The sequence below is a fragment of the Chryseobacterium echinoideorum genome (assembly GCF_007474535.1).
GTDB lineage: Bacteria > Bacteroidota > Bacteroidia > Flavobacteriales > Weeksellaceae > Chryseobacterium > Chryseobacterium echinoideorum.
Genome location: NZ_VKNW01000009.1, coordinates 56,850 through 222,852, shown reverse-complemented (window position 1 = coordinate 222,852; position 166,003 = coordinate 56,850). Strand labels below are relative to the sequence as shown.

Genomic DNA, 166,003 nt, shown 5'->3' with positions numbered 1-166,003 from the left:
CTTTCCAAAGAAACCGTCACTCAACTTGAAAAAGGTAAATGACGGTCAACTATTTTTAAACTTTGCTTAAACCGAACTCAGGTTAAATTAATAATTCCATTTGTTTGACTTTGAGTAAAAATAGTACACATAGGATTATCAACAGGATCGTGCCATTTTCCATCATTATTTTGAGGTTGTGAAATAGTACTTTCACCGCAACAACCATAACCAAAATCTTTTAAAAACCCTTTTTTAAGATGTAAATCACTTTTTCCTGCGAGTTCTTCTTTTAAAAATTTTTCGTAGTTTGCTTAACATTCTGCTTTTGTTCCTGTGGGCTGTCCATAAGGTGCATCAGGTAAACTAGCCCAACATAAACTTGATGTTAAAATTACTTTGTCAAAATCATCATCAATAATCATTTGTACAATGTCTCCGTAAGCATTGTTAAATTTTGCTCGTCCTGCTCTTGGTGTGCCATCTTCTTTGTAAAAAAAACTATGTGCTCTTTTGCCTACGTAATTATGTTTTAAAATAACTATACATAACTTATCTTGTGATTCTTGATCAAAACTATTAATTTTATATTGTTTTATATAATTCAGTTTTTCTGAGTACTGCCAATTTTTATTTTTATCTAAATAATATCCTTGAAAACCTTTAAAAGTGTCTTGCATAATTTGATATGCTCCAGTAGCACTCGATGAATATCCACCGGCTGTAATTACTATTTTAGGATGGGTACTCATATCTCTATTATACGGAGGTTTAGTAAAATCTTTATTAGTAAATAGTGTAGTATATCCTTTTTGGCCTTCAGAACCTTCTTTTACCCTCAACATTCTCATAAAAGCTCTCACTTTTGCTTCACATTCACAAACTCCGTTTTCATTAGAAAGTTGCGGTATTGTTTGTCTTCCATTCGTCACAGCCCCAACATAACTTGCTTCTTTCAACAAATCACTTTGAGGCGTAAGAACTGTAGAACACAATATATCACTGTTCTTTCCATCTAATAATTCATCATCGTCTTCATTATAGATTTTGGCATAGTAATTTTTGGTTTTCTTATTTTGCTTGGCATCTTTTAATTTACCCCAATTGATCTCAGTGATCAAAGTTCCATCTTCTTTTACAGTTTCAATTACTTCGAGTTCTTGGCATTCATTGTCTATTTCCCAATTGATGTCTTCAAAAATTTTTACTTTTAGCTTTGTACCTTTTGGATAGGTTGTGTTAGCATATACCCAACTTATAACGTCGTAATCTACAGGATTATGCTTTTTCCTTCCGTTTCATCTTTTAGGAATTTATTATAAAGCATTACTCTTCACATTTTTTTAAGATAACTGAATTGTCTTTATTTTGTTTTCCCTCTTGTTGAAATTGACATTCGGTAAATTCTCTCTTTTTTGTCTTATTGTTATAGAAACCATACCAATAAAAATAAAGTGTATTATCATCTATTACTTTTATATAAGCAATTGGTTTGTCATTTAGATATTCTTTCCAATTTAACATCATTCCCCCACGTCCCATATCTTCTGGTTTTTCTTTCAGTTTAAAGGCTATGCCTTTTTCAAAATCATATCTCTTTACTTCAACCATATCAATATAAATTTGATTGCTTTGTACTTCAAAAAATATTTCTTTGTCTTTTATTTTTATATATGAGCCTTCATTACATTTAATGCCCCAAGTTCCATTGGTATTATAATTTTTGGAATCTGACCTTTCAATATCTTCACAATCATCATAACATTCTTTACATGGCTGCTTCGAGTGAGGAATTGTATTAATGTATAAACTGTCTATAAAAATTTCACCATTAATTTTCCAAAATTTTTTATTTTTATCTAATTGTTGAAATGTAATAAGACTATCATTAGTTTCAGGAGTTTCGTTATTATACTTATATTTTGTTCTGAAGATAGTCTGATTTTTTGTATTTAATATTTTTGATATAATAAGTATATAATTTTCTTGTCCCCAATCACGAAAAATACTATCCTTATATATAATATACTTAGGAGTTTTGGCATCACAAGGTTGATATAAAACTTTACCTTCTTTTGTATCCTCAACTCTAAAAAAGGTATGCCCTGTAATATCTAAATTTTGACTATTTTTCTTATCCTGACACGATACTAGTGCGAATATGAATATAAAATAAATTTTAAAAAAATATCTCATAATTGTATTAATTATTTCTTCTAACTTCTGTAACTGTATAAGTATGTGAGCCTCCATAGCTTTTTCCTTGTAATAAATTATCACCTTGTAAATATAATTTTAAGGTTTCACTTGTTCCTTGGTCTTTAGTTGGAGAACCAACATCAAAAAAGCGATAGTATATTTTACCCTCTTCACAACCTTTACCTACTATTACAAAGAAATGTTCTGTTGCTTTATGTGAATTATATGTTGCTTTTCTCAAATTATCATCAAGACCTACAACTATTGGATTACCTAATTTCAATTGTGAATCAAGATAATCTAATGCTTTTTGAGTATCTTTTGGTATCAATGTAGTTCCTGTTTGATCTGCCATGATAATACGATTTTGAGGATAACCACTATTATTTTTTAATCCATAGTTTGCCAATATATCAATACTAGCTTGCCAACATTCGCTTGGTTTTTGATGGATCCAGTGTTCTGGTTTTGATACATCATAATGATTTTGATGACATTTATCACATGATCCTGTTCCTACTGATGGTGTTGATTGCCCATCACAACAACTATACCCAAACTCTTTTAAAAATCCTTTTTTTAAATGTAAAGGACTTTTACCAGTCAGTTCTTCTTTATAAAATTTATCATATAATTCCAATGCTTTTTCCATCGTTTCAATTGGTTGCCCATATCTACCAGGAGGTAAACTAGCCCATTCATAGCTTCCATATTTTTCTGTTGCACCTTTTATTTCTCCTTTTATTATTAAATCTAACATACCCTCTCTTTTATGTTTAAATAAAACTATACAAAATTTGTCTTGCCCCTCAGGTGAAAAATCTTTTACACTATACGTTTTTCTCTTATTTATCATATCATTATCGCTCCATGTATATCCCATTACTTGGTAGGCACCTGCAGCAGAACTATACACTTTTTCTCCATTTTTCTTTGTGTACCACAGAACTTTTATTTGAGGATGACTACTCATGTCTTTATTGTGGGGTGATTTTGTAAAATTGTCTCCACCAAATAATTTAGTATAACCACTTTCAAAATCATGAGCAATGTATACAATTTCTGTTTTTTTAGTCTTTTTATTATATTCTGATGATTTTATTAGTTCTCCTGTTCCTTCTCCTACTCTCAACATCCTCATATAAGCCCTCACTCTTGCTTCTTGTTCGCAAACTCCGTTTTGATTATCCGGTTGTTGTATTGTGTCACTTCCAACAGTAACCGCTCCTACATAACTTGCTTCTTTATTCAGCTCACTTTGTGGCATTAAAACCGTAGAACATATTGTATCGCTGTCACTACCATCCAATAATTTATTGTCGTCTTTATCATAAATGACAGCATAATATTTCTTCGTCTTTTTATTTTGCTTGGCATCTTTTAATTTCCCCCAATTGATTTCTGCTACCAAAGTTCCGTCTTCTTTTACGGCTTCGGTTACTTCCAGTTCTTTACAGTCCGGATCTATTGCCCAATCTTTATCTTCAAATATCTTTACTTTCAGTTTTGTATCTTTCGGATAAGTAGTGTTTGCATAAACCCAACTTATGATGTCATAATCTACAGGATTGTGCCTTGCTCTTCCATCTTTATCTCCTATTATTGCTCTGTAAACTTCTTCTTCATTATTGACTGTAAGATGCTTTTGAGTGTCTTTCTTTTCGGTAACATCTGTTAAAGAGGTATTAAAACCAATTAGTTTGGCTTTGGCATATAATTTCACTTCGTCGGAAGCAATATTGGTGGTTCTCTCTTTTATTTTATCGCTGAGTTCTATTCTGTGATATGCATAACTATCATTAGCTTTTCCAGTAATTTGAAGATTATTTTCTATATTAGAATAAGCAAAATCATCGTCATTAGGTGGATTATCATCATCGTAAATATGAAGTTCAATTTTCTCTCCTTCTATATTTTCTCCTTTTATGCAATAATCTACGGTTTGTCCCCATCTCGCACGGCTTACCTCACTTCCTCCGAAATCGTTCCAGAAACCTTCTGTTATTTTGGCTTCTACTATGGGTTCTGATTTTATAATCCCTTTTTGAGAATTAATATAGCATCTTACGCTTAAAACCCCAGAAATTGTAGGGGTATAATCTACATAATGCCCCTGAAATGTTTTTCCTCCCAAGTTCCAGTAAATTTGTTCGTTGCTAGCTAAATTTTTAAAAATTAAATCATTATTTCCAATACTAAAACGGATACTTTTACCTACTTTCAACGGACCGTTTTTCTGATAGCTTATAATATCATTATGCTTCACTTCAAAATGCCAGTCATCTTCCTCATGTTTCGCTTTTGAGCCAAAAGCATTTGCCATTTTACAAAAAGCTTCTACGACATATTTTTGAGGTGTAAGAAGCATATTGCCCGGTATGGTAATGCTTCGCCCAGTTCCTATCTGTATACCGTTGAGATTCCATTTTATTTCGTTTATTTCATTGGGAGAAATATCCAATTCAGGAATAGCTGTATTGAAATCGTATCTCATTTTTTCAACATGAAATTGAAGAGACGTTCCTGGGCGTACTACTTCAGCAGAATGACTTATACCTACCACCGTATTACTTTCTGTTTCTCCGATGAGTTGTTTGGTAATTATTTCTCCCGATTCGGTGGTATATTCTGCGACAATGGTATAAATGGCTTTGCTATTTTGGGGTATTAGAGTAAGGCTTACTCCTTGTGCTACCGCATCTGTAAGCACATTACCTGCTGCGTCTAAGGCATACATCCTAAGGCGAGACTTTTCCTCTAAATTTCTTGGCATACGGAATTTTGCATTAAAACTTACAGGAAAATTCTGTCTGAATTTTAGTTTTTTATTTGCATCTAACCGATTGGAAAAACTATCCGTTACACATTCCAAATCGTAAAGAACATTTTCTATTACTTCAATGTCTATAGAACACGAGGGATCACATTTGTCATATTTCCCATTCTCGAAATCCGGACTTTTTGGTTTTCCATATCCTTCTACACGATATTTACCATATTGCTCGAAGCTTTGGGAAAATTCTGTCCCAATTTGCGCTCTCACTAGTATTCTGTTTTCTTTTGATCCTTCATGATCGTTATAGACTACCCAGGAAGTGAGTTGTTTATTTCCCTTGCTTAATTGAGCTTCAAACATAGCTTCTTCTCCTTTCCGTAAATAGATTACAGAAAATTCTGCTTTATCAATTTTTGAATTCTTTGGTTTAAAATTTTGTCTGTTTCCTATCTGATTAATTGATATGGAAGATACAGAAGGATAATCTGTTTTTTTCTTAGGCTGTTCTACTGCAGGATTTACCATTGCCAATTCGAGCGGGTTTGTATTGTCGGCGTGTGCTGTAGTTACAGAATCGGTTTGTCCGTGTTTTTCTATGGTAATTTTTCCACCTACCATACATTTCAGTTCAGAGATTTCTGTGAGAGATTTCTTGCCCTGTACCTGTGTACTTTCATAGGCTTTGTCCCACTTAGGAGCAGGTGCAAGGGCACATGGAAGATAACCTCCGGAAGAAGGTTTTAGTGTGCACTTCCCAAAAGTAGCAACGGGAGGCATAAAGGTTTTATCATCTTCTGTAGCTAAATATTTTTTGGATTGGTCATTAAGCACAATAATTTTATGTGAAGTGACCTGAAAATCTGCTGTTTGCTTTGGGTTTTCTGCCTTGTCACAAACGCATTTTGCACCATGTACTACGAAATATTTCCCATCGTGCTCACCTTTAGCTATCTGTTCTTGTTTTTTTTTCTCTTCCTGTTTCTTGTTTTCTTCCTGTTGTTTTTGCTCTTCCTGCTGTTGCTCTTCTTTTACCTCATCTTTTGGAGGTTGGGCATCGCCATTCATTATAGCAACATCTTCCGGAGAGGGTGTTAGTAATTCGGTATTGGCATACAATGTATTGCCTACCTGATGATTGAAACCAGCGCACTCGTTATGATAACTCTTGAGCTTAATCCAATCTTTTAGCCCTAATTTTTTTGCAATTGAAGAATAGGTATCTCCAGATTTTATGATATAAGGAATTGGTTCTGCCATCTCTTTGTATTTGTTAACTGTTTATATCGTTTTTCTTATCATTTTATCGGCTTCAGTTTTATATAAAGCTCTATTTTTCAACAATAATTACAATATTCTACCGTTCTCCGTTATAAGAAGTAAGCCATATCTTTCCACCTGTATGGAAATTCTCTTCCTTGGGAATTTCATAATATTCTACTTCACCAGTATTTGCATTTACCCATATACCAGAGCAATTAAATACTCCTATCTTATGAATGTATGTTACAGTAGAAAAAATATAAAAATCATCAAGAACATAGAATAAAGGATAACCATGATTTGATTTAAGTTTTATTTTATCCTGATTTTTTGAAGAGTAGTCTAAATGTATTTGATAGGCTTCTTCCAATTTTATTTTCTTTGAAGATTCCCATTCTTGAAATAATTGCGAATTTCTATCATAGGCTATCGCTTTATTTTTGTCTATTTTCATTTTTAAATTATTATGATTGTTACAGCTAAATAAAAATACTGTTAATATAAAATATTGGAAAAAAAATCTCATTTTAAGTTTTTGTTTAAGATAAATCTTTTAGTATCGTCTCTTTTGCCATTTCTCCTTTTTTAGATCCTGCCGTATTCGTTAACATCAATGTTTTTAAGTGATTAAAAAAGAACTAGGGGTACAAATTGTCCCATATGGCAATCTTCTAATAATTTTTGCTTCTACCAAAGAATCATGAACTGTCGAAGTACAATGCTCTCCATTTTCCATTATATTCACAGAATATAATCCCAAGTTTTTATTATATTTATTTTCCCACCATTCTTTAACGATTTTTGCTTGGGACTCTTTTACTTCTATTTCAAATATATGTACTTCTCCCAAAACTCCATATTGTTTTCTCAAGCTATCACTGTTTAGAATAGTCATTATATCATTTAAATTTGCATCTCCATTTGAAGAATAGGAATAATCCCACCAAGGTCTGCCCAATGTTCCCAATGGATCTCCATATGAACCTTGATTTAAACCAGAATCTTTCAAAGTGGGATCGTCAATACCATTATAGATATCTGTAGTGTCTCCATCATTGTTTAAATCTCCATATTTTGTTTCAGAAATATTTCCTTGTAAAATAGATTTATCTTGCTCTGGTCCATAATCATAGTATTCTTTATCTATACCTATGGCTGTATGACCTAATAATCCCGCTTTTGCAACAATTCTTTGTCCAGTACTCATACCGGAATAATCATAATTTTCCATAGGCAGCTCTACAATAACCGTTATCAATACTTCTTTTTCGTACAGTATAAGATAATCATCACTTTCTTTGGGAAGGTTGGCTTTATCTCCATTATAGACACATTCTACATACAGCTCCAACTCGTCTCCTTCAAAGTTTTCATCCAGCAATGCTCTGCTTCCTTCACCAGTTGTCCACTCCACGAAACCTTTGCCACCTGTAATTACAATTTCTTTGGATTCGGTATTGGTACCTGCTTCTGTTAAGGTAAGTTTGTCTTCCAAATACGGAAAAAAATCCCAATCGTAAATCGTAAAATTTATCTTTTCTCCATCATCAATATTGTCCGTTTCTACATTAAAACGAATGGTTTCTCCAATAGTGGTTTCTTTAATTGGATTATCATTTCCATCTGTCCATTTCCCGTTAAGAAAATATTTGGTAATCACATTTCGTTTGATCGGCACTTTTATATCGTATTCTACTCCCGGATTAGCCATCTTATGTGTTTTTGAGTGTTATTTTTTGTTCATAAAGAAAAATATTTTCTATCTCAATTGATATATTCGTTTCCGAATTTTTCATCCTTCCGGTTTCTCCGGTGTATTCCGATTTATGGTAAAAATCCGCAAACAACGGTACATTTTCATCTTTAAAATCTACAGAATAGTCATTATTATGAATGTAATGGATAATGCCATCCATCACTTCTTGTGCATCTCTTACCTTGGGTTCATAGATTAATCGATTGAGGTTTTTATCATATTTTATTTCTCCTCTCCATGTGGAAAGCCTTATTGGTAAAATATTCCATTGGAGTTGATAAATTTTTCTCTGTTCAAATTTTTGCATACCTAAGTTCAATACTTTCATAAAATGCAATTGCTTAATGAATTCCCTTAAATTTTCTTCATTTTTTACGGCACTCATAAAATTATTGCGAATGTGTTTTGCTCCGTCTCCATGATAAGTGTCTTGTATCTCCTTATCAACTTTCCTGATTCGCTCCTGAATGTCCACAATATTGGTTACATATAGCCTATATTCTTTTACTTTACACCTCAAAGGAAATATGGCTTCTGCATAACGATGGGCAATTCCCAGAAATTTAGTGTCTATTTTTTGCCCATTTACTTTGTAATTAGATCGTACAATCTCTATATCATACATAGAACTCTTGCTTTTTTCAAGAAAAAGTGTGTATGTCAGAGTAGTTTTATACTCTTGTTCTCCTATCTTCAAAGTACATTTATCTTCGATGGAGTATGTGGAAATGGGTAATGTTAAAGTAGGGGATAACTGCATATAACTTAATTTTTCACCAATAATTCTTGTTATAACATATTGTTATTTATAAACCAGGTTTTCCACTCATTAGGACAATCATACTTAAAAAGATATTTTTCCTTTTCTATCTTATTGAGCTTCTTCCAGTAAGGGAGCCAGTTATTGATACAATAGTGTTCCTGATATCCTTGATTCCATCTTGGTGACCCTTGAAATACTTCTGGAAATACAAACCATGGAGGAAGTAATTCTTTGAATTGTGAAACATAATTTTTGAATAATATTAGTTCATTTTCTGTTCTAAAACTTATACCAACATAATCTAAATTATTTGTAATTTTTTGAATATTGATTTTTACAAAATTAATATTTTCAATTAGCAAAAATCTCTCTAATTCGCTGGTAGATATTTCAGGTAATCTATTTATTAGCTCTACAGGTAAGTAAAAATGATACCAATGTTTTTTTGAAAATAAACTTAACATACTCAAACAATTTTAGTTTTCATCTATATAATCAGCCACCCAATCCGCACCAAAATATCCCGCAGTTCCAAATATGATTGCACCAACCGCACCTGTAATAATAGCTCCAGGTCCTGTCTCTATACCTACAGCCGCCCCTCCTATAGCTCCTATTTTAGCTCCCGCAATTGCACCTCCCCATCCTCCAACTTGTCGAATTGTTTCTGCCGCTATTGGTTTAATTGAATTTTGACTTATTGATTTTTCTGTTGCTTGTTCAAGTTCATAAGCTGTTATAACAATACCAATGACATTAAATACTCTTAAGCCCTTTGTTATTTTTATTGATGTAGAAGATTTAATTGCATTGGCTGGTATTTCTCCTTTTATTAATACTTCTTTTTCCGTATTTGAAACAGCATTAATTACTTTTTCCAATCTTACTTTTTCTTTAGGAGAAGGAGCTTGTTCTTGTAACCTTTTTAAATCAGCGACTATTTCTTCAGTAGAATATATTTTACAACCTGCTGCTTCTGCTTTTTTAATATCAATATATTGTGGAGAACCAGTAATATTTGGCGCTCCATGTGGCAATGTACTTCCAGATAAATAAGGACTCTGATTTAAACCATAAGCATGTTGTCCTATTGATATGTCAGCTAGAGGATTAGGAGGAGACATTCCGAACATCTCAAATTTATTACTCTTAAAGTAATCAAAAATTGTTTGAGGAGGTGGAACTACAACTTTTCTAACAATTTTTCCAGATGGTAATAACTCATCTGTAAGAATAAATAAAAAAGCTCCACCATAATTAATTTTTACAGAAACCTTCAAATAATCACTAGAATCAAAAGGCAAGTCAACATTTTCATTACTATAACTACATGCGTAAAATAATTCTAATGTTTTGTCTTCTTCATTATTAATCAATTCTGCTAATTTTCCCTGTTCATTTAATTTAATAGGTACAATAACTTTATCATTATTTTCAATTTTATAGTAATTGATAATATGATATCCTTTTTCATCATTTCCTATTTCTATTGATTCATTTCCTCCACCTTCTTTTGTATCCGAATCAAGCAATCTGAATGCTATATTTTTTTCATCTTCATTTCTATTTTTCATCTTAACATGAAACCTTACGGTATCACCCAAAAAAGCTTCTTTGATTGGTTTGTCATTTTCATCTGTCCAATATCCTTCATCAAAATATTTGGTGAGAGCTTTCCTTTTTATTTCTTTTTTCTTATCATATACTAATCCTGGTGGCATACTAATTCTTTTTTTAGGGTTATATAACAAGATTACTTATTATCAAAATAGAGTTTAAAATATTTCCCTTTTTGTTCAAACAAAAAAGTCATTAAAAGACTGTCATTATTATTTATTATTTCATATACATAGTTTTCCAAATTTTTATGATATCCCAATTTATCTATCTCTTCCTTTAACAACCTCATTTCCTGCATTGTAAAATCTATTTTGTCAATTTTCAAAATACTTTTTCCTGAATTTTGTTCTTTTATATTTACTATTAATGGGAAATTTGTAGATTTTATTTTGGGAATACTAATATCTTTTATACGGAAATTATCTTCATCTAATACGTATTCTATAAGCAAATCTTCTTGCTCTGGCTCTCCTTCAAAGCTTCCTACAGTTTTATAAAATAAAATATTTCCCGCAGAAATAGGAAGGCTTTGAGAAGATATGTATATATCGGCTTCTTCTTTAGTAAGAGTTTGTATATGATGCATTATTGAATCTCTTACTTTTTTTGATTCTTGAATATCCTTTTCTGCAAAATCATTAATTTGTTGTATACCCTCTACGTTATCCTTATAATTAAAAACATAATTTGCATATATGTCATTCATAGAAGTATATTTAATTTCCATACTTTTTTTATATACATGAAATATTCGATAATAGAATTACTATCCATACAATTTGCCTCATAGGTCAATATCAATAAATATCAAAAAGTAATTTTTTTGCCTTTTCTTTATCTTCATTTTTTATGATACCTTCTTGCTTGTAAAAATCTTCTACTGGTATTAAAATTTTGTAAAAACCTTTTTTGCTCCTAATTTCCGATTCTCTTCCAACATATATTATATTTATTATATCTTTTTCTTTTTCTAAATACAAATGATTTATATGATCATTTGCATTTCTCATTACATTATCAAATTTCAACACATTTACCACTGAATCTTTATAGGATATATAGATTTTATATACTACTCCTACTTCGGTTTCTGGCTTCAATTTCATTCTCCTCCCAAAAAATAATAAGGTTCTTATTTTTTCAGAATCAAAATCTCCTACTTCAACAATAGTTATCTTTGTGTTGTTTAATAATTCTGCATCTCCGAATACTTTAAATTCCTGATTGTCCATTTTTTTACATGATTGATTTATAACTAATAACATTAATAAAATTAGAGATTTAACGATGGTCATTAAATACTCCTTGATGTGATGATTTGATAAGTACACCATTTTTTTTCATTTTTGAAATGGAGAAAAATTTTATTACCTTATATATCTTACTCTATTTTTAAATAGAGCTAATAACGACTGTAAAAACGATTGTTATATTTTTTCAAATCTTCTTTAGTAATTATGAGATTTTTTTTCATATAAATATCTTTAGGAATTAGTATCTTCTTGTATACATCATTACTACCTACATCTGCTTTTCTTCCTACAAACCAAAAGAGTATTTCATCATTTTTATTTCTTTCTAAATAAAGATGATTGATTTGATCATATGCATTTCTGAATATATTTTCCATCCTAAAACTTTCAACAAAATTATCTTTATATGATATATGAAATTCATAAAAGCTATATGACTCATCATAAGGAATAACAATAGATTCACCATTATATAGCAAAGTTTTTGTTTCATATGTAATATTTTCGTTTTTATAAATGGTAAAAGTGCAATTGACTTTTACATCTTTTAATAACTCATTGTTTCCAATAACTTCAAAATTATTTTCATTCATACTGTTACAATTTATATTTAATAATAAAAAAAACATTTAACGATGGTCATTAAATACTCCTTGATGTGATGATTTGATAAGTGTTCCATTTTTATAGCAATTCATTACATTAGCTTTTGGATATCCTCCCTTTTTTAATTCTTCTTCTGTTAGTGATGATTTGTCGGGTCTATAGCTAATAGATTTTTTACCCTCTCCTTTATTGCCTGCTACTTGATATGTATTTCCTCTTATATCCCATCCCAAGCCATTCTCAATAATTCCTCCACTATAATCTCCATCTATACTTCTTGCTGCACTTGTAACACGATAATCAGGGTAAAATGACGGAAAAGATGATGTAGATTGTCCCCAAACTTCAACATCTTTAAAATTGGATAAATTGGAAATATTTTGTGCAAAATTCTTTGATGCACTTGGATTTCCAGTGTTACAACCATAAAACACACATTTACCACTTGGTGACCATAAAACATCAATTTGTTCCCAACCGCACATATCCATTTGTTGTGGCCATCCACTTATAGGACAATTGATCACTTCTTTATTATAAGAGATTGGACCATCACCTGCCGCATGAGAAAAAACACCAATTTCTGCCATAACAACCCTTTTCGTATCGGATTCCGAATGTTTTTTTACAATTATAGGTATTTGCTCTAGAATTTCATCAACAGATTGAATTGGAATACTAAATGCCTTATATTTTTTTCCATCATACCAAGATATTTTTTTTAAATTTTTTAAACGAGTTTGACAGGATTCTGAAATCATATGTTTTCCTTTATGATCCTCATCTATATAGAAAAATAAAAATAAAAAAACATCTTCTTTTTCTCCTAAGACATTACTACTTATCTCTTCTTGATTTTTATCAACTTCACTTTCCTTTCCAAATCCCTGTTTTACTACTTTTTTCTGGCTGATAAGTCCTAAGTCGTCTTGTAGAGCTTCAATAATCACTTCTTCAGACTCTTCATAAGAAACCTTACTTATGGAAGTATAGGTATCTTTAACTACAATGTTTATATTTTTAGCATTTTTTATAATAGCCATACCAGAAATATTTAATGCGAGTTTCCTTCTTCTCCACTTTGGGATTTTACCGTTTTTTCACTTTGCAGAATCATATTTTCTTTTGTACTTACTACCGTAACTTTTTCAGCATAAGAATCACTTTTTTTAGATTGCACATTTCTTTCGTTTTCAGAGATCTCCGTTCTTTTATCTGATGATTCGTGAATATTCCCCGTTGCTAACTGCATAATATCTTTTCCTGCTGTATCTATCATATTAATCCCTGCATTGGAGACAATATTAATCTTTGCTGTAGATAATATGTTTTGCCCTGCTGTCATAGTAATGTTTTCTCCTGCATTTAATGTAAAGTTTTTAGGCGCATTCACATTAATATTCCCCTGTCCATCCATCAAATAAGTATTTCCACTCGGGTCTTCTATGAAAACTGAACCTTCGGCATCGTTGAGAATAATTTTTGTTCCACTTCGGGTATGAATTACTTTCTTGTCGTTTCCACTTGTGTGATAAGAACTCGTTTCAGATCCATTATACTGCGTTCCCATCACAAAAGGCTTCTCTGCATTTTGTGATTCGTGGCTTACCAAAACTTCTTCCCCAATCTCAGGGATAAAATGAAAACCTTTGCCCGCTCCGGAATGTGGCTGAATCAATCTAATCCACGGCGTTTTCTGTCCTTTTTCTTCCTGCCAAGGAAACTGTACTCGCACTCTTCCCGCTCCAGTTGGGTCGTTGTTATCCATAACTCTTGCAGGCTGTTCTTCTCCTTTCGGTACAGCTTCGGTGTCGATGTATGGTGCTGCATTGAACAAATCCGGGATGCCGACAAACTCGTTATAATAATCGCCCGGTTCGTAAACGTGCTTGATTTCTATAATCCTGTAAGTTTCCATCGCTTTGCCGTTGATGTCGGAAAGTTGCGCTCTTCCGCCAATCTTAAGTTCCGGAGTTTTGCTTCTGCCTTTTACCTGCATCAGGTTTTCACGCTTTTCTTTCTCCAATCTTACAGCTTCTTCCAGCTGAGCTTCCGAACCGTCGTGGATTCCCGTATGATTGAAGTGCATTTTAGGTTTCTTCTTGAACACGTTTTTAGAAGCATTGGTGGCGATCACCTGAAACGGACTTTCCTTAAATTCGCTTCTTGCACCATTACTGTCTTTTTCTATTTTAGATCCGCTTTGGGTGTCGTAACTTGTGAAACTAAATTCCTGAGCCTGCATCCGCATTTCAAATTCAACATCAATCAAATCTACATTTTCGCCCAATTTCAAAATAGGTTGTACCGTGTTTCCGAAGATGAGTTTTTCACCATTGTAATAGAAATATTCTCCGTGACGGATGGCGAGTCTTTTGATAAACTCGTAATCGGATTCTTTGTACTGAACTGTGTAAGGAAAGGCTTTTTTATTATATTCATTAAGATGATCGGAGGAAACTTCTACTTTGGCTTCCTGTGGATATTCTTCGGTAACCTGTTTGATGATCTGCTCCAGCGTTTTGTCTTCAAAACTCTGGCAGTCTTTTCCGCTTTCCAGCAAAATACTTGGTGCATAACCTGTAATATGAAGATCCCCATAACCTCCGCCTTCGTCTTTTTTGTTTCTGATCTTGCCGATAATGCCTCTAAAATAATGCTGAGTTGTACCAAAACGCCAATAGGTAATTCCTATTTCTTTTCCAAGCAAATTTTTGGAATTCTCCATCACATAGCCTTTAAAAGTGTCTAAGGCATCATCCGGAACGACGATCGTAAAGCTGTCGTGGTCATTGGTTTTCTGGCTCAATTCTACCGTGTAACTGTTTTTACGGATAAACTCTTTGCCGTCTAAAGTCAACAAACAATAAACGAGAGGATTTGTTTTGTCGTGAAGCCAGTCTTCAAATCTGCGCGAAGTGCCGAATATGGTCGAAAAATCTTGGTTTTCCATACTATTTTATTATTGATGGTAAGTAGTTGATAGTTTTTGGTTGTCAGTTGATGGACTGAAATTCAATACCTTAAAAGTTTATAATTTATGATTTAATTATTCACAAGAATTCAGATAAATCATTAATTATCAATCAATGATCATTATTCCAGCCACTGTTTTTCGTGCATCGCTCCGTTGATGTTGAATTTTTTGGCAATCAGACGCATTTCTATTTGCAGAGGCTGGCTGTCAAGTCCGTTGAAGCATTCCGTAAATTCTATGCAGTATGCTTTTTCAAAATTCAGCTCCTGAAGTTTGCTCATCGCATCTCTTCGGTAGAAAATAATTTTGCCGTTTTTCATCTGATTATGATCCAGCATCCAGCCCAAAAGCTCAGGGTTTCCCGTGCTTTCGATTTTGATGATGATGTCTCCACCTTTAGGCATCCCTTTCGGCTTTCCGGTGCCGTCAACAGGCTGGATGAAGTTATATTTACACTCCAAAATATTGTAGGTGTTGCCGTCTAATTCTAGTTTTGATAAAAAGGACATATTTTTTTATTAATGGATTAATTTGAGAATGAGATAATTTGAAAATTAGATAACTTGTTTTCATCTATCACATTACACTTCTTATGAAAAGAAAAAAATGGGCAATATAATCGTATTACCCATTTTCTTAGCTCAATGGCTTACACCCACTCATTGATGTACTTGCCTGTTCCCATCTCAAGCTCTCTTGCAGAAATAGTGAAGGTTTCCGTAAGAGGATTATCTCCGGATGCATCAAATTTCTCTTTGTGCTTTACCAGATAAGCTTCTGAAAATTTAAGCTCTTTCAACGTAGCCTCGGTGTCTCTTTTGTAGAACACAACGCTTCCGTCTTTTCTCTCGAACGAATTGGTCATCCATTCAAACAAATCGGTCTCACCGGTACTTTCAACGGTGATATCTATTTTTCCGCCTCTTGTAATGGTAGAAGGCCTTCCCGTAGCATCTGTTTCCTGGAATAAACCATAGTTTATGCTTAATACGTTATAGCTTTTTCCGGATACTTTTAATATGGATTTAAATGACATAATTGTAAAATTTTAATTGTTATGAATAGAATTTGTGTTTTTAAAATCTTTGAACCAAAATGAAATTATACGTGATAAGAACACAATTGAAATCAATACAATCTAATCCCTATCTATACAATAAGATTAATTTGAATCAAAGAATTTTAATGGATTTGTTTCTGAATAAGGATTATACCCACTCATTGGTATGCTTAGCATTCCCCAACTCGATTTCTTTTGCCGAAAGCACGAAAGTCTCTGTTAATGGATTATCTCCCGATGCATCAAAGTTTTCGTTGTATTTTACGATGTAAGCTTCTTTGAATTTAAGCTCCTTTAATGTAGCATCGCTGTCTCTTTTAGTGAACTTAACACTTCCGTCTTTTCTCTCGAAAGAATTGGTCATCCATTCAAAAAGATCGGTCTCGCCGGTGCCTTCTACTGTAATAAAGATTTTGCCTCCACGGGTTACGGAAGAGGGTCTTCCTGTTTTGTCGGTTTCCTGTAGCATTGCGTATTCTACAGACAGTACGTTACGCTTTTTTCCTGCGTATTCCAAAATGGTTTTAAATGACATAATAAAATATATTTAAGGTTTAAATTTTAATACTACCAAACATGGAATATACTCTGATCTGTGCTTCTTCATCATTTGTAATTTTGACATCAAACCAATATGGAATATATTCTGACGTTATATAAATATTTTCTTAAAATTTCACAATCATGCTGAAATATTTATAAATCAAATGTAGAAATATTTTTTTATCCTGCAAATACTTTGGAATGCTCTTTTTAAAAGCAAACCTTAGGAAATCAATTTGTTACGAACAAAAAATAACAAAAATAACAGACAGAATTTTATGCAAATTTTCACATAATTGAGAAACATGGCATTTATTCTTATTAATAAATTATTACAACTAAATTATTCGCAAAATGAAAATTTCGCAATTTATTTACCTTTGTAGATAAAAATCTACAAAATTTCTCTAAAAATGATGATTTTTCGTCCTATTTGTTTCTGATTTGAACTGAATTATCTAAATTTTTTGAAAAAAAATCCGACCGGAATACCAATCGAAGTTAAATTTTTAATCCTTTTCACAAAAAATAGTAAGATAATGCTCAACTTGAAGCAAAAGACACACTAGTCACTTGGAGGTTTTGAAACTGATCCAAAATGTTGTACAAAAGTTGCAGCCAAAAATAAAAAAGCACCTACATTTTTGTAAGTGCCCGATCTTAATTAGCTCCTCCTGCTGGGCTCGAACCAGCGACCCTCTGATTAACAGTCAGATGCTCTAACCAACTGAGCTAAGGAGGAATGTCATTGTTTTTAAGTGGTGCAAATATAGGACGGATATTTAAAACACGCAAATTTTTTTAATTAGATTTTTAAAAAAAATTAAAATTTATTCGTGATAATTTTAAAAATATCTGCTCCAAAAATCAGTAACATTAAGCCTAACAGGAAGATAACCCCAACCATTTGAGCATTTTCCAGAACTTTTTGCGGAACAGGCTTTCCTACGATCATTTCATATAAGGTGAAAATAACATGCCCCCCATCTAATCCGGGGATTGGAATTAGATTCAAAAATGCTAACCAAACGGAGAACATCGCAGTAAAACTCCAGAACATTGTCCAGTCTATTGATACACTTCCATCTTGAGCTTTGTCAACAGGCATATTTTTGATAATTGCCAACGGACCACCTACTTTTTTATATCCTTGTACTTTCGAATTGAAAACCAGTTTAAACTGCTTTACCTGATAAGTCAAACTTTCAATGCTTCTCGTAAAACCTCTTCCAATTGATTGTGCAAAAGTAAAATGTTTGGTTTCAGCATATTTTGTCAATTGTTTATAAGAAGCCAGACCTAAAGTTCCCTCTTTTGAAACCTGTAAAACCAATGGCTGAACTGTTCCAGCTCTTGAAACTTCAATATTAAGGTCTTTTCCTGCATTATTTCTTACTACTTCCTGAAATTCGTCGTAATAAGCAATTTTCTTTCCGTTTGCTGAAATTACCTGATCACCAACTTTTAAACCTGCAGCTGCCGTTTGGGGATTATATATAGAATCAATTACCGCAGGATATCTTGGTGTAAGAAATGCTTTCGGGTTTGCATCTTTAAAGGCTAAAGCTTTACCGTCGTCATTTGTTTGGAAGGTAACCTCTTTACCATTTCTCAGAACAGTAATGTCGTCACTCAATAATATATCTAATGAAAGTTTATCAAGATTATTCTGAACTTTTCCATCAACTTTTAAGATTTTATCACCATCCTGAAAACCCATCGCTTTTGCAACATGAGTATAATTCATTGGGGCATCTATTTTTGTGCTGTCGAAAACAGTTTCTCCGTTAAAAAACGAAAGACATCCGTAAATAATCCAAGCCAGAAAAAAGTTTACCGTTACTCCACCAAGCATGATAATCAATCTTTGCCAAGCCGGTTTTGCTCTGAATTCCCAGGGTTGTGCAGGCTGTTTTAGTTGTTCGGTATCCATGCTTTCATCCACCATTCCGGCAATTTTCACATAACCTCCGAACGGAAGCCATCCAATCCCGTATTCGGTTTCTCCTATTTTCTTTTTCACAACAGAAAACCAAGGATCAAAGAAAAGGTAAAATTTCTCCACTTTGGTTTTGAACCATTTTGCTGGTAAAAAATGTCCAAGCTCGTGAAGAATTACTAAAATAGAAATACTCAATATAAATTGAAAGATCTTAATCGCTAATTCCATTAATTGTTTTTAGATTTTAATTTGCAAAGGTAACAATTATCAATAGGATGCCAAATAAAAAAGCTCCTCGTAATGAGAAGCTTTGTCATATAATGATATTGTTTTTAAAAATTAAAGGAAACTCCTAAGCTTCCGTTATTTCCAACCTCAGCAAAAACACCAACTTTGTCGGTAAAGAAATACCTTGCACCAATATGAGCCCCAATCCCGAAATCTCTGCCAAGAACTCCAAGATCAACACCCGGATAAAGATCCAATTGCTCAGGAAGATCCAACGCTTCTTTTAAATGAAAATTCAGACGACCAAAAATAAAAACTCTGTTGTCTTTATTATTGTCTCTGTAATTGTCAAAATAAGCATTCCCTCCTGCCCCAATTGAGATAACATCACTGAGACCGTAGTCATAGGTTGCCGTTACTCCTGTTCCGTATCCCCATGCATTGAGTCCTAAATTGACTTTCTGATCACCTTTTCCTGTGTAAGCCTGAGCATTGGTAATAATACCCGCGAAAAGCATCAGTAATAAAATCATTTTTTTCATAAATAGATTTTTTAGTTTAAAAGATCATATAAAAAATATCTTCATCAAAAATAAAACCGAAATCAGTTTAAAGCTGTATTTTTATGGAAGATTAAACAAGTATTATGAAAATTACAGGAATTAACTTAGACATTGTCTGGAAAAACAAATTAAAAAACTTTGAAAATATAATAAATGAACTCAAAGATGAAAAAGCAGACCTTTACATTCTTCCTGAAATGTTTTCTACCGGCTTTTGTATGGATGCTGCTAATGTTTCGGATCGTAACGGAGAGTCTTTGGAGTTCTTAAAGGAAATGGCTAAAGAAAAAAATGCCGCTTTTTGCGGAAGTGCTCCTGTGGAATCAGAAGGTAATTTTTACAACAGAATGTATTTTGTAAAACCTGACTCAGAAGTTGTTTTCTATGATAAAAGACACTTGTTTTCTTTTTCAGGAGAAGATAAGGTCTATACACCAGGGAAAGAACGGGTTATTGTTGAATATTTAGGAATCCGCTTTCTGTTACAGGTTTGCTATGATCTTCGTTTTCCTGTTTTCTCAAGAAATAATGATGATTACGATGCTATAATATATGTTGCCAACTGGCCTGAAAAAAGAGTCGAAGCCTGGAAACATCTCCTAAAAGCAAGAGCTATAGAAAATATGTCTTTTGTTTTTGGGGTAAACAGAATTGGTACGGATGGTAATAATCTTTTTTATCAGGAAAGTTCTCATAGTTTTTTTGCAGACGGAAAAGAAATCTCAACAAAAAAAGGAAATCTGATCTCATCAGAACTAAATTTATCCGAACTAAACAAGTTTAGAAACCATTTTCAGTTTTTGAATGACAGAGACGATTTCTTGATTAAGATGTAGTACTCTATTCTCATAAGTTTATCTAAAAATATCTTTAAGATTTTGTATTAAAGATGGTTTTTCGTATCCTAGATATTTAAAATCGTTCTGAATTTTATTCTTGACTTTAGAATAATTCCGATGATAATATTGTGAAATTTTAGCAATCTTATTTCCTTCTTTATACAAATAAAGATATTCGTAAATATTACCTCTATATACTACCCTGCTATATTTCCAGCCGTTTATTTCATTTTTCATATATATTTTAGAAAATATGCCGAAAAAAGACTTTACCACAATATCTCTTCTATTTATCTGAAAAATTATTGTTTTTGTTCTTATTTCGCTAAAAAAAGATACAAACATAAAAATAGTTATTAAGAGAATAAATATTTTATGAAATAAATCAATATTATTAGAAGACAAAGATGTTGGTAAAATTTTTATTATCAAAAACACAGAAAATAAAAATATTCCCCCTACAAAATAAGCTCTAACTGAAAACTTTGTTTTAATCACCCTTATTGCTTTATCCTTGATTCCCTTAACTTCCTCCAAGCTTTTCTTCCGAAAAAAACAATCAAAACCACACATAAGATCGCTAAAACAACCGCTATAAAAGGAGCAACCATTGCTAAAACAGCCATAATTCCTGCTCCTGCCGTTTCTGTGGTTCCTACAACATTGTTGCCCAATCCTGCGGTTGTGGCTGTAGAAGCAGCTCTAATCCCCGCAAATCCAGAACTGATCGTTGCCGCAGTTCCGCCACCGGCAATAAGCGCCAATCCCCATTGTGGAAGTGTTCCCAAATCCGCAAACTGGCTCGCAAAAAGAATAGAACCTGCTATAGTTGCCATAGGAACCGAAACTGTATCTAAAAAATTATCAACAACAGGAATATAATATGCTAAAATTTCTGCCAAAGTTGCAATCCCGGTGGTGATAAGCGCAGGAAGTGACGAAAGCCACTCAAAAGTCTCAAGCGAAGGAATCCATTGAAAATAAGATGCTAAACTAACAGCAAACATAGGCAAGAAAACACGAAAACCTGTTGCAGCAGCAAGCCCGATTCCAATAAAAGCACTCAAGAAAAAAGATAAATAGGGAATTTGATCTAACATTTTATTCGTCAATTGTTTGACTAAAGCTACAAAAAATATAAATAATACAAATCTTTGGTGAAAATTATTCGGGATTATTAAATACCATTTGTTTTGAACAACACATTCATAAGATTTATTTGAGAAGAATGTTACCCTTCGTCCCGTAAAATCAGTTTTTACTTTTCTTCTGAGATTCGCAAAGACTAATAAACTGAGACTCTACCTCCTGAAACTTCACAGGCATTTCATTTGAAACCCAAAAAAGCATGGCGACTGTTTTGTCTCCGAAACTTTCTGTGAATAAAGCTTTATTCAATCGGTAAGATTCTCTCAAAAGACGTTTTACACGATTTCGATGCACTGCTTTTTTAAAATATCGTTTAGAAACAGAAACCCCAAACTTTATTCCGCCAGACTGCAATTCAGGATGATTTCTAAGAATAATAATCCGCAGATTTCCAAAAGTCTTCCATTTACCTTTAGCAAAAAGCAAATCAATCTCGGCCTTCTTCTTGAGCTTTTCTGTTTTTTGATATGTATAATCAGACATTAATTTTTTTTCACTAAATAATTAATGACTTCTGCTGCTGCATACAATCCGAAAATAGCAGGAAGAAAACTTATTGTCCCATAAAAAGATCTTTTATAATTGCTCCCGTCTGTCATTTTCAGGCTGCTTTCATCCTGAATTTCATCAGAAAAAACACAACGGACACCTTTATCAATTTTTACTTTTTTTAATCTTTTTCTGATTTGTCTTGCCAAATGACAATGCTGTGTTTTGCTGATGTCGCGAACCAAGACTTTTGAAGGGTCAGATTTTCCTCCGGCTCCCATAGAACTTACAATTTTTATCTTGCGACGTCTTGCAGCAATAATAAGTGCAAGTTTTGGCGTTACACTGTCTATACAATCCAAAACAAAATCAAAACCTCCATTATCCAGGATCTCTTCCATTCTGTCCGGATTTAGAAATTCATTTATCTTGGTTAAATTTAATTCGGGGTTAATATCTAAAAGCCTTTCTGCAACCACTTCTACTTTATGCTTTCCGACAGTTGATCGAAGGGCAGGCAATTGTCTGTTGATGTTGGTAATATCAACAGTATCTCCGTCAACAATCGTCATATTTCCAACGCCCGCTCTGGCAAGAAATTCTGCTGCAAACGAGCCGACACCTCCCAATCCTACAACCAGAACAGATGCTTTATCCAGTTTCTCCAAGCCGTCTTCTTTAATGAGAAGTTCAGTTCTTTCCAGCCAGTATTTATCCATTTTGTATTGTTTCTAAATTTTCTAAAATCTGTGATTGAAGCCGTTCCAAAGAAATCCCTTTGAGCTCTGCTACTTTAGCATACAATTCTTCAAGACTAAAGTTATCGTTATCAGTTTCCAAAAACATTCTATCCAAAGGAACTTTTTTCATCGTATTCTGCAAAGATAAATTATAGAGAACCGCTTTTCCAAAACTTAGATAGAAATTATTCTTGAGCAAATCATCGGCAATATTTTGTTTTTTATTAAAACCATGAATAATCATCGGCTGCTGCGAAAATTTCCTGAATGAAAATATTTCATAATATTTTCTTACACAATGAATAATCATAGGTTTTCTCACTTCATTAGCGATCTCAATTTGTTTCAAAAAAACTTCTTCCTGAATTTTCTGATCAACCGAAACCAAAGAGTCTAAACCGCACTCACCTATCGCAAAACAGTTTTGCAAGATCATTGATCTAACCCAGTCTAATTGATTATCAAAATTACCCGTATCAATATCCTTAGGATGAATTCCCACAGAATAAGGAAAATCACAAGGTTTCTCATCCAAGTCCAAATTATAGATCCCGAAGCTCACTTTTTTCTTATGATGATGAAAATCAAAAATTTGCATTGTCAAAAATACATATTTAAGCCAGATTAAAAATAATTAAGCAAATGTTTATAACAGAAGAAAAAATGACTATTTTTACTAAAACTGAATACATGGCAAAAAAATTTTCAGAAAAGCAAATGCACATTCTGGGTGTTGCGGAAGAACTGATTGCCCAAAAAGGATATGAAGGCACCTCTGTAAGAGATATTTCTACAAAAGCCAACATCAATGTGGCAATGATTTCTTACTATTTTGGCTCAAAAGAGAAGATGATGTCTGCGCTCTACCAATATCGGATCCTCAAGACCAGAGAAAATTTTTCTGAATTTGCAGACACCATTAAAAATGGCAAACCTGAAATGCAGATGAAAGAAATGATTAAATATATTATTAATCAACTGTTTAAATACAATTATTTCCATGGTTTTGTCACTCAGGAACTTCGCCACACCGAAAGTCTTAAAGATGAACTGATGGAATTCTACCAACTTTTTGTAAGAAAACTGGATGAGGTAATCAAAAAAGGAGTTACAACAGGCGTTTTCACTTTTACTCCAAAGCCGGAAGACTTACTCACTACAGTGATTGGCTCTACGCTTTTTGTGATACGAAATAAAAATTTTTATGAATTATACGTTCCTCATAAAGATCCAGAATCTTATCAGAAAGAGGCGGAAAAAAAGGTGAAGATGAATTTGCTGATGAGTGTTTTTGCACTTTTGGGATACGCATCAGAATGAAAATTTAACAGAATCTTTTTTAAAAATAATACCTTAAACTAATTAATTTCACCTTTGGAAATACTTTACTAGCTGTTTTAACGTTAAATAATCATAAAAAAAAATCTTTTAGCAAAAAAGTTATATTTTTGCAAATTGATAGTACGGTAAACCCGTGAACTGTTACATTATATATGAAAAAATATTTTTTAGGTATTTTCGCCGTAGCTGTTTTGGCAGCATGTAAAAGTCAGCAGGAAAAAGCATTGAGAAGCGCAGACAAAAACTTCATTCTGAAAACCGCTAACGAAAATTTTGCCAAAAAGAAATGGAAAAATGCTTTGGCATTATATGACAGGCTTCCTAATCTTGTGGCAGGAACAGATGATGCTCCGAATGTAGTATTCAATTCTGCGTATGCCAATTATTATGATAAAAATTACAGACTTGCAGGAAATCAGTTTAAAAATTTCGCAGTAAGTTTTCCTCAGGACAGCCGAAAAGAAGAGGCTGCCTATATGTCGGCTTTGTGCTACTACAATGGTTCTATGGATTATAACTTAGACCAGTCGAGCACAGAATTGGCGATTAATGAGCTTCAGGACTTTATCAACAATTACCCTTCTTCTGAAAGATCAAAAAACATCAATACGATGATTGACGAGCTTTCTTATAAACTAGAATTCAAAGCCTACGAAAATGCTAAGCAATATTTCAAAATGGGAGATTATAAATCTACTGTTGTAGCATTTGAAAATGTATTGAATGACTTTCCGAGCACAAAACTTCGTCCGAAAATCTATGATTATGTCATGAAGGCACGTTACCTTTTAGCTCAAAACTCTGTTTACGACCTCAAAGAAGAACGTATTGAAAGTGCTTTGGCATTCACCAGACAAGTAGAAAAGGAACTTCCCGATACAGAATATTCTAAGACAGCTTTAGATTTAAGGGAAAAACTTGAAAAAGAAAAGAAAGATTTTGCTGTGGTAAAGAAACAAACTGAAGAAAAGATTGCCATTCTTACAGCAAGACAGAAAAAAATGGCTGACAAGCTTGCTGCAGACTCCAAAACAGAGCAGCACATTAAAGATCAAATCTCCAACGAAAAGCAGGCAAAGCAGATCCAGAGAGACAGCGCAGTAATAAATACCCCTCCACCGGCAGCAACTTTCAGAATTCAAAGATAATTCGTAAATTTGCCAACTTATAATTAAATTAATTTTCTCAAAATGAGCGTAAAAGATACAAAAGCAGAAGTAAACACCATTACTTACGATAAAGATAAGATTGAAGACAAAGTAGGCTCAATCTATGAAGCTATTGTCATCATGGGAAAAAGAGCAGAGCAGATCAATGCAGAAATCCGTACTGAATTGCACAACAAACTAGACGAATTTGCAGTACACAACTCTACTTTGGAAGAAGTTTTTGAAAACAGAGAGCAGATTGAAATCTCAAAACATTACGAAAAGCTTCCAAAACCTACCTCTATCGCAATCCAAGAATGGCTGGATGATGATGTATACTTCAGAAAAACTGAAGACAGACAGAAATAATCAAATTTTAATATTATAGGCAAAGGTCATAGAAGAATTCTTTTATGACCTTTGCTGTTTATATTGAGCTTATTGAAAAAAAATAAGTAAATTAGACGTTTAAAAACAATTTCATGAGTATTTCCGGAAAAAAAATTCTCATTGCAGTTTCTGGTGGAATTGCGGCTTATAAAATTCATTTTCTCATCAGAGAGCTTATTAAAAAAGAAGCGGAAGTACAGGTAATCATGTCTCCGGAAACAGAACATTTTGTTACAAAACTAAGCCTTTCTACTCTTTCAAAAAAACCGGTATACTCTGAGTTTTACAGTGAAAACGGAACCTGGAACAGCCATGTAGAAATGGCACTTTGGGCTGATATTATTTTGGTTGCACCGTGCACGGCAAATACTTTGGCAAAAATGATCCACGGAATATGCGACAATCTTTTGATTGCTATTTATATGTCCGCAAAATGTCCTGTTTTTATTGCTCCGGCAATGGATCTGGATATGTATCAGCATCCTTCCACCAAAAATAATCTGGAAATGGCAGAAGATTTCGGACACATCGTTATTCCTGCTGAAAGCGGAGAGCTTGCAAGCGGTCTTTTCGGACAGGGAAGAATGGCAGAACCGGAAACAATTGTAAAAACTATAGAAAGTTTTTTTGATCCTATTGATAAGAAAAGTTTAGCCGGAAAAACTGTACTTGTAACGGCCGGACCTACTTACGAAGCGATTGATCCTGTACGGTTTATCGGGAATCATTCTTCAGGAAAAATGGGATATTCCTTGGCTGAAGAAGCAGCAAAAAGAGGGGCAAAAGTAATTCTTATTTCGGGACCTTCTTCTTTAAAAATCACCAACGAAAATATTGATTTACACAAGATTACTTCAGCAAAGGAAATGTACGAAAAAGTTTTTGAGTTTTATAGTAAATCTGATATTGCCATTGCAAGCGCCGCGGTTGCGGATTATGCTCCAAAAGCAGTTGCCTCAGAAAAAATTAAAAAAAATGATGATACATTAACAATAGAACTAGTCAAAAATCCGGATATCCTTAAAACAATGGGGGAACAGAAAGACCATCAGATTTTGGTAGGATTTGCTTTGGAAACCAACAATGAAGAAGAAAACGCAAAAGCTAAACTGCAAAAGAAAAATTTAGATTTAATTATTCTCAATTCTCTACGTGATGAAGGTGCCGGCTTTAAAAATGACACCAATAAGATAAAAATTTTTACCAAAACAGAAAAACTTGAGTTTGAGCTGAAATCTAAAGAAGATGTTGCAAAAGATATACTTGACTGTGTGGAAACTCAGATTTTAAAATAAATTTTATAAATTTCCGTTTTGAATATTTAATAACAGGAATAAGATTGCCATGATCCATCAATGCAAACTAATGATAATGATGCCATTACATGGCTTTTTAAACAATGAAATCTATTTATGAAAAAAATAATCATCCTTTTTTTTCTGATTCTATTTAATCTCAGCTTTTCGCAAGAGCTTCTTGCTACTGTTCAGGTAAACTCCCAACTTCTTGGCGGGAGTAATACGCAGGCTTACAAATCTTTAGAAAAAAGTCTCCGTGATTTTATCAATAATACAAGCTGGACTGGCAAGAAACTTCAGAATTTCGAGAAAATAAAATCAAATTTTGCCATTGTTCTCAGTGAAAGAGACGGAAACCGATTTAAGGGAACCATTGTTGTACAGGCAGTTCGCCCGGTTTTCAACAGTTCTTACGAATCTCCTCTGCTCAATCTTCAAGATACGAGATTTGGATTTGAATACGCTGAAAACGAAAATTTGATCTTCAACGAAAGACAATTTTCCGGTAAAAACCTGATTGACGTTATCAGCTTCTATGTATACCTGATTTTAGGTTATGATGCAGACAGTTTCCAGTCGATGGGAGGAAGCCAATGGTTTTCAAAAGCGCAGCAGATCGCACAAAACTCACAAAACAGAGGATATGATGGCTGGAATCAGATCAACGAACCAAGAAGCCGTTCCATTTTAATAGGAGAAATCCTGAATCCGAATATGAATCAGTTGCGTTCAACCATTTATACTTATCACAGAGCCGGTTTAGACGGATTATACAATCAGGATCAGACTCAGTCTAAAAAAATTATAGCCGATGCTCTGATGCAATTGAAAACTTACGAAAATACTTTTCAGCAGAATTATTTTTTCAATTTATTCATGGATACCAAAGCTGACGAAATTTTCAATATATTCAATTCAGGGAATAATGGCTCTGTCAATATCAATAATCTGAAACAGCAAATGATTGTTTTTTCACCGAAGAATACAGAATCTAGATGGAATAAATGGAAATAAAAAAGTTTAACTCCCGAATTCTGAATTCCAAATTTTATCTTTGCAGTACTAAATGAAAATCTGCTTCTGATTTATGCTTTCGAGAATTTACATTAAAAACTTTGCCCTGATTGATGTGCTTGATGTTTCCTTAAAAAATGGTTTACAGGTAATTACCGGTGAAACAGGTGCAGGAAAATCTATTATTCTGGGTGCACTTCGATTGATTTTGGGAGAAAGAGCAGATAGTAAATCCATTTCAAAAACTGACGAAAAAAGTATTGTTGAGACCGAATTTAACCTCAACAATCAGTTTAAAAAATTCTTCATCGAAAATGATCTTGATTATGAGCATCATACGATTATCAGAAGAGAAATTCTGCCTTCCGGAAAATCCAGAGCTTTCATCAATGATGTTCCAGTAACTCTTGATGTTCTGAAAGAACTTTCTTCTCAACTGATAGACATTCATTCTCAGTTTGAAACATCCAATCTTTTTTCCGCTGAATATCAGTTCAAAATTATTGACGGATTATCTGAAAACAAAACTTTAATCGAAAATTACCAGCAGGATTTTGTAGAATTTCAAAGTCTCAAAACTCAGCTGAAAAAACTTCAGAACCAACTTTCCGAAAATACCAAAGAAAGTGATTACAAAATGTTTCTGCTGAATGAGCTTGAAGATCTTAAATTGGATGATATTAATTTTGAAGATCTTCAGAACCAGCTTTCCGTGCAGGAGAATGCAGGAATGATCTCAGAAAATCTTGCACAGATCCTGTCAAGATTTCATCAGGAAGAAATGGGAATTTTGACATTTTTTAATGAAGCAAGGTCTAAACTCTCTAAAATTGCAGATGTTTCCAATACCTTTACGGAACTTAGTGAAAGGCTGGAAACCTCTTTTGTGGAAGTAAAAGACATTATTTCTGAACTGGAAGATGAGGCAGAAAAAGTAGAGATTAATCCCGAAAATTTAGCCCTGATTTTAGATCTGAATAACAAAATCAATAGCTTATTCCTGAAGCACAATGTTTCTGATGTAAAAAGTTTAATTGAAATTCGGGATCAGCTTTCAGGCGAACAAAGAGGAACAGCAGAAATAGAAATTCAGATACGGGAAACACTGGAAGATATTTCTCAAAAAGAAAAATCTTTAAAAATTTTATCCCAAAAACTTTCCAAAAACAGGAAAAAAAGCATTCCTGTTTTCATCAAAAAAGCTGAAGATCTTCTTAAAAAACTAGGTTTGGAGAAAGCTAAAGTTGATATTGAACTTACAGATTCTCAAGACTTCAATCCGTTTGGAAAAGAAAATATTCAGCTGTTGTTTCAGGCAAATTCCGGTTTTCCTTTGAAACCCATTCAGACAGCCATTTCGGGGGGTGAAAGATCTCGTGTTATGTTGGCTGTCAAGAAGATTATTGCCGAAAGTGATGAGCTTCCTACTCTTATTTTAGATGAAATTGACACCGGAGTTTCCGGAAAAGTTGCCGAAGAAATCGGAAATCTGATGCGTGAAATGTCTGAAGATATGCAATTGATTGTGATTTCTCACTTAGCGCAGGTTGCTGCCAAAGGAAATAATAATTATAAGGTGGTAAAGCAGGATGTTGCAGGAAAAACTCAGTCTACAATTATTCCGCTGAACGATGAAGAAAAGCTGAACGAAATTGCACAACTCCTTTCCGGAAGTAAAATTACAGAAGCTGCTTTAACGCAGGCGAGAGAACTGATTGGGTGATTTTATTTCAAACGCTTCTAATAGGTGTTTGTTGTTAGTTGAAATCTTTATTGTTAGTTTTTTTAATCCAGACCAAAGACTTAAGTGTTTTTTAAATATATTATAAAATGAAAATAAGATTATTTACATTATGCTTTACTTTGTTGACTTTCAGCCTGATCTTTGCATGCAGTTGTGACCCCAAAGGTGATTTTTCTAAAGTTGCCCCAAAAGCAGATCTGGTTGTTTTAGTAAAAATCAATAAATACCTAACTTTCAAAGAATTTACAGATGGTAAAGTACCTATGTCAATGGAAATAGAAATAATTGAATCATTAAAAGGTAAGAGTCAGAATAAAAAAATTGTGGTTTGGGGAGATAATGGCATTTTATGCAGACCTTACTTGTCAACATTTGATGAGGGAGAATATTATTTTCTAGCTTTGTTTAATGCCAGCGATGGTATATGGCATAAAGAGGAGAAAAAAACTGATTATTTTGTTTCGATTTGTGGAGAATATTGGATGAAAGCTGACATCAATAAAAAAAAGCTATAAGTAGCTATATGGATAGGCAGAAACAAATTTCATTTAAGAAAATATTTACACAGTTTAAGTAAAGTCCGAAAATATTATTCCTTTAGTAAGCTTTTTTTATTCAATTAACTTTCCTTATTTTTGATAAAATCCTTTTAAGATGAATTTTAAACCAATCTTATTAACGGCTGGAGTATTATTTTCAGCCCAATTTTCAGCTCAAAAAATGCAGTATCCTAAAGCTATCAAAGGAAATCAAACCGATCTATATTTTGGAAATTCTGTTGCAGACCCTTATAGAGATTTAGAAAATGATTCTGAAGCTACCAAAAAATGGGTAGATCAGGAAGTCGCTTTCAGTGAAAGATACTTATCGCAAATTCCCTACAGACAGGAAATCGTAAAGCAATTAACAGACATCTGGAACTACGAAAAAATAGGAGCTCCTTTCAAAGAAGGTGATTATAAATACTATTACAAAAACAACGGTTTGCAGGCACAATCTGTACTGTACAGAACTCATAACAAAACAAAAGCAACCGAAGTCTTCTTAGATCCCAACAAATTTTCAGAAAAAGGCACCACTTCTCTTTCCGGACTGTCATTCAACAAAAAAGGAAATCTTGCTGCCTACTCCATTTCAGAAGGCGGAAGCGACTGGAACAAAATCATCATCATAGATGCAGTTACGAAAAAACAGATCGACGAAACCATTGTTGATGTAAAATTTAGCGGAATCTCCTGGTTAGGAGATGAAGGATTCTATTATTCCAGCTATGATAAACCGAAAGAAGGTACTGTACTTTCCGGAATGACCGACAAGCACAAAGTATACTTTCATAAGCTTGGAACTAAGCAATCTGCAGATCAGCTGATTTTCGGGGGAGAAAAAACACCAAGAAGATACATCGGAGCCGGAGTTTCTGAAGATCAGAGATATTTGATTGTTTCGGCAGCCAATGCTACCAACGGAAACGAACTCTATATTAAAGATTTAAAAAAAGGCGGAGACTTCATCCAGATCAATAAAGGGTTTGATATCAATGCCAATATCGTTGATACAGACGGTGAGAACCTTTATATTTTCACAGACAAAGATGCGCCCAATATGCGTCTGGTAAAAACTACCATTCAAAACCCTTCTCCGGAAACTTGGAAAGACGTAATTCCTGAAACAGAAAATGTATTGGGGATTTCCGGTGGTGGCGGTTATTTTTTTGCCACTTATATGATTGATGCGATTGATCAGGTAAAACAATTTGACAAAAACGGAAAACTCATCAGAGAAATTACGCTTCCAGGAAAAGGAAATGTAGGTGGTTTTGGCGGTAAAAAAGAGGAAAAAGAACTTTATTATTCTTTCAGCAATTACATCACTCCCGGAACGACTTATAAATTTAATGCCGATACAGGAAAATCAGAAATTTATCAGAAACCGAAAGTGAAATTTAATCCTGAAGACTATGTTTCTGAGCAGGTATTTTACACCTCAAAAGACGGAACTAAAATTCCGATGATGATTAATTATAAAAAAGGAACAAATCTTAACGGAAAAAACCCGACGATTTTGTATTCATACGGCGGTTTCAATGTCAGTTTACAGCCCTCTTTCTCTGTTGTAAACGCAGTTTGGATGGAAAACGGAGGTATTTATGCCGTTCCTAATATTCGCGGCGGCGGTGAATACGGCAAAAAATGGCATGATGCAGGAACTAAAATGCAAAAGAAAAATGTTTTTGAAGATTTTATTGCAGCAGGAGAATATCTGCAGCAGAAAGGCTACACCTCAAAAGAATATATGGCAATCTCTGGAAGATCAAATGGAGGACTTCTTGTCGGAGCAACGATGACGATGCGACCAGATTTAGCCAAAGTTGCTTTTCCGGGAGTGGGTGTCTTGGATATGCTGAGATACAATAAATTTACCGCAGGAGCAGGCTGGTCTTATGACTACGGAACTGCGGAAGACAATAAAGAAATGTTTGAATATCTGAAATCTTATTCGCCTGTACATAATGTGAAAGCAGGAACCTGCTATCCTTCTACCATGATTATAACCAGCGATCACGATGACAGAGTGGTTCCGGCACATTCTTTCAAATTCGGAGCTGAATTGCAGGAAAAACAAGGCTGTAAAAATCCTGTTTTAGTAAGGATTGAAAAAAATGCAGGACATGGTGCAGGAAGAGCAACCGATCAGGTAATCAGCGAAAATGCAGACTTAATTTCGTTTGCTTTGTACGAAATGGGAATTAAAAAGCTTACTCAATAATTTTAAAATAATAACAAAAAAGGCTGTTTTCAATGAGGAAAACAGCCTTTTCTTTTTTATAAAGCAAAAGCATCTAAATTTCACTGATCAAATTGACCTGATCAGCAAAATACTGCTCAAGATCTTTTAAAGTTTCAGGATTGGTTTGTATATCTTTTACCATAACTCCTTTATTAACCACTACAATTCTATTGCATACTTCTGTGGTATGAGAAAGGTCGTGACTTGAAATCAGGAAAGTAACACCACTTTGCTGAGATAAAACTTTAATTAAATTTTTAAGTTTAATCTGGGTAGAAGGATCAAGATTGGCAAAAGGCTCATCTAGAATAATAATTTCAGGGTTTCCGATGATGGCGCCTACAATTCCCACTTTCTTTTGGTTCCCTTTCGATAAGTCTCTCACATATTTTCCCGAATTTAAAATTTCGCCGCTGAAAAGATCATGAAACTGCTTGAGAAACTCATCCACAGTAGCTTTATTCTGACCTCGCAATTCTCCGATAAAATAAAAATACTCTTCGGGCGTTAAATATCCAATTAAAAAACTGTCGTCTACAAATGCAGAAACCTTGGATTTCCAGGCTTCAGACTCGTTTACTTTAACTCCGTCAATGCTTACAAATCCTGTACTTGGCTGAATCAGATCAAGCATTAGACTGAAAAGTGTTGTTTTCCCGGCTCCGTTGTTTCCTACAAGACCAAAAGTTTCTCCATTGGGAATTTCCAGGTTTTCAATATTCAGAACGGTTGCTTTTCCGTATGTTTTAGATAAATTTTGTATCGTAATCATTGTATTAATCTTTGTTTTTGAATGCTTGTATTGTGGTGTATTTTTCTCTCTTATAGTGTTTCACGATAATATCAAATATTTTTTCTCTTAAAAAGAAACCTATTAACCCTAAAATAGCAATACTGATAACCGCTGCAGTCATTCCTGAAAAGTATTTCATGATTCCAAATACCACCATTGGCAAAATTAGTTTTGGAATTAGCAGCAATAATGCTTTAAGATTAAAACTATTCTTCTGCCCCATTCTTTTTTCTTTAGAATTGAGGTCAACCTGCATTTTGTTGTATGCTCCGGACCAAAGTGTGAATTGGGAGTTCACCCCTATATTATACAGACCTGCCGCAAAAAAGGTTACATAAATTTCCCAGCTTATCAAGGCATAAAAAAGAGCCAGAATCATAGAAAAAGAAGTCACAATAATCATGAGCCACCATTTTGCTTTAAGATATTCTTTATAAGGCACATTGAGCGTCATCATGAGCGGATAATAAGAGCTGTCGAATGCAGGAACCCGCTGCCCGAAGAGAAACTGGAATCCTCCTGTTACAAATAATCCCATAAACATCATCATATACGGCGTTTTATAAACAGGAGAGGTAAACATCAGCAAACCGTAGAAAGTAAACATCAGGCTTCCAAGAAGGACCCCTTTCGTTACTTTGTTTCTTCTGAGCATTTTTATGTCATTGTTGATGAATGTTCCCAGAGAGCCATATTTGTTTAAAAAAGCAATATTTTCCGTTTTCCCTACCTCCTGTTTAATCTCAAGACCCTTATCAAGATAAAATTCCTGGAAGATATAACGATAGCACAACTGCCAAAGCACAACAAAAAGCAATACCGGAATCAGGGCAAAATACGGGCTTTCATACAGACTGTAAAATAATGTTTCTGAATAATTGAGCACCGGAACAATCTGATAGTATTCTAACAATGCAAAAGCAGCAATAACCACTCCTACCCCGATGGCAATATTTTCTTTATTATTAAAAAATATATTGAGAAAGTTGTTCAGATAAAGCAGAGACGAAATCCCGACCAACCAGCAAAAAACTCCCGAAATACTGTAACCGTTATACAGCAGAATAATAGAAAACGTGATGAAGAACCAAGAATTCATCCAGCTGAAAGGCGAGAGAAAGGTTTTAATCAAGGTATAATTGACCAATGTTCTTTTCGGAATATTTAACGTAAGAAACGGTTTGATGTTCTGTGCAGAAATTTGCTGCATCATGTATTTAAACACGAGATCTGCTACCCAAACCAGAATCAGATATTTTGAAACAACTTTTAAAGGATCCTGCTCCAGCTCTTTTTGTACGTAAAAAAACGCTAGAAACGCTCCTCCGATGAAATACAAAATAAAAGACAGAATTCCCAAAAAGCGAAAAATCTTCATCGCCAGATTGATTCCTAATGAAGTTCCCCGGAAAAAACTTTTGATCTCTAATCTCAGAAATTTTAAAAACATGGTAGATTTCTTTTAAACATTAGTAAAGATAATGGTTTTATTGTTACAGAAATTTTCCTGAAATCTAATCTTACTTTTTATAATTTAAAAAAGCTCTATAAGCAAAAATTAAAAGCAGGCGTGCTTTTGTATAAATCGTCGAGAGCTTTTGGTTAAATCCTTTAGAGGTTTTTGGAGAATGGTTTCGATCTTTTCAAAAATTCTTTTTCAACTATTGAAGATTAATACTCTGAAGGATATATTTTGTTTCAAATCCGTGAATGGTATTATCGGTTTCTTTAATTTCTAAAGGATAATATTTTTCTAAAATACTCTTCTCAAATACAACAGGATGATACAAGCACTGTATTTCGTCTGTCACCCACATTTCTCTTTTGTAAATAACATTGCCTGCAAAATCCATAAAATCCTCATCGTTGCTTTTCTCATCTTCTTTGTACTCATAAACAACTTTGTAACATTGATAACCGTTGATTTTTTTTGTTTCTTCTTTGTTTTCGGCGATATTAAGAATCACATGACTTGAGAAAGACTGCAAATTATCTTCAAAACTGTATGAGTGAATTTGTGTTGAATCTTCAACGTAGATTAATTTCATTGCTTCTGCTGATGCGCTACCCCATCCCTCAATTTCTTTTTCTCTGCCTGCATATTCTTCATCTTTCTGAAAAGATTTTTCAATATCTTGTTTAAATTTCTCTCCGTAAAGATATATTGATTCCTCAAAAATTTTTCGGTCGGTAATTTTGGAAATCTCTCTAAACACTATTTCCCCTTTTGCAGGCTTAATAGGTTTATAGGAATAAAAAAGTTAGTATGATTTTTCTTCTCATTTTCTTATGCTTTTCCGTAGATTTTTCTCTTTCACTATGAAGCCAATCATTTAAAGATAAATGGCTTGGCTAAAACTCAGAAACTATTAAAATTGTTTTAATTATTTGTATCAAAGTGACACTTATAAAAGTGCAAAATTTTATCATTTGTGATATGTATTTTGATCGTGTCATGTATTTGAATTTCTTCCTTTGTATAATCTTGTATGATATGATCTTTAAGTTCTTTATTTGAGTATAATTGATAATCATTGTTTGATATCTTGACATCAAATTGAAGTCGATAGAAATACAGATCATTGTCGTATTTATAGTTTAGAATAGAAATACTATCTTTCAAAATAATCTTTTCTGTTTTTAATATTTCTTTTGCTTCATGATGTGTAAGGTTTTGTTTATTTTCCTTTTGTGTTACTAACAAGTACCCAAGCAACAATGTCAAGACCAGAAAGACAATTAGAAAAAAATAACCAACACTTTTATCACCTTTCATAAAACCACGAATGGAAATAACCAAAAGGAATATGAAAAAGATGCCTGTAAGCAATAATAGAATGATGATAAAAATAGCTACAAATAACATCAATTTTTTATTTTAATGTATCGCAAATAGTCTCCTTCTCTATATTTCATATTATTTTCTTTTGTGGCATATATTCATGTTGGAAATCTCTCTGAATACTATTTCTACTTTTACAGGTTTAATAGATTTATAGGATTGAGCGTGTATGCCCAATCCTATAAGGAATAAAAAAGTTAGTATGATTTTTTTATTATAGCTATTTATCATAAATCATCTTATAAAGTTCATCAATAATTTTTTCCTTTTCTTCCTGCCTCCTATCAGTGTTGAGTATGTTGATTGAGAAACTTGCACCAATAGGACTATATCCAATATTTATACAAGCTGTATTAATTAATGATGCCGATAAAATAGAAGCGTAAGGATCAGATAATCTATTGAATTTTACATAACTTTCCGCAAATCTTGTATATTTAGAATTATTAAGTTCATTGTTTATTGCATTTGCATCTTTTTTACTCTTTACTTTTTTTAGTGTAGATAATTGTTTCAGGTATGAAAGGCTAAACAAAGTCATTCCATAGCTGTTTTTTGTCTGAATCGTATCAATATTATATGTTGTCATCTCCTCTTGCTTCAAGTGATTAATATCTCTGATCAGCAAAAGTTCTTTCTCACTGATCTTTTTGTAAAGAAGCAATTTAAAACGATCTTCAGGATAAGGATCTGTGGTTAACGGAATACTGTCCAGACTTTCCAGTTTAACGGCGATTAAGTTTTGGGAGTTTTCTATTATATCCCATATCTTATAATGTGCATTGTATTTTTTAATGTTTACCGGTTGTAAAGAAAATGTGTTAGATTTATACAATGTATCGTTGCTTTGTCTGTAGACATGCATTTCATCTGAACCCACATAATAATATGGTTCTTTAAAGATCTGTGAGTGTAAAAAGGTTGATAAGCTTATTATTAGCAATACGAAAATTTTTCTCATAATGTTGTGTTTTAAAGAATTATCCATTTTTTGAATAAGTACCAATTTAATATTCCTAATAAAATACTGATCATTATAAAAAAGTCATTTATTTCTCCTTTATTAAAAATAAAAATTGCCAGCAGATAAATTATAACAGAATATAATATATGTATCCACATTTTATTTTTATACTCTAAAATAATAAGATATAAAAGCAAAAAAGCCCATATATAAATCATAATTACAAAAGCAAAGAAGTCATAAAAAATAACAATTGCTAATGAAAATGTACTTTGTTTGATATTATATATTGTGTAGACTTCTACGTCTGTAAACGAGGTCAGTAAACCGAATATTATTTGCAATATATTTTTTACAATTAAAAATATATACATATTACCAATGAGTATTACAGTATTTTTTAAATGAAATATTATTCTGTCTACCATGCTACTTTAATTAGAGTTTATAGGATTGAGCGTGTATACTCAATCCTATGAGGAATAAAAAAGTTAGCGTGAATTTCTTCTCATTTTCTTATGCTTTTTAGTAGATTTTTTCTCTTTCGTTATGAAGTCACTTATTTAAAAATAAATGGCTTGGCTACAACCAGATTCTTTTGTTCCCTTCTTGTTTTTTGTCACAAATGATGCATTAGAAGTTATTGCAAAACGCTACAATCAAACCGAAACAAATGAATAAGATGATAATTATTATGAGTAAAGCATCGAAAATCATTATTACTTCACTTTTTCAAAATAAAGAGGGTACTCATACTCATATTTATCATTCGGTTGTCTTAATCGGAGATAAAAATAAATTTTTTTCCCTTTTTTAAAGCCACTTGTTCCTCCTATGTAGGCTGATCCATCAGGATACTTTTTGAAAATTAGCATATCCTTTGAAGTTGGGTACACTGTAAATTTATTTGTGAAATTTTTTGTTTTGATTGCTTTATCATGATAAAAATAATTAAATGTAAATGTTGAATCACTTCTTATTTCTAATTTTAGAGTGTCCCCTTTTTCGAGATTAAGATATTTGAAATCATCTCTTCCATATTCTAAAGCTTGATTAGGAACATAAATGTACTCTCCAACAGCCTCTTGTAAGGGGATATGATAATCAGGAAGACTATCTGGATATTCTTCCTGATCTTTACAATGAATTAAAAATAGAGTTAAAAATGCTATTAAAATATTACAATTTCGTCCCATGTATAAGTATTTAATAAATTACCTACCAAGTGAACCCTTAATTATACTTTTTTATCTGATTAAAATAAAATCTATATTGATTATGATCAGGATCGCCTGTAAAAAAACAAAATATAAAACTACTGTCACTAATTTTCATCTGCATTTCTTGTACTTGTAAAAATTTGTTATTTACATTTAAATATTTGTCTATTTTATTATACTTATCATATTTTCCAGTATATTTCAAGATTATTGATGTTGAGTATTCATTTTCTTTTGAACTAATAGGATTCTTAACTAAATTCCATTTCCCTTCTGCATAAGGAATGAATTCATCCGTTTTCATTTAAAGTTAAAACTATTGAATCATTTGGTAATTTATCTTTTTCATGAAACTCTCTATCTAAAAGGTAAGTCCCTGTAAACTCTTTAGTTTTTGGTACCCAGTATACATTTGTATATTCTTTCTTATTATCACTAAAACAAGAAATGACAATAATTGATAATAAAAATATTAATATGTTATTATTTCTTCCCATGTAAATGTATTAATTAAATTACCTCCTAAGTGAAGCCCTTCTCCTATCTCTTTGTTTGGAACAATTCCTATTGTTTTTGATCCGTTCTGAACAAATCTAGTTGCCGAATCCCACCCTAAAGTATTTTTGATGAAAAATCTGATTACCGCAGCATTTCCAGATTTAGAAACAACAGTTGCTTTAGTATCATAAGACCCAAGCATTTGTATACCAACGTTATTATTGGAAAGTGTTGCATAATATTGTGTAAAGTTATACCAAAATATTTCGACATACTATTTCCAACATTTAATGTTCCGTTGTTTAAGCCACTTTTAATATCATTCATCATATCCGGGTTTCCTTTAGGAAACTTGTATACTGCATTCGTATTTGCATTATATAGCGTATTTCCATTTATCACATTGGAACTCCATGTAAAATTGATGCTACTGTTAGGATTTGGCATCAACTCAAACAGCCAGATATTAAATAGATCTTGCCAATTCATGGTGTCTTTATTCATATTCGTTGTCTGTTTTATTTCATTTCTAAGCTCATCAATAAATATATTTAGCAAAACTCTAGTTCCAGTATTGTTAGTATATGGGTTGCTACTTACTTCGTCGTAAAAGGTTTTTACAACTTTTGCTGTTTGATGTACCCCTTGGGCTATTGAGCTTTTTATTTTTTGTTTAACTTTTTGCCAATTTGGCCAACTTGTCTGCAATTGATTTAATGTGCCGTTTTGATTCGCAATTACCAAATCATAAGATAACAAAGATAAATCTTTTGCAAATTCGACATCAGCAATATTTTGGTAATCTAAATTACCGTCAATAAACCAATTTTGAAACTCTTCCCAAGTCGTTGTAGGATTCTGAATTAAAAAATTAATTCCCCAATATCCAAAATCTTTTCTGTTTGGGTAATCCAGCAGAATATAAGCGAGAATCTTGTCAAACAAAGCCGGGTTTTGTGCCTTCCAGGTGTTTTGTGCAGAAGACAAACCCGAATTGAAATTAAAACCATTGATGTAATTGCTAATAGCAGTCTGCATTTCCTGAGCCGTAGATATGGGCCCGATACTGTTGATGAAAGAAATAGCAGCAGCTTTATGTTGGGGATTCTGATTTAAAAAAGTAACAATCTGGGAAGCAAGATGTGGCGATTCTAAAATTTTAAACTTCTGGATATTGGTTAGAAAATAATCTGGTTTCAGCTTTATTCTTAGGGAATTGTAAACCTGATCTGCAGTGCTGTACACATAAGTTCCTGAAGAGTTGCTCGGGAAATTAGCCGTAGGAGTTCCTGTATAATAGGTAGAGCCGGAAGTGACTGTTCCTGAACCAGAACCTGTACCACACTGGGTAAGCATGATCTGGATAGGGTGGGTGCAACCGCCTGCTGCGTGAGTCTCGTGACAGGAACACGGACCCGTGATTAAATAAGTAGTACATTCTGCATCTTCTCTAGCAGTGACAGATTGAGGATCATAGTTATAGGGTACAGAAGAAACTATTTCAAGACTTTCGTCATCTTTCAGCTGCACTGTAACCATTCGGGATTGCAACCCCTCATCCGAAATTCTTAAAGAAAGAGAATGCAGAATATCTTCTCTCTCATCGGTTTTACTTATCGCAGGAATGGTGTAATACGTTGCATTCTCTGCAGTAATTTTTTGGATGTCGTCGGTGTTGAAATAATAGTTGTTGTCTTCAGTATTTTTTTCTGTATTTTTGTTTTCTAACCTTTTTTCCCACGTGAAAGTACTGAGGTCATGGGTAATTTCTTTGTCGAATTTGGAAGTCTTGGATAGAACTTCTTCCAGGCTCACTTTAAGAATAGAATTAGAATAATCTTGAATTTTAGGGTCTTCCTGATTGAAAGATTCCGTTCTGCAACTGAGAACTAAAAATAATAATGCAAAAAGCATCAGGAAACTGATTTTTCTCATCATGGGTTTTTATTTTAATATTACAGATACAATATTAAAATAAATTTCTCAAAATACTGCGATATTTTTTATTCGGGTATATTCGGTTTTAGTCGAATAATTTTTACATTTGTAAAAAATGCTTTATGGTAAAGGAAAAGTTAATAAAAAAGAGAAACGAAAAAGATTTTACCCAAAAAGATCTGGCAGAATACCTGAACATCAGCCAGACCCAATACAGCCGTAAAGAGAAAGGAGAAGTAGAAATCTCGGAAGAAGAATGGGAAAGAATCTCAAAACTTTTGGAAACTGAGGTGGAAGAAATAAAAGAAACTGATGAAAATAAATACACTAACAACTATTTTGAAAATACTGTAACAAACAGTTCATTTGGAAATGTTGGAGGTACTTTTTATTGTAATATTCCCGAATTTCTTTTAGAAAACCAGAAAGAGCTGATAGAAATGCTCAAAAAAGAAAACCGGCAAAAAGATACAGAAATAGAACTTCTGAAAAAGAGAATAGAAGAGCTCGAAAAACGATAAAAAATAATCCCCAAAGAACATCTTCGGGGATTTTTTAGTAAGTTATTTCACCTCAACAAAATTGTCTTCGGGATTTACATCTGCCATTCGCTGGCTGAAATCTATTCCCAAAACTTTCAGCTGAGATTTAGGGTAAGGAATTGTGAGTGTATATTCTTTCTGTGTCCAGGGCCAGTAATTCAACGTGGTAAAATCACCAAAAGCATCTTTTGTTTTCCAGGTGCGGGTCATATTTAATGGAATCTGGTAAGTCACTATTTTATTATCTGTTGTAATCACAGAGAAATCAATCGGCATCGGAATCTGACTCTTATTCACCAAGGTAATCATTGTAGATTTTGCATCGTATTTTACATCCTTTATTCCGTAGTCGATGGTTTTTATGGTGTTGATCCAGTAGTGATGAAACCATTTCAGATCCATCCCGGAAATTTTCTGCGCAATATGAAGAAAATCTCTGTCAGAAGGGTGCTTCATGCTCCATTCTTTAAAATACTCCGTCATGATTTTGGCTAAATTTTCTTCTCCTACGATATACCCCAACTGTACCAGATACAATTCGCCTTTCACATAACTTGCAAAGCTGTAAGCTGTTCCGTTATCATGATGATCTCCCAGCCAAATTGCAGGTTCTTCAATTCCTCTTTTCACGATATTTCTGTAGGCATTCAGTTTTTCAACAAAAGCATTCGGCCGGTTATCTTTTGGCGGAAACAATTCATTCATTACAATGCTTTCTGCATAACTCGTAAAACCTTCATCCATCCAAGGTCGCATCGGCTCATTGGTAGCCAGCATCTGCTGATACCAAGAGTGTGAACCTTCGTGAATCATTAATCCCATCAAATCTTCCAGACTTTCGGCTTCTCCGAGAATCATGGTACACATTCCGTATTCCATTCCGCCATCGCCCCCCTGAATAAATGCATAGGAAGGATAAGCATATTTCCCGAATCTGCTGTTCATGATCTGGAAATATTTTGAAATATAAGGTTTCGCTTCAGCCCAGTATTTTGTTTTATCATTTTTCTGATATACAAAATAGACTTTCGGACCTTGTGGAACCTCAAAACTTTCTACTGAATAATCTTTATCCGCAGCCCAGGCAAAATCGAGCATATTTTTGGCTGTCCACTTCCAGGTTGCTTTGTTTTTGTCTGCTTTAATTTTTGCAGAAGCTTCATATCCTTTCACTTCAGACGGATTCAAAAGTGTTCCGCCCGCTCCTACTACATAATCTTTATTAATCTTAATCGTTACATCAAAATCTGCAAACGGCGCATGAAATTCTCTTCCGACATAATCGAAAGCTGCCCATCCATCGTAATCGTATTCAGAAATTTTAGGATACCATTGCGTCATCGTCATATCAATACCTTCCTTGTTATTTCTCCCGCTTCTTCTGATCTGCTGAGGAATCACGGCATCCCAATTCATGGTGAAAGTAGTTTTTGAATTAGGTTTAATTGGTTCTGCCAAATATACTTTCATAACGGTTTCCTGAACTTCAAACTTGAGTTCTTTTCCGTTTTGCCTGATCCAGTGAATATTTTGTGAGCCTTCCTGATCTTTAGGAATAGAAGCCAGTCTCGAAATTCCGTCTTTCTGCAATCTCCCGTCACCATTTTTACCTTGTCCGGCAACTCTTTGATCCATCATCGAATTAGGCTTAAAAGCATTCCAATATAAATGAAAATAAACGACTTTTAATTCGTCCGGAGAATTGTTGGTGTATTCTAAAGTCTGATTGCCTGTGTAAGTAAATTTTTCAGCATTTACATCAATATCCATTTTATATTTTGCATATTGCTGATAATATGCTCCCTGCTGAGCCTGAAAGTGCGTAATAATAAATGCAAACAGAATTGCTACTGATTTTTTCATTGAAGAATTTTAATTTGCCTAAAGATAAATAAATTTTGAAAGAGGCTAAAATCGTATTGTAAATATAAAACTGGTAAATGAAATTTTATTTAGAAAATCTTCCTTTGATTCAGAGTAGCTTGTTTCAAATCAATTCAATAACTTTTTTATCAAAGTAATCTGCCCCAAATGATAATAAGCATGCTCAATCATTCCGTCAATATTTCTAAGATACGTTCCGTATTTTTCATCTACGAAACTTTCATTCATTTTAGAATCGGGTATTTTCTCCAGCAAATCGGCAAATTTTTCAGCATCACTCCAAAATTTATTCAAAAGATTGTTCCATTCCAGCTGGGATTCAATTGGAGGAAGATCAAAACTGTATTGATCTCTGATTTCCAAATTGCCACCTTCAAAAAAATTGATTAACCCGGCAATATAATAATCAATATGAAAAGTAAGCATCGCAATCGTATTCAGGTTGGCAATTTTCGTTGTTGCCTGTTCCCAGCTTATGTCAGAAAGCTGATCTCTGAAATTGGTATTGGCAATCCATTTCCCGTCAAGAATTACCTCTCTGAATCTTTTGGCTAATTGTAAAGCTGTGCTCATTTGTTTTATTTATTTAAAGATAATTATTTTAGTTTATTTTTTTAACGCGCCGAATAAAACTTAATTTGGTTGAAAATTTTTAAAAAAAATCCTTCAAGGTTTTAAAATCTTGAAGGATTGCATTATTTATACCACTTGAAAACTATTTCTTAGCCGAAGCCTCTTTTGCTCCACTTTGTAAAATTTTCTCTAAAATTCTCAAAGTAATCAGGTAAGTAGGTTTCACGCCCGTCAATCCCAAACCACCTGAAGAAAGTGTGCTTCCAGTTTCCAAAGGATTATCTGAAGCATAATAGGCATAGCAAACAAATAAATCCGGTGCAATATGATGCCTGATTTTAGAAGCCACCTGAATGGCTTTCTGATAGTGCGCTCCTTCCATTTCCAGACCAATCGCTTTCCATGACGTATTCATAAAGTAGGAAAGAATATCTCTGTTTTGAAGGGAAGTTCCCAAAACGGTAATCATAGGACCTTCAAAAGCCTGAAGTTCGTCATCAATAAAATCTTCCAGCTTCAAAGCATTTTCAAAAGGATAGTTATCTGCTGTTCCTTCAAAAATATGCGAAGTCGGGATCATAATATCTCCTTTCCCACCGGCAAGAATTCCTGCTTTACCCATGATTGATACAGATTTTACTTTCATCATATACACTTCACCTTTCTGCTCGAATGGTCTTAAAAGCTCGTCCATCACTTCAAAAGCCTGTTCTCCAAAAGCATAGTCGAAAACCAAAACTACATCATCCCCGCTAAATTTAGTATTGCTGAATGGTGTATTTTTTAAATCAACAGATTTTAAATCAATAATCTGAACGTCAATATTACTTCCGCTTTTATCATCAATATAAATTAAACCCTGCTCCTGAGAATATTTCAGAACTTTATCCCGAAGATCTTTTTTATTGGAAATTTCTTCGTACAATTTATAATCAACGTCTTTCGTCTGTTTTTTCTTCAGTGCATCGTTGGCAAACAGCATATTTTTTACAGAATGCATATTGGCAGAAATAATGTGAAGCGGTCTCATGTGAAGATCATTTTCAAACAAAACTTCCTTCAGTTTATGCGCCCATTTTTCACCAAAATAATGATGTCCTACCCTTTCTTTTAAAATAGCACTGAAATAAATCTCTCTTTCTCTGGTTTCTTTAGCATCTTCAAGACTTACTTTGCCTAAATGATAGATTATTTTGAATAATCTGTCCGGATTTTCATCATCTCCAAAAGTATTATAAGCATTTAAAGTTTCGTCAAATGTTCTTCCTATTAGAGAAGACAGATGAATCAATGCAACTTCTTTTTCTTTTCGGCTGAATTTCTTTTCTCCTTTTACTACCTCTTCAATAATTTTGAAAGCTCTTGTCGGTTTCCAGTTTTCCTCTTGGATGAAGGCGAGATTTCTAATTTTGTCTGCCTCAATAAACAAAAATGTTAAATGGGTAAGAATATCATAAATTTCTGACCGCCCCAAAAGAACCTCAATATTCATTTGGTGCTCATCAATTCTGTAACAGTTTCTTCGTCTTTTTTTAGGAACAATCGGCTCGAAGCTTCCTTTGTCAAAACCTTCATCTGATGTAAGATGTATAAAAGCACATTCTTCAATACCTTCTGGAAGCCTGTCTAAAACATACATCAAACCATTAAGCTCCAATTTGCTCGGAATACTCATGGTACCGTAAATTTCCGGATTGATCGTCTTCAACAAACTTCTAATGCTTTCTCCGGAAACTCCGCTTGGCTTAAAAAAACCTCTATAAAACAGGTGTCTCATAGATATATATAGTCTTTCAATTGCCTCGGTGGTTTCTCTTGCTCTAGAATTTGTCATATGTTAAAATTTTTATAAAAAGTCTGCTAAGTTACAAAAATATTTTTAAGTGATCTTTTTTGTAATTTTAAGAAGAGTAATTTCAAAGAGTTTTCCGGTATAATTTGTTTCTTAGAATAGCATTTTGTTTTTCTTTTGAATCTTACTCAATAATGTCTAATCCTGGAATTATAACCTTCATTGTAAATGTTTCTTTTTTCGATTCACAATGTTTTTCTATAGTAATCAATACCGAATAGCTTTTCGAATAATTGCTACAAAAACCAATCATCTCCTTATTTTTTATTTATTCCAGAGTTTTTTGAAGATGGATGTATTTCTTTTCCACAAACAAAACCCACAAAGCATTCCCCCAAATCTATCAACAGGGATCCAGCTCCAGCAATAGTTTTTTTTATTTCGAATCGCTATGAATCTCATCTAATCCTATCTCTATTAGTTCCTGCAATTTTGAGAAAGAAACGAACATCCTCACTTTTTTATTAAGCAAGCATTCTTTTAGCCTTTTTTACACCTTCTACAAGCAAATCAATTTCATTAAAAGTATTATAAACCGCGAAACTTGCTCTTACGGTTCCGGCAATATTAAAGAAATCCATAATTGGCTGTGTACAATGATGTCCAGTTCTTACGGCAACACCCATTTTATCAAGAATCATTCCTACATCCGAAGAAATCCCAATTCCTTCTAAGTTAAACGAAACCACTCCCGTTCTGTGAGCTTTTTCACCATACACTTTTAGCCCTTCGATTTCCAAAAGTTGCCTTTGTGCATATTCTAACAAAGCATTTTCGTGATTCTGAATATTCTGATGTCCAACTTTTTCAATGAAATCAACGGCTGCTCCCAAAGCAATATTTCCTCCAACATTTGGAGTTCCTGCTTCATATTTAAAAGGCAAACCGGCGTAAGTGGTTTGATCAAAAGAACAAACAGCAATCATTTCACCTCCACCGTGAAAGGGAGGAAGGTTTTCCAGAATATTTTCTTTTCCGTATAAAATTCCGGTTCCCATCGGAGCATACATTTTATGTCCCGAAAACACAAAGAAATCGCAGTCTAATTTCTGTACATCAATCTGAAAATGCGGCGCAGACTGAGCACCATCAATTACGATGTAAGCATCAGAATTAGCTCTTGTTCTGGCAATAATCTCTTCAACAGGGTTTACAATTCCCAATGCATTAGAAACCTGATTCACTGAAACCACTTTTGTTTTTTCGCTTAAAAACTGATCTAAAAAATCCAGTTGAAGGATTCCGTTTTCATCCATCGGAATCACTCTCAATTTAGCACCTGTTCTTTCACAAAGCAATTGCCAGGGAACAATATTCGAATGATGCTCCAAATAAGAAATGATAATTTCATCATCTTTTTTTAATTTTTGAGTTAAAATATAAGAGATGAGGTTTAAACCTTCGGTGGTTCCTTTGGTGAAAATGACTTCAAAATCATGTTTAGCATTGATAAATTTCTGGATTTTTCTTCTCGAAAGCTCCATTTCTTCGGTTGCCAATTGACTTAAAGTATGAATTCCACGATGTACATTTGCATTAAGCTCTGTGTAATACTGATTCCAAACTTCCAGAACTGAATTAGGTTTTTGAGATGTCGCTGCATTATCTAAGTAAACCAATGGCTTACCATTCACTTCCTGATTTAATATAGAAAACTGACTTCTGATTTCCTGAATGTCAAACATTTAAATAATTTTTATAATAGATTCCTTATTTAGAACCCTTCAAATTTACGGCTTTTTTCCTTAAACATTAGTTTATAGCACCTATTAGCTTCATAAAAAAACCTGAAGAAATTCTTCAGGTTTTAAACTATCTTATCAACTGGCGAAATGTATCACCCTGTCTTATATCTCCGGAATTGTATCCTTTCATAAACCATTCCCTTCTTTGTTCGGAAGAACCGTGGGTAAAACCTTCCTGATTTACATATCCCTGTGATCTTCTCTGAATATTATCATCACCAACCGCCTCTGCGGCATTGACGGCAGATTCCAGATCTCCGGGTTCAATAAAAGAGTTTTCAAGGTCACCTGTAATTCTTGCCCAAAGTCCGGCATAAAAATCTGCCTGAAGTTCTGTTGCTACAGAGATTCTGTTGAGTTGCTCTTCAGAATATCGCCCGCTTCTTCTGGCGTTATTGGTTTGATCCAATGTTCCTAAAAGATTCTGCACGTGGTGTCCCATTTCATGGGCTAAAACGTAAGCTACAGTAAACTCCGTAACTTTTGCTCCGAATCTTTGCTGAAGCTCATTAAAAAAACTCATGTCCATATACACCGATTGATCTGTAGGACAATAAAACGGTCCCATTGCAGACTGTGCTGTCCCGCATCCCGAATCTGTATTTTGCTCAAACAAGACTACTCTTGCCGGTTTGTACTGCATTCCGTTTTCAGAAAAAACTTTTGTCCAGGTTTGTTCGTTTTCTTTGGTAAGCATACTGATAAATGTTCTTATCTTCAGTTCTTCCTGAGTAAGTTCTCTCTGTTCTGTTCTTTGCGGTGAGCTTGTGCCAGAAGAAAGAATTGCAGAAGGATCTCCACCCAAGAAAAAAACAATTGCTGCGATGATAATTGTTCCTAAACCTCCGCCGACAATTGCTCCGCCTCCACCAGAACCACGCCTGTCATCCACATTATCACTTCTGTCGTTTGTCCATTTCATAGTTGTATTTTTTATTTGTTTGTAAATTTAAAAATTAAATACATACAATTTATCAGCCTTGTAATATTTTATAATTATTTAGCGGTTAAGCTGATTTTTTTTAAGCCAGTAAGAGGTAGACTGATAGGCTGAGATGGCAGTATAAACAGCATTTTTATCCTGATCTTTTTCATTTAACTCTTTTTCTTCAAAAATGATATTAAATTCTGGTGCCAAATTATTTTTTTGCTGAATCAGGGCATATTGTTTTACTTTTCTTACAGGAGAAATAACGGTTAAATAATAATCCTTCACAAAACCTAAATCTTCGTAAGTTGCCACATACGCTTTTGGCTGAAATTCATTACTGAAAACATTCTGTCCTAAAAATTTAGATTGATAAGTAAAATTAAGCAGTCCGAAAACAGTAGGCATTATATCAATCTGAGACATGACTTTTGTAAATTTTTGTGGCTGAATAAAGCCTTCCGAAAAAACTATAGCAGGAATCCTGTATTTATCCATCGGAAGCTCTGTGTCTCCTGCGCTTGAAGCACAATGATCAGCAATGATCACAAAAACAGTATTCTTGTACCAATCCTGTTTTTTTGCCATATCGAAAAACTTTTTCAATGCATAATCTGTATATTTGACTCCGCCTTCACGTGATTTTACATTTCCGGGAATATCAATTTTTCCTTCAGGATAGGTAAATGGTCGATGATTGGAAACCGTCATCCAGTGATTAAAAAAGGGTTTTCCTGATTTAGCCTCTGCATTCATCGTTTGAATTGCTTTGTAAGCCATATCTTCATCTGCGACTCCCCAAACATTAGCAAAAGTAATTTCTTCAGGTTTGAAATTATTCCTGTCTACGATGTCATACCCGTTTCCTGCAAAAAAATCCTGCATATTATCAAAATAGCTATATCCTCCGTATAAGAATTTTACATCATAACCTTTCGATCTGAAAACACTTCCGGTGGTAAACTTATTTTTATTGTTTTCTCTTTTGATGATGCTTTCTCCCGCTGTAGGAGGGATACAGAGCGTTAATGCCTCCAAACCTCTAACCGTCCTGTTCCCTGTTGCATAAAGATTAGTAAACATCAAAGACTTGTCCGCAAGACTATCTAAAAAGGGGGTGATTTTCTGAGTGTTTCCATAGTGTTCCAAAAACTTTGCAGATAAACTTTCAACAGAGATTAAAACAACATTTTTCTTCATCTCTGGTTGATCAGAAACAATATTTCTTTCTAAAGCAGAAGGTGAAAACTGAGCTAAAAAGTTTTTTTCAGCCTGATTTTCGTTGATTTCAGGATAAAATTGAAAATAATCCAGCTCGTTATGAGTAAATGCCCAATAGAATTTTGGAAGACCATTGGCTTCGATTTCTTCTTCAAAAACACTATCTCCTTTTATCTTAGTTGTAAAATTTAAGCCAGATAAACTTACTCCAATTAAAATAACAAATACTCCCAACAAAATAAACTTTTCTTTTAAAACCGGAAGCTGTAAAAGCTCATTTTTTGTTCTTTTGTAAATGAAAACTGTCACCATCAGTGCTACAAAAAAAATTGCAGAAAACAAAGGTATAACAGGATAACTTTCCATAATATTTCCGATTACTTCATTGGTGTAAATCAAATAATCTACTGCGATAAAATTATATCTCAACCCGAATTCATTATAGAAAAAATATTCGCTTACCGCATTGAAGACTATGACTAAAACATAAAGAAAAAGAGTAACGAAATACAATATATTTCTGATTTTCATACGCTTTTTCGGTAAGAAAAGCATTAATGCGAAACAGATAATTTTTAATCCGATGAAAGCCAGAGCAACTTCTGCAACTGAGCCTCCATACTGTTTGAAGATGTTATTCGGAATAAGGAGAATGTACAAGAAAAACAGCATTAAAATCCCTAAAATGATTTGTCCGTAAGGCTTTTGGTATTTTAAATCTGATAGAAAAAGTAAATACAACGCAAGAAAAGTGCTTGCTAAAACAAAAACCAAAATATCATTCAGAGATCCTACAAGAATTATTTTAAAAGTTTCTGCTACTCCGAAACTTGCTGTAGTAATCGGATGGAATAAAAAAATAATTCTAATGATTAAAGATATAATCAAATAGAAAGTTGCCAGATAAAGAAATGGTTTTATTTTATTAACAGCCATGGTATTAGTTAAAATAGTATTACAAAAGTAAGTAATTAGCAGAAGTAATAAACTCGTCTATTGTCACTCGTACCAAACATTAGAAAGTTTATAAATATTCTAAATAAAACCTGCTTACAATTAATTATAAATTTGCATGAAATTTATTTTGATTGTCAATCACATAATCGAAAAAAATACCGTGAAATTATGTGCTATAAAATTTTTATTGAATAAAGTTGATTCAGCCTCTAAGAAAAAAAAGCAGCCAAATCTGACTGCTTTTGTTTTTATGATTTCAACCACTCGGAAGAGGCAAGATAATTATCATCAGGATAGTAAATGAAGAGTACATTTTTCCCTTTTATGGTATTAATAATAGGTTCTGCCAAAGCTCTGGGAACAGCGGGGCAACCCCAACTTCTTCCGATTCTTTTGTGAGCGGCGGCAAATTCTTCACTTACGTAATCTGCACCGTGCATTACTACGGCTCTTTGTAAAGCGGCATCATTAAAACCTTTATCCATTCCCAATAATCTTAGTGAGTAACCGTTTCCGCCCTCATAAGTGGTGTCAGTAATGTAAAATCCTAAACTGCTTTGATAAGAGCTTTCGATATTTGAAAATTTTTCGGCAAACTCTTCTCCTGTATTTTTTCCGTGTGCTACCAAAGAGTTAAATACTACTTTTCTTTCATTCATATCAATGACCCAAAGTCTTTTTCTGTTGGATGACATAGAGAAATCACAGACAGTAAGCAAGTGGGCATTTTCATCAAGTTTCCCTGCTTTTTTAAGATTATTAAATCCTAAAATTGCTTTTGAGAAAACATCGAAATTCAGTTTATTGTCATTTTCAAATAAAATGGCATTGTAAAGCTCTTCCGAAGAGCTCAGATTGCCTGTTTTTTCATTTGATGTGTTTTTGGTCGTTATTTTTACTGGTTTTTCGGTAATGGTTTTTCTTGTAATATTTTTCTCTGGAGAAAGATAAAAAGAGGTTGTTATGAGATAAACCATTCCTAATAAGCTATAAAATCCTTTCATTCAAATATTATGTTAAATTCAACTAGGTCATGCAAAATTATAAAAACATAATTGTCAGTGGGTTATTGTAGCAACAGTTTAACTCAATTTAAGAAACTTTAACGCAAATTCTTCCGTTTTATAATGAAATTTATTGTTAAAAATTAAGTTAAAATCCATTTGTGGAATGTTTTTTGAGTTTGTTTAAGATTGATTTTGCAATATCTATATCAACTAAACGAACTCATCACCAATTTATTATATTTAATGATATGAATGATGACATCAAAAGAAAACAACTCAATAAATATAAAGCTTTTGCCACAGGACTTTTTGTTTTGATGGCGGTTATTTTTGTTTTAACTACTATTTTACAGAAAACACATGATTCTCATTGGATAGGATATGTAAGAGCATTTTCCGAAGCTGCAATGGTGGGAGCTTTGGCAGATTGGTTTGCGGTAACCGCATTGTTCCGTCGTCCTCTTAGGCTTCCAATCCCGCATACAAACCTTATTGAGAACAGCAAACAAAAACTTGGGGATAATCTGGGAAACTTTGTGGTTTCTAATTTTTTGTCGCCTCAGACGATTCGCCCATACATTCAGAAGCTGAAAATTTCAGGCTTTGTAGGGGAATGGCTCGGAAAGAAAAATAATCAGGAGGTTTTAATTAAAAATATTTCGGATATTGTTTTGGATATTTTACATAAACTTGATGATTCGCAGGTCAGTTCTTTTATCAGCAAGAAAATGTCTGAAATGACTGATAATATTCAACTGAATACGATTCTCGGAAACGGAATTATTTATCTTTTAGACAAAAACGATCATCAGAAGATCATTACCAACCTTTCCAAGCAAATTAAAAGCTATATTATTGAGAATGATAAAATGATTCAGGAAAGAGTAAAAAAAGGCAGTTATTCTTTTATACCTTCATTTGTTGATCAGAAAATTGCAGATAAAATTACAAGTGGACTTTCAGATTTTTTTAAAGAAATTGAAGAAGATTCTCAACATGAAATCAGAAATCTAATTACGGAGAGAATCTACGAATTTTCTAATGATTTAAAAGAAAATCCTAAATGGAATGATGAATTTAAAACCATTAAAAATGATCTTTTAAAGAACGATAAACTGGCAGAATACTCAACCGACATCTGGATCTCTATTAAAAAGACATTGACAGAAGAGCTCAGAAGTGATGATTCTTCATTAAAAAACTATGTATCTAAAAACCTGAATGAATTTTCCCGGAATTTGAAAACGGATGAAAATCTTCAGAATAAAATTGATCATTGGATAAGAGTTACAGCATACAAATACATTCTAAGAAATACACATCAAGCTTCGACTTTAATAAGCTCAACAGTTGGAAATTGGGAAGGTAAAGAATTGAGCGAAAAGCTTGAATTAGAAGTTGGTAAAGACCTGCAATTCATCCGCGTGAACGGAACTTTGGTCGGCGGATTGGTGGGTTTGATTATTTATACGATTTCGCATTTTTTTTTATAAAGTAACAAAAAGCAAAACCTCATTAGTTTCGCTTTCACTATATTTTACTCTAATATTATCTTGGCAAACGGCTCGCTCTCGTTAAAATCGCCTTATTAATATCATTAATCAATTCCGGACCTTCGTAAATAAAGCCTGTGTACAACTGAACTAAAGTTGCTCCTGCATCCAGCTTCTCCAACGCATCTTTCGCAGAATGAATTCCGCCCACTCCAATGATTGGGAAAGCACGGTTACTTTTATCAGAAAGATATTTAATCATTTTTGTACTTCGCTCACGGATTGGTTTTCCGCTTAAACCACCGTTTCCGATTTGCGCCAAAGTTTCAGGTGAAGTTTTCAGACCTTCTCTGTTCACGGAAGTGTTAGAAACTACAATTCCGTCAATCTTAGTTTCTGCAATCAGTTCGATAATCTCGTCAAGCTGTTGGTTATTCAAATCCGGAGCAATTTTTAAAAGAATAGGTTTTGGATTTACTTTAGTATGATTGATTGCTTTTACTGCGGTAATCAACTCTCGCAAATATTCCACATCTTCCAGTTTTGCGTGACTTCCTACATTCGGACAACTCACATTCAGAACGAAATAATCTACATAAGGATGTAGGCCTTCAAAACACTCGAGATAATCCTGAGTATAATTTTCCGGTGTTGTAGTGGTGTTTTTTCCGATGTTTCCGCCGATGATGATCCTGCCTTTGTTCTCTTTCAGTTTTTGAATCGCAGCTTCAAGACCATCGTTGTTGAAACCCATTCTGTTGATGATTCCACCATCTTCGATGAGACGGAAAAGTCTTTTCTTAGGATTTCCAGCCTGCGCTTTTGGCGTAACCGTGCCAATTTCAACAAATCCGAAGCCTAAATCTCCCAGTTCGTTGAACAAAACTGCATTCTTATCGAAACCTGCTGCTAAGCCAACCGGATTTTTAAATTTCAGCCCGAAAACTTCTCTTTCCAGACGTTTATCTTCAATTGGTTTTGGTAAAAATAATTTAGTAAGAAATCCGAAATTTTTCAACACGGAAAAAGTAAAATGATGAACTTCTTCAGGATCAAATTTGAAAAGAATGGGGCGAATGAGCGATTTGTACATTGAAAAAAAGTTTTACAAAAGTACTCATTTTAAAATTAATGGCTTATTGATATGTGATAGATAAACTCGAATTGCAATAATCTATTTTATCTGTAAACCTTCGGGAGTTTTTTAACGCAAAGATGGATTTTATTGAAAATTAATTTTAAGGAGCAAAGTATTAATCAACAAGTTGATTTGATTAAGCTATGTTTTCAAGCTTTGCGTAGCAAATTTATTTGCCTTTGCTGCTTAAAATAAAAAGTAGGGAAATAGATCTTTGCGTTAAATGCTTACAGAATTGAAAAGATAAAGTAGCAAGTTCTTCAGAATAAAATTTAAAAAAATCGTACGAATGAGTAATTTTTATACTGAAAATATAAAAATTAAACGCAAAGTTTTTCATTTGAATATATTCGGTTTTAAGGAGCAAAGTATTAATCTACAAGTTGATTTGATTAAGCCATGATTTTAAGCTTAGCGTAGCAAATTTATTTGCCTTTGCCGTCTAAAATAATACAAGATAAAATATACTCTTTGCGTTTAAATTAATTTAAATTATTAGGAATAAGAGCTCAAATCAAAATTCAAAATATCCCCTACCTGCTTAAATTCATCATCTATAGTAGCATTTACCGTAATTCTTTCGTTAGAAATAGGATGATTAAAAATCAAACGATGGGCATGAAGCGTCATTTTGTTGATGCTAAATGTCTGAAGCCACAGTTTATTCTGTTTATTGCATCCATGTTTTCGACAGCCTAAAATCGGATGTAAAATATGTTTAAAATGTTTTCTCAGCTGGTGAAACCTTCCAGTATGCGGAATCGCTTCCACCAAAGAATATCTCGAAGTCTGATGTTTTAAAAAAGGTAAATTGATTTCAGAAGTTTGTAATCGGCGATAATAGGTAATTGCATTTTGCTTGATTTCATTCTCATTTACCAGATCATAATCAATGGTTTCCTCTTCTTTTGTCCAGCCGCGGAGAATAGCGATGTATTTTTTCTCAACTTCTCTTGTGGCAAACTGTTCACTCATCATTCGCAGAGTTTCTTTATCTAAAGTAAACAACAAAACACCAGAAGTTTTTCGGTCTAAACGATGTACAGGATAAACTTTTTGTCCGATCTGCTTTCTCAGTTCCTGAATTGCGTATGTATCTGCCTCTCCCGAATAAAAAGATTTATGAACTAATAATCCGCTGGGTTTATTGATCGCAATAAGATGTTTGTCACGATAAAGGATTTCTAACATGGGGCAAAACTAAGATAATTAGTCTTATAACTCTCTTTTAAAAGTATAAATAATACCATAAAAACTCCCTCCATAATCTCTACTTTCTGCCGTCACTAATTCCCATCCCTCACTTCCGTACTGATTTAGCGTTTTATCAATATCTGCAGGCTCATATTTGGTTCCCCAAAATCCTTTAGGCTCAATAATAACTGTTTTATATTCGAATCTTTTTCTCATAATAAATTTCTATTGTAATCTACAATGTAAAATAAATTTTTGAAATTTACACATAAACCTAACGGTTTTTTGTTTTTGTAAATTAAATGTATTTGTAACGATGATTATTACTAAACCTCATAGGTTTTGGAAACCTATGAGGTTTGCTGCCCAAAATTTCTTTTAAAGTGTACTTTTCTCCCTAGTCCTGATTTTAGCGGCATCCTTTTTCTGCGTTACCTGAAAAAGCGCCGGAAAAAAAGATATAGCTCTTCGACAAGCTCAGGATAAACTACAAGCAGATTCTTGACTCCTAATAAATTCAAAATTAAAAACTTGCATCACCCTGCTTCTAACTTCCCGCTTTTTCACTATTTTTGCACACAAGACGAAAAATTTATGGCAAAGCAAGAAGATGTTTTCAAGAAAGTGATTTCTCACGCTAAAGAATACGGTTTCATTTTCCCTTCCAGTGAGATCTACGATGGATTATCCGCTGTTTATGATTATGGACAGAATGGTGCAGAACTGAAAAATAATATCAAACAATATTGGTGGAAGGCAATGGTACAGCTGAACGAAAATATTGTAGGAATTGATTCTGCAATTCTGATGCACCCGACAACCTGGAAAGCTTCTGGTCACGTTGATGCCTTTAATGATCCTTTGATTGATAATAAAGATTCTAAAAAACGTTTCAGAGCAGATGTTTTGGTAGAAGATTATTGTGCTAAAATTGAAGATAAAGAAAACAAAGAAATTGAAAAAGCAGCGAAAAGATTCGGAGAGTCTTTCGATAAAGCTCAATTTGAAGCGACAAACCCAAAAATCTTAGAATATAGAGCCAAAAGAGAACAAATTCTTTCAAGGTTGGCAAAATCTTTAGAAAATGAAGATCTTGCTGATGTAAAAGCATTAATTGAAGAATTGGAAATTGCTGATCCGGATACAGGTTCTAAAAACTGGACGGAAGTAAGACAATTCAACCTGATGTTCGGAACTAAATTGGGTGCTTCTGCAGATTCTGCGATGGATCTTTACTTAAGACCAGAAACAGCGCAGGGTATTTTCGTTAACTTTTTAAACGTACAGAAAACTTCGCGTCACAGACTTCCTTTCGGTATCGCACAAATTGGTAAAGCATTTAGAAATGAAATTGTTGCAAGACAGTTTATTTTCAGAATGCGTGAATTCGAACAGATGGAAATGCAGTTCTTTGTTGCTCCCGGAACTGAACTTGAATTCTACGAACAGTGGAAGCAAAAACGTCTGAACTGGCATTTGGCTCTTGGTTTAGGAAACGAAAATTACAGATTCCACGATCATGAGAAATTGGCACATTATGCGAATGCTGCAGCTGATATTGAATTTAATTTCCCATTCGGATTTAAAGAATTGGAAGGTATTCACTCGAGAACAGATTTCGATTTAAAAGCGCACGAGGAATTCTCAGGAAGAAAATTGCAGTTCTTCGATCCGGAAAGAAATGAAAATTATGTTCCTTATGTTGTAGAAACTTCAGTAGGTCTAGACAGATTATTCCTTTCTATTTTCTCTCATTGCTTAAGAGATGAAACATTAGAAGACGGCTCAGAAAGAACAGTTTTATCTTTACCACCAGCTTTAGCTCCAATTAAAGCAGCGATTTTACCGTTAATGAAGAGAGATGGTTTAGCTGAGTATGCAGAGAATATTTTCAACGATCTGAAATACGATTTCAATTTATTCTACGAAGAGAAAGATGCGATTGGAAAGCGCTACAGAAGACAAGACGCCATCGGTACACCTTATTGTATTACCGTAGATCACGATTCACTTACAGATCATACGGTGACCATAAGAGACAGAGACACGATGCAACAGGAAAGAGTTCCGGTTTCTGAACTGAGAAGAATTATCGACGAAAAAACAAGTTTCAGAAATTTACTTGCCAAAATATAAACAGAAAGCCTTGAGAAATCAGGGCTTTTTTTAGGCATGATTTTAAAATTAGTTTAAATTTGTTCAAGATCAAACATTATGGTAATTCTCATTTCTGTTGTAGTTTTTTTTGTTATTGCAATTCTTGCTCTATACATTTCCGGCTACGAATATCTACTGAACGGTATTTCTAAAACCTATCTGAAAGGAAAAACCAGCGCAAATATTGATGACGGAAATTATTTTACGGGAAATATCATTTCTACTAAAACCCCAAAAGCTTGGAAAAAAACGGAAGATTATAATAAAAAAGAATTACCGAAAAATATCGTTGATGATTTATTACAATCTAACACAGCATCTTTTTTAGTAGTAAAAGACGGAAAACTGATGCATGAGCAGTACTTTAAAAATTACAAAAAAACATCACTCACCAACTCTTTTTCTATGGCTAAAGCTATAACCGTAATGTTGTTAGGGAAAGCTCTGGAAGAAGGAAAAATTAAAAGTCTTGATGATAAATTCTTTGATTATTTTGATGAGTTTAAAACCAAAACATTAGCAGGAAATCTTACTTTAAAGAATCTTGCTCAGATGGAATCTGGGCTGGATTGGATTGAAGATTATAAAAATCCTTTCCTTCCGAATGCAAAAGCTTATTACGGAAAAAGTCTTATCAATGCTACCTTTTCAAGAAAATTCAAAGGAAGACCGGGAGAAACATTTGAATATCAAAGTGGTTCAACTCAGCTTTTAGGCTTTGCGGTGAAAAAAGCCGTGAATCAAACTTTAGCAGATTATTTATCTAAAAAATTCTGGATTCCTTTGGGAATGGAATATGATGCAATCTGGAGCACCGATCAAGCGGGAATGGAAAAGACCTATTGCTGCATTCACGCTACTTCAAGAGATTTTGCCAAACTCGGACAATTATTTCTAAATGATGGTGAATTTGATGGTCAACAGCTTTTAGGTCTAAGTTTCATTAACGAAATGCGGGCTCCAACCAAAAAATCCCAGGAAATTTACGGAATGGGGTTTTGGATCAATCATGATAATCCCATTAAGCATTATTATTTTTTGGGTTTACAGGGGCAGTATATTATCATGATTCCTGAGCATAAAATGGTCATCGTAAGAACCGGAAGCTACAACAACCTCCCCAAAACCGATAGAGGAAGACCGGATCAGGTAAAATTTCTGGTCAATGAAACGGTGAAACTCTTTTCCTGAATCCCAGATTGAAATTAATTTTTCAGACGTGAAAAACCAATTAAATTTTAGTGAAATCTAAAATTAGCTTCTGTAAGCGTATTATTTTTTAAAAAATTTTCATATTCAGGAGATAATTGTTTTCTTCCCCAAGTGTTTTCTCCGCTCATACTTCCGAGACGTACTTTATCTTTGCCATATTTTTTATTCAGGGCATCCATGGCTTTCATTACAGGCAAATGCTGATTTTGGGCATCTTCTTCAAAAAGATTGATCAGTCTTTGATCTTCAGGAACAAAATCGTTGACAATAACTCCGGCTTTTTTATAATGAAATCCTTCTTCATATATAGAATCAAACAGGTCATTCACAACTCTGCTGATCAAAATTGATGAGTTGGTAGGATTCGGAAGAATTTGGGTTTTGGCATTTCTGTATTCGGGTAAATCTTTTCTGAAGCGGTTGGTCTGTAGAAAAACCGTGACCATTTTGCAGCAGGTATTCTGCTTTCTCAAGCGTTCCGAGCAATACATTCCAAAGGTTTCCACACGTTCCCGAACATCTTCCTTTTTGGTAAGCATTTCCATAAAACTTCGGGTTACCGCAATAGATTTTTTAGCAGAAGGAGGGTCTAATTCGAGCTGGCGGATTCCTTTTAGTTCATTCACCATTCTTACCCCGTGGATTCCCATGATCTTACGAACCCACATTTCAGGTTTCTGCAGAAGATCCCAGGCTTTGTGAACGCCGTTATCATGCATTTTTATGGCAAGCCGTCTTCCGATTCCCCATACATCATCGATGTTGATCCATTTTAAAGCTTTTTCAATTTTTTCAGGAGTATCCAGCGTAAAAACTCCATTGAATCTTTCAGGATCTTTTTTTACAATTCTGTTAGCAATTTTACATAAGGTTTTGGTGGGCGCAATGCCTATACTTACAGGAATGTTTGTTTTAAGCTTGATTTCTTCTTTAAGCTGAAGACAGTATTCTGAAATATCAACATACTTAAAACTTCGTAGATCCAGGAAAAGTTCATCAATACTATAAACTTCATAATCTTTTTCGCCTACATACGATCTGGAAATACTGATGACCTCCTGACTTTTAAAATTGTAAAGTTCAAATTTTGCCGAAAAACTTTTTACATCATATTTCTTAAAAAGCTCTTTGTACTTAAATGCGGGTGCAGCCATTGGAACCCCAAGATCTTTTGCTTCTTTGCTTCTCGAGACAACACATCCGTCATTATTGGAAAGTACCACAACAGGTTTATCTTCCAGTGAAGGGTCTAAAGTTCTTTCACAGGACACGAAAAAATTGTTGCAGTCTACCAGAGCGTACATTTAGAAAAAAAGTATTTTGAAAACACAAATCTAAAACTTTTTCGATAGATTATTATGTTTAATTAAAATTTTAACATTGAATATAATTTACTTGTTTTCAGTTGATTAAATAATTTATAACACGACGAGTTTTGTCGCATCACGCCTCTACATTTGCATCAAGAGAAATTGAAAATTTAAAAAATCATGGACAAAGCAACGATGCAAAGAATTGAAAAACTTCATCCTTTAGTAAGAGATGAGGTAAAAGAGATTATAAAAGAATGCAATAAAGCATTAACAGGAAGAGCTAAAATCAGAATTACCCAGGGGTGGAGAAGTTTTGAAGAGCAGGAAAAATTATATGCAATCGGAAGGATTACTTCCGGAAAAAAAGTAACCAATGCAAAGGCAGGACAGAGTATTCATAATTACGGATTGGCAGTAGACATTTGTCTCATTATTGATGGGAAAATGGCAAGCTGGGACACTGCGAAGGACTGGGATAATGACCGAGTTGCAGATTGGTATGAATGTGTGAAAATTTTTGCAAAATACGGATGGGATTGGGGTGGTAACTGGAAAACTTTTAAAGATCTTGCTCACTTTGAAAAAAAGAATATTCAGACTTCAAAAGGTTTGGTAAAAACTACTTGGAGAAATCTGTCTAAAATGGAAAGAAATGAAAATGATTATGTAGTTGTATAATATATTTTGTTGATTATCAAAAGGAAATATTAAAGATATGAGTCTTCGGCTGAAATTCAGCACGGAGACTTCTGTTTTTATAAACTGCTGGAATTTTGTAAATCAGGCGAAAGATTAAAGAATAAATCACAGGCTAAAAAAACAAGATCAGTAAAAATATCATTTTAATAAAAATTTAACCAAATTATATAAAACTTATTATTTTTTACTAGTGTGAAATTTATATCTTTGTAAACTTAAATCAAGGAGAAAATTATGAGTTTATTCGATATGTTTACGCAAGAAATTGCGATAGACCTGGGAACTGCCAACACGCTTATCATCCATAATAATAAAATTGTTATAGACCAGCCATCTATTGTTGCGATAGAGCGTTCTACGGGAAAGCCGATAGCAGTAGGTGAACAGGCAAAACATATGCAGGGTAAAACCCACGAAGATATTAAAACAATCCGTCCGCTAAAGGATGGCGTTATTGCAGATTTTCACGCATCGGAGCACATGATCAAGGAGTTTATCAAGTTAATTCCCGGGATTAAAGGAAAATTTATCCAGCCTGCTCTTAGAATCGTGATCTGTATTCCGTCAGGAATTACAGAAGTAGAAAAAAGAGCGGTAAGAGATTCTGCTCAGAAAGTAAACGCAAAAGAAGTACGATTGATTTATGAACCAATGGCCGCTGCGATAGGAGTCGGGATTGACGTTCAGAAGCCTGAAGGAAATATGATCATTGATATAGGGGGTGGTACCACCGAAATTGCAGTTGTGGCTTTAGGAGGTATTGTTTGCGATAAATCTGTAAAAATTGCAGGAGATGTATTTACCAATGATATTGCTTATTTCTTAAGAACTCACCACAATTTATATATCGGAGAAAGAACTGCGGAAAGAGTAAAAATTGAAGTAGGTTCTGCTGTTGAAGATCTTGATGTGGATATTGATGATATTCCGGTACAGGGAAGAGATCTTATTACCGGTAAACCAAAGGAAATCATGGTAGGTTACAAGGAAATTGCCCGTGCTTTAGATAAATCAATTATCAGAATTGAAGATTCGGTAATGGAAACCCTTTCTCTTACACCACCGGAATTAGCAGCAGATATTTATAAAACCGGAATCTATCTTGCAGGAGGAGGTGCTTTACTAAGAGGTCTTGCAGACAGATTGCACAAAAAAACAGGTCTTCCTGTTTTCGTAGCTGAAGATCCTTTGAGAGCAGTAGTACGCGGTACAGGGATTGCGTTGAAAAACATGGATAAATTCAACTTCCTTATCAAATAATTTTTAATTTTTACGACTTTTTATCGGAATGGGATTTTTGCTGAGATTATTTTCTAAGAATGCGCTTTTTGTATTCTTTATTTTCCTGCAAATTATTGCGATTGTTCTGATATTTTCTAAAAATGCAATGCAGAAATCCTGGCTTGCCGGACAAACTGCGGCGTTCAATTCCAGAGTCTCTGGGTATATTGATGAAGGCGTTTCTTATTTAAAACTGAAAAAAACCAACGAAGATCTTGTTGCTCAGAATAAGGCACTAATGATAGAGCTTTACGGAAAAAGAGGAGCAAATTATCCGCAATTTAGAAAGGTCCACGATACTCTGGGTGGCGGACAGATTTATACTTTTGTTGACGGAGAAATTGTTTTCAACAGCATCAACAGGAGAGACAATTATTTTACCATCAATCGAGGGAGAAGAGACGGCGTTTTTCCGCAGATGGGGGTAATGGCGCCTAAAGGGATTGCCGGAATTGTGATCAACTCTACCGACAGTTATGCATTGGTTCAGTCGGTTCTAAGTGTGAATAAAATCAGGATTAATGCCGCTTTAAAAAATTCAGGATATTTCGGAACACTGACATGGAGAGGAGAAAACTCCCGTCTTATGCACCTATCCGATGTTCCTAAATATGTCTCTCTCAAGATAGGAGACACCATTGAAACCGACGGCAAATCTGCTATTTTCCCTAAAGGGGTGATGATCGGGACAATTGCAGGTTATTCCGTAGATAATAAAACAGGTTTCTGGGATATTTCTGTGGAGCTTAGTGAAAAAATGGGTGCGCTCAATAAAGTGTATGTAGTAAAAAACCTAAAAAAAGCTGAGGTTCAGAAAATACAGGATACCATGCAAGCTGTAATAAAAAAAGAACATGATTAGCAGAACTATATTTACCGATATTTTGATAATGGCTTTTCTGGTTTCATTACAAATTTTTGTTTTGAATAGGATTGTGATATTCGGTCAATATACACCAGTTCTCTATCCTGTATTTGTTATGTTTTATCCCTTTTTCAGAAATAAATTTCAGTTTCTGGCTTTAAGTTTTTTGATAGGACTTGTCATTGATACTTTTCTAAATACGGGAGGTATTAATGCTTTTGCCACAACATTCATTGCTTATTTCAGGACTTTAATTTTTCGTACTTCCACAGATACTTCCACAGATTTTTTCTCTTTTCAGTCCTTACAATGGTCACAGTTTTTGCTTTTTTTGTTGTCAAGTATTTTTCTGCATCAGCTTTTTGTGCAGTATATTGAGTTCTTTAAATTCAGCAGAGTTTTTGAAATCTTGCTTAATGTGTTGGTAACTACAGGTATTTCCTTTATATTTATCATTATTTACGCATTAATCTTTAAAATCAAACAAAAAGTTTGAACCCACGTCATTTAAAAATCTTATCCATTCTTATTATCATTGCTGTAATTTTTATAGCAAGACTTTCTTATTTGCAACTATTTACCGATCGGTATGCACTTAATGCTGCCAATACTTCCATTAAGACTGAATACGTTATTCCGCAGAGAGGTGTTATATTCGACAGAAACGGTAAAATTTTGGTCGGAAATCAGCCTGCTTACGAAATGTCTTTTACTCAGGCATTGATGAAGCCGGATTTTGATACTACAGCTTTTTGTAATTTAATTAAAATTACAGAGAAGGATTTTATCAACAGGATTAATAAAATTAAGACCGAAAAATATTATTCCAAACTCACCCCAATGACTTTTCTGAAAGATTTGAGCAGAGAAGACATTGCAAGAGTACAGGAAATAATTTTCAAATATCCGGCATTCAATATCGTTCAGCGTCCTCAGAGACAATATGAGGTTTCTACTTCAGGGAATTTATTGGGATATACCAGTGAAGTTAACGATCGTGAAATCAAGAAAGATTCCACCTATTATCTCCCGGGAGATCTCATTGGGAAAACAGGCGTGGAAAAATCTTATGAAAAAGAATTGAGAGGAATAAAGGGTATCAAATATATTCAGAAAGATATCAAGCTGAGAAATGTTGGTCCGTACAAAAACGGCACGCTGGATCGTGATGTCGTAACAGGAAAAGATATTACGTTAACTATAGACTATGATCTGCAGAGAATGGCAGAAGAAATGCTGGTGAACAAACACGGGGCAATTGTAGCTCTTGATCCTAACAACGGTGAGGTTTTGGTGGCAGCAACAGGACCTGACATTGACCCCAATCTTTTTACAGGGCCTAACAAGTCTAAAAACCTTTACGCTTTATCAAAAGATACCATTTACGAAAATAAGCCCACTTTTGACCGTTCTTTACAGGCAGCTTATCCTCCCGGATCAACCTTTAAATTATTGACTGCTTTGGCAGCAATGCAAATGGGCGTGATGGATGAAAATACTATTTTTCCGTGCGGAGGTGGATTTTATTATAAAGGAAAAAGAATTAAAGGACATGGCGGCGCAGATCCGCTTATTCCTTCTATTCAGGTTTCCAGTAACTGTTTTTTTACTTATGCTTTCATTAAGATAATTAAAAAATATCCCGGAAATCCTTCACGTGGTGTTGATGAATGGAAGAAAATCATGAGCAGCTTCGGGGTTGGTGAATTTCTGAATAACGATTTTGCTGTTGGAGCAAAAGGAAGAATTCCTTCCGGAGATTTTTACGAAAGAAGATTCAAAGCAATTATGAAAGCCAGCGGCTCCAAAAGAAAGGATTTTAAAGACTGGGACGAAATGTCAACCGGGGCTATCTACAACGGAATGGGACAGGGAGATGTACTGGTTACTCCCATTCAGCTTGCCAATTATGTAGCAGCAATTGCAAATAAAGGCTGGTATTATACCCCCCACATCGTAAAATCTATTGACGGAAAGCCAAATCCGGATCCAAGATTTAAGAAGAGGCATCAGACTTTAGTAGATAAGAAACATTTTGATCCTGTACTGAAAGGAATGGAGGCAGTGGTTCTCGCCGGAACAGCAAGGGGATTGAAGTCAAACGATTTTACACAATTAGCAAAAACCGGAACTGCACAGGTTCCGCAAGGAAAAGATAACTCAATTTTTGTATTGATTGCCCCTGCAGATAAACCAAAGATTGTTGTAGTTGCTGTAATGGAACACGCCGGTTTTGGGGCAACATGGGCAGGTCCTGCGTCTACGGTTATTGCTGAAAAATACATTATGGGGGATCTCAAAAGAGAACATCTGTATAAAAAAATGGTGACATCCAGCTTTATGCCGGAATATAAAAGACAGTGGATTGCCGATCTTAAAAGAAAAGGACTTTATAAAGAGCCAAAGCCGGACTCATTAAAGCTTAAAAGAATACAGGACAGCCTAAATCAGGTGAAGAAAAAGAAAGAAGATTTACAGAAAAAATTAAAGTCTCAATCACCAAAAACCCTAAAACAATGAAATGGACAGAAGGAATAGATAAACTTGGGCTGGGTCTTTATTTCTTGCTCTGTATTTTCGCTATTGCCAACATTTATAGTGTTGATGAAGGGCTGGGTAAAAAGCAGCTTTTGTTTTTCGGGATTTCTATTTTTATAGGAATTGTTATTTTTTTTAGCAGAAGTAAATTTTTTGAGAATATGTCGGGCATCATTTATATTGGCGGTGTGTTGATGCTTGCAGGTCTGCACGTTTTTGGAACAGAAATTTTGGGACAGAAAAACTGGTATAAGTTCGGAAGCTTTACAATGCAGCCTGTAGAATTTTCCAAAATCGGAGTTGCGCTGATGTTAGCAAATTACGTTTCCGGAGCAGAATTTAATCTCAGCAACAGAAAGTCTTTAATGACCGTTTTAGGTATTATTGCTATTCCAGCAGTAGTTGTACTGTCAATTCCGGATGTTGGTTCTTTACTCGTTTTTACGGCATTTTTCATAGCATTATACAGGGAAGGGCTTAGTGGGAAACTTTTTTTAATCGGGACACTTTTCGCATCGGTTTTTCTAATTGCCAATTATCTTAATGATCCTTTAGGATGGAGTCTATGGTATTTTACTGTATTTATCATTATCATAGGTTTGCTTTGGTTTCTTTTTAATGCTGCATTTCTTCGCAAAAATGTTTATAATTTGTTACCTGGCGTTGCGGTAGTTTTGGGATTGGCGGCTTTGTCTTTCATTTCGCCTATCATTTTTGAGAAATTACCAAAACACCAGCAGGAAAGAGTAGAGGTTTTATATAAAGGTGAAAAAGAATTCAGAGACACATCCGGTTATAATTTATTATATTCTAAAACAGCCATCGGATCTGGTGGACTTACAGGAAAAGGTTATAGAGAAGGCTCTGTTACGCAGGGTAAATTTGTCCCGGAGCAGGAAACCGACTATATTTTTTGTACGGTAGGTGAAGAATGGGGCTTTTTGGGCAGTACAATTCTGGTACTTTTTTATCTCATCTACATTGGAAGAATTTATTATCTCTCAGAGCAGCAAAAATCGGTGTTTAACAGAGTTTTTGGATATTGTTTTGCATCTATCCTGTTCATGCACTTTTCCATCAATTTAGGAATGGTAATGGGGCTTTTTCCAACGGTGGGTATTCCTTTGCCTTACTTCAGTTATGGTGGTAGTTCTTTGCTTGCATTTTCAATCATGACATTTATCTTTTTTAAGTTAAATTACGCAGATAAAAACAGCTTGGTGTAAGTATCAAAACAATAAGTGCGTCCATATCTGAAAATTTCTTTGATAAAAATTTCTCAATTTAAAGTTCCATAAAATCACAAACAGTTATGAAACAAACTTATGTTACAGATAAGACCTTTAAAAACATTGATCTCGAACAGAAGCTTTTAGAAGCTGGCGAATATGAAAACTGTATTTTCCGGAACTGTAATTTTGAATATGCAAATCTTTCAGGTTTTAAATTTACTGGCTGCGAATTTATCGAAAGTAATTTAAGCATGACAAAACTTATTGGAACTGCTTTTCGCGATGTTGTTTTTAGAAACTGTAAAATGTTCGGGATGTCTTTCAATGACTGCAATAAATTCGGGATGTCTTTTCAATTTGAAGACTGTATTTTAGATCATTCAATCTTTTATCAGGCTGATATCAGAAAAACAATTTTTAGAAATTCAAAGCTCAATGGAGTAGATTTTTCCGAAGCAAATATTTCGGGTTCTATTATCTTGAATTGTGATTTAAGCGGAGCCGTTTTCGATCAAACCAATCTGGAAAATGCAGATCTCAGAGATTCCTTTAATTATATCATTAATCCTATCGGAAATAAGCTTAAAAATGCTCAGTTTTCACTTTCCGGAATTTCTGGTCTTCTACACTCCTTCGATATTAAAATTGATAAAAACAACTAATTCAAATTGTTATTTCTTCTAAATAAAAAATTAAAGCCATCAAAAACTGATGGCTTTATTTATATAATCAATTATTTAAGACTAAAATCCAGATGCAGATGCAAGGGTATTATAATTTTCTCCGTTCTCATTAATGACTCTTTTGGCAAATCTATATTTAGGTCCCCAATAAGAATCGTTCAGCGAAGAAATCATGACTCCTCTAGAAGTTGCGGCGTGAATAAATTTAATTTCTCCTTCTTCGGTAACTTCTTCTACAATTCCTACGTGAGATATTCTTCTGCCGTGAGAAAAGAAAATCAAATCACCTTTCTGTAGGTTTTCTTTATCTACACTTTCTCCTTCCTGAGCCTGAGATGCAGCCACTCTTGGCAGACTAAGACCTGCAGCGGCTCCGAATACTGAAAGAACAAATGCTGAGCAATCTATACCGTTTCTGGTAGTTCCTCCGTATCTGTAAGGAGTTCCCAAATAAGTAGAAGCTTCAGCTAAAATATTATCAATTGTTTTACTATGCTTGATTGCTTTTGCAATTTCTAAACTCTTCAAAGAATTTTTAGCATTCGATAAAGCGGCTGCTTTTTCAGAAACAAAAGAACTGATTAGCAATTTTTTATCTTTTTCTAATTGAATATCTACTGCAGCAAGTTTGGCATCTGTTTTGTACTCTTTAGCGAAGGTTGCTGGTTTAGATACCACATAGTTGGTAACGCAAGATTGTAATGATAATGTTGAAACAAAAGCAACTAAATAAAACAAAACTCTTTTCTTCATATAAATTTTATTATCCGTGTTAAAAAGGAATATTTATTTCTTTAAAGCAATACAAAAGTAGATATTCCTAGTAAAAGCTCCTGTATATGAGTATTGTCAGGTTCTTGATTTAACACATTTTAACATATTTTTTATGTATGTTAAAAGAAAATAAACCGCAGGCTCCCATTTATGGTAATTCCGCGGTTTTTTTTATTAAGATTTTTTAACAAAATAGATTGTTTCTATTCCGTTTATTACGAATCGTAATATTTTATTCCATCAAATAATAAATTGGTTTTAACAAAAAAGTTCCCCGGAAAACCCGGAGAACTCTCACTAATATGGAACTTTACAGATGTTATCTCGTGAATAACATTTCTCTGTATTTTGTCATTGGCCAAAGTTCATCATCTATCATCATTTCAAGATCATCAGAAGCATCTCTGATGATATCGAATAAAGGTTTCACTTTGTTGCAGTAGTCTTCTGCCTGTTTTTGGCTATCTGTTATTGCTTTCGCAGTTTCTCTTGCTTTGATAAGATCTTCAACACCCAGCTTCATTTTAGAAATGTTTTCAGAAATACTTGTAATCAGACTCATTTGTTCTTTTGCTAAAGGTCTGAATTCTTTATCTCCAAATATTTCTTTTAGTCCTTTTACGTTTTCGATCAGTCTGTTCTGATAATTTAAAGCAGAAGGAATGATGTGGTTTCTTGCGATGTCACTTAGTACTCTTGCCTCAATATCAATAACGGTAGAATATTTTTCTAGTTTTATTTCGTTTCTTGCTTCTACTTCTCTGTGGGTGAAAATTCCCATTTCCTCATATAGAGCAAGGAATTTTTCGTCCATTTCCTGTTTAAGAGCTTCCGGAGTAGTTTTTAAGTTGTTAAGACCTCTTTTTTCAGCTTCCAGAGCCCAGTCATCAGAATATCCGTCACCTTCAAACATGATGTTTTTACACTTTTTGATATATTCTCTCAATACATTGAAGATGGCTTCGTCTTTTTTCAGTCCTTTTTCAATTAAAGCATCTACTTCTTTTTTAAAGTCGTTTAATTGTTTTGCAGCAATCGTATTCATTACGGTCATAGATTCTGCGCAGTTTGCAGAAGATCCTACCGCTCTGATTTCAAATTTATTTCCTGTAAATGCAAATGGTGAAGTTCTGTTTCTATCGGTATTGTCCAGCAAGATTTCAGGTATTTTTCCTACCACATTTAGTTTTAAATCTGTTTTTTCGTCCGGAGAAAGTTTGCCTTCCGTTACTTTTTCAAGCTCTTCCAAGACTCTGAACAGCTGGCTTCCGATAAATACAGAAATAATTGCCGGTGGAGCTTCGTTTGCACCTAATCTGTGATCGTTGCTTGCAGAAGCGATGCTTGCTCTTAAAAGATCTGCATATTCGTGAACTGCTTTGATTGTATTGACGAAGAATGTTAAAAACTGTAAGTTTTTCTTAGGATTTTTTCCAGGGCTCAAAAGGTTCTCTCCTGTGTTGGTTGCCAAAGACCAGTTGTTATGCTTTCCGCTTCCGTTTACTCCTGCGAAAGGTTTTTCGTGAAATAAAATGTGGAAATGGTGTCTGTGAGCAGTTCTCGCCATAACGTCCATCAATAAAGAGTTGTGGTCAACAGCAACATTCACTTCTTCAAACATTGGAGCCAGCTCAAATTGGTTGGGAGCTACCTCATTGTGTCTTGTTGTTACAGGAATACCCAATTTCATGCATTCAACTTCCAATTCTTTCATAAAATTCATTACTCGTGTAGGAATTGATCCGAAATAATGGTCGTCCAATTGCTGCCCTTTTGCAGGAGAATGTCCTAACAAAGTCTTGCCGGTTAAAACTAAATCCGGACGAGACTGGTATAATGCAGAATCTACCAAGAAATATTCCTGTTCCCACCCTAGAGTAGGAGTTACTTTTGATACATTTTTATCGAAATACTGCATTACGTTGGTCGCAGCTTCGTCTACAGCGTTCAAAGCTCTTAAAAGAGGTGCTTTATAGTCTAAAGTTTCTCCTGTATAAGAAATGAAAATGGAAGGGATGCATAATGTGGTTCCCATAATAAAAGCCGGAGATGTAGGATCCCATGCGGTGTAACCTCTTGCTTCAAAAGTGTTTCTAATACCTCCGTTCGGGAAAGAAGATGCATCCGGCTCCTGTTGGATCAATAAATTTCCGCTGAATCTTTCGATGGCTCTTCCGCCTTCAATCGGAGTAAAGAATGAGTCGTGCTTTTCTGCAGTAGATCCTGTTAAAGGCTGAAACCAGTGTGTATAATGAGTTACTCCTTTGCTCATTGCCCAATCTTTCATTGCTACGGCAACCTGATCTGCAATGTGTCTTTGGATTTTGCTTCCTTTTTTCACAGCATCCATAATAGACTGGAACGCTTCTTTCGTTAAATATTCTCTCATTGTTTCTTCTGAGAAAACATTCTGACAAAATAATTCTGATAATTTCACAGGAACTTCAACAGAATTATCTTTTCTAAAGTCCTTGAATGGTAAAGTTTCTAACGCTTTAAATCTTAAGGTTGACATATTAGGTTTGGTTTTATATTGCAAATTTAAACAAAAAATATATTTGAAATTGATCTACCCCTATATTTTAATATTAAATTGTAAAAATATTTGAAAATATTGAGGGTTAATTGGTTTTTTGAAGGGGTTATTCTGGGTTTTATTATTTATTGGTTCAATTGCCTGTCTGGTTGCTTTCTTACATAGACAGGAAGAATTCAATAGGAAGAAAATTTACTACTCAATTATTAGATAATTTTCAAAAGAATTAATTTCTAATGAGAAATAATTATCAACCAATATCCATGTAAAAACTTTTCAGATTAGAGAATTTTCTTTTAAATAATTATTACTGCAAAACCACTCTTGCCAGTCATTGCCCTATTCAATATAGGTTAAAATTAAACTTTTGAACGATTAAAAACAAAATTCCCCGTAAAAATTACAGGGAATTAAAAAACGCAAATGATGAAAAAAAATATTTTTTGCTAAAGTAAAAAAAAACAAATTATCCGGTGAAAATTTTCTTGTGAAAAAAAACATCAAAATTTGCTGAATTTCTTTTGCACTTTTCACAGAATAAATTTTCTAAGTTTGTACCATGACACAGATGAGAAGTTCGCAAACGTTTTACGACAATCTGTTGTAAGTGTATTTCTTTTTTATTGTCAAATGATGCATCATCCTGTCTGTACATTTTATTCTAGGCAAAACTGTACAGGTAGGGAAAAAATTATTTTAACTTTAAAAATTGTATTAATTATGAAAAAAATATTTTTCTGTGCCTTCTTAGGCATATCAGTACTCGGATTTGCAAGGAAGGTGGCAACTTGGACATCTACCTGCGGCGTAGCTCACACTACATCATTCGCAGATCATTACACAACAGCTCAAATAGCTGCAGCTATTGAAAAAATGAATGAATCGGAATGTGGTACAAAGGTAAAAGTAATCCTTAGCACTAATGTGAACGCTTAAAATTACTAATGTGGCGGAGGAAACTCCGCCTTTTATAAAAAAACAATAAAAAAGCTTTGATCAAATAACAATAAAAAAGCGAAAGACATCATCAGAAAAAATAAAATATTCCTATATGAAAAAAACACTTTTAGTATTCATGGTGTTTACGGTTATCCATGTTTTTTCTCAGAAAATAACAATTGAGCCAACCATAAAAGTTACTTACGACTCCAAACTGCAATTGGGAGAAAAATATAGTCACTACCAAAAATTCATACTGATCGGCAATTCTAAAGATTATTATTTTGCGGCAGGTCAGAATTATTTGAATGACACAAAACAATACATCCCTTCGGGGATAGATACGCAGGCGATAAGTGATTATTTTGAAGAAAGACTGATCAGAAAAGACGGTGTTACCAACATCTATGTGACTGCAGTTGAAGCCAAGCTCAGGTATCAGGAAAAAATCGACCTCAAATGGATGCTGTATTCTGAAACGAAAATGATCAACGGAATTAAATGCCAAATGGCAGCAACCAACAAATACGGCAGAAGGTGGATTGCCTATTTCTCACGAGATTACCCGCAGTCTTTGGGACCATACAAATTTACTGGTCTTCCGGGACTTATTCTGGAATTGTATGACACGAGAGATGATTATCATTTTACCGCTTCAAAAATTGAAAAACACACCAAAACTTTTGCTTTTAATCTGGGCGAATACAAAAACTTTCCAAAAGAAAAGTATTTGAAAGCAAAATACAATATGGATTTTACAATGGCTGCTTTTGACGGTATCGAAGGAGAAGATAAAAGAAATCTGGAAAAAGCATTAGAAAAACTGAAGAAAATGTATAACAATCCTTTAGAACTAAAGCCTCTTGAATAATAAATGTTTAAACAATCATCGACTTAATTTTTCAGAATATATTAAAGCGAGTTTTTGTTATTAACTGATCTTTCAAAGAATTAGTTTTTTGTGAAAAAAATTCAAATTAAAACAACAATCCGGGACAAATAATTTATCACTATATTTGTAGTGATATTTTTTTGTTTTGGTGAAAATTTAGAAATAATCTCTCGAATAAGTGTAACAAAAAATGAATACTTCTCACTAATTAATCGAAGCTAAAGATCTGAAACTTTTTAAAAATCACAAAAATGTGATCCTGCAAAGAATTGAAAAAGCCAAGAACGGAAGCTAAACTATAAAAGAATAAAATCTACATATGAAAATAAAAATCTCCCTTTTCCTGATGTTTTTTTTCTCTGTCATCACGTTTGCACAGAAGACTGTTACAGGAAAAATTACCGATGAAGATGGCATAGCCATTCCAAGCGCAAGTGTAACGATTGAAGAACCCGGAAAAGATGCCATTTTGGCCTACGGAATTACCAATTCTAAAGGTGAATATAAGGTAACATTTACTTCATCAGAACCCAATGTAGATCTTAAGGTAAAAGCTTTTAACCAAAAATCTCTTACCAAACAAATCAGCAACACCAGCCAGAATCTTAGCTTTAAGCTTCAGCCGGAAGCTACAGAGATCAAAGAAGTACAGCTGAAAACTAAAATGATTACCGCTCGCGGAGATACGATCTCTTACGATCTTAAAGCATTCGACAGTAAAAATGACCGGACACTTGCTGATGTAATGAAAAAAATTCCGGGAATTGAAGTGAAAACCGACGGTACGGTTCTTTATCAAGGGAATCCCATCAATAAATTTTACGTGGAAGGAAAAGATTTAATGGAAGGAGGTTACGGAACAATTAATAATTCGCTTCCAAAAGATGCAGTAGCAAAAGTTGAAGTTTTGGAAAACCATCAGCCTGTAAAAATGCTGCAGGGAAAAATTCCTTCCGATGCAGCAGCCCTTAATATTAAGCTTAAAAAATCGGTTACGATGACAGGAAGAGGCGAGGTTGGAAGCGGTTTTGGTGATCCCTGGTTATGGAATGTGAAACTCACCCCCATGTTTTTCAGTAAAAAACAGCAGTGGGTTCTCAATTACAAGACCAACAATATGGGAGAACAGGTAGAAAATGAAGGAAACATTATTGGTTTTGGAAGCTCATGGGAAGGAAGAAGAAGCAACATAGGACAGAATAATTGGCTAAGTGTAGAAAATGCAAGTGTTCCTAATCTTCCGGTAAGAAGATATTTATTCAATAATGTTCATTATTTGTCTGCCAATTACCTCACCAATATTGACAAAAAGCAGGAATGGGAACTGAAAACCAGTGCTAATTACACTAATAATGCGGTGGAAAGGGAAGATAATGTTGAAACTATTTTTGCTGGAACAGCTAATCAACCTGGTTCAACCATCACAACATCTACTAGAAATAATTTCTATACTGATAAATTAAAAGGCGAACTTATTTTTACAAAAAATGCAAAAAAAGGATTTTTCAAAAATGTAACAACATTCTCGCAGTTTTGGAATGCTGACAGAGCTTTTGCAAAAAGAGTTGGCAGAATTGGAGATCAGTCACTAGAGTCCCCTACATCATCTTTCCAAAATTCATTGAGTTCAATTATTCCGTGGAAAGAAAAAATGGTAAACTTTAAATCTTATGTAAGTTATCAAAATGATAATCAAACATTATCAATTACACCGGCAAATTATTTACAATTCCCATACTTACTTCCTAAAGCAGATGAAAATGATCCGGACGAATTTGGAATCATCAATTTTGCTCCAGACACAAGAGCTGTTCAGAATTTTAACATTAAGACTTTAGTGACCTCACATTCAGCAAACGTTAGTTTTACAGCAAAAGGCTGGACATTTACACCACAAATTGGAGTAGATTACTCCTCAAATAAATTACTTACAAATTTTGATGGTGTAACAGTTCTTAACCAACCTGATTTCAGTAGTCCTGCTTACGAAAATAATTTGAAATTTACTGAGCTTGCGCCCTCTGCATCTCTTGGGATAAATTATAAAAATGACGCATGGAGTCTATTTGCTAATGTACCCGTAAATTTTAACAGTATTCAGGCAGAAGATGATATGAGGGGCGTTTCAAAATCTTTAGAAAAAACTACTTTTACTCCTAATACTTTTGTCCAGTATAGTTTTGCCTCTTTCTGGAAAGCAAGTTTAAATGGAAATATCAATTACAACTTTGGTGATATTCAGACTGCATATGCAGGATATTTACTAACAAGTCCTGCAGGATTTAATGTGATGGATGCAAATAATCCTATTCCTGAAGTTAACACTAAAAGCGTAGGATCAAGAATAGAATATAGAAATCCTTTAAATAATTTATTCTTTAATGTAAATTATAGAATAAGCGATACCAAAAGAAATCTTTTGTCATCCCCTATCTTAGATAGAAGTACCGGTTTTACATTAATACAGTATAAAAATCAGGATAATAAGTCTGCAACAAATAGTTTTAGTGGAGAAGTAGGAAAATATTTTCCTAAATATAAAACCAATATGTCAGTCAATTACCGAAATTCTTACACTGTTTCAGACGCATTCTTGGATAATGTACAATTTGAGAGTCAAAATACAAACCAATCTTATGGTCTAAAATTTAACAACACTTATTTTAGTTGGTTGAGCGTGGATTACAACGTCAATTTCACTTCCAACAAACAAGAAAACATTGGTCTTCCTAATGGGAGACTTGCAACAAACAAAGGCTTCAATCATAACCTTGCTGCCTTTCTATATCCTTTAGAAAACCACACAATAGGCTTTACATGGGATCAGGTAAATTCTAGTGATGGTGAAAGAAAATTTGATAATGCTTTTTACGATCTATCCTATCAGTTTTCATGGGCAAGCAAAAAAATAGATTTCGAATTAAAATGGATGAATATTGCCAACAGAAAAGTTTTTGAAACCTATGATATTTTAGCCTCACAAAACGCAGTAAGATATACGAGGGTGCAAATACGCCCAAGTCAGGTAATGTTTACCGTTAAATTTAACTTCAAATAAAACAGAAAGCCAATCTTCAGGATTGGCTTTTTTAATATTCATTCAAAAAATAATTCAAAAAAAATGTAACATTTTTTATATAATCCCAACTAATTATTAAAAATTGAAATATTAAAATCTACATAAATTGAATGATTTTAATAAGCACAAATGAATAACTGTAATTCCTTATATTCTTAAATAAATACCTTTTATGAAAAACATACTATCATTCTTATTTATTGCTGTTTTTGCCATCTCAAACGCACAGGAAACTGCAAACAGGTTTTTTTATGAATTGACCTTTAAACCTAAACAAGATTCTACCAAAATAGATAAAGTAATCACCATTTTAGATATTACAGACAAAAACAGGTCTATTTATCAGGATTACACAATCATTGCCCAAGACTCAATCATGAAAGTTGAGATTGAAGCAATGCAAAAAGCAGGAATTATGAAAGATCTCTCTAAATCTTTGAAACAGCCAAAAATTTCTGCAAGGGTTTATAAAACTTACCCGAGTATGAAAGTCCAGTTCGTTGAAAAAATTGCAAGTGGGTTTACTCCGGCGAACATTGGTTATAATGAAGAGCCTAAATTTAAATGGAAAATTTTAAATGAAAAACAGAAAATTGGTGAGTATAACACTCAAAAAGCGACTACAGAATTTGGAGGAAGAAAATGGACAGCCTGGTTCAGCTCGGATATTCCTTTTCAGGATGGTCCTTACAAATTCTCAGGACTTCCTGGTCTTATTGTAAAAATCGAAGATGACGGAAAAAATTACTCATGGGTTTTACAAGGGAACAAAAAAGTAAATGATTATACTGAATATTCTTACATCGAAAATCTAATGCAGGCGAAAGGGGGGAAAGTAAATGAATTGCCGAGAGATAAGTTTGAAAAGAAATTTGCTGAATTTAAAAAAGATCCCTTTGCAACGGTAAGACCAATGATGACTCAGGAAATGCTTTCTAAAACAATTCCGGGGATGGACGGAACTATCGGAGATATGATGAAGAAACAAGAAAAAGATTACAAAGATTTTTATAATTCCAATGATAATCCTATTGAGCCCGCTTATGGAAAAGTTTCTGTAGGAGAAGTTGAGAACTTAGGTCCGGATAAAAGTAAAAAATAACATTCATTTTAACTAAACTATATTTAGATAAGCCCAAATACTTCTCGTATTTGGGTTTATTTATGAATTTCATTATTTAGATTAAATTTAAATAGCGTATATTTGCAGTCAAAATTTTTGGCTTTGCAGGATATTTCATTACACAATCTTAGCAGCTTTCCCAAAAACAAATTGGGGAAAATTACCGGTTATGATAACGACGGAATGGATATGCCTGTGAAGATTATAGAAATGGGGCTACTTCCTCATACTACTTTCAGAATTCTTTATCAGGCTCCTTTCGGCGGACCTCTTTATGTGGAGTTTGGGGAAGAAAAAAGTAGGATTGCTCTTCGCCGTGAAGAAGCAGATTTTATCACTGTAGAAGAATTGACAGATGCGGGAAAATAATCAAAAACAAATTCTATTAGTAGGAAATCCAAACGTCGGAAAGTCTACTCTTTTTAATGCTCTTTCCAATAAAAAACAAAAAACCGGAAATTATGCAGGCGTTACTGTTTCCAGTCATTCCGGAAGATATTCATACCAAAATGAAGAGGTTGAAATAATAGATCTGCCCGGATCTTACAGCATATACCCAAGTTCAGAAGATGAGGCTATTTTTTCTAAATATTTAATTGACAATCAGAATAAATATTCCGGTATCATCTATATCCTCGAAGCTTTAAGCATTAAGAGAGGTCTTTTGCTTTTCCAGCAGATACAGGATTTGGGAATCCCAATGGTTTTAGTTCTCAATCAGATAGATCAGGCGGAAAGAAGAGGAATTTATATTGATGCAGATAAATTATCTGAAAAACTCAATATAAAAATCATTAAAACCAATGCAAAAGAACAGTTAGGCATCGAAGCCATAAAACAAGCTGTTTTTAATAATGATTTTACCAAAACTGAAAATCCTGTTTTCAGCATTCCTGTAGAACATCAGGATAAGATGTCAGAAAATACTTACCAGGACTGGCTCAAAATAACTTTAGCAAAAAGTGGCGAGCAGGATAAAAAACTAAACCCTAAAAGACTACAGGTACAGGAAACAGTGAGACGTTATCAGAATATAGACGAGATCCTTTCTGAAGTTATTTCTAAAAAGGCTCAGTTTAAAGAACTTCTTACCGAAAAGCTGGATAAAATTCTGGTACATCCTGTTTTAGGATATTTTTTCTTTTTACTGGTACTTTTAATTATCTTTCAGAGTGTTTTCTTTATTGCAGAATATCCTATGAATTGGATTGACGCACTTTTTGCCTGGCTTTCAGAAACTTCAGCAACTCATCTTCCCGAAGGCCCTGTCAATTCACTGGTTTCTAAGGGAATTATTCCCGGATTAGGCGGAATTATCATTTTCGCTCCTCAAATCGGGATTTTGCTGTATTTTCTTTATCTTCTGGAAGATTCGGGATATATGGCAAGAGTCGTTTTCCTGATGGATAGAATCCTGCGTCCATTCGGATTAAACGGAAAAAGTATTGTGCCTTTGGTTTCCGGAACCGCATGTGCGATTCCCGCTGTAATCTCAACAAGAAATATCGAGAACTTAAAGGAAAGATTATTGACCATTTTGGTGACACCTTTTATGACCTGCTCTGCAAGACTTCCGGTTTACAGCATTATCATCGGATTGATCATTTCAGACAAAACCGTTTTCGGAATAAATTACAAAGCTTTGGTGCTTTTGGGAATGTATCTGCTAGGATTTTTTGTTGCTTTGTTTTCTGCTTTTTTACTTAAAAACTTCATTAAGGAAGACAAGAAAACATATTTGGTAATGGATCTTCCAACTTACAAAAAGCCATTATTCGGATATGATTTCAAATTGGTTTTAGGCAAAGTATGGGAATTTATTACCGGAGCCGGAAAAATAATTTTTATTGTAAGCATTATCATTTGGTTTCTGAGCTATTTTGGTCCTAAAGAAAAGCCCGGACAATTTGTCGCAGCTGATGTATCACTAGATCATTCTTATTTGGCAAGAATGGGGAAAATATTAGAACCTGCCATAGAACCTCTCGGCTATGACTGGAAAATGGGAGTGGGAATTCTCACAAGTTTTGTGGCACGGGAAGTTTTTGTAGGTACAATGTCTACATTATACAGCTTGGATGATAATGCTCCGGAAGGAAAAGTAATTGATAAAATGAGACATGATGTAAAACCTAATGGCGAAAAAGTCTTTAGTTTTGCAACAGGAATTTCGGTGCTTTTATTTTATGCTTTTGCGATGCAGTGTGTTTCTACGATTGCGGTAGTGTACAGAGAAACAAAAAGTTTGAAGTGGACAGGTTTTCAGGTAATCATGATGACTGGTTTGGCATATTTTGTGTCGATGATTGTATATCAACTTATAAAGTAAATGGATAATTCATTAATCTTTCAATACATTATTGTAGCGTTAATTGTAATTTTCGCATGCTATTCTCTGTATAGAATTATCCGTGAAAATTTTTCACCCAAAAAATTCAATTCCAAAAGAAGCAATTGTGATAAAGATTGCGGTTGTTCTTAAAACCCAGATACTTGTTTAAGTATATTGTACAACCAACCCTAAAAAACTAAAATCCAGCTTATTTTTAAATTAAAATTACTTTTAGGTAAAGAAAAAGTTACGAACTTACAAATTCTAGGTATTTGAGTATCTTTGCAAAAAATTAACTCAAATTCAAATAATAATAAACTATAATGTCATTAATAAAAAGTATTTCAGGAATCCGTGGAACGATTGGTGGTAAAGTTGGTGATAATTTGACACCGCTTGATATTGTAAAATTTGCTTCCGCTTTCGGAACCTGGCTTCAGAATAATAAAAACAAAAAAGATTTAACTCTAATCATCGGTCGTGATGCAAGAATTTCAGGATCAATGGTTAATTCTCTGGTTACCGCAACTTTACAGGGATTGGGAATCAATGTGATTGATTTAGGTCTCTCCACAACCCCAACTGTTGAAGTAATGGTTCCGGAGCTGAATGCAGATGGCGGAATTATCTTAACCGCTTCTCATAATCCGAAACAATGGAATGCTCTTAAACTTTTAAATGAAAAAGGAGAGTTCATCAGCGGAGAAAATGGTGCTGAAGTTTTGGCTTTGGCTGAAAGCGAAGATTTCAATTATGCAGAAGTAGACGATCTCGGAAAATATGAAACCAGAGAAGATGCTTTTGATATTCATATTCAGAAGATTTTAGATTTACCAATGGTAGATGCAGAAGCTATCAAAGCCAAAAAATACAAAATTGTTCTGGATGCCGTAAATTCTACCGGAGGAATTGCCATCCCGATGCTTTTAGATAAGCTGGGTTGTGAAACTATAAAACTGTATTGCGAGCCTAACGGACATTTTCCTCACAATCCTGAGCCTTTAAAGGAGCATTTAGGAGATATTTGTGCGTTAGTGAAAAAAGAAAATGCTGATTTTGGCGTTGTAGTAGACCCGGATGTTGACAGATTGGCTTTGATTGATGAAAAAGGAGAAATGTTTGGTGAAGAATACACCTTGGTTGCCGTTGCTGATTATTTGCTGAAAAATAAAAACGGCGTCGCAATTTCCAACCTTTCCTCAAGCCGTGCTTTAAGAGATGTGGCTCAATCGCATAACTCGGAATACTTTGCCAGTGCGGTAGGGGAAGTAAACGTGGTGAATCTAATGAAAGAAAAAAATGCCGTAATCGGTGGTGAAGGAAATGGCGGAATCATCTATCCTGATTTGCATTACGGAAGAGATTCTTTGGTAGGAGTTGCTTTATTTCTAACACATTTAGCAAAAGAAAACAAAACAGTTTCCGAGCTAAGAGAAGGATATCCAAGCTATTTTATGGGGAAAAAGAAAATTGAACTGACTCCCGAAATAAATGTGGATAACCTTTTAACTAAAGTTGAAAAAGAATATCAAAATGAAGAGGTTTCTACGGTAGATGGTGTAAAAATAGATTTTGAAAACAATTGGGTTCATCTCAGAAAATCGAATACAGAACCAATCATCAGAATTTATACCGAAGCCAAAACTCAGGAAGAAGCCGACAAAATAGGTGATGAAATGATCGCTAAAATCAATAGCTTGATTTAAGAAAAAATACAATCAGTTTTCATCATTTTAAAAATTATTATTAGTAAATTTATAGTCATTAAGATTTTCAGAAGCAGGGATTAGTATATCTCATATCTCATATCTTAAATCTTAAAACTCGTTATATTGGAAGAATATTTTGGAAATGAACTTGTAAAAAAGTTCGAGGAAATGATGGAAAACAATGATGAATTCTACTTTGATACAGAAGAGTTAGAAGACATTATTGTATATTATCTGGAGTTGGGAGATTTTAATTACGCCGATATGGCTGTAAATTACGGTCTCAAACTGCACCCTAATTCTTTAGACATCAAGATAAAAAAGCTTGAAGTTCTTTTGGAATGGGAAGATTATAATATGGCGAAAGAGCTCATCAACGAGCTGAAAGGCTCATCAATGGAAAATACAGATTTTCTGGTGTGCTACGCCAAATATTATTCTAATTTAGGAAATCCGAGGAGATCAATAGAAATTTGCAAAAAAGCATTAGAACTGGAAGAGGAACAAAATTTCCTCAATAATTTTATTGCAGATGAATATGTAAATCTTGGTGATCCTTTCAATGCTTTAAAACATTATCAACAAGCTTTGAAAGAAGATCCAATGGATGAATATTCGTTAGAAAATGCGATGATTTGCTTTAATGATCTTAACAAGAGCGAAGAAGCCATTGCTTTCCTGAATGCTTATCTTGACGATTTCCCTTATTCAGAAATTGCATGGAGTGAATACGGACAATATTATTTTAACCGGAAAAATTATGAAGAAGCCATTAAAGGCTTTGATTATATGCTTGCAATCAATTCCAGCGCAGTTGGAGTTTACGCAAGCAAAGCAGCGTGTTATGAAGCATTAAATCAATATCAGAAAGCGATAGAAGTGTATGAAGAAATGCTTGATCTGGAATATACCAAAGCATTTACATTCTATAAGATCGGATTATGCTACAAGGCACTGAAACAGCCGATTGTTGCTTTAAATTCTTTTCAGAAGTCATTGAGAGAAGACCCTCAGTTTTATCTATCAATGATGGAACAGTCTTATCTGTATGAAGAGATGGGAGGGATGCCGGAAGCTTTACATTTTGCAAAAGAAGCAACATTACTGAACGAAAATAATCTTGACTACCAGAAAAGGCTTGCATTTTTATTTATAGATGCAGGAAAATTTGAAGAAAGTCTCACTTGTCTTAAAAAGCTTGTGGATGCAGAACCTTCCAGATTTTACAACTGGTATGCTTATTCTGAAGTAATGATGCTGGTCGGAGAATATGAAGAATCAGTAACCGTTCTGAAACAGGCGATAAAACATCATTATCGCGCAGAACTATTTTATCAGCTGAGCAATTGCTACCTCAACCTGAAAGATAAAGAAAAAGGGATTGAATCTCTACAGAAAGCTTTAGAGCTTGATCCTACTTTGATTTCTGATATGCAGAAAAAATATCCTTACATCAAAGATGAGGTGAAAGAGGCAAAAGCGAAAGTAAAAAAACGGAATTAAGGCTAAAATCATCTTTTTTAAACATAAAAGTCTGGCACAAACCAGACTTTTCTTTTATGATAAATCAAGAATATTATTGCAAAAAAATTCCCCTGAAAGTTATGCTTTCAGGGGAATTCCATATGAAACGCTGATTTGATTAAGCGTTCGGTTCTACAGATACAAAAGATCTGTTGTTTGCTTTCTTTCTGAAAACTACTTTACCGTCTACCAATGCAAATAAAGTGTGGTCTTTACCCATACCCACGTTTTCACCTGGGTGGTGCTGTGTACCTCTTTGTCTGATGATGATGTTTCCGGCAATAGCTTCTTGTCCTCCGAAAATCTTCACACCTAATCTTTTAGAGTGAGATTCTCTACCGTTTTTGGAACTACCAACTCCTTTCTTGTGTGCCATTTTATTATAAGGTTTTTTGGTTTAAATTACTCTGCGCTTTCAGTTGTTTCAGCGTCAGCTTTTTTGGTTGTTTTTTTAGCAGGTTTTTCTGCTTTTTTAGCTCCGTCAAATCCTGTAATACCAGTGATTTTGATCTGAGTAAGAGATTGTCTGTGACCGTTTTTCACTTCGTAACCTTTTCTTCTTTTCTTTTTGAAAACGATTACTTTATCAGCTTTTACATGGTCAAGGATCTCTGCCTCTACAGTGATTCCGTTTACAGCTGGGGCGCCTACAGTGATTGCTCCGTTTACAGTAAGAAGAATTTTATCAAAAGATACTTTTCCTCCTTTATCTCCTTTCAAACGGTTTACAAACAACTTCTGGTCTTGCTCAACTTTATATTGAAGCCCTGCTATTTCTACAATTGCAAACATTGTCTATAAATTTTTAGTTAATTCGAGGTGCAAATGTAGTGATTTTTTATTTACTAACAATGTGATTTTGAGAATTTTTCTATTTTCTCTACAGATTCATTTTAAGCTGATTATTTATTTTCCTATTTTTTAATAAATTATATTTTTCAAAATACTTTAAACTTTGTGACATTATCACCTAGTTAACACTTAAAATTCTACAGAATAATTCAGAGATTGTCAACGTTGTAGATTAACTTATATAAAACAATCAGGCTACATCACTTATATTCCAAATATAGAAATTAAATTGATTGCAATTAATTTGTACTTTTGAAAAAACTTATTTATGAAAATAATCTTAACTATTTTACTCTCTTTATCACTTACTTCATGTACTGTATATGGCTGGTCAAACGATTATAAAAAACTTTCCGGAGAACAGCAAAATTCTATTGTTACGCTACAAAACTTTGAAAATACAAATTCACAAAATATATATAAAGTAACCGGAAACCAGCTTAAAGAAGAGCTTAAAAAACATCCGAAATCTCTTGTATACATTTTCACCAACGGCTGTGTGTCAGAATATTGTCTTCCTATGTCCAACTACGAGAAGTTTGCGAAAGAAAATAATTACAAACTTTTCTTGGTAATGAACGGGTATGGTCACGTGGAGGAAACCACAAAACAAAGATCAGAAGTTTTTACAGAGCCTTTATATTCTATCAATAACGAAGCCTACAATTCAAATACCCGATGGAAATATTCCAGATATTTTGAAAATGAATTGAGAGGAATTGACAAAAAGTCGAAACCAAAATGGGAAGGAGGTCTTTACTTCTTCAATTATGATAAATTAGAAAAAGTGATGCAAGATTTACCAAAATAAGATGAACAGAGATCTTTATATTGATTTTGCCAAAGGATTGGCAACGCTTTCCATCATATTTATTCATACGGCATTTTGGTCGGGACAGTTTTATATTATTCCGGAAGTGCGGGTTTTTTCTTTGGTTTTTGATGTTGCGCTATTTTATGCCTTGAGCGGAATTACTTCGGGATCAAATATTGAAAAAACCTTCTACCGTTTGCTGAAGCTCCAGATTACTTACATGATTTTTGTAACATTGCTGTTCTTTTTAGATTATTTCTTTAAAATTTTCGGGCTTACATTTTTCTCGCTGGAATGGCTGCAGAACTTCTACTCTACTTTCGGATCTAAATATGCTGCAACAAGCATTTCAACAACTCCGCAATGGCAGAACCTGGGAAACTGGTATTTGCATGAATATTCTAACGCAGATACATTTCCGGTAGTAATGGGCAGTTTCTGGTATTTGAAAGTTTATTTTATTTTGACGGTTTTTGGGGTTTTAATACTGAGATTTTTTCCGAAACATATCAATTGGTTTATAGGAATCTGTATTGCATTGACATTAGTTTTTAATATTTTCCCGCAATTCTATCCTTCCGGTCAGGTAGGTTATATTACATTTTACATGATCATTTTTCTGGTTGCTCATCAGATGAGAGGAAAAAAAATTCCCGCAAAAGCAATTCCTGTGCTTTACGGATTGGTTGCTGCCGCTTTGATCTGGATGTTCTGGTATTTTGGAAATGAAATTTTCTTTAAAATTAATAAACAAAAATTCCCGCCCAAAACCCCTTATATTATCTGGACTTTATTTTCGCTGACAACATTATTTGTATTCTATAGCAGGCTGAAGATAGCGAAAGAAAATCTCATTACCCACATTGGGAAAAATGCTATATTTTTCTATTTCGCACAGGGAATCAGTTCTTCTTTGGTGTATTTCTTGGTTGTTCCGTTAAAAGAAATGATGCCTTGGTGGGTTCTAATGATCATCATTTATATCATTAATGTTGTTTTTGCGTTTATTATTGCTGAAGGTTTGAAGAAGTTTGATGGCTTCGGATGGAAGTTTCTGGAATTTTTACGAAAAATAACCGCCACACTGTGACGGTTATCAGTTTTTTTAATTCAATAGATTAAAAATTAATCTCTGCTGGATGATCTTCCTCCACGCATAAGAACAGCGATTAATACAATAAATAGTATTGCTCCTACAATAATATATACCGGGTTGGTATACCATTCTTCAGTTTTTGTAGTTTTGGTCGTTACTTCAACTTTTGGTACAGCTTCCTGAGCAAAAGCAATAAATCCTGTCAATAAGGTAAGAATGCAAACGGCAAATCTTTCCAGCTTTTTTGTGATCAATGATGTGTTCATAAGTTTATGATTTTAATGTTATTTTTTAACATAATCCAACTTTATGCCAAGATGATAATTAAACTGGCAACGAAAATCAAATTCATATCTAAAGAATATTTATTTTAATTAAATTTACAGAAATTTTTAAAGTCATGTTTAAGCTAAAACTTCCTACCGATCCGAGGTGGGCAAATATTGCAGAAGGAAATCTTGAGGAAATTTTAACGGATCATGCATGGTGCGAGCAAAAAGCCGCCACCAACGCTATAGGATTGATTACGATGCTTCCGGAATATCCCGAAATCGTAACCGAACTTTTGTCAATTGCGCAGGAAGAGCTTGATCATTTTAATCAGGTTCATGAGATTATTAAAAAAAGAGGATATACTTTCGGACGCACAAGAAAAGACGATTATGTAAATGAGTTGGTAAATTTTATCCAGAAAGGAGGCAACAGAGATACTTTAATAATTGATAAAATGCTTTTTGCAGCAATGATTGAAGCAAGAAGCTGCGAAAGATTTAAAGTATTAACAGAAAACATCAAAGACGAAGAGCTGAGAGAGTTTTACAAAGAATTGATGATTTCGGAAGCCAATCATTACACTACATTTATCGGTTTTGCAAGACAGCTGGGTAATCCGGAACAGGTAAACAAAAGGTGGGAAGAATGGCTGGAATATGAAGCAAAAATAATTAGGTCTTACGGGAATAAAGAAACTATACACGGATAAAATATTGAGAAAGCCCACTTTTGAAACCATGACCAGTATTTTCCTGAAAAACTTTTTTCAGGGACTTGTAATTATTGGTCCCATCGGGCTTACCATCTATGTTATTTATTTTGTCATCACTTCTATCGACAATATCATCCCTTCTGTTGCAAGGCAGATTCCCGGTCTGGTTTTTATTTCGGTTTTATTGGTAACAGCTCTTTTGGGCTACTTGGGGAACAAGTTTGTTGTCGGAAGATTTTTTGTAGATGCTGTTGACAGCCTTTTAGAAAAAACGCCGGGTATCAAACATATTTATTCGTCTACAAAAGATGTGATGTCTTCGTTTGTCGGAGACAAAAAAAAATTCAGTCATCCGGTTTGGGTAAAAACCAATGAGAACCCTGAAATCTGGAGAATAGGATTTTTAACACAAAAAGAAATGTCAGATGTAGACAAACACAATTATGTAGCGGTCTATCTTCCGCATTCTTATGCAATTTCGGGCTGGGTAATTGTTACAGAAGAAAAAAATATCAAACCTGTCGTAGGAATGTCTGCCGCTACAGCAATGAAATTTGCAGTAAGTGGTGGTGTTGCAGGTTTTCATTCGGATGAAAATATATTTAAAGCTCCTGAGTAAATTTCGATTTGCTCCTTTAAATACATTTGATGATTTGAAAATATTTTCAAATTAAACTTTTCTTTAATAAAATCTAAAAATTATATCGCATGGAATTACCATATGCAGAACCGTTTCGTATCAAGATGGTGGAAGAAATCCGCCAGTCTACAAGAGAAGAAAGAGAGCAATGGCTGAAAGATGCCAAATTCAATTTATTTAATCTTAAATCTTCCCAAGTTTATATTGATTTACTTACCGATTCAGGAACCGGTGCCATGTCTGACAGCCAGTGGGGGGCTTTGATGACAGGAGACGAAAGTTATGCGGGTTCACGCTCATTTGAACAGTTACACAACACTGTAAAAAGCATCACAGGTTTCAAATATTTATTACCCACTCACCAAGGAAGGGCTGCTGAAAATGTTTTGTTTTCTGTATTGGTAAAAGACGGAGACATTATTCCGGGAAACTCGCATTTTGATACGACTAAAGGACATATCGAAATCAGAAAGGCTCATGCTGTTGACTGTACTATTGATGAAGCTTTTGATATTAACGATCTTCACCCTTTCAAAGGAAATATCAATCTGGAGAAACTGGAAGCCGTTTATCAGTCACATCCGAAGGAGCAGATCCCTTTTTGTCTGATTACAATTACCTGCAACTCTTCAGGAGGACAGCCTGTTTCTCTGGAAAATATGAAAGCTGTAAAAAAACTTTCAGACAAGTACGGAATCCCTGTATTTTTCGATTCTGCAAGATTTGCCGAAAATGCTTATTTCATCAAAAAAAGAGAGCCGGGACAAGAAAACAGAAGCATTAAAGATATCTGCAAAGAAATGTTCTCGTACGGAGAAGGGATGACGATGAGTTCTAAAAAAGACGGATTGGTTAACATTGGCGGATTTATCGCTCTGAATAATGAAGATGTTTTCAGAAAAGCGTCTAATTTCACCATTATTTATGAGGGCTTTATTACTTATGGCGGAATGGCAGGAAGAGATATGGCTGCTTTAGCAGTAGGGTTGAATGAAGCAACAGAATTCCCTTATTTGGAAAGCAGAATTTCTCAGGTAGAATATCTTGGAAATAAGTTAATTGAATACGGAATTCCGGTACAAAAACCAATCGGTGGACATGCCGTTTTTATTGATGCGCTTAATTTCTTGCCTAATGTTCCCCGTGAAGAATATCCTGCGCAGACTTTAGGACTTGAAATTTACAAAGAAGCGGGAGTAAGAACTGTAGAAATCGGAACTTTGCTGGCAGACAGAGACCCTGAAACCAGAGAAAACCGCTATCCAAAGCTTGAATTACTGCGTTTGGCAATTCCAAGAAGAACGTATACCAACAACCACATGGATTATATTGCAGCAGCAGTAAAAAATGTCTACGAAAAAAGAAATGAAATTACAAAAGGCTATAATATTACCTGGGAACCGGAAATTTTAAGACATTTCACCGTTCATTTGGAAGAAGCTTAATTGTTGATCTATAAAAAATAAAAATCCATTCCAGTATTTTTGGAATGGATTTTTTTATATAAAACAGTTGTTAATTTAATTCTGTCACAAAATCTTCCTTTGGTTTTCTAACTTTAGCCAAACCAGCCAGCCAGTCATTTTCGGTGTCTCTATATCCTATGGGTAGCAACAGAACACTTCTTAAGCCTTTTTCTTTCAAATTTAAAATTTCATCTACTGCTTCAGGAGAAAAACCCTCCATCGGTGTTGCATCTACCTCTTCAAAAGCTGCGGCAATAATTGCTGCTCCAAATGCAATATAAGCCTGTTTTGCAGTATGAATAAAGTTTTCTTCTGCAGGTTTTGGCGGATACATCTGCAAAAGCTGCTGTCTGTAGTTTTCCCAGCCTTCGTTTTTAAAGCCTCTTATTTCATTCGTCAGATCAAACATTTTGTTGATTCTTTCTTCTGTATAATTATCCCACGCTGCAAAAACCAAAAGATGCGAACAGTCTGTAATCTGCGGCTGATTCCATGCATTTGGTTTGATTTTTTCCTTAATTTCCTGATTTGTGATGACTATAATTTCAAAAGGCTGCAACCCGCTTGATGTAGGTGCCAATCTGGCTGCCTCCAATATTCTGTCTATTTTTTCCTGCGATACTTTCTGTCCGTTCATTGCTTTTGTTGCAAATCTCCAGTTAAGTCTGTCTAATAATTCCATTATTTTTTTAAATTTTACAGCACAAAATTATATTAAACAACTTGAAAAGAGGGGATAAAAATCTAATTTGAATAATTGTTAAAATCTATAATGTAATAAAAGTAATTACAGAAAGTTTAGGAAGAAAAATCGTTGTTTCTTGAAATTAAATATTGTAAAATATTTTTCTTTTTGAACTTTAACTCTTTTCCAGATTCGTTTTGAAAGATAATTTCACAATTTTTAAGAATAACTTTTGAAAAAATAATATTGTTTAATTTAGTTATAAATATTCATAAAAAAGAGCTATTTTTTCAAATAGCTCTTTAGTATTTTAAAATATGAATTATAAATTTCCGAATCCGATATTTCCTTTTATACCAGAGAGATTCTTTTTAAAATCTATCATCCTCAAAGCAGTCACTGCAGCTTCTACACCTTTGTTTCCTAAATCACCTCCGCTCCTTGCAACCGACTGTTCTTTGGTATCATCGGTCAATACACAGAAGATCGTTGGTGTATCTGTCATGATATTACAGTCTTTAATTCCCTGTGCAACTGCAGAACAGACAAAATCAAAATGTGGGGTTTCTCCACGTATTACGCAGCCAATGGCAATTACTGCATCAAATTTTCGCTCTTTACAAAGCTGCATACTTGCATAGCTGAGCTCAAAAGCTCCGGGAACAGAAAACTGTTGTATATTTTCTGCTTTTACGCCTTCTTTTTCAAGAATTTCCAAGGCTGCATCACGAAGATTGTAAGTTACAAAATCATTCCACTCAGAAAAAACAATGCCGATAGAAAAATCTTCGGCATTGGATATATGAAGTGGCTTGTAATCTGAAAGATTAACTGTTGCCATATTTTAGTTTAAGTATTTAGCCATTTCTATATAAGAATCAGACATTCCGTTGTCGTAATCCTGATATTTTTCATCAATTGTAGTAAAGTATTTTTTAGCTTCGGCATTCTTTTTCATTCCTAAAGCCAAAATTCCTGCTTTTCTTGTGAAATAATACGAGGTATAAGGATCTTCTGCGGCAGAAGCTGCTTTATCCAACAAAGACAATGCTTCATCATTTTTATTAAGACCCGATTTAGCATCTGCCATTGCGCCGTATTTCATGGCCATCAATGTTTTGTTGTCTGAGGAAAATTTATCCATCAAATCATACGCTTCCTGAAACTTTCCTTCTTTAAATTTGATAAGACCTGCATTATAAGCAGCCAATTTACCAATATCAGTTGAAGAGTATTCTTTGTATGTTCCCATAAAACCAGGATTAGCAGCAGATGTGCCTCCCAAAGCGTCTTTATCTTTACCTTCTGTAAGGTTTTTCTGTGCTGCAAGGTAAGTTTTTACTGCTTCTTCATTTTTCGGAGCTACAATAAACTGCTGATATGCGAAAAAGCCTAAAACTCCCAGAACCAAAATTCCAAAAGCTATACTTAATGGTTTTGAATATCTTTCAAGGAATCTTTCTGTATTTAAAGCCTCTCTGTCAAGATCTTTAAAAAACTCCACTGTTTCTTTTCCTTCCAGCTCTTGCTGAGCATTTTTTCCCAATTTTGCCATAAATTCTTAAAAATTGAATTGCAAATTTAATTGTTTCTGAATGATTTACAAAATGTTTATTTGTATTATTAATAAATGTCTTCAAATAATTGAACATCTTTTGAAACAGTTATAAATGATGATATTTTTTATAATATCTTTCTTTTTCCGAATTGACATTAATCTCAGCTGATCAATATTGCAGAATACTGTAAATATCAGCGCCAAACTTTTTGAGTTTTTCTTCACCTTTAAGATCTTTTAAGCCAATTAAAAAACTAAACTGTACTACATCTGCACCTTGTTTTTCAACCAACTTTGCTGCCGCTTCTGTTGTTCCGCCGGTTGCCAAAAGATCATCATGAATTAAAATTTTTTGTCCTTTCTTTATCTGACCTTCTCTGGTTTCTATTTCTGCACTGCCATATTCAAGATCATATTTTTCTGAAATTACCGGAGGTGGAAGCTTCCCTTTTTTTCTGATTAAAATAAAAGGAACATCCAAAGCAACTGCAATTGCAATTCCGAAGAGATAACCACGACTTTCTATTCCGCATACTGCATCTACTTTGCCCTTGCTGAAGCTGACAAGATCATCTATAACCTCTTCGTATAGTTTAGGATCTAAAAATATAGGCGAAATATCTTTGAACTGAATTCCCGCAATGGGAAAATCTGGTATATTTTCTATCGTTGCCTCAAGCTTTTTAATGAGTTGCTCAGATGCCATACTTTTAAGGATTTATTTTATAGCTGGAGATTTTCCATTCTCCGTTTACATTTTTAAGACCAAAAGTAGCTTTTAAAGAAGTTGTTCTCCCGTTTTTATCTGTTACGTCATAAGTGGCACTTACACTTGATGAATTTGCCGTTGATCCGTTAGTTGTAATATTTTTAACATTTACACTTTTTATTGCTCCAAATCCTGAGGTGGGATTAGAAAAAGATTCGTAGCTTCCCCAACTTGGATTGCTTGATGCATCAAATGCAGCCTTTAAATTTTGTGAACTTACGTTATTTAAAAATTTGCTCACCGTATTTTTAGGATCTGCAGGCTGTTTTGGCGGTGCCTGTGTCGTAGGATCTGTACCCGGTGAAGTGGTAACTGCAGGATTATTAGGATCTATCATTGCAGCAGGATCTTGCTCAATCATTGTAGAATCCGTTTTAGGAATTTCCGGAACTTTCAATGCAGAGGGGTTAACATCTAAACCGATCTTAGACATTTTAAATGTCTTTGCCGTTGTTTTAACTGAAACGGTCACATCAATTTTGTTATCCGTAATTTTAGATGCCAGTAAAGAAGAAAACTTGAGATTGAAGCCCTTAAAGTTATTGTCCTGCATCAAATTTTTGGCGGTAGAAATTTTCACTCCGTTGCTGAAAACTTCTAATGTGGCTTCCAAACCTGCTCCAGTGAATGCAATAGGATTTCCTGAATTATCAACCAATCTAGGAATGATCTGAATTGCTGTAGGACCATTTCCATTATCTCCGGAAAACTGAGTAAGAATATTCAGTGAGCTTGCTTTCACATCATTCGGATCACTTTCTTTTGCCAATTCGTCACCAAAGATATTCATTTCACCCAAAGACGGAGGCGCAGTACTTGCCCACTCTATTCCGTTTTCCTGAGCTACTTTGTCGGCCATAAGCAATATTTCCGGTACTTTTTTTCCATTGATCAATTGTCCCAGAGCCTTTAATTCTGCAACATCTCCATCTGCTTCCACGCCGAAAGTTTTGAGGATATATAATGCTTCATTGAATTTGATTTGTTTTATCGTGGTAAGGCTGGATGCCATATCATTAATACTCGACTGGAAAGACTGAGTAGTGGTCGCATCTACGCTGTCTTTTTTACATGACGTAAAAAACAACAGGCTGAAGATGAGCAGCAAAGAAAACTTTTTCATTTTAGTATGGTTTATGGCAAATTTAATAAAACCTTTACTAATAAATATTTTTATTTTTTATTTTGTTGTTCTTTTAACTTATCCTTAAAAAAAGAACTGAACACAGTCTGCATATTGGGGAATGAAGAATCTTTCCAATAGTTTGTATTATAACTGCTATTGCTTTTATTAAATTTTACTTTTTGTTCTACATTATTATCCTCTGCAAACTCAAGTTCAACGGGATAAAAATTCCTGTAAACAATAACTTGGTTATAATTAGTTTCACTTTTATGTTTCAATTTGATAAAACTGATCTCATTAGACTCTAAGAAATCTCTCAAAGTCTTATCAGAATCTTTTTCGTAAGAATGATTAATAATTCCTTTAACATCAAAAAAACGATATCCAAATAATGCTAATTCTTTTTCCTGCAAAGCCTCACCTGTGATTTCAATTTCGTCTTTATTAATACCTTTAAGTTCTTTAATCTTAGCTCTTTTAGATTTAAACTCAGCAATATTACCTACATCTTTCAGTTTTGGCAGATCAAGAAAGCTATTATAATCCCACGAAGCTGTTTCTTTTTTCTCATTCTTTGCATCTTCCAGTCTGAAAATGCGATATTCTTCCACATTTGCACTCTTCAGTTTTTTGGTTTTATTGTCAAAAATATACGTGATCACACCGTCTGCATAACAGTTAAGCTTCGTATTCAAAGTAACGTACGCGTTAAAATTTCCACGCACTTTGATGTATTTTGCCAGTTTGTTGTTTTTGATAATTACAGGTTCAATATCTTTAATTTTATCGTCAAGTTTAATCACTTCTTTATTCAAATCAGAATAAGATAGACTTGTAAGAATAATGTTGTCATAAATGAGTTGGAAATTTTCCTGTTCTTTAACCAGTGCAGACTTTTCAATCTTTCCATCAATATCCGATATTGCTAAAATATTACCCTCTTTTCCAAAAACTGATACTTTAGGAATCGGTAAATTGGTTTTCTCTGAAATGAATGTAATGCTCTGTGCATTAAATAAATTCAAAATTAAAATGAAGATAATTGATAGGATTTTTGAAGTTTTCATAAGGATTTAGTTAAAAGTTTTCAGAGCAAATACTCTATGTGATCAGATTAAGTTATACGACATTAATAAGACGAATAAAAATTGAAAAGGTTGCCTTTAAATGATTTATAAAAAAAAGACCGATTATTAATTAATCAGTCTTTTTATCGTTTATTTTGTTACAATTCCTTAGAAAGGATATTCGTAAATTTCAGATTCGTGTAAATAAGGGTTACCTGTAGGAATTAATTTCAGCTTAGCTAATGCTGAAAGCACTGTAAACATAAACAATCCCGCTACAAATAAAATGGCACCTATAACAAGAAGTAAAACCTCAGGAGTCTTCCAGTAAGGACCAACCGTTCCCGGCATTACCATATTGAAATAATCTAAGATGTGACCACAGATTACAACAACTGCCATAATTGTTACAACTTTGTAATTTCTCTTGATGCTGCTGCTTACTAAAACCAATAATGGTAAAAGGAAGTTTACAATAAGCATCGGAAGGAATGTTGTAGAATAATGTTCGAACCTTCCGAAGAAATAATTTACTTCTTCAGGCACGTTTGCATACCAATATAACATGAATTGTGCGAACCATGTATAAGTCCAGAGCATACTTGTAGCAAAAAGGAAAACTCCTAAATCATGCAAGTGATTATCATTAAACTGTGGTAAGAAACCATTTTTCTTTAGGAAAACACTTAGCAAAATGATCACAGCAATTCCACTTGAAAGGCAGCTCACCATAGAATACCAAATATACATTGTAGAATACCAGTGAGGGTCAATAGACATCAACCAATCCCATGCCCAAGCTGCAGATGCAAATCCGAAGAATGCAATGTATCCTACTGCCCATCTGTAAAGAAACTGATAATCTACTCTTGACTTAGTTTCGTCTACTTTCTTCGACATTGCTTTTAGTTTCCATGCAAAGAATGAAGCTCCAGCTACATAAATAATAGTTCTTATAGCATAAAAAGGTATATTTAAGAATCTTTTCTTTTCAAAAAGGATAACATCAAATTCAGGAGATCCCTCTCTTGTTAATTCAGGATCCATCCAGTGAAAAAGATGCCCATTATGCGTAATATTAAGAATCATAATGATGATCAAAATAGCACCACCCCAAGGAATATAAGACGCAATTGCTTCCATTACCCTTGTAATAATAATAGGCCAACCTGCGTGTGCAGCATGCTGAATGCAGTAGAAAAACAAAACACAACAGCTCACTCCGAAGAAAAATACCGCTACGAAATGAATTGCTGCCAAAGGCTGATTGTGAATCTGCATCTCTGCATGTTTTAGATGAGACTCATGATCCTGAGGACCCACCATTTGGCTTGAGTGTGTAGGAGCATCATGTCCTGAAGCATGTACTGCTTCCATCATGTGCTCAATTTTTTCTGTAGTAATTCCTTTATTCATAAAGAAACCAACAGCAAAAAGAACTAAACCTACAACTAGAAGTATTATAGAAGCTGATTTTAATTTTGGTGAAAAACTATACATTTCTTTTCTTATTTTTTAGTTTCGGTAGTTTCGGTTTTTGCTGCTTCAGCAGTTGCAGGAGCTGCAGCCGGAGTTGCAGATGCACCTTTGAAAGCATTCATTACATACATGGCCACTCTCCATCTGTCTCCAGGACTAAGCTGTCCTGCATAAGATCCCATTGCATTTCTACCATTTGTTAAAACATAGTGTACAGATCCTACAGTAATTTCTCTATCTGCATAATTTGGCACACCTGAATAAGCCCCACTTTGTACGATTGATCCTTGTCCGTCTCCGGCAACACCGTGACAGGCAGAACAAGTACGTTCAAAAAGTACTTTTCCTCTCTCTAAATCTTTTGTAGCATTAGCAGGATTTAAAGGTGAAGAAGTAATTCCCTTTGAAGCATCATAACCAGCATTATATTCATCCGGAGTTCTTGGAAGTTTGTCTTCGGCAAAAACACCATCTTTATTCTGAGCTACTGAACCTTCTACAGGAGAAAGTCCTGTTGCGCCATTATTTTTTACAAATGCAGGAATCTCATTTTCATGATCTGAATACGCATCCTGAGCTTTCATCAAAGGATCATAAGCTACAGGGAAATACATATCCGGAAAGTAAACAAGAGGTGCGTTTTCTTTTGGTCCGCAAGAATTAAGTAAAACTGTAGTTAAACCTAAAACCGCTGTCATTTTTAAAATATTTCTCTTCATTTTAAGCATCTTTAACGGTTATTTCTTCTACTCCTGTTTCAATTAAAAGCTGCTTCACCGAATCTACATCATTGGTAATAAATTCCATCAGGAATTTATCATCGGTAGTTCTCGGATCTGGGTTCTGAGCGGGAGCACCAGGATACATTTTGTTTCTAACTAAGAATGTTAAAGACATCATGTGTGCTGCACAGAATACCATCAATTCGAACATTGGTACTACGAACGCAGGCATGTTGTGTGCCCAGTCGAAAGCAGGTTTACCACCAATATTCTGAGGCCAGTCATGATTCATTACGTACCAAGTAACTGTTGCACCAATACTTACACCATATAATGCGTAGATAAAAGCAGCATCAGAAATTCTGGTTTTCTTTAAACCTAAAGCTTTGTCTAGTCCGTGAACCGGAAACGGAGTATAAACTTCGTTGATTGCGATTCCTTTATCGTTGAATGCTTTAACGCCGTTCATTAAATCATCGTCGTCAGCATAAAGTCCGTATACAATTTTAGTGGTGCTCATCTCCTTCTTTTGCTTTATAAGTTTCACCTGAGATTTTCAAAATTGATTTCAATTCAGCCTGTGCAATTACAGGGAATGTTCTTGCATATAATAAGAATAATACGGAGAAGAATCCTATTGTTCCTAGATACACTCCAACGTCAATGATTGTTGGTTTAAACATCGTCCAAGATCCTGGCAAGTAATCTCTTGAAAGGTTGATTACGATGATATCAAAACGTTCGAACCACATTCCTATATTGATGATTAATGCTACAATAAATGTCCAGATAATATTTGTTCTCAATCTCTTGAACCAGAATGAGGCAGGAACTACAAGGTTACAAATGATCAATGACCAGAAAGCCCACCAGTAAGGTCCAACAGCTGCACCTGGTGAAAGATAAGTGAAATCTTCATATCTTGACCCGGAATACCATCCGATGAAATATTCAGTTGCGTAAGCTACTGTTACCATACCACCAGTTAAGATGATGACGATGTTCATAATTTCGATATGATACATGGTAATGTAATCTTCAAGATGACAAACTTTTCTTGCAACTAATAATAGTGTCTGTACCATTGCAAATCCTGAGAAGATCGCACCGGCAACGAAGTAAGGAGGATAGATTGTAGAGTGCCATCCTTTGATAACCGACGTTGCGAAGTCAAATGATACGGTGGTGTGTACCGAGAATACAAGCGGAGTTGCCAAACCTGCAAGAACCAAAGATAGTTCTTCGAATCTCTGCCAGTGTTTTGCTTTACCACCCCATCCGAATGCAAGAAATGTATAAATTTTCTTAGTCCAAGGAGTTTTTGCTCTGTCTCTGATCATTGCAAAGTCAGGGATCAATCCCATAAACCAGAATACTGTAGATACGGAGAAATAAGTGGAGATTGCAAATACGTCCCAAAGTAGAGGCGAGTTGAAGTTCCCCCAAAGAGAACCAAACTGGTTGGGCAAAGGGAATACCCAATATCCTACCCAAACTCTACCCATGTGAATTACCGGGAAGATTGCTGCCTGTACAACGGCGAAGATGGTCATCGCTTCCGCAGAACGGTTTACAGACATTCTCCATCTTTGTCTAAATAATAATAATACTGCTGAGATCAGCGTACCGGCGTGACCAATACCTACCCACCATACGAAGTTGGTAATATCCCAACCCCAGTTAATAGTTCTGTTAAGCCCCCATGCTCCAATACCTGTTCCGATAGTATAAGCGATACAGCCAAATCCGTAGATGAACAGAACCAAGGCTGCATATAGTGAAATCCACCATAATTTACCTGCTCTTTCTTCGATAGGTCGTGCAATATCTTCTGTGATATCGTGATAAGTTTTGTGACCAATAATCAGAGGTTCCCTTATCGGAGCTTCGTAATGTCCTGACATTTTTTACCTATTTATTATTTAAACTTTATTTTTCTACTCTGTTTCTTACTTTAGTGTGATAGAACACGTTTGGCTTGGTTCCAATCTCTTCAAGTAAATAATATCTTCTGTTGCCAGAATATAATTTTCTAACTTCAGACTCTTTATCATTCATATCTCCAAACTTGATAGAGCCTGTAGAACAAGCTTTTGAACAAGCAGTCTGGAATTCTCCTTCTGCTACTCTTCTACCTTCTTTCTTCGCTTCAAGAATAGTATTCTGAGTCATTTGGATACACATAGAACATTTCTCCATAACCCCTCTTGTTCTTACAACAACATCAGGATTAAGAACCATTCTTCCAAGATCATTATTCATATTGAAATCGAACTTGTCATTCAGGTTATATGTGAACCAATTGAAACGTCTTACTTTATAAGGACAGTTGTTAGCACAATATCTTGTACCGATACATCTGTTGTATGCCATGTGGTTTTGTCCCTGCTTACCGTGAGATGTTGCTGCAACCGGACAAACCGTTTCACAAGGAGCGTGGTTACAATGCTGACACATTACCGGCTGGAAGATCACATCCGGATTTTCTGCTGGATTCTCCAAAGCCCCATCAATGCCCAAAACATCACTTCCGTAAAGCTCAGGAACTGCCATTCCTTCTTTCAGTCCATCATAAACTCCAACTTTCTGCTTAGATGAATAGTAACGGTCAATTCTTAACCAATACATATCTCTAGACATTCTCATCTCTTCTTTACCTACTACCGGAACATTGTTTTCTGCCTGACAAGCAATAATACATGCTCCGCAGCCAGTACAAGAGTTCAGATCAATTGATAAGTTGAAGTGAGGTCCGTCTGTATCATCAAAGGCATCCCAAAGGTCAATTTTACCTGCCGGAAGTGCACCGCTGATGGTGTGATATTCTAATGGTTTGTTCCAACCGTGGTGTTCGTCATCGAAAGGTACGTTAATAAACTCAGCCAAAGGAACTTCTTTAGCAATATCGTAACGTCCCATTAATGTATTTTGAAGCTGAATCCCTGCGAACTCGTGTTCTTCTCCAGTTTTTTCAATAGAAACATTAGAAACTACGAGGTTTGATCCATCAAATAAAGGATAGGCATTTACCCCTGTATCCGCCGTAGCACCAGAATCTTTTTTACCGTAACCCAATGCAAGACCAACGGATCCGTCTGCCTGACCAGGTTGAATAAATACCGGTACATTTTCAATTTTAACTCCGTTTACTGTAAGGTTTACTACAGAACCGTCTAGCTGCATTCTTGCATTAAGATCATTTTCTATACCAAGCTCTTCAGCATCTTTTGGAGAAATTGTCAAATAATTATCCCAAGACATTCTTGTCAATGGATCCGGTAATTCCTGCAACCAAGGGTTGTTTGCCTGAGTTCCGTCTCCCATAGACGTCTTAGTATAAAGCACTAATTCTAATTTAGATGCTTTAAAGTTTCCTAATTCAGCTATAGCCTGACCTGCATTTCCTCCTGCATAAGATAAAGATGTCGCATTAGCAGATGTTACAAAACCGTTATAAAGTGCTTTATTGAAAGAAACTCCACCTAAAACGGAAGCAGAATTGGCTTTTAAGTAATCGTAATAATTATTAGCAGCGTTATTTTTACCATTTTTCCAAACCAATAAAGATTCTTCAATCTGTCTTGATTTGTAAATTTTTTGAATAGTAGGCTGCATTAATGCATAAACACCAGTCTGAGGCTCTACATCTCCCCAAGACTCAAGCCAGTTAGCTACCGGGATTACAGCTTTCGCTGCCTTATACATATTGTTTTTCTTATCTGTAACCGCAATTACGTAAGGTACTTTTTCTAAAGATTTTTTGAAATCCTGACCTTTATGATGAGAATAAACAGGATCTACATTGTTAGAAATCAAAACTCCAACCTGTCCTGCATTCATCCAACCTAAAAACTCCTGGAATCTTGCTTTATCAAATTCTTTAAGGAAATTTGCTTTACCTGTAAAAGCAACTGATCCTAATTTTTGGTTAATTAAGTGAGCTAAAACCTGTGCCGCTTTAGAACCGTCTGCAAAAACAACAGCTTTGCTGCCTTTCGCCTGAAGTTCTTTTGCTATTCCGGCAGCTACTTTGTCTGAAGAACCACCTCCAACAACTGCGTTGTAAACTTCAACTAAAGTTTTGTTTACATCACTCGGCTTTAATCTGATTCTTTCATCTGCATTAGCGCCCGTAAGAGACATATTAGATTCAACCTGAACGTGTCTCAGCATACTTGCTCCCGGCGTTCTAGCGGCTGCATAAGAAGTTTCTAAGCTTGATGCATTATAATCTCCTAAGAAATCTGCCTGAAAAGAAACAACTAATTCAGTTCCTCTAAGATCATAAACCGGCAATGCTCTCGTTCCAAAAACTTCCTGAGCGGCATCTAAACCTGCGGAATAAGGAAGAGCATCATAAGTTACGAGTTCGGCAGTAGGATATTTTGCTTTAAATTCAGCAAATAATTTTTTGAAAGTAGGAGAAGCAAAAGAATGTGATAATAACACAATTTTTTTACCTGCAGCCTGAGCTTCATTTAAACCTTTGATAACGAAATCATCAACTTTATCAAAAGTTTCGTCTTTACCGTCAAGCTTAGGTTGCTTTACTTTGTCATTATCATAAAGAGAAAGTACACTTGCCTGAGCTCTTGCGTTTGTTTTACCTAAATCTCCCGCAACAGGATTCGGTTCAATCTTGATAGGTCTCCCTTCACGCGTTTTTACTAAAACACTCGCAAAATCGAACCCGTCAAAATATGTTGAAGCGTAATAATTAGGAATACCCGGAATGATTTCGTGCGGCTTTACCACATAAGGAATCGTTTTGATTACCGGTGCTTCACAGGCAGCTAAAGTAACTGCTGCTGTAGAGAATCCCAACAGTTTCAAGAAATCTCTTCTTGATGTACCTGAATCGTTTTTCTGAGTACCTTCTAAGAAATCTTCTACCGGAATTTCTTCTTGGAACTCTTTTTGAGCCAGCTTATTGTTTAAAGCCGGATCTTTAAGTTCGTGAATACTTCTAAATTGTATTTTGTTTGAAGCCATTTATACTTCTAATTTTTTAGTTATTAATAATGACATTTACCACATTCAAGACCTCCAATTGCATCTACAGTAATCTTACCACCATCTTTAGGGTATTGCTTTTTAAGCTTTTCATGTAGATTTTTGAAGTATTCTTTATTATAACCGTTGTTCATATCAATCTCCGTTGTTCTGTGACATTCAATACACCATCCCATTGTAAAGTCATTTGCCATCTGTACAACATTCATCGTATCAATCTTACCATGACAAGCTTTACAAACTACGTCGATTTTGTTATCAGGATTTTTCTTGTTGAATGAATTGATGATTGCCTGTTCTCCTGCAACAACGTGCTGTGCGTGATTGAAGTAAACGAAATCCGGCATATTGTGAATTCTCGTCCATTCTATAGGAGATGTTTTTCCTGTATACTGTTGTTTTTCAGGATCCCATCCTGTAGCTTCATAAATCTTTTTGATTTCTCCATCATAGAATGCCTTATCTTTTCCTGGCTCAATATACTTACCGTTGTACTCAGAAATAGTTCTGTGACAGTTCATACAAACATTCATAGAAGGAATTTCTGAAACTTTACCATATTTTGCACTTGAGTGACAAAGCTGACAGTCGATTTTATTTTCACCAACGTGAATTTTATGAGAGAAATAAATTGGCTGTTCAGGCTTGTATCCTTTATAAACACCAATCCACATGATCCAGTTCCAAACTCCGTAAGCAGCCAGTATCGCTAATATCGCTAAAGCTCCTTTACCGATGTAATGGTACTTTTCGTAAATTTCTCTGAATGATTTTACTCTTGTTTCATCAAGACCTGCCAAATCTTCTGACTGTCCCAATTTAACTAACTGTCTTAATTTAATTAAGATCCAAACTAACAAACCTGCAATTGCCAAAAGTGAAATAATCACTATGCTTGAAGTTGTATTGTCTGCAGGAGCCTGACCAGCATTAGTACCAGCTGTAGCGGCCTCGGGCGTTTTTTCAGGTTCCGGAGCAGGAGGATTAGTTGTGTACTCTAAAATATCATCAATATCCTTTTCAGAAAGATTAGGAAACTGCTGCATCTCAGTTTTGTTGTACTTTTCATAAACCTCATTAGCATACTTGTCTCCAGAAGCTCTCAAAGCTTTATTGTCTTTAATCCACTTGTGAAGCCAGTCTTTTCCAAGTCCTTGTTCCGTATCAAGTCTTGCTACCACACCCTTCAGTGCGGGACCTACAACCTGTTTGTCTAATGCGTGACATGCCGTACAATTTGCTTTGAAAAGTTTTTCGCCGTTTTTAGGATCGCCGGCTTGCCCGTAAATTGAAGCACTTGTTGATAGCAATAATCCTATCGCAATCAGCCCTTTTTTATAATGCTTTCTCCAACTAATCATTTAAATTATCTTATGTTAGTAAATATTGAGTATGTAATCAATTCCGCAAAAATAATATTTTTAAGAAGAATTTAACGACCTTAACAAAAGGTAAAATGTCATTTCCGTTTAATTTATAACTATTCTAAATAGTCTTGTTTGCGGGGTTTTTATAATTATCCTAAATTTGCTGAAACAACTTTAAATGAAAAATTTAATCAAAATAATTACTGTCATATCTTTTGTGAGTTTTTATACTGTTGAAGCACAACAGGTTGTAAAGAAAGATACCTTAGCCGGAACAGAGCTTGTAATGACTATGGATGCCAAAGTAAACGATGCTTTGTCTTCTCTGGAAAATAAATGTGCAACTTCTACAGCTGCAAAAGCAAATTCCGAAGATGATGTACCGTCAAAACCTCCTAAAATATATGTGCCAAGCCGAGAACTTACTAATGCTGAAATATGCAGGAGAAATCCAAGAATTTTAGGGTACAAAATTCAAATAGCAACCGTAAAAAGCAATGATGAGGCAAATGAAATCAAAGCTTATTTCAGAAAAAGATTTCCAAGCATAAAGATTGAAACTGATGCATCCCTAAGACCCAATTATAAGATTCTTGCGGGAAGCTATTTTACGAAACAAAGTGCCTCCGGCGATCTTGCAAGAATTAAAGAATACTTTAAGTCTGCCATTGCTGTACAGTACAGAGTTTTCTGTGCAGAAGCAAAATAAATTTTCTTAAAAAACGAATAAGCCGGAAGTAATTTTTCCGGCTTTTTTATTTGTAAAATTGATTAATAAAGTCAAAAAATTCAAGCATTCTTAGGAAATTATTTTGCAGCAGAAAAACAGTAAATACTCCTAAAACTACTGTTAAAAATGAAAGTGTTTTTGGTGATTTTCGATACGCAAAAAAAAGCCAGCCCAACATTAGAGGAAAAATGAAAACGAAATGCCCGCCATAAATGTAAGATGTATGCAATCCGAAACGAAAAACACAATGAATCAGGACATCGACCAGCAAAGAAAGCATGAGAATCTGAACAAGTTTATTCTTGAAATTTTTAAAGTAGCTCCAAATAACAAAACACAACAATAATCCCACAAAAATGTATGGAAAGACAGAAGTATAAACATCCATAAAGAGAGCCTGATAATAAAACCCCTTCATGTTGTGTTTTTCACGAACGAAAAACCCGGGAAACAATATATTTCCGCCAAAAAAATAAGATATAATCATATCCCACAATGGAACCGACTTTACATTGGAAAATTTTTCATATTGCTCGCCGGATTTTGAAAGAATATTCTGGTATTTAAAATCAATTCTGTAAAGATAAAGCACAACAAAAATGATAATTGTACTCAAGACCCTGAATACGGCATTTCCAAATTTCTTCCAGCTTCTAAACACATCTTTTTCAAACACAACGGGAATAAACACTTTCACAATATTGGTGATGGTAAGACCTCCAATACCAACTCCTGCCAAAATCGTCGCAGAACCGGCAATTTTTTTATCTTTTTTTAATTTTATCGCAGTATAATAATTAAATAAAACCAGCAGAAACAACGTATAGGTATAAGTTTCCGGTGTAAATGATAAAAGAATGTTGGTAGAAAAAATACTAAAGAAAATTACGATCAAAATATTCAACCCTAAAGGAAGTCCGATTATATTTTTTAAATATTTGAAAATCTGAATTAAACTTAAACTTATGGTAAAATTACTGAGCCAGACTAAAGTGAGTCTGAAATTGCTGCCTGTTTTACCATCAGAAATGAAAAAAGCCAATTCTCTTATCCAGTTAAAAAAATAATAGGAAAGCGGGTGTCTTTCAAAACTACCACCCGTCATTACAATAGCTTTATTATCAAAACTGAAATAGGCATCCCAAGGAATTCTTGCATCAAAAACAATTCTGTAATGCTGTGCAAGATAAGTTCCTAAAATGCCATAAATACTTACAAAAAAAAGAAACAAAAACAATTCTGCCCATGCAGAAGGAAAAACAATTTTGAAAAAAGAAGCCAGTTTAGATTTGAAAGACACTTGTAAAATTTTTGCAAAAGTAAAATAAAAAACCCACCTATGAGGCGGGAACTGTAATTTTCGATCATGAACTGCATGACAGCATTGAGCATCCGGAAACATCATCATATCCGGAAGGTCTTTTTACTGAAAATTCAGGAAAGATTTCTTCATAAGGATTTTCTAAAGCTTGGGTTAATTTTTTCAGCATATCATTATTTCCGTTGTTGATTTCTTCAATACATTCATACAAAAGATAATTTCTAAGAATAAATTTGGGATTGCTTTTCTTCATTAATTCCAGAGATTCACTCCTTGATATATTATTTTCAGACAGTCTTTTTTGGTAAGCACTCATAAAATGATTGAGTTTGCTCATTGCACTTTCATCTAAAATACTGTAGGAAACGGCCGAAAAATTAACATCTTCTTCGTTATGGCTTTTTTCCAGTTCATTAAAAAAAAGAGTATAATCTAGCTGCAGTTCATGCATTAATCCCTGCCAATTGGTAAAGAATTCTTCGTCTTCTTTCCTTAGGTCGTCAAAACCAAATTTCCTGCAAAGCATTTCATCATGTTTTTTCCAAAAGTAAGTTCCGTAATTATTAAGAGCTTCCTCTAAAAATCTTTCATCCTTAATTAAAGGAAATAAAGCATTGGCAAGCTGCCATAAATTCCATTGTGATATTTGTCCTTGCTTTCCAAAAGCGTATCTTCTGCCGGGAAGATCGGTCGTGTTAGGCGTAAAATTCAGATCATATTCATCCATCATAGAAAAAGGTCCGTAATCAATGGTTAAACCCAGAACCGACATGTTATCAGTATTCATAACCCCATGCACAAATCCAACCCGAAACCATTCCACCATCAGATCTGCCGTTCTTTTGCTCACTTCATTGAAAAACTCTTTATATTTATCTTCATTGGATAATTTAATATCAGTAAAATAATTTTCAATAGTGTAATCCGCTAAATTTTTCAGCGTATCATATTCTTTTTGTGCAGAAATCAATTCAAAATGACCAAATCGAAGAAAACTTTCAGCAGTTCTTATAACAACTGCCCCTTTTTCTTCCTGAGGATTGCCGCTATACATGATATCACGCACAACACTTTCACCGGTAAGACACAAGCTTAAAGCTCTGGTTGTAGGAATCTGTAAATGAAACATCGCTTCACTCATAAGATATTCTCTCACCGAGGAACGAAGCACAGCTCTGCCGTCGGCATGACGAGAATATGGTGTTGCGCCTGCCCCTTTCCATTGTATTTCTGTTGTTTTTCCAAAATCATTGGTTATTTCACCGGCAAAAATTGCCCGCCCATCTCCCAACTGACCTGCCCAGTTTCCGAACTGATGTCCGGCATACGCTGTAGAATAAGTTTTAATATAATCCGGAAGATGGGTTGCGGCTAAAAAATAAAGATCATTTTCGTTAAATTTACCCAATCCTATTTCTTCAGAAAGCTTTTCATTAAAAACAATAAGTTCAGGATGATCAAAACCAACTGTTGCAACGGTAGCAAACAAAATTTTGGGAGTATTTCTCTGCATGGTATTTCCTGAAAAGTCTCCGGGAAATTTTTCTATAAATGGCTGTCTGATATTTTCAATATTCATAACTCAAAGGTATTAATTAAAAAAAGATAAGACCTTTCAATTTCATTGAAAGGTCTTATAATGATAAAAGAATATTTTATTTATTAAAATCAATATTTTCTCCCGTTTTGAGATTTTCATTGACATTTTCTTCCTTTTTCGTGGTGCTTTTAGGAATATTATCAGCAGGTTTAGGATTTTTGAGATCATCAATAGTCTGCAAGCCTCCTTCATCACCATATCCTCCACTTAATCCCTGAAGATTACTACAGCCATCCTTCCAGTCACTTGGTTTCACAAACTTATCATCTGGGGAGATCTTAAGGCTTTTGTCTGCCCAAACTTTTTTCATGAAAATTGCCCAAATCGGCAAAGCCATTTTCGCTCCTTGCCCTTCTCCTGTTCCGTAGAAGTGAGTCGCTCTGTCTTCCCAGCCAACCCAGGCTCCTGTAGCGAGTTTTGGTACGATTCCCATAAACCAACCATCTGAATTATTCTGGGTAGTTCCTGTTTTTCCTGCAATTTCAACGGCTTTAGAAACCCCCCTTCTTCCCAATTCTCCTGATGCAGTACCAAATTCTGCAACACCCTTCATTAATTCAATCATCGTATAGGCATAATTAGGATTCATGACTTCTTTAGGCTCCTGGTTTACTTCCTTGATCACTCTCCCGTTTACATCTTCAATTCTCCAGATCATTTCGGGTTTGTTGTAATTACCATAATTGGCAAAAGTACTGTAAGCTCCCAACATTTCATAAATTGTAATATCTGAAGATCCTAACGCCATTGGTAGACTTGTGGAAATTTCTTCGGTTACTCCTAAATCTCTTGCCGTCTGTATTACACTCTGGGTTCCTGCCATTTCAGCTAACCTCACTGCAACAGGGTTTTTTGAGTGTGCTAATGCATTTTTAAGTGTTAACATCCCTCCAGAACCTTCAACATTCCAACTTCCTTTTCTATAGCTAGCATTCGAGATTGTTGAACAAGGAGTTAATCCTAGTTTCATGATCGCAGTTGCATACACAAAAGGTTTGAAGGTAGAACCTACCTGTCTTTTTCCCTGTTTGATATGATCATATTGAAAATGCTGCCAGTTGATTCCTCCAACCCAAGCTTTAATTTCGCCTGTTCCAGGTGTCATAGACATTAATCCCGCCTGAGCAATCTGTTTATGATAGCGGATAGAATCCCATGGACTCATCTCAACTTCTTCTTCGCCCGACCAAGTGAATCTTGTCATTTTTACAGGCTTATGAAACTCCATTAAAATGGAATCTTCAGGAATTCCTGCTCTGCTTAGCTGCTTGTAACGACCCGTTCTTTTTACCGCCTGCATCATCACTTTATTTACCTGCTGATCGTTCAAATAATAAAAAGGTCTGTTTTTTCTCCCTCTTTGTTCGGCATCAAATCTTTTCTGAAGATCCGTTAAATGTTCTTTAATAGATTCTTCGGCATATTTCTGCATTTTTGAATCCAAAGTGACAAAAATCTTAAGACCATCTTTATAAAGATTCAGTTTTTTACCTGTTTCCTTTTCGTAATCTTTCAGATAATTATCAATTTCTTTTCTAAGATAAAACTTATAATAGGCAGAATAGTCGTCAGTTATATCTTTAATTGGTTGATAATCTGTTGTAATAGGAGTAGAAACTGCCTTATCGTAAGTGGGCTGATCTATGTAGCCGGTTTCTAACATTTGAGACAAAACAACATCTCTTCTTCTTTTTGCTCTTTCAGGATTTCTTAACGGATTATTAGCAATAGGAGCTTCCAGCATAGAAACAAAGACTGCAGCTTCAGGTAAAGTAAGCTCAGTAGTTGATTTGTTAAAATAAATTTTGGATGCCATCTCAATGCCGTTGGCATTATACGTAAAATCAAATTTATTAAAGTAAAGAGTGATAATTTCTTCTTTTGTATATCTTTTCTCTAAGCTTACGGCTACCACCCATTCTTTAAGCTTCTGAATAGCCCTTTTAACAGGGTTTCTAGAGGGCTCTTTAGTAAATAAAAGTTTTGCCAGCTGCTGAGTAATGGTAGATCCACCACCACGTTCTCCTCCATATCTTATTGCTCTTAAAATTGATTTTAAATCAATTCCTGAATGTTCCTTAAATCGTTCATCTTCTTTTGCCTGAAGAGCATAAATAAGATAAGGAGGCAAATTTTTGTATTCAATCGGCTGCGTTTTTTCTTTCTCGAATTTACCTAGAAGAACGCCATCTGCAGAATAAATTTCAGATGCAACATAAATATCAGGATTTTCAAGTTCTTTTACATCGGGCATTTCGCCAAGAAATCCTTGAGAAACGGCAAAGAAAAGTCCTGAAATTCCTAAAATCACTGCAATAAGACCAATCCAGATGAATTTTACCCATCTTTTCCAGACTGTATTCTTTTGATTTTTTTTAGGAGGAAGCGGAAATTTTTTCCCTTTACTTCCCTTATTTTGATTGTTGTGTTCCATTTGTACTTACGGTTTTTGCCGTTTCTACTTTTATTCCTAAATCTTCAATTCCCGGAAGGTTATCGTTTCTCATCGCCTGAGAAACAGCAATTTCATAATTGCCTTTTTCCTGAAATTTATAGTTCAGTTTATACTGAAATAATGCTTCTTTTGTTTCGCCAAATCCTGTGCCCAACCATTCGCCATTTGGTTTTGCCAAAATATAATTCAGCGTATCAGTTTCTGTTTTTTTGGTTTTAGTATGGGTAAGGTTTACAATAAATCTTATATTGCTGTAAGGATAATCATTATTGTTTCTTACAACAAATATAATATTTTTAGGATTTTGAGGATCCGAAATTTCAAAATTAAACTTTTGCCAGGTCTTTTTATCCCATTTATTATCAACGTGATTCATAACCACATTTTCGTCAGAAGCATTGCATCCGGTTAGAAATATAAGAAAAACAAAATATGAAATCTTATGCATTATTGTCTTTTTTGGGAGGAAATTTCTTTTTAAACTTCTTTTTAGGGGGTTGATTTTGCGGCCTCTTATCAGTATCATTTACAGCGCTCTCCACCTTTTGAATTGAAGGTTTTGGCTGCTGTTTTGTGGATCTCTGATTATTGTTTGAATTTGGATTTGGTTTAGACGGACGAGTTGTTCTTACAGAATTTTCATCTTTATCAAGCTTCTCAGAACGCAGATTTTTGTCTGCCGTTTCGTTTCTGTTTCTTCTAGAATTGTTATTGCTGTTTGGCTTATTCTGATTTCTGTTTCTATTAGAGCCTCTGTTTTTCTTCTCAAATCGGTCTACACTGTTTTCCTGAATCAAATCAACAGTCTGAACGGCAAAGTCTGGCTGTTTCAATTCTTCAAGAGGTAACGTTTTTTCGCCTTTTTTATTTTTTGCGATCATTTTTTTTACCAAATCAACATCGAAGTCATACCATGCCATTGAGCTGTCTACGTAGGCAAACCACATTTTCTTTTTGAAAACATCAATTTTAATACAAAAAGCCCTTCCTTTCTCCGTATCTAATGTAGTTGAAGACGGCGGAAAATCACTTAATGCATCAAGGTAACTGTCTAATTCATAATTTAAACAACATTTAAGTTTACCACATTGTCCTGCTAATTTCTGAGGATTGATGCTTAACTGCTGATAACGGGCAACATTTGTATTTACAGATCTGAAATCGGTAAGCCATGTAGAACAGCAAAGCTCTCTTCCGCAAGATCCTATCCCACCTACTTTAGCCGCTTCCTGCCGGAAACCTATTTGTTTCATATCAATCTTGGTACGGAAAGTTCCGGCAAATTCTTTAATCAGCATTCTGAAATCTACACGATTATCAGCTGTATAATAGAATGTAACCTTAGAAGCATCACCCTGATATTCCACATCTGTAATCTTCATTTCAAGACCAAGTCTGTGCGAAATCTTTCTGGATTCTATTTTCACACTTTCCTCTTTTTTTCTTGCCTCCTGCCATACTTCTATATCTTTTTGGTTGGCAAGCCTGTATATTTTGGGAGCTCCTTCTTCAGAAAATCTTTTTTTCTTCATTTGGATTTTCACCAATTCGCCTGTGAGACTTACTACGCCCACATCATGTCCGGGACTCGATTCTACTGTGACTACACTACCTATATGTAAAGGAATATTGTTTACGATTTTATAAAACAATTTTCTGTCATTTTTAAACCTAACTTCCACAAAATCAAACCTGTTCGATGCAGGATTTTGTACATTGGAAAGCCAGTCGAAAACACTTAATTTATAACTATTACCGCAGGTATTTACACTTTCACAGCCATTCGCGGATTTTGTTCCGCAAGAATGTGCAGAATCGCCGGATGTTTTACATCCACAACTCATATTATAATTTATTTAATCTTGCAAATTTATTGATTTTTATCTTTATAGCATTTCCAAATGTACTAAATATTAATTTCTTACTTTGTTTAAGATTAAACAAATCTATTTTTATTGTAATAAAAACATTAATAACAATCATTAATACAGACAATTGCATGATTTTTGATTGAAAATACTATTTTAAACATAGCTTTCTTTTAATCCGATGTTTAAAATATTAAGAAATATTAACAGACGTATTCAAAATAACTTTATATTTGACTTATATAATAATAGTCTATGAAAAAAATATTAATATCAACCGCTTTATTAGCTGGTGTTTTATCTTATGCAGGGGGCTTCAGAGTTTCTTTGCAAGGTGTAAAGCAATTGGCAATGGCACACACAAGTGCCCATGCTGAAGATGCAAGTGTAGCGTTCTTCAACCCTGCAGGGATGTCATTCATTCCGTCAAAACTAAGTATTGTTGCAGGAGGTTTCGGAGCAAGCAATAAAGTAACTTTTCAAAACCTGAATACTTTAACAAGCACAGAAACAGACAATCCTCTTGGAACGCCTATTTATGCAGCTATTGCTTACAGACCTATTAAAAATTTATCAGTTGGTTTCAGTTTTACCACTCCTTTCGGAAGTACAATTCAGTATCCAAATGATTGGGAAGGTAAAGAGCTTGTGCAAAAACTTGAGTTGAAAAGTTTTTATTTCCAGCCGATGGTTTCCGTAAAGATGGCAGACTGGCTTTCGTTCGGGGCAAGTTATATTTACGCCAAAGGAAAAGTAGACTGGGATAAAGCAGTCACTCAATTCAGCGGAACAGTTAACATTAATGATGATAAAGCAAGCGGACATGGATATGGTTTCGGATTCTATTTCAGACCCGACCCTAAGCTTGATGTAAGTATTGCTTATCGTTCTCCTGTTGATATGAAAGCTAAAAATGGTACAGCAACTTTCAGAGTCCCTGCTCAAAATACTGTAAACGGACTTTTGGGTCTTAATGCTGAAGGAAAAGACAGTTTTACTGCAACCTTACCACTTGTAGAAGAATACACCATCGGTATGACTTATAAGGTTACTCCTAAATGGCTTATTTCTGCAGATTTTAACTACCACGGATGGCAAAGATACAGCAAGCTTACTTTAGACTTTGCTAATGCACCTATCGGAAATCAGGCAGATCCTACAGTTTTGGTTTCCCCTAAAAACTTCAGAAATGCAAAAACTTTCAGACTGGGAACACAATATGCATTTACCAATATGATCTACGGTCGCCTTGGAGCATATTATGACGAATCACCTTATTCTGATGAAAATTTCATTCCGGAAACTCCTTCATTCAACACTTATGTTGTAACAGGAGGGCTTGGATTTAAACTAAAACAATTCGGAGTTGATGTTGCAGGAGGTTATGCAATGCCGCAGGCGAGAGATGTAAAAAATTCTAACCTTGGTTTCTATGGACAGGCTAAAGCAAAAGCATTCTATTTTGGTCTTGGATTATCTTATAACGCTTTTTAATTAATAAATATGAAAAAAATAATAATATCTACACTTGCTGTTTCTGCCTTGTTTTTCACAACGAGCTGCGAAACAGATTTTGATACCGATGTGCAAGACGTAGTTGTGACCAAAGGTGAGGCAGATTTTACAACATATGTCGCTTTAGGAAACTCATTGACTTCCGGTTACAGAGATGGCGCCCTTTATAGTGATGGACAAAAGGAATCTTACCCAAGTATGCTTTCGATGCAAATGAAACTTGCAGGAGGCGGTGAGTTCAAACAGCCAATGATGCCTAATAACGTTGGAGGATTTATCGGAATTCCTGGTTTTCCTGGCAAATTAGAATTAAAAATGGTTAATGGAGCACTTAGCCCTGTTCCCAATTCACCTGCTGCAGCACTAGATAATATTTCTTCAGGAGGTCCATACCAAAATATGGGAGTTCCGGGAGCAAAAGTATCACATTTATTAGCTCCTGGTTATGGAAATCCCGCAGGACTTTCATTAGGTCTCGCTAATCCATATTTTGTAAGGTTTGCATCTAATCCTTCAACATCTTCTGTAGTAGGAGACGCATTAGCTCAAAACCCAACCTTTATATCTTTATGGATAGGCGCAAATGATGTTTTAGGATACGCAACTTCAGGAGGTGACGGCTCAAACCCGATTACACCAGTTGACGGAACTGCGGGAGTTGGCTTTACAAGCACTTACACTGCTTTAATCAATACATTATTTCCTGCAGGAACTACAAGAAAAGGAGTAATTGCAAACATCCCAAGTGTAACCAATGTGCCTTTCTTCACAAGAGTTCCGGCAATGCCTCTCACCAACCTTACAGAAGCACAGGTTTCTCAATTAAATGGAGGATATGCTACGTATAATGCAGGATTAGCACAGGCAAAAGCTTTAGGCGCCATCAACGATGCTGAATATCAAAAAAGATTAATAAAATTCACTGCAGGAGCTGTTGCTAACGGAGCCGTTATCGTAGATAAAGATTTATCACCTGTTCCCGGATTACCGAAATATAGACAAACCACTGCAAAGGATTATATTTTATTAACTGCAAGCGCTGTTCTTAACCCTCAAGCCGGAGGAGGAACCTCTGTTCCTTTGGAAGATAAACTTGTACTTACAGAAATGGAAGCAGCGAAAGTTTTAGCCGCAACAGCATCTTATAACACAACGATTAAGTCTCTAGCCGATTCTAAAGATCTTGCGTTTGTAGACATGAATGCAAAAATGATAGAGCTAAATTCCAAATCAGGAATTGTATGGAACGGAGTAAAATACACTGCAACATTTGTTACAGGAGGAGCATTCTCTTTGGACGGAGTTCACCTTACAGGCAGAGGATACGCTATTGTTGCCAATGAATTTATTAAGTCAATTAATGCGAAGTATAAATCTACTTTACCACAGGTTGATTCCAACAAATATTCAGGCGTAACATTCCCATAAAATACAGGAAATATAAAAACTTAGAAACCACAGGATTGATTCTTGTGGTTTTTTTTTAAATTTGCACAATCTTAAAAAGTAAAAATGGCTGATCAACAAAGTTATCTGTTTTCAACAAGAACAAGCAAGGATCTTGCAGAAAAAATCGCCCAGCATTATGGGAAAGAATTAGGAAAAATAATCATTCAGGAGTTCAGCGACGGAGAGTTTGAGCCTGTTTTGGACGAATCCGTAAGAGGAGGAAGAGTATTCCTTATCGGGTCTACGTTTCCACCAGCAGACAATCTTTTAGAACTACTTCTAATGATTGATGCAGCTAAAAGAGCTTCTGCAAAAAGTATCACTGTTGTACTTCCTTATTTCGGACTGGCAAGACAAGACAGAAAGGATAAGCCAAGAGCTCCTATCGGGGCAAAATTGGTCGCTAACCTTCTAACAGCAGCCGGGGCAACAAGAATTATGACAATGGATCTGCATGCAGACCAGATTCAGGGATTCTTTGAAATCCCTGTGGATCATTTGTATGCTTCTACAATCTTTGTTGATTACATCAAAGACTTAAATCTGGACAACCTTACTATTGCGTCTCCGGATATGGGAGGTGCAAAAAGAGCAAAAAATTATGCCGGTCACTTAGGAGCAGATGTTGTAATCGCTTACAAGGAAAGAAAAAAAGCAAATGTAGTAGAAGAAATGTTTCTGATTGGAGATGTGGAAGGGAAAAATGTCATCCTGATTGATGATATGATTGATACTGCGGGTACACTTTGTAAAGCTGCAGATATTTTAATAGAAAAAGGAGCAAAATCTGTGAGGGCAATGGCAACTCACGGAGTACTTTCAGGAAAAGCTTATGATAACATTCAAAATTCAAAATTACTGGAAGTAATTGTAACTGACTCAATTCCTGTAAAAACATCTTTGTCATCTAAAATAAAAGTGTTATCTTGCGCCCCATTATTTGCAGACGTGATGAAGATGGTGCACGAGCACCAATCAATCAGCAGCAAGTTTGTTATTTAACTCAAAGACAGGCTATTGCAAATTAAATTGAAAACAATTTTTTAAATTTTTTATAAATGAAATCTATTACAATTCAAGGTACAAAAAGAGAAAGCGTGGGCAAAAAGTCTACAAAAGCTTTACGTGATGCTGAATTAGTTCCTTGTGTTGTTTACGGAGGCGGCGAGCCCTTGAACTTCTCTGCAACGGAGAAATCTTTCAAAGGTTTGGTATATACTCCTGAAGCACACACGGTATCTATTGAGGTTGATGGTCAAACAATTCCGGCTGTTCTTCAGGATATTCAGTTTCACCCGATTACAGACAAAATTATTCACGCAGATTTTTACAGATTATCAGACGACAAGCCTGTTATCATGGAAGTTCCTGTAAGAATCACTGGTCGTTCTAAAGGTGTTGTAGCTGGTGGTGCTCTTCGTCAGTCTTTTAGAAAACTGAAAGTAAAAGCTTTACCTGCCAACTTACCTGACGAGATCGTGGTAGACGTTACTCCTTTGAAAATTGGTAACAAACTTTATGTTGGCGATATTAAAACTGAAGGATATTCTTTTATGCATCCTGACAACGCAGTTGTTGTAGCTGTTAAGATGTCTAGAAACGCAATGAAAGGAGGTGCAGCAGCACAAGATGACGATGAAGATGAAGTAGAAGGAGAAGCTCCAGCAGCCGAAGAAACTACTGCAGCAGAATAAGATTTTTCTTACTCTAAATAATTAAACCTGTCGTTTTTTCGACAGGTTTTTTTATTAATACAATTATAATTCAATAGGATTACTGTTATTTTTTATCTCTTCTTTTATTCTGTCCTCCATTCTTTTTCGCATTTCTGCGGGATTTTGATTCCGGTTTCCCCCTCCTCTCATTGGCGGAGCTATTCCTCCTGCAGACTGACTCATAAATGACATTGGATCGGAAATAAATTTCTGCTGCTGTTTGATGTAGTCTTTACGTTTCACTTTAATAACATTTCCAAACTGATTCATTTCCGGAAAATCTGAAATTTTATAGTTTTTCATCAAATCAAATGAATAATCCCCTTTAGCATCTTCAACTTTCACAATCAATCCCGGCAACCCGTTGAATTTATACGGCCCGTCCTGATACGGAAGATCTGTTGTAAACCAAGCCGTCCATTTTCTGCCGGCAAAATCAGTTTCAGCTTTTTGTACTTTATAATCTCCAATTTTTGTAGTTTCAGATAAAATTCTCCACTCTACAGGTCTCTCTTCTTCATAAGAATAAATATCTCTGCCAATACGGTCTTTATAAATTGTTTTCTGATCTTTTTTGTTTTTCTCGATTGAATAATTAATAGAAGATCTAAGACTTTGCATTTGTTCCCTGTTAAAACCCCTCGCACCGTTACTTTGGAAATTAGCTCGCAATACAGAATCTCTTTTTATTCTGTTTTCGGAGTAGAACATAGATTTTTCGGCTGCAATATCAAGATATGCATTTTCAATTTTAATATCATTTTTATCTTCCGCATTAGGTTTCATTGTAACCTGATAAACAAACCTGTTGGTTTGGGCAAAAGAAAGCTGCACAATGAGTATCAATGCAGCAAATCCTGTTTTTTTCATTTATATAACTTATTTAGTCTTTTGATTTTAAAACAAACGTAAAGTTAAAGCTATCAATCATAAATATAGGCAAAATAAAAATGCTAATTTTTATTTCCTAATAATTGTTCGTATTTTTGCATAATTAAATCATTCTAAATAAATACAATGATAAAGGTTTCAGATCAGGCAAAGGTAAAAGCAGTTCAGCTGATGACAGAAGACGGCTTTAACCCTGCTGAAGATTATATAAGAGTTGGGGTAAAAAGTGGTGGATGTTCAGGTCTAGAGTATGTTTTGGGTTTTGATAATAAAAAAGAAGAAACCGATCAGATTTTTGAAGATAACGGAATTAAAATAGTTGTCGAAAAAAAATCTATACTTTATCTGGCAGGTACCATTTTAGAATATTCCGGAGGTTTAAATGGAAAAGGATTTGTTTTCAATAATCCGAATGCATCCAGAACGTGTGGTTGTGGAGAGAGTTTTTCTTTATAATTAGAAATTAGAGTCAGATTGGGAAAGTAGTATTCTGCGAAATCTACAATCTATCTAAAGTCTAAAAAACATCAAAATGAGTAAATATACTGAAGACGACCTTAGAGTCGATCTGGAAAATAAAAAATACGAATTTGGCTGGGAAACCAAAATTGATTACGAAGATTTCCCAACTGGTTTAAATGAAGATATCGTCCGCGCTATTTCCGCAAAAAAAGAAGAGCCGGAGTGGATGACAGAATGGCGTCTGGAATCTTTTAAAATCTGGTTGAAAATGGTGGAGCCTGAATGGGCAAACATCAAATACGAAAAGCCAGATTTTCAGGCGATTAAATATTATGCTGCGCCAAAAACAAAACCGGAATTAAACAGTTTGGATGAAGTAGATCCTGAATTATTGAAAACTTTCGAGAAATTAGGAATCAATATTGAAGAGCAAAAAAGACTTTCCGGAGTTGCTGTTGACATCGTCATGGATTCTGTTTCTGTGAAAACAACATTTCAGGATACATTGGCAGAGAAAGGCATTATCTTTTGTTCGATTTCAGAAGCAATTAAAAACCACCCCGATCTGGTTAAGAAATATCTTGGAAAAGTAGTTCCGAGAGGAGACAACTTTTATGCCGCTTTGAATTCGGCAGTGTTTTCAGACGGAAGCTTCTGCTACATTCCAAAAGGGGTAAGATGTCCGATGGAATTATCCACATACTTCCGTATCAATCAGGCAGGAACAGGACAGTTTGAAAGAACGCTTGTAATTGCAGATGAAGGAAGTTACGTTTCATACCTTGAAGGTTGTACAGCTCCGTCGCGAGACGAAAATCAGCTTCATGCTGCCGTAGTGGAGTTGATTGCTTTAGATGATGCTGAAATTAAATATTCTACCGTTCAAAACTGGTATCCCGGAAATGAAGAAGGAAAAGGCGGTGTTTTTAATTTCGTGACCAAAAGAGGACTTTGTGAAAGAAGAGCAAAAATTTCTTGGACTCAGGTTGAAACAGGCTCTGCAGTAACATGGAAATACCCTTCTTGTATCCTGAAAGGAGATGGCTCTATTGGTGAGTTCTACTCTATCGCAGTAACCAATAATCATCAGTATGCCGATACAGGAACAAAGATGATTCACATAGGAAAGAATACAAAATCAACCATTATTTCTAAAGGAATATCTGCTGGAAAATCTCAAAATTCATATAGAGGATTGGTAAAAGTAATGCCTTCTGCAAAAGGAGCTAGAAACTTCTCACAGTGCGACTCATTATTGATGGGTAACGAATGTGGAGCACATACGTTTCCTTACATTGAAATCAAAGATCCCACTGCGCAATTGGAACACGAAGCAACCACCTCAAAAATCGGAGAAGATCAGATTTTCTACTGCAACCAGAGAGGAATTGATACTGAAAGAGCTATTGCCTTAATTGTAAATGGTTTTAGCAAAGAGGTTCTCAACAAACTTCCAATGGAGTTTGCTATAGAAGCTCAGAAATTATTAGAAATTTCTTTGGAAGGCTCTGTAGGATAAAATTTAATTTCATCAAGTCTGACATTATTTTGTCATTCTGAATGAAGTAAAGCGGAGTGAAGAATCTCACTAAAAGATTTCTTCTTTTTCGAAATGACAAAAATAAATTATAAAAGTTTTAAACATATATAATGCTTAATATTAAAAACTTACACGCCAGAATTGAAGATGGCGCACAAATTTTAAAAGGTATCAATCTTGAAATAAAACCAGGCGAAGTCCACGCCATTATGGGACCAAACGGTGCCGGTAAGTCTACCCTTTCATCTGTAATTGCAGGAAAAGAAGATTACGAAGTAACTGAAGGTGAAATCATTTTCGAAGGAGAAAACATTATTGAAGACGCTCCTGAAGAAAGAGCCCACAAAGGAATTTTCCTTTCTTTTCAATATCCCGTAGAAATTCCGGGAGTTTCTGTGACTAATTTTATTAAAGCTGCAGTAAACGAAACAAGAAAAGCCAACGGATTGGATGAAATGCCTGCAAAGGAAATGTTGGCAATGATTCGTGAAAAGTCGGAAAAATTAGGCATCAAAAAAGATTTCCTTTCCAGATCATTGAATGAAGGGTTTTCAGGAGGTGAGAAGAAAAGAAATGAAATCTTCCAGATGATGATGCTCAATCCGAAATTGGCAATTCTTGACGAAACCGATTCAGGCTTGGATATTGACGCTTTAAGAATTGTAGCAGACGGCGTAAATACTTTTAAAAATGAAGGTAATGGAGTTCTTTTAATTACGCATTATCAAAGATTATTGAATTATATTCAACCTGACTTCGTTCACGTTTTAGCCAATGGGAAAATCATCAAAACCGGTGACAAATCTCTTGCTTTGGAACTGGAAGAAAAAGGGTACGACTGGCTATTAAACTAGTTTGAAATTGTTATTTGAGATTTGAAATTTATGGCAACCATCACTAGTTTTGAAGATCTTGAGATTTGGAAAAAATAAAGAGATTTATGCCAAAAAGTTTTTAATTTATTAATTCAAAGCCCAAATTGCAGTCAAAATATTAAAAATCAAATCGGCCATTCATCTGCTTCAGTAATGGCAATCAGAGCATTTGATAGAAATTTTATTAACGAAAATGAATTTATTGATTTGAAGAATGATCTTACGGATTTATCTAAAATGATTTCTAGTTTTATGACATATTTAAAAATATTGATCATAATGGAAATAAATTTCAGCGTCCCTAATTTCAAATTTCAAATCTAAAATTTCAAATTATATAATGAGTTTAAACGAACAAATTTTAAACAGTCACAGCGAATTTCTTGGCACACTCCATCATCGCTTTTTAGATGAAACAAGAGTTGAAGCATTAGAGAAATTTGCTCAGATTGGCTTTCCAACAAAGAAAGACGAAGAATATAAATACACCAACCTAAAGGAGATTACTGAAAAAGAATACAACTTTTTCCCGAAGGAAAGTCACAATATCACCAAAGAGCAATTGGAGGAATTGCATCTGGGTGAAGAACATTTTGACTGGATTACTTTTGTGAATGGTAAACTTCGTAAAGAATTATCAAAAGTTTCAATTGAAAATGTTGAGTTTCTTTCATTCAATTATGCTTTGAATGATGAGAAACACAGAGATATTTTTGACAAGTATTTTAATACAATTGCTTCAGACAAATCTGCTTTTACGAATTTAAATCAGGCTTACTGCAAGTATGGTTTTTTCTTGAAAGTCCCTAAAAATGTTGTGATTGAAAGACCAATTCATGTTTTTTATATTTCTCAGAATCAGGAAGAAAACACTTTCTACAACACAAGAAATTTATTAATTGTAGATGAGGGCGCAAAAGTGGAAATCATTGAAAGCCACCACAATTTTGACAGCACGTATGTGTTGACAAACTCTGTAACGGAAATTTTCACGTATCCAAATGCAAAAGCAGACTGGCATAAAGTTCAGAACGATAACGATACTTCTTATTTAATTGACAGTACTTTCGCAAAACAGGAAAAAGACAGCTTAACAACGGTCAACACTTTTTCTTTTGGCGGAAAAATCGTGAGAAACAATTTGGATTTTATTCAAAATGGGTCGAATATCAATTCTTTCATGAACGGTATCACCATCATTGGTAAAGATCAGTTGGTAGATCACCACACAGCAGTTCACCATAATCAGCCGAATTGTGAAAGTTACCAGAACTACAAGGGTATTTTTAAAGATCAATCTCACGGAGTATTCAACGGAAAGGTTTTTGTAGATAAAATTGCTCAGAAAACCAATGCATATCAGCAAAATAATAATGTTTTATTAAGTGAAGGAGCTAAAATTGACACGAAGCCCCAGCTCGAAATCTTTGCTGATGATGTAAAATGTTCTCACGGCTGTACGGTAGGACAGCTCAATAAAGATGCCTTGTTTTATTTAAGAGCAAGAGGAATTTCTAAAAAAGAAGCACAGGCATTATTATTATTTGCTTTTGCCAATGATGCAATGCAAAATATCGACATTGTACCTTTGAAAGAAAAAATTTCTAAACTTCTGACGGAAAAACTCGAAGTAAATATTGAATTTTAATTTTACAAGAAATAAAAACAATGGGCGGTCGCAAAGTGACCGCCCATTGTTTTTATTTTTTTAGCCAAAATTGATTATCTTTTCTTTTAGAGCGTTTTACTCCGTTATCAATATTATAGGCAAACCCAATTCCTAACGTCTGCTTTAGCTGAGTCTTCTGAATCTGGTTATGGTCGTACATGAGATCTACAGTAATTATTGAAGAAACATACTTATTAATCTTCATGTTCAGAAGCATATTATATGAAAGAACCATATGATCCGGGTTTTCAAGATAATTGGAAAACACAGATGCCGTATTGGTCATTTCAATATTTTCCATCAGTTTTACTTTGTAAATTGCAGTACCCAGAAAACCAAGCTGCATCAGGAAAAAATCTCCATCGGATTTCAGACCGTAGTTTCCTGCCAATTGCAATTCTTTATCCAATACAAAAGTAAATCTTCCGTTGACAGGTCTTAAGGTAACTGTAAGGTTTTCATCAGGTCTGTAGGTTATACCAATACCTGCATTCACATAACCTGGAGCCATAAAATTTGAAATCTTTTTGGCTTCTGGATTATTGCCATCTTCAAAACCTCCCGAAAACTGTGAAAGTAAACTTGCTCCCGCTGAAACATACCAGCTTTTTGAAAACTGCCTTCCGTAATTGGTGGAAAAATTGATAACATCCTGGGTTTTTCTAGTTCCGATTCCTTTGGTTGTATTCTGTCCGTAATTCAAAATAATTACATTTTCCCAAAGATCCCGTTCTTTTTCGTATGTAAGATTGTAATTAGCACTGGCAAGCCATCCGACATTATTGGCTCCGCCTCCTACCCAGTTAGAAAATGCTACCTGATTAAATAACAGGCTGTTTTTAACATCAACAGACCAGTATTTCGGCTTCTTAATAGTATCAACAGCTAAAGAATCATTCACCACAACCTGCGCAGAAGCACTTATTGCAGAGCATAAAAATAACACAAAAAGTTTTTTCATGACGTGTGTTTACTTAGTTTAAAATTAGAAAGAATAAGTATTCTTAAGGTTTAAAACCCAAATTTATTACTTTTTGTCTCAAATAGCAACTCAAGAGAATAATCATCGCCAAAATTACCGAAATTTATACTTGGCTTTTGATTTGACAGCATACAGATATGATTAAAAATATAATTCATAAAAAAGCGGTTATTATTCCGGTTATAATGATCGCAGCCATGTGGTTTGGATTTTTGCTTCAAAGTATGGGCTTTTTTTCAAGTTGTTTCGGTGCGGTTATTCCTTTGTTGCCGGAAGGTTTGCTTGGCATCATAACCTCACCTCTTTTACATGGGAATATAGATCATATCGTAAGTAATTCCATACCTATAATATTTCTTTTATTTCTTTTATACCAGTTTTACCCTGAAGTTGCTAACAAAGTTTTTTTATTAGGATGGATCAGCAGCGGTTTTCTGCTTTGGATTCTTCCTCCGATAGATATTTTTACTGGTGAATATCTCTACACCTGTACGATCGGAGCCAGCGGAGTGGTCTATGTGCTTGCGTTTTTTCTCTTTTTCGCAGGAGTTTTCCGTTGGAATATGAAACTTCTTACCATTTCGCTTCTCGTGGTTTTATATTATGGAAGCCTTATTTGGGGAATGTTTCCCGAAGAATTGTTTTACACGATGAATGCTCCGAGCAAAATTTCATGGCAGGCTCACTTATCTGGTGCTTTAATAGGCAGCATCATGGCTTTTATTTTTAAAAAATCAGGAGAGAAAAAGAAAAAATTTATTTGGGAATTTCCAAATTATTATAGTGAAAAAGATGATAAACTATGGCAGGAATACAAAGAAAATAATCCTGACGATTTCCTGGAACTTCCTTATAAAAAAAGAGATGACATCTGGGATCATTTGGATGAGCTAAGAAAGAAATAATTTGATTATTTTTGACAATAAAAAACACAAATGTATAAAGAAGAACATCTCTATTCTATCGCTTTAAGGCAATGCAGTTTCATAGGTGATATCATATTCAGCAAATTGGTGAGAACTTTCGGCAGTGCAAAAAAAGTTTGGGAAACCTCCAAAAAAGATCTTGCGCAAACTGATGGGATCGGTAAAAAAACAGTTTCAGACATTGGAAATCCCGAACATCTGATGTTTGCTGAAAAAGAAATACAATTTTGCGAAAAAAATGATGTTCGCATCAATTTAAGACACCAGAAAGACTTTCCGTTTCTGTTGAATGAATGCGATGACGCTCCTGCAATTTTATATCAAAAAGGGAGTTTTAGGTCTACTCTTCAATGTGTAAGCATAGTAGGAACAAGAAATATGACTTCGTACGGAAAAAAATTTATTGAAGATTTTTTTGTTGAGACCAAACACAGCAAATACCAATCAATAAGCGGCTTGGCGTTGGGTGTTGATAAGGAAGTGCATGAATATTCTCTGGAAAATGGGATTCCTACTACAGCAGTTTTAGCTCACGGATTTCATACTTTATATCCTTCAAAAAACAGAAAACTTTCAGAGAAAATTCTGGAAGAAAACGGAGCTTTACTTACAGAGTTTAACACAACCCGGAAACCAGATCGGGAAAATTTCATCCAAAGAAACAGGATTGTAGCCGGAATTTCCTCCGCTACCATCGTTGTAGAAACAGCATTTGGCGGCGGCTCTGTCAGTACAGCAGCATTTGCCAACGGTTATAATCGCGATGTTTACGCACTTCCCGGCAAAATCACAGATAAATACAGCCAAGGATGCAATCAGCTTATATTGCAGCACAAAGCAACCGCCATTTCCACCATTAAGGATCTTATAGAATCTTTAGGTTTTCATCAGCCATCAGAAACTGTGGGCGAACTTTTTCCGCAGAGTATAACTACGATTCAGCTTACTGAAAATCAAGAGGAAATATATCAGACAATTTTAGCAAATCCTCACATAAGTTTGGATGATTTAGCAGAAAAAAACTGTCTTCCTTCACACAAAATTTTGCCCATAATTCTTGAACTGGAGCTTTTAGGCAAAGTAAAATCGTTTTCAGGGAGACAATTTACAGCATTATAAGAATTAACGATTTCTTAATATTTCATTATTTCACAAATAACATTTAATTTTTAATAATATTTAAACAATAATTACCAAACTTACAATATTATGTCGCATTATTATTCAATTTTCAACAAATAACAAATCAGCTATTGTGAATCTTGAAAAAAAAATTAAATTTGTTGACATAATATTCAACCCTTACCTCATATGGAACAATATAATGTTGACCAGAAAATTCAGGAATTTATTGCAAAAATAGAAGCAAAAAATCCGAATGAACCGGAATTTTTACAGGCTGTAAAAGAAGTTGCCGTTACGGTAATCCCTTTTATTTTGACAAGAAAAGAATATACAGGCATGAAGCTGCTTGAAAGAATGGCTGAAGCTGAAAGAATTATTATTTTCAGAGTTCCATGGGTTGATGATAAAGGTGAAATTCAGGTAAACAGAGGTTTCAGAATACAGATGAATTCCGCAATCGGCCCTTACAAAGGAGGCATCCGTTTCCATCCTACCGTAAACCTTTCTGTATTGAAATTCTTAGCTTTCGAGCAGGTTTTCAAAAACTCTCTGACTACGCTTCCGATGGGTGGCGGAAAAGGAGGTTCAGACTTTGATCCGCAAGGAAAATCTGACATGGAAGTAATGCGTTTCTGTCAGGCATTCATGACCGAATTATGTAAGCATGTTGGTCCTGAAACAGACGTACCTGCCGGAGATATTGGTGTTGGAGCAAGAGAAATCGGATATTTATTCGGTCAGTATAAAAAAATCAGAAACGAGTTTACCGGAGTTCTTACGGGTAAAGGTCTTGCTTACGGAGGATCGTTAATTCGTCCTGAAGCTACAGGATACGGTGTTGTCTACTTTGCAGAACAAATGTTGAAAACTATCGGACAGACTTTTCAGGATAAAATTGTTACAGTTTCAGGATTCGGAAATGTTGCCTGGGGTGTAATCAAAAAAGTAAACGAATTGGGAGGAAAGGTTGTGACAATTTCAGGACCAGACGGTTATGTATATGACAAAGATGGTATTGACGGCGAAAAAATTGAATATTTGCTACAACTGAGAGCTTCCGGAAATAACAGAGCGGAAGATTATGCAAAAAACTATCCTTCAGCTGAATTCCATGCTGGAAAACGTCCTTGGGAAATAAAATGTGATGTTGCAATTCCTTGTGCAACTCAAAATGAGCTTGACTTTGAAGATGCTAAAATTTTGGTTGATAACGGATGTGTTTGTGTAACAGAAGCTGCCAATATGCCTTCAACTCTGGATGCTATCAATTACTTTCTTGAGAAAAAAGTATTATTCTCTCCTGGTAAAGCTTCTAATGCCGGTGGCGTTGCTACTTCAGGTTTAGAGATGACTCAAAACTCAATAAGACTTAACTGGACTTCAGAAGAAGTAGACGCTAGACTGAAAGAAATCATGATCGGTATCCATAAAGCTTGCCGAGATTATGGTAAAGAGGAAGATGGCTATGTAAACTATGTAAAAGGTGCAAATATTGCCGGCTTTGTAAAAGTAGCCGAAGCAATGCTGGCTCAAGGAGTAGTATAAAAATATAAAGGTCGGGAAGTTTTCCCGACCTTTTTTCTTAAAGCCTGTTCCCGGGAATAAATGGGAAAAAAGTAATAGTGAAAGTGAAAGCATTGAATGTCCAGTTCAATGCTTTTTTTATTTTTAATGAATGAAAAATACATTTAAAAATTTTGAAGAATACTTTCTTCTGTTTCCGGAAGAAGTTCAAATAAAATTAGAGACTTTAAGAAATGCTATCCACTCTCAAGATCCGGATATTGAGGAATATATTGGCTATCAAATGCCTGCTTTTAAATATAAGAGCAAACCTCTGCTTTATTTCGCTGCCTATAAAAAACACATCGGTTTTTATCCGCTACCAGAAACACTAAACCATTTTGAGAACGAATTTCTTAAAAGAAAATATAAGTTTTCGAAAGGAGCGGTGCAGTTTCCTTTAGAGGAAGAATTACCTTTAGATCTTGTCGAAAAAATAGTGCAATTCAGAATTTCTGAATGTAATAAAAGCTGAAAAGTTTTAGAGTCTTACTTGTTCAGATTCTTCATCATTCTTTCTACAAATTCAAATGCGGCCGGACAGATGAGTGTATTTTTAATCATCAAGTGATTGATCTGATAGATTTTCTTACGGTCTGTATGCGGATATTCGCGACATGCTTTCGGACGTACATCATAAATAGAGCATGTATTGTCATCACTCAGAAAAAAACACGGAAGGTTTTGAAGTACCTTATCATTATCTTCATCAACCCTCAGAAATTTAGATTCAAAATCTGCCTGTTTCATCCGCAGATGTTTTGAAATTCGCTCAATATCTTTCTCCGTGTATAAAGGTCCGGTAGTCTTACAGCAATTGGCACACTGAAGGCAGTCAACGCTCTCAAAAACTTCATCATGAACTTCCTGAGCAACATAATCCAGGTTTTTAGGTGGCTTTTTCTTTAAACCCTCTAAGAATTTCTTATGTTCTTTTTGCTTTTGGGAAGCCTGTATTTTATATTGTTCTAAGTTCATTATTATTTAGGAATTCAGGAAAGAGGAAGTTCCACTTTCTGATAAATATTAAGTTTGTCTAAATCTAAAATTGTTGATTCATTATTTTTGTCCGCATAAAACATTGGGGTGAATTTGGCTCCGTAAATAATCTCACCCGAAACATAAGAAGTCCTCTGTACGACCGTATCCGAAAACACCTCATCAAATGCACGAACGTGAGCAATGATTTCGATATCTGTATTTTTAAAATCATCTGCAGAAAACCCAAAAAATGGAGATTTTTCATCAATTCTATGAACAATAGTCCAGTTTAAGGCAAGTGTATTAATTTTACCAAGCTCCGTTTCCAGAATGTAAAAATTGCTTTTTGTTGTTCCATTTTCTGTAATTTCAATAGCAGCAGAGAGCGTAACACCCGCATCTGTTAAAGCATTATTTTTAAATGGAGCCAGCCTGAACATTAATGCAGTCGCATTCTGAAAAGGCGCTATTACAGCAACATCCGAAAACCTCAGATAAGCTCTTGGCCGGGAAAATCTTCCGTAAAACAATCCGGTTGCAATGGCAAAGGTAAGCAAACCAAGAAAAGCCTCGAATGTTGCTACAAGACTTGCGGTGAAACCAACCGGTGCAATCCTTCCATAGCCAACCGTTGTAAAAGTTTGTGAACTAAAGAAAAATACATCTACAAACTCGTTAAGAGGAGTGCTTTTATCAATTCCTGTAAGATGCTCAACTCCTATTAGATAATAAATAAAGGCAAAAAAAAGATTGATCATAACATACATCATCACCAAGTAAGAAATAAACTGGAATGAAGAAAGATTCAGCATCGTATGATACCAGCTCAGACTGCTAAACACATTGACACCGCGCCGCTTCACATTGGGAAGACCATTTTTATTGATAAACCGTCCTGAAGAAGTAGCCCCGAAGCCACTGTTTTCTGTGTTTTTCTGAACAATTTTTTTTCCGAAACCTCTTGCCATCTTATATCATTTGTTTTTGACTGTATTGCATTGATCTGCAAAGATAAAATAATGTTTTCATGAAATTTATCAATTCTGAAATCATATTTCATATTTTATTTTAAGTTAAATTTGAGATATGAAAAAGCTGGAATCAAGAGAAGATATAGAATTGCTTATCAATTCTTTCTATGCAAAAGTCATTAAGGATGAAATCATTGCCTTTTTCTTTAATGACGTTGCAAAAGTAAACTGGGATCATCACCTTCCTAAAATGTATTCCTTTTGGGAAACCATTTTATTTGGACAAATGAGTTATAAAGGAAATCCAATGGCTGTACACTTTCCTGTTAACGAGGTTGCCGCAATGGAAAAAAAACACTTTGAACAGTGGCTGAAACTTTGGAAAGAAACCATCTTAGAAAACTTTCATGGCGAAAACGTTTCCATGGCAATCACCAAATCTGAAAATATTGCCAAACTGATGTCCTTTAAAATGGAAATGGCTAGAAAACTTTAATTTTAAAAATAATATTTACGGTACAATTACACTAAAAATATAGGCTGCAAGGTTGACCAGCAAAACTGTTCCGTAAAGAATATTGGTTTTCCCACGACTCAGAGAAAGCATTACAATAAATACAGACAGAGTAAGCAGAATAATATCTTTTTTGTCTAAACCTAATACCAAAGGGATATCAAACATAATACTTACCGCAGAAATAGCAGGAATACTAAGACCAATACTTGCTAAAGCCGAACCTAATGCCAAGTTTAAACTCGCCTGAAACTGGTTATTTCTCGCGGCACGAATCGCCGCTAAACTTTCAGGAAGAAGCACAACACCTGCGATAATCACACCAACAAGCGACTTTGGAGCTCCTACACTCTGCACAAGCTCTTCGATGGTTTTGGAAAGACCTTTTGCCATTAAAACAACAACAATAAGACAGACAACCAAAAACAAAAAGCTTACAATTGCCTGAGATTTCGTCGGAACATAATATTCCTGCTCAACGGAACCAACAGGAACAAAATAACTTCTGTGTCTTACCGTCTGAACCATTAGAAAAACTCCATAAATGGCAAGACAGGCAAAAGAAACAAAAATTAATTGTGCTGTATTGTAAAAAGGTCCGTTTACGCTGGAAGTGAAATTGGGAAGTATCAGGGTAATTACAAGAATAGAAACAATACAAACCAGATAAGTAGTGGCAGACGTTCGGGCAAAAAACTGTTCAACATATTTAACCCCTCCTAACAGGACGCAAATTCCCAAAATACCATTAAGGATAAGCATAACCGCAGCAAAAATGGTATCTCGCGCCAATGTAATTGCCTGCGCTCCACCCGCAACCATTAAAGAAACGATAAGCGCTACCTCAATAATGGTAATACACAGCGCCAGAATTATTGTGCCATACGGCTCTCCTACTTTGTGAGCAACAACTTCCGCATGATGTACCGCAGAAAGCACACTTCCTGTCAGCAAAACACCTGCAATAATGTCATATACAGCTCCCGTCCCAAGAAATCCGGAAAGATAATAAATCACGGAAAGGATCGGAAAAATAAAGGTATAATGTAAAAATTCTCTCAATTTCATAGGTCCTCTAAAATACAAAAAAAATGATCAATATTGAATTATAAAATGCACTTTAATTTAAAATTTAATGACACCACCATTCAAAATCCTGAAAATCAGTAAACATGTGAAAAAGAAGTCCTATAGCAACAATCCGAAGATTTCCTTTGAAAAACAACAGCAAAAAATAAACCGCTATTGCATAGTAAGAATGCAAAAAATGAAACCCTATACTTGCCCGGTTCGGGTCAAAAACCGGATCTGCAAAAAGATGATCCAGATCTACAAGCATTGTCGCCAAAAGGATAAGATAAACCCTCTTCCACTTGCTGCGGTAAAATACAAAAGCAATTACAGCCGGAAAAACCAAATGCAGAAAGTAGTGTGTAAAATTTTTAAGTAAAACAATTTCGGGTGGGCACATTTTTATATTATTGGAGAATTAAAGGAAGTTTTTCATCTTTAAGCTTCAATTTAAGAAAATAATTCTGTCCTTTATTTTCGTAAAAAATATATTCAGTTTTTTTTAGAAACCGAAATTCATTTAATCCTTTAAAAAAAGAAAACAGCAGCGGATCATTTTTAATTAAAATAAAATTCTGTCCTTTTTTCTGACTAAGCCAATTCTGTCTTGCCATAGATTTGATCACGATATTGTTATCAGACTCATATACTTTATTGGGCTGAAAAGGAATACCGATAAATTCATTTTTATCATTGATCCATTTTTTTGATTTAAAATAGTTCCAGGTTTTTTCATGATTTTGTGTTTCTATCTGGATAATATAATCAGGCTGCACAATTTCCTGATAACTAACCTGTTCGATTTCATTAAAATCATCATCATAACCATAGCTGATCACCGTATCGTTTACCTGCTTTAGTTTTGCATTAATTTTCAGATAATTAACTTCATGCAAATCTTTAAAAAAATCCGGTAAAACTTTATCAAAAACTTTGATATTCTCTTTATCTAATTCCGCATTGATGAAAAGATCTTCTTTGCATAACTGTGAAATAAACGAAGCGTAATTTCCAACACCTGAATTGTTGTTAATTTCAATCTCGTGATCTTTTAATACAATTGAAAAATTACGGGTTCTAGTCTCAGAAACAAAAGAAAAACTCCCGATCCCTTCTCCTGTAAAGCGGTCTGCATTCAGATTTTTATCTCTGAATCTTTTATAAAGCGGTTTACCTATCTTATCAAAAATTTTTCCGGAAATTCCGGCAAAACATTTTTTATTTTCAATTTTGATATAAACCTGATCTTTCCTATATAGATTCTGACCCAGTTTTTTAAACTTGCGTTCTTTCAAAAATACTGAAAGTTTTTCCTGGTCTTCAATTTCAAAAACACTGTACCATTCGGTAAGTTTTGAATTTTTAAGATGAAAGATCTGCAGAAAGTCAGGGATCTTTAGACCTGCATCAAAAACTGACCCTTTTTCTCTGTCTTCGCTACTTTTACCGAACCATTCAGAAGGATGGGTGATGAATGCTGAAAGGTATTGTCTTGTCAGTTTCTTTTTATCAATCAGAATTATTGCATCTGCATTTTCCGGAATAAAATTCAGGCTTTTATCTTTGTGGTACAGCAGAAGATAAATTCCGGCTGAGAGGAAAAACAGAATTGAAAAAGCAATAATTTTGCGTCTCATTATAAAGTTTGTGAAGATTTTTCTTCCTCAGAAATTTTGTACAGCTCATCAAAAAGATCAAAGAAGTACATCAGGCTATTTTCTGAAGAGTTTTTAATGTTATAATTAATCTCCGTCTGAATGCTGTCATTTTTTACTTCTGTTTTAAAATACAGCTCACCCATATTTTTTCTTACAGCGTTAAGCATTTTTCTTTCAGAAACAGTCTTGAACTCCTTGTCAAGACCCATCATCAGCTTCTGAATATCCAGTCTTCCTGATAAAGGATATTTCACCGAATCTTTCATCCATTTTTTAGAAATATTTGACTGATTTTGCTGGTGGAGAATATTTTTGGATGTCGTCAAGTAAACAATTCCGTCTTTTACGGTGAAAAACATCTGATCTATATATCCATTGCTGTTCTTTTCATCTTTAAATACATAAAAATCACCGTCTTTAGTAAATTTCTTTGCCAGATCTTTATTGGTGGTGATGACATTAAATACGTGATTCCAGTATTTTTCGTTTTCTGTAGCGAAAGCAAAAGTAAAATCAGGAACAACAATGTCTTTGGTTTTTTTTACTTCTTTTTCGTTATAATCCTCATCATAAGTGTAATCTGTGTATTCCACATTTTTTGTCGTAAGCTCATTCAGCACAAAAATTCCGTTTCCGGGAGCAATTTTAGCAATTGCTTCTTCATCCAGAACTATTTTCATGGTTTCCATTACAAGCTGTATCTCTTTTTGGTATTCTTCGTCTGCAGAATTCTGCATCAGATCATACATCAGATCAAAGTATTTGTATCCGTTGATGTTCATCACATAATACCCTACACTTTTGTCATTGATAAGTGATGCCAGTTTTTTGTTTTTCTTCCCTTTATAAACGTCTGAAATACTTTTCTGCAATTCGGCATTTTTGTTTTGATGATTGTTGACAATGCGTACTTTATCCTCATCAAAATACAGATTATAAGCAGAGCTGGATCTTGAAAGCTTTCCTAAAACATTCATAAATCCTAAATTTTTAGGCATATTTCCGTAGACAAGGTCGTAAACAATTTTCTCGTAATCTGCATATACAAATGCATCTGAATCAGCATCTTTGAAACTGAGCATATTTTTATCAACCTCCAGCTCAAGGTTTGAGCTGAAATATTGGTCAAAATCATCTTCAGCAAACTTTTTTACTATTTTAAACTTCGCCATACTGGTAGAATCCATCCGTTTCTGAAAAGCGGAATCTATTTCAAAAGTATCATCTTCACCGTAATAATCTTCCTGAGAAAGTGGAGGTGCAATTTCAGTTTCTTCGTTTTTATAGTTGGTATCGGCAGTTCCCTCTTTTACTTCAGGATATTTGTGATGCTTTTCAAGATACTTTATGTCTTTCTGTAGTTTCAGAATCTCGGCATTGTTTTCTTTGACGCTTTCTTTCAGGTATTTAATATCATCTTTCAGATATTCAATTTCTTCTTTATAATCAAAGGGTTTCTCTACTTCCGCATAAGCACTGTCTGTAGCTGTTGCAGCACTATCAATGACAACTGACGTGCTATCTGCCGCATACTCATCATTCCAGATATTTTTTTCTTTTTTTTGATAACTGATGAATTTTAAAACAGCCTTTTTATCATTCCATGCTACAAAAATATCGTTTTCTACATCCACATAAGAATAGTTATTTTTTTGGCTGACTTCTAATCCATTCTTTTTTACAGAATTGATGAACTCCTGAAATTTTTCTTTATTATCTAAAGTAACATGTGTTGTATAAGACTGCACAGAATCGTTGATCACCGCATAATGATATTGCGTTGCATCATACTTTATTCCTGTTTTCGAATAATCATTCCAAGAAAACTGTTTATTTTCTTTTTTATTGATTTCTTTAAGAATAGGATTGAATTTATCCCAGTTAATTTTTTTATTGAGCTGTTTCCCGTTGATTTCCATATAGAAAACAGCATCCTGCGGTAGTTTTGCACTTTTTTGCGCTAAAACATAGGTGAAACTCAAAACGAAAAGTAAAATTTGTGTTTTTAAAACAAGAGCTTTCATGGTAAGATATTATTGTAAAAGAATAGTATTTTGAATCTGTTTTTTCTGAAAGATAAAGTCCAGAATTTTACCTTCCTGCTTCAGAGCCTTTTTGTTGGGAGACATTTGATAGGATGGGTTAGACTGCGATTTTATTCCGTTTTCAAACTGTAAAACCGAAATATATTTAGCATCGTTAAAGATTTCTTTATCGGCTTTACTCAACTGGTCATATTCATTTTTAAAAGTGCTGACTTTATTTTTGGAAAAAGTTTTTTTGGCTGAGTTATGGCTGTAGATTTGTGTAGGAACCATTTTACCCAAAATATTTTTAGATTTAAGCTGCGCAAGTCCTGCATTCACATCTTCAATTTCCCTGAAATTACAGCTAAGTTTGATAATGTAATTGTCAAAATCCATAGCGGTTTTTACATTTGAAATCCCCGGAGTTGTCCTGAAAATTCTGGCTGCATCGTTTATTTTAGCTTCAATTTCAGATTTCTTCGGAACTTTTTTACCGTTGATGGTTTCCATTTTCGAGATAGAAGCTAACCTTGTTTTGCTTTTGCTTGCATTCAGAATAAGAGAATATTCCCCGCTTCCATCAGCTTTCATATTAACTTTATCTAAAATATCAAAACAACTTGTGAAAAATAAAAGAGGGATTAACAGAAAAAACTGCTTTACATTGATTTTCATTAATTTATTTTAAGATTCAAACTTAACATTTTTATATTACATCTACGGAATGAGAGGATATTTTGATTAAATTCTTCCTTTCAGATAATCCTGACGGAGGTTTTCGTCTAATTTTTCGATTGCATACCGCAGACAGGTTCTTGGCATTTGATGGTAATGCTGATTTAGAAAACTGATGAGTTCAGCTTGATCTCTATTGCCCATTTCCCTTAAAAGCCAGCCGTTTGCCTTGTGCATGAGATCATGAGGATGATGCAGATTCTGCTGTACAAACTCCTTAGTCAGTGCAAAACAATCTTTTTTGATGTGATACATTGTTCCTACTACCGCAATACGTTTATGCCACATTACATCTGATAAAGATAACTTACGCAGCAGCTCTTCTTCCTGATTTTCAAAAACATATCTTCCCAAAATCTTGTAACAGCTTGTATCTACCAAATCCCAATTATTGATATGTTCTAAATGATTTAGATAAAAATCTACTATTGTTTTTTTTACTGACTGCTCTCTGGATTTTTCAAATTGATAAACAAGCATAATCAAGGCAGTCAACCGATGCTCATGATAAGGAGATGAAAGCAACTGACTCAAATCTTTTAAAGATATTTTAGGATAAAATTCTTTCGCAATCTTACGCTGATCAGGAACAGTAACTCCTAAAAACAAATCTCCTTCTCCGTATTCTCCTTTTCCTGTTTTAAAAAATTTAGGAAAAAATTCAGCCTTTTCCGGAATAGCTAAATCGGCAAGTGCGTTTTTAATTTCGTCAACAATATTCATCTGAATTATAATCAATTATTGTTATTCATCTAAAGCAACACTTTCCTGTTCGTGGTCATCTTTTTCAATTTGTTTAGGATTTGCTACTTTAACAATAGTAAGTCCCTGAACAACAATTGAAAAAACCACTACACAATAAGTAATGCTTAAAATAATATTGCTGTACTCTCCTTTTGGTATTGACATAGCCAATGCTATGGAAACACCGCCACGAATTCCGCCCCAAAATAACACTTTAATAGTTTGAGGACTAAACCTGTTGTGTAAAGACATAAATCTTGTAGGTGCCCAGATAGAGATAAATCTGGCAGCCAGAACGACAACAATTCCTAACAGACCTGCAATAATGTAATGATTCAAATCTTTAATCATTAGTAATTCAAAACCTATAAAAAGGAAAAGCACGGCATTGAGAATTTCATCAATCAGCTCCCAAAATTTAATCAGATAATCCTGAGTAATAGATTTCATTTTGAACTTTACGCTGAAATTACCCATAAACAAACCTGCAGCAACCATGGTAAGCGGTCCGGAAATATGCAGATGTCTCGCAACAAGATAACCGCCCATCACGACAGCCAACGTCACCAAAACTGAAATAATATAATCATCAACTTCACGCATGAGTCTGGAGGTAATGTAACCCAATACAACACCTAACAGCAAACCTCCGCCCGCTTCTTTTATCAGAAGGATGGTAATACTTTCTATTCCCAAATCGACCTCTCTTCCTATTGCGAGTTGCAAAACCACCGTAAAAACAACTACCGCCATACCATCATTGAATAATGATTCTCCGGCAACCTTAGTTTCCAGAGACTTTGAAACTTTTGCCTGCTTCAAAACACTTAAAACTGCAACCGGATCTGTAGGCGAGATCAGCGCCCCGAAAAGAAGACAGTAAATAAAAGGCATATTGATCCCGACAAAAGGCAGAAGATAAAACATACCAAACCCCACAATAAAAGTGGAAATCACAACTCCTGCTGTTGAAAATATCAATACAGGGCGGAACTGTTCTTTTAAATCGTTGATATTAATATGAATTCCTCCCGCAAAAAGAAGGAAATTAAGCATTGCCCCCATCAAAACCTCAGTAAAGTCGATGCTATTCATCAGGTTATTGAGATGGTTGAATGTTTTTGGTAAAAAACTCTGACCGAAAACCACCAAGATGATAGATACTATAATAGCAATTACCATGATCCCTATCGTGCTTGGAAGTTTCAGGAAGCGGTAATTAATATAGGCGAAAATGGATGCTAATACAATAAGTACTGAAAATGAATAATATAATTCCAAATGTTTGTTGTTATTACTTAAGTTTAAAAATCTAAATAAAGAACTTTGATGTGAACTTTCAGATCATCTTTCGACCACACATCCACTACCGAATCTTTATATGTTACGGAACTTCGCTTGAAATCTTGTCCGATGTTTAAAACATTCAGAAGAATATATTCGTCTCCCACCGAATTAACAACAAAAGCTGTTTTCTCAGATTTTCCGTCACCGGAATCTTTAATAGCTTCGGTAAGCAATCTTAACTGATTCAGATGATGTACAAAGTTACTGCCGTCTTTTAGAGAATCGTAAGCTCTTAATAAAATGAGAATTACATCCAGATTGGTAGGATCTTCACCATAAAGAACTTTCCCTATTTGAATACATTCCTGAAAATTTCCTGTTTTGAATGCATCTGCAAGTTTTACAAACTTTTCATCTGCTACAGAAACTTTATTTTCGATAAAATTTCTGCCATAGTACAAATGCTGCGCTTCAATACTGTCTAAAGATTTTGGATATCCTTTAAATTTAAAAATCAGTTTTTCATAGCCATAACCAGACTTCGGATTACTGATATTTTTCTCAATTTGTTTTAAATTAAGTTCAGTATGCTGAGCGAATCCCAAAAAAGGGATAATAACAAAAAAGAATAAAATTCTAAATTTCATCAATTTTATTTTCGTTTTCCTCTTCATCATTATCAAAAAACTCAAAAAGGAAGTCATTGTAAGGAAATCTCGAAATATGAATTTTCATTACCTCATCGTAGATCAGCTTCTTCATTTCTGGAAAATTTTCTTTCGTTAATGCCGAAATAAATACTGTTGGATGTTTCGATTTTGCCATCCATGTATTTTTCCACTCTTCCAAAGAAACATTTTTTCTGGAACCCGGAGTCAGATCGTCTTCATCTTTCTTTTCATAACTGAAATCATCAATCTTATTAAAAACCATGATCATTGGTTTTTGATGAGCATTAATTTCCATAAGAATTTGATTAACCGATTCGATATGATCTTCAAAACTTTCATGTGAAATATCTACAACGTGAACCAAAAGATCGGCTTCACGCACCTCGTCCAAAGTAGATTTGAATGATTCTACCAGTTGAGTGGGAAGTTTACGGATAAAACCTACCGTGTCTGTCAGCAAAAAAGGTAAATTTCCAATAACGACCTTTCTTACAGTAGTGTCTAGCGTTGCAAACAATTTATTTTCAGCAAAAACTTCAGATTTTGCCAATGCATTCATCAAAGTAGATTTCCCGACATTGGTATATCCTACCAAAGCAGCACGCACCACTTTTCCGCGGTTGTTTCTTTGGGTCGCCATTTGCTTATCAATGGTCTTGAGCTTATCTTTCAGTAAAGTAATTCTGTCTCTGATGATTCTTCTATCAGTTTCAATTTCAGTTTCACCGGGACCACGCATTCCGATACCTCCTTTTTGTCTTTCAAGGTGAGTCCACATACGGGTAAGTCTTGGAAGAAGATATTGATATTGTGCCAATTCTACCTGAGTTCTCGCATAGGAAGTCTGAGCTCTTTGTGCAAAAATATCCAGGATAAGATTGGTGCGGTCTAAGATCTTAACCTCCATTTCTCTTTCGAGATTTTTAAGCTGTGAAGGAGAAAGTTCATCATCAAAAATGACTGTTCCGATCTCATTTTCTTTTACATAATCTTTAATCTCCTGCACTTTTCCGCTTCCAACAAAAGTTTTCGAATCGGGCTGCGTTAATTTTTGGGTAAAACGACGGTCAACAGTAGCTCCTGCGGTAAAGGCAAGAAACTCCAGTTCGTCCATATATTCAATCAGTTTATCTTCATCCTGCTGTTGAGTTACAACGCCTACCAAAACTGCTTTTTCGTAATTGTGCTGTTTTTTTTCTAACATTAAAATCTGTCTGTTTTTATGAGTTTCACAAGATAATATTTTTTGTAATCAAATACAAATTATAATTCACATCTTATGGTAAAAAATGAAATTTATGATTACCCGCTTTTCATCATATTGGAATTTTTTAATAAAAAGATTATTTTAATACCAACTGTTTTGCGTTTTTTACTCTCGCAAAAGCATTAACACTTATTAAAGTTCACAAAGATTTTTATAGTGACTCATTGCGGATATTCAAAAAAATCAGTCCCAATCTGCCGCTACAAACTTCATCTTATTTCCTTTTTTATCATATAAAGTTAAAAAATGACCTTCAATCACAAAATTTTCCATTTGTTCAAAGTCTTTAGAAAATTGTGACTCGAGCTCCATTTTTTCACAAGCCATCAGCGTACTGCCGAGTCCTGAAATTTCAATTCTTTTTTTTGATTTAACTTCAGCATTGAAAAACATCCGATTACATCCCACAAAGGCAGTTCCGGCTATTTTAGCCGGCTCTGAAATTTTGGTAAGATTGATCTGCGCTTTGTTTTTTATTAAATCTTCTTTAGAAAAATTTTTATAAGAGATCAACATCCATTGTCGGTGAATATGTTGATTACCACTATTCAGAGATCCACAACTCATGCAGATAGCAAAGCACAAAGAGACGGTAAATATTGAGAAAAATCTGTTCATAATGAAGAAACACCCATTTTTGTACCATTTAAACCTGAGATACGGTAAAAATTAGTAAATTAGCCCCACAAAAATTTTTTAATAAAATGAAAAGAATATTCTTACTATTCACTTTCTTATTGAGTTTTGCTCAAATGAGGGCAGACGAAGGGATGTGGCTAATGATGCTCATCAAGAGGTTAAATGGCGTTGACATGCAGAAAGAAGGCTTGCATTTGACACCTGAAGAAATCTACTCTGTAAACAATTCCAGCTTAAAAGATGCTATAGTAAGCTTCGGAGGTTTTTGTACCGGAGAAATTGTCTCAGACAGAGGTTTGATTTTTACCAATCACCACTGTGGTTATGGAGCTGTTGCTGCTGCATCTACACCAGAGAAAGATTACCTGAAAAATGGTTTCTGGGCGATGAAAGACAAAGACGAATTTAATGCAAAAGATCTTTATGTAAGATTTTTGGTAAGAATGGATGATGCCACTCAGAGAATCAATTCTAAACTGAATAACGATATGACCGCAGCACAGAGAAAAGCTGTGATTGATGCTGAAGCAAAAGCAATTCAGACAGAAAATTCTGAGAACGGAAAATATACAGTCGTTGTAAAAGATTTTTTTAACGGAAACGAATTTTACTATTTCGTTTATCAGGATTACAAAGACATCAGATTAGTAGGAGCACCCCCTTCATCCATCGGAAAATTCGGAGGTGATACAGACAACTGGGAATGGCCAAGACATACGGGAGATTTTACAGTTTTCAGAGTATATGCAGATGCTGCAGGAAATCCTTCTGAATACAAGCCTACCAATGTTCCTTTAAAACCTAAACATTATTTACCTGTTTCTTTAAAAGGAGTAAAACCTGGAGATTTTGCCATGATTTTAGGATACCCGGGAAGAACCAACCGTTATTTGACCTCTTACGGAATTCAGCAAATGGTAACAAAAGACTATCCGGCTTGGGTAGAAGGTTCTAAAATGGCAATGGATGTAATGAAGAAGTATATGGACAAAGATAAAGCAACACAGCTGAATTATGCTTCTCAATACGCAAGTGTAGCCAATTATTGGAAAAACAGACAAGGAACGATAGATGCCGTAAACAAGAACGGAACTATTGAAGATAAGAAAGATCTGGAAAAAGTATATGCAAACTGGGCATTACAACCAGGAAACGAAATGTATGACGGTGTACTTGAAAATATCAGAGAATACTACAAGCAGGTTTCTGACAGAAATGTAGAAAGAATGTACTCATCTTTGTTGACAAGAAATGCTAAATATATTTCTATTGCCTATCAAATGTCATCAATGCTGGATTCTTATGCAAAACAGGATATGGCTGGAAGACTGGCCATGAAACCAAAATTGGAAGAAGCCGTAAAAACTACCTATGAGAATATCAACACAGAGCTTGAAGGCGAAATGCTGAATTCTATGGTTAATCTTTATCAGACAAGGGTAAATAAAGATATGGCATCTAAAACTTTGATGGAATTAAATGCAAACACTCTTTCAAATGTTGCTTTCTCTTCTATATTTGCCAACAAAATATCAGTAAGCAATTTTATTGCTAATCCTGATCGTTTGAAACTGGATGCAGATCCTTTGCTTAAAATTGCAAGAGGAGTAGTCGCTGATCAAAAATACTATTCTGAAAAATACGCATTGGTAGATGATTTCTTTGCTAAAAACAACCGTTTATTTTTAGATGGTTTGAGAAAAGCTCAGCCTGAGAAAAAGTTCTATCCGGATGCTAATTCTACAATGAGATTAACCTACGGATCTGTAGATACTCTTCCTATGAGAGACGACAGAGATTACCATGGTATCACAGAAAACTACTATACTGATATGAATGGATTAGTAGCAAAATACAAAGCAGGAGACGAAGAATTTGATCTTCCTCAAAGGCTGATCGCTCTTCACAATGCAAAAGATTACGGTCAGTATGCAGATAAAGCAGGATATATGCCAGTAAACTTCCTTTCAAATAATGATATCACAGGAGGTAACTCTGGTTCGCCGGTTATTGACGGAGACGGAAACCTTATCGGAATTGCTTTCGATGGTAACAGCGAAGCATTAAGTGGTGATATTGTTTTTGAAGAAAAATGGCAGAAAACCATCAATGTTGATATCCGTTTCGTACTTTGGACAATGGATAAATTTGCAGGCGCAAGAAGATTGGTAGACGAATTGAAATTGGTAAGAGATGAAAATACTCCTGCCGATACCGGTAAGTCTAAAATCAAAACAGCTGCTCCGGCAAAAAAGAAAAGGAAATAATTTTTTCTAAATCATACTTTAAAAACCGCAGAATTTTATTTCTGCGGTTTTTTATTTTTTTATAAAATCTCCAGCATGAAAAGGCAAGAAATTTTTATAACAATTATTACTTTTTAGACTAAACATTCCAAAACTCCCGATCCAGACTTCTGTATTGTATCGCTTCAGAAATATGATGTGATAAGATATTTTCAGATTCTTCGAGATCGGCAATAGTGCGGGCAACTTTTAAAATCCTGTCATACGCTCTTGCAGAAAGATTCAGTTTTTCCATTGCCATCTTGATAAGGTTGAAAGAGGCATCATCCAATTCACAAAATCGTTCTAGCTCTCTTGATCCGATCTGGGCATTATAACTGATTTTCAAATCTTTATATCGCTCATTCTGAATCTCACGGGCTTTTAAAACACGTTTTCTTATCTCTTCGCTTTTTTCACCTTTCCTTTTCTCGGCTAATTGTTCAAATTCTACTTTCTGTACCTCTACATGAATATCAATTCGGTCTAAAAGCGGTCCCGAAAGTTTATTCATGTACCGTTGCATTTCAAAAGCAGAAGAAGTATTATTCGGATCATCAGGAAAGTATCCGCTCGGACTTGGGTTCATTGATGCAACCAGCATAAAACTTGAAGGATAGTTGACCGTAAATCTAGCTCTTGAAATCGTCACTTCACGATCTTCCAAAGGTTGTCGCATTACTTCCAAAACCGTTCGTTTAAATTCAGGCATTTCATCTAAAAACAAAACACCATTGTGCGCAAGAGAAATTTCGCCAGGCTGCGGATAACTTCCGCCACCTACCAAAGCAACGTCTCTGAAAGTAATATAAAGGGTGGTGAATAAATTATGATGTCCACCACCTTTTATAATCAAACAATTAACTTGACAATTCTAAAGTTTCAGTCTTATCTATTGTTAAGGCTTGACAAGAGTAATCGGAAATATACACCAATCTTGGCGCTTTAATATTGACATCTGTAATATGTTTAAAATAGTTTTCCAATCTACTTTCCAACTCAAGGTACTTCTCTATGAATTCGTTATTTGAGTTGAATGTATGTTTTTTCATTAGATTATCCATAATTTTTTCACCGTCATAGGTCGCCTCGTTGTCTTTTGTAACACCTATTAAATAATTACTAAATAAGTCTGTAAATTGAGAATGTGGAAATTCATTTCTCAACTCCTGACAGTCGTTTCTTAAATCAATTTTTATCATTTTTTATTTTGAATTTTTTTGTTGTTAAAACCGAATCATTCCAAATTTCTTCAACGGTTTCATTTATAAAATCGAAGGGATTATTTCTTGTAATCTTTAACCCCATAGGTAATCCGGTAATTTTTTCAATTGAATTTTTAATCATCTTAAAGGTTTTATTTCCCAACTCGTGATTGACAATTACAGAATCATGGACTGTAATAAAACTGATTTCATTACTGTTCAATACCTTTCCGCATATCTCTAACAAAAGATACGATTCTACTCTTTGTAGAAGAATTGATAAATTATATTTTGTCTGACCAAGTTTTTGTATAGTTTCAATGAAATAATTTACATGGGGAAACTCCTCAATTAATGTTTTTACAATAAAGTTTTTCGTTCTAAATTTTTTCATATTTAGAAAATTCATTACCCCTTTCTTAATAGTTTTTTCATCAAATAATCCTTTAAAAACTTCTTTATTAATGTAATTATATATTCCATCAGTAAAAGGTAATTTCTGATAATTCTGAACATCCATATTGTTAATTTCCCCAAACATAAAAGAACCCGTAGGGTTTGTTATATTATTAGTATAAGTTTTTACAATATTAAAGTCATTATTATATAATTTTAATAAACTATTATTATTTATATAACTATAAAAATCCTTGTATAGATTACAAAATGAAAATTCATCATTTGTATATAAAAAATTTTTATTTATAATTGAACCTAATATATAAGGGTGACTACTGTTGATATCAACTTCTACAGTAGATTCTCCATCAATTAAAAGAAAACTTCTTAACTCTCTTTTCATATTGGTTATTATACTATTTAATCTTTTATTACTATCTGAAATAGAGACACCAAAAACACCGTTAAAAATTTTCTCGACAGATTTCCTCATACTTTTAATCTTCCTGTTTAGAATACCCTCTAAAAGAACGGAATCCTTCAGTGAAAGATGATTTTTATATTTCTGAAAAATCAATTTCTCAACCTCATTAATATATTCTGTAACCAATGGATTCAATGTTACAATTTTCGGATTATAAGATTTTGTTAAGTGTCGGTACTCTTCTAGAGATTTTTGTAATTTATTTTCTCTTGTTTCCAAAAAATCAAAATAGTTCTGTGAAATCTTAGATTGAATCGAAACCGTTTTCTTAGGAGAATAGAAGAATTTCTCATTAAGTCTATATGATTTACTATAATTTCCACTTTGATAACTTTCATTTATATCAATAACCGGATAATCAGGATTAAGTAAAAGGCGTTTTACTTTTGTTAGTTTGTTATTCGTTAATTTATTAAATTCAACCGAATTAATACTTTTAAAATAGTCCTCTGACTTATATTTTTCTAGATAATAATCGGTAGGATTGAGAAATGAAAGGAATAATAGAATTGAATGTTTAATATTACTAATCTCCTTTTCTGAACCAGTAATTTTTGAAAAAATTATGTCATAATTGATTTCTTTCGGTACCGTTATTGAAACTATACGGTACTCTTTCTTTTTGTACATTTTTGTTAAAAACTAAAAAACTTTTATTCCCACTGTTAAAGTGGTATAATAAAATATAACCTTTTTTTTTTGAAAAAACAAAAGTTGATAGTACAGACAATTAAGACAAAATAGTAAACACCAAATATTCAACGACTTACAGCGTTGAGTTTTTTATTTTTTTGAAGTATAGAGTTTTACAAATAAGATAAGAGATATGATGGAAATTCCAATTGATAGAAATGAAAGATTAAAACCGAAATCCAATAAATGAACTGTATTAAAAATTTTCAATTTTATGTCAGAATTATAAGAATTTCGATTAGTTAAAATGGTGTCAAAAAAATTATTATAATTTTCAATTACAGTAAACTCTGTAATAATTCCAAGTAAACTTAGGAAAATTCCAATTAGTGATATCTTTTTCATAATTTATCGTTTTAGTAACCTCTATCTTGTTTGAATTCCTTTTCACATTTTAAAGAACAGTAATCTTTTTTATAAGTCACGCATTGACTTTTTATACCATTTTCGTAATCCTTCACATATTTGTAAGTAAAGTTATCATTCCAACCGTCGTGGATAATTAACATATTCTTTCCTATTTGTTCCGTTATAGCAATTATTGTTGGAACCGTAAATCGATCTTGAAGAAATGTTTTTCCACACCATTTACACACACCTTCTTCCTGACCACAAGTTTCTTCAGGAACGAAACCTACGTAATCGTTCGCACTGCGAAATATTTCGTCTACTACAACCATAAATTTGGGGTCTTTCTCTAAACTTAGGAGTTCTGATTTAGTAAGTACTGATGGTAGTTGATCAATAACAATAGTTTTATTGTTATCTACGGTATCTGTAATATTATCCGGTTCCCTATAATTTTGGTTTATCTCTTCAAATTCGCTGAAATAACCATAATTTGAAAACTTAAAGTTTTGATTTTGTTTACCGTTATAGTGATCATGTATGGTAACAAGGGAAAAGGAAAAAATAATGTAAAAAATTATATTTGATAATGGTGTAATTTTAATATCGTCATCACTATCGTCCATTCTCGAATTTATTAACGCTACAATTAAAGAAAGGATTTTGATAAGAACTATTATACCTAAAAACGGTAGGAGAAAAGATACTTTGTAGAATACGGTAAAATCAAAATCTTGTAAATAGTTAATGTAGTCCATATAGTTGTTTGTGTTTATTTATTTTAGATATCTTTTTTAAACATTAGTAATTTTATAACAGCGTACATGTAATAATGTAACATTATCTAAGATTAATACAAAGATAGTGAAGTTATCACAAGTGATAACCATCCAATAACGAATTGTTATCATTTTTGATAATGATGAAGGACATATTGGATAAGGAATCCTTACAAAAACTAATTAGTAATAGAATTAAAACGATTAGACAAGAAAAAAATATTTCTCAGTCGGAATTGGGTGCGTTATGTAATTTTGAGAAATCTAATATGAGTAGGATTGAATCAGGTAGAATGTCTCCTAGTCTAATAACTTTGTACAGAATATCGGTAGCCCTTGATGTAGAATTTTCCGAATTATTTGAATTCAATAAAGTTGAAAATCCATCTACAATAAAAAAATAGTTTAGAATTAAACCATAATTTTGTCGAACAGGTTGTCTTTTATTTTTGTCACAAGAGAAAGTTGATCCCTAATACTGCGAATAGTTTGTTGAGAAGAAATACCACCGGATTTACTTATTTGAATTTGTATTCCACCGAATGGTATTACAATAGAGGATAGATTAGCACCTTCTTTTTTAAGTTGAGAAAACAACGGGTCATCACTTAAATTTGCGCCAAATAAGGCTGTTGAAGTTACACGAGAACTTACTCCTTTGAACCAAGCGCCCGTATAGTCATCTACGTGTTTAGATAGTTCAGTAAAATCTAGATCAATCTCTTCCAATTCTACTTGTAAACTAATATCTCTTTTAAAAGTTTTGATAAGGTCTTTAACAACTGCGGATGATTCGCTAATGAATGCGTACTTTTTATCTTTTTTATAATATAATTTTACTGTGTATTTCTTTTTATAACCACTTAGTTCCATTGTAACGGGGTTATTATCAACATACCCGAACGCTAATCCAATTTCTTTAATTATTAACTCGTGTGAAACCTCATATAGCTCAAATCCATGGTAATTTTTATTAACACATTTAATAGACGTTTGTTTAGCCTCTGTAAATCCCGGTAAAGTACTTTGGTATTGGTTGCTAATTTCTTGATTAATGATCAGGTCAGGAAATTTACTAATTTTAACAAATCTAAATGTATTCATAATTCAAATTGTAAACTATTATAATTTTTGATTACTCCTATGAAATCCTCTAAGTTCGTTGAACTTAAATATACTGAGTTGCCGGATGATTTTAATTTATAATTAAGAGTAGGATTTTGAATGTTTAGATTGAAACCGATTATATTTTCTTCCGGTATTTTTTTCAGCGCATAAGTTAACATTGGATTTGACGTATACTCGATTCCAACTTCAAATTGTTCGCTAGAATGATTTTTTGAGTGGAAAATTTGATTCAATTTTTCGATTAGTTTTCTAAACTCCTTTATGGTAAGATTAATTCGTTTATTTGGAACGATAATTTTGTCAGAAATTAAATGAATGGTGTTATCAGCTGGACTAAATTTTAATCGATATTGGTTTAAATTTTTAAATTTAAAAGTAATCGAATTCTGTGTGAAATTTTCTATTTTAATGTCATCACTCCTAAGTTTCTGTTCAACATTCATTGTTTCCTCTAAATTTTCAATTTCAAAAGAGGTTGAAAATGTCCAAATATTATAATCTTTTTTCAACAGAATCAATATTCTATTAAGTAAGAAGTGAAATTTAAGGTTTGTATTATAGTAAAAAGTCAACATAGCAAAGACAAAAGAAATTATTGTCAGAATTTTGTCAAAGTTTTCCCAATATGTTTGAACATACTCATAAAAAGTAAGGTAAATAATTACCGGTATTATCAGAAGTAAAATGAATAAAATAGTGTTTATTTTCATCGTTTATACTTATAGAGGAATTAACAGTCAGTCGTAATTTTTTTTGAATTGTAAATTGTGATGTACTTTTAGTTCTTATACAAGGTTAATTAATGTAAAAATATGGTTTATTTTGTTACTTTATGGTACTTTTTTGCCGTAAATTATATTTATTTGTTCTTAGCCTATTTTTGGTGGAAATGTACATTCTGTATATGCCAAGTTGAGTTGAGGACCTGCAGAGATAATTATTTTGCCCTAAAAAGACACCATACGACACAGCGAATTCGCCTTGTTTTTTTAAAAAAATTTCTAGAAAACTTATAGAGAAATATTTTCAACATAAAAGTCTACATCATAATAACTTATGACTAGTTGCGACCTTTTTCACCTTCATTACGGTCTTTGTAGACATTCCTAAGAGTTTTCCAATTTCCCTCAAAGTTCTCCCTTTTTTTAAATATTCCAAAGCCTTTTTATTCTTTGGTTTACTGATAAAGATAGAATCACCTTCATTTGTTCCGACAGGTCGACCTAAAATTCCACCGTTTTGAACATACATCATTCTACCGACCGATGTTCTTTCTAAAATGTTTTCGAGTTCCATTTCGTAAAGTGATGACATAACCGATGAAATCATTTTCCAAATTGGATTTTTCTTTCCGTTCGCACGTGATTGAAGACCAATATTTCTAATTACTACATTTATTTCTTTTTCTTCAAACCATTCTAAAGTTTGGATTACATCTCCCGTATTTCGTCCTAACCTAGAAAATTCTTCGACTACAATTTCTGTTACTAGACCCTCTTCAACAAGTTTAATCAATTCTTTTGATTTTGGACGATCTTTGAAACTAATTGACCCTGAAATTTTATCTAAGAAAATCAAATCATATTTATCTTTATCCGCCTCGAACCTATTTCCGGTTTGAACCAATGTTGAAACTCTATTATACTTTACTCTCATTTGTACTCGTATTAATCACAGTATAAAAATACGGCAAAAACGCCGTTCTGCCGCATATAATAAGGGTTTCTTAGAATAAATGTGAGATTTAATTTATTTTGAATTAAATGAACGCAAGGAGTGTGCAAAATAACTTATAATCACCTGTAGAGAAAGTATTTCTTTGCCATTTGCAAACATCCCCCTTGAAGCCCTACCCCCCTCCAAATCCTCCCTCAGTATACAAGGGAAATTAATCTTTTTATACCCCCTTCGATAGTCTAAATGAAATAAAAATTTTCTAAAAAAAAAATTGGAAAATCGAAATTAATGACGAGTAGGAAAAATCGTTAAGGTGTTAGAATAGCGTTTCTTCTTAAAATATTTTCGTTCTTATTAAGTTGTTTTTTTATTGATTCCGCTAAAAAATACGCCAAGTTGACCGGTACAGCATTACCAATCATTTTATAACCATCTGCGATATTCTCGTAACGGAAAATAAAATCGTCGGGGAAAGTTTGGATTCTTGCACATTCTCTTACACTCAACCTTCTATAACTATCTTCATAGCCTGGTTGAAAAATTCTAACATTCTGTTCAACGTGTTTCATTTTTGGTGCCTGAGGATGGAGTGGCGCATGTCTTCCACCAGCTTGTATAGTGAAAGATGGTTCATCCCAACTTCTAACTCTATTCCTAGACATATATATTGTGGAGAAACCACCGGTCATAAATTCATGATTTGGAACTAAACAGTTATCACCGTTTGTTTTATTTTTCTCAATTGCCGGCAATACATTATCGGTCAGATCTGATATAGTATCGTTTAGAGTTAACTTTTTGAAATTGGGAGTTTCAAATTCATATTTAAAGTTCAGATCCTTACGAATCCCAACAAATATTACTCGTTTTCTATCTTGAGGAACATTATAATCTACTGCGTTAACCATTTGAAATGAGAGTTCATATCCAACACCAGCTTTCCTAAACATTTCTTTGATGTTTTCTAGAGCGTCAGTATGCCTATTTAATAACATTCCACTAACATTTTCCGCTAGAAAAAACTTAGGTTGTTTCGCTTCAAGAATCCTAATAAAATCAAAAAATAATTGTCCCCTTTTGTCATTTATACCTTTCAATGCCCCTGCCTCACTCCAACTTTGACATGGAGGACCCCCTATAATACCATCACAGTCGAAAACATCATCAGAATGTACATCCACAATACTTCTTTTATCTAAAAAGGTTTCAGGATGGTTTTCTTCGTAAGTATTCCAAATAGTTTTATCATATTCATTTGCGTAGACTATTTCAAATCCAGCCTTCTTAAATCCTAAATCTAATCCTCCTGCTCCTGCAAAGAATGATGAAATTCTCATAACCACAAATTTTCTTCAAAAGTATAAAAAAAAACTCAATCGTTTGTCGACTACTGTCTATTGCACATCTCTAATGTATTTTGGAATTTTATAAACTATGAATATTAGCGAATTCTTCGGAAAAAAATATTTCAAATCAGGCAGGAAAAAGGTATTTCCCAAGAACAGTTAGCACTTAAATCAGAAGTTGACAGAACCTATATAAGTGATATTGAACAAGGTAAAAGAAAAGTTTCATTAGAGGTTGCCCATAAACTATCAACCGCACTAGAAATACGTCTCAGTGAGATCTTAGAGAATTATGACAAATTATAGTAACACAGAAAAACACATTCTACAATTATTCTTAGACTCAGAGTCGATAACTCTAAATAACATCCAATATCTTGTTAAAAAAGTAGGTAAACCCAGACCATCTCGGGGAGAATGTAAAACCGATATTTATGTTCTTTTGGAAGATTTGTCCGGTACCAAAAAGGAGTTGAAAATATCCGTTAAACAACACAACGCTGACTTTTTAGAAAATAAGATATCTCTAAGTAGGGCTATCGAAATTTTAGGGGAAAACGCACAAGAAATTATTACCCAAAGTGTAAAACAAATTGAGAAATCGTTTGTTAATGATTATCTTATAAACATAGATCGTTTTAAAAGAACTGAAGAAAACTGTATTAAAATTGGATGGAAATTTGAACTACTGAATGTCCTCAGCGGTGAAAAATCTGGGATGATTGAACTTTCCAACGATCAAAAAATTAATGTTTTTTCAGGTTCAAACTTATCTGCTGAAAAACGTAATTGTAAGGTAAATGGTGAAATTATTATTGAAAGTGGTGTAGCTAATTTTATACTTGAATCGGATTCAATTGTTTCTAATATTGAATATTATTTGGATAAAATGAAAAATATCAATGAGTTCTCTGTTCAAAATAATATATACTTCGCTTGTAAAGCGTTAAATTACAGAATGTCAAAAGACAAATGGGATGGAGATAGACCGCTCGCAGTCTATTGCAATTGGTTTATAAACGATGACGGACTATTAGATGTACAGATTGTTTTTGATCATCCATTATCTATAAAGGGTAATCTAATAGGTGAAAATATAAGAAACCTTTTAAGATTGGTAGGTATAGATATTTCTAATTTTACTGAGATTGATAAATTCGTTAGTCCTAATGTAAAAGTATTCAGAAAACCTTAGGTTGATATTTCATATTACATCCAAAAGAAACTCATCATCTAACTCAAACCATTCTCCAAATTCAAACGGTTTAGCCAAAATTAGTCTCTTCAAATATTCTTGAAATTTTTGATCCATACTATCTTTTGAATATTGGTCTAAGTCCTCATATTTTCTTAAAATTTCTTTAAGAGAGTAATTATATGTCTCTCCCTCATCTGTTGGTACAACATATTTGTTCGCCTTCTTATATTTTGAACCAAACACAGAAAAATACTTTTCATTAAAGTTTCCTTCGATTAAATAAACCTTATATCGGTATCTTTTATTTTTTAATCTGATACCTTTTTTATCAAGAAGTAGTTCACAATCAACAAAATTATTGTTGTGTAACGAAAATCTTAGTTTTAATTTAACGTGGTCAAAATTAGTCTCAATAATACTTATCTTTTCATATATTTTTTTTAGATTTTGATGTAATTGTTGACGATCACTCGCTGAATTAATAAATTTATTCTCTGAACCTCTCCGTAATTGGTTATTATTTGTTTCCAAAGTTTTCTTAAATAAATTTATTTTTTTTGTTTTCAGTTCGATTTCCTTTAATAATTGAGATTCTTTTTTATCGAAATTAGATTTATCCATGTCTGATGATAAAAAATAATCAAATAGTTTCTCTTTACGTGACATAAGTTGAGAAACCAAATATTCTTCACTTTTAATATTGTTCTTGATAATTTCGTTTTTCTTTTCAATACTTTGTATTGTTTCATCTGTTAAATTAATAAAATTCAACAAGTTAATCATAATACAAGAGAAATGATAGATTGTACTTTCAATAAGTTTGATATTAATTCCGGTTTGTCCACATCCACCATTCCTATTTCTAGTGGACGAACATTTATAAACCTTGTCATCATGATTGTTAGGTTTAAATTTTCCGAAATAGTTTCTTTGACAGTTACCACATTTTAAGATATCTTTTAAAATGTAAGTATATAATGTATTTCCCTTAGACCTCTTACTTACCAAAAGTTCACCACATTTCTCAAATTGAGAGATATCGATAATCTGAGGGCAAGGAACGATATGTTTTAGAAATTTTCTTTGTCCAATATATGATGTATTTCTTAAAATATCATGTACTACTTTGTCTGTCCATTTAACATCTGACGCCTTTTTCTGAACCGCAAACTTTAAAATTCGATCACCAAATATTTTGTTTGAACGTGTTGGTATATTTTCATCATTTAGTAAATTACTAATAACCTTTGTTCCAAAACCACTCTCGTACCAATCAAAAATCTTTTTTACTATAATTGCCTCTTCATCATTGATCACCATCATTTTATTCTCGTCTTTTGTGTATCCATAGGGATAATATACACCACCGCCCATCCTTCCCGAACGAACTGATTTCAAAAGACCGGATTTTGATCTTTCTTTGAACGTCTCTGCTTCAAGATTTGCGTATTCTATAAGTACTTGTAGAATAATACTAGTAATCATACTTCTCTTACCATTGGAGTCTAGCGTATCTAATTGTAAAGATTTGATATGAACATTGACTTTAAGTTCAGTTAGTTCTTCAATAATATCACGAGTGTATTTAGGATCTCTTCCTAATCTACTAATTTCACTTACAAATATTTTTTTGTAAGAATTTGGATTTGTTCTTATTGTAGAAAGTAATTTATTAAGTTCCGGTCTGTCTTCTTCTTTTTTTTTATAACCGGAAACCATCTCAGAATAAACATCTATTTGTTCTTTAGAATATCCTGATCTGATTATTAACTCTTCCAATTCATTTATTTGACGAGTGTAATCCTGTTTACCATCTGTTGAACTAACCCTTGCATAAATACAAACCTTATCCATATTAAAAATTTTAGCAAATATACAGACCTCCTTTTAAACTACAATCACATCTGAAATAGTGTGATGGGGTGAACGGAATGGGCGAACTGTCATTAAAGATGTTTCTGTTCCCATTTTTCCCGCAACAGAATGTATTTTGGTGGTTTCTAAAGCTTCTTTTAAAGTCAGAGGAGGCAAAATACTAGGAACTCTTTTCGCCAGCATTGTTTTTCCGCTTCCGGGCGGCCCGATGAGAATAATATTGTGTCCTCCTGCTGCGGCAACTTCCATTGCTCGTTTTGCGGTTTCCTGCCCTTTTACTTCAGAAAAATCAAACGGAAACTGGTTTATTTTTTCCTGAAATTCTTTTCTTGTATCTAAAACTACTTTTTCAAGAGGTTTTCCTTCATTAAAAAAATCAATAACTTCCTTTATGTTTTCCACACCATATACATCAAGATTATTGACAATGGCAGCTTCTCTTGTATTTTGTTTTGGTAAAATAATTCCTTTAAAGCCTTCTTCACGAGCCTGAATGGCAATTGGCAGAACTCCTTTTATTGGCTGCAGACTTCCATCCAGAGAAAGCTCACCCATAATGATATAATCATGTACATTTTCAGCTACAATCTGATCAGATGCAATCAAAATTCCTATAGCTATACTCAGATCATAAGATGATCCCTCCTTCCGCAAATCAGCAGGAGCCATATTAATGGTAATTTTTTTACCGGGAATTTTGTATCCTACGTTTTTAAGAGCTGCCGAAATTCTGTAACTGCTCTCTTTGATGGCGTTGTCTGGCAAGCCTACAAGATGATAGCCAACACCGCCCGTATCGACGTTTACTTCAATGGTAATCGTTTGAGCTGACACTCCAAAAATGGCACTTCCGTAAATTTTTATCAACATCTGTATGTGTTTTGAGTAAAATTATAAAAAATTCTGTTTTGAAATTGGTATTTTGAAAATTTTTTGTGTCTATTTTTTGATAATTTTGTTATAATAGTAATTATTTAAAATGAAAATAAAACCTGAAATTTCCTGGTCAGATTTTGAAAAGATAGATATACGCTGTGGTACAATAATTTCAGTCAACGATTTTGAAAAAGCAAAAAAGCCTGCTTACCAACTGGAGATTGATTTCGGAGATTTAGGGATTAAAAAATCTTCGGCACAGATTACAGCACTTTATAAAAAAGAAGATTTGTTGGGAAAGCAAATTTTGGCAGTGGTAAACTTCCCCAAAAAGCAAATTGCTAATTTCTTCAGCGAATGCTTAGTTTTAGGGGTGTATGGTGAAAACACAAAAGAAGTGACGCTGCTTACAACATCACTTCTTTCTAAAAATGGTTTGCCTGTTGGCTAGGTATTTATTGATGTAAGGTTTTGATTCCCAAATTGGTAATTTGTCCAAATGATACCGAAACATTATTTGCATTTTCATCCATATACCCGGTTGTATTATCTGCATCATACGATACAGTATAATTACCTTGATTCAAACCTGAAAACATGAAAAATCCGTCCGGATTGGGAATAGCGGTAGCAATGGTATCAGATGCAACAATGGCATGCACTACTGCATGGGCATTCTGAGGCTTCACATATCCTTTAATTTGTCCGTTTGTAAGTTCAGAGAATGCCTTGATAACAGGTTTTAAGATAAAAGACCCATTTCCTGTAGTTACAATAGAACGACCTGCATCAAAATCTAACCATACATTATAAGCTCCGTTACCAGAAAGGTTTTGATTCCAGTTAAACTTTAATCCGCTTTGCTGTGCGGATGGCGTTTGAAGTGGATAGACTATTCCATTTTTGATTAAACTATTATTGGAACCTAAAATCATTCTCATCTGAGAAACATTTCCGGCAGGTAATATTGCTTGTCCTAAAAAGACATCTGCACCATTCTTTAAATCAAGAAGATTATAAATTCCGGGATTAGGAAAATTAAGTTCAAACCACTGTCCGTTGCTGTTGATCTCTATTCTCTGAATATCAATATTTACAGCATCATAATCTGCAGGTCCATCTGTAAGTCTTACGTTTAGAGTTGCTGAAGTTGCGATTTCATCTGTACTATCACTACAAGAGGTGACACTCAATAAGAAAACACTGCTGCATAAAATTAATAGCTTTTTCATAAAAATAGTATTTTGTTTAGTATAATGCTTTGCTATTTCATATATTATGCCATAACTTTCATTAAAAAATAATGATACACAACATTCCTTTAGAAAAAATTCTATTCCTAGATATTGAAACGGTTCCCAATGCAGGATCATGGGAAGATCTATCTGAAGTCGAGCAAAAACTTTGGGATAAAAAAACAAAGTTTCAGCGCAAAGACGAAATTTCTCCCGAAGATTTTTACGAAAAAGCAGGAATCATGGCTGAGTTTGGAAGAATTATCTGTATCAGTATCGGAATGCTCGAGAAAAATGAAACCATCAAAATAAAAAGCTTCGCAGGGCATGATGAGAAGAAAATTCTGATGGAGTTTGGAGAGATTTTTAACAGCCCCAGACTTCGTGATGTAATTCTTTGCGCCCATAACGGAAAAGAGTTTGATTTTCCGTGGATTGCAAGACGCTTTTTGATTAATGGAATAATGCCACCAAAACCTTTTCAGATGTTTGGGAAAAAGCCATGGGAAATCCCGCATATTGATACCATGGAACTATGGAAATTCGGAGATTATAAAAGTTATGTTTCGCTTGAGCTTTTGGCTTATGTTTTCGGAATTCCTACCCCGAAAGATGACATTGACGGATCAATGGTTTCATCAATTTATTACATAGAAAAAGACTTGCCCCGAATAGTTGACTATTGTGAAAAAGATGTCTTAACTTTGGCAAATATTTTCAGACGAATGCGTCAGGAAGATTTATTGCAAAGAAATTTGAATTTAGATTAAATTAAAAATGAAATTTACAGACGATCAGATCGCAGATATAGGAGAAGAAATTATCAGAGTACTAAAAACCGTTTATGATCCGGAAATTCCGGTAGACATCTATGAATTGGGGCTCATCTATGATGTTCAGATTTCAGAAATAGGTGATGTGAAAATTATTATGACTTTAACAACGCCTAACTGTCCGGTTGCCGAAACTCTGCCACAAGAAGTAAAAGATAAAGTAAAAGCCGTAGAAAATGTAAGCGATGTAGATTTGGAACTTACCTTTGAACCAAGCTGGAACAAAGATATGATGAGCGAAGAAGCGAAGTTTGAACTGGGAATGCTATAAAAGTTAGGAAGATGGAAGCGGGATGCTGGAAGTTTTTTTAATTGTGAAACAATTATTTCATCAAAAAATATATGAGCTGTCCATTTTTGGCAGCTTTTTTTATTTATACGTTGTGTCATTCCGAGCGGAGTGAAAAATCTGTAAAATTACTATTGAGATTCTCATAAACTGTAAATTAATCTTCTAAACACCTTTCGCAATTTCCTTGCCCTGTCTTCTGCTCCATTCGCTCCATGAACCAACGTATAAATTTGGGATTTCAAAACCTGCATGTACAAGAGCTAAAATTGTATGACAAGCTGTAACTCCCGAACCACAATGGATAATTATTTCTCAGGTTTGTTTTCTAAATATTTTAGATATTTTGCTCTTAGAATTTCAGCCTTTAAAAAGTTTCCGCCTTCATCCAAGTTTTCAGAAAAAGGAATATTAATCGCTCCCGGAATATGACCTGCGACCAGATCAATCGGTTCAGATTCTCCTCTAAAACGATAAGAATCCCTCACATCAATCACCGTAGCAGAATGGTTTAAAATCTCATTTTCAACATCTTCCAAAGCCGATTGAGGAAGAAGCCAATTTTTATTTTTAATGAGTTCTGATCTTTGAAAAGTTTCCTCACCCGATGAAAATTCCAATCCTTCTTTTTCAGCATTCTGAATTCCGCCATCCAAAACCTGAACTTTTTCAAAACCGAATGATTTCAGCATCCACCAAGCTCTTGCCGCCGCATTTGCTCCATTTTTATCATCATAAATTACAATGTGAGAATCTTCAGCAATTCCAAGATTAGAAATTGTTTCTGCAAATTTTTCGATACTCGGAAGCGGATGTCTTCCACCAAAAGCCGGATTTTAAACAGTTTCAGCTAAATCTTTATCCAAATCGATAAATCTTGCATCTTTAATGTGCTTTTGAATATAATTTTGATGAGCATTTTTACCTGTTCTTGAATCAAGAATAACAAGTTTTTCTGCGGGAAGTTCTCTAAATTGTTTTGGCGAAATGATTGGAATCATATTTTAAATTGTGGTATTTTTTTTACTAATTTTCTAAATTAATTCCTGCTTTATTTAAATTTATTAAATTAGTAATTCTTCTTTCTAATTTGTTTTCAAAAATTTCTACTTCAATACATTCTTCTCCTTTTCGGTCCCAGATATAAAGTACGTTTTCTATAAGTTTTATATTTTTCCAATAATATGATGTTGTTAATATTTCTTCAATATTCAAATTATTAGTGTTTAAAAAAAGTATTCTATCGGAATGCTTATCTTTATATTTGACAATTAGATAGTTTTTATAGAAAAATATATTTTGACAACCCCAAGAAGGTTGCCCCATAGTATTTAATGGGATTTTCCAATTTACTAAAATTTGAGGATTTAATTTCAAAAATACGGAATCAAGTCCAGCAGAATTACATTGCCACCAAGCGAAACTTTTTTCATTAAACGCAATATCTTTTATAGAAACCGAATTTTCTCCACCAAAATTATCAATCCAAATAAGTTCATTATCTTTTAGTTCAACATTTTCGTCAAATGGTAAGTCAATATATATAGACTTAATAATTTCTCTTGCGTCCATCTTTTTTAAAATTACGGCTAACTGCGGCAATTGCTTATTGATAAATGAAAATCATCGTCTGAACTAATTCCGGATGGAGACTTTTTGCCACCGGACAATTGTGAGCGGTTTCTTCTATAAACGCTTTTTCTTTGTCTGAATAGATATCCGAAAAAACAAAATTACAAACAATCTCTCCAATTCTTCTTGGTTCTGTTTTCATAATTTTTTGCAAAGTACAGTATGCGCCGTCAATATTGATTCCTTTGTCTTTTCCGAGAATCGCAATGGTTGTCAATGCACATTCTGCCAAAGAAGTCGCACAAAGATCTGTTGGTGAAAACTTTTCACCTTTACCGTGGTTATCGGTTGGCGCATCACTTTCGATGATGATTCCCGATTGCAAATGTTCTGCTGAACATCTTAAATCTCCTGTATATGTTATTTTTGAGGTCATAAAATTATTTTTGTTCTTTAGTTTTTGTCAAGGATCTTTTTTATTTGAATCCGTAAATCTTCGAGAGTAAAACTATCATTTTTAAATCCTATAGGATAAGTTGATGAGTTCCTTTAGATTCTTCGCATATAACAAATTCAGCATCTGTTTTTTTGATTTGAAGAGTTTTTTCAATATTGAATTTACGTTCTATTTTTTCTCCTGTTTTATCAATCAAATAGACTTTATAAATTGATTCGAGTGTTTTTTTAGGTTTCTCAAAAGATTTGTAAACATTCACCCATTGATTATTCCATTCGAATTCGTCAACGGCAAGATTTTTAAATTTCATATTATCTTCGGACAGCTTTTTCTCAGAATAAAAAACTTTCATTTGATCAAAAACTTTATCGGCTTCTGCAAATTTATTTTGAGCATTTAAAGCTTTAATGAATTTTTCATATAAGATATACTCATTAGGATATGCGGATATTCCATCCTCATAAACCTTTTCAGATTTTGGGAAGTTTTTAATTTGTGCATAATAGAAATTTCCGGCATTCTTTATTAATTCAAGATACCAGTTATCATCTTTTAGTTTTGAGTTTTGAAGACCTTCAACATATGTTTTCTCTTCATTGATAACATCTTCCTTTATTTTGTAAATTCTTGCCTTCTCGACATAAAATTCTGCAAGAGGAGCTTTTGAAATAGCCTTATTTATATTTTCTAAAGCTTGATCATATTGTTTTAAAAACATTTGTGAATAACCTTTTTGAAAATACAACATAGGGTTATCAAATCCTTTTGATAAAGCTTTATCATAATATTCAATTGCCTTCAGGTCATTTTCCTTACTAAAAAAAGCATAACCAAGATAATAAAGTTCTTCTCCACTGAGATTTCCACTTTCTTTTTCCAGTTTAGTGATTTCATCAAAATTCTGTTCATTAAATAGTTTCAAAACTTTCTGAGAAAAAAAACTTGAGTAGGTAAAGATTAAAAGGACTAAACAAAATTTATTCATGACCTAAAAATGAAAAATATCTTTCGCCTTATTATAAGAACTTTCGAAATTCAGTAAGTTCAATTTATGTTCCGCTTTTTCAACGCTCATAAAATTAATCACCTGTTCGGTCGGCATATTTCCTACTAAATCGTCTTTCGCCATCGGACAGCCGCCAATTCCTTTGATTGCTGAATCAAATCTTCTGCAACCTTGATTGTAAGCTGCTTTCAGTTTAGAATACGACTCTTCATATCGGTTATGAAAATGCGCTCCAAAATCAATTTCAGGATATTTTGCAGGAAGCTTTTCAAATAAAACAGAGATGGTTTCTGTAGTTGCAACTCCCGTAGTATCAGAAAGTAAAATATTTTTAACACCAATTTCCGAAAACCTCTGAGCCCAGAAATCTACATCTTGCCACTTCCACATTTCGCCATAAGGATTTCCAAATGCCATGGAAAAATAAAGGTTAAACTCTCGGTTTTCGGTTTTCGTCAGTTCGATAATTTTTACAATATCGCTGAACGCTTCTTCCTGATTTTTATTGGTATTTCTGTGCTGAAAAGTTTCAGAAATAGAAAAGGGGAAGCCTAAAATATCTACAGATTGGTGTTTCAGCGCTTTTTCAGCACCACGATAATTACCTACAATAGCAGAAACTTTGGTATTGGATAAAGATTTGTCGATATTTTCGGCAACTTCGGCAGAGTCTGCCATTTGCGGAATTGCTTTGGGAGAAACGAAACTCACACAATCAAGCACATCAAAGCCAACTTCCATTAGTGAATTGATGTAATCTATTTTTTTACTGGTCGGAATAAACTCATCCCAACCCTGCATTGCGTCTCTGGGACATTCGGTAAGAAACATTTACTTTTGGTTTTCTCAAATATAATAAAACTAAACTATTTGGTTATCTAATCAAACAAAACCATCAAAACACTGACTATCAGTAGTTTAATTTTTATTTAAAATTTTACAGAAAGATATTAATCCACAAATAGCCGGCTGCCTCTCTCAAATTTGCTAACTTTGTTAAAATTTATAATTCAAAATGAGTACAATAGAATTCAACTCAATGTGGAGAGAAAAACTGCTGAACCGTTTTATCAGCTATGTAAAAATATATTCAACCAGTGATGCCGAAAGCGAAACCACACCTTCTACAGAAAGACAGTGGAACATCGCCAATTATATTGTAGAAGAGCTGAAAATGATTGGTCTGGAAGATGTCTCTATTGACGAAAACGGCTATATTATGGGATATATCCCTTCAAATCTTGAAAGTAATGATAAGCCAACTATTGGATTTATTTCGCATTATGACACATCACCGGATTTCAGTGGTGAAGATGTAAAGCCTCAGGTTTGGGAAAATTATCAGGGTGAAGATTTAGTTTTAAATAAAGAAACCAATTTCACTTTATCCCCTTCAAAATTTGAAAGTTTAAAAAAACATATCGGCCAGACTTTAATTACGACTGACGGAAATACACTTCTCGGTGCAGACGACAAAGCGGGTTGTGCAGAAATTGTAACAGCAGCAGAATATTTAATCGCTCATCCGGAAATTAAGCACGGAAGAATGGCGCTTGGTTTTACTCCGGATGAAGAAATCGGAAGAGGTGCACACAAATTTGATGTAGCAAAATTCGGGGCAGAATTCGCTTATACGATGGATGGAAGCGAAGTGGGTGAGCTGGAATATGAAAACTTCAACGCAGCGGGAGCGGTGGTGAAAATCCACGGATTGAGTGTACATCCAGGTTATGCTTTCGGAAAAATGGTGAATGCAAGTCTTTTGGCTGCAGAATTTATTCAGTCTTTACCAGCAAACGAAACCCCTTCTACCACAAAAGGTTTTGACGGTTTTTATCATTTGATGGATGTAACATCTGATGTTTCCGAATGTAAACTTCAATACATCATCCGTGATCATGACGATGAAAAATTTGAAGCAAGAAAAAAATTCATGGAGCAGAAAGTTGCGGAGTTTAATGAGAAACACGGTGAAGGAACGGCAGAAGTGGAAATTAAGGAACAGTACCGCAATATGAAACAGCAGTTCGAAGGCAAAATGCATATTATAGATCTTGCTGCAAAAGCAATGAAAGAAGCGGGAATCGAGCCGAAAATCAAAGCGATCAGAGGCGGAACAGACGGAGCGCAATTATCCTATATGGGATTGCCTTGTCCGAATATTTTTGCCGGTGGAATGAATTTTCACGGACCGTATGAATATGTAGCTTTGGAAAGTATGGAGAAAGCGGTTGAGGTAATTGTGAATATTGTGAAAGCGTAGAATATTAAAATATAAGTCGAAATCCAGTTCATTTTTGAGCTGGATTTTTTATTTATCTAACACTATATTTTTTTTATAGCAATTTTCTCCTTCATGATAGCCAAAACAAAGGCTTACATTTCCATCAATTTCTTCAAAATATGTTGTAAAAGTCATATCAACATCTTTAACATCATTTGGGAAAGCAACTAAATCTTTATCTAGATTAAAATAGAAACTATCAAAATTAATTAAATTACCCTCTAAACTATATGTAGACTCATAATCTAAAAGTTTTGTTTCCATTTTATCATAAACCACCCTTCTATATTTACCTTCTTTTTTAATAATTAATGTATCAAAAGTGTTTTTATATGACATGGGCGAATACTTGCCATAAACATCATTTTGATTGATTCCTTGACAAGACATAATGAATAAGAAAAGAGCATAAATTAACAATTTCATCAACCGATTTTTCAATTGCAAATTAATTATTTAAAACAAAAACCACTACAAAATTGCAGCGGTTTACAATATTTAAAATTAAATAATTTTTTTTTAATCTTCTTTTTGATTGCCTAAAAAGGCATCCCACCCTTGCGCCGTCAACGCAACCAATTGATTAGAACCTCTTGCCACCATAAGATTCCCGTCTTCTTTTTCAACAGCATGACCGATGATGGTAAAATCTGGATGGTTTTTTATTTTATCAAAATCATTCGGCGAAATTGTGAATAGTAATTCGTAATCTTCTCCACCGCTTAAAGCTGTCATTACAGGATTCAGATTAAAATCATCCGCTGTAGTAATCGTTAAGTTATCCATCGGAATTTTCTCTTCATACAATCTGAAACCAACTTTTGACTGATCAGATAGATGCAGAATTTCCGAAGCCAAACCGTCTGAAATATCAATCATAGACGTTGGCTTGATGTCCAATTGTTCCAAAATTCCTTTGACATCTGTTCTTGCTTCCGGCTTCAATTGTCTTTCCAAAATATAGTCGAAGCCTTCCATTTCAGGCTGCATATTGGGATCCGCCAAGAAAACAGCATGTTCTCTTTCCAAAACCTGAAGTCCCATATACGCTCCCCCCAAATCACCTGTTACGACAAGTAAGTCGTTGGGTTTCGCACCATTTCTTTTCACAATATTTTCTTCATTCTCGATTCCAACTGCTGTAATGCTCATCACCAAACCGGAATTGGAGCTTGTTGTGTCTCCGCCAATTAAGTCTACTTTATATCTTCCACAGGCAGCCTGAATTCCAGCGTAAATTTCTTCTAAAGCTTCCACGGGAAAACGGTTGGAAACTGCCAAAGAAACCAAAATCTGTGTTGGAGTTGCATTCATTGCTGCAATATCACTTAGGTTTACCACCACCGCTTTGTAGCCTAAATGTTTCAACGGAACATATCCTAAATTGAAATGAACCCCTTCTGCCAAAACATCGGTTGTTAAAACTACTTTTTTGTTTCCGGGATTGACTACTGCAGCATCATCTCCTACTCCAACCTCAGAAGATTCGTTGGATAAAGGAAAAAATTCCGTTAAATGCTTTATCAATCCGAATTCTCCTAATTTCGAAATCGGTGTTAGTTGTGGATTTTTATCTTCAAACATAAATTTTAATTATTATTGTTGGATGCAGAAAGTTAGATGATAGATGTTTTACCAGCTTTAAATCTTGCACTTTGAGTTTATACATTGAACGCTTGCGGATCAATATTTTCCGGACGGAAAGGAAGTTTTTTAAAATCTTCTTTTGTTAAGACCACTGTTTCAGGAGACTTATATTTATTGATTGCTTCTACCACATCATCCGGTGGCGTTGTCATTTTTCTCAGCATCGTATCAATCCACACGCCGGTTGCTTCTGCTGTAGCACAGTGCGAACCATCGGGAAGATAAAATTTGTGCACAAAACGATAAATAGAAGAATCTTCAGCACAGGCATCAATTTCCAGACTTACAATCACGGTCTGATCTGCAAATATTTCTTTAAAAAAAGAAAATCTTTCATGCATAATCACCGGGCCAATTCCCCATCGGCTCATTTGGGTAACGCCCATTTTTTCCTGCTTCATAAAAGCCATTCTGGTTTGCGCACAGTACTGAACATAAGATGAATTTGCTAAATGCTTGTTGGCATCAAGATCACTCCAACGAACTTCGAATTTATGGTAGAATATCATTTAAAAATTTGTTTTAAAATATAGACATATAAGTATCTGATACTTTTAAGATTTTTGTCTCAAAGTTTATGAAATTATATTCCTCAAAATTACTCAAATAAGATGGTTTATAAAAATTGTAGTTTTGCAAAAATAATCTTCAGCATAAGATTACTAATTTATGAAGCAAATAATCATTATCGGGGGTGGTGCATCAGGTTTTTTCTGCGCTGCAAATCTGGACGAAAAGAAATATAAAATCACGATACTGGAACAAAATTCAGATGTTCTTCAGAAAGTAAAAATTTCGGGAGGCGGACGCTGTAATGTTACCCATGCGTGTTTTGATCCGAGAGAACTGGTACAGTTTTACCCACGCGGAAACAAAGAATTGCTAAGTGTATTCACCAAATTTCAGCCGGGAGATACAATGGAGTGGTTTGAAAACCGAAAAATCTCGTTAAAGATCGAAAATGATAATAGAGTTTTTCCTGAAAGCAATTCTTCGCAGACCATTATCAATACTTTTCTGAATGAAATTCAACAGAAAAATGTTGAAGTAAAAACCAAATGTTCGGTAAAAGAAATTGAAAAACTGAATGAAAAATATATAGTAAAAACAAGTTTAGGCGATTTTGAAACTGATTTCGTAATTTATACAACAGGAAGTTCCCCGAAATCTTTAAAAATGATTCAAAATTTAGGACATAAAATCATTGATTTAGTTCCTTCTCTTTTCACCTTCAATATTAAAGATCCGCTGCTGAAAGATTTGGCAGGAACGAGTTTCGAAGTGGCAGAAACATCTATTCCAAAACTGAAAACTGAAGAAAGCGGACCATTATTAATTACACATTGGGGACTTTCGGGACCTGCAATTCTTAAAATCTCGGCTTGGGAAGCAATTAATTTGGCAAAAGTGAAATACAATTTTGAGATTGAAGTAAATTTTATCTCAAAAGACATGGGTGAAGCAGAAGAACTGTTTCAGAATTTTAAAATATCCAACCCTAAAAAAACTATAGGACAAGCGAAAATTTTTGATGTAACAAATCGTTTCTGGCAAAGAGTTTTAGAAGTTTCAAATATTAATTTAAACAAACAAGTCGCACAAATTTCAGGAAAAGAAATGCAGACAGTTGTGGAAAATTTATGCAAAAAGAAATTTAATGTAACCGGAAAATCGACTTTTAAAGATGAATTTGTAACAGCAGGTGGTGTAGATTTAAAGGAAATTAATTTTAAAAATATGTCTTCGAAAATTCTTCAGAATTTCTATATTGCAGGGGAAGTTTTAAACATTGATGCCGTAACTGGTGGTTTTAATTTTCAGGCTTGCTGGAGTGAGGCTTGGCTGATTGCGCAGGATTTGAATTTAAACTAAAAATATTTATGAAAAAAACGTTTATTCTATTGGCATTCCTAGGTTCTATGACCTTGTTTTCTCAGGAGGTAATACAGAATCAGGAAAAAGAAAGTACTGAAAAATACAGTTTACGAAAACCTTGCGGACAAGGCAGAATATCCGGGTGGATTGAATGCTTTTCGAAAAAAATTTACTGAAACTTTCAAGATAGAAAAGGTAGCGGGTAAAGGACAGATAAAATCAGAAGTGAGATTTGTTATAGATCAGCAAGGTTCAATTACCGAAATTACAACGATTGGTGCCAATAAGTCAATGAATAAGGAAATGGCACGTACTCTGAAAAAAATATCAAAAACCAAATGGAAGCCTGCAAAACTTAACGGAATACCGGTTTAGGTTTAAACTACCCATCACAATAAATATTGATTAAATGTTTGCGCCCCAAAAAACATCTTAAATACTTCAAAAATCCTTTTGATAACAGCATTTGGACATTTTTTTGACTGATTCTGAAAATCAATATGCAGAAGACAATATGCCAAATTTGGAAGATAATTTTCACTTCCTTAATCTTACCAATAAATAAAGCAGCAAACATCCTGCAGCATAACACGCAATATCAACCCAGGAAAAAGAATTTCCGATCACAATATACATTAGGCTTCCCGGTTGGAAGCCTAATTTTTCGGCTACATTAAAATATTGGGCAAATTCAACAACACAGGAAAAGGCAAAAATTCCCAAGATGAGTTTTGTATCGTTTACCGTAAAAAAGCTTTTTACAAACGTATAAAGCAACATCACTACGATTACATCTCCGAGATAAGCTCTGATAAAAAAATTATCTTTTAAGACGGTGGCAATTAAAACTTCTGTTAGGAATATTAAAATAGTAGCCAGAAAATATTTATAATCAAACCGAAATGGCAATTCTTCTTTATCCACTTGTTTTTTATATGTATTATCTGTGATTAATAATTCTCACAGGAAAAATATAAATTTCGGCGGCCAAAGGCCGCCGAAATCATATCAATTCTATTTTTTTACTTTTATTGAACATCCAATAGCTACTGTTTTTGAAGTTTTCACCTCCTGTCCGTTTGCCAAAGCATACACTGCATCCTGGACATATCGCTCAGAAACATCATCCTGATTTTCATAATTATTATCAATTGCTCCTATGTATTTTACAATATTTCTCTCGCCATCTTTTTGCAGTACAAAAACATGCGGTGTTTTTGTCGCTCCATACTGCGGAAAAACTTTCTGTTCTTCATCCAGAAGATAAGGGAATGTAAAACCTTTCTCTGCTGCTCTTTCTATCATATTGATGTAGCTGTCTTCCGGCTGTACATTAGGATCATTAGGATTTATGGCAATTACAGGATACCCCATTTCCTTGAACTTCTTATCTAGCTCAATGATCCTTTCTTCGTATTTTTTCGCATATGGACAATGATTACAGGTAAAAATGACAATAAAACCTTTTGCATTATCAAAATCACTTAGTGAGACCATTTTTCCGTTGATATTTTTCAGCCTAAAATCTGTGGCTATATCTCCAATCTGATATCCTTTCTTTGACGTGCTTTTTTCTGTTGTTTCTTTTTTTGCTGCTGCTTTTTGAGCAAAAGAAAGGGTACTGATACTGAAGACTGCGATCAGCGTTACTAAAAATTTTAGATTTTTCATATTTTCGTAATTATTATAAAGTTTTGTTTGTAGTTAATTCAAATTTTTTTCGATAATTCTTTCCAACTCTTCTTTTGACATTTCCCCATCGTTAAAATGTATTTTTTCTGAATTTTTATAGATAATCGTCACAGGAATATTGCCCTCCCATTTTTCTTCAAAAGCAGGAATCCATGTGTTCATTCTCTTAATATCATCTAAAATGATAACTTCGGCTGTCAGATTTTTATTCTCAATAAATCGTATGACTTTTTCTTTATCTTTTGCTCTGTCAAGAGAAACCAAAAGCATTTTAAAATTCTTTTTACCACTGAATTTATTATTGATTTCTATAAAATCCGGGAGTTCTTTCACGCAAGGAGCACAAGTAGTCGACCAAAAATTAAGAACCAGTAAGACATCTTTGTTCTCTTTGATTTTATCCTGAAGAAGTTCATATTGAATAAGAGGAACATCACTAATAAATTTTTTATTTTGTGAAATCAAAAAAGAACCGCTGCAAAAAAGAACAATTAAAACAAGTAATTTCTTCATACTCAAAATTAGCAAAAATGTTTCTAATATAATGGAACAAATTTTGTTAAACAAAATTAAACACAGAGATAAATATTTCACTATTATGAAAAAATTTTTTCCGCTTTTAGCAATAACCTTCAGCACGTTATATTTTGCACAAACAAACAATTCTTCGAATGTAAGCGAAACAAACACGCAAAAAAATCAACCCGTCAGTCTCTCAGAGATTCCTGACCTTGAATTTATAAAAACAAAATTGGATATGAAGGGCGTGGTTACAAAAGTAGATGAATTACCCGAATTTCCGGGAGGAATGAAAGCTTTTCACAAAAAATATTTCGAAAATATCCAGACTTTAGATTTAAAACATAAAGAAAAAATAGACACCAGACTGTATTTCATTGTTGAAAAAAATGGCTATGTGAGAAATGTAACCGCAGTCGGAACCAATAAAAAACACGCTAAAGAAGCAGAAATGGGAATGAGAAGAATTTTTGAGCGATGGAAACCTGCAAAGCTGAATGGTGAGTCTGTAAGATATTTATATTACTTTCCGCTGGTTTCTAAAAAATATTAAACTCCTCCCTATAAAAAAGTTATTTCCCGATCATCTTTTTAATCGCATTCAATTTCATCAAAGCTTCAATCGGTGTCAAAGTATTGATATCGATTTTTGTTAATTCTTCTCTGATATTTTCCAGAACGGGGTCATCCAGCTGAAAAAAAGAAAGCTGCATATTTTCTTCCGTCACTCTTTTAATGTTTTCTGAAGAACCATTTTGAGAACGGCTTGCTTCAAGAGTTTTCAAAATTTCATTCGCTCTGTTGACAACTTTGGAAGGCATTCCCGCCAACTTTGCCACATGAATCCCGAAGCTGTGTTCGCTTCCACCGGGAATCAGTTTTCTCAGAAAAATAATATTTCCTTTATTCTCCTGAATAGAAACGTGAAAATTTTTGATTCGCTCAAAATTCACTGTCATTTCGTTGAGCTCATGATAATGGGTGGCAAATAAAGTTTTAGCCTGAGTAGGATGCTGATGAAGGTATTCTGCGATTGCCCACGCAATAGAAACTCCATCATATGTAGAGGTTCCGCGCCCGATTTCGTCTAATAAAATCAAACTTCTTTCAGAAATATTATTCAGAATATTGGCAGCTTCATTCATTTCCACCATAAAAGTTGATTCTCCTGCAGAAATATTGTCACTGGCTCCTACTCTTGTGAAAATTTTATCTAAAATTCCTATTTCGGCGTATTTTGCAGGCACAAAACTTCCGATCTGAGCCAATA

Annotated in this window: 160 protein-coding genes, 1 tRNA gene and 3 pseudogenes (1 of these 164 running past the window's edge); 59 read left to right on the top strand and 105 right to left on the bottom strand. The window is 34.2% G+C overall.

Annotated elements, in window-relative coordinates; all coding sequences use genetic code 11:
• Positions 1-293 precede the first annotated feature (293 nt).
• The 19 genes from FOL89_RS13285 to FOL89_RS13195 all read right to left on the bottom strand — a co-directional run bounded on the left by FOL89_RS13285 (position 294) and on the right by FOL89_RS13195 (position 19,504).
• Entirely contained in the window at positions 294-1,100 is an 807-nt protein-coding gene (locus tag FOL89_RS13285) for a glycoside hydrolase family 24 protein (protein ID WP_144283278.1), read from the bottom strand.
• Between the two features lie 205 nt (positions 1,101-1,305).
• Complete coding sequence (locus tag FOL89_RS13280) at positions 1,306-2,232, bottom strand: hypothetical protein (RefSeq protein ID WP_144283277.1); 927 nt, start codon at positions 2,230-2,232, stop codon at positions 1,306-1,308.
• Positions 2,183-6,211 (bottom strand): PAAR-like protein, encoded by a 4,029-nt coding sequence (locus FOL89_RS13275; RefSeq protein WP_144283276.1) that lies wholly within the window; start codon positions 6,209-6,211, stop codon positions 2,183-2,185. The genes FOL89_RS13280 and FOL89_RS13275 overlap by 50 nt, the downstream gene beginning before the upstream one ends.
• 97 nt (positions 6,212-6,308) lie before the next feature.
• Positions 6,309-6,668: a hypothetical protein gene (locus FOL89_RS13270; RefSeq protein WP_228444916.1), complete on the bottom strand. Its 360-nt coding sequence runs from the start codon at positions 6,666-6,668 to the stop codon at positions 6,309-6,311.
• Positions 6,669-6,833: 165 nt separating this feature from the next.
• Positions 6,834-7,925, bottom strand: a complete 1,092-nt coding sequence (locus FOL89_RS13265; protein WP_144283274.1) for a hypothetical protein — start codon at positions 7,923-7,925, stop codon at positions 6,834-6,836.
• A gap of 1 nt (position 7,926) precedes the next feature.
• Positions 7,927-8,730, bottom strand: a complete 804-nt coding sequence (locus FOL89_RS13260; protein WP_144283273.1) for a hypothetical protein — start codon at positions 8,728-8,730, stop codon at positions 7,927-7,929.
• A gap of 29 nt (positions 8,731-8,759) precedes the next feature.
• Positions 8,760-9,197, bottom strand: a complete 438-nt coding sequence (locus tag FOL89_RS13255) for a hypothetical protein (RefSeq protein ID WP_144283272.1) — start codon at positions 9,195-9,197, stop codon at positions 8,760-8,762.
• A 12-nt stretch (positions 9,198-9,209) separates the two neighbouring features.
• Complete coding sequence (locus FOL89_RS13250; protein WP_144283271.1) at positions 9,210-10,454, bottom strand: glycine zipper family protein; 1,245 nt, start codon at positions 10,452-10,454, stop codon at positions 9,210-9,212.
• 32 nt (positions 10,455-10,486) lie between these two features.
• Entirely contained in the window at positions 10,487-11,059 is a 573-nt protein-coding gene (locus tag FOL89_RS13245) for a hypothetical protein (protein ID WP_144283270.1), read from the bottom strand.
• A 91-nt stretch (positions 11,060-11,150) separates the two neighbouring features.
• Entirely contained in the window at positions 11,151-11,585 is a 435-nt protein-coding gene (locus tag FOL89_RS13240; protein ID WP_144283269.1) for a hypothetical protein, read from the bottom strand.
• A 170-nt stretch (positions 11,586-11,755) separates the two neighbouring features.
• Entirely contained in the window at positions 11,756-12,199 is a 444-nt protein-coding gene (locus tag FOL89_RS13235) for a hypothetical protein (RefSeq protein ID WP_144283268.1), read from the bottom strand.
• 36 nt (positions 12,200-12,235) lie between these two features.
• Positions 12,236-13,255: a hypothetical protein gene (locus FOL89_RS13230; RefSeq protein WP_144283267.1), complete on the bottom strand. Its 1,020-nt coding sequence runs from the start codon at positions 13,253-13,255 to the stop codon at positions 12,236-12,238.
• An 11-nt stretch (positions 13,256-13,266) separates the two neighbouring features.
• Positions 13,267-15,165 (bottom strand): type VI secretion system Vgr family protein, encoded by a 1,899-nt coding sequence (locus FOL89_RS13225; RefSeq protein ID WP_144283266.1) that lies wholly within the window; start codon positions 15,163-15,165, stop codon positions 13,267-13,269.
• A 143-nt stretch (positions 15,166-15,308) separates the two neighbouring features.
• Positions 15,309-15,698 carry a type VI secretion system tube protein TssD gene (tssD, locus tag FOL89_RS13220; RefSeq protein ID WP_144283265.1) on the bottom strand — a complete coding sequence of 130 codons (390 nt, stop codon included), beginning with the start codon at positions 15,696-15,698 and terminating at the stop codon, positions 15,309-15,311.
• A 140-nt stretch (positions 15,699-15,838) separates the two neighbouring features.
• Positions 15,839-16,225: a type VI secretion system tube protein TssD gene (gene tssD / locus FOL89_RS13215; RefSeq protein ID WP_144283264.1), complete on the bottom strand. Its 387-nt coding sequence runs from the start codon at positions 16,223-16,225 to the stop codon at positions 15,839-15,841.
• A 172-nt stretch (positions 16,226-16,397) separates the two neighbouring features.
• Entirely contained in the window at positions 16,398-16,784 is a 387-nt protein-coding gene (tssD, locus tag FOL89_RS13210; protein ID WP_144283263.1) for a type VI secretion system tube protein TssD, read from the bottom strand.
• 676 nt (positions 16,785-17,460) lie between these two features.
• Positions 17,461-17,534: transfer RNA gene (locus FOL89_RS13205), tRNA-Asn, on the bottom strand.
• Positions 17,535-17,615: 81 nt separating this feature from the next.
• Entirely contained in the window at positions 17,616-18,962 is a 1,347-nt protein-coding gene (rseP, locus tag FOL89_RS13200; protein ID WP_144283262.1) for an RIP metalloprotease RseP, read from the bottom strand.
• Between the two features lie 104 nt (positions 18,963-19,066).
• On the bottom strand, positions 19,067-19,504 hold the full coding sequence (locus tag FOL89_RS13195; RefSeq protein WP_144283261.1) for a DUF6646 family protein: 438 nt from the start codon (positions 19,502-19,504) through the stop codon (positions 19,067-19,069).
• Positions 19,505-19,608: 104 nt separating this feature from the next.
• Here FOL89_RS13195 and FOL89_RS13190 point away from each other — a divergent pair, with 104 nt between their 5' ends.
• The gene (locus FOL89_RS13190) at positions 19,609-20,361 is read left to right on the top strand and encodes a nitrilase-related carbon-nitrogen hydrolase (protein ID WP_144283260.1); all 753 of its coding nucleotides are present in this window, start codon (positions 19,609-19,611) and stop codon (positions 20,359-20,361) included.
• A gap of 18 nt (positions 20,362-20,379) precedes the next feature.
• Here FOL89_RS13190 and FOL89_RS13185 read toward each other — a convergent pair whose 3' ends face one another.
• From FOL89_RS13185 to FOL89_RS13165, 5 genes are all read right to left on the bottom strand, one after another.
• The gene (locus FOL89_RS13185; RefSeq protein ID WP_144283259.1) at positions 20,380-20,601 is read right to left on the bottom strand and encodes a hypothetical protein; all 222 of its coding nucleotides are present in this window, start codon (positions 20,599-20,601) and stop codon (positions 20,380-20,382) included.
• Between the two features lie 263 nt (positions 20,602-20,864).
• Positions 20,865-21,464 (bottom strand): DUF4126 domain-containing protein, encoded by a 600-nt coding sequence (locus tag FOL89_RS13180; RefSeq protein WP_144283258.1) that lies wholly within the window; start codon positions 21,462-21,464, stop codon positions 20,865-20,867.
• Between the two features lie 151 nt (positions 21,465-21,615).
• Entirely contained in the window at positions 21,616-21,996 is a 381-nt protein-coding gene (rnpA, locus tag FOL89_RS13175; protein ID WP_144283257.1) for a ribonuclease P protein component, read from the bottom strand.
• Positions 21,996-22,721: a tRNA threonylcarbamoyladenosine dehydratase gene (locus tag FOL89_RS13170; RefSeq protein WP_144283256.1), complete on the bottom strand. Its 726-nt coding sequence runs from the start codon at positions 22,719-22,721 to the stop codon at positions 21,996-21,998. The genes rnpA and FOL89_RS13170 overlap by 1 nt, the downstream gene beginning before the upstream one ends.
• Positions 22,714-23,340, bottom strand: coding sequence for a TatD family hydrolase (locus tag FOL89_RS13165; RefSeq protein ID WP_144283255.1), 627 nt, complete (start codon positions 23,338-23,340; stop codon positions 22,714-22,716). The genes FOL89_RS13170 and FOL89_RS13165 overlap by 8 nt, the downstream gene beginning before the upstream one ends.
• A gap of 92 nt (positions 23,341-23,432) precedes the next feature.
• Between FOL89_RS13165 and FOL89_RS13160 the strand changes: the two genes are divergently transcribed.
• The 8 genes from FOL89_RS13160 to FOL89_RS13125 all read left to right on the top strand — a co-directional run bounded on the left by FOL89_RS13160 (position 23,433) and on the right by FOL89_RS13125 (position 32,443).
• Entirely contained in the window at positions 23,433-24,062 is a 630-nt protein-coding gene (locus FOL89_RS13160; RefSeq protein WP_144283254.1) for a TetR/AcrR family transcriptional regulator, read from the top strand.
• Positions 24,063-24,235: 173 nt separating this feature from the next.
• A complete protein-coding gene (locus FOL89_RS13155; RefSeq protein WP_144283253.1) occupies positions 24,236-25,231 on the top strand; it encodes an outer membrane protein assembly factor BamD in 996 nt (331 codons plus the stop codon).
• A gap of 42 nt (positions 25,232-25,273) precedes the next feature.
• Positions 25,274-25,600: a DNA-directed RNA polymerase subunit omega gene (locus FOL89_RS13150; RefSeq protein ID WP_089743415.1), complete on the top strand. Its 327-nt coding sequence runs from the start codon at positions 25,274-25,276 to the stop codon at positions 25,598-25,600.
• Between the two features lie 113 nt (positions 25,601-25,713).
• On the top strand, positions 25,714-26,916 hold the full coding sequence (coaBC, locus tag FOL89_RS13145; protein WP_144283252.1) for a bifunctional phosphopantothenoylcysteine decarboxylase/phosphopantothenate--cysteine ligase CoaBC: 1,203 nt from the start codon (positions 25,714-25,716) through the stop codon (positions 26,914-26,916).
• 117 nt (positions 26,917-27,033) lie between these two features.
• Entirely contained in the window at positions 27,034-27,933 is a 900-nt protein-coding gene (porD, locus tag FOL89_RS13140) for a type IX secretion system protein PorD (RefSeq protein ID WP_144283251.1), read from the top strand.
• A 73-nt stretch (positions 27,934-28,006) separates the two neighbouring features.
• Positions 28,007-29,656 (top strand): DNA repair protein RecN, encoded by a 1,650-nt coding sequence (locus FOL89_RS13135; RefSeq protein WP_144283250.1) that lies wholly within the window; start codon positions 28,007-28,009, stop codon positions 29,654-29,656.
• A gap of 107 nt (positions 29,657-29,763) precedes the next feature.
• Positions 29,764-30,192: a hypothetical protein gene (locus tag FOL89_RS13130; RefSeq protein WP_144283249.1), complete on the top strand. Its 429-nt coding sequence runs from the start codon at positions 29,764-29,766 to the stop codon at positions 30,190-30,192.
• A 139-nt stretch (positions 30,193-30,331) separates the two neighbouring features.
• A complete protein-coding gene (locus FOL89_RS13125) occupies positions 30,332-32,443 on the top strand; it encodes a prolyl oligopeptidase family serine peptidase (RefSeq protein WP_144283248.1) in 2,112 nt (703 codons plus the stop codon).
• Positions 32,444-32,516: 73 nt separating this feature from the next.
• On the opposite strand, the gene FOL89_RS13120 is transcribed toward FOL89_RS13125, so the two are convergent.
• The 9 genes from FOL89_RS13120 to FOL89_RS13080 form a co-directional block, all read right to left on the bottom strand.
• On the bottom strand, positions 32,517-33,236 hold the full coding sequence (locus FOL89_RS13120) for an ABC transporter ATP-binding protein (RefSeq protein WP_144283247.1): 720 nt from the start codon (positions 33,234-33,236) through the stop codon (positions 32,517-32,519).
• Positions 33,237-33,240: 4 nt separating this feature from the next.
• A complete protein-coding gene (locus FOL89_RS13115; RefSeq protein ID WP_144283246.1) occupies positions 33,241-34,707 on the bottom strand; it encodes a DUF5687 family protein in 1,467 nt (488 codons plus the stop codon).
• Positions 34,708-34,918: 211 nt separating this feature from the next.
• Entirely contained in the window at positions 34,919-35,473 is a 555-nt protein-coding gene (locus FOL89_RS13110) for a hypothetical protein (protein ID WP_144283245.1), read from the bottom strand.
• A 164-nt stretch (positions 35,474-35,637) separates the two neighbouring features.
• Positions 35,638-36,123 carry a hypothetical protein gene (locus FOL89_RS13105; RefSeq protein WP_144283244.1) on the bottom strand — a complete coding sequence of 162 codons (486 nt, stop codon included), beginning with the start codon at positions 36,121-36,123 and terminating at the stop codon, positions 35,638-35,640.
• A 196-nt stretch (positions 36,124-36,319) separates the two neighbouring features.
• Positions 36,320-37,060 (bottom strand): hypothetical protein, encoded by a 741-nt coding sequence (locus FOL89_RS13100; protein ID WP_144283243.1) that lies wholly within the window; start codon positions 37,058-37,060, stop codon positions 36,320-36,322.
• A 722-nt stretch (positions 37,061-37,782) separates the two neighbouring features.
• The gene (locus FOL89_RS13095) at positions 37,783-38,259 is read right to left on the bottom strand and encodes a hypothetical protein (protein ID WP_144283242.1); all 477 of its coding nucleotides are present in this window, start codon (positions 38,257-38,259) and stop codon (positions 37,783-37,785) included.
• 37 nt (positions 38,260-38,296) lie between these two features.
• A complete protein-coding gene (locus tag FOL89_RS13090; protein WP_144283241.1) occupies positions 38,297-38,587 on the bottom strand; it encodes a hypothetical protein in 291 nt (96 codons plus the stop codon).
• A complete protein-coding gene (locus FOL89_RS17590) occupies positions 38,574-38,780 on the bottom strand; it encodes a hypothetical protein (protein ID WP_185146979.1) in 207 nt (68 codons plus the stop codon). Before FOL89_RS17590 ends, FOL89_RS13090 begins: the two co-directional genes overlap by 14 nt.
• A 142-nt stretch (positions 38,781-38,922) precedes the next feature.
• The gene (locus FOL89_RS13080; protein ID WP_144283239.1) at positions 38,923-40,719 is read right to left on the bottom strand and encodes a hypothetical protein; all 1,797 of its coding nucleotides are present in this window, start codon (positions 40,717-40,719) and stop codon (positions 38,923-38,925) included.
• Between the two features lie 122 nt (positions 40,720-40,841).
• Between FOL89_RS13080 and FOL89_RS13075 the strand changes: the two genes are divergently transcribed.
• On the top strand, positions 40,842-41,240 hold the full coding sequence (locus tag FOL89_RS13075) for a helix-turn-helix transcriptional regulator (RefSeq protein ID WP_144283238.1): 399 nt from the start codon (positions 40,842-40,844) through the stop codon (positions 41,238-41,240).
• A gap of 42 nt (positions 41,241-41,282) precedes the next feature.
• On the opposite strand, the gene FOL89_RS13070 is transcribed toward FOL89_RS13075, so the two are convergent.
• The 7 genes from FOL89_RS13070 to FOL89_RS13040 all read right to left on the bottom strand — a co-directional run bounded on the left by FOL89_RS13070 (position 41,283) and on the right by FOL89_RS13040 (position 51,425).
• On the bottom strand, positions 41,283-43,124 hold the full coding sequence (locus tag FOL89_RS13070) for a M1 family metallopeptidase (RefSeq protein ID WP_144283237.1): 1,842 nt from the start codon (positions 43,122-43,124) through the stop codon (positions 41,283-41,285).
• 129 nt (positions 43,125-43,253) lie between these two features.
• The gene (locus tag FOL89_RS13065; protein ID WP_144283236.1) at positions 43,254-43,718 is read right to left on the bottom strand and encodes a DinB family protein; all 465 of its coding nucleotides are present in this window, start codon (positions 43,716-43,718) and stop codon (positions 43,254-43,256) included.
• 142 nt (positions 43,719-43,860) lie between these two features.
• Complete coding sequence (locus FOL89_RS13060; RefSeq protein ID WP_144283235.1) at positions 43,861-45,552, bottom strand: DUF6909 family protein; 1,692 nt, start codon at positions 45,550-45,552, stop codon at positions 43,861-43,863.
• A 482-nt stretch (positions 45,553-46,034) separates the two neighbouring features.
• Positions 46,035-47,255 (bottom strand): aminotransferase class V-fold PLP-dependent enzyme, encoded by a 1,221-nt coding sequence (locus FOL89_RS13055; RefSeq protein ID WP_144283234.1) that lies wholly within the window; start codon positions 47,253-47,255, stop codon positions 46,035-46,037.
• Positions 47,256-47,382: 127 nt separating this feature from the next.
• Entirely contained in the window at positions 47,383-48,237 is an 855-nt protein-coding gene (gene ypfJ / locus FOL89_RS13050) for a KPN_02809 family neutral zinc metallopeptidase (protein ID WP_144283233.1), read from the bottom strand.
• A gap of 78 nt (positions 48,238-48,315) precedes the next feature.
• Positions 48,316-50,400 (bottom strand): LTA synthase family protein, encoded by a 2,085-nt coding sequence (locus FOL89_RS13045; protein ID WP_144283232.1) that lies wholly within the window; start codon positions 50,398-50,400, stop codon positions 48,316-48,318.
• 269 nt (positions 50,401-50,669) lie between these two features.
• Positions 50,670-51,425, bottom strand: coding sequence for a murein L,D-transpeptidase catalytic domain family protein (locus FOL89_RS13040; protein WP_144283231.1), 756 nt, complete (start codon positions 51,423-51,425; stop codon positions 50,670-50,672).
• A 251-nt stretch (positions 51,426-51,676) separates the two neighbouring features.
• Between FOL89_RS13040 and FOL89_RS13035 the strand changes: the two genes are divergently transcribed.
• Positions 51,677-52,921 carry a DUF445 domain-containing protein gene (locus FOL89_RS13035; RefSeq protein WP_144283230.1) on the top strand — a complete coding sequence of 415 codons (1,245 nt, stop codon included), beginning with the start codon at positions 51,677-51,679 and terminating at the stop codon, positions 52,919-52,921.
• Between the two features lie 55 nt (positions 52,922-52,976).
• Here the strand turns inward: FOL89_RS13035 and FOL89_RS13030 are convergent, their stop codons facing one another.
• The 3 genes from FOL89_RS13030 to FOL89_RS13020 form a co-directional block, all read right to left on the bottom strand.
• Entirely contained in the window at positions 52,977-54,014 is a 1,038-nt protein-coding gene (locus FOL89_RS13030; RefSeq protein WP_144283229.1) for a quinone-dependent dihydroorotate dehydrogenase, read from the bottom strand.
• 540 nt (positions 54,015-54,554) lie between these two features.
• Positions 54,555-55,250 carry a pseudouridine synthase gene (locus FOL89_RS13025; RefSeq protein WP_144283228.1) on the bottom strand — a complete coding sequence of 232 codons (696 nt, stop codon included), beginning with the start codon at positions 55,248-55,250 and terminating at the stop codon, positions 54,555-54,557.
• A 24-nt stretch (positions 55,251-55,274) separates the two neighbouring features.
• Complete coding sequence (locus FOL89_RS13020) at positions 55,275-55,469, bottom strand: DUF4177 domain-containing protein (protein WP_056011787.1); 195 nt, start codon at positions 55,467-55,469, stop codon at positions 55,275-55,277.
• Positions 55,470-55,847: 378 nt separating this feature from the next.
• Here FOL89_RS13020 and FOL89_RS13015 point away from each other — a divergent pair, with 378 nt between their 5' ends.
• Together FOL89_RS13015 and FOL89_RS13010 are read left to right on the top strand one after the other, a co-directional pair.
• A complete protein-coding gene (locus tag FOL89_RS13015) occupies positions 55,848-57,389 on the top strand; it encodes a glycine--tRNA ligase (protein ID WP_144283227.1) in 1,542 nt (513 codons plus the stop codon).
• A gap of 78 nt (positions 57,390-57,467) precedes the next feature.
• Positions 57,468-58,601: a serine hydrolase domain-containing protein gene (locus tag FOL89_RS13010; protein WP_144283226.1), complete on the top strand. Its 1,134-nt coding sequence runs from the start codon at positions 57,468-57,470 to the stop codon at positions 58,599-58,601.
• Between the two features lie 47 nt (positions 58,602-58,648).
• Here FOL89_RS13010 and FOL89_RS13005 read toward each other — a convergent pair whose 3' ends face one another.
• Positions 58,649-59,926 carry a Y-family DNA polymerase gene (locus FOL89_RS13005; protein ID WP_144283225.1) on the bottom strand — a complete coding sequence of 426 codons (1,278 nt, stop codon included), beginning with the start codon at positions 59,924-59,926 and terminating at the stop codon, positions 58,649-58,651.
• 186 nt (positions 59,927-60,112) lie between these two features.
• On the opposite strand from FOL89_RS13005, the gene FOL89_RS13000 reads away from it, so the two are divergent.
• The 7 genes from FOL89_RS13000 (at position 60,113) to FOL89_RS12970 (ending at position 67,212) form a co-directional block, all read left to right on the top strand.
• A complete protein-coding gene (locus FOL89_RS13000) occupies positions 60,113-60,613 on the top strand; it encodes a M15 family metallopeptidase (RefSeq protein WP_144283224.1) in 501 nt (166 codons plus the stop codon).
• Between the two features lie 255 nt (positions 60,614-60,868).
• Positions 60,869-61,894: a rod shape-determining protein gene (locus FOL89_RS12995; RefSeq protein ID WP_089743371.1), complete on the top strand. Its 1,026-nt coding sequence runs from the start codon at positions 60,869-60,871 to the stop codon at positions 61,892-61,894.
• Between the two features lie 28 nt (positions 61,895-61,922).
• On the top strand, positions 61,923-62,777 hold the full coding sequence (mreC, locus tag FOL89_RS12990) for a rod shape-determining protein MreC (protein ID WP_144283223.1): 855 nt from the start codon (positions 61,923-61,925) through the stop codon (positions 62,775-62,777).
• Positions 62,770-63,276, top strand: a complete 507-nt coding sequence (locus tag FOL89_RS12985; RefSeq protein ID WP_144283222.1) for a rod shape-determining protein MreD — start codon at positions 62,770-62,772, stop codon at positions 63,274-63,276. Before mreC ends, FOL89_RS12985 begins: the two co-directional genes overlap by 8 nt.
• Positions 63,273-65,300, top strand: coding sequence for a peptidoglycan D,D-transpeptidase FtsI family protein (locus tag FOL89_RS12980; protein WP_144283221.1), 2,028 nt, complete (start codon positions 63,273-63,275; stop codon positions 65,298-65,300). Before FOL89_RS12985 ends, FOL89_RS12980 begins: the two co-directional genes overlap by 4 nt.
• The gene (gene rodA, locus FOL89_RS12975; protein ID WP_144283220.1) at positions 65,297-66,544 is read left to right on the top strand and encodes a rod shape-determining protein RodA; all 1,248 of its coding nucleotides are present in this window, start codon (positions 65,297-65,299) and stop codon (positions 66,542-66,544) included. The genes FOL89_RS12980 and rodA overlap by 4 nt, the downstream gene beginning before the upstream one ends.
• Before the next feature lie 86 nt (positions 66,545-66,630).
• Positions 66,631-67,212: a pentapeptide repeat-containing protein gene (locus tag FOL89_RS12970; RefSeq protein WP_144283219.1), complete on the top strand. Its 582-nt coding sequence runs from the start codon at positions 66,631-66,633 to the stop codon at positions 67,210-67,212.
• 81 nt (positions 67,213-67,293) lie between these two features.
• On the opposite strand, the gene FOL89_RS12965 is transcribed toward FOL89_RS12970, so the two are convergent.
• Positions 67,294-67,986 (bottom strand): C40 family peptidase, encoded by a 693-nt coding sequence (locus FOL89_RS12965; protein WP_144283218.1) that lies wholly within the window; start codon positions 67,984-67,986, stop codon positions 67,294-67,296.
• Between the two features lie 340 nt (positions 67,987-68,326).
• Positions 68,327-70,522, bottom strand: coding sequence for a glutamine synthetase III family protein (locus FOL89_RS12960; protein ID WP_144283217.1), 2,196 nt, complete (start codon positions 70,520-70,522; stop codon positions 68,327-68,329).
• Between the two features lie 741 nt (positions 70,523-71,263).
• On the opposite strand from FOL89_RS12960, the gene FOL89_RS12955 reads away from it, so the two are divergent.
• The 8 genes from FOL89_RS12955 (at position 71,264) to FOL89_RS12920 (ending at position 82,120) form a co-directional block, all read left to right on the top strand.
• Positions 71,264-71,479: a hypothetical protein gene (locus FOL89_RS12955; protein WP_144283216.1), complete on the top strand. Its 216-nt coding sequence runs from the start codon at positions 71,264-71,266 to the stop codon at positions 71,477-71,479.
• A gap of 115 nt (positions 71,480-71,594) precedes the next feature.
• Positions 71,595-72,353 carry a GLPGLI family protein gene (locus tag FOL89_RS12950; protein WP_144283215.1) on the top strand — a complete coding sequence of 253 codons (759 nt, stop codon included), beginning with the start codon at positions 71,595-71,597 and terminating at the stop codon, positions 72,351-72,353.
• Between the two features lie 340 nt (positions 72,354-72,693).
• Positions 72,694-75,432, top strand: a complete 2,739-nt coding sequence (locus tag FOL89_RS12945; protein ID WP_144283214.1) for a TonB-dependent receptor — start codon at positions 72,694-72,696, stop codon at positions 75,430-75,432.
• A 193-nt stretch (positions 75,433-75,625) separates the two neighbouring features.
• A complete protein-coding gene (locus FOL89_RS12940) occupies positions 75,626-76,555 on the top strand; it encodes a GLPGLI family protein (protein ID WP_144283213.1) in 930 nt (309 codons plus the stop codon).
• 123 nt (positions 76,556-76,678) lie between these two features.
• On the top strand, positions 76,679-76,945 hold the full coding sequence (locus FOL89_RS12935; RefSeq protein ID WP_144283286.1) for a FeoA family protein: 267 nt from the start codon (positions 76,679-76,681) through the stop codon (positions 76,943-76,945).
• Complete coding sequence (gene feoB, locus FOL89_RS12930; RefSeq protein WP_144283212.1) at positions 76,932-78,905, top strand: ferrous iron transport protein B; 1,974 nt, start codon at positions 76,932-76,934, stop codon at positions 78,903-78,905. Before FOL89_RS12935 ends, feoB begins: the two co-directional genes overlap by 14 nt.
• Positions 78,906-79,231: 326 nt before the next feature.
• Complete coding sequence (gene glmM / locus FOL89_RS12925) at positions 79,232-80,614, top strand: phosphoglucosamine mutase (protein WP_144283211.1); 1,383 nt, start codon at positions 79,232-79,234, stop codon at positions 80,612-80,614.
• A 126-nt stretch (positions 80,615-80,740) separates the two neighbouring features.
• Positions 80,741-82,120, top strand: a complete 1,380-nt coding sequence (locus FOL89_RS12920; protein WP_144283210.1) for a tetratricopeptide repeat protein — start codon at positions 80,741-80,743, stop codon at positions 82,118-82,120.
• 139 nt (positions 82,121-82,259) lie between these two features.
• Here FOL89_RS12920 and rpmA read toward each other — a convergent pair whose 3' ends face one another.
• Together rpmA and rplU are read right to left on the bottom strand one after the other, a co-directional pair.
• Positions 82,260-82,517: a 50S ribosomal protein L27 gene (rpmA, locus tag FOL89_RS12915; protein ID WP_007842221.1), complete on the bottom strand. Its 258-nt coding sequence runs from the start codon at positions 82,515-82,517 to the stop codon at positions 82,260-82,262.
• 26 nt (positions 82,518-82,543) lie between these two features.
• Positions 82,544-82,933: a 50S ribosomal protein L21 gene (gene rplU / locus FOL89_RS12910; protein WP_089745877.1), complete on the bottom strand. Its 390-nt coding sequence runs from the start codon at positions 82,931-82,933 to the stop codon at positions 82,544-82,546.
• Positions 82,934-83,261: 328 nt separating this feature from the next.
• On the opposite strand from rplU, the gene FOL89_RS12905 reads away from it, so the two are divergent.
• Complete coding sequence (locus FOL89_RS12905) at positions 83,262-83,804, top strand: hypothetical protein (RefSeq protein ID WP_144283209.1); 543 nt, start codon at positions 83,262-83,264, stop codon at positions 83,802-83,804.
• A gap of 1 nt (position 83,805) precedes the next feature.
• Positions 83,806-84,897: an acyltransferase family protein gene (locus FOL89_RS12900; RefSeq protein ID WP_144283208.1), complete on the top strand. Its 1,092-nt coding sequence runs from the start codon at positions 83,806-83,808 to the stop codon at positions 84,895-84,897.
• Positions 84,898-84,932: 35 nt separating this feature from the next.
• Here the strand turns inward: FOL89_RS12900 and FOL89_RS12895 are convergent, their stop codons facing one another.
• The gene (locus FOL89_RS12895; RefSeq protein ID WP_144283207.1) at positions 84,933-85,169 is read right to left on the bottom strand and encodes a hypothetical protein; all 237 of its coding nucleotides are present in this window, start codon (positions 85,167-85,169) and stop codon (positions 84,933-84,935) included.
• Between the two features lie 134 nt (positions 85,170-85,303).
• Between FOL89_RS12895 and miaE the strand changes: the two genes are divergently transcribed.
• From miaE to FOL89_RS12880, 3 genes are all read left to right on the top strand, one after another.
• Positions 85,304-85,885 carry a tRNA-(ms[2]io[6]A)-hydroxylase gene (miaE, locus tag FOL89_RS12890; RefSeq protein ID WP_144283206.1) on the top strand — a complete coding sequence of 194 codons (582 nt, stop codon included), beginning with the start codon at positions 85,304-85,306 and terminating at the stop codon, positions 85,883-85,885.
• Between the two features lie 4 nt (positions 85,886-85,889).
• Positions 85,890-86,507 (top strand): DUF502 domain-containing protein, encoded by a 618-nt coding sequence (locus FOL89_RS12885; protein WP_144283205.1) that lies wholly within the window; start codon positions 85,890-85,892, stop codon positions 86,505-86,507.
• An 89-nt stretch (positions 86,508-86,596) separates the two neighbouring features.
• Positions 86,597-87,973, top strand: a complete 1,377-nt coding sequence (locus FOL89_RS12880; RefSeq protein ID WP_144283204.1) for a tryptophanase — start codon at positions 86,597-86,599, stop codon at positions 87,971-87,973.
• 70 nt (positions 87,974-88,043) lie between these two features.
• Here FOL89_RS12880 and FOL89_RS12875 read toward each other — a convergent pair whose 3' ends face one another.
• The 12 genes from FOL89_RS12875 to FOL89_RS12820 form a co-directional block, all read right to left on the bottom strand.
• On the bottom strand, positions 88,044-88,676 hold the full coding sequence (locus FOL89_RS12875; RefSeq protein ID WP_144283203.1) for a nitroreductase family protein: 633 nt from the start codon (positions 88,674-88,676) through the stop codon (positions 88,044-88,046).
• A 325-nt stretch (positions 88,677-89,001) separates the two neighbouring features.
• Positions 89,002-89,520 (bottom strand): 6,7-dimethyl-8-ribityllumazine synthase, encoded by a 519-nt coding sequence (gene ribH, locus FOL89_RS12870; protein WP_144283202.1) that lies wholly within the window; start codon positions 89,518-89,520, stop codon positions 89,002-89,004.
• A 3-nt stretch (positions 89,521-89,523) separates the two neighbouring features.
• Entirely contained in the window at positions 89,524-90,234 is a 711-nt protein-coding gene (locus FOL89_RS12865; RefSeq protein ID WP_144283201.1) for a YfgM family protein, read from the bottom strand.
• A gap of 172 nt (positions 90,235-90,406) precedes the next feature.
• Entirely contained in the window at positions 90,407-90,943 is a 537-nt protein-coding gene (locus FOL89_RS12860; RefSeq protein WP_144283200.1) for an adenine phosphoribosyltransferase, read from the bottom strand.
• A gap of 4 nt (positions 90,944-90,947) precedes the next feature.
• Positions 90,948-92,129 carry a nuclear transport factor 2 family protein gene (locus tag FOL89_RS12855; RefSeq protein ID WP_144283199.1) on the bottom strand — a complete coding sequence of 394 codons (1,182 nt, stop codon included), beginning with the start codon at positions 92,127-92,129 and terminating at the stop codon, positions 90,948-90,950.
• Between the two features lie 50 nt (positions 92,130-92,179).
• Positions 92,180-93,199 carry a hypothetical protein gene (locus FOL89_RS12850; protein WP_144283198.1) on the bottom strand — a complete coding sequence of 340 codons (1,020 nt, stop codon included), beginning with the start codon at positions 93,197-93,199 and terminating at the stop codon, positions 92,180-92,182.
• Positions 93,200-93,367: 168 nt separating this feature from the next.
• Positions 93,368-94,699 (bottom strand): quinol:cytochrome C oxidoreductase, encoded by a 1,332-nt coding sequence (locus tag FOL89_RS12845; protein ID WP_144283197.1) that lies wholly within the window; start codon positions 94,697-94,699, stop codon positions 93,368-93,370.
• An 8-nt stretch (positions 94,700-94,707) separates the two neighbouring features.
• A complete protein-coding gene (locus FOL89_RS12840) occupies positions 94,708-95,406 on the bottom strand; it encodes a c-type cytochrome (RefSeq protein WP_144283196.1) in 699 nt (232 codons plus the stop codon).
• Positions 95,399-95,920, bottom strand: coding sequence for a DUF3341 domain-containing protein (locus FOL89_RS12835; RefSeq protein WP_144283195.1), 522 nt, complete (start codon positions 95,918-95,920; stop codon positions 95,399-95,401). Before FOL89_RS12835 ends, FOL89_RS12840 begins: the two co-directional genes overlap by 8 nt.
• Positions 95,907-97,304, bottom strand: coding sequence for an NrfD/PsrC family molybdoenzyme membrane anchor subunit (gene nrfD, locus FOL89_RS12830; protein ID WP_034677738.1), 1,398 nt, complete (start codon positions 97,302-97,304; stop codon positions 95,907-95,909). The genes FOL89_RS12835 and nrfD overlap by 14 nt, the downstream gene beginning before the upstream one ends.
• Positions 97,305-97,329: 25 nt before the next feature.
• Positions 97,330-100,392, bottom strand: coding sequence for a TAT-variant-translocated molybdopterin oxidoreductase (locus FOL89_RS12825; protein WP_144283194.1), 3,063 nt, complete (start codon positions 100,390-100,392; stop codon positions 97,330-97,332).
• Between the two features lie 23 nt (positions 100,393-100,415).
• Positions 100,416-101,774, bottom strand: a complete 1,359-nt coding sequence (locus FOL89_RS12820) for a c-type cytochrome (protein ID WP_144283193.1) — start codon at positions 101,772-101,774, stop codon at positions 100,416-100,418.
• 184 nt (positions 101,775-101,958) lie between these two features.
• On the opposite strand from FOL89_RS12820, the gene FOL89_RS12815 reads away from it, so the two are divergent.
• The gene (locus FOL89_RS12815) at positions 101,959-102,489 is read left to right on the top strand and encodes an SPOR domain-containing protein (RefSeq protein WP_144283192.1); all 531 of its coding nucleotides are present in this window, start codon (positions 101,959-101,961) and stop codon (positions 102,487-102,489) included.
• Positions 102,490-102,535: 46 nt separating this feature from the next.
• On the opposite strand, the gene FOL89_RS12810 is transcribed toward FOL89_RS12815, so the two are convergent.
• The 5 genes from FOL89_RS12810 to FOL89_RS12790 form a co-directional block, all read right to left on the bottom strand.
• Complete coding sequence (locus tag FOL89_RS12810; protein ID WP_144283191.1) at positions 102,536-103,810, bottom strand: DUF6080 domain-containing protein; 1,275 nt, start codon at positions 103,808-103,810, stop codon at positions 102,536-102,538.
• A 64-nt stretch (positions 103,811-103,874) separates the two neighbouring features.
• Positions 103,875-105,410, bottom strand: a complete 1,536-nt coding sequence (locus FOL89_RS12805; protein WP_144283190.1) for a protein adenylyltransferase SelO — start codon at positions 105,408-105,410, stop codon at positions 103,875-103,877.
• A gap of 76 nt (positions 105,411-105,486) precedes the next feature.
• Complete coding sequence (locus FOL89_RS12800; protein ID WP_144283189.1) at positions 105,487-107,865, bottom strand: penicillin-binding protein 1A; 2,379 nt, start codon at positions 107,863-107,865, stop codon at positions 105,487-105,489.
• Complete coding sequence (locus FOL89_RS12795; RefSeq protein WP_144283188.1) at positions 107,843-108,334, bottom strand: gliding motility lipoprotein GldH; 492 nt, start codon at positions 108,332-108,334, stop codon at positions 107,843-107,845. Before FOL89_RS12795 ends, FOL89_RS12800 begins: the two co-directional genes overlap by 23 nt.
• On the bottom strand, positions 108,327-109,730 hold the full coding sequence (locus tag FOL89_RS12790; protein WP_144283187.1) for a PSP1 domain-containing protein: 1,404 nt from the start codon (positions 109,728-109,730) through the stop codon (positions 108,327-108,329). The genes FOL89_RS12795 and FOL89_RS12790 overlap by 8 nt, the downstream gene beginning before the upstream one ends.
• Before the next feature lie 279 nt (positions 109,731-110,009).
• Between FOL89_RS12790 and FOL89_RS12785 the strand changes: the two genes are divergently transcribed.
• From FOL89_RS12785 to FOL89_RS12770, 4 genes are all read left to right on the top strand, one after another.
• Positions 110,010-111,248 (top strand): OmpP1/FadL family transporter, encoded by a 1,239-nt coding sequence (locus tag FOL89_RS12785; RefSeq protein WP_144283186.1) that lies wholly within the window; start codon positions 110,010-110,012, stop codon positions 111,246-111,248.
• 9 nt (positions 111,249-111,257) lie between these two features.
• Positions 111,258-112,697 (top strand): SGNH/GDSL hydrolase family protein, encoded by a 1,440-nt coding sequence (locus FOL89_RS12780; RefSeq protein WP_144283185.1) that lies wholly within the window; start codon positions 111,258-111,260, stop codon positions 112,695-112,697.
• A gap of 84 nt (positions 112,698-112,781) precedes the next feature.
• Entirely contained in the window at positions 112,782-113,720 is a 939-nt protein-coding gene (locus FOL89_RS12775) for a ribose-phosphate pyrophosphokinase (protein ID WP_144283184.1), read from the top strand.
• A gap of 56 nt (positions 113,721-113,776) precedes the next feature.
• Positions 113,777-114,412, top strand: coding sequence for a 50S ribosomal protein L25/general stress protein Ctc (locus FOL89_RS12770; protein ID WP_144283183.1), 636 nt, complete (start codon positions 113,777-113,779; stop codon positions 114,410-114,412).
• Positions 114,413-114,475: 63 nt separating this feature from the next.
• Here FOL89_RS12770 and FOL89_RS12765 read toward each other — a convergent pair whose 3' ends face one another.
• Positions 114,476-115,303 (bottom strand): GLPGLI family protein, encoded by an 828-nt coding sequence (locus FOL89_RS12765; protein WP_144283182.1) that lies wholly within the window; start codon positions 115,301-115,303, stop codon positions 114,476-114,478.
• Between the two features lie 147 nt (positions 115,304-115,450).
• Here FOL89_RS12765 and FOL89_RS12760 point away from each other — a divergent pair, with 147 nt between their 5' ends.
• From FOL89_RS12760 to sufD, 4 genes are all read left to right on the top strand, one after another.
• Positions 115,451-115,780, top strand: coding sequence for a HesB/IscA family protein (locus FOL89_RS12760; protein ID WP_144283181.1), 330 nt, complete (start codon positions 115,451-115,453; stop codon positions 115,778-115,780).
• Between the two features lie 76 nt (positions 115,781-115,856).
• Positions 115,857-117,305, top strand: coding sequence for a Fe-S cluster assembly protein SufB (gene sufB, locus FOL89_RS12755; RefSeq protein ID WP_144283180.1), 1,449 nt, complete (start codon positions 115,857-115,859; stop codon positions 117,303-117,305).
• 131 nt (positions 117,306-117,436) lie between these two features.
• Complete coding sequence (gene sufC, locus FOL89_RS12750; protein ID WP_144283179.1) at positions 117,437-118,180, top strand: Fe-S cluster assembly ATPase SufC; 744 nt, start codon at positions 117,437-117,439, stop codon at positions 118,178-118,180.
• A 361-nt stretch (positions 118,181-118,541) separates the two neighbouring features.
• Complete coding sequence (gene sufD, locus FOL89_RS12740) at positions 118,542-119,849, top strand: Fe-S cluster assembly protein SufD (RefSeq protein ID WP_144283178.1); 1,308 nt, start codon at positions 118,542-118,544, stop codon at positions 119,847-119,849.
• Between the two features lie 52 nt (positions 119,850-119,901).
• Here sufD and FOL89_RS12735 read toward each other — a convergent pair whose 3' ends face one another.
• Positions 119,902-120,831: a DUF3078 domain-containing protein gene (locus FOL89_RS12735; protein WP_144283177.1), complete on the bottom strand. Its 930-nt coding sequence runs from the start codon at positions 120,829-120,831 to the stop codon at positions 119,902-119,904.
• Between the two features lie 158 nt (positions 120,832-120,989).
• Here FOL89_RS12735 and FOL89_RS12730 point away from each other — a divergent pair, with 158 nt between their 5' ends.
• The 4 genes from FOL89_RS12730 (at position 120,990) to FOL89_RS12715 (ending at position 124,941) form a co-directional block, all read left to right on the top strand.
• Positions 120,990-121,757 (top strand): rhomboid family intramembrane serine protease, encoded by a 768-nt coding sequence (locus FOL89_RS12730; protein ID WP_144283176.1) that lies wholly within the window; start codon positions 120,990-120,992, stop codon positions 121,755-121,757.
• Positions 121,758-121,787: 30 nt separating this feature from the next.
• Positions 121,788-122,897, top strand: a complete 1,110-nt coding sequence (gene dprA, locus FOL89_RS12725; protein ID WP_144283175.1) for a DNA-processing protein DprA — start codon at positions 121,788-121,790, stop codon at positions 122,895-122,897.
• 192 nt (positions 122,898-123,089) lie between these two features.
• Positions 123,090-124,448: an NADP-specific glutamate dehydrogenase gene (gene gdhA / locus FOL89_RS12720; RefSeq protein ID WP_144283174.1), complete on the top strand. Its 1,359-nt coding sequence runs from the start codon at positions 123,090-123,092 to the stop codon at positions 124,446-124,448.
• A 130-nt stretch (positions 124,449-124,578) separates the two neighbouring features.
• Positions 124,579-124,941, top strand: a complete 363-nt coding sequence (locus tag FOL89_RS12715) for an iron chaperone (protein ID WP_144283173.1) — start codon at positions 124,579-124,581, stop codon at positions 124,939-124,941.
• A 14-nt stretch (positions 124,942-124,955) separates the two neighbouring features.
• Here FOL89_RS12715 and FOL89_RS12710 read toward each other — a convergent pair whose 3' ends face one another.
• Together FOL89_RS12710 and FOL89_RS12705 are read right to left on the bottom strand one after the other, a co-directional pair.
• Complete coding sequence (locus tag FOL89_RS12710; RefSeq protein ID WP_144283172.1) at positions 124,956-125,444, bottom strand: YkgJ family cysteine cluster protein; 489 nt, start codon at positions 125,442-125,444, stop codon at positions 124,956-124,958.
• Between the two features lie 14 nt (positions 125,445-125,458).
• Positions 125,459-126,415: an ion channel gene (locus tag FOL89_RS12705; RefSeq protein WP_144283171.1), complete on the bottom strand. Its 957-nt coding sequence runs from the start codon at positions 126,413-126,415 to the stop codon at positions 125,459-125,461.
• A 118-nt stretch (positions 126,416-126,533) separates the two neighbouring features.
• Here FOL89_RS12705 and FOL89_RS12700 point away from each other — a divergent pair, with 118 nt between their 5' ends.
• Entirely contained in the window at positions 126,534-126,914 is a 381-nt protein-coding gene (locus tag FOL89_RS12700) for a group III truncated hemoglobin (RefSeq protein WP_144283170.1), read from the top strand.
• A gap of 15 nt (positions 126,915-126,929) precedes the next feature.
• On the opposite strand, the gene FOL89_RS12695 is transcribed toward FOL89_RS12700, so the two are convergent.
• From FOL89_RS12695 to FOL89_RS12650, 10 genes are all read right to left on the bottom strand, one after another.
• On the bottom strand, positions 126,930-128,000 hold the full coding sequence (locus FOL89_RS12695; RefSeq protein ID WP_144283169.1) for a calcium:proton antiporter: 1,071 nt from the start codon (positions 127,998-128,000) through the stop codon (positions 126,930-126,932).
• Positions 128,001-128,064: 64 nt separating this feature from the next.
• Entirely contained in the window at positions 128,065-128,403 is a 339-nt protein-coding gene (locus tag FOL89_RS12690) for a DUF6122 family protein (RefSeq protein WP_144283168.1), read from the bottom strand.
• A gap of 7 nt (positions 128,404-128,410) precedes the next feature.
• Positions 128,411-129,640 (bottom strand): hypothetical protein, encoded by a 1,230-nt coding sequence (locus tag FOL89_RS12685; protein WP_144283167.1) that lies wholly within the window; start codon positions 129,638-129,640, stop codon positions 128,411-128,413.
• Positions 129,640-131,685 (bottom strand): hypothetical protein, encoded by a 2,046-nt coding sequence (locus FOL89_RS12680; RefSeq protein WP_144283166.1) that lies wholly within the window; start codon positions 131,683-131,685, stop codon positions 129,640-129,642. Before FOL89_RS12680 ends, FOL89_RS12685 begins: the two co-directional genes overlap by 1 nt.
• 9 nt (positions 131,686-131,694) lie before the next feature.
• On the bottom strand, positions 131,695-132,363 hold the full coding sequence (locus tag FOL89_RS12675) for a hypothetical protein (RefSeq protein ID WP_144283165.1): 669 nt from the start codon (positions 132,361-132,363) through the stop codon (positions 131,695-131,697).
• Positions 132,364-132,429: 66 nt separating this feature from the next.
• Positions 132,430-133,146, bottom strand: coding sequence for a DNA alkylation repair protein (locus FOL89_RS12670; RefSeq protein ID WP_144283164.1), 717 nt, complete (start codon positions 133,144-133,146; stop codon positions 132,430-132,432).
• 21 nt (positions 133,147-133,167) lie between these two features.
• Positions 133,168-134,448, bottom strand: a complete 1,281-nt coding sequence (locus FOL89_RS12665; protein WP_144283163.1) for a cation:proton antiporter — start codon at positions 134,446-134,448, stop codon at positions 133,168-133,170.
• A 23-nt stretch (positions 134,449-134,471) separates the two neighbouring features.
• Positions 134,472-135,101: a DUF4919 domain-containing protein gene (locus tag FOL89_RS12660; RefSeq protein ID WP_144283162.1), complete on the bottom strand. Its 630-nt coding sequence runs from the start codon at positions 135,099-135,101 to the stop codon at positions 134,472-134,474.
• Positions 135,091-136,329, bottom strand: a complete 1,239-nt coding sequence (gene hflX / locus FOL89_RS12655; protein ID WP_144283161.1) for a GTPase HflX — start codon at positions 136,327-136,329, stop codon at positions 135,091-135,093. Before hflX ends, FOL89_RS12660 begins: the two co-directional genes overlap by 11 nt.
• Positions 136,330-136,575: 246 nt before the next feature.
• Complete coding sequence (locus FOL89_RS12650; protein WP_228444915.1) at positions 136,576-137,010, bottom strand: META domain-containing protein; 435 nt, start codon at positions 137,008-137,010, stop codon at positions 136,576-136,578.
• Positions 137,011-137,096: 86 nt separating this feature from the next.
• On the opposite strand from FOL89_RS12650, the gene FOL89_RS12645 reads away from it, so the two are divergent.
• Complete coding sequence (locus tag FOL89_RS12645) at positions 137,097-139,298, top strand: S46 family peptidase (protein ID WP_144283160.1); 2,202 nt, start codon at positions 137,097-137,099, stop codon at positions 139,296-139,298.
• Between the two features lie 118 nt (positions 139,299-139,416).
• Here the strand turns inward: FOL89_RS12645 and FOL89_RS12640 are convergent.
• The 4 genes and pseudogenes from FOL89_RS12640 to FOL89_RS12625 all read right to left on the bottom strand — a co-directional run.
• Positions 139,417-140,148 (bottom strand): annotated as a pseudogene (locus FOL89_RS12640) (YifB family Mg chelatase-like AAA ATPase); the annotation flags it as partial.
• Positions 140,149-140,176: 28 nt separating this feature from the next.
• Positions 140,177-140,518 (bottom strand): hypothetical protein, encoded by a 342-nt coding sequence (locus FOL89_RS12635; protein ID WP_144283159.1) that lies wholly within the window; start codon positions 140,516-140,518, stop codon positions 140,177-140,179.
• Positions 140,505-142,034: a hypothetical protein gene (locus tag FOL89_RS12630; RefSeq protein ID WP_144283158.1), complete on the bottom strand. Its 1,530-nt coding sequence runs from the start codon at positions 142,032-142,034 to the stop codon at positions 140,505-140,507. The genes FOL89_RS12635 and FOL89_RS12630 overlap by 14 nt, the downstream gene beginning before the upstream one ends.
• Positions 142,035-142,453: 419 nt before the next feature.
• The gene (locus tag FOL89_RS12625; protein WP_144283157.1) at positions 142,454-143,203 is read right to left on the bottom strand and encodes a hypothetical protein; all 750 of its coding nucleotides are present in this window, start codon (positions 143,201-143,203) and stop codon (positions 142,454-142,456) included.
• A 161-nt stretch (positions 143,204-143,364) separates the two neighbouring features.
• On the opposite strand from FOL89_RS12625, the gene FOL89_RS12620 reads away from it, so the two are divergent.
• A complete protein-coding gene (locus FOL89_RS12620) occupies positions 143,365-143,628 on the top strand; it encodes a helix-turn-helix domain-containing protein (RefSeq protein ID WP_317130107.1) in 264 nt (87 codons plus the stop codon).
• A gap of 7 nt (positions 143,629-143,635) precedes the next feature.
• On the opposite strand, the gene FOL89_RS12615 is transcribed toward FOL89_RS12620, so the two are convergent.
• The 4 genes from FOL89_RS12615 to FOL89_RS12600 form a co-directional block, all read right to left on the bottom strand.
• The gene (locus FOL89_RS12615) at positions 143,636-144,328 is read right to left on the bottom strand and encodes a hypothetical protein (protein ID WP_144283156.1); all 693 of its coding nucleotides are present in this window, start codon (positions 144,326-144,328) and stop codon (positions 143,636-143,638) included.
• Positions 144,325-145,062, bottom strand: coding sequence for a hypothetical protein (locus FOL89_RS12610; protein WP_144283155.1), 738 nt, complete (start codon positions 145,060-145,062; stop codon positions 144,325-144,327). The genes FOL89_RS12615 and FOL89_RS12610 overlap by 4 nt, the downstream gene beginning before the upstream one ends.
• Positions 145,063-145,396: 334 nt before the next feature.
• Positions 145,397-146,008 carry a recombinase family protein gene (locus tag FOL89_RS12605; RefSeq protein ID WP_144283154.1) on the bottom strand — a complete coding sequence of 204 codons (612 nt, stop codon included), beginning with the start codon at positions 146,006-146,008 and terminating at the stop codon, positions 145,397-145,399.
• A gap of 329 nt (positions 146,009-146,337) precedes the next feature.
• Positions 146,338-147,366: a DNA cytosine methyltransferase gene (locus tag FOL89_RS12600; RefSeq protein ID WP_144283153.1), complete on the bottom strand. Its 1,029-nt coding sequence runs from the start codon at positions 147,364-147,366 to the stop codon at positions 146,338-146,340.
• Between the two features lie 111 nt (positions 147,367-147,477).
• On the opposite strand from FOL89_RS12600, the gene FOL89_RS12595 reads away from it, so the two are divergent.
• Both FOL89_RS12595 and FOL89_RS12590 read left to right on the top strand, forming a co-directional pair.
• A complete protein-coding gene (locus FOL89_RS12595; protein WP_144283282.1) occupies positions 147,478-147,681 on the top strand; it encodes a helix-turn-helix transcriptional regulator in 204 nt (67 codons plus the stop codon).
• On the top strand, positions 147,668-148,570 hold the full coding sequence (locus tag FOL89_RS12590; RefSeq protein ID WP_144283152.1) for a hypothetical protein: 903 nt from the start codon (positions 147,668-147,670) through the stop codon (positions 148,568-148,570). The genes FOL89_RS12595 and FOL89_RS12590 overlap by 14 nt, the downstream gene beginning before the upstream one ends.
• 9 nt (positions 148,571-148,579) lie before the next feature.
• Here FOL89_RS12590 and FOL89_RS12585 read toward each other — a convergent pair whose 3' ends face one another.
• Both FOL89_RS12585 and FOL89_RS12580 read right to left on the bottom strand, forming a co-directional pair.
• Complete coding sequence (locus FOL89_RS12585) at positions 148,580-150,427, bottom strand: recombinase family protein (protein WP_144283151.1); 1,848 nt, start codon at positions 150,425-150,427, stop codon at positions 148,580-148,582.
• A gap of 36 nt (positions 150,428-150,463) precedes the next feature.
• Positions 150,464-151,318: pseudogene (locus tag FOL89_RS12580) on the bottom strand (YifB family Mg chelatase-like AAA ATPase); the annotation flags it as partial.
• A 109-nt stretch (positions 151,319-151,427) separates the two neighbouring features.
• On the opposite strand from FOL89_RS12580, the gene FOL89_RS12575 reads away from it, so the two are divergent.
• Positions 151,428-151,775, top strand: coding sequence for a tRNA-binding protein (locus FOL89_RS12575; protein ID WP_144283149.1), 348 nt, complete (start codon positions 151,428-151,430; stop codon positions 151,773-151,775).
• A 4-nt stretch (positions 151,776-151,779) separates the two neighbouring features.
• On the opposite strand, the gene FOL89_RS12570 is transcribed toward FOL89_RS12575, so the two are convergent.
• Positions 151,780-152,556, bottom strand: coding sequence for a DUF4382 domain-containing protein (locus FOL89_RS12570; protein ID WP_185146978.1), 777 nt, complete (start codon positions 152,554-152,556; stop codon positions 151,780-151,782).
• A gap of 71 nt (positions 152,557-152,627) precedes the next feature.
• Between FOL89_RS12570 and FOL89_RS12565 the strand changes: the two genes are divergently transcribed.
• On the top strand, positions 152,628-153,329 hold the full coding sequence (locus FOL89_RS12565; protein ID WP_144283147.1) for a 3'-5' exonuclease: 702 nt from the start codon (positions 152,628-152,630) through the stop codon (positions 153,327-153,329).
• A gap of 7 nt (positions 153,330-153,336) precedes the next feature.
• Positions 153,337-153,663 carry an SUF system Fe-S cluster assembly protein gene (locus tag FOL89_RS12560; RefSeq protein ID WP_144283146.1) on the top strand — a complete coding sequence of 109 codons (327 nt, stop codon included), beginning with the start codon at positions 153,337-153,339 and terminating at the stop codon, positions 153,661-153,663.
• 326 nt (positions 153,664-153,989) lie between these two features.
• Here the strand turns inward: FOL89_RS12560 and FOL89_RS17720 are convergent, their stop codons facing one another.
• The 7 genes and pseudogenes from FOL89_RS17720 to FOL89_RS12535 all read right to left on the bottom strand — a co-directional run bounded on the left by FOL89_RS17720 (position 153,990) and on the right by FOL89_RS12535 (position 157,547).
• Positions 153,990-154,373 carry a sulfurtransferase gene (locus FOL89_RS17720; protein WP_262710815.1) on the bottom strand — a complete coding sequence of 128 codons (384 nt, stop codon included), beginning with the start codon at positions 154,371-154,373 and terminating at the stop codon, positions 153,990-153,992.
• A gap of 3 nt (positions 154,374-154,376) precedes the next feature.
• Positions 154,377-154,445: pseudogene (locus FOL89_RS17770) on the bottom strand (hypothetical protein); the annotation flags it as partial.
• A gap of 72 nt (positions 154,446-154,517) precedes the next feature.
• Positions 154,518-154,682: a rhodanese-like domain-containing protein gene (locus FOL89_RS17715; protein WP_228444914.1), complete on the bottom strand. Its 165-nt coding sequence runs from the start codon at positions 154,680-154,682 to the stop codon at positions 154,518-154,520.
• 25 nt (positions 154,683-154,707) lie between these two features.
• Positions 154,708-155,253, bottom strand: a complete 546-nt coding sequence (locus FOL89_RS12550) for a hypothetical protein (protein WP_144283145.1) — start codon at positions 155,251-155,253, stop codon at positions 154,708-154,710.
• Positions 155,254-155,287: 34 nt separating this feature from the next.
• Positions 155,288-155,689: an OsmC family protein gene (locus FOL89_RS12545; protein WP_144283144.1), complete on the bottom strand. Its 402-nt coding sequence runs from the start codon at positions 155,687-155,689 to the stop codon at positions 155,288-155,290.
• A gap of 88 nt (positions 155,690-155,777) precedes the next feature.
• Positions 155,778-156,632 carry a tetratricopeptide repeat protein gene (locus FOL89_RS12540; protein ID WP_144283143.1) on the bottom strand — a complete coding sequence of 285 codons (855 nt, stop codon included), beginning with the start codon at positions 156,630-156,632 and terminating at the stop codon, positions 155,778-155,780.
• A gap of 66 nt (positions 156,633-156,698) precedes the next feature.
• Positions 156,699-157,547, bottom strand: coding sequence for a hydroxymethylglutaryl-CoA lyase (locus FOL89_RS12535; RefSeq protein ID WP_144283142.1), 849 nt, complete (start codon positions 157,545-157,547; stop codon positions 156,699-156,701).
• A 184-nt stretch (positions 157,548-157,731) separates the two neighbouring features.
• On the opposite strand from FOL89_RS12535, the gene pepT reads away from it, so the two are divergent.
• The gene (gene pepT, locus FOL89_RS12530; RefSeq protein ID WP_144283141.1) at positions 157,732-158,979 is read left to right on the top strand and encodes a peptidase T; all 1,248 of its coding nucleotides are present in this window, start codon (positions 157,732-157,734) and stop codon (positions 158,977-158,979) included.
• 48 nt (positions 158,980-159,027) lie between these two features.
• Here the strand turns inward: pepT and FOL89_RS12525 are convergent, their stop codons facing one another.
• From FOL89_RS12525 to FOL89_RS12515, 3 genes are all read right to left on the bottom strand, one after another.
• Positions 159,028-159,426 (bottom strand): hypothetical protein, encoded by a 399-nt coding sequence (locus FOL89_RS12525; protein WP_144283140.1) that lies wholly within the window; start codon positions 159,424-159,426, stop codon positions 159,028-159,030.
• Between the two features lie 93 nt (positions 159,427-159,519).
• Positions 159,520-160,584 (bottom strand): thiamine-phosphate kinase, encoded by a 1,065-nt coding sequence (thiL, locus tag FOL89_RS12520; protein ID WP_144283139.1) that lies wholly within the window; start codon positions 160,582-160,584, stop codon positions 159,520-159,522.
• Between the two features lie 77 nt (positions 160,585-160,661).
• Positions 160,662-161,156, bottom strand: coding sequence for an acyl-CoA thioesterase (locus tag FOL89_RS12515; protein WP_144283138.1), 495 nt, complete (start codon positions 161,154-161,156; stop codon positions 160,662-160,664).
• Between the two features lie 160 nt (positions 161,157-161,316).
• Here FOL89_RS12515 and FOL89_RS12510 point away from each other — a divergent pair, with 160 nt between their 5' ends.
• From FOL89_RS12510 to FOL89_RS17580, 3 genes are read left to right on the top strand one after another with little or no spacing between them, the layout of a single operon-like run.
• Positions 161,317-162,519, top strand: a complete 1,203-nt coding sequence (locus FOL89_RS12510) for a BaiN/RdsA family NAD(P)/FAD-dependent oxidoreductase (protein WP_144283137.1) — start codon at positions 161,317-161,319, stop codon at positions 162,517-162,519.
• 8 nt (positions 162,520-162,527) lie between these two features.
• Positions 162,528-162,698: a hypothetical protein gene (locus tag FOL89_RS17585; RefSeq protein WP_185146977.1), complete on the top strand. Its 171-nt coding sequence runs from the start codon at positions 162,528-162,530 to the stop codon at positions 162,696-162,698.
• Positions 162,670-162,897, top strand: coding sequence for an energy transducer TonB (locus FOL89_RS17580; RefSeq protein WP_185146976.1), 228 nt, complete (start codon positions 162,670-162,672; stop codon positions 162,895-162,897). Before FOL89_RS17585 ends, FOL89_RS17580 begins: the two co-directional genes overlap by 29 nt.
• A gap of 162 nt (positions 162,898-163,059) precedes the next feature.
• Here FOL89_RS17580 and FOL89_RS12505 read toward each other — a convergent pair whose 3' ends face one another.
• The 3 genes from FOL89_RS12505 to FOL89_RS12495 form a co-directional block, all read right to left on the bottom strand.
• Positions 163,060-163,446: a ribosomal maturation YjgA family protein gene (locus FOL89_RS12505; RefSeq protein WP_228444913.1), complete on the bottom strand. Its 387-nt coding sequence runs from the start codon at positions 163,444-163,446 to the stop codon at positions 163,060-163,062.
• 90 nt (positions 163,447-163,536) lie between these two features.
• Entirely contained in the window at positions 163,537-164,193 is a 657-nt protein-coding gene (locus tag FOL89_RS12500) for a thioredoxin family protein (protein ID WP_144283136.1), read from the bottom strand.
• A gap of 33 nt (positions 164,194-164,226) precedes the next feature.
• Entirely contained in the window at positions 164,227-164,727 is a 501-nt protein-coding gene (locus tag FOL89_RS12495) for a TlpA family protein disulfide reductase (protein ID WP_144283135.1), read from the bottom strand.
• An 85-nt stretch (positions 164,728-164,812) separates the two neighbouring features.
• Between FOL89_RS12495 and FOL89_RS12490 the strand changes: the two genes are divergently transcribed.
• Positions 164,813-165,286: a hypothetical protein gene (locus FOL89_RS12490; RefSeq protein ID WP_144283134.1), complete on the top strand. Its 474-nt coding sequence runs from the start codon at positions 164,813-164,815 to the stop codon at positions 165,284-165,286.
• Between the two features lie 19 nt (positions 165,287-165,305).
• Here FOL89_RS12490 and mutS read toward each other — a convergent pair whose 3' ends face one another.
• Positions 165,306-166,003 carry the final stretch of a DNA mismatch repair protein MutS gene (gene mutS / locus FOL89_RS12485; RefSeq protein ID WP_144283133.1) on the bottom strand. The gene runs 1,891 nt beyond the window's last position, so only the last 698 of its 2,589 coding nucleotides appear in the window; the start codon falls outside the window, past its right edge; it ends in the stop codon at positions 165,306-165,308.

Bases quoted from the DNA above. Each gene is read 5' to 3' on its own strand.
- FOL89_RS12605 (WP_144283154.1), bottom strand. From the start codon at position 146,008: ATGAGAGTAAAGTATAATAGAGTTTCAACATTGGTTCAAACCGGAAAT.
- FOL89_RS13185 (WP_144283259.1), bottom strand. From the start codon at position 20,601: ATGAAAAATGAAATAAACGGCTGGAAATATAGCAGGGTAGTATATAGA.
- FOL89_RS13275 (WP_144283276.1), bottom strand. From the start codon at position 6,211: ATGGCAGAACCAATTCCTTATATCATAAAATCTGGAGATACCTATTCT.
- FOL89_RS13045 (WP_144283232.1), bottom strand. From the start codon at position 50,400: ATGGCTGTTAATAAAATAAAACCATTTCTTTATCTGGCAACTTTCTAT.
- feoB (WP_144283212.1), top strand. From the start codon at position 76,932: ATGCGGGAAAATAATCAAAAACAAATTCTATTAGTAGGAAATCCAAAC.
- FOL89_RS13060 (WP_144283235.1), bottom strand. From the start codon at position 45,552: ATGACAAATTCTAGAGCAAGAGAAACCACCGAGGCAATTGAAAGACTA.
- FOL89_RS12535 (WP_144283142.1), bottom strand. From the start codon at position 157,547: ATGTTTCTTACCGAATGTCCCAGAGACGCAATGCAGGGTTGGGATGAG.
- FOL89_RS13245 (WP_144283270.1), bottom strand. From the start codon at position 11,059: ATGAATGACATATATGCAAATTATGTTTTTAATTATAAGGATAACGTA.
- FOL89_RS12625 (WP_144283157.1), bottom strand. From the start codon at position 143,203: ATGGACTACATTAACTATTTACAAGATTTTGATTTTACCGTATTCTAC.
- FOL89_RS13115 (WP_144283246.1), bottom strand. From the start codon at position 34,707: ATGTTTTTAAAATTTCTGAGATTAGAGATCAAAAGTTTTTTCCGGGGA.
- FOL89_RS12695 (WP_144283169.1), bottom strand. From the start codon at position 128,000: ATGAAATTGAGAGAATTTTTACATTATACCTTTATTTTTCCGATCCTT.
- rseP (WP_144283262.1), bottom strand. From the start codon at position 18,962: ATGGAATTAGCGATTAAGATCTTTCAATTTATATTGAGTATTTCTATT.
- nrfD (WP_034677738.1), bottom strand. From the start codon at position 97,304: ATGTCAGGACATTACGAAGCTCCGATAAGGGAACCTCTGATTATTGGT.
- FOL89_RS12795 (WP_144283188.1), bottom strand. From the start codon at position 108,334: ATGCATAAGATTTCATATTTTGTTTTTCTTATATTTCTAACCGGATGC.
- pepT (WP_144283141.1), top strand. From the start codon at position 157,732: ATGAGTACAATAGAATTCAACTCAATGTGGAGAGAAAAACTGCTGAAC.
- FOL89_RS12565 (WP_144283147.1), top strand. From the start codon at position 152,628: ATGATACACAACATTCCTTTAGAAAAAATTCTATTCCTAGATATTGAA.
- FOL89_RS12815 (WP_144283192.1), top strand. From the start codon at position 101,959: ATGAAAAATTTAATCAAAATAATTACTGTCATATCTTTTGTGAGTTTT.
- rodA (WP_144283220.1), top strand. From the start codon at position 65,297: ATGAAATGGACAGAAGGAATAGATAAACTTGGGCTGGGTCTTTATTTC.
- FOL89_RS12835 (WP_144283195.1), bottom strand. From the start codon at position 95,920: ATGAGCACCACTAAAATTGTATACGGACTTTATGCTGACGACGATGAT.
- tssD (WP_144283264.1), bottom strand. From the start codon at position 16,225: ATGTCATTTAAATCCATATTAAAAGTATCCGGAAAAAGCTATAACGTA.
- FOL89_RS12680 (WP_144283166.1), bottom strand. From the start codon at position 131,685: ATGAAAGCTCTTGTTTTAAAAACACAAATTTTACTTTTCGTTTTGAGT.
- FOL89_RS12650 (WP_228444915.1), bottom strand. From the start codon at position 137,010: ATGAACAGATTTTTCTCAATATTTACCGTCTCTTTGTGCTTTGCTATC.
- FOL89_RS12790 (WP_144283187.1), bottom strand. From the start codon at position 109,730: ATGAGTTGTGGATGTAAAACATCCGGCGATTCTGCACATTCTTGCGGA.
- mreC (WP_144283223.1), top strand. From the start codon at position 61,923: ATGGGATTTTTGCTGAGATTATTTTCTAAGAATGCGCTTTTTGTATTC.
- thiL (WP_144283139.1), bottom strand. From the start codon at position 160,584: ATGTTTGAAGATAAAAATCCACAACTAACACCGATTTCGAAATTAGGA.
- FOL89_RS17585 (WP_185146977.1), top strand. From the start codon at position 162,528: ATGAAAAAAACGTTTATTCTATTGGCATTCCTAGGTTCTATGACCTTG.
- rpmA (WP_007842221.1), bottom strand. From the start codon at position 82,517: ATGGCACACAAGAAAGGAGTTGGTAGTTCCAAAAACGGTAGAGAATCT.
- FOL89_RS12840 (WP_144283196.1), bottom strand. From the start codon at position 95,406: ATGCTTAAAATGAAGAGAAATATTTTAAAAATGACAGCGGTTTTAGGT.
- FOL89_RS13165 (WP_144283255.1), bottom strand. From the start codon at position 23,340: ATGCAAATTTTTGATTTTCATCATCATAAGAAAAAAGTGAGCTTCGGG.
- FOL89_RS13260 (WP_144283273.1), bottom strand. From the start codon at position 8,730: ATGCAGTTATCCCCTACTTTAACATTACCCATTTCCACATACTCCATC.
- FOL89_RS12950 (WP_144283215.1), top strand. From the start codon at position 71,595: ATGAAAAAAACACTTTTAGTATTCATGGTGTTTACGGTTATCCATGTT.
- FOL89_RS12860 (WP_144283200.1), bottom strand. From the start codon at position 90,943: ATGGCATCTGAGCAACTCATTAAAAAGCTTGAGGCAACGATAGAAAAT.
- FOL89_RS17720 (WP_262710815.1), bottom strand. From the start codon at position 154,373: ATGCTGAAATCATTCGGTTTTGAAAAAGTTCAGGTTTTGGATGGCGGA.
- FOL89_RS13090 (WP_144283241.1), bottom strand. From the start codon at position 38,587: ATGAAAACGGATGAATTCATTCCTTATGCAGAAGGGAAATGGAATTTA.
- FOL89_RS12675 (WP_144283165.1), bottom strand. From the start codon at position 132,363: ATGAAAATCAATGTAAAGCAGTTTTTTCTGTTAATCCCTCTTTTATTT.
- FOL89_RS12855 (WP_144283199.1), bottom strand. From the start codon at position 92,129: ATGAAAAAGTTTTCTTTGCTGCTCATCTTCAGCCTGTTGTTTTTTACG.
- dprA (WP_144283175.1), top strand. From the start codon at position 121,788: ATGTATAAAGAAGAACATCTCTATTCTATCGCTTTAAGGCAATGCAGT.
- FOL89_RS12660 (WP_144283162.1), bottom strand. From the start codon at position 135,101: ATGAAATTTAGAATTTTATTCTTTTTTGTTATTATCCCTTTTTTGGGA.
- FOL89_RS13070 (WP_144283237.1), bottom strand. From the start codon at position 43,124: ATGAAAAAATCAGTAGCAATTCTGTTTGCATTTATTATTACGCACTTT.
- FOL89_RS13135 (WP_144283250.1), top strand. From the start codon at position 28,007: ATGCTTTCGAGAATTTACATTAAAAACTTTGCCCTGATTGATGTGCTT.
- FOL89_RS12880 (WP_144283204.1), top strand. From the start codon at position 86,597: ATGGAATTACCATATGCAGAACCGTTTCGTATCAAGATGGTGGAAGAA.
- FOL89_RS13020 (WP_056011787.1), bottom strand. From the start codon at position 55,469: ATGAGAAAAAGATTCGAATATAAAACAGTTATTATTGAGCCTAAAGGA.
- FOL89_RS13000 (WP_144283224.1), top strand. From the start codon at position 60,113: ATGGACAAAGCAACGATGCAAAGAATTGAAAAACTTCATCCTTTAGTA.
- FOL89_RS13055 (WP_144283234.1), bottom strand. From the start codon at position 47,255: ATGTTTGACATTCAGGAAATCAGAAGTCAGTTTTCTATATTAAATCAG.
- FOL89_RS13125 (WP_144283248.1), top strand. From the start codon at position 30,332: ATGAATTTTAAACCAATCTTATTAACGGCTGGAGTATTATTTTCAGCC.
- FOL89_RS13075 (WP_144283238.1), top strand. From the start codon at position 40,842: ATGGTAAAGGAAAAGTTAATAAAAAAGAGAAACGAAAAAGATTTTACC.
- FOL89_RS13025 (WP_144283228.1), bottom strand. From the start codon at position 55,250: ATGTTAGAAATCCTTTATCGTGACAAACATCTTATTGCGATCAATAAA.
- coaBC (WP_144283252.1), top strand. From the start codon at position 25,714: ATGAGTATTTCCGGAAAAAAAATTCTCATTGCAGTTTCTGGTGGAATT.
- FOL89_RS13130 (WP_144283249.1), top strand. From the start codon at position 29,764: ATGAAAATAAGATTATTTACATTATGCTTTACTTTGTTGACTTTCAGC.
- FOL89_RS13030 (WP_144283229.1), bottom strand. From the start codon at position 54,014: ATGTACAAATCGCTCATTCGCCCCATTCTTTTCAAATTTGATCCTGAA.
- FOL89_RS12800 (WP_144283189.1), bottom strand. From the start codon at position 107,865: ATGGAACACAACAATCAAAATAAGGGAAGTAAAGGGAAAAAATTTCCG.
- FOL89_RS12955 (WP_144283216.1), top strand. From the start codon at position 71,264: ATGAAAAAAATATTTTTCTGTGCCTTCTTAGGCATATCAGTACTCGGA.
- sufD (WP_144283178.1), top strand. From the start codon at position 118,542: ATGAGTTTAAACGAACAAATTTTAAACAGTCACAGCGAATTTCTTGGC.
- glmM (WP_144283211.1), top strand. From the start codon at position 79,232: ATGTCATTAATAAAAAGTATTTCAGGAATCCGTGGAACGATTGGTGGT.
- FOL89_RS12590 (WP_144283152.1), top strand. From the start codon at position 147,668: ATGACAAATTATAGTAACACAGAAAAACACATTCTACAATTATTCTTA.
- FOL89_RS13095 (WP_144283242.1), bottom strand. From the start codon at position 38,259: ATGGGACGAAATTGTAATATTTTAATAGCATTTTTAACTCTATTTTTA.
- FOL89_RS13040 (WP_144283231.1), bottom strand. From the start codon at position 51,425: ATGAAAGGATTTTATAGCTTATTAGGAATGGTTTATCTCATAACAACC.
- FOL89_RS13240 (WP_144283269.1), bottom strand. From the start codon at position 11,585: ATGGACAATCAGGAATTTAAAGTATTCGGAGATGCAGAATTATTAAAC.
- FOL89_RS12705 (WP_144283171.1), bottom strand. From the start codon at position 126,415: ATGGCAAGAGGTTTCGGAAAAAAAATTGTTCAGAAAAACACAGAAAAC.
- FOL89_RS12700 (WP_144283170.1), top strand. From the start codon at position 126,534: ATGAAAAAGCTGGAATCAAGAGAAGATATAGAATTGCTTATCAATTCT.
- FOL89_RS13065 (WP_144283236.1), bottom strand. From the start codon at position 43,718: ATGAGCACAGCTTTACAATTAGCCAAAAGATTCAGAGAGGTAATTCTT.
- sufB (WP_144283180.1), top strand. From the start codon at position 115,857: ATGAGTAAATATACTGAAGACGACCTTAGAGTCGATCTGGAAAATAAA.
- FOL89_RS13170 (WP_144283256.1), bottom strand. From the start codon at position 22,721: ATGGATAAATACTGGCTGGAAAGAACTGAACTTCTCATTAAAGAAGAC.
- FOL89_RS12785 (WP_144283186.1), top strand. From the start codon at position 110,010: ATGAAAAAAATATTAATATCAACCGCTTTATTAGCTGGTGTTTTATCT.
- FOL89_RS12645 (WP_144283160.1), top strand. From the start codon at position 137,097: ATGAAAAGAATATTCTTACTATTCACTTTCTTATTGAGTTTTGCTCAA.
- FOL89_RS12545 (WP_144283144.1), bottom strand. From the start codon at position 155,689: ATGACCTCAAAAATAACATATACAGGAGATTTAAGATGTTCAGCAGAA.
- FOL89_RS13010 (WP_144283226.1), top strand. From the start codon at position 57,468: ATGGTAATTCTCATTTCTGTTGTAGTTTTTTTTGTTATTGCAATTCTT.
- FOL89_RS12805 (WP_144283190.1), bottom strand. From the start codon at position 105,410: ATGAATATTGAAAATATCAGACAGCCATTTATAGAAAAATTTCCCGGA.
- FOL89_RS17715 (WP_228444914.1), bottom strand. From the start codon at position 154,682: ATGATTCCAATCATTTCGCCAAAACAATTTAGAGAACTTCCCGCAGAA.
- FOL89_RS12940 (WP_144283213.1), top strand. From the start codon at position 75,626: ATGAAAAACATACTATCATTCTTATTTATTGCTGTTTTTGCCATCTCA.
- FOL89_RS12765 (WP_144283182.1), bottom strand. From the start codon at position 115,303: ATGAAAAAAACAGGATTTGCTGCATTGATACTCATTGTGCAGCTTTCT.
- FOL89_RS12495 (WP_144283135.1), bottom strand. From the start codon at position 164,727: ATGAAGAAATTACTTGTTTTAATTGTTCTTTTTTGCAGCGGTTCTTTT.
- ribH (WP_144283202.1), bottom strand. From the start codon at position 89,520: ATGGCAACAGTTAATCTTTCAGATTACAAGCCACTTCATATATCCAAT.
- ypfJ (WP_144283233.1), bottom strand. From the start codon at position 48,237: ATGAAATGGACAAACGACAGAAGTGATAATGTGGATGACAGGCGTGGT.
- FOL89_RS12585 (WP_144283151.1), bottom strand. From the start codon at position 150,427: ATGGATAAGGTTTGTATTTATGCAAGGGTTAGTTCAACAGATGGTAAA.
- FOL89_RS12945 (WP_144283214.1), top strand. From the start codon at position 72,694: ATGAAAATAAAAATCTCCCTTTTCCTGATGTTTTTTTTCTCTGTCATC.
- gdhA (WP_144283174.1), top strand. From the start codon at position 123,090: ATGGAACAATATAATGTTGACCAGAAAATTCAGGAATTTATTGCAAAA.
- sufC (WP_144283179.1), top strand. From the start codon at position 117,437: ATGCTTAATATTAAAAACTTACACGCCAGAATTGAAGATGGCGCACAA.
- FOL89_RS12820 (WP_144283193.1), bottom strand. From the start codon at position 101,774: ATGATTAGTTGGAGAAAGCATTATAAAAAAGGGCTGATTGCGATAGGA.
- FOL89_RS12895 (WP_144283207.1), bottom strand. From the start codon at position 85,169: ATGAACACATCATTGATCACAAAAAAGCTGGAAAGATTTGCCGTTTGC.
- FOL89_RS13225 (WP_144283266.1), bottom strand. From the start codon at position 15,165: ATGGAAAACCAAGATTTTTCGACCATATTCGGCACTTCGCGCAGATTT.
- FOL89_RS12965 (WP_144283218.1), bottom strand. From the start codon at position 67,986: ATGAAGAAAAGAGTTTTGTTTTATTTAGTTGCTTTTGTTTCAACATTA.
- FOL89_RS12670 (WP_144283164.1), bottom strand. From the start codon at position 133,146: ATGAATATTGTTGACGAAATTAAAAACGCACTTGCCGATTTAGCTATT.
- FOL89_RS12570 (WP_185146978.1), bottom strand. From the start codon at position 152,556: ATGAAAAAGCTATTAATTTTATGCAGCAGTGTTTTCTTATTGAGTGTC.
- tssD (WP_144283265.1), bottom strand. From the start codon at position 15,698: ATGTCCTTTTTATCAAAACTAGAATTAGACGGCAACACCTACAATATT.
- FOL89_RS13160 (WP_144283254.1), top strand. From the start codon at position 23,433: ATGGCAAAAAAATTTTCAGAAAAGCAAATGCACATTCTGGGTGTTGCG.
- FOL89_RS12995 (WP_089743371.1), top strand. From the start codon at position 60,869: ATGAGTTTATTCGATATGTTTACGCAAGAAATTGCGATAGACCTGGGA.
- FOL89_RS12735 (WP_144283177.1), bottom strand. From the start codon at position 120,831: ATGAAAAAACTTTTTGTGTTATTTTTATGCTCTGCAATAAGTGCTTCT.
- FOL89_RS12515 (WP_144283138.1), bottom strand. From the start codon at position 161,156: ATGATATTCTACCATAAATTCGAAGTTCGTTGGAGTGATCTTGATGCC.
- FOL89_RS12620 (WP_317130107.1), top strand. From the start codon at position 143,365: ATGATGAAGGACATATTGGATAAGGAATCCTTACAAAAACTAATTAGT.
- FOL89_RS12985 (WP_144283222.1), top strand. From the start codon at position 62,770: ATGATTAGCAGAACTATATTTACCGATATTTTGATAATGGCTTTTCTG.
- FOL89_RS12685 (WP_144283167.1), bottom strand. From the start codon at position 129,640: ATGAGACGCAAAATTATTGCTTTTTCAATTCTGTTTTTCCTCTCAGCC.
- FOL89_RS13230 (WP_144283267.1), bottom strand. From the start codon at position 13,255: ATGGCTATTATAAAAAATGCTAAAAATATAAACATTGTAGTTAAAGAT.
- FOL89_RS12690 (WP_144283168.1), bottom strand. From the start codon at position 128,403: ATGTGCCCACCCGAAATTGTTTTACTTAAAAATTTTACACACTACTTT.
- FOL89_RS13015 (WP_144283227.1), top strand. From the start codon at position 55,848: ATGGCAAAGCAAGAAGATGTTTTCAAGAAAGTGATTTCTCACGCTAAA.
- FOL89_RS13105 (WP_144283244.1), bottom strand. From the start codon at position 36,123: ATGTTATTTGTAGCTATTTTTATCATCATTCTATTATTGCTTACAGGC.
- FOL89_RS13150 (WP_089743415.1), top strand. From the start codon at position 25,274: ATGAGCGTAAAAGATACAAAAGCAGAAGTAAACACCATTACTTACGAT.
- FOL89_RS12970 (WP_144283219.1), top strand. From the start codon at position 66,631: ATGAAACAAACTTATGTTACAGATAAGACCTTTAAAAACATTGATCTC.
- FOL89_RS13250 (WP_144283271.1), bottom strand. From the start codon at position 10,454: ATGCCACCAGGATTAGTATATGATAAGAAAAAAGAAATAAAAAGGAAA.
- FOL89_RS12845 (WP_144283197.1), bottom strand. From the start codon at position 94,699: ATGTATAGTTTTTCACCAAAATTAAAATCAGCTTCTATAATACTTCTA.
- FOL89_RS13005 (WP_144283225.1), bottom strand. From the start codon at position 59,926: ATGTACGCTCTGGTAGACTGCAACAATTTTTTCGTGTCCTGTGAAAGA.
- FOL89_RS12550 (WP_144283145.1), bottom strand. From the start codon at position 155,253: ATGGACGCAAGAGAAATTATTAAGTCTATATATATTGACTTACCATTT.
- FOL89_RS12615 (WP_144283156.1), bottom strand. From the start codon at position 144,328: ATGAATACATTTAGATTTGTTAAAATTAGTAAATTTCCTGACCTGATC.
- FOL89_RS12760 (WP_144283181.1), top strand. From the start codon at position 115,451: ATGATAAAGGTTTCAGATCAGGCAAAGGTAAAAGCAGTTCAGCTGATG.
- FOL89_RS12875 (WP_144283203.1), bottom strand. From the start codon at position 88,676: ATGGAATTATTAGACAGACTTAACTGGAGATTTGCAACAAAAGCAATG.
- FOL89_RS13120 (WP_144283247.1), bottom strand. From the start codon at position 33,236: ATGATTACGATACAAAATTTATCTAAAACATACGGAAAAGCAACCGTT.
- FOL89_RS13035 (WP_144283230.1), top strand. From the start codon at position 51,677: ATGAATGATGACATCAAAAGAAAACAACTCAATAAATATAAAGCTTTT.
- FOL89_RS12560 (WP_144283146.1), top strand. From the start codon at position 153,337: ATGAAATTTACAGACGATCAGATCGCAGATATAGGAGAAGAAATTATC.
- FOL89_RS12825 (WP_144283194.1), bottom strand. From the start codon at position 100,392: ATGGCTTCAAACAAAATACAATTTAGAAGTATTCACGAACTTAAAGAT.
- FOL89_RS12510 (WP_144283137.1), top strand. From the start codon at position 161,317: ATGAAGCAAATAATCATTATCGGGGGTGGTGCATCAGGTTTTTTCTGC.
- FOL89_RS13100 (WP_144283243.1), bottom strand. From the start codon at position 37,060: ATGAGAAAAATTTTCGTATTGCTAATAATAAGCTTATCAACCTTTTTA.
- FOL89_RS13270 (WP_228444916.1), bottom strand. From the start codon at position 6,668: ATGAAAATAGACAAAAATAAAGCGATAGCCTATGATAGAAATTCGCAA.
- FOL89_RS12905 (WP_144283209.1), top strand. From the start codon at position 83,262: ATGAAAATAATCTTAACTATTTTACTCTCTTTATCACTTACTTCATGT.
- FOL89_RS13190 (WP_144283260.1), top strand. From the start codon at position 19,609: ATGAAAATTACAGGAATTAACTTAGACATTGTCTGGAAAAACAAATTA.
- FOL89_RS12960 (WP_144283217.1), bottom strand. From the start codon at position 70,522: ATGTCAACCTTAAGATTTAAAGCGTTAGAAACTTTACCATTCAAGGAC.
- FOL89_RS17590 (WP_185146979.1), bottom strand. From the start codon at position 38,780: ATGGGAAGAAATAATAACATATTAATATTTTTATTATCAATTATTGTC.
- FOL89_RS13180 (WP_144283258.1), bottom strand. From the start codon at position 21,464: ATGTTAGATCAAATTCCCTATTTATCTTTTTTCTTGAGTGCTTTTATT.
- tssD (WP_144283263.1), bottom strand. From the start codon at position 16,784: ATGTCATTTAAAACCATTTTGGAATACGCAGGAAAAAAGCGTAACGTA.
- FOL89_RS13235 (WP_144283268.1), bottom strand. From the start codon at position 12,199: ATGAATGAAAATAATTTTGAAGTTATTGGAAACAATGAGTTATTAAAA.
- FOL89_RS12635 (WP_144283159.1), bottom strand. From the start codon at position 140,518: ATGATAAAAATTGATTTAAGAAACGACTGTCAGGAGTTGAGAAATGAA.
- porD (WP_144283251.1), top strand. From the start codon at position 27,034: ATGAAAAAAATAATCATCCTTTTTTTTCTGATTCTATTTAATCTCAGC.
- FOL89_RS12900 (WP_144283208.1), top strand. From the start codon at position 83,806: ATGAACAGAGATCTTTATATTGATTTTGCCAAAGGATTGGCAACGCTT.
- FOL89_RS12600 (WP_144283153.1), bottom strand. From the start codon at position 147,366: ATGAGAATTTCATCATTCTTTGCAGGAGCAGGAGGATTAGATTTAGGA.
- FOL89_RS12850 (WP_144283198.1), bottom strand. From the start codon at position 93,199: ATGAAAACTTCAAAAATCCTATCAATTATCTTCATTTTAATTTTGAAT.
- FOL89_RS13265 (WP_144283274.1), bottom strand. From the start codon at position 7,925: ATGGCTAATCCGGGAGTAGAATACGATATAAAAGTGCCGATCAAACGA.
- FOL89_RS12490 (WP_144283134.1), top strand. From the start codon at position 164,813: ATGAAAAAATTTTTTCCGCTTTTAGCAATAACCTTCAGCACGTTATAT.
- FOL89_RS13080 (WP_144283239.1), bottom strand. From the start codon at position 40,719: ATGATGAGAAAAATCAGTTTCCTGATGCTTTTTGCATTATTATTTTTA.
- FOL89_RS12575 (WP_144283149.1), top strand. From the start codon at position 151,428: ATGAAAATAAAACCTGAAATTTCCTGGTCAGATTTTGAAAAGATAGAT.
- miaE (WP_144283206.1), top strand. From the start codon at position 85,304: ATGTTTAAGCTAAAACTTCCTACCGATCCGAGGTGGGCAAATATTGCA.
- FOL89_RS12710 (WP_144283172.1), bottom strand. From the start codon at position 125,444: ATGAACTTAGAACAATATAAAATACAGGCTTCCCAAAAGCAAAAAGAA.
- hflX (WP_144283161.1), bottom strand. From the start codon at position 136,329: ATGTTAGAAAAAAAACAGCACAATTACGAAAAAGCAGTTTTGGTAGGC.
- FOL89_RS13280 (WP_144283277.1), bottom strand. From the start codon at position 2,232: ATGGAGGCTCACATACTTATACAGTTACAGAAGTTAGAAGAAATAATT.
- FOL89_RS12865 (WP_144283201.1), bottom strand. From the start codon at position 90,234: ATGGCAAAATTGGGAAAAAATGCTCAGCAAGAGCTGGAAGGAAAAGAA.
- FOL89_RS12775 (WP_144283184.1), top strand. From the start codon at position 112,782: ATGGCTGATCAACAAAGTTATCTGTTTTCAACAAGAACAAGCAAGGAT.
- FOL89_RS13255 (WP_144283272.1), bottom strand. From the start codon at position 9,197: ATGTTAAGTTTATTTTCAAAAAAACATTGGTATCATTTTTACTTACCT.
- FOL89_RS12780 (WP_144283185.1), top strand. From the start codon at position 111,258: ATGAAAAAAATAATAATATCTACACTTGCTGTTTCTGCCTTGTTTTTC.
- FOL89_RS12610 (WP_144283155.1), bottom strand. From the start codon at position 145,062: ATGAAAATAAACACTATTTTATTCATTTTACTTCTGATAATACCGGTA.
- FOL89_RS12630 (WP_144283158.1), bottom strand. From the start codon at position 142,034: ATGTACAAAAAGAAAGAGTACCGTATAGTTTCAATAACGGTACCGAAA.
- FOL89_RS12730 (WP_144283176.1), top strand. From the start codon at position 120,990: ATGATTAAAAATATAATTCATAAAAAAGCGGTTATTATTCCGGTTATA.
- FOL89_RS12770 (WP_144283183.1), top strand. From the start codon at position 113,777: ATGAAATCTATTACAATTCAAGGTACAAAAAGAGAAAGCGTGGGCAAA.
- rnpA (WP_144283257.1), bottom strand. From the start codon at position 21,996: ATGTCTGATTATACATATCAAAAAACAGAAAAGCTCAAGAAGAAGGCC.
- FOL89_RS12500 (WP_144283136.1), bottom strand. From the start codon at position 164,193: ATGAAAAATCTAAAATTTTTAGTAACGCTGATCGCAGTCTTCAGTATC.
- FOL89_RS12525 (WP_144283140.1), bottom strand. From the start codon at position 159,426: ATGAAATTGTTAATTTATGCTCTTTTCTTATTCATTATGTCTTGTCAA.
- FOL89_RS13195 (WP_144283261.1), bottom strand. From the start codon at position 19,504: ATGAAAAAAATGATTTTATTACTGATGCTTTTCGCGGGTATTATTACC.
- FOL89_RS12715 (WP_144283173.1), top strand. From the start codon at position 124,579: ATGAAAAATACATTTAAAAATTTTGAAGAATACTTTCTTCTGTTTCCG.
- rplU (WP_089745877.1), bottom strand. From the start codon at position 82,933: ATGTTTGCAATTGTAGAAATAGCAGGGCTTCAATATAAAGTTGAGCAA.
- FOL89_RS13155 (WP_144283253.1), top strand. From the start codon at position 24,236: ATGAAAAAATATTTTTTAGGTATTTTCGCCGTAGCTGTTTTGGCAGCA.